This is a genomic window from Tumebacillus lacus (assembly GCF_026410385.1).
GTDB classification, from domain to species: domain Bacteria; phylum Bacillota; class Bacilli; order Tumebacillales; family Tumebacillaceae; genus Tumebacillus; species Tumebacillus lacus.
The window spans coordinates 1-230,686 of record NZ_JAPMLT010000005.1 but is presented as its reverse complement, the minus strand read 5'-3'; the positions used below and the strand labels follow the sequence as shown (position 1 = coordinate 230,686).

At 58.0% G+C, this 230,686-nt stretch carries 221 protein-coding genes, 1 pseudogene and 4 riboswitches (1 of these 226 cut by a window edge); of the genes and pseudogenes, 58 read left to right on the top strand and 164 right to left on the bottom strand.

What is annotated here, in order from left to right; genetic code table 11:
- Positions 1 to 714 carry the 3' portion of an alanyl-tRNA editing protein gene (locus OS242_RS12160; protein WP_267151967.1) on the top strand. Its footprint begins 489 nt before the window's first position, so the window shows 714 of its 1,203 coding nt (coding positions 490–1,203); its start codon lies off the left edge, out of view; it ends in the stop codon at positions 712 to 714.
- Positions 715 to 776: 62 nt separating this feature from the next.
- Here the strand turns inward: OS242_RS12160 and OS242_RS12155 are convergent, their stop codons facing one another.
- The 3 genes from OS242_RS12155 to OS242_RS12145 all read right to left on the bottom strand — a co-directional run bounded on the left by OS242_RS12155 (position 777) and on the right by OS242_RS12145 (position 3,046).
- The gene (locus OS242_RS12155; RefSeq protein WP_267151966.1) at positions 777 to 1,070 is read right to left on the bottom strand and encodes a DUF962 domain-containing protein; all 294 of its coding nucleotides are present in this window, start codon (positions 1,068 to 1,070) and stop codon (positions 777 to 779) included.
- A 113-nt stretch (positions 1,071 to 1,183) separates the two neighbouring features.
- Positions 1,184 to 2,380, bottom strand: a complete 1,197-nt coding sequence (locus OS242_RS12150) for an iron-containing alcohol dehydrogenase (protein ID WP_267151965.1) — start codon at positions 2,378 to 2,380, stop codon at positions 1,184 to 1,186.
- A 78-nt stretch (positions 2,381 to 2,458) separates the two neighbouring features.
- On the bottom strand, positions 2,459 to 3,046 hold the full coding sequence (locus OS242_RS12145; protein WP_267151964.1) for a histidine phosphatase family protein: 588 nt from the start codon (positions 3,044 to 3,046) through the stop codon (positions 2,459 to 2,461).
- Between the two features lie 116 nt (positions 3,047 to 3,162).
- On the opposite strand from OS242_RS12145, the gene OS242_RS12140 reads away from it, so the two are divergent.
- Positions 3,163 to 3,804, top strand: a complete 642-nt coding sequence (locus OS242_RS12140) for a hypothetical protein (protein WP_267151963.1) — start codon at positions 3,163 to 3,165, stop codon at positions 3,802 to 3,804.
- Positions 3,805 to 3,874: 70 nt separating this feature from the next.
- Here OS242_RS12140 and OS242_RS12135 read toward each other — a convergent pair whose 3' ends face one another.
- The 5 genes from OS242_RS12135 to OS242_RS12115 form a co-directional block, all read right to left on the bottom strand.
- Positions 3,875 to 4,141: a DUF2621 family protein gene (locus OS242_RS12135; protein ID WP_267151962.1), complete on the bottom strand. Its 267-nt coding sequence runs from the start codon at positions 4,139 to 4,141 to the stop codon at positions 3,875 to 3,877.
- A gap of 50 nt (positions 4,142 to 4,191) precedes the next feature.
- On the bottom strand, positions 4,192 to 4,491 hold the full coding sequence (locus tag OS242_RS12130; protein WP_267151961.1) for a hypothetical protein: 300 nt from the start codon (positions 4,489 to 4,491) through the stop codon (positions 4,192 to 4,194).
- 153 nt (positions 4,492 to 4,644) lie between these two features.
- Complete coding sequence (locus tag OS242_RS12125; protein WP_267151960.1) at positions 4,645 to 5,691, bottom strand: hypothetical protein; 1,047 nt, start codon at positions 5,689 to 5,691, stop codon at positions 4,645 to 4,647.
- Between the two features lie 152 nt (positions 5,692 to 5,843).
- Entirely contained in the window at positions 5,844 to 6,848 is a 1,005-nt protein-coding gene (locus tag OS242_RS12120; RefSeq protein WP_267151959.1) for an inorganic phosphate transporter, read from the bottom strand.
- Positions 6,841 to 7,464, bottom strand: coding sequence for a DUF47 domain-containing protein (locus OS242_RS12115; protein ID WP_267151958.1), 624 nt, complete (start codon positions 7,462 to 7,464; stop codon positions 6,841 to 6,843). Before OS242_RS12115 ends, OS242_RS12120 begins: the two co-directional genes overlap by 8 nt.
- A 254-nt stretch (positions 7,465 to 7,718) precedes the next feature.
- On the opposite strand from OS242_RS12115, the gene OS242_RS12110 reads away from it, so the two are divergent.
- Positions 7,719 to 7,880: a hypothetical protein gene (locus OS242_RS12110; protein ID WP_267151957.1), complete on the top strand. Its 162-nt coding sequence runs from the start codon at positions 7,719 to 7,721 to the stop codon at positions 7,878 to 7,880.
- Between the two features lie 12 nt (positions 7,881 to 7,892).
- On the top strand, positions 7,893 to 8,945 hold the full coding sequence (locus tag OS242_RS12105) for a M23 family metallopeptidase (RefSeq protein WP_267151956.1): 1,053 nt from the start codon (positions 7,893 to 7,895) through the stop codon (positions 8,943 to 8,945).
- A 56-nt stretch (positions 8,946 to 9,001) separates the two neighbouring features.
- Here OS242_RS12105 and OS242_RS12100 read toward each other — a convergent pair whose 3' ends face one another.
- Positions 9,002 to 9,277 (bottom strand): DUF3905 domain-containing protein, encoded by a 276-nt coding sequence (locus OS242_RS12100; RefSeq protein WP_267151955.1) that lies wholly within the window; start codon positions 9,275 to 9,277, stop codon positions 9,002 to 9,004.
- A 127-nt stretch (positions 9,278 to 9,404) separates the two neighbouring features.
- On the opposite strand from OS242_RS12100, the gene OS242_RS12095 reads away from it, so the two are divergent.
- From OS242_RS12095 to OS242_RS12085, 3 genes are all read left to right on the top strand, one after another.
- Complete coding sequence (locus OS242_RS12095; RefSeq protein ID WP_267151954.1) at positions 9,405 to 10,760, top strand: PIG-L deacetylase family protein; 1,356 nt, start codon at positions 9,405 to 9,407, stop codon at positions 10,758 to 10,760.
- 209 nt (positions 10,761 to 10,969) lie between these two features.
- Positions 10,970 to 12,256, top strand: a complete 1,287-nt coding sequence (locus tag OS242_RS12090; protein WP_267151953.1) for a tetratricopeptide repeat protein — start codon at positions 10,970 to 10,972, stop codon at positions 12,254 to 12,256.
- A 131-nt stretch (positions 12,257 to 12,387) separates the two neighbouring features.
- On the top strand, positions 12,388 to 14,589 hold the full coding sequence (locus OS242_RS12085; protein ID WP_267151952.1) for a YcdB/YcdC domain-containing protein: 2,202 nt from the start codon (positions 12,388 to 12,390) through the stop codon (positions 14,587 to 14,589).
- A 52-nt stretch (positions 14,590 to 14,641) separates the two neighbouring features.
- Here OS242_RS12085 and OS242_RS12080 read toward each other — a convergent pair whose 3' ends face one another.
- From OS242_RS12080 to OS242_RS12065, 4 genes are read right to left on the bottom strand one after another with little or no spacing between them, the layout of a single operon-like run.
- Positions 14,642 to 16,636, bottom strand: a complete 1,995-nt coding sequence (locus tag OS242_RS12080; protein WP_267151951.1) for a glycoside hydrolase family 15 protein — start codon at positions 16,634 to 16,636, stop codon at positions 14,642 to 14,644.
- Position 16,637: 1 nt separating this feature from the next.
- A complete protein-coding gene (locus tag OS242_RS12075; protein ID WP_267151950.1) occupies positions 16,638 to 19,067 on the bottom strand; it encodes a sugar phosphate nucleotidyltransferase in 2,430 nt (809 codons plus the stop codon).
- A 20-nt stretch (positions 19,068 to 19,087) separates the two neighbouring features.
- The gene (locus tag OS242_RS12070) at positions 19,088 to 21,910 is read right to left on the bottom strand and encodes a 1,4-alpha-glucan branching protein domain-containing protein (RefSeq protein ID WP_267152009.1); all 2,823 of its coding nucleotides are present in this window, start codon (positions 21,908 to 21,910) and stop codon (positions 19,088 to 19,090) included.
- 21 nt (positions 21,911 to 21,931) lie between these two features.
- Positions 21,932 to 22,345: a hypothetical protein gene (locus OS242_RS12065; RefSeq protein WP_267151949.1), complete on the bottom strand. Its 414-nt coding sequence runs from the start codon at positions 22,343 to 22,345 to the stop codon at positions 21,932 to 21,934.
- 195 nt (positions 22,346 to 22,540) lie between these two features.
- On the opposite strand from OS242_RS12065, the gene OS242_RS12060 reads away from it, so the two are divergent.
- From OS242_RS12060 to OS242_RS12045, 4 genes are all read left to right on the top strand, one after another.
- The gene (locus tag OS242_RS12060) at positions 22,541 to 22,882 is read left to right on the top strand and encodes a DUF4383 domain-containing protein (RefSeq protein WP_267151948.1); all 342 of its coding nucleotides are present in this window, start codon (positions 22,541 to 22,543) and stop codon (positions 22,880 to 22,882) included.
- A 92-nt stretch (positions 22,883 to 22,974) separates the two neighbouring features.
- A complete protein-coding gene (locus OS242_RS12055; RefSeq protein WP_267151947.1) occupies positions 22,975 to 23,424 on the top strand; it encodes a CBS domain-containing protein in 450 nt (149 codons plus the stop codon).
- A gap of 80 nt (positions 23,425 to 23,504) precedes the next feature.
- Entirely contained in the window at positions 23,505 to 23,945 is a 441-nt protein-coding gene (locus OS242_RS12050; protein ID WP_267151946.1) for a CBS domain-containing protein, read from the top strand.
- 118 nt (positions 23,946 to 24,063) lie between these two features.
- Positions 24,064 to 24,543 carry a VanZ family protein gene (locus OS242_RS12045; protein WP_323372942.1) on the top strand — a complete coding sequence of 160 codons (480 nt, stop codon included), beginning with the start codon at positions 24,064 to 24,066 and terminating at the stop codon, positions 24,541 to 24,543.
- Positions 24,544 to 24,562: 19 nt separating this feature from the next.
- On the opposite strand, the gene OS242_RS12040 is transcribed toward OS242_RS12045, so the two are convergent.
- The 4 genes from OS242_RS12040 to OS242_RS12025 all read right to left on the bottom strand — a co-directional run bounded on the left by OS242_RS12040 (position 24,563) and on the right by OS242_RS12025 (position 27,804).
- Positions 24,563 to 24,952, bottom strand: coding sequence for a phage holin, LLH family (locus tag OS242_RS12040; protein WP_267151944.1), 390 nt, complete (start codon positions 24,950 to 24,952; stop codon positions 24,563 to 24,565).
- A gap of 6 nt (positions 24,953 to 24,958) precedes the next feature.
- Positions 24,959 to 25,783: an N-acetylmuramoyl-L-alanine amidase gene (locus OS242_RS12035; RefSeq protein ID WP_267151943.1), complete on the bottom strand. Its 825-nt coding sequence runs from the start codon at positions 25,781 to 25,783 to the stop codon at positions 24,959 to 24,961.
- Positions 25,784 to 25,903: 120 nt separating this feature from the next.
- Complete coding sequence (locus OS242_RS12030) at positions 25,904 to 26,533, bottom strand: CBS domain-containing protein (protein WP_267151942.1); 630 nt, start codon at positions 26,531 to 26,533, stop codon at positions 25,904 to 25,906.
- Between the two features lie 116 nt (positions 26,534 to 26,649).
- Entirely contained in the window at positions 26,650 to 27,804 is a 1,155-nt protein-coding gene (locus OS242_RS12025) for a citrate/2-methylcitrate synthase (protein WP_267151941.1), read from the bottom strand.
- Positions 27,805 to 28,126: 322 nt separating this feature from the next.
- Between OS242_RS12025 and sda the strand changes: the two genes are divergently transcribed.
- From sda to hpt, 3 genes are all read left to right on the top strand, one after another.
- Positions 28,127 to 28,267, top strand: coding sequence for a sporulation histidine kinase inhibitor Sda (sda, locus tag OS242_RS12020; RefSeq protein ID WP_267151940.1), 141 nt, complete (start codon positions 28,127 to 28,129; stop codon positions 28,265 to 28,267).
- Between the two features lie 151 nt (positions 28,268 to 28,418).
- Entirely contained in the window at positions 28,419 to 29,144 is a 726-nt protein-coding gene (locus OS242_RS12015) for an ADP-heptose synthase (RefSeq protein ID WP_323372941.1), read from the top strand.
- Between the two features lie 178 nt (positions 29,145 to 29,322).
- The gene (gene hpt / locus OS242_RS12010) at positions 29,323 to 29,856 is read left to right on the top strand and encodes a hypoxanthine phosphoribosyltransferase (RefSeq protein ID WP_267151939.1); all 534 of its coding nucleotides are present in this window, start codon (positions 29,323 to 29,325) and stop codon (positions 29,854 to 29,856) included.
- A gap of 109 nt (positions 29,857 to 29,965) precedes the next feature.
- On the opposite strand, the gene OS242_RS12005 is transcribed toward hpt, so the two are convergent.
- The 25 genes from OS242_RS12005 to OS242_RS11885 form a co-directional block, all read right to left on the bottom strand.
- Positions 29,966 to 30,172, bottom strand: a complete 207-nt coding sequence (locus OS242_RS12005; protein WP_267151938.1) for a hypothetical protein — start codon at positions 30,170 to 30,172, stop codon at positions 29,966 to 29,968.
- Between the two features lie 58 nt (positions 30,173 to 30,230).
- Positions 30,231 to 30,821 (bottom strand): lytic transglycosylase domain-containing protein, encoded by a 591-nt coding sequence (locus OS242_RS12000; RefSeq protein ID WP_267151937.1) that lies wholly within the window; start codon positions 30,819 to 30,821, stop codon positions 30,231 to 30,233.
- Entirely contained in the window at positions 30,818 to 31,435 is a 618-nt protein-coding gene (coaE, locus tag OS242_RS11995) for a dephospho-CoA kinase (protein ID WP_267151936.1), read from the bottom strand. Before coaE ends, OS242_RS12000 begins: the two co-directional genes overlap by 4 nt.
- 12 nt (positions 31,436 to 31,447) lie before the next feature.
- On the bottom strand, positions 31,448 to 32,119 hold the full coding sequence (gene ytaF / locus OS242_RS11990; protein WP_267151935.1) for a sporulation membrane protein YtaF: 672 nt from the start codon (positions 32,117 to 32,119) through the stop codon (positions 31,448 to 31,450).
- 87 nt (positions 32,120 to 32,206) lie between these two features.
- Positions 32,207 to 33,046 carry a DNA-formamidopyrimidine glycosylase gene (gene mutM, locus OS242_RS11985; protein WP_267151934.1) on the bottom strand — a complete coding sequence of 280 codons (840 nt, stop codon included), beginning with the start codon at positions 33,044 to 33,046 and terminating at the stop codon, positions 32,207 to 32,209.
- A 30-nt stretch (positions 33,047 to 33,076) separates the two neighbouring features.
- Positions 33,077 to 35,761, bottom strand: a complete 2,685-nt coding sequence (polA, locus tag OS242_RS11980) for a DNA polymerase I (protein ID WP_267151933.1) — start codon at positions 35,759 to 35,761, stop codon at positions 33,077 to 33,079.
- A 115-nt stretch (positions 35,762 to 35,876) separates the two neighbouring features.
- Positions 35,877 to 36,839 carry an ABC transporter ATP-binding protein gene (locus OS242_RS11975; protein ID WP_267151932.1) on the bottom strand — a complete coding sequence of 321 codons (963 nt, stop codon included), beginning with the start codon at positions 36,837 to 36,839 and terminating at the stop codon, positions 35,877 to 35,879.
- Complete coding sequence (locus OS242_RS11970) at positions 36,832 to 37,860, bottom strand: ABC transporter ATP-binding protein (protein ID WP_267151931.1); 1,029 nt, start codon at positions 37,858 to 37,860, stop codon at positions 36,832 to 36,834. The genes OS242_RS11975 and OS242_RS11970 overlap by 8 nt, the downstream gene beginning before the upstream one ends.
- 12 nt (positions 37,861 to 37,872) lie before the next feature.
- A complete protein-coding gene (locus tag OS242_RS11965) occupies positions 37,873 to 38,787 on the bottom strand; it encodes an ABC transporter permease (RefSeq protein WP_267151930.1) in 915 nt (304 codons plus the stop codon).
- 2 nt (positions 38,788 to 38,789) lie between these two features.
- On the bottom strand, positions 38,790 to 39,719 hold the full coding sequence (locus tag OS242_RS11960) for an ABC transporter permease (protein ID WP_267151929.1): 930 nt from the start codon (positions 39,717 to 39,719) through the stop codon (positions 38,790 to 38,792).
- Positions 39,720 to 40,388: 669 nt separating this feature from the next.
- Positions 40,389 to 41,327 (bottom strand): malate dehydrogenase, encoded by a 939-nt coding sequence (gene mdh, locus OS242_RS11955; RefSeq protein ID WP_267151928.1) that lies wholly within the window; start codon positions 41,325 to 41,327, stop codon positions 40,389 to 40,391.
- Positions 41,328 to 41,367: 40 nt separating this feature from the next.
- Entirely contained in the window at positions 41,368 to 42,660 is a 1,293-nt protein-coding gene (gene icd, locus OS242_RS11950) for an NADP-dependent isocitrate dehydrogenase (protein WP_267151927.1), read from the bottom strand.
- A 222-nt stretch (positions 42,661 to 42,882) separates the two neighbouring features.
- On the bottom strand, positions 42,883 to 43,791 hold the full coding sequence (locus OS242_RS11945; protein ID WP_267151926.1) for a DMT family transporter: 909 nt from the start codon (positions 43,789 to 43,791) through the stop codon (positions 42,883 to 42,885).
- Positions 43,792 to 43,812: 21 nt separating this feature from the next.
- Positions 43,813 to 44,205, bottom strand: a complete 393-nt coding sequence (locus OS242_RS11940) for an FxsA family protein (protein WP_267151925.1) — start codon at positions 44,203 to 44,205, stop codon at positions 43,813 to 43,815.
- Positions 44,202 to 44,627 carry an acyl-CoA thioesterase gene (locus tag OS242_RS11935; protein ID WP_267151924.1) on the bottom strand — a complete coding sequence of 142 codons (426 nt, stop codon included), beginning with the start codon at positions 44,625 to 44,627 and terminating at the stop codon, positions 44,202 to 44,204. The genes OS242_RS11940 and OS242_RS11935 overlap by 4 nt, the downstream gene beginning before the upstream one ends.
- A gap of 110 nt (positions 44,628 to 44,737) precedes the next feature.
- The gene (gene pyk / locus OS242_RS11930) at positions 44,738 to 46,492 is read right to left on the bottom strand and encodes a pyruvate kinase (protein WP_267151923.1); all 1,755 of its coding nucleotides are present in this window, start codon (positions 46,490 to 46,492) and stop codon (positions 44,738 to 44,740) included.
- Between the two features lie 41 nt (positions 46,493 to 46,533).
- Complete coding sequence (gene pfkA / locus OS242_RS11925) at positions 46,534 to 47,493, bottom strand: 6-phosphofructokinase (protein ID WP_267151922.1); 960 nt, start codon at positions 47,491 to 47,493, stop codon at positions 46,534 to 46,536.
- A 191-nt stretch (positions 47,494 to 47,684) separates the two neighbouring features.
- The gene (locus OS242_RS11920) at positions 47,685 to 48,641 is read right to left on the bottom strand and encodes an acetyl-CoA carboxylase carboxyltransferase subunit alpha (RefSeq protein WP_267151921.1); all 957 of its coding nucleotides are present in this window, start codon (positions 48,639 to 48,641) and stop codon (positions 47,685 to 47,687) included.
- Entirely contained in the window at positions 48,631 to 49,542 is a 912-nt protein-coding gene (accD, locus tag OS242_RS11915) for an acetyl-CoA carboxylase, carboxyltransferase subunit beta (RefSeq protein ID WP_267151920.1), read from the bottom strand. The genes OS242_RS11920 and accD overlap by 11 nt, the downstream gene beginning before the upstream one ends.
- Positions 49,543 to 49,555: 13 nt before the next feature.
- Positions 49,556 to 49,759, bottom strand: a complete 204-nt coding sequence (locus tag OS242_RS11910) for a glutamate decarboxylase (protein ID WP_267151919.1) — start codon at positions 49,757 to 49,759, stop codon at positions 49,556 to 49,558.
- Between the two features lie 103 nt (positions 49,760 to 49,862).
- Positions 49,863 to 51,089: an NAD(P)-dependent malic enzyme gene (locus OS242_RS11905; protein ID WP_267151918.1), complete on the bottom strand. Its 1,227-nt coding sequence runs from the start codon at positions 51,087 to 51,089 to the stop codon at positions 49,863 to 49,865.
- Positions 51,090 to 51,234: 145 nt separating this feature from the next.
- Complete coding sequence (locus OS242_RS11900; protein ID WP_267151917.1) at positions 51,235 to 51,696, bottom strand: phosphatidylglycerophosphatase A family protein; 462 nt, start codon at positions 51,694 to 51,696, stop codon at positions 51,235 to 51,237.
- Positions 51,697 to 51,781: 85 nt separating this feature from the next.
- Entirely contained in the window at positions 51,782 to 55,225 is a 3,444-nt protein-coding gene (locus OS242_RS11895; protein ID WP_267151916.1) for a DNA polymerase III subunit alpha, read from the bottom strand.
- 96 nt (positions 55,226 to 55,321) lie between these two features.
- Entirely contained in the window at positions 55,322 to 56,635 is a 1,314-nt protein-coding gene (locus OS242_RS11890) for a DRTGG domain-containing protein (protein WP_267151915.1), read from the bottom strand.
- Positions 56,636 to 56,727: 92 nt separating this feature from the next.
- Positions 56,728 to 57,036, bottom strand: a complete 309-nt coding sequence (locus OS242_RS11885; protein WP_267151914.1) for a hypothetical protein — start codon at positions 57,034 to 57,036, stop codon at positions 56,728 to 56,730.
- Between the two features lie 285 nt (positions 57,037 to 57,321).
- Between OS242_RS11885 and OS242_RS11880 the strand changes: the two genes are divergently transcribed.
- On the top strand, positions 57,322 to 57,579 hold the full coding sequence (locus OS242_RS11880; protein ID WP_267151913.1) for a DUF3243 domain-containing protein: 258 nt from the start codon (positions 57,322 to 57,324) through the stop codon (positions 57,577 to 57,579).
- Positions 57,580 to 57,628: 49 nt separating this feature from the next.
- Here the strand turns inward: OS242_RS11880 and OS242_RS11875 are convergent, their stop codons facing one another.
- From OS242_RS11875 to OS242_RS11865, 3 genes are all read right to left on the bottom strand, one after another.
- On the bottom strand, positions 57,629 to 58,318 hold the full coding sequence (locus OS242_RS11875; protein ID WP_267151912.1) for a metal-dependent hydrolase: 690 nt from the start codon (positions 58,316 to 58,318) through the stop codon (positions 57,629 to 57,631).
- 36 nt (positions 58,319 to 58,354) lie between these two features.
- A complete protein-coding gene (locus OS242_RS11870; RefSeq protein ID WP_267151911.1) occupies positions 58,355 to 58,705 on the bottom strand; it encodes a YlbF family regulator in 351 nt (116 codons plus the stop codon).
- A gap of 120 nt (positions 58,706 to 58,825) precedes the next feature.
- Positions 58,826 to 60,169 carry a DUF445 family protein gene (locus OS242_RS11865; RefSeq protein WP_267151910.1) on the bottom strand — a complete coding sequence of 448 codons (1,344 nt, stop codon included), beginning with the start codon at positions 60,167 to 60,169 and terminating at the stop codon, positions 58,826 to 58,828.
- 174 nt (positions 60,170 to 60,343) lie between these two features.
- Between OS242_RS11865 and OS242_RS11860 the strand changes: the two genes are divergently transcribed.
- On the top strand, positions 60,344 to 60,742 hold the full coding sequence (locus OS242_RS11860; protein WP_267151909.1) for an MFS transporter: 399 nt from the start codon (positions 60,344 to 60,346) through the stop codon (positions 60,740 to 60,742).
- A gap of 47 nt (positions 60,743 to 60,789) precedes the next feature.
- Here the strand turns inward: OS242_RS11860 and OS242_RS11855 are convergent, their stop codons facing one another.
- The 14 genes from OS242_RS11855 to OS242_RS11790 form a co-directional block, all read right to left on the bottom strand.
- Complete coding sequence (locus OS242_RS11855) at positions 60,790 to 61,923, bottom strand: YheC/YheD family endospore coat-associated protein (protein WP_267151908.1); 1,134 nt, start codon at positions 61,921 to 61,923, stop codon at positions 60,790 to 60,792.
- 102 nt (positions 61,924 to 62,025) lie between these two features.
- On the bottom strand, positions 62,026 to 64,413 hold the full coding sequence (locus OS242_RS11850) for a M4 family metallopeptidase (protein WP_267151907.1): 2,388 nt from the start codon (positions 64,411 to 64,413) through the stop codon (positions 62,026 to 62,028).
- A 135-nt stretch (positions 64,414 to 64,548) separates the two neighbouring features.
- Entirely contained in the window at positions 64,549 to 66,909 is a 2,361-nt protein-coding gene (locus tag OS242_RS11845) for a M4 family metallopeptidase (protein WP_267151906.1), read from the bottom strand.
- Between the two features lie 132 nt (positions 66,910 to 67,041).
- A complete protein-coding gene (gene fadH, locus OS242_RS11840; protein ID WP_267151905.1) occupies positions 67,042 to 67,809 on the bottom strand; it encodes a 2,4-dienoyl-CoA reductase in 768 nt (255 codons plus the stop codon).
- Between the two features lie 140 nt (positions 67,810 to 67,949).
- Positions 67,950 to 68,702, bottom strand: a complete 753-nt coding sequence (locus tag OS242_RS11835) for an amino acid ABC transporter ATP-binding protein (protein ID WP_267151904.1) — start codon at positions 68,700 to 68,702, stop codon at positions 67,950 to 67,952.
- Between the two features lie 15 nt (positions 68,703 to 68,717).
- Positions 68,718 to 69,398 carry an amino acid ABC transporter permease gene (locus OS242_RS11830; RefSeq protein ID WP_267151903.1) on the bottom strand — a complete coding sequence of 227 codons (681 nt, stop codon included), beginning with the start codon at positions 69,396 to 69,398 and terminating at the stop codon, positions 68,718 to 68,720.
- Between the two features lie 12 nt (positions 69,399 to 69,410).
- Positions 69,411 to 70,235 carry an amino acid ABC transporter substrate-binding protein gene (locus OS242_RS11825; RefSeq protein WP_267151902.1) on the bottom strand — a complete coding sequence of 275 codons (825 nt, stop codon included), beginning with the start codon at positions 70,233 to 70,235 and terminating at the stop codon, positions 69,411 to 69,413.
- Positions 70,236 to 70,446: 211 nt separating this feature from the next.
- On the bottom strand, positions 70,447 to 71,598 hold the full coding sequence (locus tag OS242_RS11820; protein WP_267151901.1) for a hypothetical protein: 1,152 nt from the start codon (positions 71,596 to 71,598) through the stop codon (positions 70,447 to 70,449).
- Between the two features lie 103 nt (positions 71,599 to 71,701).
- Positions 71,702 to 73,420 (bottom strand): glycoside hydrolase family 13 protein, encoded by a 1,719-nt coding sequence (locus tag OS242_RS11815; protein ID WP_267151900.1) that lies wholly within the window; start codon positions 73,418 to 73,420, stop codon positions 71,702 to 71,704.
- A 56-nt stretch (positions 73,421 to 73,476) separates the two neighbouring features.
- The gene (locus OS242_RS11810; RefSeq protein WP_267151899.1) at positions 73,477 to 74,517 is read right to left on the bottom strand and encodes a LacI family DNA-binding transcriptional regulator; all 1,041 of its coding nucleotides are present in this window, start codon (positions 74,515 to 74,517) and stop codon (positions 73,477 to 73,479) included.
- A 39-nt stretch (positions 74,518 to 74,556) separates the two neighbouring features.
- On the bottom strand, positions 74,557 to 75,384 hold the full coding sequence (locus tag OS242_RS11805; RefSeq protein ID WP_267151898.1) for a sugar ABC transporter permease: 828 nt from the start codon (positions 75,382 to 75,384) through the stop codon (positions 74,557 to 74,559).
- A gap of 1 nt (position 75,385) precedes the next feature.
- Positions 75,386 to 76,315: a carbohydrate ABC transporter permease gene (locus OS242_RS11800; RefSeq protein ID WP_267151897.1), complete on the bottom strand. Its 930-nt coding sequence runs from the start codon at positions 76,313 to 76,315 to the stop codon at positions 75,386 to 75,388.
- Positions 76,316 to 76,405: 90 nt separating this feature from the next.
- Entirely contained in the window at positions 76,406 to 77,635 is a 1,230-nt protein-coding gene (locus OS242_RS11795; protein ID WP_267151896.1) for a sugar ABC transporter substrate-binding protein, read from the bottom strand.
- A gap of 154 nt (positions 77,636 to 77,789) precedes the next feature.
- The gene (locus OS242_RS11790; RefSeq protein ID WP_267151895.1) at positions 77,790 to 79,475 is read right to left on the bottom strand and encodes a glycoside hydrolase family 13 protein; all 1,686 of its coding nucleotides are present in this window, start codon (positions 79,473 to 79,475) and stop codon (positions 77,790 to 77,792) included.
- Positions 79,476 to 79,577: 102 nt separating this feature from the next.
- Between OS242_RS11790 and OS242_RS11785 the strand changes: the two genes are divergently transcribed.
- The 4 genes from OS242_RS11785 to OS242_RS11770 are packed head-to-tail and all read left to right on the top strand — an operon-like array spanning position 79,578 to position 84,630.
- Complete coding sequence (locus tag OS242_RS11785; RefSeq protein WP_267151894.1) at positions 79,578 to 80,582, top strand: ABC transporter ATP-binding protein; 1,005 nt, start codon at positions 79,578 to 79,580, stop codon at positions 80,580 to 80,582.
- 2 nt (positions 80,583 to 80,584) lie between these two features.
- Positions 80,585 to 81,376 (top strand): ABC transporter permease, encoded by a 792-nt coding sequence (locus OS242_RS11780; protein WP_267151893.1) that lies wholly within the window; start codon positions 80,585 to 80,587, stop codon positions 81,374 to 81,376.
- Positions 81,377 to 81,394: 18 nt separating this feature from the next.
- The gene (locus tag OS242_RS11775; RefSeq protein ID WP_267151892.1) at positions 81,395 to 82,186 is read left to right on the top strand and encodes an ABC transporter permease; all 792 of its coding nucleotides are present in this window, start codon (positions 81,395 to 81,397) and stop codon (positions 82,184 to 82,186) included.
- 59 nt (positions 82,187 to 82,245) lie between these two features.
- On the top strand, positions 82,246 to 84,630 hold the full coding sequence (locus OS242_RS11770) for a glycoside hydrolase family 31 protein (protein WP_267151891.1): 2,385 nt from the start codon (positions 82,246 to 82,248) through the stop codon (positions 84,628 to 84,630).
- A 60-nt stretch (positions 84,631 to 84,690) separates the two neighbouring features.
- Here the strand turns inward: OS242_RS11770 and OS242_RS11765 are convergent, their stop codons facing one another.
- The gene (locus OS242_RS11765; protein ID WP_267151890.1) at positions 84,691 to 88,500 is read right to left on the bottom strand and encodes a 5'-nucleotidase C-terminal domain-containing protein; all 3,810 of its coding nucleotides are present in this window, start codon (positions 88,498 to 88,500) and stop codon (positions 84,691 to 84,693) included.
- A 182-nt stretch (positions 88,501 to 88,682) separates the two neighbouring features.
- On the opposite strand from OS242_RS11765, the gene OS242_RS11760 reads away from it, so the two are divergent.
- The 6 genes from OS242_RS11760 (at position 88,683) to OS242_RS11735 (ending at position 95,730) form a co-directional block, all read left to right on the top strand.
- Positions 88,683 to 89,000, top strand: a complete 318-nt coding sequence (locus OS242_RS11760; RefSeq protein WP_267151889.1) for a hypothetical protein — start codon at positions 88,683 to 88,685, stop codon at positions 88,998 to 89,000.
- A 106-nt stretch (positions 89,001 to 89,106) separates the two neighbouring features.
- Positions 89,107 to 91,545, top strand: coding sequence for an EAL domain-containing protein (locus OS242_RS11755; protein WP_267151888.1), 2,439 nt, complete (start codon positions 89,107 to 89,109; stop codon positions 91,543 to 91,545).
- A 104-nt stretch (positions 91,546 to 91,649) separates the two neighbouring features.
- The gene (locus OS242_RS11750; protein ID WP_267151887.1) at positions 91,650 to 92,789 is read left to right on the top strand and encodes a GerAB/ArcD/ProY family transporter; all 1,140 of its coding nucleotides are present in this window, start codon (positions 91,650 to 91,652) and stop codon (positions 92,787 to 92,789) included.
- Complete coding sequence (locus tag OS242_RS11745; protein ID WP_267151886.1) at positions 92,755 to 94,308, top strand: spore germination protein; 1,554 nt, start codon at positions 92,755 to 92,757, stop codon at positions 94,306 to 94,308. Before OS242_RS11750 ends, OS242_RS11745 begins: the two co-directional genes overlap by 35 nt.
- Positions 94,305 to 95,489 carry a Ger(x)C family spore germination protein gene (locus OS242_RS11740; protein ID WP_267151885.1) on the top strand — a complete coding sequence of 395 codons (1,185 nt, stop codon included), beginning with the start codon at positions 94,305 to 94,307 and terminating at the stop codon, positions 95,487 to 95,489. Before OS242_RS11745 ends, OS242_RS11740 begins: the two co-directional genes overlap by 4 nt.
- A gap of 25 nt (positions 95,490 to 95,514) precedes the next feature.
- Positions 95,515 to 95,730 carry a hypothetical protein gene (locus OS242_RS11735; protein ID WP_267151884.1) on the top strand — a complete coding sequence of 72 codons (216 nt, stop codon included), beginning with the start codon at positions 95,515 to 95,517 and terminating at the stop codon, positions 95,728 to 95,730.
- A 95-nt stretch (positions 95,731 to 95,825) separates the two neighbouring features.
- Here the strand turns inward: OS242_RS11735 and OS242_RS11730 are convergent, their stop codons facing one another.
- The 3 genes from OS242_RS11730 to OS242_RS11720 all read right to left on the bottom strand — a co-directional run bounded on the left by OS242_RS11730 (position 95,826) and on the right by OS242_RS11720 (position 100,349).
- Entirely contained in the window at positions 95,826 to 97,178 is a 1,353-nt protein-coding gene (locus OS242_RS11730) for a SpoVR family protein (RefSeq protein WP_267151883.1), read from the bottom strand.
- Positions 97,179 to 97,191: 13 nt separating this feature from the next.
- On the bottom strand, positions 97,192 to 98,361 hold the full coding sequence (gene yhbH / locus OS242_RS11725) for a sporulation protein YhbH (RefSeq protein ID WP_267151882.1): 1,170 nt from the start codon (positions 98,359 to 98,361) through the stop codon (positions 97,192 to 97,194).
- An 89-nt stretch (positions 98,362 to 98,450) separates the two neighbouring features.
- A complete protein-coding gene (locus tag OS242_RS11720) occupies positions 98,451 to 100,349 on the bottom strand; it encodes a PrkA family serine protein kinase (protein WP_267151881.1) in 1,899 nt (632 codons plus the stop codon).
- 325 nt (positions 100,350 to 100,674) lie between these two features.
- Between OS242_RS11720 and OS242_RS11715 the strand changes: the two genes are divergently transcribed.
- Entirely contained in the window at positions 100,675 to 101,247 is a 573-nt protein-coding gene (locus OS242_RS11715; protein WP_267151880.1) for a TetR/AcrR family transcriptional regulator, read from the top strand.
- A gap of 39 nt (positions 101,248 to 101,286) precedes the next feature.
- Here OS242_RS11715 and OS242_RS11710 read toward each other — a convergent pair whose 3' ends face one another.
- Together OS242_RS11710 and OS242_RS11705 are read right to left on the bottom strand one after the other, a co-directional pair.
- A complete protein-coding gene (locus OS242_RS11710; RefSeq protein WP_267151879.1) occupies positions 101,287 to 103,431 on the bottom strand; it encodes a YhgE/Pip domain-containing protein in 2,145 nt (714 codons plus the stop codon).
- A complete protein-coding gene (locus OS242_RS11705) occupies positions 103,428 to 104,051 on the bottom strand; it encodes an ATP-binding cassette domain-containing protein (protein ID WP_267151878.1) in 624 nt (207 codons plus the stop codon). The genes OS242_RS11710 and OS242_RS11705 overlap by 4 nt, the downstream gene beginning before the upstream one ends.
- Positions 104,052 to 104,334: 283 nt before the next feature.
- Between OS242_RS11705 and OS242_RS11700 the strand changes: the two genes are divergently transcribed.
- On the top strand, positions 104,335 to 106,386 hold the full coding sequence (locus OS242_RS11700; RefSeq protein ID WP_267151877.1) for a YhgE/Pip domain-containing protein: 2,052 nt from the start codon (positions 104,335 to 104,337) through the stop codon (positions 106,384 to 106,386).
- Positions 106,387 to 106,501: 115 nt separating this feature from the next.
- Here the strand turns inward: OS242_RS11700 and OS242_RS11695 are convergent, their stop codons facing one another.
- The 5 genes from OS242_RS11695 to OS242_RS11675 form a co-directional block, all read right to left on the bottom strand.
- Positions 106,502 to 107,794: a tetratricopeptide repeat protein gene (locus OS242_RS11695; protein ID WP_267151876.1), complete on the bottom strand. Its 1,293-nt coding sequence runs from the start codon at positions 107,792 to 107,794 to the stop codon at positions 106,502 to 106,504.
- Between the two features lie 242 nt (positions 107,795 to 108,036).
- Positions 108,037 to 108,780, bottom strand: a complete 744-nt coding sequence (locus tag OS242_RS11690) for an HAD family hydrolase (RefSeq protein WP_267151875.1) — start codon at positions 108,778 to 108,780, stop codon at positions 108,037 to 108,039.
- 27 nt (positions 108,781 to 108,807) lie between these two features.
- Complete coding sequence (gene trmL, locus OS242_RS11685) at positions 108,808 to 109,266, bottom strand: tRNA (uridine(34)/cytosine(34)/5-carboxymethylaminomethyluridine(34)-2'-O)-methyltransferase TrmL (protein ID WP_267151874.1); 459 nt, start codon at positions 109,264 to 109,266, stop codon at positions 108,808 to 108,810.
- A gap of 114 nt (positions 109,267 to 109,380) precedes the next feature.
- Positions 109,381 to 110,205 carry an HD-GYP domain-containing protein gene (locus OS242_RS11680; protein WP_267151873.1) on the bottom strand — a complete coding sequence of 275 codons (825 nt, stop codon included), beginning with the start codon at positions 110,203 to 110,205 and terminating at the stop codon, positions 109,381 to 109,383.
- A gap of 99 nt (positions 110,206 to 110,304) precedes the next feature.
- Positions 110,305 to 111,267 carry an amidase domain-containing protein gene (locus tag OS242_RS11675; protein WP_267151872.1) on the bottom strand — a complete coding sequence of 321 codons (963 nt, stop codon included), beginning with the start codon at positions 111,265 to 111,267 and terminating at the stop codon, positions 110,305 to 110,307.
- Between the two features lie 151 nt (positions 111,268 to 111,418).
- Between OS242_RS11675 and OS242_RS11670 the strand changes: the two genes are divergently transcribed.
- Both OS242_RS11670 and OS242_RS11665 read left to right on the top strand, forming a co-directional pair.
- Positions 111,419 to 112,174 carry an IclR family transcriptional regulator gene (locus OS242_RS11670; RefSeq protein WP_267151871.1) on the top strand — a complete coding sequence of 252 codons (756 nt, stop codon included), beginning with the start codon at positions 111,419 to 111,421 and terminating at the stop codon, positions 112,172 to 112,174.
- Positions 112,175 to 112,314: 140 nt separating this feature from the next.
- Positions 112,315 to 113,391: an isocitrate/isopropylmalate family dehydrogenase gene (locus OS242_RS11665; protein ID WP_267151870.1), complete on the top strand. Its 1,077-nt coding sequence runs from the start codon at positions 112,315 to 112,317 to the stop codon at positions 113,389 to 113,391.
- A 52-nt stretch (positions 113,392 to 113,443) separates the two neighbouring features.
- On the opposite strand, the gene OS242_RS11660 is transcribed toward OS242_RS11665, so the two are convergent.
- The 6 genes from OS242_RS11660 to OS242_RS11635 all read right to left on the bottom strand — a co-directional run bounded on the left by OS242_RS11660 (position 113,444) and on the right by OS242_RS11635 (position 119,514).
- Complete coding sequence (locus OS242_RS11660) at positions 113,444 to 113,965, bottom strand: hypothetical protein (protein WP_267151869.1); 522 nt, start codon at positions 113,963 to 113,965, stop codon at positions 113,444 to 113,446.
- Between the two features lie 24 nt (positions 113,966 to 113,989).
- Complete coding sequence (locus OS242_RS11655; RefSeq protein ID WP_267151868.1) at positions 113,990 to 114,979, bottom strand: hypothetical protein; 990 nt, start codon at positions 114,977 to 114,979, stop codon at positions 113,990 to 113,992.
- Between the two features lie 495 nt (positions 114,980 to 115,474).
- Positions 115,475 to 116,104 (bottom strand): hypothetical protein, encoded by a 630-nt coding sequence (locus OS242_RS11650; RefSeq protein WP_267151867.1) that lies wholly within the window; start codon positions 116,102 to 116,104, stop codon positions 115,475 to 115,477.
- Positions 116,101 to 116,961, bottom strand: coding sequence for an ABC transporter ATP-binding protein (locus OS242_RS11645; RefSeq protein WP_267151866.1), 861 nt, complete (start codon positions 116,959 to 116,961; stop codon positions 116,101 to 116,103). The genes OS242_RS11650 and OS242_RS11645 overlap by 4 nt, the downstream gene beginning before the upstream one ends.
- 17 nt (positions 116,962 to 116,978) lie before the next feature.
- A complete protein-coding gene (locus tag OS242_RS11640) occupies positions 116,979 to 119,036 on the bottom strand; it encodes an ABC transporter permease (protein ID WP_267151865.1) in 2,058 nt (685 codons plus the stop codon).
- 115 nt (positions 119,037 to 119,151) lie between these two features.
- Positions 119,152 to 119,514, bottom strand: coding sequence for a hypothetical protein (locus OS242_RS11635; RefSeq protein ID WP_267151864.1), 363 nt, complete (start codon positions 119,512 to 119,514; stop codon positions 119,152 to 119,154).
- A 255-nt stretch (positions 119,515 to 119,769) separates the two neighbouring features.
- Between OS242_RS11635 and OS242_RS11630 the strand changes: the two genes are divergently transcribed.
- Together OS242_RS11630 and OS242_RS11625 are read left to right on the top strand one after the other, a co-directional pair.
- A complete protein-coding gene (locus OS242_RS11630) occupies positions 119,770 to 120,636 on the top strand; it encodes a helix-turn-helix transcriptional regulator (protein WP_267151863.1) in 867 nt (288 codons plus the stop codon).
- Positions 120,637 to 120,717: 81 nt separating this feature from the next.
- Entirely contained in the window at positions 120,718 to 122,124 is a 1,407-nt protein-coding gene (locus OS242_RS11625) for a CotS family spore coat protein (protein WP_267151862.1), read from the top strand.
- Between the two features lie 14 nt (positions 122,125 to 122,138).
- Here OS242_RS11625 and OS242_RS11620 read toward each other — a convergent pair whose 3' ends face one another.
- Genes OS242_RS11620 through OS242_RS11600 form a run of 5 tightly spaced genes read right to left on the bottom strand, consistent with a single transcriptional unit; the run spans position 122,139 to position 125,967 of the window.
- Positions 122,139 to 122,594, bottom strand: coding sequence for a DUF523 domain-containing protein (locus OS242_RS11620; protein ID WP_267151861.1), 456 nt, complete (start codon positions 122,592 to 122,594; stop codon positions 122,139 to 122,141).
- The gene (gene queG / locus OS242_RS11615) at positions 122,591 to 123,733 is read right to left on the bottom strand and encodes a tRNA epoxyqueuosine(34) reductase QueG (RefSeq protein WP_267151860.1); all 1,143 of its coding nucleotides are present in this window, start codon (positions 123,731 to 123,733) and stop codon (positions 122,591 to 122,593) included. Before queG ends, OS242_RS11620 begins: the two co-directional genes overlap by 4 nt.
- A gap of 17 nt (positions 123,734 to 123,750) precedes the next feature.
- The gene (gene rnhA, locus OS242_RS11610; protein ID WP_267151859.1) at positions 123,751 to 124,185 is read right to left on the bottom strand and encodes a ribonuclease HI; all 435 of its coding nucleotides are present in this window, start codon (positions 124,183 to 124,185) and stop codon (positions 123,751 to 123,753) included.
- Between the two features lie 55 nt (positions 124,186 to 124,240).
- On the bottom strand, positions 124,241 to 125,074 hold the full coding sequence (locus OS242_RS11605) for an ABC transporter permease subunit (protein ID WP_267151858.1): 834 nt from the start codon (positions 125,072 to 125,074) through the stop codon (positions 124,241 to 124,243).
- Positions 125,071 to 125,967: an ABC transporter ATP-binding protein gene (locus OS242_RS11600; protein ID WP_267151857.1), complete on the bottom strand. Its 897-nt coding sequence runs from the start codon at positions 125,965 to 125,967 to the stop codon at positions 125,071 to 125,073. The genes OS242_RS11605 and OS242_RS11600 overlap by 4 nt, the downstream gene beginning before the upstream one ends.
- A gap of 141 nt (positions 125,968 to 126,108) precedes the next feature.
- Here OS242_RS11600 and OS242_RS11595 point away from each other — a divergent pair, with 141 nt between their 5' ends.
- Both OS242_RS11595 and OS242_RS11590 read left to right on the top strand, forming a co-directional pair.
- Positions 126,109 to 127,320, top strand: coding sequence for an aminotransferase class I/II-fold pyridoxal phosphate-dependent enzyme (locus OS242_RS11595; protein WP_267151856.1), 1,212 nt, complete (start codon positions 126,109 to 126,111; stop codon positions 127,318 to 127,320).
- 48 nt (positions 127,321 to 127,368) lie between these two features.
- Positions 127,369 to 128,034, top strand: coding sequence for a hypothetical protein (locus OS242_RS11590; protein WP_267151855.1), 666 nt, complete (start codon positions 127,369 to 127,371; stop codon positions 128,032 to 128,034).
- A 73-nt stretch (positions 128,035 to 128,107) separates the two neighbouring features.
- Here OS242_RS11590 and OS242_RS11585 read toward each other — a convergent pair whose 3' ends face one another.
- From OS242_RS11585 to OS242_RS11565, 5 genes are all read right to left on the bottom strand, one after another.
- On the bottom strand, positions 128,108 to 128,470 hold the full coding sequence (locus OS242_RS11585; RefSeq protein WP_267151854.1) for a phage holin, LLH family: 363 nt from the start codon (positions 128,468 to 128,470) through the stop codon (positions 128,108 to 128,110).
- The gene (locus OS242_RS11580; protein WP_267151853.1) at positions 128,463 to 129,107 is read right to left on the bottom strand and encodes an N-acetylmuramoyl-L-alanine amidase family protein; all 645 of its coding nucleotides are present in this window, start codon (positions 129,105 to 129,107) and stop codon (positions 128,463 to 128,465) included. The genes OS242_RS11585 and OS242_RS11580 overlap by 8 nt, the downstream gene beginning before the upstream one ends.
- 63 nt (positions 129,108 to 129,170) lie before the next feature.
- Positions 129,171 to 129,779 (bottom strand): N-acetylmuramoyl-L-alanine amidase family protein, encoded by a 609-nt coding sequence (locus OS242_RS11575; RefSeq protein WP_267151852.1) that lies wholly within the window; start codon positions 129,777 to 129,779, stop codon positions 129,171 to 129,173.
- Between the two features lie 149 nt (positions 129,780 to 129,928).
- Entirely contained in the window at positions 129,929 to 130,138 is a 210-nt protein-coding gene (locus OS242_RS11570; RefSeq protein WP_267151851.1) for a hypothetical protein, read from the bottom strand.
- 69 nt (positions 130,139 to 130,207) lie between these two features.
- The gene (locus OS242_RS11565) at positions 130,208 to 130,762 is read right to left on the bottom strand and encodes a DUF2140 family protein (protein ID WP_267151850.1); all 555 of its coding nucleotides are present in this window, start codon (positions 130,760 to 130,762) and stop codon (positions 130,208 to 130,210) included.
- A gap of 141 nt (positions 130,763 to 130,903) precedes the next feature.
- On the opposite strand from OS242_RS11565, the gene OS242_RS11560 reads away from it, so the two are divergent.
- Positions 130,904 to 131,227 carry a DUF2614 family zinc ribbon-containing protein gene (locus OS242_RS11560; protein WP_267151849.1) on the top strand — a complete coding sequence of 108 codons (324 nt, stop codon included), beginning with the start codon at positions 130,904 to 130,906 and terminating at the stop codon, positions 131,225 to 131,227.
- A gap of 35 nt (positions 131,228 to 131,262) precedes the next feature.
- On the opposite strand, the gene nth is transcribed toward OS242_RS11560, so the two are convergent.
- Together nth and OS242_RS11550 are read right to left on the bottom strand one after the other, a co-directional pair.
- Positions 131,263 to 131,955, bottom strand: a complete 693-nt coding sequence (gene nth, locus OS242_RS11555; protein ID WP_267152008.1) for an endonuclease III — start codon at positions 131,953 to 131,955, stop codon at positions 131,263 to 131,265.
- 45 nt (positions 131,956 to 132,000) lie between these two features.
- A complete protein-coding gene (locus OS242_RS11550; protein WP_267151848.1) occupies positions 132,001 to 133,464 on the bottom strand; it encodes a bifunctional metallophosphatase/5'-nucleotidase in 1,464 nt (487 codons plus the stop codon).
- Positions 133,465 to 133,615: 151 nt separating this feature from the next.
- On the opposite strand from OS242_RS11550, the gene OS242_RS11545 reads away from it, so the two are divergent.
- Entirely contained in the window at positions 133,616 to 134,470 is an 855-nt protein-coding gene (locus OS242_RS11545; RefSeq protein WP_267151847.1) for a cupin domain-containing protein, read from the top strand.
- A 103-nt stretch (positions 134,471 to 134,573) separates the two neighbouring features.
- On the opposite strand, the gene OS242_RS11540 is transcribed toward OS242_RS11545, so the two are convergent.
- The 5 genes from OS242_RS11540 to OS242_RS11520 form a co-directional block, all read right to left on the bottom strand.
- On the bottom strand, positions 134,574 to 134,810 hold the full coding sequence (locus OS242_RS11540; RefSeq protein ID WP_267151846.1) for a hypothetical protein: 237 nt from the start codon (positions 134,808 to 134,810) through the stop codon (positions 134,574 to 134,576).
- 13 nt (positions 134,811 to 134,823) lie between these two features.
- A complete protein-coding gene (locus OS242_RS11535; protein ID WP_267151845.1) occupies positions 134,824 to 135,918 on the bottom strand; it encodes a tetratricopeptide repeat protein in 1,095 nt (364 codons plus the stop codon).
- Positions 135,919 to 136,182: 264 nt separating this feature from the next.
- The gene (locus OS242_RS11530) at positions 136,183 to 136,818 is read right to left on the bottom strand and encodes a YktB family protein (protein WP_267151844.1); all 636 of its coding nucleotides are present in this window, start codon (positions 136,816 to 136,818) and stop codon (positions 136,183 to 136,185) included.
- Positions 136,819 to 136,852: 34 nt separating this feature from the next.
- Entirely contained in the window at positions 136,853 to 137,806 is a 954-nt protein-coding gene (locus OS242_RS11525) for a D-2-hydroxyacid dehydrogenase (RefSeq protein WP_267151843.1), read from the bottom strand.
- 112 nt (positions 137,807 to 137,918) lie between these two features.
- Positions 137,919 to 138,605 carry a C40 family peptidase gene (locus tag OS242_RS11520; protein WP_267152007.1) on the bottom strand — a complete coding sequence of 229 codons (687 nt, stop codon included), beginning with the start codon at positions 138,603 to 138,605 and terminating at the stop codon, positions 137,919 to 137,921.
- 15 nt (positions 138,606 to 138,620) lie between these two features.
- A riboswitch (cyclic di-AMP (ydaO/yuaA leader) is annotated at positions 138,621 to 138,755 on the bottom strand.
- 110 nt (positions 138,756 to 138,865) lie between these two features.
- On the opposite strand from OS242_RS11520, the gene OS242_RS11515 reads away from it, so the two are divergent.
- Positions 138,866 to 139,762, top strand: a complete 897-nt coding sequence (locus OS242_RS11515; RefSeq protein WP_267151842.1) for a complex I NDUFA9 subunit family protein — start codon at positions 138,866 to 138,868, stop codon at positions 139,760 to 139,762.
- Entirely contained in the window at positions 139,759 to 140,181 is a 423-nt protein-coding gene (locus OS242_RS11510; protein WP_267151841.1) for a barstar family protein, read from the top strand. Before OS242_RS11515 ends, OS242_RS11510 begins: the two co-directional genes overlap by 4 nt.
- A gap of 183 nt (positions 140,182 to 140,364) precedes the next feature.
- Here the strand turns inward: OS242_RS11510 and OS242_RS11505 are convergent, their stop codons facing one another.
- Positions 140,365 to 140,910: a mismatch-specific DNA-glycosylase gene (locus tag OS242_RS11505; protein ID WP_407702114.1), complete on the bottom strand. Its 546-nt coding sequence runs from the start codon at positions 140,908 to 140,910 to the stop codon at positions 140,365 to 140,367.
- A gap of 41 nt (positions 140,911 to 140,951) precedes the next feature.
- Between OS242_RS11505 and OS242_RS11500 the strand changes: the two genes are divergently transcribed.
- Entirely contained in the window at positions 140,952 to 141,284 is a 333-nt protein-coding gene (locus OS242_RS11500) for a cupin domain-containing protein (RefSeq protein WP_267151839.1), read from the top strand.
- 69 nt (positions 141,285 to 141,353) lie between these two features.
- Here OS242_RS11500 and OS242_RS11495 read toward each other — a convergent pair whose 3' ends face one another.
- The 7 genes from OS242_RS11495 to OS242_RS11465 all read right to left on the bottom strand — a co-directional run bounded on the left by OS242_RS11495 (position 141,354) and on the right by OS242_RS11465 (position 147,617).
- Entirely contained in the window at positions 141,354 to 141,713 is a 360-nt protein-coding gene (locus OS242_RS11495; protein WP_267151838.1) for a response regulator, read from the bottom strand.
- A 123-nt stretch (positions 141,714 to 141,836) separates the two neighbouring features.
- On the bottom strand, positions 141,837 to 142,832 hold the full coding sequence (gene bioB, locus OS242_RS11490) for a biotin synthase BioB (protein ID WP_267151837.1): 996 nt from the start codon (positions 142,830 to 142,832) through the stop codon (positions 141,837 to 141,839).
- Between the two features lie 36 nt (positions 142,833 to 142,868).
- Positions 142,869 to 143,570, bottom strand: coding sequence for a dethiobiotin synthase (gene bioD, locus OS242_RS11485; protein WP_267151836.1), 702 nt, complete (start codon positions 143,568 to 143,570; stop codon positions 142,869 to 142,871).
- Positions 143,570 to 144,727 (bottom strand): 8-amino-7-oxononanoate synthase, encoded by a 1,158-nt coding sequence (gene bioF / locus OS242_RS11480; RefSeq protein WP_267151835.1) that lies wholly within the window; start codon positions 144,725 to 144,727, stop codon positions 143,570 to 143,572. Before bioF ends, bioD begins: the two co-directional genes overlap by 1 nt.
- Positions 144,717 to 146,111: an adenosylmethionine--8-amino-7-oxononanoate transaminase gene (gene bioA, locus OS242_RS11475; protein WP_267151834.1), complete on the bottom strand. Its 1,395-nt coding sequence runs from the start codon at positions 146,109 to 146,111 to the stop codon at positions 144,717 to 144,719. Before bioA ends, bioF begins: the two co-directional genes overlap by 11 nt.
- Positions 146,108 to 146,926 carry a 6-carboxyhexanoate--CoA ligase gene (locus tag OS242_RS11470; RefSeq protein WP_267151833.1) on the bottom strand — a complete coding sequence of 273 codons (819 nt, stop codon included), beginning with the start codon at positions 146,924 to 146,926 and terminating at the stop codon, positions 146,108 to 146,110. The genes bioA and OS242_RS11470 overlap by 4 nt, the downstream gene beginning before the upstream one ends.
- Before the next feature lie 160 nt (positions 146,927 to 147,086).
- Positions 147,087 to 147,617 (bottom strand): MgtC/SapB family protein, encoded by a 531-nt coding sequence (locus tag OS242_RS11465; protein ID WP_267151832.1) that lies wholly within the window; start codon positions 147,615 to 147,617, stop codon positions 147,087 to 147,089.
- Positions 147,618 to 147,753: 136 nt separating this feature from the next.
- Here OS242_RS11465 and OS242_RS11460 point away from each other — a divergent pair, with 136 nt between their 5' ends.
- The gene (locus OS242_RS11460; RefSeq protein WP_267151831.1) at positions 147,754 to 147,894 is read left to right on the top strand and encodes a YvrJ family protein; all 141 of its coding nucleotides are present in this window, start codon (positions 147,754 to 147,756) and stop codon (positions 147,892 to 147,894) included.
- Positions 147,895 to 148,105: 211 nt separating this feature from the next.
- Here OS242_RS11460 and OS242_RS11455 read toward each other — a convergent pair whose 3' ends face one another.
- The 4 genes from OS242_RS11455 to OS242_RS11440 all read right to left on the bottom strand — a co-directional run bounded on the left by OS242_RS11455 (position 148,106) and on the right by OS242_RS11440 (position 150,602).
- Entirely contained in the window at positions 148,106 to 148,354 is a 249-nt protein-coding gene (locus tag OS242_RS11455) for a helix-turn-helix domain-containing protein (RefSeq protein ID WP_267151830.1), read from the bottom strand.
- On the bottom strand, positions 148,354 to 148,956 hold the full coding sequence (locus OS242_RS11450; protein WP_267151829.1) for a sigma-70 family RNA polymerase sigma factor: 603 nt from the start codon (positions 148,954 to 148,956) through the stop codon (positions 148,354 to 148,356). Before OS242_RS11450 ends, OS242_RS11455 begins: the two co-directional genes overlap by 1 nt.
- Before the next feature lie 253 nt (positions 148,957 to 149,209).
- Entirely contained in the window at positions 149,210 to 149,677 is a 468-nt protein-coding gene (locus OS242_RS11445) for a ferritin-like domain-containing protein (RefSeq protein ID WP_267151828.1), read from the bottom strand.
- Between the two features lie 109 nt (positions 149,678 to 149,786).
- Entirely contained in the window at positions 149,787 to 150,602 is an 816-nt protein-coding gene (locus OS242_RS11440) for a Cof-type HAD-IIB family hydrolase (protein WP_267151827.1), read from the bottom strand.
- 224 nt (positions 150,603 to 150,826) lie between these two features.
- On the opposite strand from OS242_RS11440, the gene OS242_RS11435 reads away from it, so the two are divergent.
- Complete coding sequence (locus tag OS242_RS11435) at positions 150,827 to 151,441, top strand: RsfA family transcriptional regulator (RefSeq protein ID WP_267151826.1); 615 nt, start codon at positions 150,827 to 150,829, stop codon at positions 151,439 to 151,441.
- Between the two features lie 108 nt (positions 151,442 to 151,549).
- Here the strand turns inward: OS242_RS11435 and OS242_RS11430 are convergent, their stop codons facing one another.
- The 10 genes from OS242_RS11430 to OS242_RS11385 form a co-directional block, all read right to left on the bottom strand.
- The gene (locus OS242_RS11430) at positions 151,550 to 153,073 is read right to left on the bottom strand and encodes an S-layer homology domain-containing protein (RefSeq protein ID WP_267151825.1); all 1,524 of its coding nucleotides are present in this window, start codon (positions 153,071 to 153,073) and stop codon (positions 151,550 to 151,552) included.
- A complete protein-coding gene (locus OS242_RS11425; RefSeq protein ID WP_267151824.1) occupies positions 153,060 to 153,779 on the bottom strand; it encodes an ECF transporter S component in 720 nt (239 codons plus the stop codon). The genes OS242_RS11430 and OS242_RS11425 overlap by 14 nt, the downstream gene beginning before the upstream one ends.
- Complete coding sequence (locus tag OS242_RS11420) at positions 153,776 to 155,512, bottom strand: ABC transporter ATP-binding protein (RefSeq protein WP_267151823.1); 1,737 nt, start codon at positions 155,510 to 155,512, stop codon at positions 153,776 to 153,778. The genes OS242_RS11425 and OS242_RS11420 overlap by 4 nt, the downstream gene beginning before the upstream one ends.
- Positions 155,513 to 156,415 (bottom strand): energy-coupling factor transporter transmembrane component T, encoded by a 903-nt coding sequence (locus tag OS242_RS11415; protein WP_267151822.1) that lies wholly within the window; start codon positions 156,413 to 156,415, stop codon positions 155,513 to 155,515. It lies immediately after the preceding gene.
- A gap of 174 nt (positions 156,416 to 156,589) precedes the next feature.
- Positions 156,590 to 157,864: a DUF4430 domain-containing protein gene (locus tag OS242_RS11410; RefSeq protein ID WP_267151821.1), complete on the bottom strand. Its 1,275-nt coding sequence runs from the start codon at positions 157,862 to 157,864 to the stop codon at positions 156,590 to 156,592.
- A 78-nt stretch (positions 157,865 to 157,942) separates the two neighbouring features.
- Positions 157,943 to 159,259 carry an S-layer homology domain-containing protein gene (locus OS242_RS11405; RefSeq protein ID WP_267151820.1) on the bottom strand — a complete coding sequence of 439 codons (1,317 nt, stop codon included), beginning with the start codon at positions 159,257 to 159,259 and terminating at the stop codon, positions 157,943 to 157,945.
- Positions 159,260 to 159,406: 147 nt separating this feature from the next.
- Positions 159,407 to 159,595, bottom strand: a riboswitch (cobalamin riboswitch).
- Between the two features lie 88 nt (positions 159,596 to 159,683).
- The gene (locus OS242_RS11400; protein ID WP_267151819.1) at positions 159,684 to 160,052 is read right to left on the bottom strand and encodes a hypothetical protein; all 369 of its coding nucleotides are present in this window, start codon (positions 160,050 to 160,052) and stop codon (positions 159,684 to 159,686) included.
- Between the two features lie 66 nt (positions 160,053 to 160,118).
- Positions 160,119 to 160,868: an enoyl-[acyl-carrier-protein] reductase FabL gene (fabL, locus tag OS242_RS11395; RefSeq protein ID WP_267152006.1), complete on the bottom strand. Its 750-nt coding sequence runs from the start codon at positions 160,866 to 160,868 to the stop codon at positions 160,119 to 160,121.
- Between the two features lie 171 nt (positions 160,869 to 161,039).
- Positions 161,040 to 161,543 (bottom strand): hypothetical protein, encoded by a 504-nt coding sequence (locus OS242_RS11390; RefSeq protein ID WP_267151818.1) that lies wholly within the window; start codon positions 161,541 to 161,543, stop codon positions 161,040 to 161,042.
- Between the two features lie 54 nt (positions 161,544 to 161,597).
- A complete protein-coding gene (locus tag OS242_RS11385) occupies positions 161,598 to 162,113 on the bottom strand; it encodes a DUF402 domain-containing protein (RefSeq protein ID WP_267151817.1) in 516 nt (171 codons plus the stop codon).
- A 117-nt stretch (positions 162,114 to 162,230) separates the two neighbouring features.
- Between OS242_RS11385 and OS242_RS11380 the strand changes: the two genes are divergently transcribed.
- Positions 162,231 to 163,049, top strand: coding sequence for a metallophosphoesterase (locus tag OS242_RS11380; protein ID WP_267151816.1), 819 nt, complete (start codon positions 162,231 to 162,233; stop codon positions 163,047 to 163,049).
- 37 nt (positions 163,050 to 163,086) lie between these two features.
- On the opposite strand, the gene OS242_RS11375 is transcribed toward OS242_RS11380, so the two are convergent.
- From OS242_RS11375 to OS242_RS11355, 5 genes are all read right to left on the bottom strand, one after another.
- The gene (locus tag OS242_RS11375; protein WP_267151815.1) at positions 163,087 to 164,526 is read right to left on the bottom strand and encodes an NAD-dependent succinate-semialdehyde dehydrogenase; all 1,440 of its coding nucleotides are present in this window, start codon (positions 164,524 to 164,526) and stop codon (positions 163,087 to 163,089) included.
- Positions 164,527 to 164,552: 26 nt separating this feature from the next.
- Positions 164,553 to 164,984, bottom strand: a complete 432-nt coding sequence (locus OS242_RS11370) for a hypothetical protein (protein ID WP_267151814.1) — start codon at positions 164,982 to 164,984, stop codon at positions 164,553 to 164,555.
- Between the two features lie 62 nt (positions 164,985 to 165,046).
- Entirely contained in the window at positions 165,047 to 165,793 is a 747-nt protein-coding gene (locus OS242_RS11365) for a YidC/Oxa1 family membrane protein insertase (RefSeq protein ID WP_267151813.1), read from the bottom strand.
- A 36-nt stretch (positions 165,794 to 165,829) separates the two neighbouring features.
- A complete protein-coding gene (locus OS242_RS11360; protein ID WP_267151812.1) occupies positions 165,830 to 166,420 on the bottom strand; it encodes a DUF4247 domain-containing protein in 591 nt (196 codons plus the stop codon).
- Positions 166,421 to 166,444: 24 nt separating this feature from the next.
- Entirely contained in the window at positions 166,445 to 166,969 is a 525-nt protein-coding gene (locus OS242_RS11355) for a DUF4178 domain-containing protein (protein ID WP_267151811.1), read from the bottom strand.
- 243 nt (positions 166,970 to 167,212) lie between these two features.
- Here OS242_RS11355 and fabI point away from each other — a divergent pair, with 243 nt between their 5' ends.
- Positions 167,213 to 167,983, top strand: coding sequence for an enoyl-ACP reductase FabI (gene fabI / locus OS242_RS11350; RefSeq protein ID WP_267151810.1), 771 nt, complete (start codon positions 167,213 to 167,215; stop codon positions 167,981 to 167,983).
- 42 nt (positions 167,984 to 168,025) lie between these two features.
- Here the strand turns inward: fabI and OS242_RS11345 are convergent.
- Positions 168,026 to 168,205, bottom strand: a pseudogene (locus tag OS242_RS11345) (iron-sulfur cluster biosynthesis family protein); the annotation flags it as partial.
- Positions 168,206 to 168,405: 200 nt separating this feature from the next.
- On the opposite strand from OS242_RS11345, the gene OS242_RS11340 reads away from it, so the two are divergent.
- Complete coding sequence (locus OS242_RS11340; RefSeq protein WP_267151809.1) at positions 168,406 to 168,630, top strand: hypothetical protein; 225 nt, start codon at positions 168,406 to 168,408, stop codon at positions 168,628 to 168,630.
- Between the two features lie 68 nt (positions 168,631 to 168,698).
- Here the strand turns inward: OS242_RS11340 and OS242_RS11335 are convergent, their stop codons facing one another.
- From OS242_RS11335 to OS242_RS11325, 3 genes are all read right to left on the bottom strand, one after another.
- Entirely contained in the window at positions 168,699 to 169,928 is a 1,230-nt protein-coding gene (locus OS242_RS11335; RefSeq protein WP_267151808.1) for an MFS transporter, read from the bottom strand.
- A 142-nt stretch (positions 169,929 to 170,070) separates the two neighbouring features.
- Positions 170,071 to 170,502: a MarR family winged helix-turn-helix transcriptional regulator gene (locus OS242_RS11330; RefSeq protein WP_267151807.1), complete on the bottom strand. Its 432-nt coding sequence runs from the start codon at positions 170,500 to 170,502 to the stop codon at positions 170,071 to 170,073.
- A gap of 101 nt (positions 170,503 to 170,603) precedes the next feature.
- Positions 170,604 to 170,837, bottom strand: a complete 234-nt coding sequence (locus OS242_RS11325) for a hypothetical protein (protein WP_267151806.1) — start codon at positions 170,835 to 170,837, stop codon at positions 170,604 to 170,606.
- A 120-nt stretch (positions 170,838 to 170,957) separates the two neighbouring features.
- Here OS242_RS11325 and OS242_RS11320 point away from each other — a divergent pair, with 120 nt between their 5' ends.
- Positions 170,958 to 171,983: a glycosyltransferase gene (locus tag OS242_RS11320; protein ID WP_267151805.1), complete on the top strand. Its 1,026-nt coding sequence runs from the start codon at positions 170,958 to 170,960 to the stop codon at positions 171,981 to 171,983.
- A 42-nt stretch (positions 171,984 to 172,025) separates the two neighbouring features.
- Here the strand turns inward: OS242_RS11320 and OS242_RS11315 are convergent, their stop codons facing one another.
- The 3 genes from OS242_RS11315 to OS242_RS11305 form a co-directional block, all read right to left on the bottom strand.
- Entirely contained in the window at positions 172,026 to 173,849 is a 1,824-nt protein-coding gene (locus OS242_RS11315; RefSeq protein WP_267151804.1) for an APC family permease, read from the bottom strand.
- 92 nt (positions 173,850 to 173,941) lie between these two features.
- A riboswitch (cyclic di-AMP (ydaO/yuaA leader) is annotated at positions 173,942 to 174,094 on the bottom strand.
- Between the two features lie 204 nt (positions 174,095 to 174,298).
- Positions 174,299 to 175,747, bottom strand: coding sequence for a polysaccharide biosynthesis tyrosine autokinase (locus OS242_RS11310; protein ID WP_267151803.1), 1,449 nt, complete (start codon positions 175,745 to 175,747; stop codon positions 174,299 to 174,301).
- Between the two features lie 44 nt (positions 175,748 to 175,791).
- Positions 175,792 to 176,760 (bottom strand): hypothetical protein, encoded by a 969-nt coding sequence (locus tag OS242_RS11305; RefSeq protein ID WP_267151802.1) that lies wholly within the window; start codon positions 176,758 to 176,760, stop codon positions 175,792 to 175,794.
- A 195-nt stretch (positions 176,761 to 176,955) separates the two neighbouring features.
- A riboswitch (cyclic di-GMP riboswitch) is annotated at positions 176,956 to 177,041 on the top strand.
- A 13-nt stretch (positions 177,042 to 177,054) separates the two neighbouring features.
- Between OS242_RS11305 and OS242_RS11300 the strand changes: the two genes are divergently transcribed.
- The gene (locus OS242_RS11300) at positions 177,055 to 177,282 is read left to right on the top strand and encodes a hypothetical protein (protein ID WP_267151801.1); all 228 of its coding nucleotides are present in this window, start codon (positions 177,055 to 177,057) and stop codon (positions 177,280 to 177,282) included.
- A gap of 153 nt (positions 177,283 to 177,435) precedes the next feature.
- Here OS242_RS11300 and OS242_RS11295 read toward each other — a convergent pair whose 3' ends face one another.
- Positions 177,436 to 178,320 carry a YitT family protein gene (locus OS242_RS11295; protein WP_267151800.1) on the bottom strand — a complete coding sequence of 295 codons (885 nt, stop codon included), beginning with the start codon at positions 178,318 to 178,320 and terminating at the stop codon, positions 177,436 to 177,438.
- 58 nt (positions 178,321 to 178,378) lie between these two features.
- Complete coding sequence (locus OS242_RS11290; RefSeq protein ID WP_267151799.1) at positions 178,379 to 179,080, bottom strand: FadR/GntR family transcriptional regulator; 702 nt, start codon at positions 179,078 to 179,080, stop codon at positions 178,379 to 178,381.
- Between the two features lie 191 nt (positions 179,081 to 179,271).
- On the opposite strand from OS242_RS11290, the gene OS242_RS11285 reads away from it, so the two are divergent.
- Entirely contained in the window at positions 179,272 to 181,242 is a 1,971-nt protein-coding gene (locus OS242_RS11285) for a sensor domain-containing protein (RefSeq protein ID WP_267151798.1), read from the top strand.
- A 9-nt stretch (positions 181,243 to 181,251) separates the two neighbouring features.
- On the opposite strand, the gene OS242_RS11280 is transcribed toward OS242_RS11285, so the two are convergent.
- The 6 genes from OS242_RS11280 to OS242_RS11255 all read right to left on the bottom strand — a co-directional run bounded on the left by OS242_RS11280 (position 181,252) and on the right by OS242_RS11255 (position 185,132).
- Positions 181,252 to 181,896, bottom strand: a complete 645-nt coding sequence (locus OS242_RS11280) for an SGNH/GDSL hydrolase family protein (RefSeq protein ID WP_267151797.1) — start codon at positions 181,894 to 181,896, stop codon at positions 181,252 to 181,254.
- A gap of 168 nt (positions 181,897 to 182,064) precedes the next feature.
- Positions 182,065 to 183,171, bottom strand: a complete 1,107-nt coding sequence (locus OS242_RS11275) for a serine hydrolase domain-containing protein (protein ID WP_267151796.1) — start codon at positions 183,169 to 183,171, stop codon at positions 182,065 to 182,067.
- A gap of 99 nt (positions 183,172 to 183,270) precedes the next feature.
- Positions 183,271 to 183,921 (bottom strand): Bax inhibitor-1/YccA family protein, encoded by a 651-nt coding sequence (locus OS242_RS11270; RefSeq protein WP_267151795.1) that lies wholly within the window; start codon positions 183,919 to 183,921, stop codon positions 183,271 to 183,273.
- A 121-nt stretch (positions 183,922 to 184,042) separates the two neighbouring features.
- Positions 184,043 to 184,441: a hypothetical protein gene (locus OS242_RS11265; RefSeq protein ID WP_267151794.1), complete on the bottom strand. Its 399-nt coding sequence runs from the start codon at positions 184,439 to 184,441 to the stop codon at positions 184,043 to 184,045.
- 43 nt (positions 184,442 to 184,484) lie between these two features.
- Positions 184,485 to 184,667, bottom strand: a complete 183-nt coding sequence (locus OS242_RS11260; protein WP_267151793.1) for a hypothetical protein — start codon at positions 184,665 to 184,667, stop codon at positions 184,485 to 184,487.
- A gap of 153 nt (positions 184,668 to 184,820) precedes the next feature.
- Positions 184,821 to 185,132 (bottom strand): MFS transporter, encoded by a 312-nt coding sequence (locus tag OS242_RS11255; protein WP_267151792.1) that lies wholly within the window; start codon positions 185,130 to 185,132, stop codon positions 184,821 to 184,823.
- Positions 185,133 to 185,255: 123 nt separating this feature from the next.
- On the opposite strand from OS242_RS11255, the gene OS242_RS11250 reads away from it, so the two are divergent.
- Complete coding sequence (locus tag OS242_RS11250; RefSeq protein ID WP_267151791.1) at positions 185,256 to 185,675, top strand: hypothetical protein; 420 nt, start codon at positions 185,256 to 185,258, stop codon at positions 185,673 to 185,675.
- 121 nt (positions 185,676 to 185,796) lie between these two features.
- Positions 185,797 to 187,305 (top strand): tRNA-guanine transglycosylase DpdA, encoded by a 1,509-nt coding sequence (dpdA, locus tag OS242_RS11245; protein WP_267151790.1) that lies wholly within the window; start codon positions 185,797 to 185,799, stop codon positions 187,303 to 187,305.
- Between the two features lie 52 nt (positions 187,306 to 187,357).
- Here dpdA and OS242_RS11240 read toward each other — a convergent pair whose 3' ends face one another.
- The 3 genes from OS242_RS11240 to OS242_RS11230 all read right to left on the bottom strand — a co-directional run bounded on the left by OS242_RS11240 (position 187,358) and on the right by OS242_RS11230 (position 190,137).
- A complete protein-coding gene (locus OS242_RS11240) occupies positions 187,358 to 188,647 on the bottom strand; it encodes a tetratricopeptide repeat protein (RefSeq protein ID WP_267151789.1) in 1,290 nt (429 codons plus the stop codon).
- Positions 188,648 to 188,818: 171 nt separating this feature from the next.
- The gene (locus OS242_RS11235) at positions 188,819 to 188,953 is read right to left on the bottom strand and encodes a hypothetical protein (protein ID WP_267151788.1); all 135 of its coding nucleotides are present in this window, start codon (positions 188,951 to 188,953) and stop codon (positions 188,819 to 188,821) included.
- Complete coding sequence (locus OS242_RS11230) at positions 188,953 to 190,137, bottom strand: helix-turn-helix domain-containing protein (RefSeq protein ID WP_267151787.1); 1,185 nt, start codon at positions 190,135 to 190,137, stop codon at positions 188,953 to 188,955. Before OS242_RS11230 ends, OS242_RS11235 begins: the two co-directional genes overlap by 1 nt.
- A 572-nt stretch (positions 190,138 to 190,709) precedes the next feature.
- Here OS242_RS11230 and OS242_RS11225 point away from each other — a divergent pair.
- The 3 genes from OS242_RS11225 to OS242_RS11215 are packed head-to-tail and all read left to right on the top strand — an operon-like array spanning position 190,710 to position 192,941.
- Entirely contained in the window at positions 190,710 to 191,135 is a 426-nt protein-coding gene (locus OS242_RS11225) for a hypothetical protein (protein ID WP_267151786.1), read from the top strand.
- 22 nt (positions 191,136 to 191,157) lie between these two features.
- Positions 191,158 to 192,483 (top strand): HNH/ENDO VII family nuclease, encoded by a 1,326-nt coding sequence (locus OS242_RS11220; protein WP_267151785.1) that lies wholly within the window; start codon positions 191,158 to 191,160, stop codon positions 192,481 to 192,483.
- Positions 192,480 to 192,941, top strand: a complete 462-nt coding sequence (locus tag OS242_RS11215; RefSeq protein ID WP_267151784.1) for an SMI1/KNR4 family protein — start codon at positions 192,480 to 192,482, stop codon at positions 192,939 to 192,941. Before OS242_RS11220 ends, OS242_RS11215 begins: the two co-directional genes overlap by 4 nt.
- Before the next feature lie 151 nt (positions 192,942 to 193,092).
- On the opposite strand, the gene mutY is transcribed toward OS242_RS11215, so the two are convergent.
- From mutY to OS242_RS11200, 3 genes are all read right to left on the bottom strand, one after another.
- Positions 193,093 to 194,172: an A/G-specific adenine glycosylase gene (mutY, locus tag OS242_RS11210; RefSeq protein WP_267151783.1), complete on the bottom strand. Its 1,080-nt coding sequence runs from the start codon at positions 194,170 to 194,172 to the stop codon at positions 193,093 to 193,095.
- 103 nt (positions 194,173 to 194,275) lie between these two features.
- Positions 194,276 to 194,881, bottom strand: a complete 606-nt coding sequence (locus OS242_RS11205) for an HD-GYP domain-containing protein (protein ID WP_267151782.1) — start codon at positions 194,879 to 194,881, stop codon at positions 194,276 to 194,278.
- 161 nt (positions 194,882 to 195,042) lie between these two features.
- Positions 195,043 to 196,161: an aminopeptidase gene (locus tag OS242_RS11200; RefSeq protein ID WP_267151781.1), complete on the bottom strand. Its 1,119-nt coding sequence runs from the start codon at positions 196,159 to 196,161 to the stop codon at positions 195,043 to 195,045.
- Between the two features lie 100 nt (positions 196,162 to 196,261).
- Here OS242_RS11200 and OS242_RS11195 point away from each other — a divergent pair, with 100 nt between their 5' ends.
- On the top strand, positions 196,262 to 196,702 hold the full coding sequence (locus OS242_RS11195) for a peroxiredoxin family protein (RefSeq protein ID WP_267151780.1): 441 nt from the start codon (positions 196,262 to 196,264) through the stop codon (positions 196,700 to 196,702).
- Positions 196,703 to 196,778: 76 nt separating this feature from the next.
- On the opposite strand, the gene OS242_RS11190 is transcribed toward OS242_RS11195, so the two are convergent.
- Positions 196,779 to 197,180 (bottom strand): MarR family winged helix-turn-helix transcriptional regulator, encoded by a 402-nt coding sequence (locus OS242_RS11190; RefSeq protein ID WP_267151779.1) that lies wholly within the window; start codon positions 197,178 to 197,180, stop codon positions 196,779 to 196,781.
- A gap of 177 nt (positions 197,181 to 197,357) precedes the next feature.
- On the opposite strand from OS242_RS11190, the gene OS242_RS11185 reads away from it, so the two are divergent.
- A complete protein-coding gene (locus OS242_RS11185) occupies positions 197,358 to 197,549 on the top strand; it encodes a hypothetical protein (RefSeq protein WP_267151778.1) in 192 nt (63 codons plus the stop codon).
- A gap of 94 nt (positions 197,550 to 197,643) precedes the next feature.
- On the opposite strand, the gene OS242_RS11180 is transcribed toward OS242_RS11185, so the two are convergent.
- The 12 genes from OS242_RS11180 to OS242_RS11125 all read right to left on the bottom strand — a co-directional run bounded on the left by OS242_RS11180 (position 197,644) and on the right by OS242_RS11125 (position 205,420).
- Positions 197,644 to 198,933, bottom strand: a complete 1,290-nt coding sequence (locus OS242_RS11180) for a DUF4097 family beta strand repeat-containing protein (RefSeq protein WP_267151777.1) — start codon at positions 198,931 to 198,933, stop codon at positions 197,644 to 197,646.
- Complete coding sequence (locus OS242_RS11175) at positions 198,926 to 199,708, bottom strand: FYVE zinc finger domain-containing protein (protein WP_267151776.1); 783 nt, start codon at positions 199,706 to 199,708, stop codon at positions 198,926 to 198,928. The genes OS242_RS11180 and OS242_RS11175 overlap by 8 nt, the downstream gene beginning before the upstream one ends.
- Positions 199,709 to 199,720: 12 nt before the next feature.
- Entirely contained in the window at positions 199,721 to 200,239 is a 519-nt protein-coding gene (locus OS242_RS11170; RefSeq protein ID WP_267151775.1) for an anti-sigma factor family protein, read from the bottom strand.
- The gene (locus OS242_RS11165) at positions 200,178 to 200,807 is read right to left on the bottom strand and encodes an RNA polymerase sigma factor (protein ID WP_267151774.1); all 630 of its coding nucleotides are present in this window, start codon (positions 200,805 to 200,807) and stop codon (positions 200,178 to 200,180) included. The genes OS242_RS11170 and OS242_RS11165 overlap by 62 nt, the downstream gene beginning before the upstream one ends.
- A 76-nt stretch (positions 200,808 to 200,883) precedes the next feature.
- Complete coding sequence (locus OS242_RS11160; protein WP_267151773.1) at positions 200,884 to 201,135, bottom strand: DUF4190 domain-containing protein; 252 nt, start codon at positions 201,133 to 201,135, stop codon at positions 200,884 to 200,886.
- 183 nt (positions 201,136 to 201,318) lie between these two features.
- Positions 201,319 to 201,924 (bottom strand): 30S ribosomal protein S4, encoded by a 606-nt coding sequence (rpsD, locus tag OS242_RS11155; protein ID WP_267151772.1) that lies wholly within the window; start codon positions 201,922 to 201,924, stop codon positions 201,319 to 201,321.
- 8 nt (positions 201,925 to 201,932) lie between these two features.
- Complete coding sequence (locus OS242_RS11150; protein ID WP_267151771.1) at positions 201,933 to 202,349, bottom strand: hypothetical protein; 417 nt, start codon at positions 202,347 to 202,349, stop codon at positions 201,933 to 201,935.
- Positions 202,350 to 202,484: 135 nt separating this feature from the next.
- Positions 202,485 to 203,084, bottom strand: coding sequence for a beta-class carbonic anhydrase (locus OS242_RS11145; protein WP_267151770.1), 600 nt, complete (start codon positions 203,082 to 203,084; stop codon positions 202,485 to 202,487).
- Between the two features lie 18 nt (positions 203,085 to 203,102).
- Positions 203,103 to 203,588, bottom strand: a complete 486-nt coding sequence (locus tag OS242_RS11140) for a dUTP diphosphatase (protein WP_267151769.1) — start codon at positions 203,586 to 203,588, stop codon at positions 203,103 to 203,105.
- A 211-nt stretch (positions 203,589 to 203,799) separates the two neighbouring features.
- Positions 203,800 to 203,934 (bottom strand): hypothetical protein, encoded by a 135-nt coding sequence (locus OS242_RS11135; protein ID WP_267151768.1) that lies wholly within the window; start codon positions 203,932 to 203,934, stop codon positions 203,800 to 203,802.
- 152 nt (positions 203,935 to 204,086) lie between these two features.
- On the bottom strand, positions 204,087 to 204,557 hold the full coding sequence (locus OS242_RS11130) for a PaaI family thioesterase (RefSeq protein WP_267151767.1): 471 nt from the start codon (positions 204,555 to 204,557) through the stop codon (positions 204,087 to 204,089).
- 95 nt (positions 204,558 to 204,652) lie between these two features.
- A complete protein-coding gene (locus OS242_RS11125; protein WP_267151766.1) occupies positions 204,653 to 205,420 on the bottom strand; it encodes a MerR family transcriptional regulator in 768 nt (255 codons plus the stop codon).
- Between the two features lie 151 nt (positions 205,421 to 205,571).
- On the opposite strand from OS242_RS11125, the gene OS242_RS11120 reads away from it, so the two are divergent.
- A complete protein-coding gene (locus OS242_RS11120; protein ID WP_267151765.1) occupies positions 205,572 to 205,988 on the top strand; it encodes a ferritin-like domain-containing protein in 417 nt (138 codons plus the stop codon).
- A 146-nt stretch (positions 205,989 to 206,134) separates the two neighbouring features.
- Here the strand turns inward: OS242_RS11120 and OS242_RS11115 are convergent, their stop codons facing one another.
- Positions 206,135 to 207,049 carry a metallophosphoesterase family protein gene (locus tag OS242_RS11115; RefSeq protein WP_267151764.1) on the bottom strand — a complete coding sequence of 305 codons (915 nt, stop codon included), beginning with the start codon at positions 207,047 to 207,049 and terminating at the stop codon, positions 206,135 to 206,137.
- Between the two features lie 74 nt (positions 207,050 to 207,123).
- Complete coding sequence (locus tag OS242_RS11110) at positions 207,124 to 207,324, bottom strand: hypothetical protein (protein WP_267151763.1); 201 nt, start codon at positions 207,322 to 207,324, stop codon at positions 207,124 to 207,126.
- A 141-nt stretch (positions 207,325 to 207,465) separates the two neighbouring features.
- Between OS242_RS11110 and OS242_RS11105 the strand changes: the two genes are divergently transcribed.
- Positions 207,466 to 208,608, top strand: a complete 1,143-nt coding sequence (locus OS242_RS11105) for a threonine synthase (RefSeq protein ID WP_267151762.1) — start codon at positions 207,466 to 207,468, stop codon at positions 208,606 to 208,608.
- A gap of 80 nt (positions 208,609 to 208,688) precedes the next feature.
- Here the strand turns inward: OS242_RS11105 and OS242_RS11100 are convergent, their stop codons facing one another.
- Positions 208,689 to 208,889, bottom strand: coding sequence for a tautomerase family protein (locus OS242_RS11100; RefSeq protein WP_267151761.1), 201 nt, complete (start codon positions 208,887 to 208,889; stop codon positions 208,689 to 208,691).
- 199 nt (positions 208,890 to 209,088) lie between these two features.
- On the opposite strand from OS242_RS11100, the gene OS242_RS11095 reads away from it, so the two are divergent.
- Complete coding sequence (locus OS242_RS11095) at positions 209,089 to 209,841, top strand: alpha/beta fold hydrolase (RefSeq protein WP_267152004.1); 753 nt, start codon at positions 209,089 to 209,091, stop codon at positions 209,839 to 209,841.
- Between the two features lie 61 nt (positions 209,842 to 209,902).
- Here OS242_RS11095 and OS242_RS11090 read toward each other — a convergent pair whose 3' ends face one another.
- From OS242_RS11090 to rnhC, 3 genes are read right to left on the bottom strand one after another with little or no spacing between them, the layout of a single operon-like run.
- Positions 209,903 to 210,433 carry a ribonuclease HIII gene (locus OS242_RS11090; protein ID WP_267151760.1) on the bottom strand — a complete coding sequence of 177 codons (531 nt, stop codon included), beginning with the start codon at positions 210,431 to 210,433 and terminating at the stop codon, positions 209,903 to 209,905.
- 28 nt (positions 210,434 to 210,461) lie between these two features.
- Positions 210,462 to 211,316: a leucine-rich repeat domain-containing protein gene (locus OS242_RS11085; protein ID WP_267151759.1), complete on the bottom strand. Its 855-nt coding sequence runs from the start codon at positions 211,314 to 211,316 to the stop codon at positions 210,462 to 210,464.
- 16 nt (positions 211,317 to 211,332) lie between these two features.
- Complete coding sequence (rnhC, locus tag OS242_RS11080; RefSeq protein WP_267151758.1) at positions 211,333 to 212,307, bottom strand: ribonuclease HIII; 975 nt, start codon at positions 212,305 to 212,307, stop codon at positions 211,333 to 211,335.
- Between the two features lie 103 nt (positions 212,308 to 212,410).
- Between rnhC and OS242_RS11075 the strand changes: the two genes are divergently transcribed.
- Positions 212,411 to 212,836 carry a hypothetical protein gene (locus tag OS242_RS11075; RefSeq protein ID WP_267151757.1) on the top strand — a complete coding sequence of 142 codons (426 nt, stop codon included), beginning with the start codon at positions 212,411 to 212,413 and terminating at the stop codon, positions 212,834 to 212,836.
- A gap of 92 nt (positions 212,837 to 212,928) precedes the next feature.
- Here OS242_RS11075 and OS242_RS11070 read toward each other — a convergent pair whose 3' ends face one another.
- The 4 genes from OS242_RS11070 to OS242_RS11055 form a co-directional block, all read right to left on the bottom strand.
- Positions 212,929 to 214,194, bottom strand: a complete 1,266-nt coding sequence (locus tag OS242_RS11070) for an MFS transporter (protein WP_267151756.1) — start codon at positions 214,192 to 214,194, stop codon at positions 212,929 to 212,931.
- Positions 214,195 to 214,227: 33 nt separating this feature from the next.
- On the bottom strand, positions 214,228 to 216,648 hold the full coding sequence (locus tag OS242_RS11065) for a penicillin acylase family protein (protein ID WP_267151755.1): 2,421 nt from the start codon (positions 216,646 to 216,648) through the stop codon (positions 214,228 to 214,230).
- 27 nt (positions 216,649 to 216,675) lie between these two features.
- Entirely contained in the window at positions 216,676 to 218,997 is a 2,322-nt protein-coding gene (locus OS242_RS11060; protein WP_267151754.1) for a M28 family peptidase, read from the bottom strand.
- A gap of 100 nt (positions 218,998 to 219,097) precedes the next feature.
- Positions 219,098 to 230,686 (bottom strand): non-ribosomal peptide synthetase (locus tag OS242_RS11055; protein ID WP_267151753.1); only part of this gene is annotated, 11,589 nt, incomplete at its 5' end.

The window sequence follows — 230,686 nt, the reverse complement described above, 5'->3', positions numbered from 1 at the left end:
AAGGAAGAACTGGCCCGGATGCCGCTTCGAAAACCGCCGTCCGTGACGGAAAACATCCGCATCGTGACGGTGGACGGGTTTGACTACAGCCCGTGCGGCGGCACGCACCCGGCACGAACGGGCGAGATCGGCATGATCAAGATCTTGGGCTGGGAGAAATACAAAGGCAATGTGCGCGTCGAGTTTGTCTGCGGCTGGCGGACGTGGCAGGCGATGACCGACAAACAGATCGTGCTGCGCCAACTCTCCCGCCATCTGACCGCAGGCGAAGCGGAGCTGCCGGACGGCGTGGCTCGCCTGCTGAAAGAGCGCAAAGAGCTGGAAAAAGCGCTGGCCGAAGCCAACGCCAAACTGCTGGAGGCGGAAGCGGACACGCTGTACGCCGCCGCCCGCGACCAGAACGGCGTCCTCCTCGTCGCCAAGGCGTTCGAAGGCCGCTCGATGCAGGAGTTGCAACGCCTCGGCCAACGCATCGCCTCGCTCGACCCGCAGGCGGTGGCGTTGCTGGTGACCGGCGGCGAGAAGACGCAGCTCGTCTTTGCCCGCGGCGGCGAGGTCATGGTACCGATGAACGAACTGCTGAAAGAGACCCTGCTCCTCATCGACGGCAAAGGCGGCGGCAACCCGTCCCTCGCCCAAGGCGGCGGGTCGGCCGGGAAGAGTGCGCCGGACGTATTGGCGCATGCGGAGCGGTTGTTGGCCGCTCGTCTGTAGGCAAAAAGAAAAGACTCGATGGTCGCTGTGCTGTGACCGTCGAGTCTCTTTTTTTTGCTTTCTTATTTCAACGGCTTGCCCGTCGCTGCACCCCAGATCCGTTTGAGTATCCACAACGGTCCTACTAACAGAAAAATCGGATTTTTCAAGAAAGACGGCGGGTTGCCTTCGAAGTAATGGCCGACGAATTGAAAGATCCAGCCGACGACAAACAGCACGAGCGCCCATTGCCAGCTCCAAAAGACGAGCGGCAGCGAGACGACGATCATCGGGATGCCGATCGCGTGTGTCAGTTTGTTGACGGGGTGCTGGTGGTCGCGCTTGTAGGTCTCCATGAAGGACAGGCGTTTTTCCATGCGACACTCCCCCTTTATGCTCTTTTCTTTATCATACGCGCGAGTGGTTGGCGGATGCAAGAAAAAACCACTCGACCATATGGTCGAGTGGTGAATGACAGTAAGAACCTGCCTTAGAAGCTGTCTTCGTAGATCGCGAGTACTTCCTTATCGTTGAGTTGGCGGGTGGCATGGATAAAGCCAGCGCCGCGTCCGCCGACGCGCACCGCTTCCGCCGCCATTTCAGCGAGGGAATCGCGGGAGATTCCGAGATCGCTGAGCTTAACGTGAACGTTCATCGACTGGAACCAGTTGACGACAGCAGCGATGGTTTGCTCGGCTGCTGCGCGGTCATCCGCTTCCTGGATGCCGAACACGTTGCGGCCAAGGCGTGCCAAACGGTGCGGACGGTCTGCCGCCACCCGCTCGAAATACGCCGGGGTCAGAACGGCGAGGCCGCGGCCGTGCGAGATGTCATAAAACGCCGACAGCGTGTGCTCCATCGCGTGCACCGGGAACGCGCCGCCGCGACCTGCGTTCGGGAGACCGATCAACGCCAGCGTCGACGCCCACATCAACGCGGCGCGCGCTTCGTAGTTTTGCGGCTCTTTGACGGCAATCGGGCCGTTTTCCACAGCGGCGCGGATCAGCCCTTCGGTGATGTGGTCTTGAACGCGTGCATCCTCTTCGCCGGTCAGATACGCTTCGTAGAGATGCGTAAACATGTCGACCGCGCCGTCCGCCGTGTACTCCGGCGAGACGGTGTAGGTCAATTCCGGGTCGATGATCGCGATGCGCGGGAAGAGAGCCGGGCCGCTCATGCCGCCTTTTTCTTTGGTCTCCTCGTGCGTGAGGACACTGCCGCTGTTCGCCTCCGAACCGGTGGCGGCCAGCGTCGGGATCGTCAGGATCGGCAGGGCTTCCTGCACGGGCAGCAGGTCTTGCCATTTGCCCGTCTTGTTGCCGCCGATATACCAGTGGCTCGGGTGGCCGGACATCGCGACGGCGGCGATCGCCTTCGCCGCGTCCATCGGCGACCCGCCGCCCAAACCGATGATCAGACCGACGTTCTCCTCGCGGGCGATGCGGCCGCCCTCGTCGACCGTATGCGTGCGCGGGTTCGGCTCGATCCGGTCATAGACGACCACCTCGACGCCTGCTCCTTCCAGCGACTTGACCACGCGGTCGAGCACGCCCGTTTTCTTCGTTGCGGTGCGTCCGGTGACGATCATCGCTTTCCCTGCGATCTTCGCCGCCTCTGCCCCCGCCTTTTCCACTTCGCCGCGCCCGAACACGATGCGCGTCGGCATATGTAATGAGAAATCCAACATGTGGGTGTATCCCCCTTTCCTTACTAATGTAAAGTATAGCGAAAGGGCACGGGGAAAACAAACGTTCCAAACGGTCGTTCAGTCCAGATGAGCGGTGCTGTTGGTGAAGGAGATCTTTCTCCCGATGTCGTTGTATTCCAGCAGGTGGATGCCTGTGTCGTCTGTGTGAAAATAAAGATTGTGGATCACCGGCAGTTGCAGGAACGTCTCGATCAGACGCGAGATCGTGCCGCCGTGCGCGACGATGGCGATGCGTTTGTACGGGCGGCTGTGCTCGCGGATGTAGGAAAAGACTTGTTCGGCGCGTCCTCGAAACTCGATCCAGCTCTCGCCGGTGGTGCCCACTTTTTCGTGGTGCAACAGTTCCCACGGCATCGGCCCTTCGGTGATCGGCCGCCCGGCCTGCTCACCGTTGTCCATCTCCCGCAGTTCCGGCAGGTACTCAATCGGACAGCCGACCGTACGCTGCAACACGGAGGCAGTTTCACTCGCACGTTGGAGCGTGCTGGCCCAGATCATCTCCGGCGGGAACTCGTTCGCTACCCGCTGCGCCATCTTGTGCACTTGTTCGATGCCAAGTTCCGTCAATGGAAAATCAGCCCGCCCTTCGTGTACATCGAGCAAGTCGGCTTCCGACTGCCCATGACGAATCAACAAGATCTGCATGTGATTTACCTCCTAAAATTTAGAATAGTCTTCCATTATAGCAGGAGACTGAAAGATTGTGGAGAGGGCACACTACACACAACTTACTCCAAGTTCCGGAAGGAGGCTGTTTACATATGTGGTTGGTGAATCGTGGTGTGGCCGGTTTTACGGCAGTGGCGTTGATGAGTGCGGTGGTGGTGAGCGGGTGTACGCAGGCAGATGGGACCCCGGTGCCGGATCGTGCGCAGGTGCAAGAGATCGGCGGTCCTTCGGTGACGGGCACGTTGCCGTTGCGTCCGGGGGATATGCGGGCGTTTGAGGAGGAGTTGTTCCGGGCGATGCCGGTGGCGGCGCAGGCGCGCAGCGAGTTCCGGGTGCTGCAAACGCAGGATGTCGCAGGCGGGACGTATGTGCTGTATGCGGTGCCAAACAATGACGGACTCGCCTTCGCCGGACGCCGTGCCGACGGCTCGGTCACGGTGCATCACGCGCGCTGGCCGATGGCAGTGACCGACCCGGCGCAAGACCTCGTGGTCGTGCGGGCGATCCCGCCGAACAATGAGATCAACCCCGGCTACGGCGTGCTGGCCGGGCGGGTGTACAATCCGTTTATCGAGCACATCGAGGTCAACTACCGCGACGGACGCAAAGACCGGCTGGACGTGTCGCACAACCGCGGGTTTATCTTTGTCCGCAAAGCGTTCGATCCCCGCTTTGTGCAAGTGCGGGCGTACGGGACAAACGGCAATCCGTATTGGAACATCGACACCCGGTGAGGCTGAATACAAAAAAGAGCACGCTCCCTGTCATCGGGAAGCGTGCTCTTTTTCTTGCTTTCTGGCCTCATTACGCCAACAGGTCTTGGTACTTGGAAATATCGAAGCCCTTGCCAGTGAGGACCGATTTGATCTTTTCCTTGTCGGTGTCTTTTTTCGTGCCGGCGATGATGTAACCGCGCACCACGTCGTCTTCGTCAACCGTTGCATGGCCGGCTGCTTCTGCTTGAGCAAAGATTTCTTTTTCGATCGCTTTTTTCGCCATCGGACGGGCAAAGAACGGGATCGGGCTCAACAGGTCGTCGAGCAGGGATTTCGCGCTGTCATTGTAAGTCAAAGAAGATTCCTCCTACTGCATAGCAAGTATCTTCTCTAGTGTACCACAACTTACCGTTTCCAATCCTGCACGATCAAATGAAAGGTGCCGCCGCGACGCATTTTTCCGGAACGGGTGACCGTTTGGCGCTCCTCCACCGTCCCGGCGACGGTGATCGTGTCGCCTACTGCGAGTTCCGGCAGATGACCGCCGAAGTTGAGATACAGCTCCGCTGCCTCCTGTTCGCCGACGAGGACGGCACTCTCCGGCGCAAATCGGGCGAGGAAGATCTCGTCCGCCTCCTCGATGCTCTGGTAGGATGTCGGCGCGGTGAGCAGCGTGCCTTTGATTTGTACCAGCGTTTCGTTCATGGTACTACCTCCCCCTCTTCTGTCTTTCAGTCCGTGATTCGTTATTCAAACTATTCGTGACAGGCAGAGGGTTTTCCTGTTTTCCAGATGTTACAAAAAAGAGTCGGCTTCCCCGCGAGAGGTGACCGACTCTTCTTCTTTCAAATAAAAGGCTTAGAACTGACGGCCGACCATTTGGTTCAGGACCGATTGGTTTACATGGTCATACTGGTTTTGGCCGGTGTACATCGACGCCGGGTAAGAGCTCGGACCCTCGGAGTCAAAACGGTTGGTGAATTGGTCCGCGTTCATGACGGCACGGAATGCGCCTTGATTGCCCATCATGCCCATCTGGGAGCCCATGTTGCCGCCCATCATCGAGCTGCCCATCATCGAGCCGCCGCCAAAGCCTGCGCGCATGACGTTCGCTTCTTCTCCGTTGATGGTGCGTTGATGAATTTGCCCCAGAGCCGGATTGTCCAGTTGGGACTGGCCTTGGAAGAGGGACGCTTGATGAATGCGGTCGAGCTGTTGTTGCGGGATCGTCGATTGGGTGAACGGTTGACCGCCCATCATCATGCCGCCTTGGTTGAACGCTTGGTTGTAGCCTTGGTTTTGTTGCAGGCCGCCGCCGTTCGGGAGCGATTGATTTTGGAAGCCTTGGTTGAAGCCGCCACCGAAGGATTGTTGCCCGTATTGGTTGATTTGCGGTTGCGCCATCATGCCGTTTTGCATCGACGCTTCATGGATGCGTTGTACTTGCGGCGAAGAATACGAGCTCTCTTGACCGCCAAACAGCGAGTTTTGATGGATGCGTTGCAGTTGCGCGCTGTTTTGCAAGCTTTGGTTTTGGAAATTTTGCGGGAAGGTGTTGAAGCCTTGGTTTTGTTGCAGACCGCCGCCATTGGGCAGGTTCTGGTTCTGGAAGCCTTGGTTAAACGACTGGTTTTGGAAGCCTTGGTTAAAACCGCCGTTTTGTGCGAATTGCGGTTGCGCCATCATGCCGTTTTGCATCGTGGCTTGATGGATGCGTTGCACCTGCGGGTTGCCGCTCATTTGGGATTCTTGCCCGCCAAACAGGGAGTTTTGATGGATCCGTTGCAGTTGACCTTGATTCGTGAAGCCTTGGTTAAAGGAGTTGAACCCTTGTCCTTGTTGTTGACCGCCAGCATTTGGCAGGCCGCCCATCATCATCATGTTGGTGCCAAACTGTTGATTCATCTGTTGTTTCCCTCCATCGCGAACGAAAGTATGTAGGTGTTTTGCTCCCTCGCTTTTCAGTGTGTCTCCAACTCGAAGCACCTATTCACAAGCGGAAATAAAAAAACACCTCCGCCCGAATTTGCGAGCGAAGGTGATCCTGAGATACGTATTTAGATGAACAACAGATCGAGCAGCCAGTAGATCAACGCAGCCAGCACCGCCGTGATCGGCAAGGTGATGATCCAAGTCGTGACGATCTTGCCCGCCACGTCCCATTTGACTTTGTTGAAGCCTTTGGCCGCACCGACACCCATGATCGCCGACGAAATGACGTGCGTCGTGGAGACCGGCAGATGCAACAGCGTCGCGGTCAGGATGACAGACGCCGAGGTCAAGTCGGCAGCAAAGCCGTTGACCGGCTTGATCTTGATGATGCCGGTGCCGACCGTTTTGATGATCCGCCAGCCGCCGGACGCGGTGCCCGCCGCCATCGCGGCAGCCGCAGCCAGCTTGACCCAGAGCGGGATGTCATCGGTGGTTTGGAAACCGCCGGCGATCAGCGCAAAGGTGATGACGCCCATCGCTTTTTGCGCGTCGTTGGTGCCGTGCATGAACGCTTGGAACGCAGCGGTGAGCACTTGGAACCCCCGGAAAGTGCGCGTCATCTTGCCGGGGTTGGCGTTTCGGAAGATCCAATATAACAGCAACATCACCACAAAACCGACGACCAGTGCGATGATCGGCGAGAAGAGGAGCGCCTTGAGGATCGAGACAAAGCCGCCGGAGTTGATCGCGGAAAATCCGGCAGCCGCGATGACAGCCCCGGTCAGCGAGCCGATCAACGCGTGGGACGAGGAAGACGGAATCCCATAGTACCACGTGATCAGGTTCCAGATGATCGCAGCGAGCATCGCCGCCGCGACGATCCACAGACCGTTGCTCAGCTTGAACGGGTCGGCGATGCCTTTGCCGATCGTCTTGGCCACGCCTGTGAAGGTGAGCGCGCCCAACAGGTTCATGGAAGCGGCGAGGATGATCGCCGCTCTCGGGCTCAACGCCTTGGTCGAGATCGAGGTGGCGATCGCGTTCGCCGTGTCGTGGAAGCCGTTGATGAAGTCAAACGCCAGCGCCAAGATGACGACGAGGATGATCAGAGACAGGCCCGCATCAAGCATTTTTCAGGACGACCCCTTCCACCAGGTTGGACACGTCTTCGCAGAAGTCGACGCCGTCCTCCAACTTCTCGTAGATCTCTTTCCACTTGATGACGTAGATCGGGTTGGCGTTTTCGTCGTTGAGCAGTTTCGCCACGGCGCGACGATAGATCTGGTCGGACTCCGACTCCCATTTCTTGACGTTTTTGACGAGGCCCGGGATCTTGTCGTATTTCAGTTCGCGCAGCAGGTGTACCAGTTTGACCAGTTCTGCGGTCGCGCCTTCCATGGCGCGGGACAGCGCGATGATCTCCGGGGTCGGAGCGCCGATGCGATAGAGCACGCAACGGTCGGCGACGCCGGTGATGATGTCGAGCACTTCGTCCATCGTGAACGCCATCGCAGCGATGTCTTCACGCTCGATCGGGGTTACGAAGGAAGAATTGAGTTTCTCCATCACTTGGCGGGTGATCGCGTCCCCTTTATGTTCCACGTCTTGAATTTGATCGAACTTCGCCTGCACATCCGTGTAGTTCTCCATCAGGTCCACCAACAGCTTGGCTCCGCGATGTACGTTGTTGACTTCCTGTTCCAGCAGGTCAAAGAATGCGTCGTTTTTCGGTCCCAGTCGCAACATGACAGGTTGTCCTCCCTATGACAGTTCGATTTCAAGTCCATTTTTGCTAAGAATATGTATCGGCTTGGTATAAATCCTTTATCAATTTATCCTTTCCCATCGACGCTGACAATACCCGTTCGACAAAAAGAGACATGTTTTACACAATCTTAACATTTGTCCCCTGTTCCGCCTTGTATCCCCCATCATTTCCCTCTCAAACGAAGGTGCAGAGCGGGTACACTAGATCAAGATCAATCGAGGGGTGAGACGCGATGGCAAACAAGCAAACACGGAAAACGGTTCCTCAGAAACAAGGAGATAAATTTTTCTACTTCAACGTCGCCGATGAAAGCCACGCAAAACTGTTGGAGAAAGAGCGCAAGATCGATGCGATGCAAGTGCTGGGTGAAGAATTGAAGATCGACGAATATTGAGGTGATCATGCGATGAAGACACGCAAGACAGCCTGGATGTTGCCGTTGATGCTCACGCTCACTCTCTGGCCGCTGCCGTCGTTTGCGGCCGCGACCGATACAACGGTCGCTGCCAAGGCGGCAAACCCGGAGTCGCTCGACTTGGTCTCCGCCGAAGTCGCTCAGCAAGAGATGCCGGTGCTGCAACAGGTCGAACGCAAGACGCGGGTCCCTTGGTACTATCTCGCGGCGGTCAATCAGTATGAGATGGGCATCCACTGGCGCAGGAAAAAGGAAGAGCGCAACACGTCGCCGATCCAAGTCCAGATCCCGGCGGAGAAATGGAGCGGCGCGACCAATCCGACGGCTGAGGATATCAATCCGATGACGATCCAGATCTTCGGCGGCATCGGCCTCGATGGCAACAACGACAAAAAAGCGGATCGCACCGACCCGGTGGACGCGATGTACACGATGGCCAAACTGCTCGCGAAGGAAGGCACGAATGAGCAAGCGATCCGGGTCTCCCTGTGGGAGTATTACCGCGACGGGCTGGTCGTCGACCGCATCACCGGATTTGCTCAGATCTTTAAAGAAGCGGGCACGACCGACGTGCGCGGCCACTCGTTCCCGATCCCGCTGCGCTACAATTATTCCTATCGCTCGACGTGGGGCGATCCGCGCGGTTGGGGCGGACGCCGTGTCCACGAAGGGTGCGACATCTTTGCCGGCAGCGGCACGCCGGTGGTGTCGACGTCGTACGGCGTCGTCGAGGTGATCGGCTGGAACAAATACGGCGGCTGGCGGATCGGCATCCGCGATCTCAACAACGTCTATCACTATTACGCGCATCTGCGCGGCTTTGAAAAAGGGCTGAAACACGGCTCGCTGGTCAAGCCGGGTCAACTGATCGGCTCGGTCGGCTCCAGCGGCTACGGCAAACCGGGCACGTCCGGCAAGTTTGCGCCGCATCTGCATTACGGGATGTATCGCGAGTCGGGGACGCGCGAATGGGCGTTTGATCCGACGCCGCACCTGCGCAAATGGGAGCGGGAGACGAAAAAAGCAAAAAAGAAGAAGAAATAGCGAAAACAGCCACCCGCTGCAGGTGGCTGTTTTCGTTGTGCGGCAGGGAGCCGATGTCACTTGTCCCCATTTCGCATCGACACATCGTGCGTGGGGTGCATGAACGGAGCCATGACCGGATTGCGCTGACCGTTCAGCAGTTCGATGTTCTCCCGCCGCGTCGTGCCGAGGTCGTGGTCGTTGTCCACGTATTTGTCCCCGGACATGATAAACGGATCGGTGTCTTTGCTCCAGTTGTCGAGCGGCGTGTTGCGCCACGGAGCATTCAACTCATCGTTGTTCACATTCCGTTCGCGAAGTTTCGCGCGTTCGCCCGTTTTGCGTGTTGTCATCTGGCTCACCTCCATTCTTCAGTGTACCCTCGCAGAAAGTCCTCTACTCTGAATAAGGTCAGGGGGTGTTTCGGCACAATGTACCCAAAGACTCTATGCCATTCTCGGGGAAAGGAGAGGTCGACCCATGTGGTTTCGCCGCTTGCTGCTCTCCGCCCTCATCGGCTCACTGCTGCTCGCCTGGCAGCCGGGCCTGGCCAAGGCCGCCGCTTTCACTCCCGGCCCCCGCACGCGCTTGCTGGTGATCGTGCCGCATCCGGACGACGAATCGCTGGCCGGCACCGGCTTGATCGAACGCACGCTGCACGCAGGCGGACAGGTGCGGCTCGTCGTGATGACGAACGGCGACGGGTTTCGCACCGCCGCCAAACGGGCGTTTGGCATCGCGTCTCCCACGTCGGACGACATGTACCGGCTCGGGCTGCTCCGTCAGCGGGAGGAGCTGGCAGCCGCCAAAAAGATCGGCCTGACGGAGCGGGACATTTTGTTTCTCGGCTATCCGGACGCAGGACTTCACCAGTTGTGGGACACGCACTGGGACACAACACGTCCGTATCGCGGGATCAACGGCCATCAACAGGTGCCGTACCGGCTGGCTTACCGTCGCGGTGCGCCGTACTGCGGCCAGTCGGTGTCATTCGACCTGACGCGGGTGATCGGCGAGTTTCGGCCGACCGACGTCCTCTATCCCGATCCGCACGATGTGCACCGCGATCACTGGTCGACGTCCGCCTTCACTCAGTACGCACTGGCCAAAACCAAGAGTGCTCCCCGCGAACTCACGTATCTGGTGCATTATCCGGACTATCCCAGCCCTCGTACCTATCACCCGGTCAAGTCGCTCGCCCCGCCGGCGCGGCTGGCTCACATCGACGGCGTGCGCTGGAACAAACAGCCGCTGACCGCTTTGGAGCAGTCGCAAAAGCATACCTCGATTCTCACCCACCGCTCGCAGGTGCGGGTGATGCGCGATCTGTTGACCTCCTTTGTCCGCACCAACGAACTGACCGCCGCCTACTCCTTGCCGCAAGTCGCCCCACTGCAAGGCCGCGGCACACAGGTCTTTTTGCAAAGATCGCCCCTGCCTCACATGATCGTCTGCGACCCGGCACACGATCAGACGGCGGCGCAATCGTCAAACGCCGATCTGCAAAAGATCGGCGCGGCCCGCGATGCCGACCGGCTCTGGCTGTGCTTGGAGTTTGGCGGCAGCGTCCGGCTCGGCTACGACTACGCGCTGCATCTGCGGTTGCCGGACAGCACACGCTCCCGGCTCGATCTCTACGTCGAGAGCGGCCGCATCCGGACGATGCTCCCCCTCCTCCAAGGGGAACAGCCCGACCTGCAATGCTTTGGCAACCGGCTGCTCCTGTCCATCCCCCGCTCGGCTCTGTCAGACGCACAGACGGTCTTGCTCTCTGCGGAAGTGCGCGCACACGGCCTCCTCGCTGACAAAACACCTTGGCGACGCGTCCGCTTGTAAACGATGTGGAACAGCCCGGCGATGTCGTCGGGCTGCTTTTACATAAATATCCATTTGTAGATAAACCTTAGAACTATTACTTATTTGCTTTCCGTTATCACTTAAGTTATAAAAAAAGTTCATATAAACTTTATTTTGCTCTTTATTCGCTATACCTAAAGTAGTAAAATGGAGCCTATACGCATCACATACGTGGAGGTTTTGAGAGTATGTCGTTGGGACAGAAAATTCGGGAACTCCGGGTCGCAAAAGGTCTCACCCAAAGCGATCTTGGCAACGGTCTCGTCACGCCGAGCATGATTTCCCAAATTGAATCGGATAAAGCAAACCCCTCTTACAAAGTCCTCGAAGCAATCGCGGAGAAACTGGAGACCCCGCTCGAACATTTTTTATCAGACGTGCAGACCCAATTGGAACAGACCAGCGCGCATAAAGTTGCCAAAGCGCTGCTCGCCTCCAACAATTTTGAACGGGCGGCCACTCTGCTGGAGTCCTTATTGGAAAAGCCCGCCCCCAATCTCAATCAGATCGACGTCAATTTTGATCTGGGCGATTGCTATCTGGCCATGAAGCGGTATGACGATGCGATCTTGCTGTTTGACCGGGTGATCGAACTGGGCATCACCAAAGGCATCCCGACCGCGTCCTTGCAGGGCCTGCTGAAACTGGGACTGATCGCAAAAGAGCGTCGCAAATACCATATGGCGATCTTTCACTGGCGCAAAGCGTATGAGCAGTTTGACCAACTCTCCCAGCCGGAGCCGTTCCTGCAGTCGCAGATCCTCACGCACCTCGGGGAGGTCCACAACCAGCTCGGCGAATTTGAAGAAGCGCTGGAGTACTTTGGGATGGCGTACCAGTTCCTGTCGTCGTCCAGCCATTTTGAACAGATCGGCTTCACTTATATCGGCCTTGGGCTGAGCTATAAGAAAATGCGCGAATATGAAAAAGCGACCGAGTATTCCCAATATGCGATCGCGATCTTTGAATCGTTGAAAAACATCAAGCTCTCCATCGATGTGAAGAAAAACTACGGCCTGCTCAAAGGCGAAGAAGGCCAAGTCACCGAGGCGATGCGCATCTTCCGCCAATGTCTGGACGAATACAACCGCCACGGCTACACGAACGAAGGAGCGGCGGTGCGCGCCGAGATCGCCCGCATGCACCTGCGGGCAGGCGAATATCTCGACGGCAAAAACGAGTGCACCCTCGCCCTGCGCGACCTGCCGCAGCGCGCCAAGGAAGCAGCGCCGGTGCTGCGCACGCTCGGCCTGATCGAGGACAAACTCGGCGACACCGACGCCGCTGTGAAAGCGTTGGAAGGCTCGACGCAGATCTATCGCGCCTATGATCAGTTGGCCGAACTGGCGGAAACGTGGTCGATGCTCGGTGATCTCTATCAAAAACGCGGCGAGTATTCGCGGGCGAACGAATGCCTTCAATATATGAAGCAATGCCTGACCGACAACTTGAAAATGCGCGGGATTATTTTATAATCCTGTATGAAAAAGACAGCGTGCTGACCGACTTCCTGGGACAGCGCGCTGTCTTTTTATGGTATACTCTGATAGACAATATTTTCTAAAATATAGTTCTTTTCCCAAAGATGAGAGGAGTTATTTGTCACATGCAAAAACGCAACGGGTCTTTTCTGCCCTTGTTGGTCGCCGCCGGCCTTTTTCTGAGCGGCGTCACCGTCTTCCCCGTCGCTCCTGCTCTGGCGGCAGAAATGAACACGAGCGCGGTCCAACTGTCGAGAGATGCGGCCGTCGCGAAGGCGCGCGACATGTTTGCGCTGGCGGAGTCGGACTGGTCGGTTCGCTCCGTCGCCCTGTACCAGAAGGGGGCAGGCGAATGGCAGAAAGAAGCGACCGTTCCCAGTTGGTCGATGTGGTTTGAAAGCACGAAGGGCTCCGGCACTCTGCTGGCCACTCTCGATGCAAATACAGGCCAACTGCTCGCCATGACCCGCCCGTCCACCGCCGAGGCGAAAGAGTTTACCCTCGACCAACAGTTCGAGAACGGCGAGGCATTTTTGAAACGATATGCGCCGCAAGTTCTCCCCGAACTGGCTCGCAACGCCTCGACCGGTTGGCAAACACCGACCGGTACTATGCGGTTAAACTGGGATCGGAAGACACGGGACGGCGCGTATGTGATCAACGACCGCATCTGGATGGAAGTGTCTCCCGGCGGCGAAGTCACGCAGTTTCACCTGAACTGGACCGACGTCGAACTGCCGGAGGTCGAGTCGAAGCTCACTGTGGAGCAAGTCAAGGACCTGTTTGCCAAGACGCTGGAGATGCAACTCCGCTATGAGCGGCGGTACGACTCCCAAGGCAAATCGGAATATACGGTAGTCTACAAGCCTTTGTACCGCTCGACTTCCGGGAACCCGACAGGCTATGCCGAACACGAATACCTGCCCTTGTTTGACGCACGCAGCGGGGAATACCTGGACCTGCAAGGTCGACCGGTCGCCGAACCAAACCTGACCCGGACGCCACCCTTTCAACCGAACGGCCCGGTCGCGCCCCGTGAGCGAGCCACGGCGCTGACCGAGCAAGAAGTGTTCGACCTCGTTGAAAAAAACGGGTTGATCCGGGAAGGGTATATCCCGCATTCCACGCAGTACACAGAAAAAGACGGCCATAAAATCTGGCAGTTGCGGTACCTTCACCACCAGTCGAACAATCTGGACGATGACATTTCTCTTTCGGTCGATGCGAGCACAGGCGAACTGGCCCACCTGTATGACTTTGGTGATCCGCCCGTGAACGGTCTGCCTGCGATGTCCGATGCCGATGTGAAAGCAAAGGCGGTGGAACTCGTCACCGGTCTGTTCCCGAACCGTCTGGGCCTGCTGGGCCTGACCGACGGTCCGCTGGAGTTCGAAAACGGCAACGAGCAACGAGTCGTCCGATTCCCCCAACTTCACAACGGTTTGGCGACAGACGGCGGAGTCCAGCTGTACTTTGACGCGGCCGGCCAGTTGCTGCGCGTGCAAACCGACTTCCTGAACGGAGAGGAACTGACCGCGTATCCGTCCGCTCAAGGCGTGATCACGCCGGAACGCGCCGAGTCGATTCTGCTCGATCAGATCCCGCTTCGTCTGTCATGGCTGATCGTCCACAAGGACAGCGGCGAAACGGAGACCGTGCCGGTCTATGCGCCGAAACGGGCGAGCTATCTGGACTTTGTGCTCAACGCGCATACGGGCAAACCGTTCCTCGAAAACGAAAGAGAAGCGTCGAAACCGAAACCGTCGATGCCGACCGACATCGTCGGTCACTGGGCGGAGGAGGTGCTCACCCGCTATGCGAAACTGGGCCACTTGAACGTGTCGGCAGAAGGCAAAGCGCATCCGGATCAAGCGATCTCCCGCGCCGAACTGATCCGCCTTGCGGTGGACCGCACCGTCGCGTACGTTCCAAATGAAAAAACGGAACCGACCTTCCCGGATATCTCGCAGGACCATCCGCAGTTTGTTCAGATCGAGGAGGCGTACCGCAAAGGCTGGATCCGCAAAAGCGACGCGTTCCGCCCGACCGACGCGATCTCCCGCGAAGAGGCGGCGACGATCTTTGCCCGCATGGCCGGGTACAAACGCCTGTCGCAGGACCACTCGATCTTCAAACTGCCCTATGCGGACAGCCAAGAGATCTCCGAATGGGCGCAAGGCTCTGTCGCCATCGGCTACTCCTTTGGCGTGATGCGCGGTGCGAACAACCAGTTTCGCCCGAAAGCGAACATCACCCTCGCCGAAGTGGTGACGATCCTCGAACGCATCCCCGGCATGGATGACAACATCGGCATCTACCCGTGGTAAAAACAAAAGCGTGCTTCCGACAGCGGAGGCACGCTTTTTTGCACGGGCAGAGCTATTCGGTTTCTTTCCCCGCAAACATCGATTTGTTCGCCAACTCCCGGTACCGCCGCCCGTAGCGCAGCACTTCCTGCACCAGCGTCGCGTGTGACCACGTCAGCGGCGCGACGGAGAGCGGAGTCCCTTTGTACGGATGCAGTTGCTCCGGGAGCAAGCCGCTCTCCAAGCGATGGCGGAGCACCCATTCAAAGATCTCCTTGGCGACTGCGAGGTCTTCCAGCGTTTCGGCCGCCTCGATCCGCCAGGCTGCTTCCCACAGCGTGCAGATAATCCACGGATTGCCCGGCACGCTCTCGATGTCGCCCGATTTGCGGAAATAGCCGTCGTCGGTGTAACGAGCCACGCCGCCCACGTCGGTGCGCACGCGAAGGCCCTCCCAGACCCGCTCCATCGTCGCTTGCAGGCGGGGATCGTCCGGCGAGAGGATGTCAAAGTGGAACAACCCGTAGAGGCTGGACTCCAGCGTTTTGTCTTTTTTGATCTCGCCGCCCGCACCCAACTCCACACCGCGCAGGAACCGGCCCAACACCGGGTCGTAGAGATGGCGGTCGAGGCCTTCCAGCAGCCGCTCAGCCGCGCTCTGCATCCGCTGCGCCCGCTCGACATCGCCAAAGACCTGAGCAAAATTGCGCGCGGCCCGCACGCCGGCGATCACGGTGGAGACGGTGAAAGTAAAGATGCCGCGCCGCTCCTCCCAGAGATCGTAGCTTTCGATGGGAAGGTTCAACTGCGGGTAGACGTATTCGATGAGGAAGTCACCCGCCGGAGCGATCAGCGTCGGGTACAGCGACTCGGCCAGTTCGACATCGCCGTATTTTTGATAATGCTCCCACAGCGCCCAGAGCACCAGCCCCGTCTCATCCTCTTGGATCGGCAGTTGCGGCTCGCCGTCCTTGAGATACGGGTGCCAACTGGAGCCGACCGAACCGTCCGGGTTATATTTGTGCAACAAAAATCCGCCCGCCGTCAGCGCGTCCTCGCAAAACCTGAAAAACCGATTGGCGATCCGTTCAAAGCCGGCTTGGCTCATCGCGTGCGCGATCAACGCGCCGTCTCGTGGCCACATGTACGAGTAGTGGTCGCGGTTGTATTGCAAAATGTCGGTGTCGTTGGCGGCGATGATCGCGCCGTTTGCGTCCGACAGCGTCTGCACGGTCATCAAGGACAGTTTATACAGTTCGATGATCGGTTCCGGCAGATCGCCAAACTCCGCATGCGACTGGCGCAACCACTCCCGCCAATACGCGTCGATCTCATGGAACAACCGCTCCGGCGTCCGCTGCAACACCCACGCGTTGCTCTCCTTCACCTCGGGGAAGGTGCGGCCGACGGAGATCCAATAGTACATCGTCTCCTCGCCGTCTCCCGGCACGTGCAGTTTAAACGACACGGTGCTGTCGACCGACCCTTGCGCGATCGGATTGCCCGACAGCTCGCCGTCCTCCGCGTCTTTCCACGTGCCCTGCAGCGAGTGGAATCGCTTGATGCCGGTCGTGTACTGGAACAGGCCGCCCAGATGCGTGTAGCCGTTGGCGAGCAGATAGCGACTGCGCTTGTAGTGGTAGACGGCGTTGAGCACCGGGTCGTAACAGGCGGTGTCGCCGATCTCCGTCTCGTCGATGCAAAAGTCGTGCGTGAAGAAAATACGGATCTCGCGCACATGCGGTTGCTCGTTGACGACCCGGATTTTTTTCACATACACGTGTTCCCGGAAATGAACGGCGTCCTCCATGTGGAGCGTCACGCCCATCTCCGCGTGGCGAGCGCAGACATCGGTGATCAGCGTGCCGGGCCGGTACCGGGAGCGGATCTCCCAGCCTGATTCGTCGCACCATGAAAAATGACCGTCGACGTAGACGCCGATGGAGTTGCGATTGCCGCCGATGTGGTTGAGCTGACCTACGTACGGGTAATAGAGGTCGCGCATGTTCGTCGCTCCGTCAAAGCCGATGAACATGTGACCGTTGCCGATGACCAGCGTTCGTGGCACCCTATCCACGTCCTTTCGCATGTTCTGATTGGTAGACGCGGATCTTTTCCGCAAAACTGCCGGCCAACTCTTCCGCCTCTTGCTTGGTCGCTCCCTGCGCGAACACCTGGAACAGCGGCTCATCCGAGTCGGGCAAGATCAGCGTCCAGCCGCTCTCGGTGAACACTTTGATCCCGTCGAGCAGTTCGACCGTCTCGCCTTTCGTCTCCTCGATCAACAGGCGCATCACGCGGCCCTTTTCCTCCCACGGACAATGCACATCCCGGCGCAAGATGTGGAAATGCGGGATATCGCCGAGGAGCGACGACAGCGTCCGTCTTCCTTTGGCCAGCGAGCCGAGCACCTTGACCCAGGTGAACAGCCCGTCGTGGAGCATCGGGAACGCCTCGCTTTGCATCGGCTCCATCAAAGAGCGCGGGTTGGCTTTGGTGCGCACCACCTCGCCGGCAAACTGTGTGGCCAGCAGTTCCAGCACCGTCGGAGCGGTCACCGGCACGGCAAACCGTTTGCCGCCGGTCGTCAGGTGGACGAGCATCTGCAACGCCAGCAACAGGTCGCCTTCCACGATCTGTCCCTGCTCGGTGACCAAGGCGATCTTTTCACCGTTTTCATCGATCCGCACCCCGAGGTGGCAAGCCCCGCCTGCGACCGTCGCTTGCAACTCTCCGTGCGCCGCCTCCTCTGCCGGGATGTGCACCGCCTTGATGCCGAGCGCCTCGCACAGCGGCGCGACCACGGCGGCGAGCTGCCCGCCTTCGATCTGCAAGGCGATCCGGAACCGTTCGCGCTTGATCTCATCGGCATCCACTTGGCGAAGCAGGTCGGCGATGTACGTCTCGGTCAACTGCGGGCTGAACTCTTGTCGGCCGATCTGCGTCCGGTGCGCCCGACGGAAATCTTCCTGCCAATATGCGTTTTCAATCTTGCGCTCCAGCCCTTTGTCGATATTCAACCCGGCGCTGTCGACAAATTCGATCAAGAGGCGGTCATCGCCGGTCGCCCCAAAGCGGCGGACGTGCACCCCGCCCTGCGCTTCCAGCAAGCGAACGGCGTGGCGCAACATCGGCGTCGTGCCAAGTCCCGCGTCCTGCGAATGCACGCCCGCCGAGTGCAGTCCCGCTGCAAACGCCCGCTTGATCAGCGTGGAAAACGGGTCGTCGTCGCAGGAGATCACCACCCGCGCCCCGTACGGCAGCGTCGCGCCGTAGGCCGCCGCCAGCCGCCCGGCAAAGTCCGGGGTGAGGTCGACGTTGCAGATGCCCTGCACGCCTTGCAGCCCGAACAGATGCTTCTCCAGTTTCTCGCCCCAGATCAGCGACGTGTGGGCGATCGTTCCTTCCTGCAGGCGTTTGGCCGGCCACAGCTTCACCTGCGGCTTGACGACCGACTTGGCACCCAACGTGCAGGCGTCGCCGATCACCGCTCCTTCAAACGCCGCCGCATGCCCTTCCAGCGTCCCGTTGCCGCACAACGTCGCCCCGCGCAGTTCCACGCCTTCACCGATGTAGTTGCCGTTCCAGACGACGGTGCGCTTGAGCGACGCGCCCGCTTTGATCAGATTGCCTTCACCGATCACCGTATACGGTCCCACCGTCACGCCCGGCTCGATCACCGTGTCGCGCCCGATGAAGCACGGCCCGGCCAGATCCACGCCGTCGCCGATCTCCACGCCTTGCCCGACGAAGATCCGCGGCGCGACGCGGGTGCCGCGAATGCCGACCTGCACCTTGCCGTCGAGCATGTCAAATTGGGTCTGGCGATACTGCGCCAGATTGCCGATGTCCGACCAGTAGCCGTCGGCGATATGCCCGTGCAGCGGGTAGCCGTTCGCCATCAGGAAGGGGAACAGGTCTTTGCTGAAATCAAACTCTTGGTCGCGGGGGATGAAATCGAGGACTTCTTTTTCAAAGAGATAGATGCCGGTGTTCACCGTGTCGGAAAAGACCTCGCCCCACGACGGCTTCTCCAAAAAGCGCACGATCCGCCCGTCCGCCTCGGTGATCGCCACGCCAAACTCCAGCGGCGTTTCCACGCGGGTGAGCACAATGGTGGCGAGCCCGCCTTTCTCCTGATGGCTGCGCAGCGCGTCGAGCAGATGGAAGTCGGTCAGCGCGTCGCCGGAGATGACGAGAAACGTCTCGTCAAGAAACTCATGCGCGTTTTTCACCGATCCGGCCGTGCCCAGCGGCGCATGCTCTTCAAAATAATGCATCTTCACGCCAAACTCCGACCCGTCGCCAAAATAGCCCCGGATCGCGTCCGGCATGTATTGCAGCGTGACGGCGATCTCCGTGATCCCCGTCCGCCGCAGCAGGTCAATCGTGTATTCCATGCAGGGAATACCCAGCAGCGGCACCATCGGCTTCGGTTTGTTGCAGGTCAGCGGACGCAGACGGCTCCCTTTCCCACCGGCGAGAATGACAGCTTTCATGTTCGAGTTCCCCCGTCTCCCTATAAAGTGACCGGTTTTTCTTCTCTCTCTGCGACCTCCGGACGGCCGTTTTGGTGCTCTGTGATCACATCTTCATACACTTGCAACGTCCCGCGCGCAATCGATCCCCAGCCGTATCGGGTGATCGTCTTTTCCCGCCCCCGTGCCGCCGCCTCCCGCGCCAGCTCCGGGTCACTGAGGATCTTCAACAGCGTCGACGCCAATTGTGCACTGTCGCCCGGCTCGACCAGCCACCCGTCGACTTCGTGCTCGACGATCTCGGCAAGTCCGCCCGTTTGCGACACCACCGTCGGCGTGCCGATCCCCATCGCCTCCAGCGCCACGATGCCAAACGGCTCATACAAACTGGGAAAGACGGCCGCGTCCGCCTGCTCGATCAGCTGATTGCGCCGCTCGTCGTCGACAAAGCCGAGAAAGTGCACCGCGTGCCCGATGCCAAGCTCTGCCGCCTGCCGTTGCAACGCCTCCAGCATCGGGCCTTTGCCTGCGATCTGAAACACCGTGTCCGGGAACACGCGCAACACAGCCGGAGCGCTGTCCAGCAACACTTGCACGCCTTTTTCCCGCACGAGCCGCCCCACATAAAAGACGGTCGCACCGGCGTCCTTCCCGCGCCTTTGCCTTGGCAGACCCAGCGCTTGTTGTGTGCCCCTCGTCACTTCCGCCAGATCGACGCCGTTTGGTAACACGCGCAATTTTCCCGGCGGCACCTGGTAGATAAACCGCATCTCCGCCCGCATATATTCCGAACACACGATCACCTCGCGAGACCGATGCGCCAACTCTTGCTCGATCCCTGCGATCTTGCGCTGCAGGTCGTTGTGCAGTCCGTGATGGCGGCCGTACTCCGTGGCATGTATCGTCGACACCAGCGGACAGCCGGACATCTCGGAGAGCATCAGCGCACTGTCGACCACCAGCCAGTCGTGCGCATGGATCACGTCAAACGGGCCGTATGCGCTCAGGACCCGGTTGGCCATCGCTGCCAATCGGATGTTCAGCAACGTCGCCCATAAGGCAAAATCGCCTCCGTCTTCATAGACAGGCGCAGTCACCCGATGCACGCACACGCCTTCGACGACCTCGCGCTCCAACGTCTCGTCCCCGTGGCAGGTGACCACGTGGACCTCCGCCCCTTCCTGCGCCAACGCCCGCGACAGATCGTAGACCGCACGTGCCAACCCGCCCACCGTGCGCGGCGGAAACTCCCACGCCAACATCAACACCCGGCGGCGAGCGGTGTTCTCCGCATCCCATCCGTCCAAAAACACATCGAGATTCAAATCCGGGAAGATCGGTGAGGCCGCTTCCAACGCACGCAGGACCGCCTCATCGATGGAGCCCGTTTCAATCGCCTCGGCGAGCAAAGCGGCCTGATGCAGATGCTCCTCAGTTCGCCGCACCGCGTACTCCACCGTCGTGCCCATCGTCATGATGAACGCCCAGTCGCTCGACTCGGCCAGCAGCACCTCCCGCGCCATCTGTCTCAACGCCTGCGCGGTCAGATCATCCATGCCGTCCCGCTGCTTGCGACGCACAAGGTCGATCAACCGCTCTTCGATCCGGTGCAAATGCGGATAGATCCAGTCGTTGGCCGGATTAACCCACACCTCCGCGTAGCCCCCCCGTCCCCACGACGTCATCGACATCTCGGCCGACTTCGCTTCCGGGTACAGATCGAGATAGCGGCCGGGTGTGGTCATCTCCACCCCGGCTGCAGCCGACTGGAGCGCGACTTGTTCCAGCCATTGCGGGCCTTCAAACCACCAATGACCGAACAATTCAGCATCGTACGGCGCCACGATCAGCGGCGGCTGACCATTATTTCCTAGGAAATGAGTGATTTCGTCAAGCTTTTGTCTGCGGGATGCGACAAAGTGCGCGGCGTGTTCCTGACATCTTTGCTCCGCGATTTCAGGTCGGTACAGCTCTTTCTGGTCGCCCGATCCGGTGATGCGGTGGTATTTGATGCCCGTGTTCACGCGAATCCCGTCCGGATGCACAAAATCTTTCACCGTTTCAAAGTCCAGATCAAAACCGATGTCCCGATAATACTCCCGGTAGTCCGGGTCGCCCGGATAGCCCACAAAGGAACTCCACACCTGCCTCGCCGCCTCCGGGTCGCGAGCCAGCGCGTACACCTGCGACGACCCCACTCGGAGCGGTGCGTAGACGGTGCTGTCGGCCACAGAGTCAAACGCATGCGAATCGACGAGGAAATACTGCAACCCCTGCTCCTCCAACACGCTCTCGATGCCCGGCACATAGCCGCATTCGGCCAGCCAGATCCCGCGCGGAGTCCGACCTGTCAATCGACGGTGCGTCTCCACCGCTACACGAATCTGCGCCTGCTGCGAGTTTCGATTGCCGAGAGCCGGCAAAAATCCGTGCGTCGCCGCGCAAGTCAAGATCTCCAAATGACCCCGGTCGGCCAACCCGACCAGTTGCGGCACGATGTTCCGTCCATACCGTTCAAATCGGTCCAGCAGCTCCACATAGCGGGCATAATACATCCGCGCCAGCCGCTGCACCTTGGGTTCGTGCACCGTCCGCACCAACTCGCGCCGTGCCAGCTCCACCGTCTTTTTCAGATGGCGGACGTAGCGGGCCGACATCTCGCTGTCGCACAGCAGCGTCAACAGCGTCGGCGACACCGTCAAGGCGAACGCAAACGGTGTCCCCTTGCGCTCCAAACGCTCCCAGATCGCCAACAAGGGCAGATACGTCTCCGAATACGCTTCAAACAACCATCGCTCTTCCAACGCCTGCCTGCTCTCCTCATGGCGCACATAAGGGAGATGGGCATGCAAAACCATCGCCATATACTTCACAGCCCCGCCTCCTTACGCCTGGGTATAGATCGTGTACGCGCTAAAGCTCGTCGCGGGTTCCCGTCGCAGTCGTGCTTCGCCCCCCTGTCCGCCCGGCAACTTGACGTCCCGCTCAAACAAAGGGAGAAAGCCGCCGGGCGCTCCGATCCCGTACTCCACCCGGCAACGGTCGCCCGCCGCGTCTGATTCCACATAGATCGAACCCGCACCTCCGGCGACCGACCACATCCTCGCCTCCCCGTCTGTCCCGCTCACACGGACATAGCGTGGCAGGCTCTCCCAGCCTTCTTGCAATCCCCTGCTCGCGATCCGCTGCACGGCCGTCCCTTCGTCCCAATACACCCACAGGCGGTTCGGGTCGAGAGCAACCGCATGCAGCCGGTCATCGCGATACCGTGCGAACCTTCTGTACCGATCTTGCACCAACTGGCTTTCACTCCTTTTTTGTACGCCCCAGTCGGACGACCATATCTCCCTGTTGGTTTATGAGTCGATTGTGAAAAACAGAACCTGAGTCCGCGGCTCGCTTCCTTTGTCATAATCGTTCGAACCTGCCCATATACCGTTCATGAGCGGGGTCAATCGCCCCGCATCTCATTCATCATTAGGAGGGAATACGGTATGACGAAGGTATTTGCTCGGACTGCAGGTTGGCTGGCGTTGCTCCTCGGTGTGCTCGGCTTCTTCGTTACGGACCTCCTCGGACTGATCCATTTTGATACCACCCACAATGTCGTCCACCTCGTGCTCGGGTTCCTCGGTCTCGCCGCTGCGCGCAACGAGGCGTGGGCCAAGCTGTACGCGCAGATCCTCGGCGCGGTCTATCTGTTGCTCGGCATCGTCGGCTTCTTCCTGCCGGAGCTGGTCGGCATCCATCTGGAAGTGGTCGAAAATCTGGTGCACATCCTGCTTGGCGCATGGGGTCTGTATGCCGCGTTCGGCGAGAAAGAAAAGGCAGCATAACACCCTTTGCCGCACCGCATACTACAAGCTGACGGGGACGCTCCCGCCAGCTTTTTTTCTGTCTTCATAAAAAGGTGAAGGAGGGCGAGACCGTGAAAAAATCAATTCGTGAACTGATGACCCGAGATGTCGTCACGCTCAAACCTGAGCACACGATTCAGGATGCAGCCAAGCTGATGCTCGACCTGAACGTGGGCGTCATCCCGGTCTGCGTACAGAACAACCATCTGCAAGGCATGATCACCGACCGCGACATCGTCGTGCGCGCTGTCTCCAAAGGCATGAACGGACAGACCAAAATCGGCGACTGCATGTCGGGCAAAGTCGTGACCATCGAGGAGCGCTCCAACTCGGAGGAAGCGTTGCAACTGATGGCCGAGCACCAGATCCGCCGCTTGCCGGTGGTCGACGACCAGAACCGCATGGTCGGGATCGTCTCGATCGGCGACCTCGCGGAAGAAGGCCCGCTCGAAGACGAAGCAGGCGTTGCTTTGCATGAGATCTCGTACCCGGCGCGCCCGCTCGGCGAAGCGCAGGTCTAATTTTTACCTTCATACGGCCCGTACCGTTGCGGCATACTAGCAGACGAACGGATATCCAACTCTGTTGAGGAGGCGATTCGATGAAAATCCGTGACCTGATGACCCCCGATGTGGAAAGCTGCACCACCAACGACACCCTGCAACAAGCTGCGCAAATCATGGAGGAGCTCGATGTCGGGATCGTGCCGATCGTATCGAACGACGGCTCGCAGCGCCTCGAAGGCGTCATGACCGACCGCGACATCGTCATCCGTGCCGTCGCCAAAGGCATGGACGTCAACTCCACCAAAGTCAGTGAGTGCTACACGGACCAAGTCGTGTCTGTCACTCCGGACACCGATGCGCACGAAGCGTCCAAGCTGATGGCGACTCACCAAGTCCGCCGTCTGCCGGTCGTCCAAGACGGCCGCTTGGTCGGCATCTGCGCCATCGGCGACTTGGCGGTGGAAGGCATCCATGAGGATGAAGCCGGATACGCCCTCTCGGAGATCTCCGAACCGGATCGCGCGGACCTGCACTAATCGGCCGCGACAGCCAAAAAGGACAAGATCTGCACTTGCAGGTCTTGTCCTTTTCTGTAATCATGTAAAGCATCTGACAGATTCCTAGATTGCAAGGAGGAGGTGTCGCGGCTTGATCGTGCGTCGCCGCCGTTTCACCCTGTTTCTGATCCTGACACTGCTGTGGATGGCCTTGATCTTTTGGAAATCGGGCGAACCGTATCAGCAGCAAGACTTGAAGCCGTGGCTGCACACGCTCGTCTCCGAGCAGACGTTGGCCCGCTTGATCCCACCCGTCGAGTTCACGTACGACGGCGGACTGGTCTCGTACCGCAACCCGTTCCACTTTGTCGAATTCTTCATTCGCAAAGGCGGCCATGTCACCGAGTTCTTCATCCTCGCCGCGTTGATGTGGGGGATGTGGACGGCCACTGCGTTGCGTCGTCCGACCGTATGGGGGATCACCTTCGTCCTCTCCGTGCTCTATGCGGCGTCCGACGAGTGGCACCAGACGTTTGTGCCTCACCGCACCGGACACAGCATCGATGTGTGGGTCGATGCGTGCGGCGTGTTGCTGGCTCTGCTGATCGTCCCGTACATAAAAAAACTCTCTCGATAGCCGAGAGAGTTTTTTTGCGTCACCGCTGTTCGGCTCTGTAGGTCGACACCGTCGCCACCCCGAGTCCCGCTTTGCGGCGGTCGTCGAGCCACGCGCCCTCGATCACGGCGCGCATCTCCTTCATCGGGACTTCGCCAAGCCCGCAGTCTTCACAGCGGTCGATCATATAGCGAACCGCCTCGTTCAATTTGGCCGGCCCGTCACCGCCGCGGTACACCGTCTCCGCATAGGCAAACGCTTCCTTGCCCAGTTGGGCCAGCAGTTGACGCTTCTGCGCGTTCGTTCGGGAATCAAAAAACCCTTCGACGTTCCCGCGCAATTTGCGTAAAAAGAAGAGACCGGCGAGGATGGCGATTTCCAACACGATGCCTAGACCCTGATCCAAGTACGCCATCACTTGTTCTGTCATCGCCCGTTAGACACCTCCGTTTCCACCACGGATGAAGTTGTAAAAGCGGGTCAACGCCACGGCCAGCTCCGCGCGCGTCACGTTCTGATCCGGCCGCCAGGAACCATCCGGATAGCCGGTCATCACGCCCCATTCGATCATGCTGCGTATCGCATCTTCTGCCCAGTCGGGCCACTCTTCCGGCCGATTCTGCGCGGGCGGCTGCTCCGTCGCAGGCGGCGGTGTGGTCGGGCGCGGCGTCGGGTCGGGTCGCACCGGGGCGACATACGGCAGATCGAACAAGTCGCAGATCGCCCGAGCCGCTCCTTCCGCCTGAGCCCGCTGAAACTCCGTGTTGGCGAGGTTGTTCGCCTCTTGCGCGTTGGTGATAAACCCGGCCTCCACCAGCACCGCGTCCATCTCCGTCTCGCGCAACACTTGGAAGTCTCCGAGGTACACGCCTCGGTTGCGCTGCCCCGTATTGGCTGCGATCCCGTCGGAGATCCGCTGCGCCCAAGTCTCCGTCCGCGTGCCTCGCGTCGCCGGATAGATCCAGACGGCGACGCCGCTTACGGTCGCGTTTGCTGCCGAATCGATGTGCCAGGACACAAAGAGGTCCGCGTTGTTTCGATTGGCGAGATCGGCGCGGTACGCCAGATCTTGACCGATCGTCCCGCTTGGCAAAGGCAGCGTGTCTGTCTCTCTCGTCATGAGCACGTTCACCCCGCAACGTCGCAACGCATCGCGCAACATTATCGCTGTGCTCAAGACCAGCGTCTTCTCCTGATACCCGTTTCCGCTCGTTCCCGGGTCTCTTCCCCCATGCCCCGGATCAATGACGACCAATGGCACTGCCTCTCACTCCTTTCTGCTCCTAGTCGCTGTCATGATATGTGCCCAGCGGCCGGATGGTGAAAAAAAGCGCCCACATCAAAGATCAGATGTGAGCGCTTCTCGCTGTCAGGTATGTGATTACTTGGCGACGTCGAACACGCGGACGCCGATGTGTTTGAGATCTTCTGTCAGTGCGTCGATGTTGGTGTCAGGCGACACTTTGAACGTGACGCGACGGTAGCCAAACGAGGTGTTGTCGTCGAGGACGAGCAGGCCGAAGATGTTGCTGTGGTCTTTGACGACCATGGCGAACTTCTCCAGATAGCCTTGCATCTCCGGCATCGACACCGTCAAACGAACGCCCGGTTTGTGCATGCCAAGACCGTCGCGGATCATCTCCGTCAACGCGCTTTTTGTCACGATCCCGTTGAAACGGTTGCTCTCGTCGAGCACCGCGAGGAACGGCACGCGGTCGATCCCTTTCAGGATGTCTTCGATATGGCCTTCTTCATGGATAGTCGCGCCGCGGTTGACCGCGATGCTCTCCGCCGTGGTTTCCGCCAGAAATTTCTCTCTGTCTGTCTGGCTTTCGAAAAATGCTTTGTGAACATCTGCGTAACCGACCATGCCGTAGAAGATCCCGTCGCTGACGACCGGGATGTGCTGGAACCCGGAACGATCCAGCGTCTCGAGCAGCGATTTCAAGTTCGCAGACGGCTCTATCGTGATCACTTTATGCACTTCCAATTTTAACTGTTGTACGATCACTATCGACAACCCCCTTACTATTTCCGCTTCTTCTATCTATTCGGCAATCCCTCAGACATTCCCTTTCTGGAAAGAAAAAAAGCGGGCCTCTCAAAAAGAGAGACCCGCTTGGACGTTTATCGCTCGTTGATCGGCTGGAACGCCTGATCGACCGGGCCGACATAGTCAGCGACCGGACGGATGATGCGGTTGTTGGCATACTGCTCCAGGATGTGCGCCGTCCAGCCGGAGACGCGGGACATCACGAACAGCGGGGTAAACAGCTCGACCGGGATGTTCATCGCGTTGTAGAGGGAGCCGGAGTAGAGGTCGACGTTGTACTTGAGATCTTTTCCTTTTTTCGCAAAGTGCTCCAGCACGACTGCTTCCGCGATCTCGGTCATCTCGTACCACTTGGTCACGCCGACTTTTGCGGTCAGTTCCTTCGCATATCGCTTGAGCACAAGGCCGCGCGGGTCGTAGGAACGGTAGACGCGGTGGCCGAAGCCCGGCACCTTGACGCCGTTGTTCAGCCGATCCCGCAGCAGATCGGCGGTGGTCGCGATGTCATCGATCTCCATCAGCATGCGGAGCACGTCTTCGTTGGCGCCGCCGTGCAGCGGGCCTTTCAGCGCGCCGATCGCCGAGGTGACGCCGGAGTAAACGTCAGACAGCGTACCGACGGTGCAACGCGCGGTGAACGTCGAAGCGTTAAACTCATGGTCCGCGTGGAGAATCAACGCCACGTCGAACGCTTCAACCGACAGAGCGTCCGCTTCCTCGCCGTGCAGCATATAAAGGAAGTTTGCCGCGTGACCGAGGTCATGTCGCGGCGCGACGTATGCTTTGCCTTGGGTGAAGCGCCCGATGGCAGCGGTGACAGAAGTCAGAAGTGCGACCAATTTCGCCGATTGTCGGAGATGGTTTTCGCGGGTCATCGACTTGTCCGCGTCGAGAGCGCCCACATAGGAAGTGACGGTGCGCAGGATCTCCATGCCGGTCGGTGCCGACTTGGACTCGCAAAGCGCTTTCACGAGCGTGAGGACGTCGGCCGGGATCTCGCGGTTTGCTTTCAGTTCGCGGTCCAGCGCGTCGAGTTCCGGCTGGGTCGGCAACTTGCCGTGCCACAGCAAATAAACGACTTCTTCATAAGAAGCTTTTCCTACAAGATCGTTAATATCGTACCCTTGATAGACGAGGCGGCCGAGCTTGCCGTCTACCAAGCAGATGTTGGATTCGCCTGCTACTACGTCTTGCAGACCTGCATTGGTTTTTGCTTTCGTGTCTGACATGTTGAAGCACCTCCTAGATTCATTCTAATTATACCTAAATTGGGCGGGTCGGTCGAATTTCTTGTCGAAAAAATTTTTTTCTTCTGGCATGCAGTCGAATTCTGGAAACTGTGGATAAGTTTGTCCCCATTGTTCCATGCGATCTTTACTGGAAATATACGCCTTTTCCACAATGCATCCACAACCTTTCCACAGTCTGTGCACAGGGTACTGTGGATAACCGGAACGCTTGTTCGGTTCTGTTTTCCATGATATAGTCATACCAACACCAACTCGCGCGCGGGATTTGGTAGAGTACGAGACTGACTGTGGGGTGAATCGGATGCACTTACTCACTGACGATTTTCTGCTCGAAGCCTATCGCAATGCAGTACGGCAGAAGTTAGACACGCAGTTCATCGAACTTCTGTTTCTTGAGATCCATTCACGAGGTCTTGCAGTCCCTGTCACGATCGCATCGTAACCTACCGTCCCAACAGCATATGGACTGCCAGAAGTGCGAAAAGGACCTGTTCAACCGGAGGACAGGTCCTTTTCATTTTTTACTTTTCATGTAAAAAATGTTGCATCTGACGGCTTCCTCCGATATGCTTTTTTCGAAGGAGTGGAGCGAAATGCAACGTTTTGTGCTTGAACCTGTGCTTTTTGCGATTTTCGGCGAACTCTTATATCCGACGGAGCCGGTCGAATACTATGTGCCACATTCGACAATCTTAGAACTGTATGATTTGCGGGACAGCGAGCAGATCGTCACCGACCCTTCTCAAAACGAACACGTGCGGCAGAGCTTGGAAGCTGTGATCTCCTTCTTTGAGCAACCGTTCGTCAAGAAGAAGATCGAACGGTCGCTTCGGGTGCCTTGGCAAAAGAGCTCCCCGATCCTTTTTTCCGATCGCGTGACGTTCACGGTGGTCTATGCGCTCGACAACGCCGAATACGGCGAATCGTTCGACCCGGTGGAGACGGAGTTGATCCTCACCGCCAAGCAATTGAACGCGCCCCTGATCACCGATCAGCTTGAATTTCAACAGCGCATCATTCAGCACCGCATCCCGGTGACGGTGGTCGATGTGGCCGATTTCGGCTTTCTCGTCGACGAACCCGAGGCCATGGGTGAAGAGTATGAAGACGAGGACCTGCTCCCCTCCAGCGAGCCGCTGGCGGCCTATGAGGCGCAGGAAGGAGCGGGCAGTGCCCCTGTGCTGACCCTCGCCGAAGCGAGCGGCACACAGGCTGCACAGCGGCCGGACAGAGCGACCGCAGGCAACCCGATGTTGCCGTGGATCTTCGGCGCTTTTGCGGTGATGCTCGTCGCTTCGCTGTGGGTGGTGTTGTTTTGACCGAAGAGAGACCTTTGCGGCATGTGTCGGCCGGCAAAGGTCTTTTTGGTGTAGAGAAATTGTTTTCGTCACATACTGGAGGTAGCTTGCTTGGATTTGACAGGTACGTTACAATACAGACATTCTTTTTACATACCAACGATTCTTAGAAACAGTCGGAGATGGGAGGAAGATCAGAATGACAAAAACTCGTGACCGCATCCTCTTCAGCCGCGAACAGATCCAAGCGCGGGTCGCAGAGCTCGGCAAACAGATCACCGAAGAATACGCAGGCAAGGAGATCGTCGTGGTCTCGCTGCTTCGCGGCTCTTTTGTCTTTGCAGCCGATCTGGTGCGCGAGATCGACTTGCAGGTAAACGTGGACTTCATGACCACGTCGAGCTATGGGCACGGCGAGGAATCGGCCGGACGCGTGGAGATCGTCCACGATATTCGCACCGAGATCGAAGGCAAGGACGTGCTGGTCGTCGATGACATCCTCGACACCGGGATCACGATGCGCGGGGTGCTCGACCACTTGCAGCAGAAACGTCCGGCGTCGCTCAAGACCTGCACGTTCCTCGACAAACCGTCGCGCCGTCAAGTCGACGTGCCGCTCGACTACACCGGCATCACGATCGAAGACCTGTTCGTCGCCGGTTATGGCTTGAACCTCGGCGACTATGCCCGCAACCTGCCGTACATCTTCGTCCGCGAAACGGTCGAAGAGTAGGCGAGGCGAGCCGGCAAAGCCCTCGCGATGCCGCGAGGGCTTTTTTTTGCGTGCCCCTTGTCATCGGCAAAAAGACCCCCGCCTTGGACAGCGGAGGTCTTTTTGTGGGTTATTCTTGGATCTTGTGCTTGCCGGTCGGCAGGTCGACCAGGGAGTCCTTGAGACCGCCGGAGTCGCCCGGTATGCGGTCGATCTCGTAGTCCTCTTGATCGCCGCGGGTGGTGACGTTGATCTCGTCTCCGGACAGCATATGGTTTTTCATGTCGTTGTGGGTCAAGGGATTGAGATTGTCGTCCCGCTTGTTGTTCCTGCTCATCGCCATCCCCTCCTTTACGGCGTAGTGTCCGCCCGGCAGAGGGGTGCTATGTATCCGATCAATAGTCGGGATAAATATCCTTGTACTTCTCGTAGTTGTAGAACACGCGCTGCACATAATGGCGCGTCTCCCCCACCGGGATGCGGTCGGCCGTCGCAAACTGCCCGTCCCATTTGCCATCGCGAATCCAGCCCTTCACCCGCCCCGGCCCGGCATTGTAGGCGGCGATCACAGCCGTCTCATTGCCGTCAAACTGCTGGTAGAGGTTGGCCAGATACCACGCCCCGAGCCGGATGTTCGTCTCCGGCACGGCCAGCTCTTGCACGCCGCCGTACGGCAGCCCGCTCTGCTGCCCGACCCATTCGGCCGTATCGGGCATCAACTGCATCAGGCCCACCGCTCCGACACGCGACACATTTTCCGCCTGAAATTTGCTCTCGACGCGGATCAGCGCTGCGATCAACAGCGGATCAAGCCCGTTGACCGTCGCCGCCTCGCGGATCAACGCTTCGTGATGAATCGGGTACAACAGCCGCCAAAACCAATTCGAACTCACCATGACGACGACGATCAGCAGGAGGCTGAGCAGAAAGCCGATCTTGCGCTTGGCCTGCGGAGTCAGCGCCCACGAAATGCGCGGCCAGATCACTCGGTCCGCTCCTGCGCCGCGAGTTCCCGCAACTGCTCGTACACCCGGCGCACCTGCTCCGCCGTCTCCTCCAGCGTGCCTCGGTTGTCGATCAGATAATCGGCATATGCCTTTTTCTCCTCAATCGGCATCTGGGCATCGATTCGTGCCTTGGCTTGCTCCTCCGAAAGCTCGTCCCGCGAAAGAAGACGCGACAGTTGCGTCTCCTGATCCACGTAGACGACCACCACACGGTCGACGTCCTTGTAGATCCCCGTTTCGATCAAAAGCGGGATGTCCCAGATGATGATCGCCTGGCTGTCGCGCTCCCGTGCCTGTGCCGTCTCCCGGTCGCGTTCTTCGCGGACGATGGGATGCACGATCTCATTCAGGCGCTGTCTGTTCGTGCTGTCTTGGAACACGAGATCGCCGAGCTTTGCCCGGTCGAGCGTGCCGTCTTCCTGCAACACGCCCTCTCCGAAGTGCTCGACGATGCCGCGCCAAGCCGGCTGGCCCGGCTCTTGCACGCGGCGAACGATCTTGTCGGCGTCGATAATCACCGCGCCGTGCTCGGCCAGCATCTTCGAGACTGTACTCTTCCCTGTTGCGATCGAACCGGTCAGCCCTACGATCATATCGTTCCTCCTCTAGAAAAATTTGCTGATCCCGATCAGGACCAACATCATCCCCGGCAGAAACGCCAATTTGCGAAACAGTTTCAAGTCCGCATACCGCGTTCCGACGCGCATTCCCGTATAGATAAACAACAGATTCATCAGCGCAATCGTCAAGGCCGTCTGAATGGAGTGAAATCCGACCAGCGACGCCCCGATCCCTGCGCCAAAACCGTCCATCGAAAGAGCAAATCCCAGCAGGATCGCCTCTTTTGACGAGATGTCGCCGGAGCGGTCGACGTCAGCAGAGGATGGCGTCTTTAATATCTGGATCACAAGACCGATCTTTTTCAACTCCAGATGCAACACGGTCTGCTCCGCATAGATGTCTGTGCCCGTGCCGGATGCAGCCTGTTCTTCGACCGGCTCTTTTTCTTTTTGCGTCACCACGTTGTAGATGGCAAAACTGCCCACCCCGATCAGGATGACAGCTCCGACGTCCTTGGCGAGCTGCGTCGACACGTAGCCGGACAGCAACATCCCGAGCTGCATCGCCAGCAGGATCGTCAAGGCCGAACAAAACGTCACGACGAGCAACGACCACCACGGAAAGCGGATCTTGCGCAGGCCGTACGTCAGCCCGACTCCGAAGCCGTCCAGCGAGACGGCAAATGCCAGCACGAAGAGAGACATGTAGTGTAACACGCTGTCTCCTCCTTCCCTGCAATCTGCCTACACGATATGCGCTGGGCAGGGAAAGAGTGTTTTCCAGACGATGAGTCAGGACTTCGGTCAGGCTTTTGGCTCCGGTTGGCAGACCGGACAGAAATGCGTCCCGCGACCGGCGACGCGCGTTTTGACGATCTCGACGCCGCATTGCGGACAGGGCGTGCGCTCCATGCCGTAGACGCGCAGTTGATGCTGCATGCCGCCCTCTTGGCCGTAGCCGTTGACGTACGACTTGATCGACGAGCCGCCCAGTTCCACCGAACGGCGCAGCACATCGACGATAGCCGCGTGCATGCGAGTCACTTGCTCGTCCGAGAGTTGCGGCGCTGCTGTCTCCGGGTGGACGCCCGATTGAAACAGCACCTCATCCACATAAATATTGCCAAGCCCCGCGACAAATGTCTGATCGAGGAGCAAAACTTTCATTTTGCCGCTCCGCCGTTTGCGCACCTGCCCGGCGAACACCTCGGAAGTGAACGACTCGTCGAGCGGCTCCGGCCCGAGCGACTGAAGACCCGGCAACGAGGAAAAGTCACCCCGCGGCACCAAGTCCATCGTCCCGAATTGACGCACGTCCTTGTAGCGCAGTTCGGTGCCGTCGGTGAAATGAAAGATCACGTGCGTGTGCTTCTCCACCGGGTCCTCCGCCCGATACAGCCCGTAGCGCCCTTCCATGCGCAGGTGCGAGACCAGCGTGTAGGGGCCGACGCCCAGCAACAGGTATTTCCCTCTGCGGCTGACTTCGTCGAGGATCAGCCCTTCGAGCATCAGCTTAAACTGTTCGACATCATCGGGCGTGCGGATGATCCGGCCGAGCGTGACGGTCACGCGGGAGATCGTCTTGCCGATCACCAGCGCGGCCAGCCCTCGTCGAACCGTTTCAACCTCCGGCAATTCCGGCATCAAGGGGTCATCCTCTCTGTCTGTTGTTCGTTATTTTGCTTCGTACCACGTATCGCCGACGTTGATGTCCGCCTTGAGCGGCACGCTGAGCACGACGACGCTCTCCATCTCACGGCGCACCAGTTCTTGCAGTCGCTCGATCTCATCGGGCGGGCACTCAAAGATCAGTTCGTCATGCACTTGCAGCAGCATCCGGGCACGCAGGTTTTCTCGGCTCAACGCCGCTGCGACGTTGACCATCGCCTTTTTGATGATATCGGCAGCCGTCCCTTGGATCGGCGTGTTCATCGCGGTGCGTTCCGCAAAGGAGCGGATGTTGAAATTGGACGCTTTGATGTCCGGCAGATAGCGACGGCGGCCCAGCAACGTCGTGACAAACTCATCGCGACGCGCCTGTTCGACGATTTCCTTCATCCAGTTCTGGACGCCGGAAAATTTGGCGAAATAATTCTCGATAAACTCGGCCGCCTGTTTGCGCGGAATGTTCAAGTTTTGCGACAGACCAAAGTCGCTGATGCCGTACACGATGCCAAAGTTGACCGCTTTGGCCGCACGGCGCATGTTGGAGTCGACCGCATCCGGCTCGACTTCAAAGACGTCGGCTGCCGTGCGAGTGTGGATGTCCATGTCGTTGACAAACGCGTCGATCATATTTTCATCCGCCGAGATGTGCGCCAAAATGCGCAACTCGATCTGCGAGTAGTCGGCGGCGAGGATCTTCCATTGCGGATCGGTCGGCACGAAGACGTGGCGCAATCGGCGGCCTTCCTCCGTGCGGATCGGGATGTTTTGCAGGTTCGGCTCGGTGCTGGACAGGCGTCCGGTCGCAGTCAGCGCTTGGTTAAACTGCGTGTGGACGCGGTAGCCGCCCTGCTCATACTCGCGGGCTGCGTGCAGCAGACCTTCGACATAGGTCGAGAGCAATTTGCCGAGGTGGCGGTAGTCGAGGATCTTCTGCACGACCGGCGCGTGCGGCGCCAGTTTCTCCAACACGTCGGCCGCCGTCGAGTATCCGGTCTTGGTCTTCTTCGAAGCCGGAAGACCGAGTTTTTCAAACAGCACCTCGCCGAGCTGTTTCGGTGAGTTCAAGTTGAACTCAAGCCCTGCCAGCTCGTAGATCTCCTTTTGCAGGTCGTCGATACGCAGGCGCAGGTCAGCGCCAATGCCGCGCAACTCCTCGGTGTCGATGCGCACGCCTGCGACCTCCATGTCGGCCAGTACGAAGGAGAGCGGCAGTTCAAGGTCTTGGTAGAGCGGCAGGAGATCCTGAGCGTCCAGCGCCCCCGCCAGCATCGCCTGCATCCGCGCGTTGGCCGCCGCGATGGACCCGGCATGGCGGGCGCGCTCCTCTGCGGAGATCTCGACCGCCTTTTTCGCCGTGCCTTTTGGCAGCGGCTGGACCGTCCAACCGACGTGGCGTTTGATCACATCGTAGAGATCCGGCGCGCCGTCAGACGGATTGAGCAGATAGGAGCCGAGCAGCGTGCAGAAGCAGTGATGGTCGATGGCGACCAACTGGCTTTGCAGCGCGACGTCTGCCGCTTTGACATCGTAAAACACTTTCAGGCGCTCTTTGTCTTGGAACAGGCCGACCAGTTCGTTCGGCAACACCGGGCGTTCGCCTTCCGCTGCGGCGAGCGGCAGATACCACGCCTGCTCCGGGGTCGCCCATGCGATGCCGACCAGATGCCCGACCTGGTAGTTGCCTTCGAGATCGAGCCAAAAGCCGACCGTCTCCGGGAGCTGTGTCATCACATCATTCAGATCATCGACCGACACGACGACCGTTTCCACGAGCGGAACCGCTTCCACAGCAGGCTCGTCCTCCGCTGCGTTTTCGCCGCCTGCTGGCAGTCGATCCATCAGCGATTTGAACTCCAACGCCTTAAAGACTTCGCGCACTTTGCCCGCATCATAGCCGTCGAACGCAAACGCGTTGAAATCGACATCTTCCAGCGGCACTTCGCGCAGGATCGTGGCCAATTCTTTGGACAGCCGAGCGGAGTCCGCATGTTCCCGCAATTTTTCTTGCAGTTTCTTGCCCGGTGCTTCATCGGCGTGCGCCAATACTTCTTCGACGCTCGGATACTGAGCGAGCAGTTTTAACGCCGTCTTTTCGCCGACGCCCGGGATGCCGGGGATGTTGTCGGATGTATCGCCCATCAGACCTTTCAGGTCGATGATCTGAAGCGGTGTCAGGCCGTAGCGCTCCTTGACCTGCTCGATGTCATACTTCTCCGTCTCACTGATCCCTTTGCGAGTCAGCATCGTCGTCACGCGGTCCGAGACGAGTTGGAGCAAGTCCTTGTCGCCGGTGACGACCAGCGACTCGTAGCCCGCTTCCTCCGCCTGCTTGGTCAGCGTGCCGATGATGTCGTCCGCCTCATACCCCTCTTTTTCAATGTAAGGAATGCCAAACGCATCGAGGATCTCGCGCACGATGGGAAACTGTTCGCGCAGTTCGCCCGGCGTCTTCTCCCGCGTCCCTTTGTATTCGGCATATTTGTCATGCCGGAAGTTCGCCTTGCCTTTGTCAAAGGCGACCATCAGGTGCGTCGGCGACTCGTCCTGCAACAGACGCAACAGCATCGTCGTAAAGCCAAACGCAGCGTTCGTATACTGCCCTTTGCTGTTCGACAGCGGCGGCAGTGCAAAAAAGGCCCGGTATGTAATGGAGTTCCCGTCGATGAGAACCAGTTTCTTTTGTTCGCTCAATCTATCCACCTCTTAGGGGTTTGTCCTGCGTTCAATTGTACTGCTGCGTTCTATTGTAGCATAGAAAAAGTGCCACCCGAAAGGTTTCGGATGGCACTTGTCATTTGAAACGGTATTAGGAGTAAAGCAGGCAAGCCACGTGATGGTTCGGCTCGACTTCTTTGAGCTCCGGTACGATCTGCGCGCATTCCGGCATTGCCTTCGGGCAACGGGTGCGGAAACGGCAACCGGATGGCGGGTTGATCGGGGACGGAACGTCGCCTTCGAGGATGATGCGCTCGCGGGTGCGTTCGATCTCCGGGTCCGGGATCGGGATCGCCGAGAGCAGCGCTTGGGTATACGGATGCAACGGCTTGCGATACAGTTCGTTGCCTTCTGCCACCTCAACCAGCGAGCCCAGGTACATGACGCCGATGCGGTCGGAGATGTGCTTGACCATCGCCAAGTCATGGGCGATGAACAGGTAGGTCAGGCCGCGCTCTTCTTGCAGTTCCTTCATCAGGTTGACGACCTGCGCTTGGATCGATACGTCCAGTGCGGAGATCGGTTCGTCCGCGATGATGAACTCCGGCTCGATAGCCAGAGCGCGCGCGATGCCGATACGCTGACGCTGACCGCCCGAGAATTCGTGCGGGAAGCGGGAAGCGTGCTCGGAGTTCAGACCGACAGTTTCCAGCAAGGAGTAGATGCGCTCTTGGCGTTGACGGCCTGCCATCAGCTTGTGGATGTCGATGCCTTCGCCGATGATGTCGCCGACGGTCATACGCGGGTTGAGCGATGCGTACGGGTCTTGGAAGATCATCTGCATTTTACGGTTGAACGAACGCAGGTCGCGGCCGCCCATTTTGTGGACGTCTTGACCGTTGAACAGGACTTGACCTTCGGTCGCGCCGTAGAGACGGATGATCGTACGACCGGTGGTGGACTTGCCGCAACCGGACTCGCCGACCAGACCGAACGTTTCGCCGCGCTTGATCGAGAAGGAGACGTTGTCGACTGCCTTCAGAACACTGCCACGGCCCATATCGAAGTATTTCTTGAGGTTTTTGACCTCGAGAATGTTATCGGTGTTAGCCATTGTGATGCCCCCCCACTTCTACTGGACGTTCAACTTTCGGAGCGTTCGGGTGGAGAAGCCAGCAAGCAGCGCTGTGACCTGCGGAGACGTTCTCGATTTCCGGATCGGATTCGAGGCAGATCTCCATCGCGTACGGGCAGCGAGCAGCGAACGCGCAGCCCTTCGGCGGTGCAAACAGATCCGGCGGGGTACCTTCGATCGGAACCAGCGGCTCTTTCTCGTCGTTGTCGAGACGCGGAACAGAGCGCAGCAGACCCCAGGTATACGGATGTTGCGGATTGTAGAAAATATCATCAACAGAACCTTGTTCGACGACTTTGCCTGCATACATAACGACAACGCGCTGTGCGATGTCGGCTACGACGCCGAGGTCATGGGTGATGATGATGATGGAAGCGCCGGTCTTCTCTTGCAGATCGCGCATCAGGTCGATGATCTGAGCTTGGATCGTCACGTCGAGAGCGGTGGTCGGCTCATCGGCGATGAGAAGTTTCGGGTTGCACGCCAGCGCGATGGCGATCATGACGCGTTGACGCATACCGCCGGAGAATTGGTGCGGATATTGGTCGATGCGTGCTTCCGGGTTCGGCATGCCGACCAGACGAAGCATTTCGATCGCGCGTTCACGCGCAGCTTGCTTGGACAGACCTTGGTGCTTGATCAGACCTTCGGTGATCTGCGCGCCGACCTTCATGGTCGGGTTGAGCGAGGTCATCGGGTCTTGGAAGATCATGCCCATCTCGGAACCGCGAACGGATTCCATTTCTTTATCGGTCAGTTTTACGATGTCGGTTTTACCGTCGAAGAGGATCGAGGAACCCGATTTGATCTCACCCGGCGGGGTTGCGATCAAACGCATGATCGCTTGAGAAGTTACGGATTTGCCGCAACCGGATTCACCAACGATCGCCAGCGCTTCACCTTTTTTCAGGTTGAAGGTAACGCCGCGCACCGCTTGAATTTCACCAGCGTAGGTGTGGAACGACACTTTTAGGTCTTTTACTTCGAGAATGTTGTTCATGGCGATACCTCCTTATTTACGAAGTCGCGGGTCGAGCGCGTCGCGCAGGCCGTCGCCAAGCAAGTTGAAGGACAGCATGATCAGCGAGAAGACCATCGACGGGAAGATCAGGCGCCACGGGAAGTTGCGCATGGAGCCGACGCCGTCGTTGAGCAAGGAACCGAGCGACGCGAGCGGAACCTTGATGCCAAGACCGATGAAGGACAGGAAGGCCTCGGCGAAGATAGCACCCGGAACGGTGAACGTCGCGTTGACGATGATGACGCCCAGTGCGTTCGGGATCAGGTGGCGCAGGATGATGCGCGCCGGGGATGCACCGAGGGTGCGGGCTGCCAGAACGTACTCTTGTTCTTTCAGCGAGAGGATCTGACCGCGAACCAGTCGCGCCATGCCCACCCAGCCTGTTGTTGCCAGTGCCAAGATAATCGTGAAGACGCCCGGTCCTATGACCATGATCAACAGAATGATCAAAATCAGGTACGGAATGCCGTAGATAATCTCAATGAAGCGTTGCATGATGTCATCGACGCGGCCGCCGAAGTAAGCGGAGATCCCGCCGTACAGAACCCCGATGGTAAAGTCGAGGACGGCTGCCGTGATCCCGATGAACAGGGAGATACGAGTCCCCCACCAGATGCGGACCCATTGGTCACGACCGAAGTCGTCGGTGCCGAACCAGTGTTGTGCGTTCGGAGCTTGGTTACGCGCAACAAGATCTTGCTCTTGATACGAATATGGTTGAACGAACGGACCGATGATCGCCAGAATCGTCAGAACGACGAGAACGATCAAACCGACCATTGCGAGTTTGTTCTTTTTCAGGCGGCGCCAAGCGTCTGCCCAATAGCTCATCGATGGGCGAACGACGCGTTCTGCGTTTTGATCTTTGGAGATCGGTTTGAACTTTTCTTGTGCTACAGTTTGCATCGTTACTTCCCACCTTTCGACAGACGGATGCGCGGGTCAACGATCCCGTACAGGATGTCCGTGATGATGATCGCCAGGATCAGAAGCGCCGAGTAGAAGATCGTCAGACCCATGATCATCGTGTAGTCGTTGGTCGAGATGGACTGGACAAAGTGTTTGCCCATGCCCGGAACTGCGAAGATCTGCTCGACGACGAGAGTACCGGTGATGATGTTGACGGTCAGCGGGCCAAGGATCGTGATGATCGGCATGATCGCGTTACGGATCGTATGTTTGAAGACGATCGTAATCTGGGACAGACCTTTGGATTTTGCAGTCTTGATGTAGTCCTGGTTGATGACGTCCAGCATGGACGTACGCATCATACGAGCCATGGTAGCCAGCGTCGTGAACGACAGGGTGATGGTCGGCAGTACCCAGTACTCCGGACCTTTCCACAGTGCCGGCGGCAGGATGCCGAGCTTAACACCTACATAGTAGGACAGCAGCGGACCGATAACGAAGGCCGGCACCGAGACACCGACAATCGCTGTGAACATTGCGAAGTAGTCCCACGATTTGTTGTGGTTCAACGCAGCGATGATACCGAGAGTGAGACCGACGATTACAGCAATCGTAATCGCAAACAGACCGAGTTGTGCAGAAGTCGGGAACGTGCCCGCGATGATCTCGTTAACCGATCTTGTCGGATAGTAGAACGAAACCCCAAGGTCCAGAGAGAAGACCTTCTTGACATATGCACCGTACTGGATCCAGATCGGCTGGTCCAGACCGTAAGTTTTCATCAGGATTGCGCGAGCTTCCGGCGTCAATTTTTCCGAGTTGGCAAACGGATCGCCCGGAAGGTTATGCATCAAGATGAAGGTCAGCGAGACGATGACCCAGAGGGTGATCAGTCCATAAGCGAAACGACGGAGGATAAAACGAAGCACAACCACACCTCCCAAAAGAGTAGTTTTTGTTTTTTACGAGTGATTGAAGATACAGCCATTAGTCTACTTTTTTTTCTCTGCTTTCGCCAGTGATTTTTAATGGGAATCGACTGCGGTGCCCACCACTGCAAGCGTCCCTGTTCTGCCACCGGCCCTCTGAAATCCATGCCCTTTTTGTTCCCTTGCGAAAATGATGGAAGCGGTTTCGTACAACGCTTCTGCATTTCCTTCGCCCCCGCAGCCCCCCTCATCATGGAGTAGTCACCTGAAGATGTTAAAAGTAGTTGTATGGTAAGGCTCCAGCCTAATACCCGAGATAAAATTACTGACTATTCACGAAAATTATAGTCCACGACGGGACACTCGTCCACAGATAAATTACGGTGAGAAACGAGCGAATATGCCCCTCTATTTCCACGGAATAGTCACAATACAAGCAGCCACAAGAAATACAATAACACAAACGTGTAGGTCTTGCGAGTAATTTATGACTATATTCGTCACAATACTAGAATATTTCCAGACTCAAACGACATCATTCTACAGTATTCTACACGATTTCGAAGTTTTTAGTCGAATTGTAACCCCCACAAAATCGGTCGTTTCATGTCATTAGACACAAAGAGACCCCGGACGTTACACTCCGGGGTCTCTTTTTTGAAAATTCGATTAGGAAACGACTGCAATCACGTTGCGAACCGATTCGGCAGACTTGTCGAGAGCTGCTTTCTCTTCTGCGGTGAGTTCCAGTTCGAATACTTTTTCGATGCCGTTCTTGCCCAGAAGGGTCGGAACGCCCATGAACAGGTCGTTGTAGCCATACTCTCCCTCGAGGAGTGCAATCGACGGGAGGATGCGCTTCTTATCCTTGAGAATCGCTTCGGTCATCTGCACCAGCGACGCAGCAGGTGCGTAGTACGCCGAGCCGTTGCCGAGCAGTTGAACGATCTCGCCGCCGCCTACGCGGGCACGTTGAACGATCTCAGCCAGGCGCTCTGCCGGGATGAGTTTCTCCAACGGGATACCGCCCGCATAGGAATAGCGAACGAGCGGAACCATGTCGTCGCCGTGGCCGCCCAGCACGAAGCCCTGGATATCCTCCACAGAGACGCCCAGTTCCATTGCGATGAAGGAACGGAAGCGAGCGGTGTCGAGCACGCCTGATTGACCGATCACACGGTTGCGCGGGAAGCCAGACGCTTTGTACGCGACGTAGGTCATCGCATCGACCGGGTTGGACAGGATGATCAGGATCGTGTTCGGGGAGTATTTGACGATCTGTTCTGTGACAGATTTGACGATACCCGCGTTGGTGTTGACAAGGTCGTCGCGGCTCATGCCCGGTTTGCGGGCGATGCCGGCCGTGATGATGACGATGTCGGAGTCGGCAGTGTCCTCATAGTTTGCGGTACCGATGATGTTCGCGTCCACGCCGAGAACCGGGGTTGCTTCGAACATGTCGAGCGCTTTGCCCTTGGTCGGGTTCTCCAATTGCGGGATGTCGAGCAGGACGATGTCGCCCAGCTCTTTTTGAGCGAGGAACAGAGCAGTGGTCGCGCCTGTGAAACCAGCACCTACAACGGTGATTTTGTTTCGCTTCAAGGTCATGGCGTTCTCCTCCAATTCGCTGATTCGTGATCTGTCAGACTTACAGGTTCTTGATCAGAGCGTCTGCAAATACGGACGTTTTCACTTCGTTTGCGCCTTCCATCATGCGTGCGAAGTCATAGGTGACCGTCTTTTGGTCGATGGTCTTTTCCAGAGACTTGACGATGGAGTCAGCCGCTTCTTGCCAGCCCAGGAATTCGAGCATCATGACAGCCGACAGGATGACCGAGCCCGGGTTGACTTTGTCGAGACCCGCGTACTTCGGAGCGGTGCCGTGCGTTGCTTCGAAGACCGCGTGACCGGTCACGTAGTTGATGTTTGCGCCCGGCGCAATGCCGATGCCGCCGACTTGTGCAGCCAGTGCGTCGGAGATATAGTCGCCGTTCAGGTTGAGGGTCGCGATGACGTCGTACTCAGCCGGACGGGTGAGGATCTGTTGCAGGAATGCGTCGGCGATGACGTCTTTGACGATCAGCTTGCCCGCTGCTTCCGCGGAGGATTGAGCTTTGTTCGCCGCGTCAGTGCCTTCTGCGTCTTTGATGCGGTCATATTGTGCCCAAGTGAACACTTTATCACCATATTCACGCTCGGCCAATTCATAACCCCAAGTTTTGAAGGCGCCTTCGGTGAACTTCATGATGTTGCCTTTGTGCACCAAGGTGAGCGACTTGCGGTTTTGTTTGATCGCGTATTCGATCGCGGAGCGAACGAGACGCTCGGTGCCTTCTTTGGAGACCGGCTTGATGCCGATGCCGGAGGTTTCCGGGAAGCGGATCTTTTTCGCGCCCAGCTCTTCACGCAGGAAGGAGATCAGCTTTTTCACTTCGTCGGTGCCTTCTGCGTACTCGATGCCCGCATAGATGTCTTCCGAGTTTTCGCGGAAGATGACCATGTCGACCAGCTCCGGGTGTTTGACCGGGGACGGAACGCCGTTGAAGTAGCGCACCGGGCGCACGCATGCGAACAGGTCGAGCTCTTGACGCAGGGCAACGTTCAGGGAACGGATGCCGCCGCCGACCGGAGTGGTCAGCGGGCCTTTGATGCCGACGAGATACTCGCGGAATGCGGTCAAGGTGTCAGCCGGGAGCCATTCGCCCGTCTGGTTAAACGCCTTTTCGCCTGCCAGCACTTCGAACCATTCGATTTTCTTCTCGCCGTTGTAAGCTTTCTCAACAGCTGCGTCGATGACGCGAACGGATGCGTTCCAGATGTCCGGACCGATGCCGTCACCTTCGATGAACGGAATGATCGGGTTGTTCGGGACGTTCAGTTGGCTGTTTTCACCGATGGTGATCTTTTCACCGGCGGTAGGTGCAGTGTACTTCTCAAACATGAATCATGACCTCCTCTGTGTATGTACAGATATATGAGTGGGTAAGGTGACCAAGAATGGTCTCCTTACCCGCTTTTCACTGATTCGATGGTAGAAGAAAACGCTTACCTTGACGCATTCCCCGCTACTTCATACGTCTTGTAAAAGTGCCAGATCTTGCATAAAGCATACCATAGGTTTGAGGGGGTCAACAAGGGATTTTTCATATCCCGAACCGTTGTTTCACGCTGTGAAACCCTCTGACGCTTTTTGCGGTTTGGAAGCGGTCATGAACAGCCAGATGCCGCTCATGATGATCGCGCCGCCGACCCACTGCGAAGAGGTGACCGCTTCGCCGAGCAAAAGCCACGCGAGGACCGTGGCTCCAATCGGCTCGCCGAGGATCGCCATTGAGATGGTGGCGGCGTTCATGTATTTGAGCAGCCAGTTGAACAGCGTGTGCCCAAACACGGTGGGAATGACGGCCAGCAGGATGAACAACATCCACTCCCGTCCCGGATAGCCCGCCAACGAATAGCCTTCCCAAATGCAATAGAAAAACATCACGACAATGGCAAATACATACACGAGCAACGAATAGACCATCGACGAGACAGCGTTGCGCAGATGTTGGCCGATCACGAGGTAGCACGAGACGACCAGCGTGCCGAGCAGAGACAGAAAATCGCCCCACAGCGCCGCCCCGCTGATCCGAAAGTCACCCCACCCGATGAAAAACGACCCGAGAATCGCGATGCCCGCCCCCGACACCGCCCGCCAGCCGGTACGCTCTTTCAGTGCGAAATAGGCGATGACCATGACAAAGATCGGCTGCAGGGTGATCAGGATCGTCGAAGAGGCGACCGTTGTGTATTTCAACGAGCCGATCCAGAAGATAAAGTGAAACGCTAAAAACGCCCCGGACAGGGCGATCAGCACCCATGTGCGGACGTTAAAGCTGCGCATCTCCCGCCGGGAGGATGCGGTGAACAGAACAGGCCCGAGCAGAGCGAGCGTAAACACGAGCCGATACAGCCCGAGGATCGCCGCCGGTGCGTCTGACCATTTGATCAGGATCGCCGAGAAGGAGACGGCGAGCACGCCGATCAGCAGAAAAACAAACGGCGGGACGGGCAATGAATTCTGGCGCATGACAAAGCCATCTCCTTTTTCCTAACGGCGGTAGTAGAGGAAGCGGCCGTTTTGCATCTGCTTCATCAACCAGACTTTCAAGATCGCTTTCACAGGGGTTCGCACAAAAGGCAAGAGCAAGACGAAGCCCGCCATGTCGGTGAGAAACCCCGGCGTCAGCAGGAGCGTGCCGCCCACGAGGATGCAAGCCCCGTCGAGCAGCGACTCGCCGGGGATCATCCCGGAGGCGAGCTCATGCCGCACCTGAGCCAGCGTGCGCATGCCCTGCTGTTTCACCAGGTAGGCACCGAGGAAACTGATGCCGACGATCAGGAAGAAGGTCGGCCAGCCGCCGATCACTTGTCCGACCTGGATCAGCGTGAACACTTCCAGCGCCGGAATGACGATGAAAAGGATCAGCAGGATCCTCTTCATGCCCGATCCCTCGCCTTCGAGGCGATCTCTTCATACAGCTCCGGATGCGTTTTGTGCAAGCGCACCACATGCCCGCTTTCATTGAGAAAAACGTGCTCGGTAAATCCGGTGACGAGCAACGTCCCGTCCTCCCGACGGACTTCGTAGCCAAAGCGCATCCTGACTCTGTTGTAGGATTCAATCCAGGTGGTCACGCGGATCAGGTCGTCATAGTGTGCCGATTGGTGATACTTGCAACCCACTTCGGTGACCGGCATGATCAGCCCTTCCCCTTCGAGCGCCCGATAGGTGTAGCCGGACTCCCGCAGCCACTCGGTGCGGCCGACTTCAAACCAGGCCAGATAGTTGGCGTGGTAGACGATGCCCATCTGATCGGTCTCCGAATAACGAACGCGAATGTCTGTTGTATAGGTGTCAGTCACAGGCAGATTCCTCCTCTATACCGCTTTCTCATGTATTATAACAGACCCGTATCAAAAAACCCTCCCGTCTGTTGCGCCGGGAGGGTCTTGTTTGTGCAGAATGTCAAACACTACAGCACGTGTGCGACGCCCTCGTACACCAGGCCGCCGCGCGGGTCGACGGTGACAGTCATACCCGTTTTGAGCGTTTCGGTCGCCCGTTCGGCACCGACGATCACCGGGATGCCAAGGTGCAGCCCGACGACTGCCGCGTGAGACGTGAGACCGCCCTCGACGGTGATCACCGCCGCCGCCTTTTCCATCGCCGGGACGCAGTCCGCTTCGGTGGAGTGGGTGACGAGGATGTCCCCTTCTTCGATCTTGAGCAGATCGTCCGTTTTGTTGGAGGAGAGGACGCGGCCGGATACGGCGCGGTGTCCGATGCCTTGACCGCGCACAAGGATCTCCCCGATGGTGTGCACCTTGATCAGGTTGGTGGTGCCCGGGATGCCGACCGGCACGCCGGCGGTGATCACGAGCAAGTCCCCGTGCGTGACGATGCCGGACGAGAGTGCCCCTTCCACGGAGACGGCGAGCACTTCGTCTGTCGATTTCGCCTTGTTCACGATGACCGGGTAAACGCCGAACGAGAGCTTGAGACGGCGTGCCACATCGGCGCGATGCGTGACGGCGACAATCGGCGCGGTCGGGCGATGCTTGGACACCATGCGGGCGGTGTGGCCGCTCGACGTGGCGGTGACGATGGCGTTTGCCTCCAGTTCGTTGGCGACCGTGGCAACCGCTTGCGACATCGCGTCGGTGACGGTGCGCTCATTGTCGCCGGCCGCATGTCTTGACGGGACGAGATTGCCGAAGATCGCCTCTTCTGCGCGGGTGGCGATGCTCGCCATCGTGGCGACCGCCTCTGCCGGGTATTTGCCCGCTGCCGTCTCGCCGGAGAGCATGATCGCATCGGTGCCGTCAAAGATCGCGTTGGCGACGTCAGACGCCTCAGCGCGGGTCGGGCGAGGGTTGCGCTCCATCGAGTCAAGCATCTGGGTAGCGGTGATCACCGGCTTGCCGAGGCGGTTCGCCTTGGAGATCAACATCTTTTGTGCCAACGGTACTTCTTCGGTCGGGATCTCGACGCCGAGATCGCCGCGAGCCACCATCAGGCCGTCGGTGACTTCGAGGATCTCGTCGATCATGTCGAGGCCCTCTTGCGTCTCGATCTTGGAGATGATGTCGAGATCTGCGTGTTCCTCTTCCAAAATGCGACGCACATCCAGCACGTCAGACGCTTTGCGGACGAAGGAAGCAGCGATGATGTCCACCCCTTGCCGGACGCCAAAGCGGATGTCGGCGATGTCTTTTTCGGTGACGCTCTCGATGCGCAGGCGGACGCCGGGCGCGTTGATGCCCTTGCGGTTTTTCAGCGTGCCGCCGTTCGTGACGCGGCAGTGGATGTCCGGTCCTTCGACCTTCTCCACGACCAGCCCGATCAGGCCGTCATCGATGCGCAGGATCGAGCCGGCGCTGACGTCTTCCGGCAGCCCTTCGTAAGAGATCGAGATGCGGTGCTCGTCACCCAGTTCCACCGGCGAGGTGGTCAGGATGATCGGAGCGTTGTTTTCCAATTCGACCGCGCCGTCGCGCACCATGCCCGTGCGGATCTTCGGTCCTTTGATATCGAGCATGATCGCAACATCCTTGCCGACTTCTTTGGCCGCTTGACGGATGTTTGTGATGCGTTGCTCGTGTTCTTCATATGTACCGTGCGAGAAGTTGAGGCGTGCCACATCGAGTCCGTTTTGAATCAACGTTTTCAACATGTCGACCGATTCGCTGGCCGGCCCGATCGTACAGACGATCTTTGTTCTGCGCATGCGTGTACCCCCCTTGGATCTGTTCGCTTGTCTATTTGTTATTAAATGGAAAGTACGCCTGCAAGGTTGTAGAGCGACATGTCCGGCTTGCGCGGTGTCGCCAGCGCTTGCGTGATATCGGTGGCGACGATCTGGTTGCCTTGGATGCCGATCATCTTCGCACACTCGCCTTTGATCAGCAGTTCGACGGCATGCGAGCCCATCCGGCTGGCCAAGGTGCGGTCAAACGCAGTCGGCGATCCGCCGCGCTGGATGTGCCCGAGCACCGTGACACGAGTTTCTTTTCCAGTCAGTTCGCGAATCACTTCGCTGATCGCAAACGCTTTTCCTGCCCCTTCGGCGACAAGAATGATCGAATGTTTCTTGCCGCGGTTCGCTCCGCGCTCCAGTTTCTCCACGATTTCTTTAATGTCATACTTGCACTCCGGGATCAAAACCGACTCCGCACCGCCCGCCACACCGGCCCACAGGGCGATGTCGCCGGCGTCGCGCCCCATCACTTCCACGACGTACGTCCGTTCATGCGAGGTGGCCGTGTCGCGGATCTTGTCAATCGCCTCGATGACCGTGTTGACCGCCGTGTCGAAGCCGATCGTATAGTCCGTGCATGCGATGTCGTTGTCGATCGTCCCTGGGATGCCGATCGCGTTGATCCCTCGGTCGCACAGGACCTTAGCCCCGCGAAATGAGCCGTCGCCGCCGATGACGACGATGCCGTCGATGCCGTGTTCTTGGATCACTTCCAAGGCCCGATCCTGACCTGCCGGCGTCCGAAACTCCTCACTTCTGGCGGTGAACAACATCGTGCCGCCTCGATGGATGATATCCGCCACCGAGCCGAGTTCCATCGGCATGATGTCCCCTTGAATCAAGCCCGAATACCCGCGGCGAATCCCCACGACTTCCAATCCGTGATAGATCGCGCTCCGTACGACCGCGCGAATGGCTGCGTTCATGCCCGGCGCATCTCCGCCGCTGGTCAACACCCCGATTTTTTTCATCCTTCTCCACTCCTTCTGACTGTCATGACACAATTCGTCCCCTAGGGACAAATTTTGTCCCGCAACCATGTAAAAGGAGGTGCTCATTCACTTGGGAACGAGCACACCCCTACGTCTCATCAGGTGAACACCGTCCCGGATCTCTCAGTGTCAGTGTTCGCCCGTGTATGGTTCGCTATGCATCCTGCGCCTTAGAGCTCCGCGTAGTGACCCATTTGCTTATACTTGTTGTACCGTTGCTCAACGAGCAAGTCGGACGGGATCTCGATCAGTTCGCGCAGTGCGGCCACGATCGTCTCTTTGACCGCTGCGATGGTCTCAGCCGTGTCTTTGTGTGCGCCGCCTTGCGGTTCCGGGATCACGCCGTCAACCACGCCGAAGCTGTGGATGTGACCGGCGGTGATCTTCATCGTCTCCGCTGCTCGCTGCCCAAGCGATGAGTCCTTCCAGAGCAGCGCAGCTGCGCCCTCCGGTGAGATAACGCCGTAGATCGAGTTCTCCAGCATGTAGACGCGGTCGCCGACACCGAGAGCCAGCGCGCCGCCGGAGCCGCCTTCGCCGGTCACCACGCAGATGATCGGCGTGCGCAGACCTGCCATCTCGATCAAGTTGCGGGCGATTGCCTCACCGATGCCGCGCTCCTCAGACGCGATGCCCGGGTAGGCGCCCGGCGTGTCGATGAAGCAGATCACCGGCCGCTTGAACTTTTCAGCCTGTTTCATCAGACGCAACGCCTTGCGGTAGCCCTCCGGCTGCGGCATGCCGAAGCGGCGGGCGATGTTTTCTTTGGTGTCGTGCCCTTTTTGGTGGCCGATCACCGTCACCGGAATCCCGTCGATCTTGCCGATGCCGCCGACGATGGCGAGGTCGTCACCAAAGTTGCGGTCGCCGTGCAGCTCGACGAAGTGGGTGCAGATACCTGCGATATAGTCGAGAGTGGTCGGACGCTCGCTGTGACGAGCCAACTGCGTGCGCTGCCACGGGGTGAGATCCTCGTAGATGTTGCTCGCGAGCAGTTCCGCCTTCTTCTCCAGTTTGTCGATCTCTTCGCTGAAATCAAGACCGCTCTGCTGCGAGAACGTGCGCAGTTCCTGGATCTTCTTTTGCAGCTCCAGCAGCGGTTTTTCAAACATCAATTCATTCGCCACCGACGCCACCTCCATGCAGTTCCAAGAGATTTGCCAAGGTATCTTTCATTTCCTTGCGGTGCACGATCAGGTCGAGCATGCCGTTTTTCAGCAGGAATTCGGCCGTTTGGAAGTCGTCCGGGAGCTTTTGGCGGATCGTCTGTTCGATGATCCGGCGTCCGGCAAAGCCGATCAGCGCGCCCGGCTCGGCGATGTTAATGTCACCGAGCATCGCAAACGATGCGGTGACACCGCCGGTGGTCGGGTAGGTGTTGACCGCGATGTACAGGCCGCCCGCTTCGGAGAACTTGGACAAGGCCGCGCTGGTTTTGGCCATCTGCATAAGCGAGAAGATCCCTTCTTGCATCCGAGCACCGCCAGAGGCGGTGAACAGCACGAACGGATATTTTTTCGCCATCGCGTGTTCGATGGCGCGAGTGATCTTCTCACCGACGACAGAGCCCATCGAGCCCATGAAATAGGAAGAGTCCATCACGCCGAGCACGACCGGATAACCGCCGATCGTTCCTTCGCCGGTCAGAACGGCTTCTTGCAGGCCGGATTTCTTCTGTTCGCGGTCGATCTTGGACGTATAGTCGGGAAACCCAAGCGGGTCGACAGTGGTCATGCCCGCGTCATATTCGAAGAAAAGTCCTTCATCAAGCGTCAGCGCGATGCGTTCAGCTGCGGTAATGGGATAATGATAGCTGCACTTCGGACAGATCTTGGAGTTTTTCTCCAATTCTTTGGTGAATGTGCTTTCCCCGCACCCTTTGCACTTCGTCATCAGCCCTTCAGGGACTTGGACTGCTTTTTCGGTTGTGATCATCTCTTGTTTCGGGCGACGTCCCAGACGCTCCGCCACGTCCTTTGAAGTCAGTTCAGCATAACGCTTCTTTTTATGGAAGATGTCCTTTAGCACGCTTTCACCTCATTTATGGATAGCGGTGCGACGAGTGGAGGATTTCTTTCAACACTTCCTGCACCTCGTCCAGTTCGGTCTCCGGAACCAGAATCTCGTATTGCTGTTTGGCGATGTTGGTCTGTCGGACTTTCACGAAGAACCCCTCGCCGGCCAGCCTGTCCTCGATGCGTTCAGCCGTCTTCGCGTTGGGGGCTATGTAGATCACGGTCCACATAACAAGAGAACTCCCTTCCCTCAGTAAACGTGCCTAATTTTGGATGGACTCATCATATCACACGTCAGAGGGGAGCCGCAAGAAAGTCGCCTTTACGTGCACGTTACGAACGCGTCATGGAAATCGTCTTTTCTTTGACCTCGACAGGCTCCACGCTCAGCCGGGCCACGCCGGTCGCCATCGCGCTTCTGGCGACGGCCGCCGCCACGTTGGGCGCGACGCGCGGGTCGAAGGGGCTCGGGATCACATAGTCTGCCGAGAGCTCGTCCGGCGCGATCAACTCTGCGATCGCATGCGCCGCGGCGATCTTCATCTCTTCGTTGATCGTGGTCGCCCGCGTGTCCAGCGCCCCCCGGAAGATGCCCGGGAAGGCCAGCACATTGTTGACCTGATTGGGAAAATCGGAGCGTCCGGTGCCGACGACCTTCGCTCCGGCCCGCATCGCCTCTTCCGGCAGAATCTCCGGGTCGGGATTGGCCATCGCAAAGATGATCGGGTCGCGGTTCATCGAGCGCACCATCTCCGGCGTCACCGCGCCGCCGACTGAGACGCCGATAAACACGTCAGCACCTGCCATCACCTCTGCGAGCGAGCCTTGCAGCCGCTCGTGGTTGGTGTTCTTCGCGATCATGTCCTTGACCGGGTTCATTCCGTCGACGCGACCTTCATAGATCGCCCCTTTGGTATCGCACATCACGACGTGCTTGACGCCCATCGAGAGCAACAGCTTGATGATCGCGATGCCGGCCGCCCCCGCCCCGTTGGCGACGACGCGGATGTCCTGCATCCGCTTGTCGGTCACCTTCAGGGCGTTGATGAGACCTGCCAGTGTCACGATGGCCGTGCCGTGCTGATCGTCATGAAACACCGGGATATCCAATTCGTTTTTCAAACGCTCCTCGATGGTGAAGCAGGCCGGAGCGGCGATGTCCTCCAAGTTGATGCCGCCAAACGTCGGCTCGAGCAGCTTCACTGTGCGGATGATCTCCTCCGGGTCGGTCGTGTCCAGACACACCGGAACGGCATCGACGCCCGCGAATGCTTTGAACAGCACCGCTTTCCCCTCCATGACAGGGAGAGCTGCGTGCGGTCCGATGTTGCCAAGGCCCAGCACCGCTGTGCCGTCGCTGACCACCGCTACCAGATTTCCTTTTGCCGTGTATTCATACACCCGTTCCTGCTGGCGGTGAATCTCTTTGCAAGGTTCTGCCACGCCCGGGCTGTACGCCAAGCTCAGGTCACGCGAGTTCGTCACAGGAACTTTTGAGACGACTTCGAGCTTTCCCTGATGCTTGCGATGCAAGTCTAGTGCTTCTTCTCGCAACGACACAGATACCACTCCTTCACCTCTTCACAACGTCTGCTGGTTCGATTCCTTACAAATGTAAAAATTCTCTCGCGCGGATTCAGTTTATCATATCACGAAGGCGGACACCTTTACCAGATGACAGAGATTTAAATTTCAAAAAACGTACTTATCCGTTATTGTGCGCGATGCGGGCAGATGCGGCGGCCGCCACACCGGCGATCAGATCATCAAGAAAGACGTGGACGCCGTTGCGCTTGTCGTTGAGCTTGGCGATGATCCCGATCTTTTCTTTGTCGAGATAGCCGAACGAGGTCAGCCCGATGGAGCCGTAGACGTTGGTGATCGAGAGTGCGAGGATCTCGTCGACGCCGTAGAGCGGCTCGTCGCATTCGAGGATCGCCTGCAACGGCTGCGGCAATAGCTTTTGCTCCGCCAGTTGATCGAGCGCGATCCCGGTGTACAGCGCGTACTGCACCTCGCGTTTGGCGAGAACGCGCTCGACGCTGACGACGCACGGTTCGCGGTCGAGGCCGGGGTGGTAGGGCTTTTGCAAGGTATAGACAATGTCGACGATGTCTTCCACCGTGACGCCGCGGCTTTCAAGCAACTTGATGATGTCAGTGGACATGGACGTTTGCCCCCTTGGCAGAGAAGATACTACCACTCTATTCGGAGGGGCACAGTCGAATGACAGGACATCTTGTTTAAAAACTTTACCGTTGCTTGACCACAGCGGCGCCGCTGCCGAGAATCGCCTCGACCGCCCGCACAAACTCCGGCGTCATCGCGACCGAGTAGCGTTCGGAGAGAGCCCGTGCCTGACGTGTCGCCGTATAAAAGAGATGGACGGCAAGCGGGCCTCGATGCTGCCCGAGCACCTGTTGCAGATCGGTCAATCTCGCCTCGTCCTCCGGCCGCACGCGCAGGTAGACGACCCCTGTCGAGAGGCCGGACGGCTGCACAGCCTGCGCGTCCCCTTCACCCGGCGCGTCCGGCTCCAGCCGTTTCAGCCGGTCGGCGATCAGTTTGATCTCGTCGTCCTTGTGCTGCAGACGGCCGCGGATCGCCAGCACCGCTTCGTCTGTGACGATGTCCTGCGCCCGCTTCAGCACTTCGGGAAAGATCACCACTTCCGCCGCTCCGGTCATGTCCTCCAGCGTGAGGAACGCCATCGCCGCACCCTTTTTGGTGTGGATGCGCTTGAGCCCTGCCACCCGGCCGCAGACCGTGACCTGCGCGCCGTCCGGCGTCTCCGGCAGTTCGGCCATCCGCTTGTCGGCGAGTTGAGCCATCTGTTGACGGTAGGGTTTGAGCGGCGAACCGCTGACATAGAGGCCGAGCAGTTCCTTTTCCATCTCCAGCCGCTCCCGCTCCGGGTAGTCGGACGCTGTCGGCAGCCGAAACTCCGCCGGCTGTGACGGTTGACGCTCCTCCATCAGCCCGAACAGCGAGATCTGCGAGTCGTCCTGCTCCTTCTGCCGCAGCCGCCCCCGCTCGGATGTCTCTTCCAGCGCGAGCAGCATGGCGCGGCGGTTTGCGTGCATGCCGTCGAACGCTCCGGCCCGGATCAGCGACTCAATCGCCTTTTTGTTGCAGGCGCGGGCGTCGACCCGCTCGCAAAAATCGCAGAGATCCTGGAACGGTCCTTTTTTCCGCGCTTCCATCAGCGCCTGGATCGCCGCCAGCCCGACGTTTTTGATCGCCAGAAGGCCAAAGCGGATCGAGCCCGCCTCCACCGTGAACCGGTACGAACTGCGGTTCACATCCGGCGGCATCAGCGCGATCCCCATCCGGCGGCAGTCGTCCGCATACTGCGCGACCTTGCCGTGCGACATCAGCACCGACGTGAGCAGGGCGGCCATGTAGGCGGCGGGATGATTGGCTTTCAGATAGGCGGTGCGGTAGGCGAGCACCGCATAGGCGGCCGCATGCGCCCGGTTAAACCCGTAGTCGGCAAAGCGCACGATCAGATCGTACACTTCATGCGACAGGTGCTCTTCGTAGCCTTTTCGCAGACAGCCCTCGACGAAGATACTGCGCTGCTCGTCCAGCACGTCGCGCTTTTTCTTGCCGACGGCGCGGCGCAGCAGGTCGGACTGTCCCAGTGAAAATCCGGCCATCGTCGAAGCGATCTGCATGATCTGCTCCTGATAGACGATGACGCCGTACGTATCCTCCAAGATCGGGCGCAGATCCTCGTGCGGATAGCGCACCGGGATCTCGCCGTGCTTGGCCTTGATAAAGGTCGGGATGTTTTCCATCGGTCCCGGACGGTACAGCGAGATCACGGCGATGATGTCTTCAAAGCCGGTCGGACGCAGCTCTTGCAGCACCCGCTTGACCCCGCCGGACTCCAACTGAAAGCAGCCGTCCGTATCGCCTCGGGACAGCAGGTCGTACGTGCGCGGGTCGTCCATCTCCATCCGGTGAAAATCGACCTCGCGCCCTTCTGTCCGTCTGACCGTCTCAATCGTCCGGTCGATCAAACTCAAAAAGCGCAATCCTAAAAAGTCCATTTTGAGCAGTCCGACGTCTTCCAGTTCGCCCATCGCGTACTGAGTGACGACGCCTTGCTCCGCCCCTCGTTGCAAGGGCACGTATTCGGTCAGCGGCTCTTTGGAGATCACCACGCCCGCCGCGTGCAGCGACGTATGGCGGGGCAACCCTTCCACGCGCCTCGCCATGTCGACGAGGCGGCGCACGTCCGCATCCTGTTCATAGAGCGCCTTGAGATCCGCCTCGATCTCCATCGCTTTGTCGATTGTGATCCCGAGTGCGCCCGGGATCAGCTTGGCCGTGCGGTCGATGACCGGTGCGGGCAGGCCGAGCGCCCGTCCCACGTCACGGATCGCCGCTCTTGCCGCCATCGTCCCGAACGTGACGATCTGGGCGACGCGGTCGGCGCCGTATTTGCGCGAGACATACTCGATCACCTCGCCGCGCCGTTCGTATTCAAAGTCGATGTCGATATCCGGCCAGGAGATGCGCTCCGGATTTAGAAAGCGTTGGAACAGCAGGTGATAGCGGATCGGATCGACGTCTGTGATCCGCAACACATAGGCAACGAGACTTCCGGCCGCCGAACCCCGGCCGGGCCCTGTGGAGATGCCGTGCTCATGAGCGAAACGCATAAAGTCCCACACGATGAGAAAGTAGCCGGCAAACCCCATCTTCGAGATCACGTCCAGTTCGTAACGCAATCTCTCCCGCACCTCCGGGCCGATCTCGCCGTAGCGCGCCTGCGCTCCTTGCTCGCACAGATGAGCCAGATAGGCCTCCTCCGTGAAGCCCTGCGGCAGGTCGAAAGCGGGGAGGTGGGTTTCGTTGAGGTTTAATTGTACATCACAGCGTTCTCCCACTTTGATCGCGTTGGTCAAAGCATCGGGCAGATGGGAAAACAAAGCCTCCATCTCCCCGCCCGGCTTGAGCCAATACTCGCCGCTTGGCAGTCGCATCCGGTCTTGCTCCGCCAGCGTGCGGCCCTGCCCGATGCAGGTCAACACGTCCTGAACGGGCGCGTCCGCCGCGTGCAGATAATGGACATCATTGGTCGCCACCAGCGGCAGTTGCAGACGGCGCGAGAGATTGACGACCTGCTGCATCACCTGCTTTTCTTCCATCACGCCGTGGTCTTGCACTTCCAGATAATACCCGTCCCAGCCGAAAATCGACCCGTACTCCGTCGCCGCCCGCTCCGCTCCGGCCGGATCGCCTTGCAGCAGTTTGCGCCCGACCTCGCCGTCAAGTCCGCCGGACAGCGCGATCAATCCTTCCCGATACCGGCGCAGCGAGTGTTTGTCGGTGCAGGGCTTGTCGGCGCGACTTTCCAACTGCGCCTCCGAGACGATCTTTAACAGATTGCGGTAGCCGGTCACATTTTCTGCCAACAGCACAAGATGATACGGCTCCTCGCGGCGAGCCGGCCGGTCGCGCAGATTTTGCTCAGCCACATAGACCTCGCAGCCGAGGATCGGCTTAATCCCGGCCGCCTTTGCTTTCTTATAAAACTCAATCGCCCCGTACATCGCGGCGTGATCGGTCATCGCCACAGCCTTCATCCGAAGCCGCTTCGCCTCCTCGATCAACTCATCGATCCGGCAAAGCCCGTCGAGCAGGCTGTACTCTGTATGCACATGCAGGTGGACGAAATCGCTCATCGTCCGACCTCCTTTCAAATAGCGAACAAACATTCTGTTCTTATTGTATACAATTCCCGTTCAAACGCAAAGACCCCCGGCTCCGGGGGTCTTTTGCTACCGCTCCAACACCTGCGCCGTAAACAGCGCTTTGCCCATCAGGTCTCCTTGCGAATAGATCTCGACATCGACCTTGCCAAATTTCCGTCCGGCATCGATGACGGTGGCCTTCACGGAGACTTGGCTGTCGATCTGGATCGGCTTCAGGAAATAGACGGTGACGTTTTCCACGACCATGTCGGTGTATTTCAAGCGACGCAGGGCGAGGGCGCTGACTTCGTTGATCAGGGTCATCAGGACGCCAGGGCTCATCATGCCCAGTTGGTTGGTCATCTGGGGGGTGACGGTGCCTTTGAGCCAGACCCCTTTGTCTTCTTGAGCATCCTGTTCAGCGAACTGGCTTAAGATGATGTCTTGGATCGTCTGACCGAGCTGCGGTTGGTTTTGATTGTATTGCAAGGCGCGAATCACGTCTTGCCGCGAGATGACGCCGACCAACTTTTTGTGGTCGACGACCGGCAGCAGTTCGAATCCCTCCCAGACCATCATGTGCGCCGCCGACGCGACCGAGGTGCGGGTGGAGACGGTGACCGGGTTTTTGGTCATCACGCGCTCGATCAGCTGATCGGCCTCGTGAGCGGCGGTGTCTTTGGAGGTCACGATGCCGATCACTTTGCCGCTCGGGTCGATGACCGGGAATCGGGTGTGACCGGTCGCTTCGACGAGGCGATACCAGTCGCTGAGTTGATCTCCGGCGTGCAGGACGACCGGCTGTTCCGTCACCGACAGAATGTCCTCGACGAGCAGGATCTCCTTTTTGATCAATCGGTCGTAGATCGCCCGGTTGATCAGCGTGGCGATGGTAAACGTGTCGTACGCCGACGAGATCAAAGGCAGCTCCAGGCGGTCTGCCAGTTCCTTCACGTCGTCGGTCGTGTCAAATCCGCCGGTGATCAGCACAGCCGCGCCGTGTTCGAGCGATATTTTATGTATCTGTTCGCGGTTGCCGACGATCAGGAGCGAGTCTTTGTCCACGTAGCGCATCATCGCGTCGACCTTCATCGCGCCGATGACAAATTTGCTCAACGTCTTGTGCAGGCCGGATCTTCCGCCGAGCACCGTGCCTTCGACGATGTTGACCACTTCGGCAAAGGTGAGCCGTTCGATGTTTTTCTTTTGCTTTTTCTCGATCCGGACTGTGCCGACCCGCTCGATGGTCGAGACGAGGCCGCGCAGTTCCGCCTCTTTGATGGCGCGGTAGGCGGTGCCTTCGCTGACGTCCATCGCTTTGGCGATCTGGCGGACCGATATTTTGCTGCCGATCTCAAGTTCCTCGATGTGTTGCAGGATCTGTTCGTGTTTGGTCGTCATCTCAAGGAACCTCCGTCCGTCTGGTCTGACTCTTTGCCTTTATTATATAACAGACTCCGCAAAAAAACGAAACACCACCAAAATTGGTGGTGTCAGTTCATATAGCGACGGCGGTTTGCCTGAGTCGAGCCTGTTTTCGCTTGCTGTCCGCGACCGTTCCACTGGCGCATCCGACTGCGCAGCCAAGCGGTGCGTTCCCGGCTGGCCCGCTGCTCCCGGTCGACGCCGATCAAGTAGTACAGGTTGGCACTGATCATCAGCAAGGCAAAGGCCAGCCAACTGACCGTAAAGGCTCCTGCCAGCGACATCGTGACGTCGGGCATGTTCGGCAGGGCATAGAACATCATCGCCAAACCGATGGTCAAGTAGACAAAAGAGCGCAGAGTCTGTTTACGCTTCAAGGTGATCCCCCTTCTCGAACGTGCTGTCTTGTACACCATATGCGTACAAGCAACCCGGTATGTCCGAGAAAAAGGCAAAAAAAAGGTGACCGTCTGTCAGGTCACTGAAAAGGGGGTTTGTCGATGTAAAATCATCATACTCGAACTTCATTACAAGTTTATTACAATAACTTTACGACTTGATGATAAATCGGAAACCGACCGTTTCTTGCATAGCAGGCGGCGCTCTGTGGCAAAGTAATGACGGAACCACCACCATCTACATTTTCGTGAGGAGGGGTACTCATGTCCGTACTGAGCAACTTTGATCAATGGAAAGAGTTCCTCGGCGAACGCGTCGAACAAGCTGTGGAAACGGGGATGTCCAACGAAAAGATCTCCAGCGTCGCGTATCGCGTCGGCGAATACCTGGCTGAAAAGGTAGACCCGAAAAACGAGCAAGAGCGTCTGTTGCAACAAATGTGGAACGTGGCAAGCGACGAAGACAAGCACGCGATGGCTCGCGTGATGGTCAACCTGGTCGCACACCCGGACAACCACTAAACAGGAAAAAAGGGCTTCTCCTGCGGGAGAGCCCTTTTTTCTATATCTCCTAGACCTCGGCCGATTGACCCGGCTCCAGCGCTTGCCCTTTGAGGCCGTACTCGCTGAGCGACTGGGCCCATCCCGGCCCGTCTTGCTCGATCAGGCCGAACGTGTCGTAGTGAATCGGCACGGTGACGCCCGCCTTGATCCACGACGCGGCAAGCCGCGCATCCTCCGGCCCCATCGTAAAGTTGTCGCCGATCGGCAGCATCGCGATGTCGATCTTGTTGAGCTCACCGATCCATTTCATATCGCCGAACAGCCCGGTGTCGCCGGCGTGATACAGCGTTTTGCCTTCCATCGTCAGCAGGATGCCGGACGGCATGCCGCCGGAGATAAACTGGCCTTCGCCAACTTGGATGCCCGAGCCGTGGAACGCCTGCGTCAGTTTGACGCGACCAAACTCGAAGGTGTGCGCGCCGCCGATGTGCATCGGATGGACGTTTGCCCCTTTGGAAGCGAGATACATCGCGACTTCAAACGGAGCGACGATCACGCAGCCCTCGTTGTTTTGCGCGATCTCCACCGCGTCGCCGATATGGTCGCCGTGACCGTGCGTGATCAGGACGGCGTCGACTTTGACGTCTTCCGGCTTCTGGGCCGCTTTCGGATTGCCGTTCAAGAACGGGTCGATGATGACGCGCTTGCCGCCCGCTTCGACGAGCGCGCAAGAATGACCGAGATACGTGACTTTCATGTCCAATTCCTCCTGTGTCCCATGCTTCCTCCGCGATCAGACGCCCTCCGGCTGCCCGACCACTTCTTTGACCGCATCCCCTAAGATCTTATGAATATCCGAATAGACGACACCAAAGCGGTATTCCGCCTCCAAATATTCCCGAGCGAGCGTGTTCGTCGTGATCACATCTTGCAGGCGTTTGACCTGCTCGACATCACCCTCTGTGATCTGCTCGCCCATGATCCGGCGAGTCTCCAACTCCCATTGACTGTGCCGGAAATCATCCAACATCTTCTTTGCAGCCGGGTCAGCATCCACGCGGCGCTTCCGCTCGGCGAGCGCCTGAAACTCCTGACTCTCGCGCAGAGCGCGTGCCAACTCGTGCGCCTTGTCATACGGGTTCATCAAAACACGTTCCCTCCTGCCAGAAAATAGGGTTCCTGCTTATCGTAACAAAGATTTGAAACATCAATCAATATATGCGGTGTAAATTGTTTCTACAACATTCGACGACTGCTGTGTTCTTTACAACAGGATCAACGCTTGGATGAGGCCGATCACCGCGCCGAGCAACCCGCCGAGCAGCGTGATCATCCGCAGCTCTTGGTTGACGACGGAGCGAATCAATTTTTCCAAGGTCGCAATCGGATACGAAGCGACCTGTTCGCGGACGACAGCCCGCAGGTGCAGCGCATCGAGCACATCCGGCAGCGCGTCGATCAAGTGGCCGCGCAGCCACCGCCAGATCCGGGTGATCAGGCGGTCGACGTCGTCGGTGCGGGAGATGTACAGATCCCGCAGGTTCCACGCCTCCAGCGCCTCGACCAAACGCCCGGCGAGGTCGCCGAGTGTCGTCTCGCTCGCCCCCGCTTGCAACGAGCGCACGATCAGATCGCGGAACATCTGGCGGGACGCCGTCCCTTCGGCAAAGGCGCGGTCGAACATCGCCCGCAGCGTTTTGTCGAGCAGATCGGTCAGGTCCTGCTCCGACAGTCGCCCGACGATGCGGCCGACCGGTCGCTCCCAAAATCCGCGCAAGAACTCCGCCGCTTTGCCCTCGATCAGATCGCGGGTGGTGCGGCTTTCGATCACGCTTTGCAGGCGCGGCACGATGTCGTCCTGCACCCGGTCCAGGGTGAGGAATCCTTTGGCCATCGGACCGATCAGCGGGATGTTTTCGACTTTTTCCTGAAGCATCCGCGAGATCGCCGCCACCACATCCGGCTCGGTCAGCCAGCGGGATGCCCCTTCAAGCAGCGGATCGATCTGTTGCATCAGCCGCTCCTCGATCAAGGAGCGCGCCCCTTCCGGCAGTGCGTCCTTCCAGATCAGCGTGCTATTGGCGAGATTTTGATGCAACGGCGCGGCAAAGGCGCGGGCCAGTTCCCGCCGCACATGCTCTTCCCGAAGCGAGCCGCGCAGGTGGTCGAACAGCGAGTCTGCGATCCGGGTCAACTGCCGCTCCGCCTCGTCGGAGCGCAGGTAGTCCATCGTGCGGTGCACGACAAACGACTGTGCCTTGTCCATCGCCGCCTCTCCGAACAGCCGTGCGACGAGCAGACCGAGCGTCGGTGCGGCGTTCAGCGTCTCGCCGATGGAGCGCACAGCAGCCCGCTTCACCGCATATTCCAACTCCGGCCGCGAGATCGAGCGGGCCATGCCCTCCGGAGTCAGTAACTCTTCATCGACGATCTGCCCGAGCTTGTCCGCCAGATCGTTCTGACGGCGCGGAATCAGACCCGGCGTCAGCGGCAGACGCATGCCGAACAGACGTTTTTCCTGCCAAGGCCGGAACAGCATGATGATCGCCAGCCAGTTTGTAAACAGCCCGATCACAGCCCCGACCACGATCGGCAACACAATCTTCATGTATGAGTACTCCCCTTCCAACAAAAAGAGCCGACAGCAAAGTGGCCGACCCAATTTTTCCTATGGATAGTATACCCATTTTTGACGAGAAAGTAAGGAGGCAAACGCAAGATGCGCCCGCTCCATATGGTAAAATAGTTGACGATCATTCCACCATAAAAGGGAGTTACCCCCATGCTGTCGTTGAAAGCGCTGAAGACATATAACTATTTCTATTTCTCTCTGCTCTCGCTCTTTATCTCGTTTCTGCCCGTCTATTTGTCCGCGCGCGGGATCTCCGCCCAGGAGATCGGCGGCATCATGTCGCTCGGGGCGTTGATCGGCATCGTCTCCCAGCCGTTCTGGGCGTATCAAAGCGACAAGCACCGCACGGTGAAAAAACTGCTGTTGCTCACGCTCGGGCTGTCTGTCGGGATCGGCACGGCGATGTTTGCGGTGCATGGGGCGACTGTGCTGTTTGTGCTGGTTTCGTTGATGTATTTTTTCTATCTTCCTTCCGATCCGCTGAAGGAGAGCTTCAATTTCCGGCTCTCTGAAAGAATAGGCGTCTCGTTCGGCTCGGTGCGCATGTAAGGCGGGATGGCTGTCCTGTCGTTTGCCGGCTACCTGTTTGCGGCCGTCTACCGCAATTCGATCAGATAGGAAGCAAACTCGGCATTGAGCCGCTGACAGACCTCTTTTTGTTCGTCGTTGAGGATGTTGCGGCCAGGGCGCGAGTTGACGTCGAGCAGCCACAGATCGCCTTTGAGGTCGATGCCGATGTCAAGGCCCAGCGAGGCGAGCGTCGGTGCTTTTTTGGCATAGGCAGCCGCAATCGCTTCGGAGAGGGAGATCACGTGTTGCCTGGCGGGCAGTTCGACCTCCTGCCGCTTTGCCTCCCGCTCCAACCACTCCCAGTCGCGGGTCGCACCGCCTGCATGGTAGTTGCTGACGATGGAGTCGGGCTGTCCTTGCTTGACGATCAAGGCGACGGTCACCCAGTCGCCGTTTTTGTCGCGCTGCAGGTGGGTGCGCAGGTCGATCTTGCTCCCGTCGACGTGGAGCAGATCGCAGCCCTGTTGCAGGATAAACGTATGGCGGACCCGTTCGCGTCGCAGAAAGCGCAACAGTTCGGCGCGGGAGCACGTGCGATCGAGCGGCTTTTTGGAGCGCCCGTACTTGGCGGCGCGCACGCGGTACCCGGTGCCGCTCCGGGTCAGTTCGAGGATGCCGCTGCCGGCGCTGCCGTACACCGGCTTGAGATAGACGGACGGATAGCGGGTCAAACAGTCCAACGCCTGAGCCCCTTCCGTAAACGCCACCGTGTCCGGATGATAACGCCACAGGCGCGGGTGGCGACGCAGCCAGTCGGCCAACTCCGTCTTGGAGCCGAGTGTGGGGTTGAACAGCGGAATGCCCCGCTTGACGCAGTGGCGGCGCAGGGTCAGTACATCCTGACGGCGGGCGAGGTGGACGAACACGTTGTCAAAGACGACATCGGGCAGCCGATGGTAGCGGCGGCGCCAGATCTCCTCGCCGTCCTCCCCCCGCTCGCAGACCCAGCCGTGGACCCGCTCGCGGGCAAAGTCCGCATCGTCCGGGTGAAAGAAGATCGTCTGCAGCCCCAATTCGTGCGCCCGCTGCTCCAGTGTCAACCAGATCGGCTTCGGCCGATAGTCGCCGGTCGCAGCCGCCGCATCACGGCGAGAGGCGACCGAGGTGGTGACGACACCGAACAACGGTCGTTTCGGTGCCTGCCAAGATTCGGTGTCCATTCGGTTCGTCTCCTTTCCGCACAAGGGTGTTTGTACTGTAAGATATGAAAAAACCCCTCTTTCGGTCTCGCCGAATCGAGGGGTTTTCTGTCGAACGGAAGATTATTTGCCGATGATCGGCATTTCGAACGACGTGTTCGCGCCTTCGACCGTTGCGGACGGCACGAAGTAGCCGACTTGGTCGATGGTGTAGCCGAACGCTGTAACCGAGTAATCGGTCACGAGGTTCGAAGTGATGGTGTCGCCGTCAACGATTGCCCAGAACGCAGCTTGCGTGCCGGAGTATTTGTTGATGACGTTGCCTGCTTTGTCCTTGATCGACACGAAATCGTAGCCGGACTCGGTTTCAAAGCGGGAGAAGTGAACCGCCACTTTGGTCGCGCCTGCTTTGGTGTAGGTGTGCGCCGTGCCGTTGTTGTAGTTGTTGGTGTACGGGTGCGGGGTGTCGAACGCCTTCGCTTCGTAAACCCACGTGCCGGTCGCAGCAGCCGGATAGGTTGCTTTCATGGCGTACGCGGTCGAGGAGGAAGCGCCGTTGTAACCGATGACTTTCACGTAGAACGTGCCGGCAGCCGATGCGGTGTACGAGATCGACTCCGCCGAGGTGCCGCCGTTCCAGGAGCGCGCCAGTTGGGTGCCGTTTGCATCGTACAGGTAGAGATCATAGTCAGCCGGCAGCGAGGTCAGGGACAGCGAGATCGCGCCCGATGCGCCGGTGGTAAATTTGAAGAAGTCGTTGTCGCTCGACGTGTTGATCGTGCCGTTGTAAGTGGTACCGGACGTGATCGGACCGTAAGCGGACGCTTGCGTGTCGTTCGGCTCGTATGCATCGCCAGGAGTCGGGGCGCCGCCAACGCCGACGTTGTTCCATGCGTTGGTGACAGCCGTCACTTCCGCAGAGCCTGCGCCGAACAGGTCGGTCGCCGATTGGATCGTCGCGTTTTTCGCATCGATGAATTGCGAGTTGGCAGTCAGGTACTGGGCCAGCGCGCGGTACCAGACTTTGCCTGCGTTGTCACGGGTGATACCCGGAGTGGTGACAAAATTGTAGAACGCTTTGTTCGGGATGCCGGAGTTGGTGTGCACGCCGCCGTTGTCAGACGAGGTGTTCACGTATTGGTCCATGTGGCCCGGATCTCCGTACGCCGGCGGGTTGGACATCGAGCGCAACGCGTCGCCCGGCGTGCCCGGCGTGTAGACGTCTTCGCCGACCAGCCAGTTGTTGTCCGCTTTGTTCTCGATCAGGTTGCCGAACACGTCCGACCAGGACTCGTTCAGCGCGCCGGATTGGTAGGAGTAGACGAGGTCTGCCGTACGCTCGGTCACCGCGTGGGCGATCTCGTGGCCGACGACATCCAAGGAGCCGGAGAAGGCGATGAAGGTCGAACCGTCGCCGTCGCCATAGACCATCTGCGTGCCGTTCCAGAACGCGTTGTTGTAGTTGGAGGAGTAGTGGACGGTCGCCTTGATCGAAGCGCCCGCGCCGTCAAACGAGTTGCGGCCGTGCTTGTTGTAGAAGTAGTCATACACCATGCCGGAGTAGACGTGCGCGTCAACGGCAGCCGGATCGTTCCAGTTGTTGTCGGCGTCGGTCAGCAGCGTGCCCGGCAGCGAGGTGCCGTTGTTCGCACTGTAGGTGATGACTTTGCCGCCGGTTGCGTTCATCGGCTTGCTCACGTCTTGCAGATAGTAGCCGCCCGAGTAGGAGTCGGTGTTGATCGACTTGGTGTCGCCGAGGACACCTTTGCCGGAGCCGACAGCTGCTGCGTGCTCCATCTTATTCAGCGTGTCGACGATCTCACCGGTACGAGCATCGACGAACACGTCTTTGTAGACCGGCTCGACGGAAGCCAGCGTCGAGAGGGTGACGACGTAGGTCAGCGCGTAGTCGCCAGCGGTCGGGTAGATCGCCAGAGACGCTTTTTGGATATCAAATTGCTCGACACCTTGCAGGCCGAGCGATGCTTTCGCCGCTTCGACCGCTTCGGTGCCGGTCAGTTTTGCTTTCGTGTTGATGCCTTTGACTTTCACTTCCGGGTCGTAGTAGCCGTTGATCGACGAGACGTTTTGCGCTTTGTCGGTGTGCAGGATCAGTTGGTTGCCAAAGACCGGCACGCCTTTATAGGTTTGTTGGAATTTATACATGGAGGTGCCGAGATCATCAGTCGACTGAACGGTCAGAGACAGTTCATCCGTTGCGCTGCCAAGGTCAAACAGGTCTTTGGTCTCGGTCAGTACAGCGACTGCGTCGTTTGCGCTCTTGACTTTTTTGTTCGAAAGCTTGCCGGCGACGAAGTTCGGAACGCCTTTTTTCTCGTTCCAGGTCACTTTCGCATCGCTGGAGAGCTTGGACAGGACAGCCCCTTGTTTCTCTTTTTTGTCGATGGCTTTGTCTTTGCCGGATGCTCCGAGCGGAGCGGCCGACGAGCTCATCGATGCCAGCGTGAACACCATCGTGGTCACGACAGCCATTGCGGTCCACTTTTTCATTGTGTTGCCTCCCTTTTTTAGAATTTACTGAAAAATTAATCTACACTTCCCATCATACACATAATTCTTACGTATGTAAATGACCCCTTCATAAAAAAATACCCCTTTTTCAAGGGGTATTTTTTATACATCGAATTACTTGCCGTCAACCGCAGACGGGGTGAAATACCCGACTTGGTCGATGGTATAGCCATATGCGGTCACCGAGGAGTCGGTGGTCAGGTTGGTCGTGATCGTGTCGCCGTCCACAATGGCCCAGAACGCTGCTTGCGTGCCGGTGTATTGGGAGATCACGTTGCCTGCTTTGTCTTTGATCTTGACATAGTCGTAGCCGGACTCGGTCTCAAGGCGCGAGAAGTGAACTGCGACTTTGGTTGCGCCTGCTTTGGTGTAGGTGTGCAGGTTGCTGTTGAAGTTGTTCGCGTACGGATGAGCGGTGTCGTACGCTTGGGTCAGATAGGTCCACGATCCGCCGGTGGTAGCGCCCGGGTAGGTCGCTTTCAGTGCGTATGCGGTCGAGGAGTTGGCACCGCTGTAGCCGATGACTTTCACGTAGTAGGTGCCTGCAGCCGATGCGCTGTAGGAAATCGACTCGGCCGTGGTGCTGCCGTTTTCGGATTTCGCGACTTGCGTGCCGGAACCGTTGTACAGGTACAGGTCGTAGTCTTTCGGCAGGTTGGTCAGGCTCAGTGCGATCGTGCCCGACGCGCCGGTGGTGAATTTGAACCAGTCGTTGTCGGTCGAGGTGCCGATCGTGCCGTTGTAGATCGTGCCGGACGTGATCGGGCCGTACGCTGCCGATTGGGTGTCGTTCGGCTCGTATTCGTCGCCCGGTGCCGGGGTCGACGTGCCGCCGACGCCGACGTTGGTCCATGCGTTGGTGACAGCGGTCACTTCTGCGGAGCCAGCGCCGAACAGGTCGGTCGCCGATTGGATCGTCGCGTTGCGCGCGTCGATGAACTGCGAGTTGGTGGTCAGGTACTGGGTCAGCGCGCGGTACCAGACTTTGCCTGCGTTGTCACGGGTGATGCCCGGAGTGGTAACGAAGTTGTAGAACGCTTTGTTCGGGATACCGGAGTTGGTGTGCACGCCGCCGTTGTCAGACGAGGTGTTCACGTATTGATCCATGTGGCCCGGATCGCCCATCGCCGGCGGGTTGGACATCGAGCGCAGCGCGTCGCCGGAGGTGCCCGGCGTGTAGATGTCTTCGCCGACCAGCCAGGTGTTGTCCGATTTGTTCTCGATCAGGTTGCCGAATACGTCCGACCAGGACTCATTCAGCGCGCCGGATTGGTAGGAGTACACCAGATCTGCCGTGCGCTCGGTCACCGCGTGGGTGATCTCGTGGCCGACGACATCCAAGGAGCCGGAGAGTGCGACGAAGGTCGAGCCGTCGCCGTCGCCGTAAACCATTTGCGTGCCGTTCCAGAACGCGTTGTTGTAGTTGGAGGAGTAGTGGACGGTCGCTTTGATCGAAGCGCCTGCACCGTCAAACGAGTTGCGGCCGTGCTTGGACAGGTAGTAGTCATAGACAGCGCCGGAGTAAGCGTGCGCGTCGATCGCAGCCGGATCGTTCCAGTTGTTGTCGGTGTCAGACAGCAGGGTGCCCGGCAGCGTCGTGCCGTTTTTCGCGGTGTAGGTGATGATCTTGCCGCCGGTCGCGTTCATTTGCTTGGTTACGTCTTGCAGGTAGAAGCCGCCGGTGTAGGAGTCGGTGTTGACCGACTTGGTGTCGCCGAGGACGCCTTTGCCGGTGCCGACTGCTGCTGCATGCTCCATTTTGTTCAGGGTGTCGACGATCTCGCCGGTGCGAGCATTGACGAACACGTCTTTGTAAACCGGCTCATCGGCCGCCAGCGTGGAGAGCGTGACCACGTAGGTCAGCGCGTAGTCGCCAGCCGTCGGGTAGATGACCAGAGATGCCTTTTGGATATCAAATTGCTCGACGCCTTGCAGGCCGAGTGCCGCTTTCGCCGCATCAACCGCTTCGGTGCCGGTCAGTTTTGCTTTCGTGTTGATGCCTTTGACTTTCACTTCCGGATCGTAGTAGCCGTTGACCGAGGAGACGATCTGATCTTTGTCAGCGTGGAGGATGATTTGGTTGCCAAAGACCGGCACGCCTTTGTAGGTCTGTTGGAACTTGTACATCGAGGTGCCGAGGTCGTCGGTCGATTGAACGGTCAGGCTCAGCTCGTCCGTTACGACGTTCATGTCAAACAGGTCTTTGTTCTCGGTCAGTACTGCGACTGCGTCGTTTGCGCTCTTGACTTTTTTGTTCGAGAGCTTGCCGGTCACAAAGTTCGGAACGCCTTTTTTCTCGTTCCAGGTCACTTTGTCCTTACCTTTCGAGTCGTTGGTGATCTTGGTGAGAACTGCCGATTGCTTGACTTTCTTGTCGATTGCCTTGTCTTTCCCAACCGGTGCTGCCGTCGTGTTGAGAGATGCCAGCGTGAACACCATCGTGGTCACGACAGCCATTGCCGTCAACTTCTTCATTTGGTTTAACCTCCCATTTTCTGTATAATTATTCAGACAAATCAATGTCTGGATACATCATACCCGAAAGTTATTTTTGTGTAAATAGTTTTTCTTATAAGAAAATCCCCCTGAAAATCAGGGGGATAACTATTAAAACGGCATACGATTCAGCCATTGACCTCCATCCATCGTGATGCAATCGCCGTTGATATAGGCGGCTTGCGGCGAAAGCAGGAAGTAGGCGAGGCCTGCGATTTCATCCGGGGTTCCGAAGCGTTTAAACGGGATCGAGTTGATCGTCGCTTTGTAGGCGTATTCACTTTGAATCAATTTTTCTGCACCGCCGGTGTTTTCGATCGGTCCCGGTGCGATGGCGTTGACGCGCACGCCGTATTTGGTCCCCCACTCGATAGCCAGAGAGCGCGTCATCGAGAGAACGCCCGCTTTGGCAGCCGCCGAATGCACGACGCCGTGCCCGGAAGTCCACGCATAGGTGGCGACGATGTTCAGGATGTTGCCGCCTTTTTTGCCGTCGGCGATCCAGTCTTTCATCACCGCTTGCGAGCAATAGAACGTGCCGTTGAGTACGATGTTGATTACCGAGTTCCAGCCGTTGAGCGACAGGTCTTCGGCCGCGACGAGGAAGTTGCCGGCCGCGTTGTTGACGAGGTGGTCGATGCGACCAAATTTGGCTTTGGTCTCGTCCACCATCCGCTGCACGTGCTCCGGCTCGCGGACGTCCATCTGGACGATGTGCACTTGACCTGCAAACGTTTCGATCTCCGCTTTTGCCGCTTCCAGACGCTCCAAGTTGCGCCCGGTGATTGTGACGTACATGCCTTCTTGCGCAAATTTTTGCGCCATCGCTTTGCCCATGCCTGCGCTGCCGCCGGTGACGATTGCCACTTGATCTTTCATGGATGTTCTCCTCCTTCAATCTCGTACAGAATCGTATCGTTCAGATCCCTCTCCCTACCAAATGTTCGGCAGGTTGAGAAAATGTCCTCTTTTTTTAGACTGATCAGTTCGAAAACGCACAAAAAAAAGAAGATCCGCTGTCAGACGGATCTTCCTCCCAATCGGTTGAGAAACTGGCGGGTGCGTTCTTGCTGCGGACGTTCGAACAGATCGCCGGGCGGGCCTTGCTCGACGATCACGCCTTGGTCGATAAAGACGACCCGGTCGGCCGCATCGCGTGCAAACGCCATCTCGTGGGTGACGACGACCATCGTCATCCCGTCGTCGGCCAGTTCCTTCATGACTTTCAGCACCTCTCCGACCAGTTCCGGGTCGAGCGCCGAGGTCGGCTCATCAAAGAGCAACACCTTCGGGTCCATCGCCATGGCGCGGGCGATGCCGACGCGCTGTTGCTGGCCGCCGGAGAGCTGGTGCGGGTACATATCGGCGCGTTCGCGCAGGCCGACTTTGTCCAGCAGTTTCAACGCTTTGTCCTGCGCGGCGTCTTTGGAACGCTTTTGCACGGTGATCTGCCCTTCCATGACGTTTTGCAAGGCGGTCATGTGCGGGAAGAGGTTGTAGCTTTGAAAGACCATGCCGGTCTGTTGGCGCAGCGCGATCACGTCGGTTTGCCGGAGTTTTTGGCCGGATCGGAAATCAAGGCGATGTCCGGCCAGTTCCAGTGTCCCTTCCGAGGGGACTTCCAGCAGGTTCAGACAGCGCAACAGCGTGGTCTTGCCGGAGCCGGACGGGCCGATGATGACCGTCGTGGTGCCCTCTTCGACAGACAGGTCGATGCCGCGCAGGACGTGCAGGTCGTGAAACCGCTTGTGCAAGTTGTGAAGTTGGATCATGTGTAAGTCCTCCGTTTACGCGACATAGCGGTCCAGCCGTCGCTCGATCCGTCCTTGGAAATAGGACAGCACCGTCGAGAAGAACAGGTAGAGCACGGCGGCTTCGATATAGAGCACCAGCGGCTCGTAGGTGGTCGCCGTCCACTGCTGGGCGACGCGGAACATCTCGGTGACGGTAATCGTCGCGGCGAGCGACGTGTCTTTGACCAGCGAGATGAACGAGTTGGACAACGGCGGGATCGAGACGCGGGTCGCCTGCGGGATGATGACGCGGCGCAGGGCTTGGCGATAGGTCATGCCAATCGAGTAGGCCGCCTCCCATTGTCCCTTGGGCGTGGACTGGATCGCCGCTCGGATGATCTCCGAGTTGTATGCGCCGACCGACAGAGTAAAACCGATCACCGCGGCCGGGAACGGGTCGATGGTGACACCGATGCTCGGCAGCCCGTAGAAGATGATGAACAATTGCACGAGCAGCGGGGTGCCGCGGATGATCCAGACATAAAATCCAGCGATCCAGTTCAGCGGTTTGATGCTGGAGAGACGGGCGAGCGCGGTCAGCATGGCGAGCACGAGACCGAGCGCAAAGGAGATCAGCGTCAAGGGGATCGTCGTTTCGATCCCCTCTTTTAACAGCGGCCAAAAGGCGTTGGACATGATCTCGAGGATGCGTTGGGAGCGTTCGTCGGTGAACATGGAGGCTCCTCCTTATTTGGAGACGTCAGCGCCGAACCATTTTTCCGAGATCTTCAGGTAGGAACCGTCCGCCTTCATATCGGCCAGCGCTTTGTTGACGGCGTCGACCAGTTCTTTGTTGCCTTTGCGGAACATGATGCCGTTGGGAGCTGCTTGGTCGTGCTCTGCGACGACTTTGATCGGTGCGTCCGGCTTTTGCTTCTTCAGGTCAAGGTAGGAGAGGCCGTCGTTGACGGTGGCGTCGACGCGCTTGGAAGCGAGCAGGTCAATCGCTTGGTTGAAGCCTTCGGTGCCGACGATCTCCGCGCCGTTGCTCTTGGCGATGTCGGTCAGGTTGGAGGTGAGGGACTGAGCCGATTTTTTGCCTTTGAGGTCAGCGAAGGACTTGATGTCGGCGTTGTCCTTGTGGGTGATCAGGACCGCTTTGGAGACGATGTAGGAGTCGGAGAAATCGTATTTTTCCTGACGGTCCGGGCGGATGCCGACTTCGTTGACGATCATGTCAAAGCGTTTGGAGTCGAGGCCTGCGAACATGCCGTCCCATTGGGTTTCGATAAATTCCGGGGTGACGCCGAGGCGTTTGGAGACTTCTTCGGCGATCTCGACGTCAAAGCCGGTCAGTTTGCCGGATGCATCGTGGAAGGTGAACGGTGCGTAGGTGCCTTCGGTGCCGATTTTGATCTTGCCGTCTTTTTTGATCTGTTCATAGAGATTCGCCGGCGCTGCGCCTTGGGTGCCTTCGCCGTTTTTGGAGCTGTCGGTGCCGCATGCGGAGACAGCGAGCGAAAGAACGAGCGGGATGGCGAGGAGCGAGGTTAATTTTTTGAAGGTTTTCATGGTTCTTTTTCACCTAGTTTTCGTATTGGATTTTAGAGCTATGTAAAATGTACGGGAAGCGGTGGCGATTGTCAATACATCGCAGTAATATCACTTATCATTTCAATTGCAAGCTGTAACATTCCTTCTTTTGATTTAGATAGTTTTCCTATCATTATGGATACGACGTAAAAAACGGCAGTGCGAGCTGCCGTTTTTTTGTGCAGGGAGATTATCGTTTCAAGCGCGGGTGTAACCGCAAGGCCAACCGCCGCAACCGCTGTGACTCGCCCTCCACAGTTTCCGTGTCAGGAGCAGCTGTCGCTGCGGGTGTTTCATCGTCTTCGTCATCTGCCGCGCTGACTACGTTGCTTTCATCATCATCATCATCATCATCATCATCATCATCATCATCATCATCATCATCATCTTCATCATCATCATCGTCATCGTCATCGTCATCGTCATCGTCATCGTCATCGTCATCGTCTTCATCGTCTTCATCGTCTTCATCGTCTTCATCGTCTTCATCGTCTTCATCGTCTTCATCGTCTTCATCGTCTTCATCGTCTTCATCGTCTTCATCGTCTTCATCGTCTTCGTCGTCTTCGTCGTCTTCGTCGTCTTCGTCGTCTTCGTCGTCTTCGTCGTCTTCGTCGTCTTCGTCGTCTTCGTCGTCTTCGTCGTCTTCGTCGTCTTCGTCGTCTTCGTCGTCTTCGTCGTCTTCATCTGCCGCGTTTGCTACATTGCTTTCTTCGTCATCGTCATCGTCATCGTCATCGTCATCGTCATCGTCATCGTCATCGTCATCGTCATCGTCTTCATCTGCCGCGTTTGCTACATTGCTTGCTTCGTCATCGTCATCGTCATCATCATCGTCATCGTCATCATCATCTTCTTCGTCGTCATCGTCTTCGTCTGCCGCACTTGCTACATTGCTTGCTTCGTCATCATCATCTTCTTCGTCGTCATCGTCTTCTTCGTCGTCATCGTCTTCTTCGTCGTCATCGTCTTCGTCTGCCGCGCTTGCTACATTGCTATCTTCGTCATCATCATCTTCTTCGTCATCATCATCTTCTTCGTCGTCATCGTCTTCGTCTGCCGCGCTTGCTACATTGCTATCTTCTTCGTCTTCTTCGTCTTCTTCGTCTTCTTCGTCTTCTTCGTCTTCTTCGTCTTCTTCGTCTTCTTCGTCTTCTTCGTCTTCTTCGTCTTCTTCGTCTTCTTCGTCTTCTTCGTCTTCTTCGCCTTCGCTTACTACTTCATCTTGCTCCTCATCATCATCGTCGTCATCGTCTTCTTGTGCTTCGGTGAGTTCCATGTCTTCGGTTTCTTGTCCCTCCTCTTCTTGAGAGCCCAGAATCTCTTGGTTTTCGTCTGCCATTTGTCAATCCATCTCCTTTTTTGGTGCCGCATGTACTGTATCGTATGAAAGAAAAAAGCACACGGACAGCTGAAAAACGCCGCCATGTGCCTGTTTTGCTTTCCTATTTATATTTGAGAAGCACAGCCCCGAACGGCTCCACTTCAAGCACTCCGTCGTACCGCGCGCCGCTCAGCAGATCCACTCCGCCGGACACGCCGTCCGGCCAGCTGACCGACTGCGCGAACCGGCTGCGATTGAGCACCACCAACACGCCTTCCTCGTCCGTCTCCCTGACAAATCCGTACACGTTCGCAAGCGCATCGACGATCACCGACCGGAACGAACCAACCCGCAACGCCCGATGCTCCTTGCGAATCGAGATCATCCGACGGAACCACTGATACAACTCGCGGTTCTGCTCCTGCTCGTCCCAGATCATGCAACGCCGGCAGTCCGGATCGGTCAATCCTACCATGCCTACCTCCGTGCCGTAGTAGATCTCCGGAATCCCCATGTAACTCATCTGGAACGTCACCGCCAACCGCAGCAACTCCTCCCGCTCGCCGCAGGTCGTCAGGAACCGCTCCGTGTCATGGCTGTCCAGCAGGTTGAACATCGCCTTCGTCGCCTGCTCCTTGTACATCATCCGCACCCGGGTCAACCGCTGGTCGAACCCCTCCACGTCGATGTCCCCCTTGGCAAAAAAATCGATGCACGCATCTCGGAACAGGTAGTTCATCACCGAATCCCACTGATCGCCGTTCAACCACTCCGTGGACGCATGCCACGCTTCACCGACGATCAACGCCTCCGGGTTGGCTGCGCGCACCACGCTGCGGAACTCGCGCCAGAACGCATGATCCACCTCGTCTGCCACGTCGAGCCGCCAGCCGTCAATGCCGATGTCCTTCACCCAGTACTCCGCCACGCGCAACAGATACTCGCGTACGGCCGGATGCTCGGTCCGAAACTTCGGCATCGACGCCACGCCGGTCGCAAACGTCTCATAGTTGATCGCTTGCGTGTCCACCGGAAAGCTCTTGATATGGAACCAATCCGCATACTCCGATTCCTGCCCCCTCGCCAGCACATCCTGAAACGGCGGGAACAGCATCCCGCAGTGGTTGAACACCGCGTCCAGCATCACACGCATGCCCCGCTTGTGCGCCTCGTCGACCAACTCTTTCATCGTCTCCAGATCACCAAACTGCGGGTCGATGGCCAAGTAGTCGATCGTGTCGTACTTGTGCGTCGACGGCGAGAAAAACACCGGCGTCAAATAGAGGAGGTTGACCCCGAGATCGGACAGATACGGCAACTTCTCGATGATTCCGGCCAGATCACCGCCAAAGAACGTGCTCGGCGTCGGTGTCCCGCCCCACGGCAGCACGCCGTCCGGGTCGTTGTCTTTGTTGCCGTTGCGGAAGCGGTCGGGGAAGATCTGATAGACGACCGCACCCTCCACCCAGTCCGGCACCGTGAACAGATCGGCCAGATTGAGATACGGGAGATGAAACCAACCCGCCCGCTCACCGACCGTCGCAAATCCACCCTCGGCATACCAAAGGCGGTTCACCCCGTCGTCGAGCAAAAAGCGATAGCGGACCCGCTTCGTCTCCGACTCCACAGTCCCCTGCCAATAATCGAACATCTCATCCGAACCGGCCAGCGTCAACTGCAGCGTCCCGTGCGAACCCGGTGCGTCAAATCGGTCCTCATGCAGCATCGAGACCGCCTTCAGATCGCCTTTTTTCGACCGCAGCGTGATCTTGGCCCGATTCGAGCCGATCGCATACCCGTACGCTCCCAGCGGCTGATGATAGATCGCCTCTTGGAACATCTCCCTCACTCCTTGCCTGTCTAAATGGAACACACAAAAAGAGGGCGGTAAACCGGCTACAGCCCGTATCCGCCCTGGCGATTGTTGCCGCCGCATGAATGCCGCACGACCAGTTCGGTCGGCACGGTCACAGACTTGCCCGTTACTTCAGGGTCACGCACTTGCTCGATCAGCAGTTGTGCCGCTGCTGTGCCGAGTTCGAAGATGCGCACATCCACAGAGGTCAGCGACGGATTTGACATCTCCGTCAGCCGCACGTTGTTAAATCCGACCACCGCCACATCCTCAGGAATCCGATAGCCCAGTTCCCCCGCCGCACGCATCGCGCCAAACGCCAACAAGTCGTCCGACGCGACGACAGCCGTCGGCCGGTCCGGCAAAGCCAAGAGCCGCATCATGCCCATAAAACCGCCTTGCTCCATAAACGTGGACGCAAACATCAGCCGCCGATCGGCAGGGATCCCCGCCTCATCCAGCGCTTGGTGATAGCCTTGCAGACGATCCCTCGTTACCAGCAGCGACTCGTCCGCACCGAGATAACCGATACGCTGATGACCGAGGTCGATCAGATGACGAGTCGCTTGGTAAGCGGCGGCCACGTTGTCGTTGTTCACCCAACAGATCGGCGTATCGTCCTGCGGACGGCCGACCAGCGTAGCCGGAAACGGGTTTTCTTTTAAGACTTGCATCAGCGGGTCTTGCATGCGCGATGAGAGCAGCAACACACCGTCCACGCGCTTGCCGTGAATCATCCGGGTCAGCGTTCGGACGTCTTCTTTGCCGGTATCGGAGGTCGAGAGCAGCAGGTCATAGCCCTCCCGCTTGGCGACCTCGGAGATCCCGCGCAAAAGTTCGGGGAAAAAGGGGTTCATGAAAAATTCCTCAGTGGTGCTGGGAATCAGAATCCCGATCGCCTCCGCGCTCTTTTTGGCAAGCGAACGGGCCAGCATGTTGGGGTGGTATCCCAGTTCCTCCATCGCCTGACGCACCTCGCGTTTGGTCTTCTCCGAGATGCGCGGATGGTTCGAGATCACTCGTGAGACTGTGGAAGGGGAAACCCCGGCTCGCAAAGCAACATCTTTTATGGTAGCTGTCACGAGACTCAAGCCTCCTTCCAATCCTGTTTGAGTCAAATTTTATCCTTTGACGGAACCGGATACAAGACCCGAAGCGATCCATTTTTGCAACAGAGTGAAAACAACAACCACAGGAACGGACGCCACGACGGCCGCCGCTGCGAACAGCGTCCAGTTGGCTGCGAATTTATTTTTAATAAATTGCTGCAAACCGACTGCCAGCGTGAGGTTTTCCGGCGACTTGATCAGTGCGCTCGAGAGCGCGTACTCGGAAAACACGCCGATGAAAGAAAACAAGAACACGACCGCCAGCATCGGCAAGGACAAGGGCATGATCACGCGCCAGAAGATCTGCCATGTGTTCGCCCCGTCGACGCGCGCTGCTTCATCCAGTTCCTTCGGCAGCGAGTCAAAGTAGCCTTTCATCAGCCAGATGTTGAAAGCGTTGCCCCCTGCCAGCACCAGCACGAGCACCCACAAGTTGTCCATGCCGCCCAATTTTGCCAGCATGGCAAAAATGGCAGAGATCGCCATGAAATTCGGGAACATCTGGAGGATCAAAAGGGCCATCAAGCCGTATTTGCGTCCGAAAAAGCGCAGTCGGGAAAATCCGTACGCCGCCAAAGCGGTGGTCAGCGTCTGCAGCGTGGCGACGGAAAACGCCAGCAACAGCGAGTTCTTCAGCCAGGTCGGGAACTTGGTCTCGGTGAACAGTTCCGCGTAGTTTGCCAATGTGAACGACGTCGGCAGCAGCGACTCGGAAAAGAACGCTTCCCCCTCGGAGACCGAAGCGACGACGACAAAGTACAGAGGCAACATCGAGAGAAAAATCGCGAACCAGATGATCGCGCGGGAGACCCAGAGATTGATGCGGTCATAAGACTTCATCTTATTCATCCTCCTCGAATGCGCGAGTTGCTTTCATGTTGATGAAACTGAGGATGCCGACGATCAAGAAGATGATCAGCGACAGAGCGGACGCCAACTCGTAGCGGTTGAACTGCATCGTCATTTTATACGCTGCGGTGACGAGGATGTCGGTGTGACCGGCAAACTGCGTGTCGGTGCGCGGCGGACCGCCGAACGTGATCAGATAGGCGGCCGCGAAGTTGTTGAAGTTGAACGCGAACGACGAGATCAGGAGCGGCAGAGTCGAAGCCATCAGACCGGGGAAAGTGACGGAGCGGAACTTTTGCCAACGGGAAGCGCCGTCGATGTCGGCCGCTTCGTAGAGGTCTTTCGGGATCGCCTGCAAGGCACCCAGGCACACGTTCATCATGAACGGGTAGCCGAGCCAGATCGTGGTGACGACCATTGAGACTTTGGCCCACAACGGATCGGACAGCCACGGGATGTCGCCGATGCCGACCGAGTTGAGGAACGAGTTGACCTGACCATACGATTCGTTATAGAGACCGGACCACGCGAGGATCGCAATCGCCGCCGGCAGCGCCCACGGAATGACGAGGATCGCCCGGTAGACGTTGGTCTCTTTCATATTCGAGTTGTTGAGCAGGATCGCCAGGAACAGGCCTGCCAGGTAACAAAGACCCGTGACGATGGTGGCAAAGGCGAAGGTCCAAATGAAGACCGGCCAGAACACGTCAAAGAAAGGACCGGAGATGATGTCGACGTAGTTTTTGAACCCGACGAACTGGAACGTTTCGAAGTGGTTCAAGTTGAAGTTGGTGAAGGACAGATAAATGGTGTAGACGACAGGCAACAGACTGAACAGCGCGATGGTGATCAGTGCCGGTGACAGGTAGCCGTACGCAAGCAGTGAGTTGCGTTTTTGTTTGATGCGAACCGATTTCGCCATGAGTTTCACTCCCCTCGCCTGAAATAAGGAAGGAGGCATCGACTCAACGCGATGCCCCGCCCTTTGATCATGAGGTTTTATTGGTTCCGATTACTGCTGGGTTGCAATGCCTTGCTTGACTTGCTCGGTGACGTCCTTCGCCACTTGCTCGGCAGTCGCTTTGCCGGAGGTGAGCAGGGTCAGGTTGTTTTTCTCCGGTTCCCAGACGGTTTGGATCGCCGGGATGTTCGGCATCGGCTCGCCGGAAGCAGCAACCGCTGCGATGGCGGAGACGTTTTTGTTGTCTTTTACTTTCGGGTCAGCCAACGCGGACTTCAGAACCGGGATGCGCGCCGACAGGTCGGCAAACTTGACGGAACCTTTTTCGGAGATGTACTTCAGCAGGTCCCAAGATTGCTTTTTGTTGTTCGACTTGGAGGAGACGAACGCGGTTTGCAGACCGACGAACGGCTTCGGTTGGCCGCCGCCTTCGACTGCCGGGAATGCCATGATGCCAAACGGCACTTTCGCTTCGTTCATCGCCGGGATGTCCCACGGGCCGGACAGGTAGAACGCGGTCTCTTTGTTGGTGAACTTCGCTTTTGCGATGTCGCCGTTTGCGTCAGCCGGCATGAACTTGTGCTTGTTGACGAAGTCGGAGATCAGTTGGTAGCCCTTGGTCGCGCCTTCGTTGCCAAGGCCGATGTCCTTGGTGTCGTAGGTGCCGCCGTTGTTTTTGAAGACATAGCCGCCGTATGCGGACAGGAAGCCGTAGTTGAAGTAGAAGTTGTTCACGTCGTACATGAAGCCGCCTTCGGAAGCAGCTTTGATGAAGTCTGCCCACGTGGTCGGCGGGGTCTTCACTTTTTCGGTGTTGTAGAAGAGCACGGAAGATTCCATCGAAACCGGGAAAGCGACCTTCTTGCCTTCGACGGTGACAGCCGGGAATGCCAGCGCTTCGTAGTCCGCTTCCTTCACGAGGTCAGCCGGCATTTCGTCGAGCAGGCCGGCGGTGGTGAAGGTGCCGAGGTTGTCGTGCGGGGTGCCGAACATGATGTCCGGGCCTTCGCCGGAACGGGCAGCCGTCGCATATTGTTGGAACTCGGACTCGTCGATTTTCAGTTCGACTTCGTTGCCGGTTTCTTTCGCCCATGCTTCCGCGACTTCTTTCAGCGCGTCAAACTCTTTTTCTTTCCAATGGGACCAGACGACTACTTTCGCCTTGCCCTCGGTTTGTTCCGTTTCCTTTTTCTCTTCGCCGCTGGATGCGCAACCTGCCAGTGCGGTTGCCAGCATGGCGGATGTGGCCAGCACGGCCGTTGCTTTCTTCCAATTGTTCATGACAAGATCCCCCTCTACTGTCAAATCCGAGTCCTACTGCATCAACTAGAATGCCTCTTGCAACCGTTTTCAATCCCGTCACAAGTATATGCATCATTGAGCAAGCGTTTGCACGGAGTTTCTAAATTCAGTATAGATTTGCAATCTAAGCTTGTCAACAAAAGAACCGATAGACGAGCGCCTCGTACGGACGCAGTTCCAAGCCTTGCCAATCGCGCTCTGCTGCCTCGTAATTGCCGATCAAAAGCTCCTTCTCCCCGTCCGTGAGATCGCCCGGCAGTTCACAGCGAACCGACTCAGCCGTGAAATTGAGCAGCACGAGCAACCGCTGTCCTTCCAACTCGCGCACGTATGCATAGATCTGCTCGCTGTCAGCCAGCAACAAGGTGTAGTCACCGTAGACGAGGATCGGGTGCTCCTTGCGCAGTTCGATCAATCGCTTGTAGTAGTGGAACACCGAGTTCGGGTCGGCCAGTGCCGCTTTGGCATGGATCTCCGTATAGTTCGGATTGACCGCAAGCCACGGCGTGCCGGTGGTAAATCCCGCATGGCTGCTGTCATCCCATTGCATCGGCGTGCGGGCGTTGTCGCGGCCTTTGATGTGGATGGCGCGCATCACCTGCTCGGGATCGGCCCCGCCTTCGATCACCTCGGTGCGGTACATATTCAGCGTCTCGATGTCGCGATAGTCGTCGATGGAGGCAAATTGCACATTGGTCATCCCAAGCTCTTCGCCTTGATAGATGTAGGGCGTGCCTTGCATCGTGTGCAGCAGCGTCGCCAGCATCTTCGCCGACTCGACGCGGTACGTGCCGTCGTCGCCAAATCGCGAGACCATGCGCGGCTGGTCGTGGTTGTTCAGGTACAGCGAGTTCCAGCCGCGGCCGTTGAGCCCGGTCTGCCATTTGCTCATCAGCCCTTTGAAATCGGTCAGGGTGAAGGGCTGGATGTCCCATTTGCCGCGCGGGCCGGAGTCGATGTCCATGTGTTCAAACTGAAACACCATGTTCACTTCGCCCCGGTCCTCGCCTGTATACAGCGCCGCTTCATCCGCATCGACGCCCGGCATCTCGCCGACCGTCATGATGTCGTATTTGGACAGCACGCGCTCGTGCATCTCGTGCAGAAACTCGTGGATGCGCGGTCCGTTCATGAAGTATCGGTGCCCGCCTTGGTACGGTCGGTCCGGATGCACGATCTCGGCGTCCGGCAGATTCGGCACTTTGGAGATGAAGTTGATCACGTCCATCCGGAACCCGTCGATGCCTTTGTCCAGCCACCACGTCATCATTTTGTAGATTTCGTCGCGCAGCTTTTCGTTCTCCCAGTTGAGGTCGGGCTGCTTTTTCGAGAACAGGTGCAGGAAATACTCCCCCGTCGTCTCGTCGTACTCCCACGCCGAACCGCTGAAGCAAGACTCCCAGTTGTTCGGCTCGCAGCCGTCTTTGCCCTCGCGCCAGATGTAGTAGTCGCGGTACGGGTTGTCCTTCGATTTGCGAGACTCGACGAACCAGGCGTGCTCGTCCGAGGTGTGGTTGACGACGAGGTCCATGATCAGCTTGATCCCGCGCTCGTGCAGACCTGCGAGCATCTCTTCCCAGTCGGCCATCGTGCCGAACTCGTCCATGATGTTTTGATAGTCGGAGATGTCGTAACCGTTGTCATCGTTTGGAGATCGGTAGACCGGGGAGAGCCAGATCACGCTCACACCGAGTTCCTTTAAATAGTCGAGCTTGGAGATGATCCCGCGCAAGTCCCCGATCCCGTCCCCGTTTGCGTCCATGAAACTGCGCGGGTAGATCTGATAGACCACCGCTTCTTTCCACCAATGTCTTTCCATACCCATCCTCCTCATGATACGCTTGTCCAAACGCTTGCACAGTTCCTATCTTTCCTATCGTACTCGAAATCCAGCAACGCGACCAGTGAAGGAGGAAGCTCATTGATCGAAGTATCCGGTCTGACCAAAGAATACAAAATCGCCCTCCGCAAACCGGGGCTCACCGGCGCGATCCAAGCGTTGTTCAAACGCGAACACCAGATCAAACAGGCGGTGCAGGACGTGTCGTTCTCGATCCGCAAAGGAGAGATGGTCGGCTACCTCGGCGCAAACGGCGCAGGCAAATCGACGACGATCAAGATGCTGTCCGGCATCCTGACTCCCACGTCAGGCAAAGTCGAGGTCAACGGCATCGTCCCGTATCAAAACCGTGAACAAAATGCGAAAGGGATCGGCGCGGTGTTCGGCCAGCGGACGCAGTTGTTCTGGGACATCCCCGTCCGCGAATCGTACGACCTGCTCCGCCACATCTACGAAGTGCCGGAAGACGACTACCGGGAGTCGCTGGCCCTCTTCACCGAGGTACTCGATCTCGGCCCCCTGCTTTCCATCCCGGTGCGCCAACTGTCACTTGGGCAAAAGATGCGCTGCGAACTGGCCGCCGCGTTTTTGCACCGTCCGGCTGTCGTCTACCTCGATGAGCCGACCATCGGCCTCGACGTGGCGGTTAAGCAGAAGATCCGCACGTTTATCAAAGAGATGAACAAGCGGGAGGAGACGACGGTGATCCTCACCACCCACGACATGGGCGACATCGAAGAACTGTGTAAACGGATCATCATCATCGACGAAGGCAAAGTGCTCTATGACGGCGATCTCCAGCAGATCAAAGAGCGTTTCGGCCAGAAACGGGTGGTGCATTTTGAGTTGGAAAACAAAGCGGGATTTGCCGTCCCCGCAAGTCTTCGCGACCGGGTGGAGATCGTCCCGAAAGCGGACGGCGAAGCGGAAGCGAGCAACACCGTTTCACTCTCCTTCTCCTCCCGCGACCTCTCCGCCGCCGACGTGATCCAAGCGGTGCTGAGCGTTCATTCGGTGCGCGACTTGACGATCGCCGATCCGAAAATCGAAACGATCGTCAAGGAAATCTACGAGCGCGGGGTGTAGCGATGCGAAAATACTACGAGATGATGAAGTCGCAGATGAAGATCGAGACCGCCTATGTCGCCTGGTTTTGGGCGGGCACGTTCGCGACGGTCGTCAAGATCCTGATCTTGTATTATTTCTGGACGGCCGTCTATGAAAATCGCTCCTCCATCGCCGAGATGCCCTTGGAAACGATGCTGACCTACGCGGTGATCGCCGCCCTGCTTGGCAATTTCCACTTCGCGGGGCCCGGCAACCAGCTCGCCGAGCAGATTCAAAGCGGCGGCGTGGCGGTGGAACTGCTGCGGCCGTATGATCTGATCAACCGGCTGGTCTGGCAGAGCTGGGGCGGATTTGGCATGAGCCTCGTGCGCGACATGCTGCCGATGCTGGCGGTCGGCTGGATCTTTCTTGGCATTCAGTTTCCCGCGACAGGTACGGGAGCCGTCCTCTTTATCCTCTCCACGTTGATCGGATTGTTTCTCGCGATGTACATCGATCTCATTCTCGGCGTTTTGGCGTTTTGGACGGTGAATATCTTTGGCCTGCGCACGCTGAAAAATGCGATCCTGCTGTTTTTCACCGGCTCGATGGTGCCGGTGACGATGTTCCCCGGCTGGTTGCAGACGCTCTCGCAGTACATGCCGTTTCAGTCGATCGTCTACGTGCCGGTCTCGATCTACACCGGTACGCTCGCAGGTCTCGATGCCCTCTCTGCGATGCTGGTGCAGATCCTCTGGCTCGCGTTGATGTGGGCGGTCGTGCGGGTGATCTGGTCGCTGGCGGTGCGAAAAGTGACCGTCTTTGGCGGCTAGAGAAAGGAGGACGGGCTCATGATCCGCTACAGTCAGCTGTACTGGCAGTTTTTTAAGAAGCACTTGAAAGTGATGATGGAATACCGGCTGGACTTTTTCATCGGCGTGATGTCTGTCGTGCTGATCCAGTTCACGTCGATCTTCTTTGTCAAAGTGGTGTTTGACCAGATCGAGGACCTGAACGGCTGGGGCTTTTACGAAGTGCTGTTCATCTACGGAGTGGCGACGATGGGGCGGTCGATCCACCACATCTTTTTTGACAATCTGTGGACCATCGGCTGGCAGTACATCCGGCCGGGCAACTTTGACCGGCTGTTGATCCGGCCGATCAATCCGCTGTTTCACCTGATCGCCGACCGCGTGCAACAGGACGGATTTGGCCAGTTGGTGATCGGCGGTCTCTTGATGGCGGCGGCGATGCCGCACCTTGGCGTGGAATGGGGTCCGGTCAACCTGTTGATCCTGCTGGTGCTGATCGTGTCCAGCGGCGCGATCTTTGTGGCGGTCAACCTGTTTTTTGCGACGCTGTCGTTTTGGATCGTCGATTCGTTGCCGATCACGTTCGCCGCGTTCAATCTCAGCGATTTTGCCCGCTACCCGCTGAACATCTACCACAAGGGCATCCGCTGGTTGCTGACGTGGCTGATCCCGTATGGATTTACCGCGTTTTACCCAGCCGCTGCTTTTATCGAGCATTCCGGCTATCGGGAGCTCGGGATGATCACGCCGCTGATCGCCGTGATCTCCTGCTGGCTGGCCTACCGCTTTTGGAAAGTCGGCCTGCGCGCCTTCAACTCGACCGGCTCGTAAACGGGCATACTGAAGACGGACAATCTACCTGACGACACAACCTCAAGGAGGGTCTACATATGCAAGGCAGTGAAGCGATCAAACCGGAAAATTACGAGGTCAAAGACGGTGTCACCTATTTCTCAGTCGGCGAAGTGCTCGGATTGGACAAGTCGGGCAACGCCTTTGAATTGCTGTGCGAAAACGCGGTGGTCGGCTTGCAGTTTCTCACCGACAAGCTGTTCCGGGTCAAGCTGTCCCGTCAGGCCAAAGCACAGATGACATTTGGCCCGATGATCGAGACGCACGCGACAGTTGCGAAAGTGGACGTGCTGGCGGAGGAAAGCGCCGAATCGTACCATTTCGAGACGGCCGAACTCGTGGTGGAAGTGCAAAAGCAACCGTACCGACTGTCCGTGTACGACAAGCAAGGCACCCTGATCTCGGCTGACACCCTGCGCGGCATGGGCTGGACCGACAAAAACGGGACGTTCTGCAGCAAGGACGCGGCAGGCGAAGACTTTTACGGATTTGGCGAGAAGACCGGCGATCTGAACAAAAAAGGCTCGGTGCAGTCGATGTGGAACACCGACGTATACGCGCCGCACAACCCGGAGATCAACGAGTTGTACGAGTCGATCCCGTTCTTCCACGCGAAAAAGCCGGACGGCACCGTATACGGCTTTTTCCTCGACAATCCGGGCAAGACCCGGTTTGATCTGCAGGCGAAAGACTCGTTCCGATTGGCCACGGAGACGGGCGATCTCGACTACTATTTCTTCTACGGTCCGACGTTGAAAGACCTTGTCGCGCAGTACACCTACCTGACCGGCCGGATGCCGCTGCCGCCGAAGTGGGCGCTCGGCTATCACCAGTCGCGCTACTCCTACGAGACGGAGGGCGAGGTGCGGGAGTTGGCAAACAATTTCCGGAACATGCAGATCCCCTGCGACGTGATCTATCTGGACATCCACTACATGGATGAGTATCGCGTGTTCACATGGCATCCGACGCGGTTTCCGCAGCCGAAGCATCTGCTGGAGGATCTGCGCGATGACGGGTTCCGCGTGGTGCCGATTGTCGATCCGGGCGTGAAAAAAGACCCGAAGTATCCGATCTACCAGCAGGGTCTCGCCTTTGATCATTTCTGCAAATACATCGAGGGCGACCTCTATATCGGCAAAGTCTGGCCGGGTGAGTCCGCTCTCCCCGACTTCACCGACGGCCGCACCCGCCAATGGTGGGGCGAGAAGCACGTGGGACTCGTCGAAGCGGGCATCGAGGGCATTTGGAACGACATGAACGAGCCGGCGATCTTTAACGAGACCAAAACGATGGACGTCAACGTCATGCACCGCAACGACGGCGATCCCAAAACGCACGGCGAACTGCACAACCTGTACGGGCTGTACATGAGCATGGCGACCTATGAAGGAATGAAAGAGCAAATGGGCGGCAAGCGCCCGTTCGTCTTGACCCGCGCCGGATACGCCGGGATTCAAAAATATGCGGCGGTGTGGACGGGCGACAACCGTTCATTCTGGGAGCATCTGGAGATGTCGCTGCCGATGATCCTCAACATGGGTCTGTCCGGGATTCCGTTCGCCGGGGCGGATGTCGGCGGATTTGCGTTTGACACGAACGCGGAATTGCTCACCCGCTGGACGCAGGTCGGAGCGTTCCTCCCCTATTTCCGCAACCACTCGGCGATCGGCTTTGTGCGTCAGGAGCCGTGGAGCTTTGGCGAGCCGTATGGGCGCATCATCAAGCGGTACATCGAGATGCGCTATGAGTTCCTGCCGCACCTCTACACGCTATTCCATGAGGCGTCGACGACCGGGTTGCCGGTGGTCAGACCGCTGGTGCTGGAGTATCCGCTGGACAGCAACGTGCGCAATCTCAGCGATCAGTTCCTGTTTGGCTCGAACATCCTCGTCGCGCCGATCCTGCGCCCGGATCAGACGATGCGCGCCGTGTATCTGCCGGAGGGCACGTGGATCGATTTCCACACCGGCGAGTCGCACGAGGGCGGCCGTCACGTGCTGGCCGAAGCGCAGTTGGAGCGGATGCCGCTGTATGTGAAGGCGGGAACGGTGTATGCGGGCGGCAACGTGATTCAGCATACGGGTGAAAAGCAGGAGATCACGTATCACCTGTACAAAGGCAACGGATCGTATGTGCATTATGATGACAACGGCGAGACGTTCGACTATCAGCAGGGACAATTCAATCTGCTCTCGATCTCGCAGCGGGTCGACGGGGAGAAACTGTACATCCACTGGGATCTGGAACATCAAGGCTTCGAGTCGGGAGCGAGCGGGCAGCCGATTCGGATGCAGGTTCATTTCGTGGAGGAACCAAAGCGCGTGGAAGGCGACGGCGTCGTGTCGACGTATGATCGTGAGACGCGCACGCTCTCGCTGTCGGTGGGGCGGAATGTACACGATGTAGTCGTCGAGTTTTAAAAAAAGAAAAGGCATCCTGTCTGCGCATGACGCGCGGACAGGATGCCTTTTTGTTTCGGATTACTTTTTCTTAAATTCGGCTTGGTGACGGATGATGTCATCGGCCGTGCGAGGCTTGATGACAAATGCGCCGTTCACCTGCGTTGCGATCCCTCGCAGGTCGATCATCTGACCGTTCTGGAAGGAGAAGGTGTTGAACAGGAGACCCGAGCGCGGGTCCACTTTGACCACCGCACTGGCACCGTCCTTCGTCACGGTAAACTCAAACGCGCCGAAGTCGTTGGTGGTGCGCAGGTCGGAGATGCGGACGTTTTTCAGCAGCACGAGTTCACCCAAGGTGGAGGTGCCGAGCAGTGCCGGAGACTCCAGCTTTTGAGCCGCCGCAGCGCCGGTGCCGATCTTCACGACCGGAGCGGTCGCGATCAGGCGGAACTCGCCGTCGCGAGCGGCGGTGAGACCGGTCACTTGCACGTTGGAGCCGACGACAGCCTGCGTGCCTTCTTGGTACACAAACGCGCCGCCCGTCTCATCTTGCAGATAGAAGCCGGACGCGCCCCACGCGCTTTGGAACACAGCGGTGACGGTGCCGGTCAAGGTCGCCTGCTGACCTGTCGCTGCTTCACGCGCTGCTGTGACCGTGACAGGACCGAGGTCGGTCACAGTCGCATCCGCTTGACGGATGCGGCCGGATGCTTCGTACGCGAACGCTTGGCCGTGCGCTTTCACGTACTCGACGAGACCTTCGAGATCTTCCGCGCCGGTCACCGGGTTTTCACCCAGTTGGCCAATCGGTGCGTATTTTCTTGAAGTCGAGGTCGCCATGAAGTTGTTGACCGCGATGGAATACGTTTTGGTCTCGTCGATCTGTTCGCCGTTTGGCAGGTACATGTCTTTGACTTTGGCGGTCGCCAGGTCGTACGTGTACGAGAAGCCGCCGACGCTGTAGTCAGGGCCGTACTGGGTGGACAGTTGCGCGTTGAGGATCGTGCGCAACTCGGCTCCGGTCACGTCCAGTTTCATCAGGACGTTGTTGAACGGCAAGATGTTGAACAGCTCTTGCCAGGTGATCGGGCCGGCATTCAGATGGTCGCGGATGCCGCCGCCGTTCATCAGGCCAAAGTCTGCTCCCATCGCATACGCCATCGAGTCGGCGATCAGGTTGCCGAGCGCGTTGTCGCCCATCGGGCCTTTCACGCCGTAGCCGCCGGTCAGGTCGTACTGAGTGTAGCCGACGACTTGGTTCAGAATCGGCGCGATCGCTTCGCTGTAATGGGTCAGGATCGCAGCGACCGGTGCGTCTGCGGTGACGTTTTGCGTGTTGTAGACGATCTCTGCCGACTTTTTGACGATGTCGTGGGACACCGGATCGATTTCAAGGTCAAGGTCGACAAACGCTTTGCCGTACTCATACGCTTGGACGATCAGTTTGTTGTCGACGATGCCGTTGACCACTTTGTGGTTGTGCGCGGCGAAGATCACGTCGACCTCATCGTCGATTTTGTTGGCGAGGTCGGCGGACGGGCCCGTGACGACGCCTTTGCTGTCTTGCTGTGCGTCCATGTGCGCGAGGACGGCGATCGCCTGCACGCCTTGCGCCTTCAGATCCGCGACCGCTTGGTTGACCGCAGCCGCTTCGTCGGTGAACGCGATGTCTTGGATGCCGGACGGCATGACCATGCCAGCAGCCGAACGGGTGACGACGCCGACAAAGCCGATCTTTTGACCGCCGACTTCGAGCACTTGGTACGGCGGGAGCACCGTCTCGCCGTTCGCTTTCCAGACCATGTTGGCTGCGACCAGCGGGAAGTTCATGCCGTCGTAGCCGACGGTGCCTTTCGGATGGTCGCCGCCGGCGATCAGGCGCTGCATCTCGGCGACGCCCTCATCCAGCTCATGGTTGCCGACGGTGCCGATGTCAAAGCCGATCGATTCGAGGATCTCGACGGTCGGCTCGTCTTGGAACAGAGCGGAGACGGGCGAGGAACCGCCGACCGCGTCGCCTGCGTGGACGATCAGAGTGTTGTCTTGGTTCTGGCTCTCGCGGGCGCGCAGATGCGACGCGAGGTATTCCATGCGGCCGATGTTTTCTTTCACGCCGTCCGCGTTGGTGTCTTCGGAGTACGTCTGGTCGATCTTGCCGTGCAGGTCGTTGATCGAGAGGATCTGGACTTTGACCGGCGGCAGTTCGCCTTCGCCCGGCAGATAGGTGAAACCGGCCGCCTTGGCGTCCGCCTCCGTCCAGAAGAACACGCGGTCCTCGACCGGGATCTCCTTGTAACGGGCCGGCGAGACGTATTGTTTGGTAGAGAAGTTGCCCGCGTACTTGGACGGTTGTTCGCCGCGCATCGCGGTGCGGAACTCGTACGGCAGTTCGGCCAGCGGATCGGCCGGATTCCAGATGCCGCGCTGCGCTTGGATCGCTTCTTGCGCAGCTTGGCTGTACGCTTCAAAATGCTCAAAGTTCGGATAGATGAAATACGGAACGGCCATCCCGAGACGGACCATCTCGCGGTTGATGTCCAGATCGCCCTTGTGCACGTGAGCGAGCAGACGCCCGTAGCCGTCAAACGGCGCCTCCGCCGGTTCGATCTCAACCGGCGTGCCGACCGGAAGCAGCTCTTTGAGCATCTGCTTGGCCGCTTCGCCGTGCGCCCCTTGCGAGTGACCTTCAAAGTTGGTCTCCGGCGTGTCGATGGACAGCATACGCACCGAAGCGGCACCGAGGACTTTCGGGTTCAATTTGACCGTGTCGCCGTCGACCGTCGAGGCGATGGCGGTCGCATAGCGGTCTTCCGGCTTCGGAGCGCCCGGCTGTTCCACAGACGCCACGATGTCGGCCGCCTTGCGCGGCATGAACTGGTAGTCGGTGTCATACTGGGACACGATGCCGGTGATGTCGTACCAGGTCTTCGGCTTCAGCGCAGGCAACGCGTTGGTGCTCGCCATCACGCGCAACAGCGTGGTGTTAAACTCGTTGTCGTACAGCGTGATGTTGTAGCCGCCGCCGAGCAGCGTCGCGTCCACCCCGTCCACGAAGGCGTGGACGCGGACCAGTTGCCCTTCCAGCGACTCAGCGGTCGCCGCCGCACTCAGGTCGGCCAGCGTGACCTCTTTGGCTGCCGGCACCGCTTCACCTGACGCGAGCACGACGACGTCGGTCGCCGCCGCCGGCTCGATCTCGGTGAGTCCCTTGTACGAGAGGATCGAGCCGGTGACACGGATCTTGTCGCCTTCTTTCAGATCCGGATAGCCGGATGCCGATCCTTTGTACAGGTTGATGCCGCCCGTCCCGTCTTGCAGATAGGTGGACAGCTTGTATCCGCCCAGTGCCGAGTTGTCGGCGGTGACGATGCCTTCGACGATCACCGTCTGCCCGGCTTTGCCGCGTGCGTCCGCAATCGACATCAGCGTCGGTTCAGCCGGCGGCGTGGTGCCGTCGCTGACGATCTCATAGGCGGTCGGAGATTTCAAACCGGTGACATTAAAATAAGTTTCCAAATTACCGGTGATTCTGACTTTTTTCCCGATAAGCCCTGCGTTCGTCTTGAGGTTTAACGCCGTGCGGATCGCGCCGCTCGGCAGTTGCACCGGCAAGATCTTGGTCTTGTCCCGCTCCGTCGCGAGATCCGCGAGGGCGATATTGGTGTCGGTCGGAAAAGGACCTTCAAACGTGTAGTTCGGCCCCACAGCCGTCGTGGCCACGATGTAGCCTTCCACCGTCGCCTGCCCCGTGCTTGCGATCGCTTGCGCAACGGTATGCGTCGCCGTCATCGCGTAAACGAGCGGCGTACCGTAGCTCACAAAGCTCGCAAACACCAGCGAGAACGCGAGCAGAAGACTGACCATCTTGCGTGTCAGACGTTCTCCCATTTTTCTGACTCCCCATTTCCCTGAATAAATGTAAAACTAACAGTCCCAACAATCAGAATACAAGACAAAACGTAAAAAGGCATCTGTTTTTGTTGAGTTAAGCAAAATTCAGTAAAGTGGAGGTATTTCCCTTTTCCAAGTGGCCTTTCGTCCTGTATGATGGGAGTATAGGAGGGGAGCAAATGGCCACCGATGTATTGAAATATGTATTGGAAGCAAAAGAAGAATTTGACCGCACCCTGCTGTGCAAACATACCTCGTTCGACGATCTCTATCCGTTCATGCTGGAAGATCAGACATTCTTTTGGTATAAGCGTCACGCGATGTGGTCCAGCCTGCAAACGGCTGTGAAAATCGCCGACGGACTCGGGCAGAATTGGCAAGAGGCCTTTGCCGAACGACAAGTGCGGATGATTCAAGGCAGAATATTGGACAAAAAAGTTCTCGACGAATGGCTCGGTCAAGAAGCCGCTGCCGAAGAAAACGAGACGGTGGAATAACACATCAAAGAGCTGTCGACACCACGGAGAGATGGTGTTGACAGCTTTTTCGACAAGAACTGATACAAGAGGGCAGATTTCCGTGCAGGGAGTGGGGGTTTCCAAAATGGGTGTGCTGTCCGGCTATTACCACCCGGCTCTGGTGGTGATGTCGGTGCTCGTGGCGATCATCGCCTCGTTCACCGCGCTTCATCTCACCAGACGAGTCAACGCGTCACGAGGGTTGGCGCGCAAAATATGGTTGTTCTGCGGAGCGGCTTCGATGGGGCTTGGCATCTGGTCGATGCACTTCGTCGCCATGCTGGCTTTGCAATTGCCGATCCCGGTGCGCTACAACCCGGTGACCGTGTTCGTTTCGGTGATGCCGGCTGTCATCGCGGCTTGGATCGCCTTTTTCCTCGTCAGCCGTCCGTACGTTACCGCCAGACATCTCGTGTGCGGCTCGCTGGCGATGGGGACCGGGATCGTCTCGATGCACTACAGCGGAATGGCCTCCATGCAGATGCAGGCACACATCAGCTATGACCCGCTACAGTTCGGCTTCTCGGTGATCATCGCAGTCGTCGCCTCGTTTGTGGCGATGTGCCTGATGTTTTCGTTTCGGCAAGAGCCGACCGGTTGGCGCTATTACGTGCGCAAGGTCATCGCTTCGACGGTGATGGGTTCCGCCATCGCCGGCATGCACTATATCGGCATGAAATCGGCATCGTTTCACCATCAGGCCGATGCGCCGCTGATCGACGGCATGGTGCTGAGCAGCGACCGGCTCGCCTACCTGATCGCCATCGCGACGCTGCTCACACTCGCGCTGGTGATGGTCGGCGCGTTGATCGACCGGCGGCTCACCGATCAGTCGACGCAGCTCGCCTTCAGCGAGTTGCGCTACCGCTCCTTGTTCGAGCACAATCCGGAGGCGGTGATCACGCTTGATCTCGAAGGGCGTTTTACCGAAGCCAACCCGGCGGCCGAGACAATGCTGGGCCATCGGGTGGAAGACCTGCGCGACATGCGCGTGCTCCCGTTTTTGGAACGTGAAGGCATCGAGACGGCGAGGCAACTGTACGAGCAGGTCATGAACGGACAAGCCGCGCACTTTGAGCTGCAACTGCGTTCGGCGAACGACCGCCTGCTCGACGTGAGCGCGACCGGCGTGCCGATGTACGTGGATGATGTGATCACCGGCCTGTACGTGATCGCGCAGGATATCACCGAGCGCAAGCGAACCGAAGCTGCGATCAACCACATGGCCTATCACGACGATCTGTCCGGCCTGCCCAACCGCCGCCTGTTCGTGGCTCGTCTGGCCGAGCAGATCGAGGCGGCGAGCAAAACGGAGGGCCAGTTGGCGATCCTCTATCTCGATGTCGACCGCTTCAAAACGTACAACGACTCGCTGGGCCATCCGTTCGGCGATGACCTGTTGCAAGAGGTGGCGGCGAGGCTCACCCGTTGTGCGGCAGCCGAGATGACCGTCGCGCGACTTGGCGGTGATGAGTTCACCTTGCTCCTGCCGCAGGTCGACGGCCCGGAAGCACCGATGCGTCTGGCCGAGCGAGTCTGCGCATCCGTCTCGGAGCCGCTGTTGATCCAAGGCTATGAAGTGCAGGTCTCCGCATCGGTCGGGATCGCCTTGTATCCGCAGGACGGCAGCGACGTGCTCACGTTGATGCGCAACGCCGACACCGCGATGTACCGGGCCAAGTCCCGCGGCAACACCTGGCAGTTTTACGATGCGGCGACGATGGACTCCAAGCCCTACGAGCGGATGATGCTGGAGACGGAACTGCGCAAAGCGCTGGAGCGCAGTGAATTCCTCGTCTACTACCAACCGCAGCTCAACGCCCGCACCGGGCAGATCGAAGGCGTGGAAGCGCTCGTGCGCTGGATGCACCCGGAGCGCGGGCTGGTCTCGCCGTTCCATTTCATCCCGCTGGCCGAGGAGACCGGACTGATCGAGCCGCTCGGCGACTGGGTGTTGCGCACCGCCTGCCAACAGATGCGCCAATGGCAAGTGGCCGGCCTCCCGGTGGAACGGGTCGCCGTCAACCTCTCGTTGCGCCAATTCCAGCACCAAGACCTCGTCGCGTCGGTCACCCGCGCGCTGGCCGAGGCGGAGCTCGCCCCGTCGGCGCTGGAGCTCGAGATCACGGAGAGCATGACGATGGACGTCCGCTACACCAAGCAGGTGCTCGGCGAACTGAAGGCGCTGGGTGTCCAGATCGGCATCGACGACTTTGGCACCGGCTATTCCTCGCTCTCCTATCTCAAGAGCTTCCCGATTGACCGATTGAAAATCGACCAGTCCTTCGTGCGCGATATCCTCTGCGACGAAAACGACGCGGCCATCGTCTCGACGATCATCTCGATGGCCCACCATTTAAAATTGAAAGTGATCGCCGAAGGGGTGGAGACGGCCGAGCATCTGCAGGTGCTCACCGAACAAGGTTGCGACGAAGCGCAAGGCTACCTGTTCTCGCCTCCCGTTCCCGCGGCCGAACTGGAAGTCATGCTGCGCACACAGCAGACCGCCATTCAATCGATCTAAAAAAGAGCCGATCCCCCGCCGGGATCGGCTCTTTCCTGTTTTTCTCATATTTTACAGCCGAAAGGGGAGAATACGTGCAAAGCTGACACCTCGGAGGAATCGCGATGGAAAAAGTGCGGATCTCGCTGACGCAGGCTCAAATGCTGATCATCACCAGCATCACCGCCAGCGGACATTTACTGTTCATCCCGGCGATCTTGAACCACACCGGGCGCGACAGTTGGTTGTGCCTGCTGCTCGTCGTCCCGCCGGCCTTGTTGATCGCGTACACCGTCTCGTCACTGGCGCGCATGTATCCGGGTCAGACCGTTATCGAGTACCTGCCGCTCATCGTCGGGAAGTTGCCCGGCAAGCTGTTCGCCGTCCTGTTTCTCTTTTATTTCTTTCATCATGCCTTGCTGTCTGTGCGGGGCTTCGGCGAGTTTTTCACCATCGCCATCACGCCGGACACTCCGATCCTCGTCTATTTTGCGGCGATCTTGTCATTGGCCGTGTATGCGGTGCGAAACAATCTGGAAGTGCTGGCCCGCACCAATCAATTGTTCTTGCCGATCATGATCCTCGTCGGCCTCTCAGCGTCGATCCTCACTCACAAAGACAAAGACTTTCACAATTTCCAGCCGATCCTCGAATTTGGATTCGAGCCGGTTCTCCAAGGCACGTTGACGCTGGCCGGGCTGTACGGCAGTTTTTTATTGATGTCGATGGTCTTTCCTTATGTCAGCCGCGATGCCAAGTCTTTTAAAAAGAGTTCGTTGATCACCATGATCATCCTGATCGTGATGTTTGCAGGTCCGTTGACCGGACCGGTCGCCGTCTACGGACCGGAGCGGTCGATCGGGATCTCCTTCCCGACCTTCCAGCTCTTGCGCGACATCCGCGTCGGTGAGTTGCAACGGCTGGACGTGCTCGGCATCCTGCTCTGGTCGCTCGGCTCGTTTGGCAAGATCTCGCTCTATCTCTATTCGATCTCGCTGGGACTCTCGCAACTGTTTGGGCTGAAAGATTATCGCAGCCTCGTGATCCCGGTCGCTGCGTTGATCGCGATCAACTCTTTGATGATCTCGGAAAATTTTCTGGAGATCTACCGATTTTTGCGTGATACCTATCCGTACTACTCGAACTTCATGGGCTTGTTGTTGCCCTTGGTGGTGTTGCTGATCGCGAAATGGCGCGAACGATCCAAACGCAAGGACGGGGGGGACGGCGATGTACAAGAAACTGCGCAAACACAAACGGGTTGAGCACCGCGAGCGGCAGTCGGAGAAAGAGTCGCCCCCCCAAGACGCGACCGATTCGGCAGACGCGACTGCGCTCCTCCCCGATCTGCAGGAGAACATCAAACAGTTCTCCGAACGGTTCGGCGAAAAATCAGATCTGGTCGTCCGCCGGATGAACACGGGCGACGACCGGCGCGCCGTCGTCCTCTATCTGGAATGCCTGACCGACGAGACGCTGATCAACGACTTTGTGATTCAGCCGTTGCAAAAGCAGTTCGAGCACTGGTCGGTGGAACGTCATGACCTGCCGCCGATCCGCGAGATCCACCTCTCCACCAACCAACTGAACGTCGTCAAAAGTTTCGAAGAATGCAACGAACATCTGATCAAAGGCGACTGCCTCGTGCTGTTCGCAGACAGCCGGGAAGCGCTCGCCGCCTCGACGCCCGGCGGTGAACGCCGCGCTGTGGCGGAAGCGACCAACGAACTGGTGGTGCGCGGGCCGCGCGAGGCGTTCAACGAAGTGCTTCAGACCAATCTCGGCCTGATCCGCCGACGTGTGCGCACACCCAATCTGCAGGTGGAAAAGATCATGATCGGCAATCTGTCCCGCACTCCGGCCGCGATCCTCTACATCCACAACCTGGCCGGTGACAAATTGGTCAATGAGGTCAAATCTCGGCTTGCCAAGATCGAGATCGACGGGGTGCTCGATTCGCAATACCTCGAAGAGATGATCGAGGATCGAAACGGCTACACCCCGTTCCCGACGATCTTCAACACCGAGCGGCCCGACCGCATCTCCGCCGGTCTCCTCGAAGGCCGGGTGGCGATCCTCGTCGAGGGCACGCCGGTGGGTCTGCTCGTGCCGGCGACACTGCCCATGTTTCTCTACGCCAACGAGGACTACTACCAGCGCTACGACATCGCGACGTTTTTGCGGTTGCTGCGCACCGGCACCTTTTTCTTGTCGATTCTGTTGCCCGGCTTTTACATCGCCGTGCTGTCCTATCATCAAGAGATGATCCCCACTCCGCTGTTGATCGCCTTTACCGGCCAACGCGAAGGCGTTCCGTTTGACATCGCCGTCGAAGTCGCCTTTATGGAGATGACGTTTGAGATCCTGCGCGAGGCGGGGATTCGACTGCCCAAAACGATCGGCACTGCCGTCTCCATCGTCGGCGGTCTCGTGCTCGGTCAAGCGGCGGTGGAGGCGGGCTTTGTCGCATCCGGCACGGTCATTGCCGTCTCCGCCACCGCCATCGCTTCCTTTTGCACACCCGCCTATGAAATGGCGATCGCCGCCCGCCTCTTGCGATTTTTGATCATCTCGCTCTGTGCGGTGCTGGGCGCGTTCGGATTTTTCTTTGGCATCATCTTGGTGGTCGCCCATCTGAACACGCTCCGCTCCTTCGGCGAAAACTACCTCTCCCCCATCGTGCCGTTTAAGCGCAGCGGCTGGCGGGACCTGTTGGTGCGCGTCTCCTGGCGACGTTTGCGCGGTCATGCCGAGGAAAACATCCAGCCGGGTGAGAACGCATGACGCTCTCACTTGTGCGCCGCGCGTTGCTGACAGCCGCCCTCCTCGTGCCGCTGTTGCTCAGCGGCTGCTGGGACAAAGATGAACTGAACGAACTGGCGGTCGTCATCGGCGTCGGCCTCGATAAAAAAAGCGATCATAACTACGAAGTCACCGCCCAAGTGATCAAGCCCTCCCCCGGCGGCCAAGGCGGCGGCGGGCAGGGCGGCGGCGCGGAAGTGCCGACGTGGAGCCTCTCTGCAAACGGCAAGACGGTGATGGACGCCATCCATCAGTTGAACAAGATCTCGCCCCGCCAGATGTACTGGTCCCATCTGCAGCTGATCATCTTCGGCGAAGACCTCGCCAAAGAAGGCATCGCCCCGGTGATCAACTGGTTTGAACGCGACCGACGCAGCCGCTCCGGTACATACACGGTCGTCACGCACGGCACAGCGGAAGATCTGCTCAACCAAAAGATCGAACTGGGCAAAGTCCCGGCCAAAGCGATGGCCGATCTGCTCGAAACGTCGGACGATCGGCAGCTGTCCGCCCGCAAGACTTCGTTGCGCGATCTGTTGGCGAGGCTGTCCACACCCGGCATCGACGTGTCGATGGATGTGATCGACCCCCGCAAGATTCGAGGGCAGGTCGAAACCTACGAACTGACCGGTACCGCGTTTTTTAAAAGTGACCGGTTGCAAGGCTATCTGACCGGGCAGGAAGCCACCGCTGTCGAATTTATCGAAGGCAAAATCAACGAAGGCGTGCTCCTCGTACCCTGCCCGAATCAACCGGATGAATGGGTGACGTTTCAGATCACACAGATTCGTTCCCGACTGACGGTCGATGCGGCAGACGGCAAGGTCAAACCGAAAGCCGACCTGCAATTGGAGGGCAACTTTGGCGACCAGACCTGCGCCGCCGACCTGCAGGACCCGAAAGATCGGATGCGATTGCAGGAAGATATCGAAAAAGCGGTGATCAAATCGATCCAGACCGCCTACAAACAGACGGCGGAACTGGAGTCCGATCTGTTTGGCATCGGACGCGAACTGCGTCGTCGCCACCCGAAAGTCTGGCAGCAAAAGAACGCCCAGGGCTGGAACAAGCAACTCTCCGAGATCCCCCTCGACCTCAGCGTCAAGGTGGAGATCCGCCGTCCGGGGCTGATCTTCCAGCCGACCCCGACGAAAATCAAATGACCGCTGCCGGGAAGGAGGATTCCTGATGATGATCATCGCCGCTCCGCTGCTGATCTTTTCCGTCCTCGCTTGGATCGATCTCCCGCCGCTTTTTCAACAGCGCAAGGAGCGCGCCCGGGAGTTTTGGCTGACAGTGTCCCTGCTCGGCATCGGGCTGCTCCTGAGCGAACTGTATGTCTTGCGGTTCAATCTCTGGAGCATCAACCGTATGATCACAGAGATCGTCAACACGTTGCGTTAACCTCTCCAAAGAATCATCCCATCAAAAAAATCGCCCGCTTCCCCGGCCATCCATCGGCAGAAGCGGGCGATTTTTGATATTTGCAGGCCCATCCCTTACACAAACCGGCGGTGATTCTTCTTCCCATCATGCGTGAACACGACCGGCCGCCCGTCGAGCATCGTCTCCAGATGCACCGTCCGTCCCCACAGCGCGTGAACGTGGGGCAGCGTCTTTTCGAGATATTTCACATCTAACTCGACGCCTTCGTAGCTGTGTTTGAGATACAGCTCACCGTTTTTCAGATAGTCGCCGTCCTGTACGACGATCACCGGGAATCCGCCGTTGACCCGGGCGGTGCAGAGCTGGTCGCGCACCTTCTCCCAGTCCTTCTCGACCACTTTCCACTCATTGCCGACCTTTTGGTAGAGATAGAGATCCATCTCGTCGCACAGTTCCTTCGTCAGGTAGTTGCGCAGGAACGACATGTCGGAGTCAAACTCGCGGATCTCCCACATCCGCTCGCGACCCCACCGCTTCTCGATGTCCTCCCACATCTTGAGGCCGACGTGATATGGGTTGAGCGACGTGCGCGACGGCGCGATGACCCCGGCATGCAGGCGGGCAAACTCAATCGTCTCCGCCTCCGTCAGATCCATCTCGCGCAGAATGCGCAGATGCCAGTACGAAGCCCAGCCTTCGTTCATGATCTTCGTCTCGATCTGCGGCCAGAAATACAGCATCTCCTCGCGCATCACCGACAGCACATCGCGTTGCCAATCCTCCATCCCTTTGGCATGCTCCATGATAAATAAGAGCAGGTCCTTCTCCGGCTGAGCCGGGAACCGGACCGGAGTTGGGACTTCCTCCGCTTTTTTCTCGCCGATCGCCCAGATGTCTTCGTACGGATCGGCCGGCTTCTTCACCGGGATGATGTCGGCCGGTTTTTGCAGACGCTGCGTCCGCCCGATCAGGCTCGGGTCGATGTGCTCCTGCACGGCCAACACCGAGTCGATGAACGTCTCCACCGCCTCTTTGCCGTGCTCCATCTCATACTCCCGGAACCGGTCGGCCGACGCGGCCATCGACTCGACCATATAGCGCGACGTCCCGGCAAATTTGGCGTTGTGCTTGAAGAAATCGCAATGCCCGAGCACGTGCGCCACGATCAGCTTGTTTTGGATCAAGGAGTTGCCGTCGAGCAAAAACGCGTAGCAGGGATCGGAGTTGATCACCAGCTCGTAGATCTTCGACAGGCCAAAATCGTACTGCATCTTCATCTTGTGAAACGTCTTCCCGAACGACCAGTGGCTGAACCGGGTCGGCATCCCGTACGCCCCGAATGTGTAGATGATGTCGGCCGGGCAAACCTCATAGCGCATCTCATAAAAATCCAGCCCCATGCCGCGGGCGATGTCGGTGATCTCCTCAATCGACCGCTCCAACTGGCGCATCTCTTCCCTTTTCACAAGCGTCTCCCCCCTACGAAGCCCGGATCGCTTCGCCAGACGTAAAGAACGTGCACAGCGCCTTGTAGACTTCGCTCTTCTCTTTGATCAGCACGTTTTTGAACTTCGGGTCTTGGATGTTTTTGAAGGCGTTCATCAAGGAACTCGACCGGTTGTACTGATTCACCTCGCCGTACCCGAAGATGTTCGAAACCTCCATGATCTGCCGGATCAGTTTCACGCACTTCTCATTGTCAGACGAGAGATTGTCACCGTCGGAGAAATGGAACGGGTAGATGTTGTATTTGTCGGGCGAATACTTCTGCTCGATCAAGTTCCAGGTCAACTGATACGCGCTGGAGCAGATCGTGCCGCCGCTCTCCCCTTTGGTGAAAAACTCGTGCTCCGTCACCACTTTCGCCTCCGTGTGATGGGCGATGTACTGGATGTCGACATTTTCATAGCGGGTGCGCAGGAAGCGCGTCATCCAGAAAAAAAACGAGCGGGCGATGTATTTTTCAAACTGCCCCATCGAGCCGGAGGTGTCCATCATCGCCAGCACCACCGCTTGGCTGTGCGGCTTTTCGATCTCCTCCCACGTCTTGTAGCGCAGATCGTCCGGGATGATCTGATATTTGTTTTCGCGGCCGGCCAGCGCATTGCGCTTGATCGCTTCGATCAACGTCCGCTTTTTGTCGATGTTGCCTTGCAGACCTTTTTTGCGGACATCGGTGAAGCGGATGTCGGTCGTTTTGATATCATCCAGCGTTTTGCGCTGCAGGTTTGGCAGTTCGAGATCCTTGAACAGCATGTCTTGGATCTCCTCCAGCGACACTTCCGCCTCGTAGTAATCCACACCGGGCGCTTCGCCCGCGCCCTCGCCCTTGCCAGGTCCCGCCTGCTGTTGCTTGCCTTGCGGGTCGCGGCCGAGCACATCGCCGACGGACGAATCGCCGTCGCCTTGTCCGCCGTGCTGCCCTTTGTTGAAATTGTAGCGGAAACGAAACTCATCCAGCGAGCGGATCGGCACTTTCACGATCTGCCGGCCGTCGTGCATGACGATGCTCTCTTCGGTGACGAGGTCGGCGAGATTCTTCTTGATCGCATCGCGGACCTTCTCTTGATGACGCTGCTGGTCCTGATGCCCCTTGCGGTGCAAGGACCAATCCTCTTGAGAGAGGATAAAAGACGGACGATGAACCATCCGCGCCGCCTCCTTTTGGTTTTTTGAAGTTCTTTTGATAAAAGGGGACAGGCTGTCGGTCCCTGTCCCCTGCAGTGCGTGCTGTCAAATTAGCGGTTGAGCAGAGAGCCGGTGTAGCGCAGCAGTTCGTTTGCGCAGACCGGGCAGTAGTCGTGGTCCTCGATCAGCCGCTCGGTGACTTCGTTGATCTTCTTGAGCGTCAGCGCGTCCGGCGTTTTCGAGGACGTGGTGATCTTGACGACGTCCTTCAGATCGGAGAACAGCTTGCGTTCGATCGCCTCGCGCAGACGTTCGTGCGAGTTGTATTCGAATTTCTTGCCCCGGCGCGCGTAGGTCGAGATACGGATCAAGATCTCCTCGCGGAACGCCTTCTTGGCATTTTCCGAGATGCCGATCTGCTCCTCGATGGAGCGCATCAGCTTTTCATCCGGATCGACCTCTTCGCCGGTGATCGGGTCTTTCATTTTTTTCCACGAGCAGTACGACTCCACGTTGTCGAGATAGTTCTCGAGCAGCGTCTTCGCCGACTCCTCGTAGGAGTACACGAACGCCTTTTGCACTTCCTTTTTCGCCGACTCGTCGTACTCTTTGCGAGCGATGGCGATGAAGTTCATCAGACGCTCCTTGTCTTCCTTCGTGATCGACGCATGCTGGTCGAGCCCTTCCTTGATCGCCCGCAGCACATCGAGCGCGTTGATGCAGTTCGTGTCGCGCCGGATCAAGGCCGACGAGATGCGGTTGATGATATAGCGCGGGTCGATCCCGCCCATCCCCTCATCATGCGCCTCGTTGCGCAGTTCCTGAATGTCCTTTTCTTTGTAGCCCTCGACCGCGTCGCCGTCGTAGAGCTTGAGCTTTTTGAGCAGATCCATCCCCTGCTTCTTCGACTCCTTGAGCCGGGTGAGGATCGAGAAGATCGCCGCCGTCTTCATCGCATGCGGCGCCACATGCACGTGGCGCATATCCGACTGCTTGATCAACTTGTCGTAGATCCGCACCTCGTCGGTCACCCGCAGATTGTACGGGATCGGCATCACGATCATCCGGGATTGGAGCGCTTCGTTCTTCTTGTTGGCAATGAACGTTTTGTACTCCGTCTCGTTGGTGTGCGCGACGATCATTTCATCCGCTGAGATCAGCGCAAAACGTCCCGCCTTGAAATTGCCCTCCTGCGTCAGGGACAGCAGGTGCCAGAGAAATTTCTCGTCGCACTTGAGCATCTCCTGGAACTCCATCAGGCCGCGGTTGGCCTTGTTGAGTTCGCCGTCGAAGCGGTAGGCGCGCGGGTCGGACTCGGAGCCGTACTCGGCGATCGTCGAGAAGTCGATCGAGCCGGTCAGATCGGCGATGTCCTGCGATTTCGGGTCGGACGGGGAGAAGGTGCCGATGCCGACGCGTTCGTCCTCGGAGAGGACGATCCGCTCGACTTCCATCTCCTCGATACGGCCGCCGTACTCAGTCGACAAGCGCAGGCGGCAGTGCGGGCAGAGGTTGCCTTCGATGATCACGCCAAACTCCTGTTCAAACTCCGGCCGCAGTTCACTCGGGATCAGGTGCAGCGGTTCTTCGTGCATCGGGCAGCCCTTGATGGCGTACAGAGCGCCCTCGTCGGTGCGCGAGTAGCTCTCAAGTCCCTTCTTCAGCATCGTCACCAGCGTCGACTTCCCGCCGGAGACCGGCCCCATCAGGAGCAGGATGCGTTTGCGGACGTCCAGCCGACGCGCGGCCGAGTGGAAGTATTCTTCGACCAACCGCTCAATCGAGCCCTCGAGACCAAAGATCTCGTTCTCGAAAAACTTGTAGTGTTTACGGCCGTCTTCATCTGTCGAGATGCCGGCCGCCGCGATCATATTGTAGACGCGGGCGTGAGCGGACTGGGCTACTTTCGGATTCTTGCGAACGATGTCCAAGTAGTCAAGGAAGGTGCCTTCCCACCGGAGTTTCTCCTCTTGAGCCCGGTAGGCGGTCAAACGATTCAGCAGATCCATGAAGTCATCATCCCCCTTAGAAATCGGGCCCGTGCCCATGCCATCCGCCGGGAACCTGATGTTGATGGTGTTCTCTCATCCTATTCCTTAAAATGCTTGCCCTATGACAGGGGTGTTCCTGATTTCTGAATATTAAGATTAATTACAGCGGACTGTGTATTGCGTACTCCATAAATATGCAAGGCCTACCCCGCTGTTGCGTGATGGAGCGAAACATTCACAACTTCAGACACAGCATGGGCGGTGCCCTAAAATTGAAAGTGTTTTCAGAGTGTGCTATCATGAGTCTGTATTAGTACTTCCTTCTAAAGAATGGGTGATGTTCTTGCGCAAGAGCAAAACGAGCCTGATCTTCCAGGCTGCCATCGATATTTTCTCGGAAAAAGGCTTCGACAAAGCGACGATGGACGATATCGCGGCGCGCGCGAACGTCGCGAAAGGCACGATCTATTACCATTTCAAGAGCAAGGAAGAACTGTTCCTCTTCCTCGTCGAAGAGGGCATCGAACTGCTGCGCGAAGGGGTCGAGTCCAAACTCCTCCCGGAGATGCCGCCGCGTGAAAAATTGGAACTGATCGTCCGCGAGCAGATCCATTTCTTTGGACAGTACCGTGACTTCTGCGTCATCCTCCTGCGTGAATCCTGGGGCGGTGAAGACCGTCAGCGCGAGTTCCGCAAGATGATCCGCTCTTACATGCTCTTGATCGAAGAAGTGATCAAGGAAGGCATGGACACTGGCGTCTTCCAACGCGTCAACGCCGAATACGCCGCTGCCGGCATCTTCGGCATGATCTCCATCGCCGCGCTCCACATCCTGCTCGGCCATGCGCCGTACGATGAGGAAGTCTTGTTCACCGACATGAAACGCATGGCATTCACAGGTCTTTTGACCGAATAAAAAAGTCTCCGCTCATCGGCGGAGACTTTTTTTGTGCCGTTATCCGGCCAGTTCGTCCTTGGCATGCAGATCTTTCACCCGCAACGTGCGGCGGGTGGTGAGGACGTGCAGGGCGAGGATCGTGACGAGCACGCCGGCGAGGACGGTGATGTCCCGCCAGACGGCCAGTTGGTCGCCGGTGGCGATGATCGAGCGCAGTCCTTCGACCGCGTAGCTCATCGGCACGAACGGAGAGAGCCATTGGAACAATCCCGGCACCAGTTCAATTGGGAACGTGCCCGCGCTGGAGGTCAACTGCAAGATCAACAGCACGATGGCGATAAACCGTCCTGCCCCTGAGCCAAATCGGGCGATAAGCAGACCGATGATCGCGATAGCCGTCAGCGAGAACAAGATGTTGAACAGGTAAAACTCCGGCAGGTGCAACACCTGCAGCCCCAGCACATGCACCAGCACAGACGACGAGATCACCGCTTGGCAGACCCCGATGATGCCGAGCGTGAAAAATTTCCCGAGCACATACGACGTCGTGGAGACCGGCGCGAGGACCCAGCGGTACTCGCGCATCGAGAGGATGAAGTAGAGGATCATCGCCCCTACCCACAAAGACAGCGGGATAAAGTAGGAGGCAAACCCCATGCCGTACGTCCCGACCGGATGAGCCGCCACTTCCTCGACGCGCACCGGGTCGGCCATGATCTGCGCTTTCTCCTCCGAGTTGCCGACGACCGCTTCTCCAGTCGCTTTGGTCAGCTCGTCTGCCAGCTCGCGGTTGCCGTCGGCCACCTTCCGGGAGCCGTCGAGCAACTCCGGCGTGCCGTTTGCGAGGTCGCGATTGCCTTTCGACAGGCTCCGGCTGCCGTCTGCGAGACTTTGGCTCCCTGTGGCGAGCTCCCCCGCTCCGGCGGTCAATTGAGCCCCGCCAGCGCTCAGGTCGGTCAGCCCTTTTTGCAGCCGGTCCGCTCCGCTCGCCAGCGATTGCGAGCCGGTGGCGAGTTGACGCGCTCCGGCGATCATCTGATCCTGACCGCCCGCGATCCGGCTCAATGCAGCGGTCGCCTGCGTCAGCCCTTCCTTGCTCTGGCCGACCTGTCCAGCCGTCTGACCGATTGCGCCGCTGACACCGCCGATCTTTTGCAGCGCCCCTTGAAACAGCGGGTCCCTCCCCGCGTCCGGATACTTCTGCCCGATCACGCCGAGCATCGCCAGCGCGGACATCTGCGCCGGGTCTTGCGTCTGCGGCGGTGACCCGGCCGTGCCGAGCGTGCCTTGCATCTGCGCAAGACCCGCCTTCAGGTTGTCGGTGTTTGCCGCCGAAGCCTGCAGCCCGTCGCGCACCTGCTTCACACCGGCCGTCGATTCCTGCAGCGAGGCGGCCAGCTTTTCATTGCCCGAGGCGATGCCTGCCGCTCCCGACTGCAACTGGTCGGCACCCGTCTTTGCCGTGCCGAGTCCTTCGTTGATCCGGCCAAGACCGGAAGCCAACTCCGCGCTGCCGGTCGCCACCTTTTGCGAAGCGTCCGCGATCCGGCCGCTCCCGTCGGCGAGCTTTTGAGCCGCGTCGTTCACATCGCGCACACCGTCCGCCACTATCTTCGAGCCGTCGGCCAGATCATTTGCCCCGTCGGCCGCTTTCGAGATGCCTTCTCCCGCGTCGCCGATCACGGCAAAGATGCCTTTGAAATACTCCTCGCTGAACGTATTCCCGAGTTCCTCCCGCACAGAGGTCGCCAGCCGCTGCGAGATCGTCGACGCGATGTAGTTTTTGCCTTCATTCAACGTAAACGTCAGCTGCGACCGCCGCGGATGCTCGCCTTCCACCGAGATCACATCCTCGGAAAACGTCGCAGGGATCGTGACGATCAGATAATAGCGATTGTCCTCCAGCCCTTCCCTCGCCTCTTGCTCCGAGATCGGCAGCCAGAGAAAATCGCCTTTTGCCAGCAACTCCTCGACAAACTCCTTCCCGTACGCGACCGCGTTGCCGTCTTTCACCGCGCCTTTGTCTTGGTTGACGATGGCGACCGGAAACTCATTCATCTGTGCATACGGGTCCCAAAACGCGTACAGGTACAGCCCGCTGTACAGCAGCGGGATCAACATCCCGACGATCAACGCCGCCCGTCCGATCCGCGAGCGGAGCAGACGGAGAAACTCGGTGCGGATGATCCACCACACATTCATGCGCTCCGCACCTCCCCACCGGGCAGTTCGATCACCGTGGCGCAGCGATCGGCGACCTGCGCCAGCACCGTCGTCATCAGCACCGTATGTCCGTCCCGCGTCAACCGCAGCAGATCCCCGTGCGCGACCTCCCACTCCTCATTGGTCAGCCCGCGCTCCGGCTCGTCGATCAAGATCAGATCGGGTCGATGCACCAACGCCGTCGCAAGCCCCGTGCGAAACTGCTCCAGATGAGCGAGATCCTTGACCCGATACGACCGCACGTCATGCAGATCATACTGCGCGATCAACTCCGCCACCCGCGCTTTCGGCTGACGCACCTTGTGCAGGCGCGCTTGAAATAAAATCGTCTCCTGCACCGACAACGTGTCAAACAGCGGCGTCAGATCGTGGATCGGTCCGAGCCCCGCCCGGCGGCGATCCGGACGTTTGCCGTCGATGAGCACCCGGCCCGCCGTCGGCGCGAGATGCCCGGACGCGAGCAACAGAATGCTCGATTTGCCCGTTCGCGACGGTCCGTAGACCGCGTTCAAACCGCCGCTCAGCGTGAAGTTCAGCCCTTGATACAAGATCTTGCGCCCGTCCCGCAGTTCGACGTCAGAAAATACCACGTCCGTCACAGTTTCCCTCCTTCTCCTTTAAAACTGACTGAACAGTATAATATGTATCTCTCTATTTTACCTTGACTCGGAACTGACTGTCAGCACCACATTTTTTCTAAGTTCCCCAAAAATCCTGCTAAAAAATAAGCCCACGTGAAATTCGACGATTGCAAGCGTTACACGCATCTCTTCTCCTTATTTCCTCGCAAACGAATCTTTTTGTCACCCGGACAAATTTGTACTGACCAGTCAGTTTAAACTATGATCAATAGCATCAGACAGAGAAAGCGAAGTGATCCCGATGAACGGATGGAAACTGGCCCGGTTGGAATGGGCCCGCTTGCTGAGCAATCGCAAGCTGATCATCTCCGTCGTGGCGGTCCTGCTCGTCCCGCTGTTGTACAGCTACCTGTACCTGTGGGCGTTCTGGGACCCGTATGAACGGCTCGATCAACTGCCGGTCGCCTTTGTCAACCAAGACGCAGGCACCGTCACAGACGGCAAGTCGGTCAACCTCGGCGAGGAGCTGGCCGATAAGCTGAAAGAAGACCCGGAGCTCGCCTTTCATTTCACCGACGAGTCGGAAGCGCTCGCCGGTATGGAAGACGGCCGCTACTACATGATGATTCAGATCCCGACCGATTTTTCCAAACAGGCGGCCAGCGTCTCCGACGCGTCGCCCGCCCGGTCGAAGATCCTCTACGTTCCGAACGAGAGCCTCAACATGCTCTCCGCGCAGATCGGCGAGCGGGCGATGGAGACGCTGCGCAATGAACTGCAGCGCAAAATGACCGAAACGTACGCCGACACTCTCTTTGAAAAAATCGCCGAAACAGGCAACGGACTCGGGGAAGCGGCTGACGGTGCCTCCCAACTGAAAGACGGCCTCGTCACCGCAGAAGATGGCGCGGCTCAGTTGCAATCCGGCACCGCCGACCTATCCAGCGGTGCGGTCAAGCTCTCCGACGGCGCCGCTCAATTGAAAACCGGCACCGGGCAACTGGTCTCCGGGCTGCAACAATCCCGATCCGGCTCCGAGCAACTGCATGCCGGACTCACCACGCTGCAGGAAAAAGGCAACCTCCTGCAAAACTCCACTGCGCAGCTCTCCGGCGGTATCCAAAAGGCCAGCGGCGCCGTCGCCTCGCTCGCGCCCAAACTGAGCGAGACAGGCGCGGGCCTGCATCAGGTCACCGGCCTCTCCTCCGCTGCAGCCGCTACTTGGCAAGCCCTGCTGGAGAAAAATCCGGAGCTGCTCGGGCAGCCGGAAGCAAAAGCGCTGGCTCAGCAACTCGGCGCGGTCAACGCATCGCTCCCGAAACTGGACGGCGCGGTCACCACCCTCTCCGGTCACCTGAACACCCTGAACGGCTCGATGGGCCAACTGGCAGCAGGCAGCGGCAAGCTGAGCGAAGGCGTAACGGCCTACGTCGGCGGCGTGTCCCAATCGCAAGCGGGAGCCGCAAAACTTGCGACCGCACAAGGCCAGCTGCTCGACGGAGCCGCGCGCATCGATGCAGGTGCGACCGCTGTGCACAACGGTCTGAACACGCTGGTCGGCGGCACGACCCGACTGGCCGACGGCACCGCCAAACTCTCGGACGGCGTCGTCAAACTGCGGGACGGCTCGCAAGAACTGGCGCAAAAGCTCGGCGACGGCGCAGAGGAAGTTCAGGCCAACCTCGTCGCCACCGATGCCAAAGCGGACATGATCGCCGATCCGGTCGATCTGGAGACGTCGAAACTGCACCCGGTGCCCAACTACGGCACAGGCTTCTCCCCGTACTTCATCTCGCTGGCGTTGTTCGTGGGCGCGCTGCTCCTGTTCATCATCCTCGATGTGCATCAGGTGGCCGCCTTGCCAAAGCGCGGCACCGCGTGGCTGTTCGGGAAATTCTCGCTGTACGGCCTGTTCGGGATCTTGCAGGCGCTCGTCGTGGCATTCTCCTTGCAGGTCGGTCTCGGCCTGACGGTGGAAAATGTCCCCGGCTTCTACCTGATGTGCATCCTGACGTCGCTGACGTTCGTCGCGCTGATCCAAGGCCTGATCTCCTTGCTCGGCGAACCGGGCCGCTTCCTGGCGATCGTCATCCTGATGCTGCAACTCACCTCCAGCGCTGGCACCTTCCCGCTGGAACTGAGCCCGACGTTCTTCCAAGTGCTCAATCCGTACCTGCCGATGACCTACACCGTAGCCGGACTGAAAGCGGTGATCTCAAACGGCGATGCCGCTCTGATCACGACCAATGTCTCCTGGCTGCTCCTATTCCTGATCGGCACGCTGGCTGTGACCTCGCTGTTCACCTGGCGTCGCCATCCGGGCACTCAGGCAGAGGCCGCCGTGACGGCATAATCCAAAACAAAACGTTCACACGCAAAGGACCCCCGCATCTCATCGATTCGGGGGTTTTCCTTATGCGCAAAAAGACCCCCGACGTCTCGGAGGTCTTTTTCTCTGTCGCTTCCCTTTACAGCACGATGCCGCGCTCTTTCAGGTTGCTCTCCATCGCACGCTTCATCTGCTCCAGCGAGTGAATCGCCTTTTGCAGGTCGCCTTGATCCTTGTATATGTCGCCGAGCAGCGAGTACGACTTGGCGATCTCGCGGGGCAGGTCGGCGATCTCGAACGTTTTCACCGACTGCTCCATAAAGTGGATCGCCGCCGCAAAGTCGCCTTGCTCCTTGCGGATCATCGAGTAGGTACGCAGGACATAGCCGCGCTCCAGATCCTCTTCCTTGAGCAGTTTGAGCGCCTCTTCGCAGTGATGCGCCGCGTCGTCGTACGATTTGTTCGCGAGGTGGATGCGCGCCATCTCGCCGTGCGTATGCGCCATCTTCTCCGCGTAGCCGTACTCTTGGTACTCGGTGAGGCACTCGGCCAGCGTGGTCAGCGCATCTTTCAACTCGCCGCTCTCGCCTTTGACGATGCCGTAGTTTTCTTTCACTTCAATCGACAGTTTGATGTTCTTCAAACCGCGATACAGCGAGATCGCATGCTGCGAATATTCGCTCGCCCGGTCAAACTCGCCCATCTCCTTATAGGTCTGGCCGAGATGGCGGTACAGGTCGGCAATCTTCTTGAAGTTCGCCGTGCCTTCCAGGTGCTTGTGCGCCTTCTCGTAGCTTTGCAGCGCGTCTTTTTGCTCGCCGAGGTAGGAGTATACCTGACCGATCATGCGCAGGATCTCCGCCGCAAGGAACGGATCGCGCTTGTCGAGCTTCTCCAGCAGGTCGAGCGCTTTTTGCCAATGGTAGATCGCGAGCGGGTAGTTGTGACGGCGCTCTTCGGCGATGCCGAGGTTTTTCAGCGCGAGGATCTGCATGTAGAGGTCTTTGCGAGTGGCAGCAGAGGACAAGACTTTATCAAAACCGTCCATCGCCTCATCCAGTCGGCCCAGTTCCAACTGGCAGACGGCGAGGTCATACTGAATCTCCGCCGAATGCAACTGCGGAATCGAGTCTTCCATCAGGTCTTGCAAGATCGGGATGGCGTCCGTATACTCCTCCGCCTCCATCATCGCCCTCGCCACCTTATACGTGGCGATCTGCTCGATTTGCATCTGCATATCGGTCAGGAAATATTCAATCGGAGTCTCCAGCTTTTCAGCGATCGCCTGCAGCAGTTTGTGCGACGGGTTTGCCTTGTCCGCTTCGATCTGGGAAATCATGCTCGGGGTGACCATCCCGGCCCCGAGATCACTTTGTGTCAGCCCTTTTTGAATCCGAAGTTCTTTTATCTTTTGTCCAAGTGTCGCTGGCATGTAAATCTCTCCTCTCGCAATCAGAGTTTGCGGTGGTTTCTTTGTCTCAAAACGAGTGTTGTTGTCGATGTCTGCGGATTTATGCCCTCTTTACCCGAACATTATTAACTGAGTTAATTCATTCTATACCTGAATATCCATTAATAGACCAGAAAATTCGTCGCGGGTGCAGATTGGCATTCATTAACAGTTAAGAGAAGAGAAAAGACTGTGCGCATTTTGGCACAGTCCGGTCCGGTCTGTCACGATCGCAATGCGGGCAGTTCTTCACGGATATAGCGCAGCAAGTCTTGCAACGTGCCTTGATGATCGAACGGCAGCTGCTCCTTGCCGGAAGTCTCCGCTTTTTCTTGAATCGCACAATCGGTAACCCAATACGTTTCCATCCCTATTTTACCAGCAATGAGATCCTCAAACGCATCATTACCGATCATTAAACATGATTCGGGCGTCACGCCGATTTTCTGTACGATCTCCAGATAATAATTTGGATTTGGCTTGCAGAAGTGGCTGTTTTCATACGTCGTCACCAGTTCGAACGGCAGACCGTCCACGCCGGCCCAACGCATCCGGTGCTCGGTGGCCGGGCGGGGAAACAGCGGGTTGGTCGCCAAAACGACGCGGTAGCCTTTGTCGACAGCCGCCTGCACGATCTCGCGGGCCAGCGGTGTCGGCTCGGAGAGGTGAGACAGCTCGCCAAACTCACCGGCGTAAAACTGCTCCACCAGCGGGAAAAAGTCTTCTTCGCGGGCGTTGACCGCTTCGAGGAAATGCTTTTTGAACACCGCCTCGTTGGTCAGCGACGGGTCGTCATTTTTGACCATCGCCTCCGTCGAACGCCACAGTTGGGCGATGAACGGCTCCGGGGCCATCAAGTGCGCGACGTGCGGGATCAGCTTTTTAAAATAACCTTTTGTGAAGGTGTCATTATCCATCGGCAGCAGCGTGCCGTCGAGGTCAAACAGCAAAGTCGTAACGGTACTCACTTGCGTTCAACTCCTCTTTTCTTTTGCTTATGTAAGGCCGGGGAAACCTTGTTGGCGCAGTGCTTCGAACACGACGATGGCGACCGCATTGGACAGGTTGAGCGAGCGGGCATCCGGCAAGATCGGGATGCGGATCGCCGTGTCCAGATTGGCGTCGATCAGCTCATCCGGCAAGCCCCGCGTCTCTTTGCCAAACACGAAAAAATCGTTCGGCCCGTACTCAAACTCCGTGTACGACTTTTCCGCCTTGGTCGTGGCATAGAAAAATCGTCCCTCCGGATACTTCGCCTGCAGGTCCGCAAAACTGTCGTGATAGTGCAGGTCGAGCAGATGCCAATAATCAAGCCCGGCTCGCTTCAGCTGTTTGTCATCCACTGAAAATCCGAGCGGGCGTACCAGATGCAACGTAATGCCTGTGCAAGAGCAAGTCCGTGAAACGTTGCCTGTGTTTGCCGGGATCTCTGGTTCGACGAGTACGATGTGCATATCAGGACTCCTCCTCATACGGCTCTTTGAACACACTCTAAGATAATAGCATACAAAAAGGGAACGCCCACCGCAAGGGTAAGGCGTCCCTTTATGAATCAACTTGTGAACATTTTAAGAGATATGCTTAAATTTCTGCAACTGCAGAGCTTCATAGTCTAATATCTTCGCTTCTTCCTGCACCCGTTCGAGATCGCTTTCCGGTATCTGTAAAAACACCTCGACGCATTTCGGGCAAAACTGCGTCCCTTTGTATTTCTCGATCTCTTCTCGGGCAAACGAGATCGGTCTCGCCGCCCGATACGGCCGATCGGACGTGATCGCGTCGAACGTGTCGGCGATCGCAAAGATGCGGGCCAAGAGCGGGATCTCTTCGCCGCGATATTCATTCGGATAACCTCGTCCGTCCCATCGCTCATGATGCGAGAGCACCACATCCCCGCCTTCTTGCAGGAACGAGATGTCTTTGACCATCAGCCAGCCCATGTGGGCGTGCTCCTTCATGATCACCCACTCTTCATCGGTCAGCGGGCCCGGCTTTTTCAAAATCGAGTCCGGCACGGCGATCTTGCCGATGTCGTGCAGCAGCGCACCCCATTCCAACTGCTGCAACAAACGTTTGTTCAGCCCCATCCGTCGTCCCATCAACAGCGAGTACTGCACCACGCGCTTGCAATGTCCGTTCGTTTCGTCGTCCTTGGCGGCGACTGCGTTTGCCAGCGCATTGAGCGAGCCGGAATACGAGCGAAACATCCGACGTCTGCTGTCGACCGCCGCATGCAACGCCAGCCCGAACGCCGCGCCGATCACCCCGTGCGCAATCGGTGCCAGCACAGGCCCCGGATAGAGAACCGTCCCTTTCAATGCGACCGTCAGTGCGCCAAGTCCCGTCCCCGCGAGGAATCCGGCGACCCCATACCACCCTCGTGATCTCCTCACATCTATTCGCCCCCCCACGATTTCTGCCTGTAGACTTAACCGTTAAATTTCGCAGAGGAGCCACCGGATTCCTTCTTTTTTATAAGAAAATTACGAAACTTAGAAGGTGTCCGGGAGTTGGAAGAACAGATACTGCGTGCGCGGCGTAAACGCGTAGGAGTCGCGATAATCCCAATAGCGGCGATGGCTGGCAATCGTGTGCGCGTTGACCAGCGGGCGGCCGTAGTAGTCAAAATCGACGACCACCGTGTTGTGCTGCCAGCGATTGTCGCCGTCCCAGTCGTAGCAGATGATATCCCCCACCTTCAGCTGGCGCGGGTCGCTCACCTGCACCGCTTTCAAGTCCCGCGGCAAGGCGAGGGCCAGCGAGTGCGCCACCGTCCACGAGTAGCTCCAGTTGTGGGTTTGGCCCTGCCAGCGGTACCACCAGCCGGACGACCGGCTTTGCGAGCCGATCATCGGCAGACCGCCTGCGTGGAGCACCTGCGAGATGTAGTTGGTGCAGTCGTTGCCCTCCATCTTTTTATATTGCGGGTTGTATCCGTTCCACCACAGCTCCGCGTACTTGAAGGCGCGCACCCGGTCATAGCGACCGCGAAACTCGCGGGCGTCCGGCTCTGCCCCGCTCTCCGGCACCGCCACCTCCTCCTGCCGTTGCAAAGCCGGGGCGGCCGTCTCGCGGTTGACGAGATCCTCGACGATCCGCCATTTGCCGCCGAACGGGATCAACGTCAGACGATGCAGCGTTTGCCGGGATTCGTGATCAAGCTCGCCTCCTTGTTCATAATAAAAGCGTACCGTCTCCAGCGCGTCGATCACCGCCCGCTCCCGAACTGCATCCCACTCGGCCGACAGGATGCGCACGTGCGTCTTCGCTTTGCAAAATTTGGCTTGGCGATGCGGCAGCGCACGGCGCAGAGATCGCACCTCTTGATAGGAAGCACAGTCGGCCGGCGTGCCCGCCAGATAAGCGAGCAGCACATCGTCGGCGTCGGTCAGCCAAGCGTGGTTTTTCTCCTTAAAAAAATGCTGAACGGTCTTCAGCCACTCAGACTGGTTCACGGGGAGGGTCCCTCCTTTGATGGGCAAATGCGCGCCCGCGTTCTCCTCCCTACCCTATGCCTTACCCCCTTTTACCTTTCCGACACCCGTGGTATACTATATAATGAAACGTGGTTTCACCTAATGAAACCCATCGAAGGGGTGGTTGACAATGGCCGGTGAACAAGAAAAAGGCACAGTGCGCGCCGTGGAACGCGCGTTGGACATCCTGCTCTGCTTTGCGGGAAGTGAAACGGAACTGGGACTGTCCGATATCGCCAAGCGCATCGGCTTGCACAAGAGCACCGTTCATCGCCTGCTTGCCTCCCTCGAAAGCAAAGGGTTCATCAGGCGTCACCCGCAGACGGAAAAATACCGCCTCGGCTGGAGTGTGCTGGAACTTGTGTCGAACGTCTACCAGTCGGATGACCTCTCCTCCATCGTCTCGCCGGAGATGACCCGGCTGCGCGACCTGTTGGGGGAGACGATCTCTTTGTACGTCCTCTCCGGTATCGAGCGCATCCGCATCCAAGCGATCGAAAGCAAGCAGCCGGTCCGCCGCGTCGCCAACGTCGGTCGACGGTTGCCGCTGTATGTGGGAGCGTCCGGCAAAGTTCTGCTCGCCTACTCCTCCGAGGAGCTGCTCGAAGAATTGATGACCGATTCCTCTTGGCCGCCGGAGTTGAGCCGCGATGAGTTCCGCCACGCGCTGCAGCAAGTGCGCGAGTCGGGCTACGCGGTCTCCATCGAAGAGCGCGAACCTGGCGCAGCTGCCGTCGCCGCCCCGATCCGGGGACGCAACGGCGAGGCCGTCGCCGCCCTCTCGATCTCCGGCCCGGTCGACCGCTTCACACCGGAAGCGGTCGAGCGATTCGCCCAGGAAGTGCGCAAATCCGCCGAGATGCTGACCAAGATGCTGTCTCACTAATCTGTGCAAAGTTAGGGCACAGTAGAGAGAAGAAGCGCTATCTGGCTCGGTTACATAGCCGTTCTCGCACCGCAGGCGACCTGTACCCCGCACCTGAGACTCCACACAACTGCACTTATTTTTTCGAAGAGGTGACCATCATGGAAAAGAAAACGATCGTCGTCATGGAAGGCGACCAAACCGGACAAGAACTGCTGGAAGAAGGCCTGCGCGTACTCGACCCGGCCCTGACCGGCGTCAACGTAGAATTCCTGCGCTTCGACCTGTCGCTGGAAAACCGCCGCGCGACCAAAAACGAAGTCGTACATGAAGCGGCTGCAGCAATGGTCGAGCATGGCTTCGGCTACAAAGCGGCGACCATCACGCCGGAAGTAAAAGGCGACGTCGGCTCTCCGAACGCGATTCTGCGCAAAGGCATCGACGGCACGGTCATCGTCCGCACCGGCCGCCGCATCCCGGGCATCACGCCGGTCGCAGGCGTATACGCTCCGATCTGCGTCGTCCGCATGGCGGTTGACGATGCTTACGGCGCGAAAGAATGGCGCGAAGGCGAAGGCACCGACGAGATCGCGTACCGCACCGAAAAGATCTCCCGCAAAGTCTGCCGCGGCGTGGCCGACTACGCGTTCCAACAGGCGCGCAAAATGAATGCGAAAGTGTTCGGCGGCCCGAAGTTCACCGTCTCCCCGGTGTATGAAGGCATGCTGAAAGAAGAGATGGACCTCGCAGCGAAAAACTACGCGGACGTGAAATACGACCCGCAGTTGATCGACGCGACCTACGCGCTGCTCCTGAACACCACCGGTGAGCCGCTGGTCATCCCGGCACTGAACCGCGACGGTGACTGCCTGTCCGACCTCGTCCTGCAAATGTACGGCTCCATCGCAGGTTCCGAGTCCCTGCTGCTGGCGTTTGACGAGAACGAAAACGTCAAGACCGTCATGGCGGAAGCACCGCACGGCACCGCACCGGGTCTGTTCGGCAAAAACGTCGCGAACCCGATGGCGATGATCCTGGCTGCTGCGTCGATGCTGACCTTCTTCAACGACAAGCAAGCAGACCTCGCATCCCGCGCGATCTACGAATCCACCCTCGAAGCGATCGTCGAAGGCGTCCGCACCGCCGACCTCGGCGGCTCCGCTTCCACCACCGACTTCACCGACGAAGTCATCCGCCGCATCAAAACCAAACTCGAAGTTTGGAAAGCGCTGGCGTAATTGAGCTTAAGAAATAGAAACGCCCGGCTCCTATATAGAAGCTGGGCGTTTTTTACATTTCTGTCTCCGTAGCAAGTCCAAAAGATTGAATCACTGCTACAATCTTTTCAATCAATTGCTCGGCGATCTCATCCGATGAATAACCGATTTCAATCGACTCTCCGTCATTATACGGAGCGATTGTAAACAGGCAATTACTCGTATAACTTTCAATCGTCACAGGATCCGTGCAACAGAAGATCTTTAAGATTCCATCATAACTCCAGACACTGGAAAAAAGATCATCAAACAGTTCTTCCGAGTACGGGTATGTGATAGTAAGTACCCCGTTTTCTAATAGATGAGAAGCCCCCGGATAAGACGCATATGCATGTGCCTCCCTTTCATCATTGATACGATAGAAAGTTTTTTTGCCTTTCTGCAACCGGTTCAACAATTCCATCAACAGATTATCCCATATTCGGCGATTGTTAAAGTATTTTAAAAGCATCGGCAAAGAGACTTCCAGCATGCGTTTTTCTCTGTTATTCCGAATCATTACTTTACGTATTTCCTGCAAAGACTCTCTGTTCAAAACGGATCACCTGCTCTGCTCTGCCTATTTTAATAACCTACTGAGTCCAACAGCACCTGCAACTCCGCCAACTATCCCGCCTACAAACCCACCTACCGCTGTGCCTGGTCCCGGGAACACCGCAGTCCCTACGGAACCTCCCGCCCAAGCGCCAACCTCCGCTCCGGCATAAGCACCTGCCCAACCAGCGGCGGCGGCTGTTGTTGCCTTAACAGTTTGAGTGCCTACTTTTCCTCCGTCAGCCTCGAAACCATTATAGATATTCGCGGCATCCATCACAATCCCGACACTGCCAAGCACTTTACCTCCAGTAGAAATACCGTTTGCAATTTGACTTGCATTTTTCGCAGCGTTATATGTGTTCTCAGAGATGGGTTTATGATCGAAGTCACTGACCAGCCGATTGCCTGGGTGCAGATTAGTATTTGCATTGAAGTGATAATAATCTGCCCCCTTATGAGGGGAATCTACCCGGAATGCCCAATCCCCTTTCGGTGCCCCCGTGACCTTATCTTTTCGTCCAGCAAGGTCATCCCTGATTTCTAATACAGATGCCCCGCGTTGCTGAGTAATAAAACTGTAACCCGTATGTTGCAAGGGGCTTTGGGTAGCAGTCGGGATCAATCCTTTTATTGCATCAGAATATGTCGATTTGCTTTGTTGCACGATCTTTCTCGCTTCATCAAGTGTGACGTCCGCTCCAATCGAAGCCCCCCTCCATCTGAGATCATCAGCCATTTTTGCTGCAGCATCCCGTCTCGCAGTGTCCCCATTTTTCACTGCATCCGCATAGACCTCTTTCATTGCAACCACTGCTTCGTTGAGCGCTTGCTTGTCCTGCTTATTAAATGCCTTGCTGACAGCCTCATTGTCTTTAAGCTGATCATACTTCCCGGTGACAGCCGCTTTGTATGGGTCACGGTCCGATATCACCTGTGTTGTGTTGCCGCTTTTATAAGTGATCTGCCCCGTTGATTTGTTGCCTGAAACTTCAGGTGTACTGTTCTGATTCACATATCGAACTTCCGAGTCGGGCATGTTCGAGATTCGCGGTGGATTTACTGGAGGCTTGTAAGAAGGCGAGTACCCATCCGTAACTTCGTGAGCATAAACCTTTCCCTTGTCTGGTGCCATATACTGACCCTTGTGTAATGATGTAGTCGCCGAAGAGGTAGCGGCTGCGATCCTTGCCTTCTCGCTAATCGTAAGGATCACGACCGCTGACGTTTTTGCGGCTGAAACAGACGTGGGAGTTGGGGTTGTCTTTTGGGTAGATTTCGTGATCGCAGTATTTGCCGAACTAGCACTGTTTGACGACTTGCTGGATGAATGACCGATGTTCGTTACAATTCCTTTGTCGGCTGAAATTCTTGGCATACTCCTCAAATCAAACACGATGATCCCCCTTTAGGATAATTTTGTTATAGGTGGAATTAATCGTCATTTTACTACTCCTTCGATAATCTTGTCAATAAATTTGAAAACCTGAGCCAAGGCTCAGGTTTTTTGTTAATGATACGCCCCACTCTTTTGAAAACTCCACTGCCCCATCCCCCAAAGCACAGTGCCCATAACGAGCGTCGGGAGCGAGTGTTGCAGGACGAGATCGAGCGGCAACAGCTCTTGGTTAAACAGGTACACGTTCAACAACGGGATCAACTTCCCGCCCGTCAAGATCTGCATCCCCGCGTAGCAGAACGCGACGCTGAGCGACCAGCCGGTGCGACGGAGGAGGGTCATCGCGAAAAAGCCGAGACCCGCGTAGAAATAGCATTCTGCGAGCAGTTGCACAAACAGCGACAGCGAAAAGTCGATCACACCGACGACCCACGCCGTCAGCATCGCATAGCCGAGGAAAAAGACGGCCGCCCGTGCGATGCCGAGGGAGAACCGCGACACCGGGTAGGAGAAAATCGTCTCCCCGCCCGGCTCTTCCAGCACGTCTTGGAAGAGAAAGATGCTCCACCATGCTGCAAACAGCGGCCAGATGAACTCCAACGCCGGGATCAACTGCCTCAGCGAGCCCCTCATCAGCGGCTCGAACAGCGTCATCACGACGGCGACGATCAGCGGAACATAGGCGGCGGTACCCATGACGCGCCAGTCGAAGCGCAGATCAAACCGCATCGCCGTTCTCATGACGCATCCCGCCTCATCGCGTACAGATAGCCGTCCTCCAGCGTCGGAGCCGCGCAGACCGCTCCCGGCGGCGGCGTGTCGGCGAGGATGCGCAGGCGGTAGCGGTCGCCGAGGCGATGGGAGGCGATCACGTCGTACGCCTCCGCGACTTCATAGAAGTCCTGCTGCGGCACGGTCAGCACCCATACTTTGCCCGTCGCCAATCCGCCGAGACGGTCGATGCTCCCCTGTTCCACCAGCCGCCCTTTGTGGAGGATCGCGGCCCGGTCGCAAGTCGCTTCGATGTCCTCGACGATATGGGTGGAGATCAGCACGATCTTGTCCCGTCCGAGGGAGCGCAGGAGACGGCGAAACCGAATGCGCTCCTCCGGGTCAAGCCCCGCTGTCGGTTCGTCGACGACGACGAGCCGCGGATCGCCGAGCAGCGCTTGGGCGATGCCGACGCGGCGCACCATGCCGCCGGAGAGCTGCCCCATTTTTTTCTTGCGGTGCTCCGTCAGGTTGACCTGTTCGAGGATCGTCTCGATCTCCCGTCTGCGGTCACCCACCCCTTTGAGCACGGCGACGTGATCCAGCACCTCCTCGACGCGGATGTGTTTGTACAGGGCAAATTTTTGCGGGAGATATCCTGTGATCCGCCGCACATCGTCGGCCTGCTTCCAACTGACCGACCCGAGGCGAATCTCACCTTCCGTCGCCGGGAGCAGCGTGGTCAGGACGCGCATCAACGTCGTCTTTCCCGCACCGTTTGGGCCGAGCAGCCCGTACATGCCAGGTGTGATCTCCAGCGAGACATCGTTCAGCGCGGTGTGTTTGTCGTATTTTTTAACCAGTCGGTCGATGATCAGGTTGTCCATCGGTAAGCATCCCCCTCCTATTTTTTCTCCAGCAGACCGAGCATGCGCGGCCAGTCCACCGGCGTGCCGCCGTTCATCTCCGCCAGCCAGGCGCGGAAAAAGGCTTGCATCTCCGCTCGGTCGTGCATGTGTTGATCGAGATAGCTGATCAATTTCCGCGTATTTTCTGAGCCTTCTTTGTTTTTCACCCGCAGATCGTCTTCTGCTACAATCTTGAGGGGCGGTCTGTCGTTCGCCCGATACCACCCGTTCCTCGTCCCGTACCCATACAGATACGCCCGTTGAAACAGCATCCGCATCTCGCCGCTCTGCGCCAGATACTCGGGCGTGCGCACCGCTTCGTTCAGAGCGGACGAAGCGATCAGATACCGGTCGGCAAACAGCCCCCCGTGGTTGAACATCTGCGTCACGCTGACGATGCTGTGATCCCCGAGGTGCCACTCCAGATCCGGGTCGGACACCGTCTCGCGGGGCACAGAGAGAAAGAACACCTGCGACGCCGCCTCCCGTTCAGGCAGGCCGAGGTCCCGTTCGATCTCACTCCGATATGCCGCTTGGTCCCGCAAAAAGCCGGGCACCTGCGCGGCCCCCCGATAAAACGAATCGGGCAGCACCACCCGCGTCCCGCCGACCATCCGCTCCGTCAGCGGCCCGGCCGTCACCGTCAACCCGTTCGGAGCCTTGCCGCTCCCGGTGAGGTTGGTATACATCGGCTGTGGCCCGTCATAGCGCAACGAGTAGGAGACCTCCCGCTCCGGAGCCTGCCCGTACAGCTCGTCTGGCCCGTTACGAATCAGATCCGCTCCCCGAAGCGTCATCGCCTGTCGCGACCCTTCCTGCGGATACCACGGAAAATACGCCGGGAGGAGCACCGCCTGCTCGTTGGCAAAAAACGCCGGAGACGAGATCCCCGCATACGACACTCGCACGTTCTGCACCTGCCCCTCCGCCACCGTCTCTGCAAACGTCACCCGCACCTGATCCTCCCGCTGCTCAAACGCGGCCGCCTTCCCTTGCACCTTCACGTCCCGCACCCGCAACTGATGATAGAGCGTAAACACGATCTCGCGCACCGCACGCTCCGGCACCACTTCCATCGTCACATCGGCCTGCAACAGCCGATGTGTCCGCAGATCGATGTCATACGCCGTGATCCGGTACGAGTCGTCCGCCGCAAACGCCGGCTGCCCGTGATCCCGGTAGTACAGCCAGTCGTTTCGTTGCACCGAATCCGCTTCATATCTCGTGTTCACCACCTGCGACTCCTGGTTGTACAGCACGAGCAACGGAATGGCCAGCACCAGCGGCACGAGCAGCACCGCGCCCCGTCGCTTCAAGGCGAGCAGCAGCAGGCACACCGCAACCAGCAACCACACCCCTTTTTGCACCCAGCGGCGGATCTCCATCGGCAGCCCGTACACCGGATCATACGGCGCGTTCGGATCGGTCTGCCCGAGGTTGAGCCACGCGAGCGGCGCGGTGAGATCGACGGCAAACGTCACCATCGCCTGTTCCATCAGCGACAGATTGAACGGCCCGATCAGCACCCAGATCGCGGCGAAGAGCAGATACACCAGCCGCGACTTGACCCAGATCCCGACGGCCATCCCGATCAGCCCCGCGATCACAAACGGCACCGCCCAGTACAACAGCAGATACGCTGTCGCTCGCCCGTAAAACACGCCCGGCACCTCCCGCCAAGCAAACAATGCAAACACCGCCCACAGCGACAGCGCGAGAAAAGCTGCCACCATCGTCAGCAGAGCAAGCACTTTCCCGCCCGCCTTGCTGCTCGGTCCCGCAGGCAGGACGCCAAACACTTCCTCCGCCGCATCGGCCTGCTCCCGCCGGATCAACGCGAGACCTGCCACCAGTGAGACGAAGATCCCGCCTGCGACGATAAAGGCGGTCGCGTGCAACGCGAGGCCCGGATCGTCTGTCCCCATCCGGCTGAAAAACTGAATTCCGACCATCGCCAGCCCGAGAGCGAGCATGATCCATGTCCACCTGCTGCGCGTGATGAGCCGTAATTCAATCTTCCATGAACTGATCCATGAACGGGTCCCTTTTCCCATGATGCGTCCCTCCTTTGAAGTGAGAAAGAGAGAAGCCCCCTTGCCCACTCCTCTCTTTCCGTTCGTTTCTTCTGCCCTCTATTTCAAAGCACTCGTGTCTGTCACGAATTACGCATTAATAGACGGAATACCCGCTGCCGTTGCATCCGGTCGCATACGCACCGTCCGGATCGAGGTGGTGATAGAAGTTTCCTGCCGCCACCGAGTTGGAGAACGACTGGGTCGCACCAGGGCTCAACGCGACGCCGCCGACGCGGGTGTCCGGGCCGGTGATGCTCTGGTACAGTTCGCTCCAGAGCACGTTGGTCGAGGAGGCGTTGTTGGTGCCTTGCGACTGGATCGTGCCATAGTCGGCCGAGATGATGTTGCCGTCTACACCGGACGAGGTGGAGCTGATCGACACAGACGAGGTCACCGCATAGGCCGAGCCACCCATCATCATTGCAGCTGCCAGTCCAGAAATCAGGATCTTCTTCATCTTTCATCTCTCCTTTTTGAGGTCTATTGGCGGAGGCCCACAGGTCTTCCGTAACAGACGCGCCGTTTCTGTCCGTGTCCTTCGAACCCTGCCTCCTGACTCATTTATACTGTAATAATTCATAACAAACAAAGACTATTAGCACTTATGACAGTTCATTGTGTCCTGATAGAATCTCACTACTAGGGGGATTCATCGGGGTTCTCAGCAAAAGTGAGCGACACTAACATTTCGATTGAATGGAGGCCTGATTCTATGCTTGGGGAAAAGATTCGCACGCTCAGATTGCAAAAAAATATGTCACAGGATGCTGCCAGCAGCGGCATCTGCTCCCGCAGCATGCTCAGTCATATCGAGACAGGACGCACGCTTCCATCCCTTGATCTGCTAAAAAAGCTCTGTGCTCGCCTCGGCGTGACGCTGCGCGACATCCACGACAGCCCGGCCGCCCGAGACGACACCTCCACCCAACTCGACCATCTGCACGAACTGCTCGCCTACAAAGACTACGAAGCGCTGATCCGCCAGAGCAAGGAGATCCTCCGCCGCAAACAGATCCAATCGGAGCCGCTTGCGCATCTCGACTGTCTGCGCCTGCTCGGACTCGGCCTGTACCACCAAAAGCGCTGTCACGAGGCGCGCGAACAGTTTGCCGCCGCCGCCCGCATCGCCGAGCAGTCCTGCCTGATCCCGCAGCGCATCTCCGCCTTGACCCACCTCGGAAGCGTTCATGCCGAACTGGGAGACCCTCACCTCGCGCTCGACTGCCTGCAGCAGGCTGAAGAGCTGACCCTGATCTTCCCTCCCGATCCGCGCATTCATATCCACCTGCTCTCCCGCCTCTCCCACCAGCACCTCGCGCTCGGCTCCCTCCACCGTGCGATCCAATATACCCGGCAAGCGATGTTTCTCGGTGAAAAAACGGGCATCTACGAATGCGGCGGCCATCTGCTGACCACGCTCGGCCAGATCAAATCCCGGCAAAAAAAATGGCAGGCTGCCATCGCCTGCTTTGAACGCGCTTTAAAATTTTTCGAGTTTCTCGACGATCCGGACGGCATCGCCGCTTCCCGCCTCCATCTCGCCGCCGCCCGCGACGCACTCAGCGTTCGGGCTGCCTGATTTCCCCTCGATAACGCGCACCCTTCCCTCCCGTTTCATATGCTGGCAGAAAGGACAGCCAAGAAACGGAGGTGACCCTTTATGGCTGACAACAAAGGCGGCAACAACAAGCCAAAAGTCGGCGGGTTTATGAATGAACTGTGGAAAGAGCTGACGAAACCGCCGCGCTGGGCCCATGTGCAAAAGCCCGGCAGCGGCAATGAAAAGAAGGAGGACGGAAAAAAGGAGGAGGCTGACGCTTCGAAAAAGCCGAGGAAGCGTCAGCCTCCCTCCTGGTGGTCCTGGTCCCAGTCGGACGGCGTGCCCCGGCGCAAACACCGCCAGCGGCGCCCGTCCCGACCGGACGCACATCGTGCCACCGGTTCGCGAGCCCGCACAAAAGCGGCCGGCTCCCGCAAGCCGACCCGCAAAAGCAGCCCCGTCCCGATCTCCAAAAGCCGGGGCGATGTCGGCAGCAAAGCCCCGGAGGCGCTGTCGCAGATCCACTCGCAGATTCGCCGTCACGGTTTTGCCCCGAACGTGCTCAAACAGTACGGCTTGACCGCGACCAAGGTCGAACCGTTCGGCCCGGTGTTGCGCTTGCGGACCAATCAAGGCCTGATCGCCTTGAAAAAAACCCACCTTTCCCCCAAACAAATTCAGTTCCTGAACGGTGCCTTTCACCATCTGGAAGGCAATCAGTTCACCAAATTCGCCCCTTTCCTGCAGACGGCTGACGGCCAGCCGTACGGCATGGTCGGCGGCGAGACCTATTATGCCACCCGTTGGTTGCGCGGACAGGAGGTTGATTTTCGCTCCTTTCCGCAGTTGGCGATGGCCTCGCGCACGTTGGCGGAGTTTCACGAAGCGTCGCGGGGGTATGCGCCCAGCCAGCGTCCGCCCGCGATCTTTGACATGGTCGACCGCTTTGCCGACCGCCGGGAAGAGCTGATCGAGTGGAAGCAGCGGGCCAAACAAAAAAGACGCCCGGACGGCGTCGATGAGTTCTTTTTGCAACATGTCGATCTGTATCTGGGTCAGTGTGACCGCGCCCTTGCGATGCTGAGAAGACCGGAGATCCGCGCTCAACTGCTGTTTGAAGAGGAGGACCCCTGCCTCTGTCACCTCGACCTGACGCCGTACAACATGGTGTTCACGCACAATCGGCAGGTCGCGCTGATCGATCTCGACTTTTGCACCTATGGTCCGCGCACGCTCGACCTCGCGCATCTGATGCGTCGCGCCCTGCAGCGGCAGGAATGGAACGAGGACGTGGCGTGGCATTGCCTCGTCAACTACAACGCGCTGCGGATGCTGAACCGGGCGGAGTATCGGATCGTGCTCGGGCTGTTGACCTTTCCGCATCGCTTCTGGCGGATCGCCTATGAACACTACGACATCGGGCATGATCCGCATCACCTCGGCTATTTCCAACTCTGTGAGGCGGAAGAGGCGAAACGGCAAGCGTTTTTGGCGCGATTTGCCCGTCAGATCGACCGGATGGGCTAATACCCCGGTGACGATTACGCGTCGCCGGGGTATGTTTCTTCCGAGTAGACCTCGATCCCGTGCCGCTTCAGCAAAGCGGCGGTCACGCCGTTGCCGGGTCTCTTGCCGCCGGAAAACGAGCCGTCGTAGATCAGCGACGAGCCGCAGGACGGGCTGCGCTCTTTGAGCACGGCCACTTTCGCTCCGGCGAGCTGCGCCAGACGGAGCGCTTCCTGTGCGCCTTTGATAAAGGAGTCGGTGACATCGACGCCCCCGTCGGTGACCACCTTGGCGCGGCCGTCCAGCACGTCTTCCCCGGTGCCGCCGACGATCTGGGCCGGCGGGCGCGGGGTGGACAGGCCGCCGAGTTGCTCCGGGCAGACAAAGACCGCCTCGCCGCGCTCGACCATCCGAGTAAATCGGTCCACCGCTTTGGCATTGCCGTCATAGCGGCAGTGGCATCCGATCAGGCATGCGCTGATGACTTTCATTGAGCAAACATCTCCTTCGATACGGCCCAGGCCATCTCTGCTTTTGCTTCCGGGTCTTGCTCTTTTTTATGCGCTTGTGCGACCGCATCGCGGGTCGCATCTGCGTCGATCTTGCGCAACGCCCACGCGGTCGTCCCGCGAATATCCGCTCGGTCGTCCTGCAACAGCTCCAACAGGCGCGGCACCGCCCGCTGCTCCTTCATGTTGCCCAGCGCGATCACCGCGTTGCGCTGCATGACACGCACGCCTCGCCATGCGGCTGCCGAAGCGCCGTATTCCTTGCGAAACTGGCGGTTGGAGAGATCGAGCAGTTTGAGCAGATCGGGAAACGCATACTCCGGCTCCGGGTCAAACTCCACCGTCGTGCCAAACGCCGCCTCGCGGTTTTTCGGGCAGGCCACCTGACAGGTGTCACAGCCCCACAGTCGCCGTCCCAGTTTGGCCCGGTACTCGACCGGGATCATGCCTTTCATCTGTGTGATATACGACAGACACTTCGACGAATCGGTCTGAAACGGATGGACCAGCGCCTTGGTCGGACAGGCTTTCATGCACAGATCCGGACAGTCGGCGCACTGCGGCGGCGGCGCCGGTTCGTTCGGCTCGATGGCGACGTCGGTGACGAGTTGCCCCAAAAACACCCATGACCCGTGCTTTTCGGTGATCACCGAGCAGTTCTTGCCGATCCAGCCGATCCCCGCCCGCTGTGCCACCGCGCGGTCGACGAGCGGACCTGTGTCAACCGAGTTGTGCACCTCAATCGGCCGTCCGACCTCCTGTTCCAACCGGCGGGCCAACTCCTCCAATTTGGCTTTTAGCACAAGGTGATAGTCCATCCCCCACGCATACACCGACATCTGCCCGCGCAGTCCCTCCGGCTTTTTCTGCCCGACGTGCTTTTCCGTGCGGTAGGCGATGGCGATCGCGATAATCGACTGCGCGGCCGGAAACCAGGTGCGCGGATCGATCCGCTCCTCGATCACATCATGTTCAAAGCCGGACGCATGCCCCATCTCGTGATACATCTGCAAATGCTCGGCCGTCTCGGCAAACGGCTCGGCCGTCGTCACGCCGATGCCGTCGATGCCGAGTTCCTCGCCGATTCGCTGAATCGTCTCGTTGTCGATCTCGTAGCGCATCCGTTGTCACGTCCTGTCTATTTCGATGGCACGGCGGCGCGGGCGAGTTCGTCACATCGCTCGTTCCATTTTACGCCGGCATGCCCTTTGACTTTCACCCATTCGATCTTGTGCATCCGGTACATCTCGATCAGCGGCTCCCAGAGATCGCGGTTGGCCACCGGTTCTTTTTTGGAATTCACCCAGCCGTTCTTCTCCCAGGACACATACCAGCGCGATTTGAAGCAGTTGATCAGATAGGCGCTGTCGCTGTGCAGTTTGACCTTGCACGGCTTTTTGAGCAGCTTGAGCGCCTCGACCGCCGCCTGCAACTCCATCCGCTGGTTGGTGGTCTGACTGTCGCCGCCGGAGATCTCCTTGAGATGCTCGCCGTACATCAGCACAGCCCCCCACCCGCCGCGTCCGGGGTTGCCCGAGCACGCTCCATCGGTGTAGATGATCACTTCTTGCATCGTTTGAAAACCTCTCTCCTCATGATGTGCTGGATATAAGGTTCTCTGTCGGAGGCTAATGCACCTGCCGCTCAAACAAAAGCTCGCGGTCGTTCAGCTTGGCGATGCGCGGCAACACCACAGCGCACACCGCATACAGCACCGCCCCGATGACTCCCATCAACAGCGGCGTCAAAAACAAGAGCCCCGTCCCTTGACCGACCACCAGCGCCACCACCGGCAGTACGATCACCCCGGCGAGTTGCTGCGCTTCTTGGAAACCTTTCACTCGAGCCGAGATCAGCACCGAGATCAAGATCGTGCACAGCGAGATCGCCGGCACCACCCACAGGATCAGCACGACCCAGTTCCAGTTCGGGAAGATCAGACCGCCAAACAAGCTATAGGTCAATGCATCGACGATCACCCCATAGATCAAAAAGGTCGCCAGTGTCAACGCCAACGCCGGAAGCAACGCCGCCAACACTTTGGCCACAAACAATTCCTTCACCGTCACCGGAGCGAACAGCAGGCTTTCCAGCGTCCGCCGCTCTTTTTCCCCGACAAAGGAGTTCGCCGCCACCAGCGAGCACACCATCACCGGGATCAGCAAGAAAATCGGCGCCAGCGTGTAGTTGGTCAGCAGATAGATCAGCTTGTGATTGGTTGTCGGCAGCGTGTCAAATTTGTCTTGCAACGCGCCGCTCGGCAGTTGATTGACCACGTTCAGAAATGTCTCGATCCCTTTGACGGAGCTCAGATCGGAGCTTTTCAGCGCAATCAGCAACGCCGTCGGCAGGACCACGCCGAGCATCAACGGCAGAATGATCATCGGCAGCCAGATCTGGAGATTGGATGTGATCATCTTCATGTCCTTTTGGGCGATCGCCCAGATGACGCTTCTCTTCATTGGTGTTCCCTCCTGACCTGAAAATACAGCGTCTCCAGATCGCGATTGACGATCTCCGCCGTGTACACGCTCGCCTCCTGCAGGATCTGACGCAACAGCCCCGGGATCACGTCCTTCGACGGCAGAGCAAACTCCACCGCCTGCTCCTGCCGCACCGCTTCATAGCCTGCATACTGCCCGCCCGCGACGATCAGGTCGGTCTCCACGCGCAACGTCACCGTGCGCAGATACTTCGCCTCGATCTCTGCCAGCGTGCCGTCCTCGATCACCCGGCCGCCGTCCAAAAAGACATAGCGGGTGCAGACCTCCTCGATCTGATGCAGCACATGCGAGCACAGCAAGATCGTCGTGCCAAACTCCCGGTTGAGCTCTTTCAGATAGCCCATGACTTCGCGGATGCCGTCCGGGTCCAGCCCGTTGGTCGGCTCGTCGAGAAACAGCAGTTTCGGCTCGTGCAGCAACGCCTTGGCCAGCCCCAGCCGCTTTTTCATGCCCGTGCTGAACTGCCCGACCGCCTTGTCGCGATGAGCTTGCAGATCAAATTGCCGGAGCAGATCGTGGATGCGACTGTCCGCCCGTTTCACCCCGTACAGCTTGGCAAAAAAGCGCAGGTTCTCCACCGCGCTCATCTCGTGATACAGCCCGGCTCCCTCCGTCAAGATCCCGCTCATCGCCCGCACCGGATCGCCTTCGGTCACCGGGTCGAGCCCGCCGACGCGGATCGTGCCCGCATCCGGCCGGATCACGCCGTTGAGCAGCCGGACGGTCGTCGTCTTGCCCGCCCCGTTCGGTCCGAGCAGCCCGACGATCTCGCCTTCCTTGACCCCAAAACTCATATCGCTCAGGATCGTCCGACCCTGAAAACTCTTTTGCACACCCTCTGCCACGATCATCCCGGTCTCATCTCCCCGCTCATTTCGTTATTTAGAAAATCATCTAACTGTCTAATCAAAAATAACACGATCTGCCATTCTTTTCAAGGGCCGGTTTCGGAAATACTACTCCTGATACTGCGGAAGGAGCGTGACCCCACGATGTTGAAAGCGGAAAAATTGGCCGGACAGCCTCCCTACATATTTGCTCAACTCGATGAGCGCGTGTATCAATTGCGCGAACAGGGCATCACCGACATCATCGATTTCGGCAAAGCGGACCCGGACCACGCCACGCCTGAACCGATCGTCAAACGGTTGCAAGAGACGGCGGCCGATCCGGAAAATCACCACTACCCGGCATTCAAAGGGTCGCTCTATTTTCGCGAGCACGTCGCGAAATATTACAAAGAGCGCTTTGGCGTCGACGTCGACCCGGAGACGGAGATCATCACCTTGCTCGGCTCCAAGGAAGGGCTGTTCCACATCTCCCTGGCCTATCTGCGCCCAGGCGACATCGGCCTGATCCCCGACCCGTCCTTCCCGGCTTACAATGACGGCGTGTTTTTCGCCGGTGCGGAAGTGCTGCGGATGCCGCTGACCCGGGCAAACCACTTTCTGCCCGATCTCGACTCCTTGGACGACGAGACGCGCCGTCGGGCCAAACTGCTCTTTCTCAACTACCCGAACAACCCGACCGGCGTGACGGCACCGCCCGAGTATATGGAAAAGGCCATCCGGTTCTGCAAGGAGCACGAGGTCTTGCTCTGCTATGACCACGCCTACGCCGAGACTTATTTTGACAACAACAAGCCCCGCTCGCTGCTGGAATACGAGGGCGGCAAAGACGTCGGCGTCGAATTCATGACTTTCTCCAAAACGTTCAACATGGCTGGTTGGCGGCTCGGAGCTGCGGTCGGCAACGCGGACGTGATCCATTCGCTGCTGGTCGTGCAAAGCCATATCAACTCCGGCGTGTTTGCCCCGATCCAGTTCGCCGGGGTGACCGCGCTCGAAGAGGTGGCCAAGAGCGGTTTTCTCGAAGAGTCTCGCGCCGAGTATCAACGCCGCCGTGACTACGCGATCTCCCGGTTTGAAACGATTGGCTGGGACGTGCGCAAACCGGATGCCACCGTCTACCTGTGGGTGCCGGTGCCGAAGGGAATGACCTCGCTGGAGTTTACAAACTACCTGCTCGATGAGTATCGCGTCGTCGTCGCCCCCGGCACCGCCTTTGGTACGACGGGAGAAGGCTATGTCCGCATCTCGCTGACGACCGACTATGAAAATGTGAAAAAAGGCATCGACCGCATCTGCGAGGCGATCTCCAAAAAACTACCGCTCATAAAGGAACCCGCTCCTGCCGCACACTAAACCCAAGTCGCGAACTCTACCCGCACCCGAAGCAGAGGAGGGAATCCTATGTTGAATCGGCTGAAACTGTCCTCTTCCCTGCTCGTCACTGCCCTGCTGGCGGCCAGTTTCGCAGGCTGCACCCCGCAAGCGCAACAACAAGGGCAGAACGGCGGCAATCTGAAGGGGCCGCACATCACGCACGAAGACATGACCAGCATGCCCAATCGGCAAAGCCAAGGCATCGCCGTGCGCAACGATTTGGCGACGGCTGTGAACAAAATGGACGGCTTCCGCAACGCGACGGTGCTGATGTACAACGGCAACGCCTATGTCGGATTTACCCGCATCGGTCCGGAGAAAGCCAACGGGCCGGATGCAGCCATCCAGTCGGGTGATACGTGGAACGACATGCCGTACGGCACCCAGTCCGAGCCCAAGTCGGCGACGGGCATGACCGTGCAGGAACTGGCAAAAGAAGGCTTGCCGGACGCGGCCGTGCAAGACGGTCCGTACTCCACGACCATCGGCAACCTCTCCGCCGAAGACAAGCAAAAAGTCGCCGACATCGTCCGCAAAGGCGTGCCTGGCGTAAAAAACGTCTATGTCACCGGCAAGATCGAACAGGTGCAGGAACTCAGCGGCTATCGGGCGTACATCGCCCGCGGCGGCGACATGCGTCCGCACATGAACCGCTTCCTGACCTTCATCTCCCGCGAAGTCAGCAAGCAGTAGCAGTCCACACAGCAGGAACACAAAAAAGGACAGGTCTCCTGCCGCGATCCCGGCAGAGCCTGTCCTTTTTTGGCTATGAAGGTTTGACCGTTTGCATCGGTTGCTGCCGTTCCAGCCACGCCCGTTCAATCGATGCGCGGATCTCGCTGTTCGTCAGCTCGACCCCCAGTTCTTCCGCACGGTCGCGCACATAGCGGCTGGCTTGATAGCGTTTGGCCTCGCTCTCGTGACCGCCGTACGCCCGCTCGGCAAAATGGTACGCCTCTTCGCCGACCAGCCGCAGCCACTCGCGCTGTTTGAGCGTCGCCCGTGCGTCATAATAGGCGGTCGCGTTGCGGCGGACCCCGCGCAACGCGATCACGCCCCACAACAGCACGCCTTCCAACACGACCAGCAACAGATCCTGCAAGGAAACTCCCGTCACCGCCTCAAGCATGCCGGCTCACCTCCGCAATCTCCGCACCTTGGAACAGCACAGCCATCGGTTCCACGCCGTCGTGTACCGCATACGCAACGCCGACGATCTGACAGATCGCCATCGCCGCTCCCTCCGCCTGCCGACGCAAAAACGCTTCGCTGACCAGTTGCCCCTCTTCTTGAGGCGAGGTGATAAATCCGCCCTCGATCAGCAGTGCATCCATCATCGTCTCCCGCAAAACTTGGAAATCGCCGAGGTAGACGCCGCGATTTTTCTGCCCGGTGTTCGCCGCGATCTTATAGGCGAGCAGATCGGCTTTGTAATAGGCCGACTGCCCCCGCTGCGACGGATGAATCCACACCGAGACGCCGTGCACGTTCGGGTCGTGGCTGGCATCATAGTGCCACGACACGTACAGATCCGCCCTTTCCGCGTTGGCGAGCATCGCCCGCGCTTTTAAATCCACATGTTCCGCGACGCCAGGCACGCACTCGCGATCCGCCTCCCGCGTCATCAGCACCGTGACGCCTGACTGTTGCAGCAGATCGCGCAGGATCAAACAGGCCTGTAAATTGACCGCTTTCTCGGTCAGCACGTTCCCTCGCGCCCCTGGGTCACGACCCCCGTGACCGGGGTCCAATACGATAATCGGCATCTCAACATCTCCTCCTCGTCTCTCTCTATGCAACCAACGTCCCCGTTCCGGGACATGGATCTTTTATTGAGCCGCGCGTTGCAGCCGCTCCTGCTCATGCAGCATCTCCAAGATGCCAAACGCTGCCCCGCGGGCCTGCGCATGCAAGAACACGTCTTTCTGGCACAGTTTGCGCTCCGTCTCGTTGGAGAGAAACGCGCCTTTGATCTTGACCGCCGGCGCATCGACCAGCGACAGCACGTCGTCCGGCTCCTGGAACACGCCGAGCATCACCTGCCCGCTCATGCCGGCCAGCCGTTCACCGACCCGTTCGAAGCGGATCAGTTTGGTCACTTGTTCGCTGATGCCCCGGACGCCTTTCACCTCGCGGAACGAGTCGTGCAACCACAGCGAAACGCCGCGCACTTTGTCATCGTCCAGCATGTCGCACGCCCACGAGACGAACAGGTCGGCCCCGCGTCCGTTCGCCAGCGCCGCCCGCGACATCGATTCGACCTCGTAGTCGCCGTCACGAGTGAGCATCACGTCGACACCCACGTCACCAAGGCGCTGTTTGATCTCCTGACAGACGATCAGGTTGACCTCTTTCTCCAGCAAGCCGTCGGCCGTGCGCAAGCCGCTGTCCATACCGCCATGTCGCGGGTCCAGCACTACAAGTCTCTTCTTTTTCATATGTTCAGTCACGCTCCTCTGATAGTCAGCACATGTAGGGAAAAGTACAAACAAGCACAACAAAAAGACGCCATGGAGCGCCGCGTATGCTCTGCTGCGGTACACTCGATGACGTCCTCCGGGTCTCGGTCGGACCATGTAATTGGGTTTTATTTGTTGCGGTAGTAGGTCGTCGCCTCGGTCATCACCGAGATGATCTGACCTTGGTGCGTTTTGATCACGCGGGTGTCGAAGTCGCCGAGCTTGATCTCGTCCAAAATTCTGCCGCGGTCCACGAGGATCAGCTTCGGCCCGTCGTCCACCCGCACCAACTGTTGCACCGTGGTGTTGATCGGGGAATGGGTACTGTTTGTTTTCATTTAGACGATCCCTCACATAAGGTATCCTTTACATCTATAGAATAGCACATATGTTCGCATTTTTCAAGCCTATTTCATGAGGTCGATTTCCAGTTGAATGCGCTCCTCTGCCCAGTCGATCTTTTTGATCTGATAGCGGAAGTCCTGGCTCGTCTGTTCGGAAAACTTCAGATCGAGCGTGTATTGTTCGGACAGCACATGCACCCACGGCGGCCACGGCATGCCTTCCAGCACGGCGAACAGCGTCTTGAGCGGCAGCGAGAAATGGCCCATCTCCACATCCTGCGCGACGAGGCGCAGATCGCCGTTCGGCTGGATCTCCGGCTTCATCCAGATGGCCAGATTGGCTGCCCGGCCAAAGAAATACAAGGACGCGTCGGCGCGCAGCATCTGCTTTTCCAGCGCGAACGTGGCTTTTTGCACGGGAGTTTCCTTTTTCGTCAATTGCATCGCCACATAGCGGTTGATCGCGTCGAGCGACACGCTCGCTTCCACCGGCACTGACTCGGCGCTTGCTGGCGGCGTCACCGGCACGCGCGGGGCGGGGTTGGTCAGCGACACCCACGCGCCCCAGAGGGCGAGCAGCGCGATGAGGACCAGCAGGGCCAAGGCCAGGAAAGCCACACGCCAGCGGTCGCTGAAAACGGACTTTGTCGATTGAGAACGTGCGATCGGAAACGCCTCCTTTTCCAGATTGCTCTTTGGAGTCAAATCGGGTAGCATGGACAGTGAAAGTCTATTATGTATAGCAAAGAGGGATTGCCTGTGAAACTGAACCGGATGCGCAACCTCGCGCTGGGTCTGATCTTCGGCGCGTTCTTACTGATGTACTTCGGCGTGTTCATCGACTGGTTGCTGCCGATCACGCTCGTGATCGGGACGATCATGATCCTCGTCTCCGTCTTCATCTACCTGCGCGTGGGCGCGATGTCGATGAAGATCCCGACGCTCGAATGTCCGCACTGCCATAAATACACCAAGGTCCTCGGCGTCGAGGACGGCTGCATGCACTGCCGCGGTCCGATCCGCGTGGAGCTCGACGAGGAAGGCGAACTGTACGCCGTCGCCGGCACTGCTCCGCAAAAATAAGCCCTGACTCTATGGATATGAGAAAAAGACCTCGTCTAGTCGACGTTGGTCTTTTTTCTTGTGGACGCCTGTACAGTTTTCCGCGCGGCTTTGCTTGCCGCCTTGAAGTGACGGCAGTGCGGGTTGAGCGTGCAGACCTCGCACTTCGGCTTGCGCGCGTCGCAGACGCGGCGTCCGTGCCAGATCAGCCAGTGATGGGCGTCCGTCCACTTGCTTTTCGGGATGCGCTTGCACAGTTGGCGTTCGATCTCCACCGGATCGTCCGACAATGCCAGCCCGATCCGGTTTGATACGCGATGCACATGCGTATCCACCGCCATCGCCGGCACGCCGAACGCGTTCGAGAGCACGACGTTCGCCGTCTTGCGTCCCACGCCCGGCAATTCAACCAACCGCTCCATCGAGGCGGGCACCTCGCCGCCGTACTGATCGAGCAGGATCTGACAGGTGGCGAGGATGTTTTTCGCCTTGTTTTTATAGAGGCCGATCTCCTTGATCTCCTGCTCCATCTGCTCTTGGGTGAGCAAAGCCATCGCCTCGGCTGTCGGATAGCGCCGGAACAACCCCTCCGTCACCTCGTTGACCTTTTTGTCGGTCGCCTGCGCGGAGAGGATCGTCGCGATCAACAGTTGAAACGGCGTCTGGAAATTCAGCTCGCAGTGCGCGTCCGGATACAGTTCATACAGCGCGTCGAGTATCTTCGTCGTCGGAACGCGGGGCAGAGCCACCGCTTCCTTGGTACGTGTCGTGGTGCGTTTTTTCTCTGTCATGCCTTACAGTTCCTCCTGCTCCTCTTGATCAGTATGCGGCTCGAAACCGGCAAACATCCAACGGGGCGACTCGATGTCCGCTTCCCCCGTCTGTGCCAACACCTCGCCGAGCAACTGGCGCACGAACGGAAGTTGGAACCGCACGCTGCGCCCCTCTTTAAACTCCGCATAGACCGGCGAGAAATACAGATAGTCGATGCCCGCCACCTCATACACCCGCTCCGGGTCGATCGCTTTCCCGTCATGCCTTGCGTCGATCACCGTGCGGCCGTCCGTCTGCCGCGTCACGTTCACCGTCAGGCCGGACACCTGCAGCCCGCCGACCCGATAGCCGCGAAATCCGTAGCCTTTGCCCACCTGCTCCGCGTAGGCCGGGTCGAGCGACTTCTCCAGCAAAGAGAGCACCTGACCTCCGGTCAGTTCCACGACGCAGGTGATCGACGGCCCTGGGAAGCAGGTCAGCAGATCGGCGCGCGTCACCGGCCCTTCGATCAATCCGTGGTTGAACACCCCGCCGTTGATCATCGCGATCTGCGCCCCGGTGCGCGCCCGCATCCCGTCGACAACCAGATGGGCGAGCGGCGAATCGCCGGAGAGACGGTGCAGCAGCGGCTGATCCAACTGTGCGACCACCTCGGTCATCCGCATCGCCGCATGCTCCTGCCAATGAGCGAGCAGGTCGGCCAAGTCCTGATCCGGCACCAGCGACCGGTCGCGCGGCACCGCACCGCCTGTGACAGCCGCGATGCGGCGTGCCGCATCATCCCATTCCAGCGTCAAGTGCCCAAGGTGCGACCCGTGCGACCCTGCCTGCGCGATCCACGTACGGCCGATCTGCTCCGGCTGTTCCAGCACGTTGTGCGTATGCCCGCCGAGGATCAGGTCGATGCCCTCGATCTCCTCGGCGATCTGCCGGTCGCTGCCAAGGCCCAGATGGGAGAGCAGCACGACCAGATCCACCCCTTGCTCGCGGATCTCCGGCAAAAGCCGGGCAAACGTGTCGCGAGGATGTTCGGCCCATACACCGAACATTTTGTAAAAATCAAAAAAAGGCACCGTGAGCCCGATCACCGCCACGCGCAGCCCGCTCCGTTCAAGGATCACATACGGCTCAAAACATCCGAACGGCTCCCGCGACTCATCATCGAACAGATTGGCGACGAGCAGCGGCGTGTTCGACTCGTTGACCAAGTCGGCCCAACTGTCCTTGGGCAGCGTCAATCCTTCATTGTTGCCGAACGTCCACGCGTCATACCCGACTTGAGCCAGCAACGCGGCGTTGGTGCGGCCAAACGTGCCCTCCGTCTCCATCCGCTTGCGGTCGGCGTTGTCACCGATGTCAAAGGAGAACACCACATCGCCGTCAGCCGTTGCCTGTTCCCGGCGGCGGCGCAGTTGGGTCGCGACCTGCAGATACTCTTCAAAATGGCTATGTACATCGTTCGTATGGAAAAAGTGGACTCTCATCCATCCCACTCCCGTTTCTGTCCTTCATTTTTTTCATTCTAACATACCTGATTGTTCCCCGCACACGCATGGAAATGAATCCGCTGGCAAAACTGTTATCATTGTGAAGCGCAATATAGATTAGGCATAAAGGGTTAGGAGGTTCACGGCCATGCCGTTCGTCGTCAATTTCGTTCTGTCATGGACTGCCTTTTTCCTGTTTGCGGATAAACGGCGATGGCGGGAGTTTTATCCGTCCGTCGCCTTGGCAATGATCATGAGTCTGGCTTCCGATTCGCTCGTCACTCAGTTACCGCTCTGGTCCTATCACGATCACCAAAATTGGCTCAGCCCGCTCTGGATGGGTCTGCTCGATGACTTCGGCATCTACCCCGTCGTCACCTATCTGTTTCTTCAATACTACCCCAAGAACCGACCGATCTCCCGCCAATTGCTCTACTTCACCGTTTGGACGACCGGAGTGATCCTGATCGAATTTCTTTACCTCACCCAAGGCTGGATGGTCCATCGATACTTCTGGAGCCTCCCCATGTCCTACTTCGCTGACTGGACGATCTTCTTCCTGTTGCTGCGCTTGCATCTGCGCTACCATCGCCCTCCGCTCTCCTTGTCTGAAACCCAACCGCTTGCCACGCAAAAACTGTCACCCCGCTATGAGGAGTATATGCGCAAGTGGGGGGTCGATCTGCAGGTGATTTACAAAAAAGACAAGACCGAGATCTTTCTTGTCTCCATGAAGCCGGGCGGCTACATTCCGCAGCATTTTCACAGTGCCGCCGAACATTTTTTCTTGCTCAACGGGAGTATGGAACTCCATATCGGCAGCGAGAGTCAGATCGTAGATTCTTGGGAGTTGGTGCACCTCTCGGAGAACATCGTCCACGGTTGTCGCAATCTCACGCAAGAAACCATTCTCGTGATCTCCGTCTTTGAAGAAGCCAGCGTCTTTGAAAAATTGTCTACCGTTTTTGACCAGCACGTTCTCGCCGAACCGCTTCCTCTCTAATTCCATCCGAACAAAGCGAAAAACAGAAGGACGCGTTTCCCCCCTTCTGTTTTTTAGACTCCATTTTTCTCAATTGCGAACATTCTGAATATATGCGAGAGGCTTACCCCCACGGATCGACCGGATCGGTCGCCATCGGTACCACTACCCCCTGTTGCGTATCGTCAGTACTTCCGTCCTCTGTTGCGATCACGACCTCTTCTGTGGGTGCGAGCGGGTCGATGGGATCATGCGCGCCGATCCACGTGCCTTGTGCCGGCACTCCCGGCGCGCTGTAGGTGATCAAAGAAGCAACGAGCAAGCCTGCAACCGTAAACCCGATCCAAATGTTGCGTCTCATTGGAATTCCTCCCTCAACTGAGTATTTGGACTGCGTTTTTGCTGTATTGCATTGCCAGTTCTTCGTAGCCGATCTTGCTGTAGTCTTGGGCGATCTTTTGCAACAGTTGACCGATCTGGTCCTGCGCCGTCACGCTCTCCACCAGATACATCGCCCGCGCGGCGCAGACTTCCAACTCGGAGAAGCGCCCAAGCGCGAACAGGATGTTCGACCAGCTCTTCAAGCACAGGATCTCCTGATCGTACAGCCGATGCTCATGACACAGCGCGATGGCCTGCGTGGCATAGCGCTGTGCACCGTACCAATCGTTTTGCGTGCAGACGTACTCGGTGAGCGAGAGCAAGGTGTTCACCTGCCCGACATGGTCGTCGGTGCGCTTTTTCATCTCCAGCGACATGCGCCAGGCTGCGATCGCCTCTTCCATGCGGCCGGTGTCACGCATCAGCTCCGCGTAGTTATGCCAGCAACGGGCGAGGTGAAAATAGTCTTTAAACTTCTCCAGTCCCTCCCGCGCCTGCAACAACGTGTCAAACGCATCCTCGTAACGTTGCAGTTTGTACTGATAGGTCCCGACCATCAACAACAGAATCGACACGCGCTTCTGGTCGTCAAATCTTCGAAACGCCGTCAACGCCCGTTCCGTGTACATCAGCGCCTCGTCCCAGCTTTCCAGTCGATCAAGGAGGGATCCCATGTTCTGCCAGACCACCGGCAGTTCGGTCAGATCGGACGAGCCGGCTTGTTGCAAGAGTTCTTCCGCTTCTTTGAGGAAGCGCAACGCCTCATGGTTCAGACCAAGCTTGATGCACATTCGCCCTTTGGCGCGGATCGAACGGGTCTGCTCCTCCCGGGAGATCTTCGACGGGTCGAGATCGGCGATCCATTGGTACCAGGACAGCGCGAGCCAATATTGACGCAGGTCTTCCAGTACTTGACCGATGCGAAAAGCAAGTTCCACGTGCGAGTGCTGACGGACGATCCCTTCCCAGGCGGCGAGTCGATCACCGATGCTCTGCAACGCTTTGCGGCTGTCCCGCTGCGCCAACTGCTCCAACTGATCCAGTTGATAGCGAATCTGCGCGGCAACTTCGCAAACGATCGGTTCCATCCAGCACTCACTCCTTTCTCCGTGGCCATTTCTCATCGGGTATCTTGGTATCATGATAATCCTTCGCATTCGGCAATTCAATAGATTCGTGCTAACTGTGTGCAATGTGACTAAACTTCCTACCGTTCTATTTAATTCGACAAATCTATCAATCTCGCTGTCGACTGCCTCTCGACAGAAAAGGACGCCCCTTGACCGTTTCGACACGGGGGCGTCCTTTACCTAATTCAACGACTGCATGTTTTTTTCCTTCCAAAAAAACGGTTATTCTTCCACCGAGAATGCCATTTTATACAGAGGTGCGAGCGTTTCAAACGTACGCTTCGCCTTTGCTGCAAATTGATCGGGCGTCATCGCGACCGCTTCGTCGCGAGGCACGATGATGCCGATCATCACCTCGCCGTTTTTCTGATGGGCGAGGCGGTGGGCGATGCGTTGAAACTCCTCATCGGTCATCTCGGACGTGCGGTAGCCTTTGGGATTCATGTGATCGGGATACCACATGTAGTCGTCCGGCACCGTGGCGCGGATCTCATCGAGATGCTTCACCATCTGCTCGGCAAAGACGCCTTTCATCGGCGACTCATAGATGATGCCGAACTGCACGAACGCATGCGTGCCCCACGCGCCGATCTGAAAATGCGGGTACATCTTGTAGCCGCGCTTGTTCTTGCTCCACGCCACCCACGAGTCGTGCGGCGGGTTGGTTTTGCGGCGGGCATGTTTGGCGACGTGCGCAAACATCTCTTCGCCGGCGATCTCGGCCAGCACCGGGGCGAAGTCCTCGCCGAGCTGCGTCAGTTTGACGCGCGTATGGGCGATCAACGCCGCCATGCGCTCCTCCAGTCCTTCCACGGCAAATACGTCAAAATCCTCATTTGTCCAACCTGTAAAGTTCATCTCCACACTCCTGCTGTCTCTTGATCTGTCGCGTCTAATAGCCTTTGACCGGATCGATCTTGTTTTGCAGATCGCCCTCGCCTGCGCGTGTCACCCGCAAATTGTGGCGGAAGATCGCCAGCGCCCGCTCCATATAGTGCGGGGAGCGGGAGGACAGGTGCGGGGTCAGCACCACGTTGTCCATCCCCCAGAACGGATGGTCTTTTTGCAGCGGCTCCTGCTCAAACACATCGAGTCCCGCGCCGCGGATCTTGCCCGTCTGCAGAGCGTCGAGCAGCGCTGCTTCCTCGACAACGCGGCCGCGCGAGATGTTGATCAGCACGGCGGTCGATTTCATCAGCCCGATCTCCCGCTCGTCGATCAGCCGGTCGGTGTCCGGGGTCAGCGGCACGATCACGACCGCGAAATCGCTCCGTTGCAAGACCTCGTCCATCCCGTCGCGGCCAAACATCTCGTCAAACCCTTCCTGCTCGCGGGCGGTCGTGGCGACACCGAGCGTCTTCATGCCAAACGCCTGCGCCCGCTTGGCGATCTCCGTGCCGATCGCACCGGCGCCGATCACGCCGAGCGTCTGCCCGTGCAGCTCATCGATGCGGATCGTGCGGTCCCAGTTTCTGTCGAGTTGGTTGCGGTACAGTTCGGCAAAGCGGCGGGAAAACATCAAGATCATGCCGAGCGTATACTCCGCCATCGGGATGATGTGAATGCCGCGCGCGTTCGTCACGAGGATGTCGCGGGCGGCGATCTCCGGGAACGGCATCAACTCAAGGCCCGCCGAGATCACATGAATCCATTTTAACTGCGTGCAGACCCCGATGTGCTCAGGGGTCAGATCTTCACCGTATGTAATCAGAATCTCTGCCGACGGGAGCATGTCCTGTGCGTCGCCGATGCTCGGGAACACATGAATGTCCAGATCCGGCGCGATCTCGCGGATCTTGGCCAGGTGCTTGTCGCTGACCGGGCAGGTGGTGACCAACGTCTTCATGAGCGGCTCGACTCCTTTTTTTCTTCTATTATAACCGATGCGGAGAATGGGAAAAGGGCATGGCTCACACAATGAAGTGGAGACATGCCTTGTGATTGATTGGCCGCACCGGTTAACGCAGGCTGCGGGCGCCGACGTAGCGGGGACCCCAGTAGGGGTTGCTCATCGACTCGATCTTCACGCCTTTGGAAGACGTCGCGGAGATAAACTCGTTGTTGCCAAGGAAGATCCCGGCGTGGGAAGCACCCGGCGCGTACGTCGAGAAGAACACGAGGTCGCCAGGGAGCGGGTTTGAAACCGCTTGGCCGACGGTGTACATCTGCGCCGCCGTGCGCGGCAGACCGATGTTGTGCTGATTCATCACATACCCGAGAAACCCGGAGCAGTCAAAGCCGCTCGGCGTTGTCCCTCCCCAACGATAGGGGACGCCGATGTACTGCTTGGCCGTGGCGATAATGCCTTGTTCCGGGTAGGACGGAGCCAGCGCGGCGAGCTTTTGCGCGGCTTCTGCTGCAATCAGCGGACCGGTGGTCAGTCCGACCTTGCCGTTCTCAGCCAGACCGTGCGACCGTTGAAACGCCTTGACTGCCGCTTCCGTGACGGTGCCGTAGTAGCCGGTGTTGGTCTGGTAGGTGAAATAGCCCAGCACCCGCAGATCTTGTTGCAACGCGGAGACTTGTCCGCTCTTCGATCCTGTGCCGAGGATCGGATCGCCGTACGAGACGGCTGCCTGTGCGTCATGACCCATGCTGATCGCGGTGATTGCGACGGCTGCGGTCACAAACGCCGTTTGTACCATGCGTTTCACTGCAGCAAATCCTCCCTGAAGCCTCCGAGGTTAGTTGACGGGTTCGGGTTGAGAGTCCCCTTCCGCACAGTGGCGGTTCACCCCATAAATACTGTGGTCCCCCGTACTGACACCTTTCGTCAGATTCGGCTGATTTTTCGATTTGCTTGCAGTCTATCATGTCGTAAATCATCGAATCAATGTGAATTGATACCATGGGAAATTTTAATTACTTCCCGGTACAATACGGGTATCTGGAGGTGAACGTTCGTATGAAAATCTTACTGACCGGCGCGACAGGATTTGTCGGGCACGGCATCCTCGAAAGACTGCTGGAGGCGGGACATGAGGTGAGATGTCTCTTGCGTAAAAATTCCGCGCTCCCGGAGAAATGGATGGCGACCGGGCGCGTCGAACTGGCCCACGGCGACATCCTCGACACCGCGACTCTGCCGAAAGCGATGGCCGGCACCGACGCCGTGATCCACCTCGTCGGCATCATCCGGGAACATCGGGGCAAAGGCGTGACTTTTGAGCGGGTGCATGTGCAAGGCACGAAAAACATGGTCAACGTCGCCAAGTCGGTCGGAGTGCCGCGCTTTGTGCATATGAGCGCGCTGGGAGCGAGGCCGGATGCAGTCTCGATGTACCACAAAACCAAATGGGAAGCGGAGGAGTACGTACGAAACAGCGGCCTGAACTGGACCGTATTTCGCCCCTCCGTCATTTTCGGGCCCGGAGACGAGTTCGTGAACATGCTCGCCGACGTCCTGCGCAAAACGCCCGTCTTCCCGATCTTCGGCAGCGGCCGCTACTCCCTGCAACCGGTGGCGCGGGAGAACGTCGCCGCCGGTTTTGTCAAAGCGCTGGAGCTCCCCGAGACCATCGGCCGTGCATATGAAGTCGGCGGCCCCGAGCCGATCCCCTACCGCCAAATGCTCCAACGCATCGCCCGCGCGATTGGGAAGAAAGGCGTGGTGACGGTGCCAGTTCCAGTGTTTTTGGTGAAGCCAGTGGTGAAGATGATGGAGGGATTCCCGTTCTTCCCACTGACCACCGCCCAACTCACCATGCTACTGGAAGGCAACACCTGCGACCCGCTGCCGTATTCGCTGGCTTTTGATGTGGCGTTGCAACCATTTGATGAAGGGATTCGGGATTATTTATGAACAACTTGATTCGAAATCTCTCTCAAGAACAACGACCAGATATCCTGCGTTACCTGGCCGAGAACGATTTCCACGTCTACGAACTAGATGGTGAAAACATTATTGATCGAAACACCTTCAGGGATTCGATCAATAAGAACCTGCCACAAGATCCACCCTTGAATCGTGAAGGCTATTTGAGTTTGGATGCCTTCATCGATTCAATCAGTGTCGGACTTGCGTTTACTGAGGACTATGATGACAAATACCCTGACCGTCAGGCGATTATATGGAATCATGCTGACAGGATGGCAAGCCATTCACCCATTGATTATCATAAAATCATGACCTGCTTCCAAGATATCATCGATAGTGTCAGCACGACGCAATATGGGTTTCCTAAGCCAATCAAGCTGCTCATCTTCCTGCTTGAGACTTGAACTATACAAAAAGGAAAGCTCCTCACTCAGCGAGCTTTCCTTTTTTCGTTGGAGACCTACGTGCCAACCGATTTTGTTGAGCTTTCAAGACCCGCTGGACTTCAAGTTCCGTATGCTCTCTTTTCAGATCATCCAAAATCCTTTGGGCCATTTCTCCTTTTGCCACATACTCATAGTTCGGCCTCATCCAGAGCACTCTCCATTTCCATCAACTACGCTCATCAACCCCCGATAAATCCTCGCGATCTCCTCATACGGGATCGTCACCAAGCCACTCGAAGACGGTGCGACAAAGTCGATCACGCCCTCGACGGTCGGCTCCGGTTGCACACCCCACCCGATTTTCTTGCGACCCGAATATTGCTCGTACACGCCCTTGCCGACGAAGCACGCCACCCTCGGGCGGTAGCGGCGCAGTTTCTCTGCCAGCAACAGCCGCCCTTCTGCATACTCCTCTTTCGTGATCTCATCTGCGCGTCGGGTCGGGCGTGCGACGATGTTGGTGAAGCCGTAGCCGATGCGGATCAGGTCGCGATCCTCCGTCGGGGACACGAGGCGGTCGGTGAGCCCGGCGTCACGGAGGAGTTTCCAGAATCGGTTGCCGGGACCTGCGTAGTTGTGCCCCACCTCGCCGGAGCGAAGGGATGGATTGTAGCCGATAAAGAGGATCTTCAGCCCTTCGGAAATGCTGTCCGGTATCATGACATGCTCCTCCCTCTGTTGACACATACTAGTCCCATGATACTGATTTGAAAGGGGCACACGCAACCATGAACCGCGCGGAAACTGTATTCAACAACCCGTCCTACGGCGACAACGGCGTCGGCAAAGTCAACAACTTCACCGGAGCCGACCTCACCACCAACACCTACTATTGCAAAACCGGCCAAACGATCGACGCGACCTCGGCCGCCATCGGCGACCACGTCTACATCGTCCACCAAGGCGAAGGCCAATGCATCCTCAACAACGGCAGCGAAGAAGCGATCAACGTCGCGCCCGGCTCCATCGTCTACATCCCGTCGGGCGTCGACTTCCGCATGACCAACACCGGCATGGAAGACATGGTCTGCACCGAAGTCTACCACCCGAGCCAGTACTGACAGCACGGGTATACACGCAAAAACAGCACCCGACATGATCGGGTGCTGTTTTCCATTTCATCTCTATGTTCAGTTCCCCAAATACTTCCCCAACAGATTCGGCAGGTCGATGTTCAGCTTGGAGTTGGCGACGACATCGTCGCAACCGGCTGCCCGGGCTGCTTCGTGGAGATCAACCTCGACGTGAGGACCGTAGGCGAGAACAGGGACACCTGCTTCCTTCGCTTTGGCGACGACGTTCTGCCAGCCGTCCTCGACGGCGGTCAGATCGAGGATGAGCAAGGACGGATGAATGTCCAGCTTCTCCAGGATTTCCTCGTTGTTTGACACAAGGGTGAGATGCCCGCCCATCGTGGCGGCCACTTCGCGGATCTTAACGGAAAACATCAGGTTGGTCACCAACGCCAATACCGATTTCACAGCTTCCATGTGCTCGCTCCCTTCTCTCACTCGTGGTTGAATACTCCGACTCGCCACTACTCTATCCAGAATAGGGCAAAGGGATCAGACTGGCAAGTGAGGCGATCCGTCATTTTTACCTGTAATTCGCACTTACAGAGCGCACTCTTCGATTTCAAAGCCGAGATCTTCAATCATGCCCCAATCGGAGGTCGGCTCTTGCCCTTGCGTCGTCAGGTAGTCGCCGACGAAGATCGAGTTGGCCGCATACAGCCCCATCGCTTGCAGGGAGCGCAGGTTGATCTCGCGGCCGCCGGAGAGACGGATCTCCTTGGTCGGGTTGACAAAGCGGAACATCGCCACGCCCTTCAGGCACTTGCGCGGGTTGAGGTGGTCATATCCTTCCAGTTTGGTGCCGTCGATGGCGTTCAGGAAGTTGACCGGGATCGAATCCGCATCGAGCGCATGCAGCGCAAACGCGATGTCGACCAGCTCTTCGTCCGTCTCCCCCATGCCCATGATCGCGCCCGAGCAAGGCGACATGCCGGATTCTTTCACTTTCTCCACCGTGTCCACGCGGTCGTCGTAGTTGTGGGTGGTGGTGATGTTGTCGTAGTTTTCTTTGGAGGTGTTCAGGTTGTGGTTGTAGCGGTGCACGCCTGCTCCCGCCAGTTTGGCTGCGCTGTCTTCGTTGAGGAAGCCCAGGCAGCAGCAGATCTTCAGATCGGTGGTCTCGCGGATCTCTTGGACCGCTTCGACGACCGCATCCACTTCGCGCGGCGACGGCTGGCGGCCGGACGCGACGATGCAGTAGGTGCCCGCTTTGCGTTTGATCGCTTCCTGCGCGCCTGCGAGGATCGAGTCTTTGTTCAGCAGCGCGTATTTTTCAACCGGGGTGTCGGCCGCGATCGACTGGGAGCAGTAGCCGCAGTCTTCCGGGCAGAGACCGGATTTCGCATTGATGATCATGTTCAGCTTGACCTTGTTGCCGTAGTATTTCTTGCGGATCTGGTAGGCGGCGTTCATCAGGTCGAGCAGGTCTTCGTCAGGCGCTTGCACGAGCGCGAGCGCTTCTTCTTTGGTGACGACATAGCCGTCGAGGACTTTTTCCGCCAGCTCGCGGTAGTTGACTTTCGTTTGGATGGACATTGATATACCTCCCAAGGATGATCTATATGTGGAAATTTAGAAATTCATACAAGAATCGACACGATCCAGGTCGACATGCGCCCGGACGCTGTCCCGAACCGTCTGAACGGACGGCAGATCCCCGAGCCACGGCACGTGCCCAAGAACGGGCACGTTCGCATACTCTTCGATGTAAGCGGCGTTATAGGCCTCCGAAAGGTCGTGCGCGGCTCCCTTGCCGCCGGACAGGATCACGCCGGCCACCCGCAGACCGAGCGACTCCGCATAGCGGACGGTCAGCACGGTGTGGTTGACGGTGCCAAGGTGAGCGCGAGCGACGATGAGCAACGGATACCCGAGCTGCGCGGCCAGATCGGCGACGGTCGCGTCTGTTGTCAGCGGCACGGCGAGGCCGCCCGCCCCTTCGACCAGCCAGCGGGCGTGATCCCCGCGCACCTCGTCAAAGGCGGCCAGCAGATCGGCGAGCAACAGCGGCGACCCGGCCCGCTCCGCCGCCAGCCGCGGGGCGAGCGGCTCGGCGAACGCATAGCGGCCGATCCGCTCCACCGGGTCCGGCAGACCGCTCAACGCTTTCAGGCGGCAGACGTCGCCGGTCTCGTCGTGCAGCAGGTCGCCCGACTGCACCGGCTTGTAGCAGCCGACGTCCTCGCCCCGCTCCCGCAGACACCACGCCAGCGCCCCGGTGACGAGCGTTTTGCCGACGCCTGTGTCGGTGGCGGTGATAAACGCGGACCTCATCACACCGCCCCCCTCGCCACGGCAAACGCCTCCCGGATCGCGTCCACGTCGCTGTTGGTGTGCGTCGCCGTCAGCGTCAGGCGGATGCGCGACGTGCCCGCCGGCACGGTCGGCGGACGGATCGCCGGCGCGTACACCCCGGCCTCCTCCAACCGTCTGGCAAAGGCGACCGCCTCCTCCGCCTCGCCGATCAACACGCCGATGATCGGCGTCTCGCTGGGAAACACAGTAAACCCTTCCCCGCGCAACATCGACCGCAGCCACTCCGCCTGCGCCAACACCTGCTCGCGGCGGTGCGGCTCTTCGCGGACGATCTGCAACGCAGCCCGCGCCGCGCCGATCACCGCCGGACTCAGCGCCGTCGAGAAAATAAACGGTCGTGCCCGGTTGACCAGATAGTCGATCATGTCGCGGCTGCCCGCGATGTAGCCGCCCTCGGCTGCGAACGCCTTGGACAACGTGCCCATCTGCACCGCCACCCGGCCGTACAGCCCGAAGTGATCGACCGTCCCGGCCCCGTTCGGCCCGAGCACACCGGTGCTGTGCGCGTCATCGACCATCACATCGGCGCCGTATTGCTCCGCCAGGTCGCAGATCGCCGGCAGCGGCGCGATGTCGCCGTCCATGCTGAACACGCCGTCGGTGACGATCAGGATGCGCCGATACCGCCCCTGCGCCCCCCGCAGCAGCGCGTCCAGCTCTGTCAGATCGGCGTGTCCGTAGACCTGCCGCTGCGCTTTCGACAGCCGTGCCCCGTCGATCAGCGAGGCATGGTTGAGCGCGTCGCTCAGGATCAGGTCTCCCTCGCCGACCAGCGCGGTCAGAGCCGCCACATTGGCCGCATAGCCGGAGTTGAACAGCAACGCCGCCTCCGTCCGTTTGAAAATGGCGAGCTCCTCTTCCAACTTTTCATGCAGATCCGTATTGCCCGTCGTCAGCCGGGAACCGCCGCTCCCCGTGCCGTACTCGCGGATCGCCCGGATCGACGCTTCCTGCACGCGCGGATCGTTGGCCAGACCCAGGTAGTTGTTCGACGCACACATCAGCAGCGTCCGTCCCTCCACGGTGACCGCCCGTTGCGTCGCGCTCTCCATCCGCCGCAAACTGCGATAGAGGCCGGCCTCGCGAATCTCGTCGAGCTCGCTCTTAAAGTCCATGCGGCAGTCCCTCCCCGCGCGTCTTCACGCCTTTTTCGGTGATGTCCTCAATCGCTTTGTAGAGGATGTCGATCATCTCATCTAGCTCCGCCACCGTCGACCCGAGCGGCGGCATGAACACGACCACATTGCCCAGCGGGCGCAGGATCATGCCCAGTTCGCAGGCCCGGCGGGAGACGAGCAAACCGATTTTTTCCTGCCAGTCGTACTCTTCCTTCGTCGCTTTGTCCTTGACCAGTTCGATCCCGATCATAAACCCGCGCTGTCGGATGTCACCGACAGATTTCAAAGAAGAAAACGCCTCCAAACGCTCCGCCACATGACCCGACTTGTCTGCCACATCCGCGACCAGGCCGCGGTCATGGAACAACTTCAGATTGGCCAACGCCACCGCGCAGCCGAGCTGATTGCCCGTATAGGAGTGGCCGTGGAAAAACGTCTTTTTCTCCTCGTAGCTTCCGAGAAACGCGTTGTACACCTCATCGGTCGCAAGCGTCGCCGCCACCGGCAGATAGCCGCCGGTCAGCCCTTTGGCGACGCACATCAGATCGGGCGTCACCCCGTCGTGGTCGCAGGCGAACATCGCCCCCGTGCGGCCAAAGCCGGTCGCCACCTCGTCGCAGATCATCAGCACGTCATGCTCGGTGCACAACTTCCGCAGCTCCTTGAGGAATCCGGACGGCATCGTGATGATCCCGCTCGCCCCTTGGACGACAGGCTCGATGATAAACGCCGCGATCTCCCCGGCTTTTTCGGTCAGCAGCGACTCCACCTGTTCGAGACAAGCAAATCCGCACGACGAAGGCTCTTGGCTGACCGGACAGCGGTAGCAGTACGGATAATCCACCCGGTACGAGCGGAACAGCAGTTTCGAATACGCTTTGTGATAGATGTCGATCGCCCCGACGCTCACCGCGCCGATTGTGTCGCCGTGATAGGCGTTGTTCATCGTGACAAACGACTGCTTTTCCGGCTTGCCTTTGTGTTGCCAATATTGGAACGCCATCTTGATCGCGATCTCGACCGACGTCGCGCCCGAGTCGGAGTAAAAGACTTTCTGGAGCCCCTGCGGCGCCACCCGGATGATCTGCTCCGCCAACTCAATCGCCGGCACGTTCGCCATCCCGAGCAGCGTGGAGTGGGCGATCTTGCCCAGTTGCTCCTTGATCGCTTCGTCGAGCTCCGGCACGCGATGACCGTGCACGTTCAGCCACACGGACGACACGCCGTCGTAGTACTCCCGGCCGGTGACATCGCGCAATTTGACGCCTTCCGCCGATTCGATGATCAGCGGCTGGTCTTCGTGGTAGCCTTTCATCTGCGTAAACGGATTCCAGAGGTACTGTTTACTCTTCTCACTGAGCGTCTGGTAGTCGGTCGTCATCTTTTGGACAGCTCTCCTTCTTCATTGAGATACGGTTGCGGCGGAATGGCCTGCACCAGCGCCGGCACTTGCAACTCGCGCTCGTACGCCGCCGCATCCCTCACACCGCGCACAAGATACACCCGGCCGCCCAACGGACTGCCGAGGGGTTTTAAATAGGGAATACGCACATACCCGAGCCGCTGTGACGCGACATAGCCCGCCACATAGCCGGGATCATCCGACCAGCACAGTTCGGCGACCGTGCCCGGCGTCGAAGTCACCTTGGTCGCCAGCGCCACCGCTTCGGCGATCCGCTCATTGGCAAGGCCGTTTGCCGCCACCTGTTCCCGCCAAGCTGCAAGCGCGTCCGGGGCCCAGTCGATCTTGGAGATCCGCACGCCGCGCGCGGGGTCTGTTTCCAGCCGCTCGCCCGTGTCGGCATCCAGCACGATCGCCCCCCGCATCGCGCCGCCGTCCGGTGCCGGACCGCCGGCGATCAGGTCGACCGCGTACTGTGCGATCCGGCTGTCGATGCCGCACGCTTCGAGCAGTTCGACAGCGACGGCCCGCCCCTCCGTCAGATCGGCGACCGGACGGGTGCGGATCGGCAGTGCAGTCAAGCTCCCGATCCCCTCATCCGGCACCCGTTCCACCGTCAGATTAATAAAATCCGGCCGCCCCTTCTCATGCGTCATCGCCCGCCGCAGCAAGCGTTGCACCATGACTTCGATCTCCTCCTCGCCGACGATGCGCTCGCCGCCGGAGATGTGCGCGCCGCCCTGCTCATGCGGACCGCCTTCCGCCGCCCGCATCCGCACGCTGTACCAAGTCATGCGCAACTCCTCCTCACGTCCCTTTGTCAACTTGTCCAAACATCTGAGTTAACAATATCTAAAACACAGTGTACCACCCTCCCCAAATCATGGCAATCGTCTGATCGGTCTAAAAACGCGCACAAAAAAACGGAACGAGGTGCTCTCGTTCCGTAGTCTGTCACTCATGGTGATCGTCATCGTCGTCATCATCAGCGCCCTGTCTGACCCGTTCCTTTTTCACAAACAGGCGCGGGAACAGATGGTGCGCGTCGAGAATCACAAACGCCAGCAACGCCGACAGCATGCCGGTGATATACATACCCGCACCGATCATCAGCCCAATGGCTGCTGCGACCCAGAGACCGGCCGCCGTAGTCAAGCCGCGGACAAAGCCGCGCCCGTCCTTGATGATCGTCCCCGCACCGAGAAAGCCGACGCCCGCCACGACCTGCGCCGCGATACGGCCGGGGTCATTGTTGGCACCGGTGGTGGGAAATCCGTACATCGAAGCGAGCGAGAACATGCAAGATCCGAGGCAAACCAAAGAATAAGTGCGAAATCCGGCCCCGGTGGCCTGTCGTCCCATCTTCAAATTGCGTTCCCGTTCCAGCCCCATGATGGCACCTGCAACAAAGGCGATCAACAAGCGAACGGCGATCACGTCGATCATATCTAACTCTCTCAGGATGTCATCCCAAATGCCACCCACCTGTCAATCCCCCGTTCCAAAAAAAGTTGACACTTCGGTTGTACAATTCGTCTGAAATATCCATCTATTATAATAAGAAACACAATCAAAAAGCAACACGGTAAGACAAATCCAACAATATCAAGGGGGTCTTTACATGGATTGGGCACAATTGGTCAGCAACTACGGGTTTCCCATTGTCGTCAGCCTCTACCTCCTCGTCAAACAGCAACAAAAGTTGGAAGAAGTCTCGACGTTGCTCGCCCGCATCTCGGAGGCCCTGAAGATCAGCGAATGACAAATCCGCACATCCGTCTCCCACGTCCAGATACACACTGAAGGTCGCCGTTTTCGCCAAAAGAGCGGAAGCGAGCGGCCTTTTTTTGGCATGTCAAACTACTTTATGCGTGGAAAGCTTGTCCCATACAGCTCCGCCCCTCACAAAAAATCGGCATACTCCCCACCCTGAGTATGCCGACCTTTTCCCTATATATTTTTGTCTTGGCAGATTAGCGGGTCGTCCGCTCCCTCTCCACCAACTCCATAAAACCATACGGCAGCTCCTCTCGGTACGAACGAATCAGCAAGAGCAAACGCAGGACCAGCTCCTGTTCGACGTCATAGGCGTCTTCGATCGCCGCTTGTCTTGCATATTTTTTGATCAGCGGGCGAAACCGCTCGATGATCTCACTTTGGGCGGCCGCATCCCCCGATTTGGCGCGCAAGAGCAGCGTACGGAGCGACTCGATGTGTTTCATCACGACATCGTCCCTTCCACCTGCATCGTGCCGTTGCTCAAACGACGGCGGATGCGGCTCAGGCTGTGTTTCTTCAGTTTGTTGACCGACTGCTGCGACACCCCGAGTACCGTCGCCGCCTCCTGTTCGGTCATCTGTTGCACATACAACAGGTCGAGCACCAGCTGCTGCCGCTCGGTCAACTCATGCAACGCTTCATGCAACGCCGGGTCGGCAGCCAGGTCGTCCAAATCGAGCGTCCGGCCGACCACCTCGTTCTCCACCGAGACGTACGGGTCGCGGATCGTCTCGATCCGCTCAATCCCGCCCCCCTCCTCCCCGCCAATCGGCGAGTTGAGAGCCAGCGTTTCAAAGGACTGACGATGACGGGCTTTGCGCAATACATGCAACGCTTCATAATGAATGTGCTTGCGAACAAATCCGAGAAACCGCATCTCGTAGTAAAACTCCGCAAAGCGGCGTTCCAGCTCCAAGCGATCTGCTTCCTCCTGACGCAGCAAGACGTTGCAAAACAACTCGTGATTTTCCGGGACCTGCATGAAGCGCTGGAGAAGCGGATTGCTGAAAAAAGGCACGACGGGCGACGACTTCGTTTGCGACATGGTGTGAGTCCCTCCCTTTTTTCACTGGAAAATCAGATTACTTGTAGATGTCCTTTTTTTTCCTTTCCTACAACTTTGTCCCCCCTTCTCGTAAAAAAATATTTGTAAGAACGACTCTAACTTTATCGGAAATAATATACGCTGCTATTTTATTAACAAATATATTCGATTGTTGAGGAAACTTTCCTGCTGTCAAGATCTTTTTTTCTAAAAATTTAAAAAACACCGTGCCAATTCGCAGCACGGTGTTTGTTCAAGGCATCGCAGCCCGGATGTACGTAAACCGGGTAGCATGCTCCATCTCATCGAGCGTCAGTTCCAGCAACAGGTCGCGCACTTCGCGGAACGTCGTCATTTTATACATCTCCCGGTAGTGCTCCGCCGCTGCCAGTTCGTCTTCGAGTGCCTGCTCGACCGACCGTTCAAAATCGGCGATCTCCGGCGGTCCGGGAATCGGCACTTGCGCTTCGCTGCCGGTCAGCGACCGATAGAGATGCGTCAACATCCGCTCATGTTTGATCTCATCGTTCCATGCGTGCTGGATCGAACGCTTTTGAAACATCGTCATCGCCCGGTCGTACATCACCCGGTAAAACTGTTGCGCGGCACGTTCGTCGTAGATCGCTTTGAGCAGCTTTTGCAAAAACCGGGTGCGGTCGGTAAATCCCTCCGTGTGCGGGTTGCGCACGCCCGCGGCCGGTGTCCAGTATCCATCGTACATGCGATGTGCCACCTCCTCTGGTCATTGCAGGATATTCGCCCGCCCGCCAGAGGGACACCCATCGACAAGAAAATAGGCTCCCGACCAGCGGGAGCCTGTTTTCCATCTCTTACAAGACCATTCGTTCCAGCACCATCGCGATGCCGTCGTTGTCATTTGTATCGGTGATATGATCCGCAATCGACTTGAGCATCGGATTGGCATTGCCCATCGCGACGCCAAGCCCTGCGTAGCGGATCATCTCCGTGTCATTGTCTTCGTCGCCAAACGCGATCACATCCTCACGGGCCACACCGAGACTCTCCGCCACCAACGCCAGCGACGAGCCTTTGTTCACCCCGGCGCGCACGACCTCGATCACATGATAAGGCACGCCCCACAGGCGATGATCGATCACGTCGGCGTGATGCTCGTGCAGATAGGCGCGCAGGTCGTTCATGCGGTGCTTGCCGGGGGAGATCAGCACGTTGGTCGGATGCTCGGTGACCAGTTCGCGCAGGTTGCCGATCCCGGACGGCGGGCGGCCGTCGTGCGCGGCGAACTTGATCAAGCCATCATCATGGCTGCCGAGGTAGTAGTTGTCTTTGACTTCCACCATGATCGACGAGATGTCGAGCCGCTCACACGCGTCGAGCACAGCAAACGCCGTCTCGCGCTCCATCGGGAAGTGGTGGTGCCCCCACGTCTCATCGTGGTGGTGATGCACAAACGCGCCGTTGAAGTTGATCATCGGCGAACGCAGGCTGAGCTCCTGGTAATACGCGAGGCTCGCCCGCGGCGGCCGTCCGGTGGCGATGACCACGTGATGTCCTTGTTGCATCGCCGCTTGCAAGGCGCGCTTGGTCCGCTTGGAGATGGTCTTCTCACGGGTCAATGTCGTGCCGTCCAAATCGATGGCGATCAGTTTCTTAGCTGCTTGATTCATGGTCAGTCCCCCTCCCGGTGAAAGTTTTAAGAATCTTACCTGAGTCTCAGACACCTGTCAAGAAAAAAATTTCAAACTTTTTCTCTATTTTTCAGCTGGAAAAGTGACAGAATGGGCGGACTCTCTCATATGAATGTTACAGACATCTAAATTTCGTGGATGAAAGTGTATCAATCTCCCAACTAGGGGACATAAAGGTAATATACGATTTTGGAGGCGATATGATGGAAACTGTTGAACGTTGGACCACCCGCTCCGACGCGTGGACCGCGGATGATGACCAAAAGCTGGCGGAGATCGTCCTGCGTCATATACGAGAAGGCAGCACGCAACTGAACGCGTTCGTCGAATCGGCCAACCTGCTCGGCCGCACCCCGGCCGCGTGCGGCTATCGCTGGAACGGCGTCGTGCGCAAACACTACGAAGACCATATCAAAGATGCCAAGCTCGCGAAAAAAGAGCGGCTCTCCATGCGTCAACAGGCCAAGCAACGTCGCGCCTACGGACCGGACCTCGAAGACCCGTCGATCGACGGCATCATCCGTGCACTGAAAAATCACGAGCGCGAATACTACAACCTGCAAGAAAAATCCCGCCAGCTCGAAGAGCGCATCGCAGAGCTGGAGACGCAGCTCTCCTCCGTGCTGCATGAAAACTCCCGCCTTCGCCATCAGGTCGGCGACGACAAAGCGCCTGATCTGCTCGGCGGCGAAGACTCGAAAGCGCTGCTGGAGATCATGGACCGCGCCCGCAAACTGCTGGAGATGGAGCAGCAAGGCGTGAAAGCGCCCCGCTTTAAAATGGACGATCACGGCAACCTGGAGCGTGTGAGCGAATAGCGTTCGCCGCCCCATCCACGAAAAGAAAACAGAGAGTGTCCGCTGCATCCCAGGATGTCATACGGACACTCTCTTTTTTCGTTGCATCGACAGCCCTCGCTGTCTAGTCTAGTTCGCCACTTGTTTCATCGCCGCTTCATAGTAGCGGACAAATGCGTAGCCCACTTCGGCACGGGTGGCCGGTTGGTGTGCGGCGAGGTTCGGATAGTAGAGACCTTGCGCCTTGGCGACGTGCATGTGCCCCGCCGGCCAGCCTTGACCGCTCTGCGTCTCATACGCCTTGGCAGCCGATTCGAGACCGAGCATGCGCACGAGCACGGTCATGATCTGAGCGCCGGTCAACTGCCCGGTCGGAGCGAACGTATCGGCCGAGGTGCCGACGATCCATTTTTGGTCGAAGGCGAGCTTGACGTACGGATTGGCCCAACCGTTGTAGTCGAGGTCGCGAAACTGCGAGGTGCGCGGTCCGACTGCGTCGCCCTGCCCCGCGCCCAGCACGAGGATCTTGGCAAACTGCTCGCGGGTGACGCGGTCCTCCGGCGAGAAGGTGCCGTCGGTGCGCCCGTTAAGCACGCCGAGGTTGACCAGTTTGGTCACCTCCGCATAGTACGGGTGCGAGTACGGGAGATCCGGGAAGGCGGAGCTCCACGATTTACCATCGTTTTGCTCGTGCAGGCGCTGGTAGACCGATTTGCCTGTCAGCAGGCCGGACAGTGCCGTCGCCGCGTTTTGCGTCGCCATCAGGTTGGATGCCGTCTGTCCGCGCACGTGTGAGAAGGAGCCGCCCGCCGTCTGATAGGTGAGCAGGTTGTCGACCGGGTCGCCGCCGCTCTTGTCCCAGCTTGCCGGGTCGATGCTGTGCATCAGCAGCGCTTCGATGATGATCGAAGACGTGTCGCTGTTTTCCACCCCGAGCGCGACAAATCCGCCGTTGTCCTTTTGGATGTTTTTCAAATAGTTCTGTGCTTTTTGCACGTTCGGATGGGACGCGTCAAGGTCCAACGCCTTCATCGCGATCAACGCCATCGCCGTGATATCCGGGTCGGACATTGCATCCGACGACCAGTTAAATCCGCCGTCCGCATGCTGTTTGCCGAGCAGATAGGAGGCCGCCAGCTCTTGTTTGGGAATCGGCTGCCCCGCTGCGTACAGCGCGATGATGCCGTAGACATGCGCGTTGAGCAGGTCCTCGCCCCAGCCGTAGATCGTGTCGGCAAATTTGCCGTTTTCCTGCTGGGAGGAAAGAATCGCTTGGATGAGATCCTTTTTCCCGAAGGCACGCGGGTTTTGATGTGCAGCCAACGCGCCGAGCAGCGTGCTTTCAAAATCGGTGGTGGCATCGCCGATGTTCACCTGTTTGAGCAGATCGGACTCGCGCCATTTGACGCCGTTTTTGCCGTCGAGGGTGCTCCACTTGGGCCCGGTCACATCCTCCCCCGCCGCATAGATCGCCAGAGCGGGCCAGTCGAGCACGTAGCGGAACTGGTTTTTGCTCAGCTCTTGGTGCATGTAGTTCATCGCGTTGTCGCGGCTTTGTTGCAGGGTCGCGTTGTCTGCTGCGTGCGCGATGCCGCCAATCGGCAGGAGCGCAGCCGTCAGGGCGAGCGCCGTCCATCTCTTAACGCTTTTCATCTGTCAGCACCTCCAAGGTGGTCGTCGTCAATTTGCGCCGGAACCGTAGCAGGATCGGCAGAAACGTTTTCGTGAGCAACAGGGCAAACAACACATTGGCCGCCGCATGCGCGATGTCAAACGGCAAAGAGCGCACGTTGGTGAGCCACCACGTCGTGAAGTTCAGCGGGTACATCGTTGAGAGCCACGTCCAAAGGTTCATGATCCAGCCGAACAAAAAACCCCAGATCAAGCCAAATCCGGCCAGTTCCCACGCCGTCACGCGCTCTCCGCGCACGCGTCCCAGCCAGCCGGCCGTCACGCCGACCAGACCCCACGCCAGCATCTGCCAAGGCGTCCACGGACCTTGCCCGAAAAATAAGTTGGACACGAGAGCCGCCGTCGCCCCGACCATAAACCCGGCACGCGGGCCAAACACATACCCGGCCAGCAGGACGATGTAGGTCGTCGGTTTGAAGTTTGGAAACGGCGCAAACAGGATGCGCCCGACGATGGCCACCGCTGCCAGCGAGGCGATCACCGCCGTCTCTTTCGACGTGACAGCAGCCCGCTCGTAGCGCAGATAAAACAGGCCGAGGCCGAGCAGGAGCAGAAACAGCGAGGTCAACGCCCAGTTCAGATCCCCGTCCGGCCAGTACGTGTAGGCGAGGAACGCCAGCGCGACGGTCAGCAAGATCAGCAAGGCGGAGTAGAGACGACGCTTCATCGGGACTCCTCCTCACCCGCGAGGTTGCGCAGGGCGGCCACCCCGTCGGCGAGGCGGACGATGCGGTCGTCCACGCCGCGAAACACGCGTCCGGTCTGCGGGGCAAAGAACAGGCCCCGGGCCAGCATCTCCTGCGGTGCACCGTGAGCGACCGCTTCCCCGTCATCCAGCAGGACGACCTCCTGCGCGTATTCGGCGGCAAACTCCACATCGTGCGTGATCAGGATCACCGTGCCGCCGTCCTCGACGAAACGGCTGAGCCATGCGCCGAGCCGATCCTTTTGTCCGCTGTCCAGCCCGCGTGTCGGCTCATCGAGCAGCAAGGCATCCGGCCGCTGCACGAGCACGGTGGCCAGCGCGGCCCGTTGCCGTTCGCCGCCGCTCAGATCGCGCGGGTTGCGGTCGCGGGCGGCGAGCAAGCCCAGTCCGTCGAGCACCGCGTCGATCTCCCGCTCCGCCTCTTCCGTCCCGACAGGCAGTCCGATCAGGCGGCGCGAAAACTCACACTCCGCCCGCAACGTCTCGTGGAACAGATAGTCGGCCGGGTATTGCGAGAGATACCCCACCTTTCCGGCGAGGTCGGCCGGGTCGAGACAGCTCGTCTCTTGCCCGTCGATCCGGACGCGCCCCTCCTGCGGTTTGAGCAACGCGATCAGGTGGCGAAGCATCGTGCTCTTGCCCGCCCCGTTCGGCCCGAGGATCGCGGTGAGGCGGCCGGGGAGAATGTCCAGATCCAGTCCCTTCAGCACTTCCTCCCCATCCGGGTAGGCGTATCGCACATCGCGGGCTTCGAACATCGCACCTTCAGACTCACCGCCGCGAAACATGCGCCGCACGTTTCGGAAAAATCGGGACAGGCTCCGCTTGTCAGACTCACCGCCATTCGGGTCGGCAGCCGGACGAACGCCAGCGAGCGACGCGACCGTTTGCCGGGCGGCTTTCACCGTCAGCGGGCGTTCCGGGCGACCCGCATCGGCGAACAGTTTCGTCACCGGCGGCAGCAATTCCGGGCGTTGCTCCGAGGCGTAGCGGGCAAATCCTTGCGGTTCGCCGTCATAGTCGATGCGCCCTTCGTGCATGGCGACGATCCGGTCGGCGAGATGCAGGACGCGGTCGAGCCGCTGTTCGACGAGCACGACGGTCAGGCCGAGCTCCTCGTTCATCCGCTTGATCAGGTCGAGGATCTCCTGAGCCGCGCCCGGATCGAGCTGCGACGTCGGTTCGTCGAGCAGCAGAACGTCCGGTTGCAACGCCATGACGGCGGCGATGGCGACCTTTTGCTTTTCCCCGCCGGACAGGTCGGCGGTGGCGCGGTGACGGAGTGCGGTGAGGTCAAAGAACGACATCACCTCCGCCACCCGGCGGCGCATCTCGCTCTCCGGCACGAGCAGATTTTCCAAACCGAACGCGATCTCGCGCTCGACCTCCGACATCACCAGTTGTTTCTCGGGATCTTGGAAGACCATCCCGACATGGCGTGCGATCGAGCGGTTGGGAAATTCCGCTAGAGGTCGCCCGCGAAACAGCGCACGTCCGCCGATCTCGCCGCCGTAAAACTCCGGCACCAGTCCGTTCAGGGCGCGCAGCAGCGTCGATTTGCCGCAGCCGGAGGGACCGGCGAGCAACACAAATTCCCCTCGCTCCACCTGCCAGTCGATTCGGTCGAGGGTGAGGCGCGGGGCATCCGGATAGCGATAGGTGAATTGTTCCAGTTGCAGATCATAGCGGGTCATCTATCTTCGACTCCTTTTCGCAAACAACGGCGGCACGAGCAACAGCGTGCCCAGCACCAGCGCGGCGATCCACGCCCCGCCCGCAAACGGCCAACCGATCAAACGCGGGTAAAATACAAACTCGCTCCAGCCGGACCATGCACTTTGCACCGTCAGCCACACGGCGGCCGTCATCGCCGCCCATGCCAGCCCGTCGCGGCGGGACCACCGCTCCCGGGTGTACGAGGTGCGGCGACCCATGCCGTAGCCGCGAGCTTCCATCGCTTCGGCGACCTGCCACGAGCCTTCCAGCGCGGAGATCAACAGCACGGACACCATCGGCTTGCGGGCGGCGATGCGCTGCACCGGTCCGCCCTGATCGAGCCGCACCCCGCGCGTGCGCAGCACGTCGCCAATCTGCTCCGACTGCTCGGCGAGATAGGGTGCGAGGCGCGTCGTCATCATCGCCGTGACAGCGGAGCGGCGGGCGATCCGGCCCAGCAGACCGAGCGACCTGTCCGGAGACAGCCACGCCACAAACAGTGCACCGGCTGCCAGCACGATCAACATCCGCACCACCATCACGCCGCTAAACAGCAACGCCTCCATCGTCAGACGGATCTTGCCGAGCAGAAACAGGTTCGGCCCGATCCACAGCACCGTCGCGCCGTCCTTCGACACCAGCACATTCAGCACCACGATCAACAGCAACAACGGCCACGCATACCGCAAGATCGTCCCGAAAGCAGACAGCCCCCCGCCTCGCCACACGGCCAAAACGGAAACGGCCAGCAGCATCAACAGAAAGATCGGATGCTGCAACGCCACCGCCAGAAACAGCAACAACATCGGATACACCGTCAACGTCGCTGCATGATAACGGAAAAACGGACCAGAACCAAACGAAAACAGCTTGCGGTTCATAAGAACACCTCTATCGAAATTCACAGCCATCAGACATCGAATCGCTTACGATGTCGCAACGATCATCCTTCACACTGCCATCAAACTTAGAGCCGCTTACGATGCCGAAACGATCACCCTTCATACAGCCATCAGCCGCATACGACGTCGCAACGATCATCCTCCCTGCAGCCCTTACTCCACCGGTACGCCGGTCACCGTGCCGCCTTCGATCAGAGCGCCCAGTTTGCCGCGCAGGGCGCCGGGGTTGTTGACCAGCGTGTGCACCGCGCTGTCAAGCCCCGCCTCAGTCGCGCCGATGACGAGCCATGTCGGGGTCGTGTCGCCGCTGCCGGTCGCGGTGGCGAGGATCGCTCCTGCGCCCGACGCGTCGGTGCCTTTGCCTTTGTAGGTCAGCCCGGTCATCCGGTCCCCGTTCACCGCCGCATACAGACCCGACCGCTGCGGCGAAGCAAACAGATCGGCGATGTTCGACTGCCCGCTCAGTTCCGACCACGTACCGACGAGGACCGTGTTCGTCCCCGCCGCCATCAGATCCTGATTGCCGTACGCGGCAGTGCTCACATTCCCGGCACCTGCCGCCTTCAACGCGCTCGCCACCCGGCTTGCTTCCTCCGCGTGACCGGCACCGAAGTAGACTACCGTGCCCGGCGTCGCTCCGTTGTACCCGACCGTGAACGGACGGGGATACGACCCGATCACCGCAGACAGGGTGCTGCCGCTCCCCGACCAGTCATGATAATCCCACCAGACCTCGTCGCCGCTCTTCGCCGCATACGTGTCCGATCCCACCGCCGAGATGCTGCCGTTGACGTAGTAGAACCAATCCCGCTGTTTCCGGGTAAAGATCGATCTGTCCGTATAGCCCGACTTGGTCCCGTTGATCGAGTTGACAAATCCGCCGCCGTACTCCGTCTCGATCTCCAAATGTTCGCGCATCACATCGAGGACCATCTGATCCTTCGTATAGCCGACCGACTGCGAAAACACCCCGTGCTTGCCAAAATTCTCCGTCACCGTCAGCTGATACTTCCCGGCGATCTGCTTCTCCGGCTGCGCAGAACCGCCGTTGCCGGAAGTCGCTCCCCCGCCGTTCGCAGCCGAACCGCCGCCATTCGCAGCCGAACCGCCTCCCTGACCGGAAGTCGCTGACCCGCCACCGACCGACGAAGCGTTTTTCTTTCCGCCCGGCTGGTTCGACACCGGCGTATTCGGATCGGTCGCCCCAGCTTTCTCCTGCGCGGCCTGCTTCGCCTTTTCCTCCTCCGTCAGCTCTTGGTTTTTTTGTTCCGCTTCCTTCTGCTCCGCTTCTTGCTCCGGCAGTTCGACGACCTGCTCCGGCAGTTGTTCCGAGCGTTGCGTATCCGCGTTTTTCTCCGTCCCGCATCCGGTCGCCGCCGTCACCAAGGCAAGCGCAACGAAAAATCCAAGCCCTTTTGCCAATTTCATCGCCAGTTCCTCCTTTGCCCGCTTTGGAAAAAGAGCGAGGCTCACTCACGCGAGGAGCCCCGTCTTCCATCCCTTATCTTACTTCACGTCGTACTTGCTGAGAACGTTGACCAACGCTTTTGCCGCTTCGGCGCGTTTGACCGTCGCTTGCGGACGGAACGTGCCTTCCGCGTCGCCCTTCATCAGACCGTTTTGATACGCGGTCAGCAGATACGGAACCGCGTACTCCTTCACGCTCTCCCGGTCGGAGTACGGCAGCAGCATTTTGGTGTTCGACGGTTGCAGACCTGCTGCACGCACCAGCACGACGGCCAGTTCTTCGCGGGTCAGTCCTTGCTCCGGCTTGAACAGGTAATCGGGAGCTTGCAGATCGCCTGCCGCATAGCCGTTCATGTAGCCTTTGTACGCCACGTTTTGCACATAGTCTTTGAAGAGATGCGTCGAGCCGACATCCATAAATCCGCCCTTCACACCAAAGTTCAGATCACCGCTCAGCGACAGGATCTTCGCCAGCTCGCCTCGGCTCACCGAACGACCCGGAGCAAAATGGCCTGCGCCGTCACCGATGACGATGCCTTTGTCGGCCAGTTGCTGAATCGATGCGGTCGCCCATTCATACCCTGCGAGATCGGTAAAGGTGTTGGTTTGCCACGCAGCCAGCACCTGCACGTCGCCGGAGCGCAGCAGGAGCGGCGTGCCGTCGGTGTTAAACTTCTCGACGGTCAGTTGTGCGAGACCCGCATGTGCCAAGGTGATCTGCGCCACGCCGTTGGCATCGGTGACAAACGCAGCTTCGGTGTTTTTCAGTTTCACCGTCGCGCCTTCGACGTTGACCGTGGTCACCGTCGGGTTGAACTCTGCATCATACGTGGTCTGCTCCGCCGTCACTTTCACTTCGAACGGAACGCCCGCCTTGACGTATTTGGGCATCTCCACCTGCGGGTAGAGCGTCTTTTCCCAATCGTAGAAGCCCCAGACGATCTCATCGCCCGATTTGATTTCCGCCGATTCCGCGCCGACGCCCGGCGCTTTGCCGTTGACCCAGACGCCCCAGCCCATGTTGGCGGTCGGCTTTTTCTCTTGATAGGTGCCGACTTGCTTGACATACACGCCGTACGCCGTGGTCTCGGCCTTGTAGTCGAGATGCTCCATGCGAGCGATCTGCACCAGCGCGCCCATCGCCGTCGGCTTGTCGAGCGCGACCGACTCGCCTGCCGTGTTAACGTACGAGCCCGCGCGCACCGGCAGCCAGGATTCTTTCACATCGTCGCCAAGACCGACGAGTCGGACTTTTACATACGCGGTGTCCTCGGCTGCCGACGCGCTCACAGCCGGGACCAGCAACGAGATGATCAGCATCATGCAGACCATCCAATTCATCCATTTCATCTTCATACCCGAGTTCGTTCTCCTCTCCATTTCGACGAAAACAAAAAAACTTCCAAACCAAAGGCGGTTGGAAGCGTTATTCTCCGGACACAGCAGACACCGGGCACAAAAAACCCGCGTCGCTCTACCCGAACTCTTCCCGCCGAAGGGTCCTTGGGTGCGGCATCCAAAACAGGTCTCCTGGCTCACGGCTCCAACCGGTCGTCCGCCCCTTCTCATGCCGCTGCGGGCACAATGGGTGAAAACGCGAACGCCGTAACCGTTTACAGTAGCGGGGGCTGCAGCGGATTTGCACCGCTTTCCCTCGTCATGGAGGCTACCACTATAAAAGTAAATTCCTCAATCAGTGTATCAAACCCCTGCCGTTTCCACAATTGGTTGACAGAAAAAAACCGCCTGTTTGAAAAAACAGGCGGTGAAGGGTCCGATCTTATTGCTCCTCGTAGCGCTCGAAGCGCAGGTGCGGCACAGCACCGAGCGGCAGAAAGGCCGAGCGGCCGTTGATCAAGGAGTGGTCGATCAGCGAGTTGTAGCTATGTACGAGATCGAGCACCTTTTTGAAGTCTTCGTCGGAGTTGAAGTTGCCCTCCATCTGCACTTCAAACAGGCTCATGGCAAATTTGCGGTCGGCTTTGGCTTTGTTCAGCGCGTTGTTGAGCTTTTCGACCATCTCGGTGTTGCCAAGCGCTTCCATGCCTTTCAGTTCGACCGTAAACGCGCCGATTGCAAAGTTCGTAGCGGCGATGGCCGCTTGGATGACCATGTATTCCTGGCTGCGAAAAATTTGTTCCGTCAACATAGGTGGCACCTCTTCCCTATCCAATGAATTACCTTCATCTTACAAGACGCGGGAGAGGAGGTCAAACTACATGGTCAGCGAGTAGCCGCCGTCGACGAGCAGCGTCTGCCCGCAGATCATCCGCGCTTGGTCGGTGCAGAGGAAGAGCACCGAGTTTGCGAGGTCGTCCGGCGTGATCATCCGGCCCGCCGGGGTGCGGTCGATGGCATCTCGGATCATCTCGTCGCGGTTCGGGAAGTGCTTGAGCGCGTCGGTGTCGACCGCAGCACCGGAGACGGCGTTGACGACGATGTTCTTCGGAGCGAGCTCGACGGCGAGGTAACGGGTCAGCGACTCCAGCGCGGCTTTGGAGACGCCGACACAGGTGTAGTTTTTCAGCACGTAGCGCGAGCCGAGCGAGGACAGCGACACGATGGCACCGCCGCCGCGGGCTTCCATCAGCGGAGCCGCCTTTTGTGCGAGGAAGAGCAGAGCTTTGGCGTTGATGTCGAGCGTCCAGTCCCAGTGCTTCTCCTCGACTTCCATCGCCGGGATCTGCACGCCGGATGCGGCGTTGGAGATCAGGATGTCGAGGCCGCCCATCACCTCTTGGATCTCGTCAAAGAGCAGGCCGATCTTGTCCAAGTCACCGACGTTCGCCTTGATGATGTGGCATTTGCGGCCGAGCGCTTCGATCTCCGCTTTGGTCTCTTCAGCCGGTTTGCGGTTGCGGAAAAAGTTGATCACCACGTCCGCGCCTTCCGATGCCAAACGCAGCGCAATCGCCTTGCCGATCCCGCGCGACCCGCCGGTGACGAGCGCGATTTTGCCTTCCAATTGACCCATATGTAAATTCCTCCTGTCAGTCCATGATTGTCCACTACGATTCTACCACATCTAAAAATGTGTTGTTGGCACAACGAGTACAACAAAAAACAAGAGACCCACTCCACCCACCAGCACGAAAAAACGGCCCTGCTTTCCAGGCCGTTTCTTTCCGTATCGATGCTACTTCTTCACTTTCGCCAGTTCGGCATCGAGCGCTTTGTTTGCTTGCTCGATCAGGGCCAGCTCTTGCTTTTGATTCTCCAGCATCTTCTCATACGCTTCCTTGATCTTCGCGCTGTCTTTCGCTTCGACGGCCGCTTTCAGTTCGTGGCGGAGGTCTTTGTTGGCTTTGTGCAGGGCGTGGACTTTGTCGAGGCCGGCGTGGATGTCGTAGATGTCCGCTTTCAGTTGCTTTTTCAGCTCTTCGTCGGTCGTGTTCTGCACCGCCTGTTTCAGAGCCTCGCCTTTTTCATGCAACGCCTTGAACGACTGGCGGATCTGCTGATGCCCGTCTTTCAACACCTTCAGGTCGACGCCTGCGTCTTTGATCGCCTGCTTTTGCTCGTCGGTCAGTTGGTGATGACCCTTGTGCACCGGCTCTGTCACCGCTGCATAGGCAAATCCTGTGCCGCTTAGCATCAGACCTGCGATCATCGCGCCCGCGATCCATTTCATCCTCGTCATCTGCATTCACCTCTTGATTGATGTCAAGAAAAGTATTTCCTGCCTCTTCCAATCTTATGAGGCATACTCCTCCCACACCTTCAACCAACGGCTCACCAGATCGGGGTCAAACGGCCCTTCCTGCGCCTCCTGCATCGCGACCAGCTCCGCCGTCGCCTCGGCGATCTTATTCAGCACGTCGGGCGGGTACTGCATCGCATGCGCATGCTCCGTCAACTCTTCCTCATCGACGATCTCGCCGACCCCGTCCTCGCTGACGATCAGATCGACGTCATAGTCGATAAACGTATAGAGCGACTCTCCCTCCTCATACCGGATCGGCGACGCGACGTTGCAATAGTAAGCCGTGCCCGTCTCCCGGCACAGCACCGCCACGTTGTACCACTTTTCCGGATGCACCCAGTAGATCACCGGAAACGGACTCGACCACGACTTGCCGTCGCTCTCCACCACCGGCGTGTCCGGGTCGATCACCAGCACCCCGCGCTCACCCGGCAATTCATACAATTTCACCCAGCGGCGGTGCTCCCGTCCGTCGTGTTTGTAGCTTTGCATCTTCACTTCTCTCATCGGCGACCCTCCCGTGCCAAGATTTGAGGGGTAGCATTCTCGGAGTATCCCTGCTAGACTCATATCTTGTTGACATAAGATCGTAAAAAACAAAAAAAGAAAAGAAGGTGATTCTCGATGTTTTGGACTCTGATGATCGTTGTTGTCCTCGTCGCTGCTCTTCTTGGCTACAGCTACTCCAACACGTTCCGCCCGGTCATCCGTGAAGTCGAGATGACCCTGCCGCAGGGTGGCGGACACGGGGACCTGCGCATCGTGCAGCTCTCCGACCTGCATATGGAACGTCTGTCGATCAAACCGTGCCGTCTGGCCGGCCTGATCCAAGATGCGTCTCCGGACCTGATCGTCATGACCGGTGACTACCTTGACAAATACGAAAACATGGATAAATTCATGAAATATCTCGATGAAATCCTCGCAGTCGGCGCCAAACACGGCGTCTGGATGGTCTGGGGCAACCACGACCACTACCTCGGCGACCGCATCGAAGAGCTGGAAGAAAAGATCCGCGCCAAAGGCGTCAACGTGCTCGTCAACGAAGCAGGTTCGATCCTGCACGGCGACCAGCGTCTGAACATCATCGGCATCGATGATTTCTGCCTTGGCAAATCGGACATTCACCGCTCCTTCCGCGGCGTGGAGGAAGGCATGTTTAACCTCGTGCTCTCCCACGACCCGAACATCGCGCTGCACTTCGAAGAACATCACAAAGTCGATCTGCTGTTGTCCGGCCACCTGCACGGCGGCCAATTCAAGATCCCGGGCGCGTTCAAGCTCTTCCCGATGGGCGAGCTGCCGAAAGCAAACGTGATCTCCGGCCTGCACACCGTCAACGGCAAATCGGTCTATATCTCCGACGGGCTGGGCCAAGCCGGACTCAACGTCCGACTCGGCACCCGACCGGAACTTACCATTCACACTCTGCGCACAGCGTAGGGTGTGTTTTGCATGTCGCCTCTGCCTCTAAAAGATCTTAGAAAGCGGTCGACACATACTTGTACTCGAGGAAGCCTTCGAGGCCGTACTTGCCGCCTTCGCGACCGACGCCCGATTGCTTCATGCCGCCAAACGGCGTTTGCACGGAGATCGACGGCACCGGATCGTTCACGCCGACCATGCCGTACTCGAGGCCCTCTTGCATGCGGATCGCACGGCCGAGGTCACGGGTGTAGACGTATGCCTGCAGACCGTAGTCGGAGTTGTTCGCACGCTCCAGCACTTCTTCTTCCGTCTCGAAGGTCATGATCGGAGCGACCGGACCAAACGTCTCTTCGTTGGTGATCAGCATGTCTTCGGTGCAGCCGCCGAGCAGGGTCGGCTCGTAGAAGTGACCCACTTCGCCCCAACGCTTGCCGCCTGCGAGCAGCTTCGCGCCTTTTTCCAGCGCGTCCGCCACGTGACGCTCGACTTTTGCCAGTGCTTCCGGCTCGATCACCGGACCGACTTCATTGCCTTTCTCATGGCCCGGGCCGACTTTCAGCGCCGCAACCGCTTTCGCCGCTTCCTCTGCGAACGCTTCTGCGATGGAGGAGTGAACATACACGCGGTTGGTGCAGATGCAGGTTTGGCCTGCGTTGCGGTACTTGGAGTTGATCAGGCCCATGACAGCAGCCGGGATGTCCGCGTCTTCGAACACGATGAACGGCGCATGGCCGCCCAGTTCGAAGGAGATGCGCTTGATCGTGTCAGCTGCGTTGCGGTACAGGATCTTGCCGACTTCGGTGGAGCCGGTGAAGGTCACTTTTGCCACGCGCTTGTCGGTGGTGATCATCGTGCCGACCGCGACCGGGTCTTTGGTGGTCAGGACGTTGATGACGCCGGCCGGGATGCCCGCTTCATGCGCCAGTTCCACGAGGCGCAGCGAGGTCAGCGGCGTCTGTTCCGCCGGCTTCAGGACCACGGTGCAGCCTGCTGCGATCGCCGGAGCGATCTTGCGGGTGACCATGTCGGCCGGGAAGTTCCACGGGGTGATCGCAGCGACCACGCCGACCGGTTGGCGCAGCACGGTGATGCGCTTGTTCGCTTCCATCGAGGAGACGGTGTCACCGTAGACGCGCTTCGCTTCTTCTGCGTACCATTGCACGAAGGTCGCGGAGTGAACCACTTCGCCGCGCGCTTCCGGGAACGGCTTGCCGTTCTCCGCGGTGATCAGGTGCGCCAGTTCGTCGCGGTTTTTCATGATCAGTTCGTACCATTTGTACAGGGCCATCGCGCGTTTGTGTGCTTGCGTTTTCGACCAGGTCTTGAACGCGTTGCTCGCAGCGGCAAGCGCTTGTTCCGCATGCTCAAACGTCGCGTCCGCCACGTGGCCGATCACTTCCCCGCTCGCCGGGTTGATGACTTCAAACGTGGATTCGGTTTCGATCCATTCCCCGTTTATGTAGAGTTTGCCGGTAGTCGTTGCAGTCGTCATGTACAACATCCTCCCTTTCATATCGCTTACGCATGTTGGAGCAGCAGCACGCGGCAGCCCTGTTCCCACCAAGAAGTGAGCACAGCCAACCGACCGGTCGCTTTTTCTCCCTCTAATAGGTTCGCATAAGACCCCCGCGAATCCTCCAGGATCTGCAAACATTCTTGCGGAGTCAGCAAAAAATCAAAAAAGTTCTCCGCACAATGCGACAACCGATAGTCTGCCCCGTCAAAGACCAATTCCTGCCCCCGCTGATAATCAAAGATCCCGCCTGCCACGCAAAATGCGCTGTCTTCCTCCGACAGCAACGCGCTTTCCTTCAATTGCGGCAACAGACGCGGATGCAGGCTTTGCATCGCTTTTTTAAAAGCTTCCCCTTCCGCTCCGTCCAGCGCGAGGTGCTCGCTGCCAAACGTCAGCGGCTCATCGCGAATGATCGGCACCGCCGTATAAGACATGCCCGTCCCCTCCCCTCTGTTGACAGCTCCATCACACCATAAAACAAGCGCAGCCCCGTCGGCTACGCTTGTTTCCTTTCCCCGTCCGCTCCGCTCTCTCCTGCTGCTGCAGGCGAGACGACCGCCGGTTGCATCGCCGGGTCCAGCCGGAGCGCGCGCACCGCGAACCGGCTGCGCAGGAAGAGGCGCTCGGCCATCCCCCACACCGACGAGGCGCCCATATAGAGCGCGATCGCCACCGGCGCTTTCCACAGGAAGAACAGCATCACCGGGAACATGATCAGGATCGGCATCATCTTGCCCGCCTGCTGCACCCCTTCGGCGCCTTCCGGGGAGATCATCGGCACCAGCACCCCCGCTGCGCTGAGACCGGCCACCAACAACGGCAGCACATGCGACGGGTCCATCATCCCGAGCGACGACACCCACGGGATCAGCGACGTGGTGATATCGGTGCCAAAGTGGTAGAACACCGCATACACGGCCGCAAAGATCGGCATCTGCAAGATCATCGTGCCCATCATCGAGAACGGGTTAAATTTATGCTCCAGAGTCAGCTTGGCCGCTTCCTCTTTCAGTTTCTCCGGTTTGTCCTTGAACTTCGCCTGCACCTCTTTGTATGCTTTCATAAAAATGCGGTTCTTGTAAGCAAATCTCGCTTGCTTCACCGTGAACGGGAACAACGCGAGACGCACCAGCACGGTCAGCAAGACCACCGCCAGACCGTAGTCATGCACAAACGACTCGATCCCTTCGAGGACCGGCCGCAACAGATTGGCCAAAAACAGTATCGGAGCCCAATTGCTCATGTTTCATCCTGCTTTCTGTGAGTGGGTGATGTTCCCTTATCGTCTGCGAATCACGCGGCCCGTGCCCCGACGGGATGCAGGCGGCGTATAGCTCGGCGACCGGGTCGGCGCAGTCGGCGTGCGATAGGTCGGCGACGTGCGCGGATCCCGGTAGCGGCGGTAGTCGCCGTATCCGGTATAGCTGCCGTGCGGATAGGCGCGCCAGTTGCTGCCAAACATCGTCGAGAGAAACGTGGCCGCGATAAACCCTTGCAAAAAGCTCGGGTCATAGTGCTGACGGACAAACTCCTTCGTGTTGACCTCGACGAGCGCGTCCGTTTTTTTCTCCGGGTCTTGCTGCACATGGATCATCTGGTTCGGGTAGACGAGGAACATCCGCTCCTCGCTGGATTTCGAGATCTCGTCAGGCCGGTCGTTCGCCGCGATCTCCTGCGCCACGTCGGGCACCGTGCGGTTTTCCGCTCGATACACCTTTTGCTGCGTGTCACCGGCTCCCTGCACATCTTCGAGCACATAACGCTCGCGGACCGCCTGCTCCGCCGCATTTTGCGCGCCGCAACCGGCCAGCAGGACGGAGACTGTCAGCACGGCCGCGAGCCCCTGCACACGCTGGACCTTCCCTGTCATGTCGCAAGTACCCCCTTGCTGCCTTTACTCGCTGCCGGCCAGCACGTTCACCTCGTACGGTTTGATCGCCTGTCCGACGCGGATGATGATCTCGCCTTGTTGCCATTCGAACAGCATGAGCCCGCCGCCTTGCGCTTGATGCAGCCACCAGTACACCGGGTCATACTGGGAAAATGCGCTTTTGCCTTGCACCGCCACCGTCGATTCACCGCGCGCGATCTCGTAATAGGCGACGTTTTCAAACACCATCTCGTGGTTGATTTCGTCGGGCTTCTCCAGTCTCGCCTCCAGCGTTTCGAACACCTGCACGCGCGTCGTCTCGCGGTCGTCGACCAGCATATAGCGCGTGTGCAGCCCGTCAAAGAGGACGTAGCCGATCTTGCGCTGCCCGCCGTTGCGGTAGGTGGTGACCCCTTCAACCGTGTAGTCGTTGAGATCATAGCTGACGATATCGCCGACGCGCAGGCTGGTCAGCGTACGCTTTGGCACCGACGTGCCGTCGCCTTGATTGGCTCGCCAGATCCCTTTGATCCGCTCAAAAATGCCCATGAGTGAGTTCCTCCTGCCCTCGAAGTTTCTGTATCAAGGTATACGTCGCTCTGGGCGTTGCGTTTCACTCTTTTTATAGCCTGCACCATCACTCTGTCGGCATTCATCGAACTTTGCCGGGAAAAGCCGGAAAAAATGGACTTGCTCTCAAGGACGAAATACGCCAAGATAGAAGAGAAGATAGGACTAGGTACTAAGACTGTGTGATAATACAACTCAACCGTACAAAAAGGAGTTTTGGACATGAACCAATTGTTAGCCGGTAAAAAGTTCCTGATCATGGGCGTTGCCAACGACCGTTCGATCGCGTGGGCGATCGCCAAGGCACTGCACGGCGCAGGAGCGACGCTGGCCTTCAGCTACCAGGGCGAACGTCTCGAATCTCGTGTTCAAAAGCTCGTCGAATCGACCATGCCGGGCTCGACGATGATCTCCGTCGACGTGACCCGCGATGAAGAGCTGGACTCGGCATTTGCCGTTTTGAAAGAGCAATGGGGCACGATGGACGGCGTCGTCCACTCGCTGGCGTTTGCCAAATCGGAAGAGCTGGAAGGTCATTTCTCCGACACGTCCCGCGACGGCTTCCTGCTGGCACACGACATCTCCGCCTACTCGCTGGTCGCTGTTGCAAAACGCGCAAAAGACCTGATGACCGAAGGCGGCTCGATCATCACGATGACCTACATCGGCGGTGAGAAAGTCATCGGCAACTACAACGTCATGGGCGTCGCCAAAGCGGCTCTCGACCACAGCGTCCGCTACTTGGCAGCCGACCTCGGCCCGTCCGGCATCCGCGTCAACGCGATCTCCGCTGGCCCGATCAACACCTTGGCTGCACGCGGCGTGCGCAACTTCACCTCGATCCTCTCCACCGTCGCGGAGAAAGCTCCGCTGCGCCGCAACGTCACGCAGGACGACGTGGCCAACACCGCGCTGTTCCTCGCGTCGCACATGTCCGGCGGCATCACCGGCGAGACGATCCACGTCGACGCCGGCTACAGCATCATGGGCTAAATCAAAAAGAGAGACGGGCATCTGCCCCTCTCTCTTTTCTTTTTACAATCGAAACCGATCCGGTATCACGTGCGTCGGCACGCGGAGCCGGTACGCACCCTCCCCCGGCTCGTAGTCGATCGTAATCGGATCATCCACATACAGCAGGCTCGCCCGATCCACCACCACCTGCACGCGGTCAAATGTGAACACTTCATCATCGGCCCTCGGTTCATCCAGAACGAGGTTGTAGTCGAAGGTGGCGCTTCAACCGCCTTCCATCTCGATATAAAAGCGCACCGTCACTGTCTCCCCCTCGGGGAGAGCTGTCGTCAACTCCGCCTGCGCACTGTCGCTCAGTTTGATCATCGTCTCACCTCCCTCCTCTTTTCGGATAGTGTGCATCAGCCCGGCACACCCTAACAGGAGGGAGGTGCTGACTGATGTACGTCGGACGGACCATCGACAACCTGCGCGACATTCCGTATGAAAAATGGACCATCGAAGAACTCGCCTACCACCAAGACACCATGAAACGATTGTCCCGCTATCTCAACGATTCCGGTCGTCAGATCTACGACGCCGTCCTAAAAGAGATCGAGTCCCGAGGCGGCTTGCCGGTCTACGGCGGCGACTATGACCACCCCTACTCCGTGACCTATGATTGAATCAAAAAAGGAGCCTGGCGTCAAGCGATGCCAGGCTCCTTTCCGTTATGCAGTTCTTTTGTAAGTATTTACTTCGCAGCCGCCACCGGTTGCTGCGCTTGCTCCGGCTCTGCGACCTTGATCTTGAACAGGGCCAGCGGCATGACCGCCAGCGAGCAGAGGGCGCACATGATGCCGATCGCGAGGAAGCTCATCGAGTTATTGAGCATCGCCGCCGACACAGCGGTCGCCGTCATCAGACCGATATACAGCGCCGACGAGTTGAGCGCCAACACGGTGCCGCGTACTTGCGGCGACAGTTCGGACGACAGAGCGGTGAGCGTCGCCTGCCCGACACCGACAAAGGCAGCCCAGACGATCTGCGCCACAAACGCGCCCCAGAAATTGCCCGTCATCAGTGCAAACGTCAGAACGCCGACCGCGCTCAGCACCGCTGCAAAGCCGATGACCCGCTTTTTGCCAAACTTGTCGGACATGCGTCCGCCAATCGTCGAACCGAGCATCGATGCGGCAGCCGCACACATCGCCACCAGACCGATCTTTTCAATCGCGAGGTTAAAGTTGACCGTGTAGAAAACGCCGACGTATGCAAACATCCCTTGCAGACCGGCCGTCCACAGGAACGTGCCGAGCAGCGCGTAAAACACCGACGGTGTCGAGAAGGCCGTCTTGAACTGCAACTGATACGCCTTCACCGGACCGACCGGGATCGCCCGCGTCGGCGGTGCTTTCGGAATGCCGGCCAGGATGACCAGCATCGCCAGGAAGCCAAGGCCTGCGATCAGCAGGAATGACAGCCGCCACGAACCCAGCCCCGCCAAGAACGTGCCCGCCGGCACGCCAACGATCTGCGACCCGATCATCGCACCCATGACTAAACCCATCGCTTTGCCGCGCTTTTCAAAAGAGAAAGTATCCCCGATCAGTGCAAATACGCTCGGCATCAGCATCGCACCGCCAAGACCCGAGATGCCGCGGTAGATCAGCGACGTGGTCAGGTCGGTCGCCGCAGCGGTCAACGCCGTGCCGACAGCAAAGACGAACATCCCGAGCAGCATCATGTTTTTGCGGCCCCATCGGTCCGAGACCGGGCCAAACAGCGGAGCGGACAGACCGTAGAGCAGGCCGTACGCCGTCACCAGCAGACCGCCCAGTTCCAGCTCCATTCCGAGGTCCACGGCGATGGCCGGGACCAGCGGACCCACCACCAGCGCGTCGAGCCCGACGAGAAACGCGCACAGCGCGAAGATCATCAGCAGTCTCGACTCCGGGGCAGCAGCAGTTCCTTGAGTAGACATGTTCTTGTTGCCTCCTTCAAAAAGTCTCTATCTCATTGAATGAGTAAACAGGCAGACATCAAAGCCGCCTGTGAACCACCTTTGCCGGACATTCATTTCATATATGAAGTTTCGTATATGAAATATCGTCCAAAAAAATTTTTCAGTCCCGCGTGAGATGTTTTTCCAATTTTTCTAAGATCACCTGCAACGACTCCTGCTCCTCGCGCTCCAACGTGCCGAAGCACTCCGCCAGATAGGACGCGTACATCGGTTCGAGATGTTCGCGCTTTTCCCGGCCGAGATCGGTTAAGGAGACCAGCGTCTCACGATGGTCCTCCGGATTTTTCATCGTCTTGACCATCTCGTCTCGCTCCAGGCGCTGGATCATCGTCGTCATGTTGCTCGGCGCACATCCGACCTTGCGAATCAGATCGGACATCGTGGTCACCCCTTGCACCGGGATCCACCGCAACATGCCAAACTGCGTCGGCGTCACACCATGCTCCGCTGTCTTTTTGCTGAAGTTTTTCAGCGAGAGATCATGAACATTGCGCAAAGTGTTATAGATCGATCTCAGCAACTCGAATTCCATAGCGGTTCCCCCCAGAACACGTGCCTGATTCCATTTTAAGGATGGACCTTCCATCCGTCAAGTTTAAAAAGTAAAAGGACCTTTTTAGAAAAAAGGTCCTCTTATGCTTTCGGTTTTTGCTCGATCCAACCCAAGCTGCGCATGACGCGCTTGCGGATCATAAATCCAATGCCGGTCAACAGAATGGCTGCGAGAAACAAGATCAAAGCCAGTCCATGCTCCATATACGAGAACGCGATCCCGACAGAGGCAAACGACCCCATCACGATCAGCACCCACAGGAAGAAGAAAATTTGATATTTTTTCGGCATCGGCGATTGAAACCAGAGAGACATAGTCCTCACCTCCCCTGTATCATACCATCTCATCGGGAAAAAATGTAGCATCCCTGACAGTACTGTGCCACAGGAAAGGGTAAAGTAGAAAGAACAGGTCACAGAAAGGATCGATACCTCATGAAGATACTGATCGTCCTCCCGCCCAACCAACCTTCCGGCGGCAATTGGACGTATAGCGGACGGCTGCAGCGCGGCCTTGCGCCGTACGGCATCCAGATCACCCGCAAAGCATTCGAATCTGTCAGCGAGGCTGACTACGCAGCAGCCGATCTCATACACTCTTACAACGCCTACGCCACCGGCCGCCACATCGCGCCGATTGCCAAACGCCTTGGCAAGCCGTTCGTCGTCACGATGACCGGCACCGATGTCAACGAACACCTGACCAACCCGGACACCCGCCCGAGCATGGTCGAGGCGGTCGAATACGCCTCGCGGATCGTCTTCCTCACCGAAGATGCCCGCCAGCGTCTCGCGGCCGCCTATCCCGGTTCCGAGTCCAAATCGCTGGTCGTCAATCTCGGCATCGACCTGCCGCCACGCAAAGGCAAGACGCGGGCCGACTTCGGATTTGGCGAGGAGGAGTTTATCTTCCTGCTTGTCGCCGGCATCCGCCCGGTCAAGCGGCCGCTCGATGCGCTGGAGCCGCTCGCCCGCGTGCACGAACTGCATCCGAACGTACGCTTTGTCGTCGCCGGGCAGAATCTCGATGAAAAGACCTACGCGGAGGTGCAGGAGGCGTTTGCGCGCTATTCCGGATTTGCCCGCTATATCGGCGCGGTCGACTACAGCGAGATCCCTGACCTCTACCAAGCGGTCGACGTGGCGATGAACACCTCCTCTTCGGAAGGCCTCTCCCACGCCCTGCTCGAAGCGATGTCGCTCGGCAAACCGGTGCTCGCCTCTCACGTGCCGGGCAACCGAGACCTGATCGACGACGGCGTCAACGGTTACCTCTACCGCGACGGAAGCGAGCTGACCGAAAAAGCGCTGCTGCTCGTCAAAGACGCCGACTCCCGCGAACGAGTCGCCGCCGGCGGCCTCGCGACGATCCGCGAGCATTTCTCCTTGGCGCGCGAGTTGCAGACGTTCAAAGAGATGTACGAATCGGTGATGGCTCCCACGGTCTGTACGCAGCACTAAAACAAAAACCGCCTGCCCTCTTCGGAGGACGGCGGTTTTTCTTTATTTGTTCAAATGATACGGCACCGTCGTGATCGTCACATCTTTGCGCGCGATCAGATAGGCCCGGATCAACAGCGACGTCTGGTTGTGCAACACATAGTGCCACCAGCGCTTCGTGACAAACTGCGGGATCAGGATCGTCACATGATCGGTCGCCGACGTCTTCCATTCGATCGTGTCGATGAATTTGATCAGCGGCCTCATGATGCTCCGATAACGGGAACGCAGGCAGATCAACCGCACGCCCGGGTTCCACTCGGCCCATTTCTGCTCCATTTTGGCGATCTCTTCTTCATCAAACCCGATGTACACCGCGACGACGTTGTCGGTCAGCGACGTGGCGTAGGAGATCGAGTTGCGCACCACACGGGTGATGCCGGCCACCGGGATGACCACTGTGCTGCCTTTTTTACAAGGCTTGTCGGTGTGAATGTCGATCCGCAGTTCCTCGGCGATGGCGGTGTAGTGTTGGTTGATCTTGCGAAACACATAGATCACCGCCGGGAGGAACAAAAACACCATCCACACTTGCGCGAATTTGGTGAAGAGGAAGATCAGCGTGATGCAGAGCGTCGTCAGCATCCCGACCGTGTTGATCGCAAACGGCAGGGTCCACCCTTTCGGCTTCTCGCGCAGCCATTTGCGCATCATCCCGGCCTGCGACAGCGTGAACGGAATGAAGACACCGATCGCATACAGCGGGATCAGATTTTCCGTGTGGCCGTTGAACAGCACGATCAGCAGCGCGGAGAAGAACCCGAGGATGATGATCCCGTTGGAAAAGCCCAGCCGGTCGCCGCGCACTTTGAACATGCGGGGCATAAATTTGTCTTTTGCCAGCATGAACGCCAGCAGCGGGAACGCGGAGAACGCCGTGTTTGCCGCAAGGAACAGGATCAGCGCCGTCACCGCCTGGATGAAATAGTACATCGCGCCGCGGCCGAAGATCGCATTGGCCAACTGCGAGATGACCGTCTCGGTGCGGTTCGGCACGATGCCGTAGAGATAGGCCAGCACGCTGATGCCGATAAACATCGTGCCGAGGATCACACCCATCATCATCAGCGTGGCAGCCGCGTTGCGCGGGGCGGGCGCTTTAAAATTCGGAATGGCGTTGGAGACCGCCTCCACGCCGGTCAACGCCGAACAGCCCGACGAGAACGCCTTGAGCAACAGGAACAAGGTGATCCCCGGCACGGCCGCCCCGTAGGCGGGCGGAGCGGTGACCGGCTCGATCTGCCCGGTCAGCGCCTGCACCGCGCCGCTGACCATCATCAGCATGATCGCGCCGATAAACAGATAGACCGGGTAGGCGAGTATCGACGCCGACTCGGTGATCCCGCGCAGGTTGAGCAAAGTCAGCGCGCTGATCATCACCAGCGCGATCAATACCCGGTGCTCATGCAAAGCCGGAAACGCGGACGTGATCGCGTCCGTGCCGGCCGATGCGCTGACCGCGACGGTGAGGATGTAGTCGACGAGCAGCGACCCGCCTGCGACCAGCCCGAAAGACAGGCCGAGATTTTCCTTGGCGACCATATAGGCACCACCGCCGGACGGGTAGTTATGAATGATTTGCCGATACGACAAGATGAGAATCAACAACAGGGCAAGTACAGCGACCGAGATCGGGATCGAGTACCAGAGCGCAGCCGCGCCCATGATGATCAACACCATCAGGATCTGCTCTGTGCCGTATGCGACCGAGGACAGCGCATCAGACGAGAGGACAGCCAAGGCTTTGAACTTCGTCAGTTTCTCATCTGCCAACTCAGTAGATTTCATCGGAGGGCCGATCAGAATACGTTTCATTTTCGAAACCATAGCGGCTTCCTTCTTTCGATTCGAGAGTTAAAAGCTAAAAATTTCCAATGAACACAACAAAAAAAGACCGTTCCGAAAACGAAGGTCTTTTCAACCCCCTTTGCTTGAGCCGACGAAGTTAGCTGACGGGTAGGATGGCAAAGGAGAACATTGTCCCTCATCCCTCCCGCGCAAACGCGCGGGATTAACCCCAAATACGTGGGTCCTCCGCTCCCGGCTGTGCCGGAATTTGGCCGTGTATGCTGTTGATTGCCTCATGATACTCCCATTTTCGAAAACGCGCACCAGCCTTTTTTGACCGGATTTCGCTCGCCGCGACCAGTAGATCGCCCTCTCGCGCAATTAGTTCGCCCGCTCATAGCCGCGCATGCGTTTTTGCGGCCGCAGCCGCATATGAAAAAGACCGCCTGAGCGCCCAGGCGGTCTTTTTTATTTCCGATCTAGCGGCACTAAACTTGCGCGTTAAACTGGTAGTCGATGCGATCCAGATAATAATTCGAATGCACCGAACGGCCCTCAAGCGAGTTGAGCACCGCGCCGAACAGATGCGCACCGGAGCTGCGCAGCGAGTCGACAGCCAGCGTCGCGTGCTCACGGCGGGCTTTGGAGTGACCGACGATAAACAGCACGCCGTCTGCCAGCGGAGCCACCGCCTGCGGAACGGGCGATTCGGCGACGGCCGGGCCGTCGATCAGCACGATGTCATACAGCTCCCGTGCCTCTTGGAGCAGGTCGGCAAACGCGGGACCGCTGCTCAGCGCCCGCGCACCGGCGGAGGTGACCACACCGGTCGGCAGCACGTCGAGGTTTGGGATCATCGTGCCCTGAGCCGCGTCAGACAGCGCAGCCTGTTCGGTCAGCACGTCGCTGATCCCGGTATGATTGGGCAATTGAAACACCGTGTGCAGCACCGGCGCGTCGAGCTCGCTGTCGATCAGCAGGACGCGATGTCCGCTCTGTGCGAGCAAAATGCCAAAATGAGTGAGCACCGACGATTTGCCTTCCTTGCGCATCGTCGAGGTGACATAGATCGTCCGCAGCCCTTTGTGCAGATGCAGGGGCAACAGGTTTTTATACAGCGCCTCATAGCATGCCAGCACGCGGCGGTTGCGTTTGGACGGCACCATGTTCAGCGGTGTCGGTTCCAAAGCAGCCGCAGCTTGACGCCGGAACAGGTTCAGGAGCAGCGAGCGTTTGCGCACCTTCGCCGTGCGCCGTCCGCTGCCTGCCACCGTCTCCCAACGGCCGATCTCACCGATCAACGGAACACCGAGGATCTCCTGCACCTCGATCTTGGTCTTGAGCGTCGGGTCAAAGTACTCCAGCAGCACGGTCAGCCCGATGCCGACCGTCAGCGAGAGCAGAAACGCCACCGCCATGTTGACCTGCGGCTTGGCCGCGATGGTGACCGGCGGTTTTTCCGTGGCCCGTTCGAGGAAGATCACGTTGTCGACCTGCATGATCTGCGCCACCTTGTTAATAAACGCGTTCGACACTTCCTCCGCGAGCGCCACGACCCGTTTTTCGTCGGTGTCGGTGACGGTGATCGAGATGACCTGCGAGTCGGTGTTGGTGGTGACGGCTGTCATCGCATTGATCTGATCGGGCGTCAGTTTGACCCCGGTGCGCGCCACCACATCCCGTCCGACCGCAAAGCTCTTGATGATCTCCGTGTAGGACTTAAGGATCTTTTGATCGGCGAGCTGCTCGTTGATCACGATGTCCGGCTTGAGCGTCGGTTTGATGTTGACGAACAGTTTGGTCGACGCTTTATATTGCGGCGCGACTTTGTTGTACGTCATATACCCGCTGGTGGAAACGGCCAGCAAGATGATCAGTCCGATCAGAGGCGCGCGCTTTTTCAACGCGTTCCAGTATCGCAACCATAAGAGTTTCATCGTCGTTTCATCCTTCTCTATTGGTTGGCATGATGTGCATGCTGTTATTGCGGGAGTTTGGGCGCGAGGGCCACTTGCGGTGTGAGGATCATCCACACTTCCTCGACGAGATCTTTCGTGATGACGTTGTCGTACGAGATCCGCACGTCAAAGCGCATTTTGGCGAGTTCGCCTTGGGCGAGGGCCAGTTTGTCCACCGTGTCCGGGTCGCGGATGTCGTCCGGCTTGAACAGCAGGTCGACCAGATAGATCTCGCCGGCCATCAGTTGCGGGATCTTTTTCTCAAACGTACCGCTGACCATCAGCCTGTTTTGGTAGTAGATCGAGACGGTGGCCGCTTTGGGCGTGAAGTTTTTCAAATACCCGTTGTGCAGGAACACGCTCACCCCGAGCGATCCGTCATGATGGACGACAAAGCTGTTCAGCCCCGAGACGTACAGCATGTTGAGGTTGCCTTTTGCAAAGCGCTGGTTGTTGTAGAGCAGCGTAAACGTTTCCTCCATCGTCGTGCGGCGGTCTTTGGAGATGCCGCTGAGCTGCTGCGGCGTCCAATGGATCGGCTGCACGATCCGAACCACGTCGGGCACCGGCTTTGGCGTGGTCACCGGCGTCGGCTGCGGCGTGGCAAACGTGTTGTCTTTCTCGATGCCCTTCTGGATCAGCTTGTAGACCAAAATGCCTTGACCGAGATTGATCAACAAGGAGCAGGCCAGCAGCCCGACGATCAACCGGCGAGAGAATCGGCCGCGGCGTTCCCGGCGATCTTCTTCAGGCAGAGGCTCGACCAGCGTTTCAGCCAGCGCGGTGCCGGCCGCCTGTTCGCGGTAGGTCTGCAACGCCTCGTAAAAAGCAGTCTCCCGCTCTTCCTCTTTGTGTGGTGGTTTGGCTTTCGCTTTATCCCCTATACGCTTGACCCGCTCCAGCACGTTCCCCCCGCGCTTTTTGTGCTTGGCCGAACGGCTGGGCAGCTCCGTGTCGGAGGAGTTGCCGACCTCGTACTCTTCATCCTTCACGTAACTCGTCCCCCCTGTCCGTAAATCCTCATGTCCTTAAAGTTATCGCAACATTCTTGAAAAAGCACTTTAGGTAGATAGTCCTAGTTTACCCATTGACTTCGTCCTGTCGAATACCCTATTATAGAGACATAATCCACATTTTAGTTGTTAGAGAAACTTCTTTTAACCTGACCAAGCAGTCCATAATACCCAAACGACAAACGGCAAACCGCATCGAAAGGGCGGGACGCAAAGCCACGGGCCTACGCGAAACGAACGCTGGCAGCCGGGTTACCGAAAGGGGAAAACAACTTGAAAAAATCGCTTCCTGTCGCCCTGATGCTCGTGATGGGAGTCGCCATCGGCGTGCTCTCCTCGTTCGTATCGTCTCACTCGCCGTCTACCGAAGCCGAATCGCAAGACTCGACGAACAAGATGTCCGAGGCCGCTGCGATCTGGTTCCTGATTGAAAACAAAAATCAAATCATGGAACTGATCCGCGATCAGCAACAGCTGCAAGACCTGCAACTTCCGTATTAAATCCGGGCGGTAAACAGCTCTACTAGTTTGCTTTCTATTCTATTATATTTTACGGTCGTTGTCGATTGCTATCGAAGAACCGTCACACGTTAAAAGCCCTCTTCACCGTTTGGTGAAAAGGGCTTTTTTTATTGTTTGGAAATGATCCGGGAATCAGTGAATCGCCTTTTTCCGGAATCGTCCGCCCATCACATCGGCGACTGGCTCGATGGCGATAAACGCGCCGGGATCATACTCCATGACGATGTTTTTCAATTTAGCGACCTCCAGCCTTGTGACGATGACGTACAGCAGCTCTTTGTCCTCGCCTGTGTAGCCGCCTTTGCCGTAAATGTGCGTGACCCCGCGACCCAGACGCTGCTGGAGCGCATCGGAGATCTCGGCCGGACTTTCGGAGATGATCGTCACCGATTTGGACTCGTCGAGCCCTTCGATGGTGATGTCGATCATTTTAAAGGCGATGAAATAGGCGATCAGCGAGTACATCGCGCTCTCCCAGCCAAACACAAACCCGGCGCTGCCGAGGATGAACAGATTGAAAAACATCACGATCTCGCCGACCGAAAAGGCGGAGTTTCGGGTCAGCAAGATCGCGATGATTTCCGTGCCGTCCAGCGAACCGCCGTATCGGATGATCGTGCCCACGCCAAGGCCCAGCAGGACGCCGCCGAACACCGTCGCCAGCAGGTTGTCGTTCGTGAACGGCTCCATCCCGTGCAACATCGTCACAAACGCCGACATCGAGCTGACCGCAAACAGCGTCGTCACAGCGAACGTGCGGCCGATCTGCTTGTACCCGACGAGCAGAAACGGCAGATTGAGCAAAAACGTATACAAGCCGATGGGAAATCCGGTCAGGTGTCCGGCGAGGATCGACAGGCCGATGATGCCGCCGTCGATGATCATGTTCGGCACCAAAAACAGTTCCAGCCCCACCCCGACCAGCAAAGAGCCGAGCAGGATCGCCAACGCTCGCTTGATCTGCCCGGACAGCGGCTCCTTGCGATGCACGCGAGCCGGTTGTGCGCTTGTCGTCATGAGATCTCCTCCTCCTGTTGCGTCCGCTTAGTGTGGCACAAAAGGATGGAAATCATTTTCAGGAGGGAAGATCGGCGTCCCCCTGCCGGTACCGCGTGGCAAACCGCCGCTCCGTTCGCGCCAGGTGCTCCGAAAGCAGCCGCTGCGCCTCGACGCTGTCCCTCGCCCGAATCGCCTGCAAGATCGCGCGATGCTCCCGGTCCAACTCGTCCGGGTCGTCCAGCTCTGCGTGGATCTCGCGCAACAGGCTGCGGATCGGCTCGGCCAGCGTGTTGACCAGATTGAGCATCACGTTGTTGCCCGCGCATCCGGCCAGCAGCAGGTGAAATTGCAAATCGCGGTCGGCCGGGTCGCCCGACTCGACCAGCGCCGCCTCCGCAGCCGCCAACGCCTCCTCGCCCGCCCGCTCGCAGGCGTATCGTACCGCGCCTGTCTCCAGCAAGCGCCGGATCTCCAGCAGTTCGCGCAGTTCGCCCATGCCGAGCAGCAACGCCGCGTTCATCGGCTCGGTGACCATCGTCTGCACGTCAAAACGGCGGACAAACGTGCCTTCTCCGTGGCGCAGATCGATCAGTCCCATGCCGACGAGCGACGAAAACGCCTCGCGCACCGTCGCGCGCGACACGCCAAAACGCACCGCCAGTTCACTCATCGGCGGCAGTTTCTGCCCCGGGAGCAGCGCCCCCTGCTCGATCAAGCGTTTGAAATGGTCCGCCACTTGCTCGTATGTCTTTTTCAGTCTGTTTCGCTTCTGTTCCACGGCGCTCACCAACGTCTGTATATTTTCCAAAGCATGGATGCCATTTTTTCTATTATACACAGCTAAACCCTGTTTACAGCAGGAATTTCTCTAACGTCCTAGCCGAAGTAGGTAACAATACGGTAAAGTAGGGGTAACGGAGTCGACAATCTCCCGGAAAGGACAGTATCTGAATGGAGCCTACACTATCTTTGATCCGGCATCTGCAGATTCGCGATGCTGTGCTGACAATTGATACATCCGGCGTGATCCGCTCGTTCCCCGAGTCGGGCACCCTCTTATTTGGTTATGAACAACACGAAGCGGTCGGACAGCCGATCACCCGGTTCTTGCCCGGTTGGACAGGCCCGGAGACAGACCTGACCGCGCCGCTGCAGGCTGTGCGGCGCGACGGTTCCGCCTTTGACGCGGAAGTCGAGCACAGCCTTGTCTCGGCCGGGGACGAGCAGCTGTGGGTCCTGTGCGTACGCGACCTCGTCATGCGCCGCCATGCGGGTGTCGCTGCGCTCTCCGCCGTCTCCGTGCTCGAACACACCTTGCAAGGGATCATGATCACCTCCCCGGACGGCACGATCCAGTATGTAAACAGGGCGTTCGTACATTCGACCGGCTACACCGCGTCGGAGGCGGTCGGTCAAAACCCGCGCTTTTTGCAGTCGGGCTGGCACAACTGCGACTTTTACTCGTCGATGTGGAACGAGATCCAAGCAACCGGCTCCTGGGCGGGCGAGATCTGGAACCGCCGCAAAAACGGCGAGATCTTCCCGGAGTGGCTGAACATCGTCGCCGTTCATGACGAAAACGGCGAGATCATCCGCTTTGCGGCGCTGTTCAGCGACATGTCCAAGCTCAAGCAGGACGAAGCCCGCATGCACCACCAGACCTACCACGACACGCTGACCGGCCTGCCCAACCGCATCCTGTTCATGGATCGCCTCGCTCTGGCCGTCGCCGATGCGGAGCGGCTCGATCTGAAGGCGGCGGTGATGTTCCTCGACATCGACCGCTTCAAGCTGATCAACGACACGCTCGGCCATGACGTCGGCGACCGCCTGCTGCAGGAGATCGCCCAACGCCTGACCGACACGGTGCGCGACCGCGACACCGTCTGCCGCCTCGGCGGCGATGAATTTACCGTGATCATGGAGAACATCGCCGACACCGAGGAGGCGATCCTGATGGCGCAGCGCATCCTCGATACGTTCATGGTGCCGTTTTGCATCGCCGATCACGAATTTTTCGTCACGCCGTCCATCGGCGTCGCGCTCTACCCGGACGACGGCATCGTGATCGACACGTTGGCGAAAAACGCCGACACCGCGATGTACCGCGCCAAAGAACACGGCAACAACTACCAGCTCTACTCCCCGGCGATGAACTCGCAGGCTCTGGAGCGGCTCAACTTGGAAAACGACCTGCGACGCGCCCTCGACCGTGGTGAATTTGTCGTGCACTACCAGCCGCAGTTGCACATCTCCACCGGCCAGATCATCGGCATGGAGGCGCTCGTGCGCTGGAATCACCACCGGCGGGGACTGATCTCGCCGGCCGAGTTCATCCCGCTCGCCGAAGAGACCGGCCTGATCGTGCAGATCGGCGAATGGGTGCTGCGCACCGCCTGCCTGCAGTGCAAAAAATGGCTCGACAGCGGCTACCCGGGCCTGCGCGTTGCCGTCAACCTGTCCGCCCGCCAGTTCCAGCAGAAAAACATCGTCGAGATGGTCGAGCGCATCTTGCAAGAGACCGGTCTGCCAGGACAGATGCTGGAGCTTGAGATCACGGAGAGCGTGGCGATGCGCCATGTCGAGCACGCCATCTCGATCCTCGAACAGCTCAAGCAACTCGGCGTGCAGATCTCCATCGACGACTTCGGCACCGGCTATTCGTCGCTGTCCTATCTGAAAAAATTCCCGATCCAGACGCTGAAAATCGACAAGTCGTTCGTTCATGACATCTCCGATTCCCAGGACGACGGCGCAATCGCCGCCTCGGTCATCGTCATGGCGCACTCCTTAAAACTCAACGTCATCGCCGAAGGCGTCGAGACGGAAGAGCAGCTCGATTTCCTGCGCGAGCGCGACTGCGACGAGTTCCAAGGCTATCTGTTCTCGGGGCCGCTGACCGCTGAAAAGTTTGAAGAGATGCTGAAAATGCGCAAATAGACTCTCCGGTCAGCCGAGCAACGGCGTCAACTGCCGGGCGATCACCGCATGCCCGCGGTCGTTCGGGTGGATCGGCAGAACGGGGGAGGTCCGCACGTCTTCGAGATGCCCGGTGCGGTAGCCGTAGATCAACTCCGCCTCTCTGCCGGCAAACCACGCGTCGGTCGGCGCATAACGAGCACCGAAACGCTTGGCTGCCGCAGCCGTGATGCTGTTTAACGAGCGGATGCCCTGCACGGCCAGCGGGCTGTGCGGGAACGGATTGTACTGCCCGCAGAGCACCAGCCGAGCTCTGGAGACCGCCCGGATCGACTGAACGAGCGTGTGCAGATGCTGCCCGTACGCCGCCAGCGTCGTCTCCAGCACCTGCCGCGACCCGCCCCTCGCCAGCGACAGTCCGGCCTGCGCCACATCGTTGCCGCCGACCCAGACAGAGATCGCATCTGCGCGGCGCAACGGCTCGCTGGACAGGGAAAACCTCGCCGCCGTCAGCGTCGCACTCGTCCAGCCAGGTCGAGCCAGCACAAACGGCACGACGCGGGTCTGGAGCCGTTCTTCCAGATGACAGGCAGTCAACGCCGGATACGCGAGTCGGCGCGAACGAGCCGACTGCCCGGCCGTCACCGAATCGCCCAGTGCTGTGTAGGTAAACATATCCGATTTCACCTCCGTCCGCCAAAGACCTGCTGTATCCTATGCCAGTCCCGAGTCAATCCGCGACGAAAAAAAAGAACCTGCCAAAGGCATACCGCCCCCGCAGGTTCTTTTGCTTTTCCTCCGCCCGGTTCCGGTGCCAAAAGAAAAAAAGGATGCATCCGCATCCTAGAAGATCCGCTTATGCAACACCTTCAACCATTCCTGCAGCCCGTCGCGGCCGCGCGGATGCCAGCCGTTGGTCAGCGTCACCGCCGTCATCTTGCTGACCGGGTCGCACCAGATCGCCACCGAATGGCCCTTGCCGACCATGCCGAACGACATCGCCGGCGTCGCCTCGCCGAGCGTCCCGCCCGGATGGGCCGTCTCCCAGCCAAAGCCGCGCTGCATGCCGCCTTCGCCCGCCAGATCTTTCGTGTGCGTCTGCGTCGCCAGCGTGACCAGCGTCGCATCCAAGAAACGCTCGCGGCGAAACACCCCTTTGCGCACCCACACCTCGGCATATCGGTTGAGATCGGCAGCCGTCGAAAACAGCCCCGCATGCCCGGCCACCCCGTCGAGTCCGTAAAACGCATTGCCGTCCTGCGCCTCGCCGCAGATCACATCCTCGCGCCACGGAAAATGATTGATCCCGTACGGTGCGCACAGCCGCCGCTCGCACTCGTTGCCCACCTCCGACGCCGCACACAGCTCCGTCGGCAGCGGTTCCCCCGTGGCAAACGACGTCTGGTTGAGATCGAGCGGGCGAAACACCAGCCGCTCGCAGACGTCCTGCAACGGCCTGTCCCAGATGCGCTCCAAAGCAAAGCCGAGCAGCAGATACCCGAGGTCGCTCTGAATCGCCTTTTCGCCGGGAGCTGCCTCCAGCGGCGTGTCGGCCAACGCACGCAGGTACGCTTTGACCCCGCGTGCGGTCAGGAAAAACGGCTTCCATGCCGGAAGTCCGGATGTATGAGAAAGCAGTTGGAACACGCTGATCTGCCCTTTCGCATGACGATCCACCCCTGTGGCAAACTCGGGCAGATAGCGCGCGATCGGATCGATCAGCGACAGTTTCCCCATCTGCACCGTGCGCAACACCGCAGGCAGAGTCGCCACCACTTGTGTCAGCGAGGACAGATCAAATCGCGTGTCGAGCGTCATCGTCCGCTCGGCCGGAGTCGCCTCCGCCTTTCCGTGCGCTTCATAATACAGCGGGTCCCCGTTGCGCGACACGCAGACCACCGCGCCAGGGAACAGCCCTTCTTCGATGCCTTTTTGAACCAATCTCCGCATAAGTGATCACCCCCGTACACTCTACTTATGAGGGGACAAGCAAAAAAAGACCCTTGCCCATCGGGGGACAAGAGCCTTTTGAGCCGATCCGGTCGATACTTAGTCGTCGCTGCCGAGGTTGATCCCGAACAGGCGCAGGACGAACAGGAGCAGGTTGATAAAGTTCAGGTACAGACCGAGCACAGCCATCGGCACGAGCTCTTCCGGCACGCCGTTGCGGGCGATGTTCGAGATGTCATACAGCGTGAAGCCGATGAAGATGAAGATCCCAAGCATCGTGAACAACATGTACATCGTCGAGCCCAGCGGCAGGAACAGATTCCACAGCATCATGCCGAGCAGCGCGATGACGCCGACCATCAGGAAACCGCCGAGGAACGAGAAGTCCGCTTTCGATTTCCACGCATACAGCGCGGTCGCGCCGTACGCCAGCGTCGTGACGCCAAACGCAGCCATCACCATGTCGCCGCCGATCGAGCCGAGATAGTGAGAGAGCACCGGGTAGAACGTGATGCCGGAGATAAACGTGAACAGATACAGGAACGTATAGCCGACGCGGCGCTTGCGCAGGAACATCGCAGCGACCAGCATGCCGATCTCGATGATCACCAGCGGCAGGAACAGAGCCGGCGGCACCTGCGTGCCGACAATCGTCCCGATCACCGCGAACAGCAGGCTCAGGAAGAACATCGGCAGGACACGGTTGATCCCGACGATACGGCTGCCTTGATAAGACGGATTCGGATACATGTGCAGAGACACATCCTTTCGAAGATACCTGTTTACTATTATACAAGATAACCCTAAAAAAGTGGATCAAAACAACAAAAGACCTCTCTTCCCATAGAGAGGTCTATGCACGTCCCGGTGATTATTGAACCGACTCGCCCTCATATTTGGAGGCGATCTTGGTCATCAGCTTGCCGATGTCGCTGTCGGACAGCGCACGGCCTTCGCGTTGCAGTTTCTCGCCGATGCGCTCCAACTCGCCGTGGATGTAGCGCAAGATCTCGTACTTGTCGCTGCCTTGCTTGATCGGCAGCGAGTTGGTCTTGAGCTGGTCGAGGAACGGAGTCGGCTCGCCTTCTTTCAACTCCGTGCCCGGTACCGGGGTGGACTTGTCATACACCGCGATGATGCCTGCGTTGTTGACGACAAAGTAGACGGTGAAGTACGGGTTGTTGACCGAAGTCTGGCCGTATGCAAACGTAGCGGAGACGCAGCGCTCCATCGATTTGATTTCAAAATTGACTTGTACCGGTGTGGTCATGAGAGTCAAGCTCCTTTTGTGTTGTGATAGCTGGACGTGATGATTAGCAGGACGAATCCGGGCCGGTCAGATTGAGCACGACGAACTGGTCGTCATACTCATCATAATCCACCCCCACCTCTTCGATAAACGAAGCGGCAAACGGATCGACGACAAACGTCAGGCCGGACGCCTCGATCTTTTTGTCATATTCTTGTGGCTCATCCAGAGCCAAGCGAAACTTCATGCCGCCTCAGCCAGGCGACACATGCAGACGGATCACCGTCGACTCCGGCTCCTCTTTGAGGATGTCCCGGATCATGGTGAGCGCCGTTTCCGTTACTTTGATCACAGATCTGCACCCCTTTGAACGCTTTCCTTACAGTGTATCCCACTCGCTTCAAGAAAACTGAAGTTCCGAGAAAAACCACATTTTCTTCGCAGACATCCCGCCGACGATCACCTGTGCCAACTGTTCGCGCAATTGCGCCATCTCGGGATTCTTGGATAAATTCGCCTCGATCCCCCGATACTCCTCCATAGATTCGACAAGGAACGTCTCGACAAACAAATTTTCTTGCTCCACACTTTCACACACACTGTATGCCTCTAGCCCCGCCGCTTGAGACAGCTCGCGGATCGACGCGATGATGCGCGTATAGGCGGCCTTTTGCACCGGATCGACTTTGTATTCGAAGAAACCACGGATCATGGGTGAGAGCACCTTCTTTCTCTTGCGTTTACAATATTTTCAAACAGATAACAAGGAACCTCTAAAAAAACAGGCTATACTGAACCTACCAAACCTCGACGACCCCAAAGGAGTGTCCCCCCGATGGAAACCGGCCTTCTGCTGTTCGACCGTCAGTATGCCCCGTATGTAACCGGGTGCGTCCTGCCCTGCCCGGTGCTCAGCACCTCGCTGGAGGCGAAAGTCCTCCCGACCAAACAAGCGCTGGAGCTCCACATCATCTTGGAGAGCACCCACGGGCCATGCCAGATTACGCTCCTGTTTGCAGGAGAGGAAGACCGCGAGTTTTTGCGCGGCTTGCAAGAAGCAGCCGCCCTGTACCTCCTGACCGGCCCGGAGCACCCTCGCAAACATGGCGAGGATCAATCGGTGAAGAGCCTGTACCAACGCATGTACGAAGGCGGCACGGCTGTAGAGATTACGGAGCCGGTGCGCGAGTTGGTGGCGGTGTGGCTGTCAGCGGTGGTGGAGTTGGATGAAGTGCAATGCGGGTCTGTGAGTTAAATTAGTTACTGTGAAGACATGAGCGCCCCTATGAAGGGACGCTTTTTTTGTGCTATTCTATAAAAGTAGTATACCGATTGATTCATTACTTTTTACAGCCATTGAAAGTGAAGTGATCTGATTGCCCGATCTGAAATACTTCATCTCAGAAAATAATGACCGCGTAGATCCGGGATTTAACTTCCTGACCGACCAGACAACCCCCAAGCGTCGTCCGTTGCACCATGACAATTACGCCCATGAAATTTTCAATACTCCCACTTATGACGGACTCTTGATCTCAGCTTCGAGCTTAAAATCACCAAGCAAACAGAAACTCATTCGCCAATTCGGACTGCGTAACATGCTGCGCCTTCCCGACCATGTCCAGCTAATGGGTGATTGTGGAGCCTATAGAAACGCTGACCACAAAGCCTACACGCCAGACGAAGCAATAGAATTTTATCAGTCGCTTGAGTTCGATTACGGTCTTTCTGTAGAGATGTCAAACTATGAGCTCACATTGTCCCGCGCTCAAGAATTTATTCAGAAGCACAAACAAAACCATTGCACCTTCACCCCAGTTGGAGTCGCAGGCGGCGTTGAAATTGAATCATGCCGATACGAAGTAGCCGCCCTGATCCAGATGGGCTACAGGGCCGTTTCCCTAGGCGGATTGTCTCGAACACCTGATCAAAAATTAATTGAGATCTTGCAATCGATCACACCGCTGATCCCTGATACTGATTTCCAACTTCATCTGAGTGGCGTGTTGAGGGACGCTTCTTTTATGAAGCATCTACATACACTCGGAGTTACTTCCTTTGATTCTGCCTCCCCTCTGCGGCGTGCCTTTATGGACAAGCGCAAAAATTACTTTATGGATAATGGAAACACATATACGGCCATTCGTATACCGGAAGCACAAGAAAATAAAGGCCGTATCAAACAAGCACTCGCCGAGAATGGTGGTTCTTTGGACACCTACAAACAGCTTGAAACCGAGGCTCTTACTGCCATCCGCGCATTCGATGCCGGTGAAAAAGACATCGACTCCACCCTTGACGCGATCCTCGCATACGACCAACACCTCGGTGAAGAGCGTAACCAAAACCGAAATGCGTACCGTCGAACCTTGGAAGACAGACCGTGGAAAGACTGCAAGTGCAACATCTGCACTGAAATCGGTATCGACGTCATCATCTTCCGTGGAAATAATCGAAACAGAAGGCGCGGGTTTCATAACACCTATATTTACTACCAACAGTTACATGAAGAATCAAACCCAACCACCGAGCCACCATTCGATGAAGATGAACAGTACTTCCCGGAAGGCCGCGCTCAATACAAAATACATCGCTCCTACGAGCGAAGCCAATCCCTAATTAAAAAAGCGAAACAGATCGCGAAGCAACAAGACCCTCTCCTGCGTTGCCAAGTTTGTCTTTTTTCCTTCTATGAAAGATACGGTGACATCGGCATCGACTACATCGAAGCACACCACATCAAACCTCTCTCCGAAATGCAAGGAGAGAAAGAATCAAAAGTAGAAGACTTAGCCCTCGTATGTTCAAACTGCCATCGCATGCTTCACCGAAAACGACCGTGGATCAAGGTCGAAACTTTGAAAGATATCCTCAAAAAAACTTGATGAAGAAAAGGAGAGACGTCCAAAATTGTTTCTCCTTTTCTTCAATCTCCCCTCACAACTCTATCCCTCTCCTCCCCAACGCCTCCTTCACCACATCCCGCATCTTCTCCAGCACCTCTGCCTGTCGCTCATACTCGCCTTGGCTGCGGTAGATCTGAGCCAGTCGATACATCGTCTCCTCGCACTCCCGCGCCGCATCCAATCGTCTATATCCATCCACGGCCATCTGCAACCGGCGGATCGCTTCCTCTGTCTGCCCTCGGCACAGCGCCACCTCGCCAAGAGTGCGATTGATCTTCGCCTGATCCAGATGCAGTTCAGGGAGGAGCATCCGCGCTTGCTGACAAGCCGCTTCTGCTTGATCCATATCCCCTTTGCACAAAAACACCTGCGCCAGTTCCGCATAGGCGATCCCTTCGATCTCCTTGTCCCCCATGCCGCTCAACTTATGGATCGCTCGCATCAGCATCTCCTCCGCTTCCACGACCCGACCCGTTTGCGCGTACAAGGAGGCGTTGTGAATCTCCGTTTTGATCGTCATCAACACATTCTCCAAGCCCTCAAAGATCGACGCAGCCCGCTCCGAGTACTCGGCCGCTTTCTCATGATCGTTCATCTGCTGATACGAGATGCCAAGCCCCAGATACACCTGCGCCATCTCGTGAAGGCTCTCCATACTCTCGTACATCCGAGCAGCGCGGTCATAGAGTTCCAGAGCTTCGACGGCCTGCCCCGTCTGGTTGTACGTCTGCCCCATGCGATACAAAAGTTCCGCTTTCAAATACACGTCCTGCTCGTCCATCTGTTCCGCATTCGCCAGAGCCTTCTGCCAGTGATGGACCGCGAGTTGGTACCGCCTGTGTCGAAACTCGATCTCGCCGAGTTCCTTCCAGACAGCGGCGAGCAACTGATGATCCTGCCGCATGATCGCCAATTCCTGCACCTGAGTCAGCGTCTGTTCCGCCTCTGCCAGTTCGTTCGTTTGAACCAAACACACACCCAGTTCAAAGAGAATGTCCATCGTCGAGATCTGCGCACGCGGCGTCTCCAGCAGGTCGCGCAGCAACGGGATCGCGGAAGCAAACCGTTTAGACCTCACCATCGCCCGCGCCATTTTGTAGGTCGACACGTATTCCATGTTCAGATCCACATCCACCAGCAACTTTTCCAGCGGCACATCCAGCCGTTCCGCGATGGCAAACAGCATCTTGTAAGAAGGTCTCGCTTTGTCCGACTCGATCTGCGAGATCATGCTGGGCGTGCACAGCTCTTTTGCCAAGTCGATCTGAGTCAGCCCCTGTTTGAGGCGAAGTTCACGTATGCGTTGTCCGAGTGAAAACATCTTTTACAATCACCATCCCAAAATAAATGACTCCGTGTAAAAAGAATAAACCGACTCCACGATATTGAGTCGGCAATAGCAAGTATAAAATGGTCATTTATTTGTTGTGGCAATTGTCATAACGGACTGGTGTACAAAAAAGCCCCTCGTTTTTATACGAGGGGGAACAAGTTATTTCTTATCAGCGATGATCGGGTTCGGCGGAATCGTTTCAGCATTCGTTTGAACGATGGCGGTCGTTGTGAACTGCATGATCGCAATCGCCACCACTGCAAAAAGCATCACTTGCCCAAAGCGGTTTTTCATCAAATTTCCTCCTCGTCGAAGAACTCACTTTTGTTTGAAATCATTCTTCCTTTCTTATAGTAAAACATTACGGAGCTCGCGTCATCTTTTAAACTGAAGAACTGCATAAGATTTTTGCAAGCTAATGAACGTACACCAGCACTGATTGAAGGGTCTTCACTTATCCTTGCAGCATATTGGGGGTCATTTTTTGCATGCGTGTACATGATTTGAATCTTCCCCCGCAAATCAGGGTAGTCGTTCGCAAGATACGAGTACTCCTCGATGAACTTGATCGCTGCAACAGAATCACCAAGTCTAAGTAACGTCTTTGTGTACTCCTTGACGGCGAACAGAAGTGAAAAATCGAAAGGCTCCAGGATTTTTATCGCCGAGTTAAGAACACGTGCCGACTCCTCGTAATTTTTTGTGCAGTATTCAAAATGGGCGACGTTGATCATCGCCTTGCCGATCTGCTCCATGTCGCAAGTTTGTTTGAACCAATCTAATGCTGTATATGCGTTTTCTTTTGCGAGTCGGATATTCCCTTTATGCTCATTCCATTTCATCCGTGTGTAATATACGTAGCCCATTTTTTCAGGATTCAGGTGGAAAACAGTTTCCATCAACTGAATCATATGCTCCACATTCGAATACTCCTTGCGGATTGTATGGGTCAGCATCAAGAGTCCCGTAGAGCGATGAAGTAGGTACGTTTCGCCAAATTGCTCATTTACGATTTCGGCATATTTTAATGCGCTTTGAAAGGAATGATGGGCCTCATCGTATTGCTGCAAAAAGTACTGGATTCTGCCCAACCTAAGCAAATTACTGCCACGTTCAGTTCCTCCTCTGGACACCGCGACCAGCTCTTTAGCAAAATCAAGAGCACGCATCAACATGACTTTCGTTCTTTTCGTAGCGTGCAAGACGAGGTCTACTTCCTGCTCCTTGTAGAGAGTGTCCATTTTCTTCAGCCGTTCGACGGACAGACCCAAACCAGTAGCGATCCGTTCCAATTCAAGTTGAGTTACGGGACGCTCACCTGCCACGATCAGCCGCAATGTTTCACGACTCATTCCTAAACGAGATGAAAAAGCCCGGATCGAAAAGGAGTCTCCCTTTTCTTGCATGATCTCTGCGATTCTTCTATGCAGAGTCATTTTGACTTCATTTGCAACCGATGTATTTTCAACAGTAGACACCGACGCGATCCCCCTCATCAGCAAAACAGAGATAAAAGTAAATAGACCATAAACATTATCACCAGCCAATTATAAAGGATATCTTGTTCATTGCATAGGTCATCCAGTGAATAATCTGTACGAATTTCTAATTATATTGAAAAGATTAATGACAATCTGCACATGCTTCAAACAGAGTCTATTTTGGTACGCAACTACTTCAAAATTGTTCATCCGATATGAAAACCCCTTGCCATCTACGAAGGCAAGGGGTTTAAAGAATTACGAATAACGAGTTATCGATGGGTCTGGTGGAGAAAACTGCGCGTGTTGACGGAGTACTGATGGCTCGGACGTTGACTTTTGAGCCATTTCGTTTTTAGTCGATACAAATCCTGACACAGTCGCGACTGTCACCACCGCTACTGCCAACCCAATCATAAAGCGGTTTTTCATTAGACTTCCTCCTCATCGTCCAAATTGCGATTTTCACGAAAGCACATTGACTCACAATCGAATACTGATATTATAACATTATCATTACCATTTAAAACCAAAAAATGCTAGACATACAACAAGGAGTGAACCAAGACATGACACGTACATCCAAATTCCTTACCGCTGCACTCGTTGCAGGCGCACTGATCGCCGGCGGTGTTTTCGTCAATTCAACGACAGCCTCGCAAGATGATGAGCAACTGGCAGCCAGATCTGTTCAGGAGTACCTGAACGGCTACGAAAACGATGACATTGACACGATGTTAAAGTACGTGATCGATACTCGTGTAACGAACAAAGCCCAACTCAGAGAGGAGTATGAACAGCGAATCAAGCAAGAAGACCGCGAAAAAGTAAAGTTCATCTCGATAAAGAAAGGCGACGGCAACCAGTACGTGGCAACATTGGAACTCTCCTCGAAAGACTTCAAACCAACGCCCATCCAAATCCCGGTCGTCAAAGACATGGGTCGGTGGAAATTATACGTGGACGGCTCCGTAGTTATCAACACCAAGCACTAAGGAATAAAAGGAGACACAACCTTTGATTACAGCCGACCCAAATACGTTGCGTTACGGAGCCCACCGATTTGCGGCGGCCGCGCAGGAGTTGCAACGGCAGTCGCTCCAACTGGAACAAACGGCCACCAGCGTCCGACAAGGATCGGACGGATGGTCGGGAGAAGGATCGCAGTCTTTCCTTTTGCGTGGCGAGCGATTGGCAGCCTATGTGAAGAAAGCAAGCAGTGCCTTTGAGAGCGTCGCCCATACATTAAGCCGGTTCGCGATACGAATGGAGCAGGTGCTGGAACTTCGCCGCCATGCCGACCGGCTCGACCAGCAGGCATTCGAGTATGGGGATGACTCCCTCGACAGTATCCACACCCGTCAGCACCTCCGTCACCAAGCGGCTCAGTTGCGACATCAAGCCGATGCCGAAGCGAGCAACGCCGACTCACAGGCATCGACTGAGTTTCAGATGATCGCCAAGATGATCCCGCCGAATTTAGTACCCGGTGCGGATGCCGTTTCTCCCCTTCTCGAAGGTCTTCCGAAGCACTGGCAGGAGTATTACAGTCGACACCCCGATCTGCTCGAAGAAGAAACAGGCGCACCCACGCTGACAGCCGATCAAATCGAAGCCAACCGCCGATCCGACGCCATGACCATCCTGATCGAGTACCACAAACAATCTCAATCCCTCTGGCTCTCTGATGAAGACCGTACAGAGGCTGCCCGCGTCTTCTGTGAGCAATCCTATTCCAAACTGACAGCCGATGACCTAGAAAACGAAATCAGCAGGATCTCGGCCGAGGAGGAACGAAACAAGCACTGGCAAGACCAGATCCAAAACGGTGCCCACGGAAAAGAGCTGATCCAGCAAGAAGGATACACCGAGTATGCGATGAAACAGTACTACCAAGACGGCGCCGTCCTCGGCATGGCCGCCGCAATCACAGCTGTCGGCGGGAGTTTCAAGCGATCTCAAAGTAGTCAGGGTTATATTCCTGAGAATATGTATTGGAATCGAGTAACCGAGTTTAAGGAAGTGAAAGTCTACCAAAGAAATGATATTATTGACCCTAATAAGACTGATGCTATGGGGCGGACAAACATCCAGAGAATGCAACAGGGTTTGGCACCGATTGGTCCGGATGGGAAATCTGTCAATCTACATCACATGACACAAAGAAATGAAAGTTCCATCGCTGAAGTTACACAAACTTTCCATCAAGAAAACACCAAAGTACTTCATATTAACCCTCATACAGTTCCGTCCGGTATAAACAGAACTGAATTTAATAAATGGAAATCAGAGTACTGGAAAAACAGGGCTGCGACTTTAAGTGACGGGGAGGATCATCCATGAGTTTGGACACCTATCTAGAAGCAAAAGCCAAGATCCTGACAAACAAGGAAAAAGGCTTTTTCATTGGACCACGTTCCGATGAACTTATCGCCTTCGCGCAAGAAGCGACCGGACTGAAATTTTCAGGTACATACTTGGATTTTCTCAAGTCCTTTGGGGCGGGCAATTTTGGCGCACAAGAGATTTATGGGATTATTGGTGACGATTTTGAGAATTCCTCAGTTCCGGATGCCATCTGGTATACGCTAACGGAAAGGCGAGAGATCAAACTGCCGAATCATTTGCTTGTGATCTATGACTCTGGCAACGGGGAACTCCTCTGTCTCGATTTTAATCATCCCCATGAACCAACTGTCGTGCAATTTTTCCCTGGGATTGATGTAGACCAACAAACGTTTGCAGTGGTTGCATCTGATTTCGGTGATTTTCTATTGGATCTGGTAAACCAAGAACTCTAACACCCCTGACCTTGATCGGCTCCCCCGCCGTTCAAGGTTTTTCTCTTGTGGGTAAAGATAGCAAAAACACCCCCGCCCAAGGTTTATCCCCAAGGCGCGGGTGAATTGTCCACAATATTCACAATAGTTACCCACATGACTGTGGATACACTCACAGTAATCCACCGAGTTGCTTCACGATCTTCCCGTGTGCCACTGGAAACGCGTAGTCCTCCAGTTTATCCACAGGGACCCATCTCACATCTTCACTCACGCGCACCGTGCCCTCCACGATGGCGCAGTCATACACGCGCATCGTCCAATGCAGGTGGCTAAACGTATGCTCAACCGTCGCGAACAGGCTCTCCGGCTGCACCGTGATCCCGTGCGCTTCTTGCAGATGGCGCACCAGCGCTTGCTCCAGCGTCTCGCCTTCTGCCCGCTCACCGCCTGGGAACTCCCAAAGGCCGGCCAAAAGTCCGGTGTCCGGTCGTCGGCGGATCAACAGTTGATCCCCGTCTCGCAGGAGGGCGGCCGTCATATCCACAGGTCTCGGCGGCTTTTTCTTTTCTTTCACGGGGAACTCTTCCTGCACGCCCTCGGCAAATGCCATGCATGTCTCTTGTACCGGGCAGTTGTGGCAGCGGGGGTTTTTCGGGATGCAGACGGTCGCCCCCAGTTCCATCAGCCCTTGGTTGAACGAGGCGGCTCGTCCTTCCGGGATCATGTAGGCGGCGATGCTCTCAAACGTCTTTCTCGACTTGGGCTTCATGATGTCTTCCTCGATCAAGAACAGACGCGACAGCACCCGAAATACGTTCCCGTCCACAGCCGGCACGTCGCGGTCATACGCGATCGACAGCACCGCCCCCGCCGTGTACGGCCCCACGCCGGGCAGGGCGCGCATCTCGTCGAGCGTGTCGGGCACGACGCCGGCGTGACGTTCGCAGACCGCCTGTGCCGCCTTTTGCAAATTGCGAGCACGGGAATAGTACCCAAGCCCCTCCCACGCCTTGAGCACGTCGCTCTCGAGCGCCTGTGCAAGCGCCTCCACCGTCGGGAAGAGGGTCAGCCAGCGCTCCCAGTACGGGATCACCGTCTCGACGCGGGTCTGCTGGAGCATCGTCTCCGAGACCCAGATCGCATAAGGATCGCGCAGCCTGCGCCAGGGCAGGTCGCGTTTGTTGGCTTCATACCAAGCGAGCAGGCCGAGCCCGGCCGTGCGCGCCGCTTTTCTGTCAAACTCGATCATAGGTCATGTCTCTCCTCTTTTGACTTCCCCTCTATTCTATCAAATGCGCAGTTGAAAAAAAGAAAAAAGCACAGGTTCCCCAACCTGTGCTTTTTTCCATTTGTCAAACCGACTGTCGCTCGATGACTTGGCAGAAACGCTCCGCCAACTCCGGATCGAACTGGACACCCGCACAGCGGCGGATCTCCGCCAGCGATTCGGCGACCGACTTTCTCCGCTGATACGCCCGGTCGAGCGTCATCGCGGAGTACGCGTCGGCGATTGCCAGGATTCTGCCTGGGAGCGGGATGTCCGTACCCTTGAGTCCGAACGGGTAACCCCGTCCGTCGTACCGCTCATGGTGGCAGATCACCGCCTGACGCATCGTATCGCCTGTAAAATGCGAAGCGAGGATCTCGCCTGAATACACGACGTGCCGTTTCATCAGTTCGTACTCCGTGTCGGTCAACCGTCCCGGCTTTTTCAAGACCAGGTCCGGGATCAGGAGTTTGCCGATGTCATGAAACATCCCGGCGGCGCACAATTCCTTGCGCACCTCCACAGACAGCTCCAACTCCATCGCCAGCAGTTCCGCACAGCGGGCGACATCCTTGGAATGCAACATGGTCGGGACGTCCTTGTCTTGCAACGAGCGAAAATACGCGTTCAGATCTTCCCCAAGATCCTGCAGGCACATGCTCTTCCCCTTGTGTGAATCCCCACTCTGCATGAGGTCCCAAACCTCCGCTTGTGATGATGTGATGCAAAAATAACAAGTGGGTATATTCTCCCTCCGGAGAGAAATTCCTGCAAAGGCGTGTAAAATTGTTGAAATTCATCGAAATCCTTCAATACAAAGCCGCCCGTCAGCGAGACCGGGCGGCACAAGGGTTATTTTTTCAGTTGGTCCGGGTTGAGACCTGCCAGTTCCGGGATCACGAACAGGCCGTCTTTGCGGATCAAACGATCGTCGAACCAGATCTCGCCGCCGCCGTACTCCGGGCGTTGGATGCAGACGAGGTCCCAATGGATCGCCGATTGGTTGCCGTTGTACGCGTTTTTGTACGCGTTGCCCGGCGTGAAGTGGAACGAGCCGGAGATCTTCTCGTCGAACAGGATGTCTTTCATCGGTTCGAGGATGTACGGGTTGAACGCGATGGAGAACTCGCCGATGTAGCGCGCCCCTTCATCGGTGTCAAAGATCTCGTTGATCTTTTCCGTGTCGTTGGCGGTCGCTTCGACGATCTGACCGTCCTTGAAGACGAGGCGGATGTTGTCAAAGGTGATGCCGTTGTACACAGACGGCACGTTGTATTGCAGGGTGCCGTTGATCGAGTCGCGGACCGGCGCGGTGTAGACTTCGCCGTCCGGGATGTTCAGGTCGCCGTCGCACTTGACCGCCGGGATGCCTTTGATCGAGAAGGTGAGATCGGTGCCCGGGCCGGTGATGCGGACTTTGTCCGTTTTCTCCATCAGCTCTTTGAGCGGGTCCATCTCCTTGGACATCGCCGCATAGTCCAGCGTGCAGACGTCGAAGTAGAAATCGGTAAACTCGTCGATCGACAGACCGGACGCCTGTGCCATGCCCTGCGTCGGATAACGCAGCACCGTCCATTTGGTGCCCGGCACGCGGGTGTTGCGGTGTACTTCGGTAAAGTAGGTCTCGTTGTACAGTTTCATCTGCTCGGCCGGCACGCCGTGCATTTCGTTGGAGTTGGCGTAGGAGCGGATGCCGATGTACGCGTCCATCTCCGCCATAAAGTCGCGGTCCGCCTTTGTCCAGAAGTCCATCTGTTCCTTGGTCGCGCCCACATACAGTTCGCGCAGCAAGGTCTGCTGACGGACCCACAGGTACGGCTGCGCACCCGCTTTGTAGGCGGCCTTGATCAGCTCTTTGGTCAGATGGGTCTCGCCGTCGAACGACTCGATCAGCACTTTTTCACCCGGCTTCAGATCGGTGGAGTAGGTGGTGAGGATCTCGGCCAATTTGGTAAATCGCGGGTCTCTCATGTTGCTTCCTCCCTGGGTATCAAAGATAGGCGTTGCTTGACTATGTAAGATGGGATTGAGACAATGTAGCCACACTACTTCGGCTAGGAGGTCTCAATGCATGTTGGAGATTGGCGATAAAGCTCCTGATTTTGAAGCAGAGAGCACAGAGGGCCCCGTACGACTCTATACATACAAGGGCAAGAAAAACGTCATCCTGATCTTTTACCCGTTAAACAACACATCCGGCTGCCGCAAGCAACTCTGCGCCGCGCGCGATGCTCTCGATGAGTATGCGGAGTTGGACACGGCTGTTTTTGGCATCAATCCAGGCAAGTTTGCCGGTCACCAAAAGTTTGCCCAAAAACATCGGTTTGGCTTCCCGCTCATCTATGATGAGATGTGGAAGATCGCCTATGCATACCGCATACTCACGCTCGGCGGCTTGATGCAAGCCCGCACCGTCTATGTGCTCGATAAAGAGATGATCGTGCGCCACGTCGAACGGGGCACTCCGACCACAGCCAGACTGAAAGAGATCCTGAATGAATGCAACGGCTAATCAGGTAGGCTAGTTGTCTAGACCAATCTGCCCCAGAAAAAAGCGGAGTCTGCGGACACCGCTTTTTTCTGTTGTCTTAGCCATCCAGACGCTTGAAAAAGCGTTCCAGATAATCGACGAACTGGCTGAACTCTTCATTCGAGAAATCGGACAGCATGTCGGAAAGAAACTGATCGCGCGGCGTCTCGATGTCCTTCATGAACTGGGTGCCTTTTTCGGTCAGCGCAACGTTGGTCACACGGCGGTCATACTGATCCGGGTGGCGCGAGACAAACCCGTCGCGCTCCAGACGATCGATCATGCCCGTCATGTTTGCTTTGGTCACGAGCAGATTTTTACCGAGTTCGGTCATCGTCATGCTCTGCCCGTTGCGGAACAGGACAGCCAGCAGCAGCCACTGTTGCAAAGATAATCCGTGAGCACCTGCCAATCGCGGGCTGTTGCCGTGTTTAATCAACAGGTTGTTAATGCGAATCACCAGATGGATAACTCCGGTTCTTTGCTCAGCATCATTATTCAGAATCTTCATCTCATCTCTACTCTCCAAACTGGATTAGTTTATACGGGTAACATTATAATACCACATTCCTGCCCAGACGAACATCCGCATGTTCTGCGGCAAATTGCGAAAAATAGTCCTAGGGGAGGTGGTAAGATGATGTGGGATATGATCACGGACATGATGCCCCGCAAAAAGCGCGGCATGAACACGGTGACAGCAATGGTGGTTGGAGCATCGGTTGGGATCGCCGCCTGGGAGATGATGCGCCGCAACAACGTCGCTGGTGAATCGACCGATCAGATGGCACAGATCGCCGACCAAATGATGGATGCGATCAATGACTAGCTTCCGCCTCCAGTAAGGACAAAGCCCCTGCTCACAAGGAGTCAGGGGCTTTGTTCTATGTTTCCCACGATGGTTGCCGGACCGTTTTCAAGAATTATTTTAACTCGACAAAAATACTGCCGTTGTAGCTTCTCGCCGTCACCGGCCAGGTGCCCTCACCGACCGTCTCGGTCAGATGAGCACCCGGTTTGGTCGATGTGTTTTGGCTCTGTTTGGTGGGGCCTTTTATCACTCCGACGTTGGTCTCCCCCAAAAATTTGATGTCGCTGTCTTTTGGCATCATCAGTCGAGCTTTGCCATTTGTCGTTGTAAGTGTCCACTGTGCACGGACACTCCCGTCGACGGTCACATCGCCGTTGGTGACCCCGGCTGTCAGCGCCTGCTGCGGATTGATCACCGTCACCACCCCCGTCATCGAGGTGGCTTCGATATCTCCGTGCACGGTGTCGATCTCGACCTTGCCATAGTTGGCCTGCAGGTGGAGCCCGCCTGAGACCTCGTGGATCCGGACATCTCCCGCTTCCGAGAAGATCCGCGCCTCTCCGTCGATCTCCTCCGCAACGACCCCGCCTTGGCCGCTGCGTACCTCGACGCTGCCTTTGACCCCCTGCACGGTGACCGCTCCCTTGCCCGTTTCGATCCGAAGGCTACCCGTGTGATCCGAGGCGGTGATCAATCCCGTTTTGGCTTTGATCACCGTGTCGCCCCTGTAGCCGGTCAGTTGGAGATTGCCGTGCTCGCCGTTCATGGTGAGCAGCAGGTCTTGCGGCACCTCGATCCGCAGGTCGACCGTGCCCGGCATCTCGCCCTCACCCCGCACCTCCAGCGTCGCCTGCTCGCCCTCCACAGTGACAAACGGGGAGAGCTTCACCGCCGCAGCGGTCGCCGTCATCTTTTCCGGAGCGGCGGTGATGTGCGCCACCGCCTCGATGCGTAGCTCGCGGGTGAGGCTGTCGCTGCCGACCACTTTCATCTGACCGTGCGGATTTTTCAACACGAGGCGCTTGACCTCCGCCGGCACGCCGGCGATCTGCTCGGGCAGTACGACGTCTTTTTTGGTGACGTTGAACAGCGCGGTCTCCTTGGGCGGCGGCTCGATGTTTTGCGCGGTCTGGTGCGCCTCCTGATAGAAATAGACGGAGAACACCCCGACCAAGAACAGGAGAGCCAGGGAACGCCCGTCCAAGCGCAGCCGCTCCGGCAGACCTTTGCGGCGAATCGTCAGCCAGGCGACCAACAGCTCCAAGCCGATCCCGATTACGATCAACGGCCAAAAGCGCAATCCCCCCGCAAACCACGTCGTGTTCATCACAACATCGAAGAACAACAAAAGACCAAGTGCGAGCATGGTGCACGCACTGGTCAAAGTTCCCACTCTACGCATGTTTGTGGTCGTCGTTGTCGCGTTTCGTACCGGTCAAGAACGAAAACGACTTGCCTTTCAAGATCATGTAGCCGAACACCAGCAGGACCCCGGCTGCGACCATCTCCTTGATCGCGTTTTGGAAGCGGTAGTCGATGCCGAGCAAGTTCAACACGTTGTAGAACAGGGCGAAGATCCCGATGATCGCCAGTCCCCAGCCAAACCACGAAGCGGTCGTGATGTGTTTCAACTGCGGGAAGATCGGCTCGTCGATGTAGGGCTCGCCGTTGTTGATCAGCGTGCGGTACTTCAACGCGTCAAACTGGGAGTAGAACCAGAGGATCGGAATCCCGAGCGACAACGGGAAGTTCAGCGAGTTCGGCACGACGCTGTTCAGGAAGATGATGCCAAAGAAGAGGATCATCAAGTTCAGGCCGCGCTTTTGCAGGCCGAGGTAGTAGTGACCGAGCCCTGGCAGGCAGGAGAACAGCACCGTCAGAAAACCGCTTTTGATCGGCTGTCCAAACGCGTTGTGACGCTGCTTGACGGTGTCGACCGCCTTGTCGTGACGGGCGGCCGCCTTTTCTTTTGGCGTCGAGGCGGCGGGGCGAACCGTCTCGCGCTGGATGCTCGGGTCGAGCTTGATCCCGCCCTCGTCGAGGATCAGCGAGTCGGCCAAGCACGATTTGCAGACCGCGTGCTCGCCGACTGCGACGACGCATTCGGTGCAGATCAGGTGGTGGCACATCCGGCATTCGCGTGCCACCGGCAGATCCGGGTGGTTGTGACAATTCATCGTGGGTACCTCCTATTGAAAGATTTCCGAGTTCACACGAGCCATGAAGCCGTGAATCTCCGTGTAGACACGGTACGTGCCGTCTGTGACGACGTCTCCGGTGCGCAGGGCAGTCTGGACGACGCCAAACGTCGGCAGGCCCTGCACTTGATAGGAGCCGAGGACCATAAATCCGGTGACGACAGCCGCCGTGACAAAGTGGGTAAACGATTCGAAACGGTGCTGACGGCGCGGGCGGAGCGGGACGACGTTGGCGTGCGTCTGTTCGATCTCAGCAGCGACGGCGTTTTCGGCGCGAGATTCTGCATCTTCGTGCAGCACGGCACTCATCACGCGGTCGGAAAATCCGTCCGACGGCATCTCCAACAGCGACGGCAGACCGTCCGCCTCGTCCCCGGATTCGATCAGGGACAGAAACTGTTCGTGACATCTGTCGCACGCCTCCAGATGAGCTTCAAACGAGACCGTCTCAGCCGCGCCGAGTTCGTCCGCCAGATACTTCAAGATCGTGCGGCGTTCCAGATGTTCCATCGTCCGCTCCTCCTCCTTCCATGGCAGTTCTTAACATTTGTTTTGCCCGATAGAGTCTCGTCTCAACCGTTCGCGACGAGATCCCTTCCGACTCTGCGATGTCCTTGTAGGTCATGCCTTGGAAGTGATACATCAGCAGAATGGCGCGGTACTTCTCCGGCATTCCGTCGATCACATCGCGCACCTCGCTCTGACGTTCGCGGCGCAGGATCGTCTGCTCCGGCGTTTCCGCCTCGTCAGGCAGCGCATCCGCCTCTTCAACCCCGGCTGTCAGTTGGTTTCTGGACGCGTGCTTGCGCTTCCAGTCGATGCAGCGGTTGGTGGCGATGCGGCAGATCCACGTTTTGAAACTCGCCTCTTCGCGGAACGTATCGAGCGTTCGAAACGCTTTGAGAAAGACTTCTTGCGCCATGTCTTCCGCTTCTGCGCGGTCGTGTATCATGCGACAGGCGATCGAGTAGACGAGAGATTGGTAGCGTTCGACGAGCAGTCGGCAGCACATCGCGTCTCCGTTGCGTATGCGTTCTATCAATTCGAGATCGCTGGCCTCCTGCACCGTTCCCCACATCCCTTCTCCTCAGCGCCTTCATTCCTACAGACGCGAGCCCGCAAACAAACCCTTCACTTCCCCGGAAAAAACTTTTTTATTGTCCGGCAGCCGCCCACAGCAGCAACAAAATCAGCAGAGCCAGCGCCGTGCCGGCCACAGAGAGCAACAGGCCGGTCAAGGCGACGCCGCTGCCTTTGAGCGGCTTTTTCGATTGTTTGATCCGGCGGATCGCCAGAAAGCCGAGCACGATGCCAAACGGCCCCATCACCAGCGACAGGAAATTCAAAAACGGTACGAACGACGTCAACAAAGTAATCACGCCCATCGACAGCGAAGCCATGGCCATGGGATGTCTCGGTACAGGGGTTTGCTTGATTTCACTCAACTCGTAACAACTCCAATTTGATCAATGATAGTTCATTATACCGCATGTCTTCCCTCTATCGCAGGACCAATCCTGCGCAAAAACGCCGTGTGTTCCCAATAATGGGCACACACGGCGTTTTGTGTCATGCATATGAGCAATCGATTAACGGGAGTAGAACTCGACGATCATCGATTCTTGTACGGTTTGCGGCATTTCGTCGCGCTCCGGGTAACGGGTGTAGGTTGCGGATTGAGCCGCATCGTTCCACTCGAGGTAGTTCGGACGGAAGGAGATGCCTTCCAGCGCGTCTTTGACAGCTGCTACGCCTTGGGACTTTTCACGCAGGGAGATCACGTTGCCCGGGCGAACTTGGAACGACGCGATGTCGACCTTGTTGCCGTTGACGAGCACGTGGCCGTGGGTGACCAGCTGACGAGCGCCTGCCAGGGTGCGAGCGAAGCCCGCTTGGTAGACGAGGTAGTCGAGACGGGAGTTCAGCAGACGGAGCAGGGTTTCGCCGGTCTTGCCCTTTTGGCGAGCTGCTTCTTCGTAGTAGGAACGGAATTGCTTTTCCAGTACGCCGTAGATGAACTTCAGCTTTTGCTTTTCTTGCAGCTGCATGCCGTACTCAGATACTTTCTTGCGCTTGGTCGGGCCGTGCTGACCCGGCGGGTACGGGCGCTTGTGGGACGGGCATTTCGGCGAGCCGCAGATCGCTTGTCCAACTGCGCGGCAGAGTTTGTGTTTCGGTCCGGTGTTACGTGCCATGTAAGAATCTACTCCCTTGTATCATGATAATTATCGTTCATCTGCTCCATCTCTTGGAGCATTGCAGCAAGCGGGTCAGTGACTTCCACACCTGCCGACTTCAAATTCGACAACTCTTCTTCCGTCTCTTCAATCACAGCCGCCAAGAGATGGGTGATGTCATTTTGTGTCATATTGAGCAGGTTTCGCTCAAAAGTCTCTGACAAAATTAAAGGATACACCGCTGTCCCTATTTTAGCAAGTACCTTTGTATGTAAATGACAGCCGTCAGCCGCCCAAGGGGTCACTACTACTTGCACATCCTCTGTATACGGCCAGTTTGTCAACACATCGTCGAGACACTTGCGAATCGGCTCTGCATCGCGGTAGTATCCCAAGCCCCAACAGCCTTGAGACACCAGATGCTTGATCCGGGAAGTAATCATTTTGCACCACCCGCCAGTAATTGAAAACCATTCTCAATAACTTGAGATCAGCATAACGCATGGGATTCGGTTTGTAAACCGCACCCTTCGTCATTTTTTCCAAAACGGCGGCAAAGAAACCCGCGCCCGCCAAATTTAGTTGGCGTCCGGCTCCTCTTGCGGCGGCATGTTGTCGTAGCCGTTGACGATCAGGTCCAGACGGCCGTCGACCGGGTCGAAGATCAGACCGTGCACCGGCACATCTTTCGGGATGAACGGGTTTTCGCGGATCTGCTTGACGACGTCGGCGACGTTTTCGATCGGATGATGGAACGTGTCCACCCAGTTGACGATCGACTGTTCGACGACTTTGATCGCATCCGGCGAGACACCGCGCGCGATCATCTTTTCTTTGAGCCCGTCGGCGGTGGCATGTGCCATGCCGCAGTCGCGGTGGCCGACGACCATCACCTCTTTGACGCCGAGCTCATAGATCGCCATCACCAGCGAACGGATGATCACGCCAAACGGCGAGGCCAGCGTGGCACCGGCGTTTTTCAGCACTTTCGCATCGCCGCGGGCGATGCCGAGCGCGCCTTCCAGAAAATCGACGAGACGGGTGTCCATGCAGGTGAAGATCGCCAATTCTTTCGCCGGGATCTTCGAGACGGGCTTGTTGTTTGTTTGCTCTTGCAGGTTTGCCCATTCTTTTACGAACTCTTTGTTGGTCGCCAAAACTTGGTCGAGAATTCTCATGTTCTCACCTCATCATGTTCAGTAGCCTTGTTCCTGCCTGCGGTGGTTGACCTCGTTTTTCGCGAGATACGCCGCTTCGATCTCCGCTGCCGTAAAGCCCAGCCCGCTCCCTAAGCCCCAGATCGCGTCAAACAGCTCCCGGTAGACATCTGCCTCCCGACGCTGTCCAAAAACGGCTGTGAGAGCCAGCAGGGCGGTGAAACGCTCGGTCAGAGACCCGAAGCCCGCCTGCAGATCGGTCGGCTCATAGTCGTATCCGAGCTCGATCCCGAGCGAGATCACAAAATGCAGCCCGTCCACGTACTCTTCCAAGATCACATCGCGGTCTGCGGGCGGCTTTTTGCTCCAGTATTTGAAGCAGCGCGTCTCGTTTGCCAGTTCGGCCAGTTCCACTTGCAGGGCCAATACCTTGTCCGCGATCAGGTCGCGGCCGATCAAACCGTGCTCCTGACGTATGCGGTCGTCCAGCCCCTTCTGGATGAGAAACAATCGGTGGAAGTTCATGGGGCGTCGTTCCTCTCTGCACTGTCTGCCCTATATTGTAACACAGAAAAAAGAGAGGTTCCCCTCTCTTACGCTTTGGTGGATATTTTTGTTCCCCATTGAAAGACGAACCACAGTAATCCGACAAAAACGAACAGTCCGATGGCAAACCAGAGCGCCGGCATCCCGCGACCTCCCGCGTGGCAAGGTCCTGACCGGCGGCGTGCCTTTTTTAGGCGGCCGGTGCGTTCAAAGATTTCGCTTCTTCATGAATGTGCACGGGCGGCACATGTTTGCTCCACCATGCGCACAGCCAGACACACAGGCCGACACTGACCAAAAAGAGCAACGACGCGATCATTCCCATCCCAAATTCCCTCCGTGTAGATCAAGATTGTGACACTATCGTAACAAAAAGTTCAAACTTCTGCAACAATAGTGTAAGTTCACCCTCTTGAAAAAACGGCCGGGTTGGTAGAAGATACGCGGTTTGATGCGGGAATAGACGTATTTTGTCGCTTATGCCGGAATCTTGAAGAACGTGCCGGTCGCGCTGCCGACGATGTCGCCTTTTGCGTCATAGACGTGCGATTCCAGCACGGCGATCGTGCGGCCGTTTTTTTGGAAGCGGGTCTTGCAGGTCAGCGTCCCCTGCTTGGCCTCTTTCAAAAATCGAACCTGCAGATCGAGCGTCACCGTCTTGGTCTCCTGCCCGTTTTTGACAAAGCAGGTCGCCCCCATCGCCGTGTCGATAAACGTGGAGAGAATGCCGCCGTGAAGCATCCCGTAGCGGTTGGAGATCTCCGGTCGCACCTCCATCGTGTGGACAAACGTGTCGCCGTCCTGGCCTTTGAATTGGTAGGACATCATCTCTTCGATATAGACGAGCGGGCTCTGGTTGGTGCGGATCTTGGCTTCGAGCAAGCGCAGCATAAACGCTTGGTCATCGGCGGAGAGCGTGTCAAACAAGGCGAGCATTTGGTCGCGCATGATCAATGATTCAACTCCAGTCTCTGGTGCACAGAGCATTTTATGTCTGGGAGTATACACCATTTTGACACATCAGGGAACGGTCACGCCGTTGCCTATGACTTTTTTACACCCGTGTAGATGTGGATCGCGTCGCGGAGAAACGCGGCCGTACCCGGTTGCTCCTTGTCATAGTACGCCGTGAACCGCTCGTCGTCGACGTACATCTGCGCGAGTCCCGCGTGCGCTTCCTTGCTGTATTGCGGCCAATAGAAGGTCAGCCATCGCTTGTGCAGGTCGGCCGCTTTCTGCGCGAGTTCGCTGGCCGGGTCGCCCGTTTTGAACGCTTCGGCCAGCGTGACGTTCACTTTTTCTGCGAGGCGGGTCACTTCATCATGCTGTTCTTGCGTCATGTTTTTCAGCTTTTCATTGGACTGGTTGACCGTGTCGTCGCCGTATTTTTCACGAATTTCTTTGCCGTACTTTTTCTCGTTCTCGTCGATCATGTTTTGCTTGAAGCCTTCAAATTTTTCTTTGTCGGTCATGGTGATTCTCCCTTCGGATAATGCAATTGTTTTTTCCACGTTCGCGATCAGCAGATCGAGTTGCTTTCGTTTGTCGAGCAGTTGTTGCCGGTGATCTTTCAAAGCGGCTGCTCCGTCAAAGGACGGGTCGTTCACGATCTCTTTGATCTGCTCAAGGCCTACCCCGAGCTCCCGGTAAAACAAGATCTGTTGCAGACGATCCACTTCCGCTTCGCCGTAGATGCGGTACCCTGACGAGTTGATCCGCGCCGGCTTCAAGATGCCGATCTCATCGTAATACCGCAGCGTGCGGGTGCTGACTCCCGCCAACTGCCCCAACTTTTGCACCGTGTATTCCATGCGTTCACCTCCTGACAAGATTCACTGTACAGGTTGACGCAACGTCAAAGTCAAACCCATTATTTCATCCATTTGTTGTGTGTCACTCTCCGCATGCGCCCTGAATATGTTGGATCTTGTCAGAGACGTTACCCAGCGAGGGAGGATCACGATGTACAGAACAAATGGCTCACAACAATTGCTCGACCGTCTGGCCACCGCCATCGACGCGGAATACCATGCCATCCGCACCTATGAAAAACTGGCCCAACTGACCACCGATATGGACTTCCGAACGATCATTCTCAACATCCGAAATGATGAAGTGGCCCATTTCCGCAACTTCTCGCACATTTACTCCGATCTGACAGACGGGCGTCAAGCACCGCTGACAGCTGCTACCGTGCCGACCGACTTCCGGGAAGGGATCGAAGAGGCGATCCGGGATGAACTGGAGGATTCGAAGTTTTATCAAGACACGGCCGCGTTTACCTCCGACCCGCGGATCGCCATGATCCTGCGCGACGCATCCGCAGACGAGGCGCGTCACGCCACTTGGTTTTCGTACATCTGGAATAAGACCAAGTAGAGCAAAAAAGCCACTTGCAAGCAAGTGGCTTTTTGGTGTGTCTGCTTGATCCCGACACGGCAATTGTCTCTCCAAAAGGTAACTCTGCATGTTTCGCGCTACTTTCCTCTTCAGCCTCCTGAATCACGATGTCCGTATGGATTCGATTACGGATTCGGGAGCGTCGAGCCATTCACGAATACTTTGTTCGGAGTCTGGTTGCTTCTTTTGACAGGGATGCGTTTTGGCGAGGAGATGGTGCCGTTGTTGACTTCAAACAGCACGATGCTGTTGTTGCCGATCACCGCACCGCCTTGTCCCTCAAGAACGTACGGGATGCCTTGGATCGTGCTCGTCGCGTACGTATGAACATGCCCGACCATGACTTTTTGGATTTTGTTTCGATTCTGACGCAACGTGTTGAGGAAATCACGGTTTGCCGGGGTGGTGATCGGGAATCCGTCGTCGTCGCGCAGCGTAAAGGTGGAGCCGTTCGCACGCCGCCACGTGCCTGTGCGTGGCGGCACATGCATGACGACGGCCACTTTCGTATTGGCGGGCGTGCTGTTCAAATTGCTCTTGAGCGTCGACAGGGCCGCACCCGACCGATCAAATCCGTAATACTCCGAGTAACTCTCCGAAACCGCTGTACCCGGACCGATGTTATTCAGCATGATGATCCGCAGTCGAGGTGCGTCCACACGATAGTTCAGTCTCGCGGAGATGTACTTTCGATACAGGTCCAACGATCCTCGGGGACCTGTCCGCTCGTGGTTACCCGGGGCTATGAACACGGGGATTTTGTACTTTGTCATAAATTGATTCAGTTTCTGAGAGACATATCGATAATGCGACTCCAGACCGGTAAACACGAGATCCCCGCCGATGAGGATAAACAGCGGCTTCGGTTTTTGTCTTGCAGCCGTCTCCAACGCCCCGAGGAAAATCTGATACCGTGTAATCGCATCTGCTCTCGTATTGCCCCAGTTAAACCAACTGTCACCAAAGTAGACAAATCGGAACTTGTTCGATTTCGGCAACGACTTGAGCAGGCTCTGGGCTCTTTGTGTAAGGGTAGGCATAAACGCCTCATACTCCTTTCGTAGAAAAAAGCATCGAGGACAGCGACTGCCTTCGATGCTTTCGGTGCATTCGATTACAGCTTCGCGACTTTCATAATGTCGGTTCTGCGAATCGTGCGCCGTCTGACCTTTTGATTGCGTCCCATGTAGCGGATCGTGACCGAGTTGACATCTTCAGCGACGACACGCCCGTTGTAAACGGTAAACGAGCCCATCGTCTGACCTGCGACTGCGATCCCGTAGCAAGCGCCGATCGTAAAATTGTAGAATGGCATCAGACCTTGACCTCCTCTCATGTGTTCTCCCTTTAGTACATGCATGTCCAATGGGAGAGGGAACGGCAAAAGCCCTGCAGAACTTTCACTCTAGGATCAAACGATCAAGTCCGCGGCCAAAAAAGAAGCGAGGGATCCCACATGAAAAAGATCACGCCCGTCTATGCAGGTGAAAACAAGGGAAACGCGATGAAGTACATCTGCTCCCGATGCGGTCAACCGGAAGCCACGTCCACGCGCAAGGCGAACTGTGCGTGCGGAGGATTGTGGGACTTGGAGTACCAACCGCCCGCATTTGACTTGTCCCTCGTCGACCAAGACACGTGGAGCCTCTTTCGCTACCGGGCTTTTTTGCCTGTAGAAGGCGAGAGGTGGCGGGATCTTTCCTTGGGAGAGGGAATGACTCCTGTCGTGCCGTTTGACGAAGATGTCCTGCTGAAGATGGAGTACTGTATGCCCACGCTGTCGTTCAAAGACAGAGGGGCTGCGGTGCTGATCTCCCATTGCAAGAGCATCGGCATCGAGGCCGTTATCCAGGACAGCAGCGGCAACGCCGGCAACAGCATCGCCGCCTATAGCGGAAAGGCTGGCATCGACTGTGAGATCTTCGTGCCGGAGGGCACGTCTTCTAAGAAAATCGCCATGATCCAGTCCCACGGAGCGCTGGTCAGCGTGATACCGGGCAACCGAGATGCTTGTGCAGACGCGTGCCGAGAAGCAGTTGCGCAAACGGGCACGTACTACGCCAGCCATGTATACAACCCTTTTTTCTACGAAGGGACGAAAACCTACATCTACGAAGTCTATGAACAGTTGCGCCGGATGCCTCGACACATTTTCATCCCGCTTGGCAACGGCACCCTGTTCATCGGTGTGATCAAAGCGTTGGAGCACCTGCTCATAAGCGGTGTCATCTCCGAAATGCCCCGCATCGTGGCGGTGCAGAGTGAACACTGTGCCCCGCTTGCCAAAGCGGTGAGTCAACATCAGTCGCAGCCGGCTCGGATCGCACCGGCCCCCACGCTGGCGGAGGGCATCGCCATCGGCGAGCCGATGCGGGGGGAAGCGATCCTTCGCCTGATCTACAAGTACCAGATCGAAGTGATCACCGCCCCGGAAGAGCGCATCTTGCCAGCCCGGGCCGCACTGGCCGAGAAGGGCATCTACTGTGAACACACCACAGCCGCCACCTATGCAGCCTACCTCCTTTATTGCGAAAGGCACGGGAAGACCCCTGATAGTCTGCTTCCCATGTGCGGGGCGGGTTTGAAGTCGGATCAGTGAGAGAAAAAAGAAAAGGTCAGAAATCCGCGTGTGGATTCCTGACCTTTGTTTGGGTCGGCAGTCTATTTTATTAGATCTTCTTACTCTCCCCGACTGCGAAACTCGTCGGTCAAAATCCCGGCATACCCCCAATTTTCCTCTTCGATCTCTTGAATCACGATGTGCGTGTGCTCCGGCTTTTTGCCAAGCACGCGGCCCAGTGTATCTGTAAATTCATGGACGATCTGCTCTTTCTGTTCGCGAGTTGCCCCTTTAGTGATCTGCAAATTGATGACCGGCATTTGGATTCAACCCCTCTCACGGCTTCTGTTTTTTAAATTTCACTGCTATTATAGATCTGAAGTCCAAAATTTGTAAAGAGAGTTCACCCTCTCTTCTCCAAAGCTTGTGTTCCACTTCTGTTGGAACCAAATGCTCTTGCGAACGTAGCTACATGATAAGCGGGTCAAAACATTCTCAAAGGGGTGGATGGATGTGAAAATGATCCCTACCAAGAACAGCCGGACTGCCAACGGAACCATGGAATTTGCACAACTTGGCAATGGTGGACCCACCGTGCTTCTTATTAACGGAGGCAGCGGCCCCATAGATGGATGGTATAAAGTGATTCATGAAATCGCGAAGAAAACCACAGTTGTCGCATATAACCGATTTGGGGTAGGCAACAGCGACAAGCCATCCACTCCCCAACATGGGGATGCGATTGTGACCGCACTTCGGCAATTGCTCCAGGAAGAAAAGATCCAACCTCCCTTCCTGCTCGTCGGACACTCGCTAGGAGGCTTTTACTCCAATTTGTTTGCCCGTCAGTTCCCCACTGAAGTAGCGGGCGTTGTTCTCTTAGAATCGAGCCATCCTCTCGACATAAAGCTTAACGAAAATCAGAATGCCATCATTCGAAATGTGAATCGACTCCTTGCGATGTTCGACTCCTTCATTCCCCATCGAAAGTGGAGCGAAGTGAACTACGTGGAAGAGACCATCAAGCAAATCGAACAGGCCGGTGCGTTCCCCGATGTCCCTTTATTTGTGGTATCTGGAGGCAAAAAACCGCCGATGATGCCAGACCATGTATTCGATAAGCGGAGAAACAACCAGTTGGAGTTCTTGCAACTCAGCAAGCAAGGCAAGCACATCCTCGCTGCCAAAAGCGGTCACTTTCCGCAACTGTCAGAGCCGGAAGTAGTCATACAAGCGATTCACGATTGTATTCAACTAGCTTTGTGCGATTAATAAGAAAAGGTCAGAAATCCACTGCGGATTCCTGACCTTTGTATGGGTTGGCAGTCTCTCTTTATTGGAGGACATCTTCTGTTGTCTTGAAATGCAATTTCGCAACATGGCGAAGATGATTTCTGCCGTTGTTTTTGACAAATGTCCTGCCAGCTTGAATGACCTGTACAGACGCGCCTTTCGGGAGTGAGATCCCGTGTTGCGCTTTCGCTTCCGAGTGCCAGCGCAAGAGCGCGTCTCGGGCGAGGATCGAAGCCGCTGCGACTGCGAGATTCTGTTCCGCCTTCGGGACTTGGATGAGTTTGACTGTTCGTCCGAGTTTTTTAAGGCGGTTCTCGATGAGGCTCTCGTCGGCGAATTTGTCGGCGATGACGAGACCCACCGGTTGGGATTCGAGCAGATTTTCGATGACGGAGGCGTGCGCCCATGCGAGCAGGGAGTTCAGCTTTTTGCCTTGGCTGGTAAACTTTTCGTAGAGTTCGTTGTATTTCTCGGGCTTTAAGCTGAGCACTTTGTAGCGACCGTAGCAGATCTTGCGGATCTCGGCGGTCACCAGCGGCCCAAAGTAATCCCCCTTCCTCGATTCATACAAACAGCACCCCTTGCAGAAGAAATAAAAATTAGTAGTACACAATGCACCCCTTTAGTTTGAGAGTTTGTAGAATCGGCGTCTCTTTCAGGTTGCGATTCCAACGAAGGTCGAGCTTTTCTAGGTTCATCAAATTCATGAGTGAACTCGGAAGCGTCTGCAAATCATTTCCTCGCAAGTCAAGCTCGATGAGATTACGCATGTCACCGATCTCATCGGGCAGTTCGTTTATTTTGTTGTTTCTAAAGTTTAGGACCCTTAACTTTTTTAAATGACCAATAGACTTCGGTACCGTTTGTAACTCGTTGTTGCTCACGTCGAGTATACGAAGCTCGTTTAGCATTCCGATATTTTCTGGCAAGCGACGCAATCTATTCCCGTACACATGTATTTCTCGTAGGCCGGGTATGTTTGTGATTGATTCCGGGAGTTCTTCAAGAGAGTTGTTATACATTCGTAATTCGATTAGGCTCGCCATATTCCCTATGTTTTCGGGGAGACTCTTTAAGTTGTTATCCGTTGCATTCAAGTATTTTAGATACATAAGATCTGCAATTTGAATTGGGAGTTCTTCAAGTTGATTGTGACTCAGATAGAGAAAAGAGTCCAACCCTGATAACATACCGATTTCCGCAGGCAACTTTCTCAACTTGTTATGACCCAGGTCGAGCATCTTCAAATGGGTTAAGTTTTTGATTGACTCCGATATCTCTTCGATCTCGTTTCCCCCATAGTTGAGCACCTCCAGTTCTGGATGGCAGTAGACCTCTTCTGGAATCTCCTTGATTTTATTATCGTAAAGGCTCAATTCAATAATTGGAGTCTTTCCTGAAACAATCTCGTGTGGGGTCTGGGTAAGACCTGTACTATTGCAATTTATCCTCATCTCTCTCACTCCTAGGTTAGTCTGTACACAGTAGGACATCTTCTGTTGTCTTGAAATGCAATTTCGCAACATGGCGAAGATGATTTCTGCCGTTGTTTTTGATAAATGTCTTGCCAGCCTGAATGACCTGTACAGACGCGCCTTTCGGGAGTGAGATCCCGTGTTGCGCTTTCGCTTCCGAGTGCCAGCGCAGGAGCGCGTCTCTGGCAAGGATCGAAGCCGCTGCGACGGCGAGGTTCTGCTCCGCCTTCGGGACTTGGATGAGTTTCACGGTGCGGCCGAGTTTTTTGAGGCGGTTCTCGATGAGGGACTCGTCGGCGAATTTGTCGGCGATGACGAGGTTGACTGGTTGCGTTTCAAGCAGGTTTTCGATGACAGAAGCATGCGCCCATGCGAGCAGGGAGTTCAGCTTTTTGCCTTGGCTGGTAAACTTTTCGTAGAGTTCGTTGTATTTTTCGGGCTTTAAGCTGAGCACCTTGTATCGCCCATAGCAGATTTTGCGGATCTCGGCGGCCATGCCGGGGATCTTCGCGTCCGTGATCTTTTTACTGTCATCCACCCCGAGCGAGCGGAGCAACGGCACCGCATCCGGGTCGACAATCACCCCTGCCGTCACCAGCGGCCCGAAATAATCCCCCTTCCCGCTCTCGTCCGTGCCCATCCACGGCTCATCATAAGCGGCTTCGATCTCTTGCACCGGTCGGTCCGAAGTCTTTCGCGGCTTGACCTCCGCCTTGACCGGGGCACCTCCGCGCATGCGGGTGAAGAGCTCGCCTTCCACGATGCGCTTTGCTTCGTTGTCTGCGCCTTGGACGACGAGGTTGAGGCCTTTTTTGCCGTAGTAGACGTTGAAGATCGCTCCGGCCCCGCCGTGGCGGACTTTGAATTGTCTACCGTAGGGGATTTCTTTTTGCTCTAAGATCTCAAGCCCCAGATCGCGGCAGAGAGTTTCTGCGGCGGTGGCGGCGGAGTGTAAATCATGGATGTTCATGCGGGAACCCCCTGTTTCGTTATTCTCAAAAATCGAGTATGATAAGCGTGAGACAAAATCGCTTTCTACTAAAAAATTCACCATAGACGGGAGGAACCCGACCGTGACCTGGTTCTATATCATTTTAGGCTTTCACTTGCTGGCGGTAGTCGTCAAGCTCGGCGTTCTGTTCTACATTCCGGCACTCAAAGACGTGGAGCACGTCAAAGGCTTCCTCGGCACGTACAAAAAAATCGACCGCATCGCCAACTATACGCTGTGGGCGACCGGCTTTGGCATGGTGGCGGTGACGTCGATCCAGTTGCTGTTCCAACTGTGGCTGCTCGCTTCGATGCTGATCTACACGCTGATCTTCTACATCATCAAGCGCGTGATCATGGGCCGCATGCAAAAGATCGTCGAGTCGAACAAGGTGTTTGACCGCGAGGGCCTCAAGACTCTGCGCGTGGAAAACTACTGCGTGATCGTCGTCTCGGTCGGCCTGTTCCTCGCGATCGGCGGCCTGATGATGACAAAACCGATGTTCTAACTGTACACGAAAACAAGAGCTTCCGAAACCGGATCGACTGCGACCCGGTACGGAAGCTCTTGTTTTTTTGTGTTTCCTTTTTGAATGGAAAATCAGGCGACTTCGGCCTGCTTGCTGTCGTGCGTGGCGACGATGCGCGGCAGGAACAGCAGGACGAGCAGGGCCAAGGTGACCATCAACACGCCTGCGAGCAGGAAGACGCCGCCAAGTCCCATCAGGTTGGCGAGCAACGCCCCGGCTGCGGGTGCGCCCAACACGGCTCCGTTCTGGATCGAGCCGGAGACGGCGGAGACGCGGCCCATCAGGTGCTGCGGCGTCTCGGCTTGCAGGATGTAGCCGAAAGGAACGGTCGAGGCGGCCCCGACGATGCCAAAGACGAGGAAGACGCCGAGCCACACGGCTAGCGGCCAGTCAAAGTAGCCAAATCCGCTCATGCCGATCACGAGGTTGATGAGACCTGCCAGCACGGCCATCCCGGCCATCATTTGGAACGGGGTGTTGCGCCAGAAGGTCCACTGCCCGGCTGCCACGGCGCCGATCACGTTGCCAAGCCCCATAGCGGCGAGCAACAGGCCGTAAGACGCTTCGCCAAGCGCCATCTCTTTCGTCCAGACGGTCAACAGTCCGTCATAGAGAAAGACGATGAAGAATCCGACGGAGATCAGGGTGATCGCGACGCTCAGTTGGCGACGCGCTGCGATGTGCTGAAAGCCTTCGCGGAACTCCGCCCAAAAGTTGCGCTCTTTGGACGCCTCCGCCCCCTCGCCCGCCAGACGCGGCAGGCCGAGGAAGAACAGGCCGGCGAGCACGAGGACGAACACCTCGACGGCAAACACGGAGCGCGGCCCGGAGAGCGCGATGATGCCACCCCCGAGTGACGGGGCGACGATCTGCGTGACGCGAAACGAGATCTGGTTCAAGGCAACGGCCTGCGGGATCAACGGTTCTGGCACCAGTTCGCGGATCGCGCTCTGACGGGCCGGATAGTTGACCGCTCCGAGCACGCCTTTGAAGAAGACGAGCGGCAGCAAGACGTACAGGTTGGGCACGAAGATCATGCTGCCGACGACCGCCGCCCGCAACAGGGCGGATGCGATCATCATCGAACGGCGCGGCAGGCGGTCGACCCATACGCTGAGGAACGGTCCCAACAACACCCAGGAAATGCTCATGGTGAACATCAGGGACGCCACAGCCTCCACACCCAGTCCCCATGTATAGACGACGAGGACTGCGAGTGCGGTGAAATCAAGCCAGTTGCCAAAGTCGGACAGCACCTGTCCGATGAACAGCCGGCGGAATGCGAGCTCTTTGAGCGGGGTAAACAAGGTCTGTTTCGGCTTTGAGGCACTCTCCATATTGATCGTGTCTCCTTCCTTTCAAGATGCGGGTCAGCGCGGGGTGAGCGTCAGTACGTTTTCGCTGTTTGCTTCGATGTCTGCCCGCGTGTAGTGCATCTGTCTGTATTCCCCTTTGAGCCACAGGGGCGTCTGGTCTTTGTAATGCGGGCTCCCGATCTGTCCGGACGCGCCCATCTGGAGCACGTCACGCGCTTTGGCCGGTTCCGCCATGTCGATGAGGAAACGCCACGGAGCGCCGACGATCGCACGGTACGGGCTGCGTTTTTTCGAATAGGAGGCCGCGCCTACGGTGACGTGACTGCCGCCATACGCGTACGGTCCGTCGTTGAACAGCAGGTGCAACGGTTTGACCGAACCGAGCGGATGGGCGAAGGTGACGGTGTGCCAGTTGCCCCACTGCCACTTTTTCGGATCGTCGCCGAGATGTTTTTTCAGCAAGGCGTGCGCGTTGCGGAACCCTTCCATCAGCACTTTCTCTTTCGTATCCTCGGTGCCTTGGAACCACAGCGGATTTGGATCGGCGTACGTCGAGTCCATCGCATTGGTGACCAAGCCGGTGGAGATGAAGTCGAGATAGAGTTGTTCGCTGAGTTGACTGGAGAACAGACGCTCCATCGTCTGGTTGTAGACGGCGTGGTAGATCGACGGACCGACGAGGTCCGGCGAGTCGACCGGATCTTTCATCCACTCTTTGAGCTCATTCAGCATCTGACGCTCTACTTCGTTCCACGAGGTCTCGCGTTCGAGGATCGGCAACCAAATGTCGCGGAACTGGATGGCCTGAAGATTTTTCCAGTCGCTTTGCATCCGCCCCATGTCGTCCAGGGTGAGCTTGTCTTTCTCGGTGATCATCTCTTTGATCCGTTGTGCACGGTAAGGCACGTCATATTCGTAGGTGATGTGGTGGCGGTCATAGCCCGCGATGACCTTGTCGTTGGCCGTCGCGATATACCCTTCCGCCGGGTTCATGGTGAAAGGCAGTTCTTCCCACGGGATATAGGACTGCCATTCGTATTCGCTTGTCCAGCCCGGCACCGGCAAGAGACCGTGATGGCCCGGTTTGCGGACCGGGATATAGCCGTTGGCGCGGTAGGCGATGTTGCCTTCGACGTCTGCGTAGATGACGTTTTGCGCCGGGGCCATAAAGTGACGGAGCCCTTTTTCAAACTCGTCCCAGTTCTTCGCTTTGCCAAACATCAGCATGGCCGTGATCTCGTCGGTGAACTGATCGGCCGTCCACTTGAAGGCGAGCGGCTCGCTGACTTTGACGCTGGAGCCCATCCGCTCGACGACGTCGGAGATGATCGGGCCATGTCGGGTGATCACGGTTTCGGCGCGGAACGGTTCGTCCTGGCCTTTGACTTTGATCTCTTCTTCGATCACGCGTGCGTCTTCCCATTTGCCGTTGTATTCAAACTGATGCGGGTTGTCGGGGTTGCGGCGCATGATGTACAGATCCTGCACGTCGGAGCCAAGGTTGGTAAAGCCCCAGGAGATCCGGTCGTTGTGACCGACGATGATGCCCGGCGCGCCCGGGAAACTCACGCCGGTCACGTTGTATCCGTTCGGGATCTCCAGATGATTTTGGTAGAAATAAGACGGTGCTTGCAAGGTCAGGTGCATATCGTCGGCGAGCAGCGGTTTGCCGGACTGGCTGCGCGAACCGGATACCACCCAACTGTTGCTGCCCAGTCCCTCACCCGGGATGCCGTGTTTGCGCGATTCGTCCATCACAGCGAGCAAGCCGCTGCGCACGTCTTGGCTGACTTGAGCGGCAGGCACTTGCGCGGTGGACTGCTGTTTGCTGTCTTTTTCTTTTTGATAATCTTCGACGAGGGAGAGCGCCTTGTCCACGCCGACCTTTTGGGCGACGGCGTTTAAAAACAGTTCGGTCGTCACGTTGCCGCCGAGTACCCAAGCCATGTATTTGCTGATGCCCAGCGAGTCGGTGAGCGTCCACGGTTCGGCTTCGATGCGCAACACGCTGTATTCAACCGGCAGTTTGCCTTCCTTGAGATAGGCGTTGACACCGTCCGTGTACGCTTGCAGCGCCTCTTTGGTCGTGGCCGGGATTTTTTCCAACGCCGCTTCCGCATTGCGCTGGAAGCCGATCGTGCGGTGGAAGAGGTCTTGCTGAATAAAATCTTCACCGTACAGTTCGGCCAATCCTCCGCGCACGGTGCGACGGGCGAGTTCCATCTGCCACATCCGGTCTTGCGCCTGCGCGTAGCCTTGGGCGTAGAACAGGTCGTGCTCGTTTTCCGCCAAGATATGCGGGATGCCGCGGTCATCGCGATGCAAGGTGACCGGCTTTTGAACACCGGTGTCGATCTCGCCGCTGGTCACCGCCAGCGAGCGCTGCACCATCCAGTAGCTGCCCCCGCTGCCGACGAGCCCAAGGCCCACGAGGACGCTCACGGGAATGAGTACCCATTTTTTCCATTTCTTCAATTCTTTCTGCCTCCTCACGAGGATCCGTTAGTAGTGGTAGGTTTTCGCGACAAAGGAGAAGTCGCTGTAGTAGTTGGGCACCATGTCGGCCGGGCGCTTGATGTCCAGAGACGACGGGAAGCCGCTGCGGGTATCGACGAGACGCACGTCCAGCTTTTGTGTCGGCTGGAGCCCCACGGTCACGTCAAAGCCGTCGCCCGGAGCAAAGTAGTAGAACTCCCAGCGGTTTGGTACCGGATCTTCGTTTTGCATCGATTTGCCGTTTACTTCTGCTTTTGTCAACGGTTCGTTCGACTCCAGCGAGACGGCTGTGTACAGCGTGCGTTCCGGCGAGGTGATGCGCAGACGCAGCTTGCGTACGTCTCCTACCCGGCTGTCTGAGAGAACCTCCGCTTTGGCCGGTGCCAGTTGTGCGTTGGGAGCGGTGCTCTCCAAGAACGGCTTGGAGGTGATGCCCTTCGGGTAGAAGCGGTTGAAACCGCTCGGCTCGGGGTTTTTGATGTGCTCAGACAGGAACGGGTCGAGCGATTTGTTGATCGTCGCGTAATATCCCTGTCCTGCGTCGGCATCGTAGCCATACATCAGGCTGTTCCACTTCGGTTGTTCTGCGCTGTAGGCCGGTTGCAGGACCGCGATGACCAGTACGACCACGCCGGCCACAGCGCTTGTGATCGGCAAGATCCGGCGGCGCGGCAGACCCGGTTGCCACAGCGGCAGGAGCAGTCCGAGCAACAGGGCGGTCAGGATCGCAGGCGCTGCCGGATAGTCGTGACCCGCGAGGATGAACAGGAGATGGACGGCCTGCGTGATCAACAGCAGGGCCGGCAGCAGGGTCAAGGCGATGATCGCCAGTCTGGAGCCCGGCAGCGGGCGGTCTTGCTGTTTGATGACCAGCCAGAGTCCGGGCAATGCGATCAGCAGCGGCAAGGTGAACAGGTAGCTGCCGCCCGGCAACAGGATCGCAGACGCCATCATCGGCAGCAACCAGACGAGCACGGCGCCGAGGATGAGGTTGGGCAGGGTTCGTTTTTTGCCGAGACCTGCGTAGACGGCGGAGACGGTCGCCACCGTCAGCGCGGTGAAGGCGATCAGATAGAGTTCGTCGTGATTGGTCAGCGCATAGGAGTCGACGACAGCGGTCAGACCCATTTTCACAAGCATCGGGACCACTGCGGCGACCGCCAGTGACAGCAGGAAGATCAAACTGCCGCCGAGGACGCCTTTGACGGTGGCGCGCTGCTTGCGAACGGAGCTGACGAGCAAGGCTCCGCCGAGCAAGAGGGTGAGGACCGCCAGCGGCAATGCAAACGACTGCGGGTAGCGGATCAACACGTCGCCGAACAGATTGAAGTAGATGCTGTTGCCGGTGCTCTTCGCGGCAGACAGGTCGAGATTGCCGAAGTGCCGTGCCAGAGACAGGGCGTATTCACCCTGATGTTGCAGGGAGCGCTCGTCGACGTGTTCCACGCTGTCGATGGCGCTGTGGTAGTGCTGGAGTTCGTCGGCATAGGCAAAGTTCAGGCCGGGAACGTCGAGTTGTTGCTTCACCAGCGTCAGGTCGGAGTAGAAGCCGAACAGCGCATAAAGCGGCGTCAACAGCGAGTTGCCGAACGGATGCGGAGCCGCCTCGGCGAACTCGCGGACCAGCCAGCTGTTGTTGGCCGACGTTTCGAACAGGACGGCCGGACCGCCGGACCCTCTGGCGTCGAAGTTGAAAGCAACGCCGACCTCGCGTGCCCACGGGTGCTCGTCGGCAAACGCTTTGGCTCCGAGCATGTAGGCTTCTGTCGCATCGGTGAAGAGGAAGAGAATGTCTTGTTTCGGTGCAGGTCCTGCCTGCAGGGCGCGCATCGTCTCCAGCAGCGCGGCCACTCCGGTGCCGTCTCGATTGGCGCCGAAGGAGCTGATCGAGGAGTCGTAATGCGCGATCAGCAACACGGCTTGGCCGGTGGGATCACTCCCCGGGATGCGGGTTAGGATGTTTTGCACCGTGCCGGTGCGGTCGTATGTCACCTGCGGCATCTGATACACAGCGGTCGTCCGCTGGATTTCCGGTGTCAAGCCGAGTGCCGAGATCTGCTCGGTCAGGTAGTCACGCACTCGGTCATGACCCGGTGATCCGGTCGGATGCACCTCGCGGGCGATCGGCTCCAGATGGGCCATCGCGCGCGCAGACGAGAACTCGGTGTCCGGCGCGGTGACAGGCACGGCCGGCGGCGGGCTGGTGCGCCATACGGTGAGCGCCGTAAGGAGCAAAAAGACGCATAAGATCAGCAGGCTTGGCAGCACAAGGGAGCTGCGTCGTGCCGGTTGCGGCACGTTGTCAGTGGGTGTCGAAGGTGAAGTCACAGTCTGACACCTCCTCTTTTCGAAAGGATCTGTAGGTTAGGAAAAACAGGGTGTCCGATGCAAGTGCAGGACACCCTGGCAAGTTCATCTGTCGATCTGTTTATCGGGTAAAACTCGATACGCCCGTCTGTTTCACATAAGCGGCGAGTGTATCGGCAAGCGTGCCGACGTGAGGCGTTTGGAGCATCGAGGAGTGCCGTCCCGGCACTTCCCGGACTGTCAGATCGGCGGTGACCAGTGCGCTCCACCCGTTGGCCGCATCGTGGCGGTGATAAGGCGAGTCTTCATCCGCGGCACGGAACAGCACCGTGGGCTGTGCGAGCGGCTGTGCCTGATAGTGGTAGTCTGCGAGCAGGTTCCCTCTGTAGACCCGGTAGAGGCGCTCCAGATGAGTCGCGTCGATGCCCGGAGGCAGCGAACCGCTGGCTTTGGCCAGTGTGAGCAGGGCAGCCCAAACGTCGGCCCGATCCATCGTATCGAGGCGGGACGTCAAGTCTGAGGTGTCCAAAGCGAACTGACCGGCGATCTCGTCGACCAGCAGGGCGAGCACTTCCCTCTCTTCGGTCAGTGATTCGTCCTTGAAGTCAGCAATCGGGGCGCGGCTGTCCAAGAGAGCGAGCATCGCGACCTCTTGTCCTGCTTCGCGGAGTTGACGCGCCATCTCATAGGCGACGACGCCGCCGAGCGACCAGCCGCCGAGCAGGTAGGGACCCTCCGGCTGCACTTCGCGAATCTCCCGGAGATAGCTCGCCGCCATGTCGCTCATGTCGGCCAGCGGTTCGCTGTCGTCATTCAGCCCGTAGGCTTGCAGACCGTAGAACGGCTGCTCCTGTCCGAGGGCGCGGGCCAGTTCGGAGTAAGCGAGCACGTTGCCGCCGACCGGATGGACGAAGAATAGCGGGGTGCGGCCCGGCAGACCACGAGTGATCCGCACCAAGGAGGACGCGGAACCCGTCTGACTGTCTGCCTGTATCAATCTGGACAGTTCTTCGACCGTCCCGTGCTGGAACAGCGTGGCGAGCGGCAGGTCGCAGGCGTATCGCTCGCGCACCTTGGCGATCAACCGCACGGCGAGCAGCGAGTGACCGCCGATTGCAAAGAAGTTGTCGCGAATGCCGACCGGGCGCACGCGGAGGACTTCTTCCCAGATCTGCGTCAACTCGGACTCCAATTCGTCGCGGGGAGCCACATATTCGCCAGCACCCGCTTCGCGCAATTCAGCAGGCTCCGGCAGGGCGCCACGGTCGACCTTGCCGTTCGGTGTCAGCGGCAAGGCGTCGAGGGCGACAAATGCGGACGGGATCATGTAATCAGGCAGTTGTCCGCGCAGATGGGCTTGCAGGTCTGCCGCGTCCAAGACTTCGGTCAGCACTTCTTCCCGCGCGGTGATGTACGCGACGAGGCGCACATCTCCGGCCGCCGCTTCACGTGCGATCACGACCGATTCTTTGACCTGCGGATGTTGCAACAGGACATTTTCGATCTCGCCGAGTTCGATGCGGAAGCCGCGGATTTTGACTTGGTGGTCTGCGCGGCCGAGGTACTCAATCGCACCGTTCGGCAGGTAGCGGGCGACGTCGCCCGTCTTGTACAATCTCGCACCCGGCTCTTCGCTCAGCGGATGCGGGATAAATTTCTCTTCGGTCAAATCCGGGCGTTGCCAATACCCGCGTGCCAAGCCTCGACCGCCGATGTGCAACTCGCCCGGCACGCCGACCGGCACCGGCTGCAACGCTTCGTCGAGCAGGTAGATCTCCGTGTTGGCAATCGGGCGGCCGATCGGCACGCTGCGTTCGCCACGCCCCGGTTCGCAATCCCACACGGTCGCGTCGATGCACGCTTCGGTCGGCCCGTACAGGTTGTGCAGGCTCGCCTTTGGCAACGTCTCGAAGAATTGCTCCTTCACTTCGACGCTCAGCGCTTCCCCGCCGCAGTAGACGCGGCGCAGGGACGTGCAACCGGCGAAGGCCGGCTCTTCCAGCAGCATCTGCAACATCGTCGGCACCAGTTGGAGCACGGTGATGTTCGCTTTGCGGATCTTCGCTGCCAGATAGCCGCTGTCTTGGTGACCGCCCGGCTCGGCCATGACCAGTTGCGCGCCCGACAGGAGCGGTGCCCAGAATTCCCATACCGACGCGTCAAATCCGAACGGCGTTTTTTGCAACACGTTGTCCTCCGCCGTCAGCGGGTACGCCTCCAGCATCCAGAACATGTGGTTGCAGATCGCCCGGTGCGGGATCATGACCCCTTTCGGTTTGCCGGTGGAGCCGGAGGTGTAGATCAGGTAGGCCAGGTGTTCCGGCTCCGTTTGCAGACCGAGGTTGCTCGTCTCCGCTCCGGCGAACCGCTCCCATTCGCTGTCGAGACAGATCATTTCGGCGGTGTGGCCGGTGAGCAGTCCGCGCAGACGCTCTTGAGTGAGCAGCACCGGGAACGCGGTGTCTTCCGCCACGTAGGTCAGACGGTCGACCGGATAGGACGGGTCGAGCGGCACATAGGCCCCGCCCGCCTTCAAAATGCCGAGCAGCGAGACGACCATTTCGACAGATCGCTCCATCAGCACGCCGACCGCCACGTCAGCCCCGACGCCGCGTTCGCGAAGGACGCGGGCCAGTTGGTTGGAGCGGGCGTTGAGTTCGCGGAACGTGACGGATGCCCGGTCGTCTGAAACGGCGACCGCGTCCGGCGTGCGCGCTGCTTGCGCTTCGAACAGTTCGTGCAGCACCGCGTCCTGCGGGTAGTCGGCGCGGGTGTCGTTCCACGCGCTGAGCACTTCGCTGCGCTCCGACTCCGACCACATCGAAAGGGCGGCCAGCGGTTGAGCCGGGTCGGCGGCGATGCTTTCCAGCAGGTGATGGAAATGGCCGAGCATCCGCTCGATGGTCGTGCCGTCGAACAGGTCGGTGTTGTACTGCAAGGTGCCGATCCAGGCTCCGTCATGTTCGGCGAAGGTCATCGAGAGGTCGAACTTGGCCGTTTCCAGTTCGCTGGCCAGCGGCGTCAGGGTCAGCCCAGGCAAGGCGTCCGCCGGGATGTCGTCCGCCGCGTTTTGCAGTGCGAACATCACTTGGAAGATCGGGCTGTAACTCATGTCGCGGTCCGGTTGCAGGACCTCGACCAATTTTTCAAACGGCAGGTCTTGATGCGCATAGGCTTCAAGCGCCGTCTCGCGGGTCTGATGCAACAGGGAGTTGAACGGCAGATCGCCTGCCAGTTCACTGCGCATCACCAGCGTGTTGACGAAGTAGCCGATCAGGTTTTCCACCTGCTGGTTCGTCCGACCTGCCACCGGCGTGCCGACGAAGAGGTCGGGCTGCCCGGTGTGGCGGAAGAGCAACGTGTTGAATGCGGCGAGCAGCGTCATAAACATCGTGACGCCTTCGCGACGGCTCAACGCTTGCAAGGAGGCGGCCACTTCCGAAGTGAGCGTCAGGTTGCGGTTCGCTCCTCGGAACGTCTGCACCGCCGGACGCGGTCGGTCGGTCGGCAACTGCAAGACCGGGAACTGACGGCCCAATTTCCCTTTCCAATACACGAGTTGTGCGTCGAGAACATCTCCTGCCAGCCATTCGCGTTGCCATGCGGCGAAGTCCCCGTATTGGATGTCGAACTCCGGCAGCGAGGGCGGAACGCCGAGGGAATACGACTGGTAGAGCGATGTCAATTCGCGGAACAGGATGTTCATCGACCAGCCGTCGGTGATCAAGTGATGCATGGTCAGGATCATGATGTGTTCTTCCGCCGACTGTTTGATGAGGTACACACGCAGCAGCGGGGGCATCTCGATGTCGAACGGTCGATTTGTTTCTTCCACGATCCGTCGGTTCGTCTGCTCCTCCCGCTCTCCGGACGGGAGGGTGCTGAGGTCGACGGTGCGGAAGATCGGCTCCACATGAGGCAGCACCTCTTGGCTCGGTTGCCCGTCTGCCGTGACGAAGGCTGTCCGCAGGCTCTCATGACGGCGCACGATCTCGCGAACGCTTTGCTTCAACGCATCCTGATGCAGGACGCCTTCAAGGCGGAACGCCATCGAGATGTTGTAGGTGGCCGTACCCGGCTTGAACTGTTCAAAGAACCACAGGCGCTCTTGTGCAAAGGACAGCGGCAGGAACTGTTCGTGATCGGCCGGGCGGATCGGCGGCATGCTGACCGCCTGTTCGGAGCGTTTGAGCTCATCGAGGCGAGCGGCAAATGCGGGCAGTGCCGGCGCTTCAAAGAGCGTGCGCAGCGGTACCTCGACTCCCAGCGCCTCACGCAGGCGCGCCGCCGCTTGGGTGGCGAGCAGCGAATGACCGCCGAGATCGAAGAAGTTGTCATCTGCGCTCACCCGGTCCGCGTGCAGCAGATCGGCCCAGATGTTCGCAACCAACTCCTCGGTCTGGGTACGCGGTGCGAGATACGATTTGTCATCCTGCAAGGTGCGATCCGGTGCAGGCAGAGCGCGTCGGTCGATCTTGCCGTTTGGTGTGAGCGGCAGGCCATCGAGCAGCACGAAGTCGGCCGGAACCATGTAGTCGGGCAGTTCCGACTGAAGCTCGCTGCGCCAGGAGCGCACCGCTTGATCGGACGCAGCCTCTGCTTGCGCCACGACGTAGGCGACGAGTCGTTTCTGACCGGGCTCGTCCTCGCGGGCGAGCACGACCGTCTCGCGGATCTGCGGCAGACGGGCAAGGCGGGCTTCGATCTCACCGAGTTCAATGCGGAACCCGCGAATTTTGACTTGGTGGTCGAGTCGTTCGAGGTATTCGATCGAGCCGTCTTCCCGCCAGCGGGCCAGGTCGCCCGTTTTGTACAGTCGGGCACCCGGTTCGCCTCGGAACGGGTGCGGGATAAATGTCTCCGCCGTCAGTTCCGGACGGTTCAGATAGCCGTCGGCCAACCCGGCACCGCCGATGTGCAGTTCCCCCGGCACGCCGACGGGCACCGGTTGCAGCGACGCGTCCAACAGATAGACTTCGGTGTTGGTGATCGGTTTGCCGATGGAAGGCGCTGCCGGAGCATCGGTGACAGCAGGCACGAAGGCCGCTGTGGCGACGACGGAGCTCTCGGTCGGTCCGTAGTGATTCACCAGCGCGAACGGAAGGTCCGGGGCCGGATACACCCGCAATCGATCCCCACCTGTCAGCAGATAACGCAACGAGGCTGCAGACGGCCATGCCAAGGCCAGAACGCTTTCGGCGAGCGGCGTCGGGAGGAAGGAGACGGTGATGCGCTGCCCGATCAGCCAATCGCGCAGACGCTCCGGTATGAGACGCGTCTCCTCGTCCGGCACGTGCAGGGAAGCGCCTGCTGTCAAGGTCGGCCAGATCTCCCAGACCGACGCGTCAAATGCGGGACCAGCCAACAGCGTCGTCCGGTCAGCCGCAGTGAGACTGTAACTCGTGCGATGCCAATGCGCGAGATTGGTCAAGCCGCGATGCGGGACCAACACGCCCTTTGGCTTGCCGGTCGAGCCGGATGTGTAGATCACATACGCGAGATCTGCTTCGGTGACGTCGGCCACGTCGTTCTGGGGCTGGCCTGTCTGCTCGATATGTTCCCATTGGCTGTCAAGGCAGACGGTCGGCACATCAAACGCCGGCATCTCACTCCGGTGTCGCTCATCTGTCAACAAGACAGAAGCTCGGGAGTCTTCGATCATGAAGCGCAACCGGTCGGCCGGGTATTCCGGGTCGAGCGGCAGATAGGCGGCACCCGTTTTCAGTACGCCGAGCAATGCGACCGCTTGGAGCGGCGAACGTTCGAGGCAGACGGCGATCAGATTCCCTTTGCCGACTCCTTGCCCGTGCAGGTAAGCGGCGACCCGGTCTGCCCGGTCGTTCAGTTCGCGATAGGTCATAGACTCTGCGCCCGATTGAACCGCGAGCCCGTCCGGTGTTTGCATCGCGCGCGCTTCGACCATCCGGTGCACAGGCGGTTGCTCCACTTCCTCGGACGTTTGATTCCATTCGTTCAACTGCACACGCTCGTTTTCTGTCAGGAGTGTCAGTTTGGAAATCGGTTGCTCCGGTGCGGCGACGATGCCGTCGAGCAAGGTGTTCAGGTGGAGGAGCATCCGTTGGATCGTCGTCACATCGAACAGGTCCGCGTTGTACTGGATCGTCGCGATCAGGCGATCTGCCGTCTCGCGCATCGACAGCGTCAGATCAAATTTCGAAGTGCCGCTTTCCGTTTCAAGCGGTGCGAGCGTCAACCCGCCAAGAGACAGTTCCTCCGGCTCGTCCTGCTGAAGATCGAACATCACTTGGAACAACGGGCTGTGGCTCAAGTCGCGCCCGGTGTGCAGGTCGACCAATCTCTCGAACGGCACATCCTGATGGGCGTAGGCTCCCAGCGCCGTCTGCCGCACGTTGGCGAGCAACTCGCGGAAATTCTGGTCGCGGTCCACTGCCGTACGCATGACCAAGGTGTTGATAAAGAAGCCGATCAACCCCTCCAGTTCCTCGCGCGTGCGCCCGGCAATCGGCGTACCGACTGCGATGTCCTCCTGTCCTGTGTAACGGTGCAACAGCGTCTGGAAGGCGGCGAGCAACGTCATGAACAGCGTCGCGCCTTCCCGCTGGCTCAACTCTTGCAACTTTTGCAAAAGTTCCCCCGGCATCTCCAACGATGCGCGACCGCCGCGGAAAGTCTGCACGGCAGGCCGTTTCCGGTCGAGCGGCAACTGCAGGACGGCGAGTTCGCCGCTGAGCTGTTGACGCCAGTAGCCGAGTTGTGCCTCCAACGCATCGCCCTGCAGCCACGTGCGCTGCCAGGACGCGTAGTCTGCGTATTGGATCGGCAGGTCGGGCAGTGCCGTTTCCCGGCCTTGGTTGGCCGCTTCATAGTAGTGAGCCAGTTCGCGCACGAACACGCGAAGCGACCAGCCGTCGGCCGCGATATGATGCATCGTGACGAGCAGGATGTGCTCCTCTGGTGCCAGTCGCAGTACCCGTGCCCGCAACGGCAACTCCGTTGTGAGATCAAATGGTGCCTCGGCCTCTTCCCGCATCAAGCGCGCCACTTCCTCGGCCCGCACCTCGTCTTCGCACAGACTGAGGTCGATCTGCGGCATGTCGAAAGGAACGTCCGTCGCAATCACTTGCTCCGGCTGTCCATGCAAAGTCGTAAATGTCGTCCGCAACGGTTCGTGGCGTTCGATCAAGCGGGTAAAGCTTTGTTGCAGAGCGGCCAGGTCCAACCGGCCCTGCAGGCGAAACGCGCCCGGGATGTTGTAAGCGGCCGTGCCCGGTTGCAGTTGTTCAAAGAACCAAAGTCTCTCTTGGGCAAATGACAGCGGCAAGCGTTCTGTGCGCGGCACAGGGATGAGCGGTACGGCGGTCGCTTGCCCTTGCCCAGATTGGCCAAGGCGGGCTGCGAGATCCTCGACACGCGGAGCTTCGAACAGCCAGCGCAGCGGGATTTCGGTGTCAAATGCGGTACGCAGACGCGAAACTGCCTGCGTGGCGAGCAGCGAGTGTCCGCCCAGAGCGAAGAAGTGATCATGGACGCCGACCTGTTCCAGACGAAGCACTTCGGCAAACACGGCGGCAACGGTCGTTTCGATCTCATTGCGCGGTGCGACATGTTCGCGCTCCGCTTCGCTGAAGTGCGGTGCCGGCAACGCGCGGCGGTCGACTTTGCCGTTCGGTGTCAGCGGCAGGACGTCGAGCGCGACAAACGCGGACGGAATCATATAGTCCGGCAATTCGTTTTGCAGGTGGGTGCGCAGTTCAGCCGCATCCAGGTCCGCTTCGACAGCGGCGGTCAGATAGGCGACGAGGCGGATGTCTCCCGCCGCAACCTCGTGCGCTGTCACCACCGCTTCTTTGACTTGCGGATGGGAGAGCAAGACGTTTTCGATCTCGCCGAGCTCGATGCGGAAGCCGCGGATTTTGACTTGGTGGTCTGCGCGGCCGAGGTACTCAATCGCACCGTTCGGCAGGTAGCGGGCGACGTCGCCCGTCTTGTACAATCTCGCACCCGGCTCTTCGCTCAGCGGGTGCGGGATAAATTTCTCTTCGGTCAAATCCGGGCGTTGCCAATACCCGCGTGCCAAGCCTCGGCCGCCGATGTGCAACTCGCCCGGCACGCCGACCGGCACCGGCTGCAACGCTTCGTCGAGCAGGTAGATCTCCGTGTTGGCAATCGGACGACCGATCGGCACGCTGCGGCCGCTTCGGCCCGGTTCGCAATCCCACACGGTCGCGTCGATGCACGCTTCGGTCGGCCCGTACAGGTTGTGCAGGCTCGCCTTTGGCAACGTCTCGAAGAATTGCTCCTTCACTTCGACGCTCAGCGCTTCCCCGCCGCAGTAGACGCGGCGCAGGGACGTGCAACCGGCGAAGGTCGGCTCTTCGAGCAGCATCTGCAACATCGTCGGCACCAGTTGGAGCACGGTGATGTTCTCTTTGCGGATCTTCGCAGCCAGATAGCCGCTGTCTTGGTGACCGCCCGGCTCGGCCATGACCAGTTGCGCGCCCGACAGGAGCGGTGCCCAGAATTCCCACACCGACGCGTCAAATCCGAACGGCGTTTTTTGCAACACGTTGTCCTCCGCCGTCAGCGGGTACGCCTCCAGCATCCAGAACATGTGGTTGCAGATCGCCCGGTGCGGGATCATGACCCCTTTCGGTTTGCCGGTGGAGCCGGAGGTGTAGATCAGGTAGGCGAGGTGTTCCGGCTCCGTTTGGTGACCGAGGTTGCTCGTCTCCGCTCCGGCGATCCGCTCCCATTCGCTGTCGAGACAGATGAGTTCGGCGGTGTGGCCGGTGAGCAGTCCGCGCAGACGCTCTTGGGTGAGCAGCACCGGGAACGCGGTGTCTTCCGCCACGTAGGTCAGACGGTCGACCGGGTAGGACGGGTCCAGCGGCACATAGGCCCCGCCCGCCTTCAAAATGCCGAGCAGCGAGACGACCATTTCGACAGATCGCTCCATCAGCACGCCGACCGCCACGTCAGCCCCGACGCCGCGTTCGCGAAGGACGCGGGCCAGTTGGTTGGAGCGGGCGTTGAGTTCGCGGAACGTGACGGATGCCCGGTCGTCTGAAACGGCGACCGCGTCCGGCGTGCGCGCTGCTTGTGCTTCGAACAGTTCGTGCAGCACTGCGTCCTGCGGGTAGTCGGCGCGGGTGTCGTTCCACGCGCTGAGCACTTCGCTGCGCTCCGACTCCGACCACATCGAAAGGGCGGCCAGCGGTTGAGCCGGGTCGGCGGCGATGCTTTCCAGCAGGTGATGGAAATGGCCGAGCATCCGCTCGATGGTCGCGCCGTCGAACAGATCGGTGTTGTATTGGAAGGAAGCGGTCAGACCGGATTCCGACTCGATGATCGTCATGCTCAGGTCAAACTTTGCCGCTCCGATGTCCGCTTCGACCGGGGTCATCGTCAAGCCGGAGAGTTGCATGTCTTCCAACGCGCTCTCTTCGTAGGTGAAGAGCACTTGGAAGAGCGGACTGTAGCTCATATCGCGCTCCGGCTGCAGGACCTCGACCAATTTTTCAAACGGCAGGTCTTGGTGGGCATAGGCCTCCAGCGCCGTTTCGCGGATTTGTTGCAACAGGCTGTCAAACTGCAGATCGCCTGCCAATTCGCTTCGCATCACCAGCGTGTTGACGAAAAAGCCGATCAGGTTTTCCACCTGCTGGTTCGTTCGTCCCGCAATCGGCGTGCCGACAAGGAGATCGCTCTGTCCCGTGTATCGGTAGAGAAACGCCTTGAAGGCGGCCAATAACGTCATGTACATCGTGACCCCTTCGCGGCTGCTCACTCCCTGAAGGCTGTCGAGCAACTCTTTTGACCAATACGCCCAGCGCCGTTCGCCATGATACGTCTGCACAGCCGGTCGCGGCCGATCGGTCGGTACCTGCAACACAGGCAGTGACCCGCCGAGCTGTTGTTTCCAATACTCGATTTGTTCATCGAGCACAGCTCCTTGCAATCGTTCCCGCTGCCAGACGGCGAAGTCCGCATACTGAATGTCAAGCTCTGGAAGCGACGACGGCGATCCGGTGCGGAATGACTCGTAAAGCGTTCCCAACTCGCGAATGAAGACGCGCATCGACCAGCCGTCCGAGACGATATGGTGCATCGTCACGAGCAACAGATGTTCTTCTTCAGCCACTTGCAACAACACACCGCGAATCAGAGCGTCTGAGGCGAGATCGAACGGTCGTCTGGCTTCCGCTTCGACATAAGTACGCAGTTCCTTCTCGCGCTGATCGGGAGAGAGCGTGCGCAAGTCGACGCGCGTCAACCGGAGCCCATCCAGCGGCAACACTTGCTGACGCGGCTGCCCTGCCACCGTAACGAAAGCGGTGCGCAAAGCTTCATGGCGTCGGATCACTTCCTGATAACCGCGCTCCAGAGCTTCGCTGTCGAGCTCCCCGTGCAAACGGACCCCGGCGGGAAGATTGTAAGTGGAAGCACCCGGCATCAACTGCTCCAAGAACCAAAGCCGTTCCTGTGCAAATGACAGTACCAGCGGTTCCTCGCGACCGACAGCTCGGATCTGCATCATCTCGGAAGGCGCACTCGGTTCACGCAGGCTGCCGATCCGTTCTGCCAATGCGGCGACTGTCGGCGCTTCGAACAGCAGGCGCAGCGGGATGTCCGCGTGGAACGCTGCCCGGATACGGGTCATGATCTGCGTGGCGATCAACGAGTGACCGCCCAAATCGAAGAAATCATCGAGAACGCCGACCTGCTCGAGACGCATCACGTCCGCCCAGATCGCTGCGATTGTCCCTTCTTCAGGCGTGCGCGGCGCAATATATTCATGAGCCGTCTCACGCGAGAGGTCGGGAGCCGGAAGGGCGCGGCGGTCGACTTTGCCGTTCGGTGTCAGCGGCAGGACGTCGAGCGCGACAAACGCAGACGGAATCATATAGTCCGGCAATTCGTTTTGCAGGTGGGTGCGCAGTTCAGATGTATCCAGGTCCGCTTCGACAGCGGCGGTCAGATAGGCGACGAGGCGGATGTCGTTCGCCGCAACCTCGTGCGCTGTCACCACCGCTTCTTTGACTTGCGGATGGGAGAGCAAGACGTTTTCGATCTCGCCGAGCTCGATGCGGAAGCCGCGAAGTTTGACTTGGTGGTCTGCGCGGCCGAGGTACTCAATCGCACCGTTCGGCAGGTAGCGGGCGACGTCGCCCGTCTTGTACAATCTCGCACCCGGCTCTTCGCTCAGCGGATGCGGGATAAATTTCTCTTCGGTCAAATCCGGGCGTTGCCAATACCCGCGTGCCAAGCCTCGGCCGCCGATGTGCAACTCGCCCGGCACGCCGACCGGCACCGGTTGCAACGCTTCGTCGAGCAGGTAGATCTCCGTGTTGGCAATCGGACGACCGATCGGCACGCTGCGGCCGCTTCGGCCCGGTTCGCAATCCCACACGGTCGCGTCGATGCACGCTTCGGTCGGCCCGTACAGGTTGTGCAGGCTCGCCTTTGGCAACGTTTCGAAGAATTGTTCCTTCACTTCGACGCTGAGCGCTTCCCCGCCGCAGTAGACGCGGCGCAGGGACGTGCAACCGGCGAAGGTCGGCTCTTCCAGCAGCATCTGCAACATCGTCGGCACCAGTTGGAGCACGGTGATGTGCTCTTTGCGGATCTTTGCAGCCAGATAGCCGCTGTCTTGGTGACCGCCCGGCTCGGCCATGACCAGTTGCGCGCCCGACAGGAGCGGTGCCCAGAATTCCCATACCGACGCGTC

Coding starts and splice junctions, on each gene's coding strand:
- OS242_RS11505 (WP_407702114.1), bottom strand. CDS start 140,910: ATGTGTCAACAGAGGGAGGAGCATGTCATGATACCGGACAGCATTTCC.
- OS242_RS11585 (WP_267151854.1), bottom strand. CDS start 128,470: ATGCTTGAGGCGGTGACGGGAGTTTCCTTGCAGGATCTGTTGCTGGTC.
- hpt (WP_267151939.1), top strand. CDS start 29,323: ATGACAAAAACTCGTGACCGCATCCTCTTCAGCCGCGAACAGATCCAA.
- OS242_RS12145 (WP_267151964.1), bottom strand. CDS start 3,046: ATGCAGATCTTGTTGATTCGTCATGGGCAGTCGGAAGCCGACTTGCTC.
- OS242_RS11630 (WP_267151863.1), top strand. CDS start 119,770: ATGCTTGGGGAAAAGATTCGCACGCTCAGATTGCAAAAAAATATGTCA.
- OS242_RS11325 (WP_267151806.1), bottom strand. CDS start 170,837: ATGTCTCTCTGGTTTCAATCGCCGATGCCGAAAAAATATCAAATTTTC.
- yhbH (WP_267151882.1), bottom strand. CDS start 98,361: ATGGTTCATCGTCCGTCTTTTATCCTCTCTCAAGAGGATTGGTCCTTG.
- OS242_RS11710 (WP_267151879.1), bottom strand. CDS start 103,431: ATGAATGTGTGGTGGATCATCCGCACCGAGTTTCTCCGTCTGCTCCGC.
- OS242_RS12075 (WP_267151950.1), bottom strand. CDS start 19,067: ATGAAAGCTGTCATTCTCGCCGGTGGGAAAGGGAGCCGTCTGCGTCCG.
- OS242_RS12025 (WP_267151941.1), bottom strand. CDS start 27,804: ATGTCAGACACGAAAGCAAAAACCAATGCAGGTCTGCAAGACGTAGTA.
- OS242_RS11890 (WP_267151915.1), bottom strand. CDS start 56,635: ATGACGACCAAACACGAACAGATCCTGCAACACATCGAGGAACTTGAG.
- fabI (WP_267151810.1), top strand. CDS start 167,213: ATGAACCAATTGTTAGCCGGTAAAAAGTTCCTGATCATGGGCGTTGCC.
- OS242_RS11205 (WP_267151782.1), bottom strand. CDS start 194,881: ATGCAGAGTGGGGATTCACACAAGGGGAAGAGCATGTGCCTGCAGGAT.
- OS242_RS12140 (WP_267151963.1), top strand. CDS start 3,163: ATGTGGTTGGTGAATCGTGGTGTGGCCGGTTTTACGGCAGTGGCGTTG.
- OS242_RS11640 (WP_267151865.1), bottom strand. CDS start 119,036: ATGGGAAAAGGGACCCGTTCATGGATCAGTTCATGGAAGATTGAATTA.
- OS242_RS11170 (WP_267151775.1), bottom strand. CDS start 200,239: ATGGAACATCTGGAACGCCGCACGATCTTGAAGTATCTGGCGGACGAA.
- OS242_RS12015 (WP_323372941.1), top strand. CDS start 28,419: ATGCAACGTTTTGTGCTTGAACCTGTGCTTTTTGCGATTTTCGGCGAA.
- mutM (WP_267151934.1), bottom strand. CDS start 33,046: ATGCCGGAATTGCCGGAGGTTGAAACGGTTCGACGAGGGCTGGCCGCG.
- OS242_RS11775 (WP_267151892.1), top strand. CDS start 81,395: ATGATCCGCTACAGTCAGCTGTACTGGCAGTTTTTTAAGAAGCACTTG.
- OS242_RS11165 (WP_267151774.1), bottom strand. CDS start 200,807: ATGTGGGGAACGGTGCAGGAGGCCAGCGATCTCGAATTGATAGAACGC.
- OS242_RS11755 (WP_267151888.1), top strand. CDS start 89,107: ATGGGTGTGCTGTCCGGCTATTACCACCCGGCTCTGGTGGTGATGTCG.
- OS242_RS11965 (WP_267151930.1), bottom strand. CDS start 38,787: ATGCAAACTGTAGCACAAGAAAAGTTCAAACCGATCTCCAAAGATCAA.
- OS242_RS11860 (WP_267151909.1), top strand. CDS start 60,344: ATGCTGTCGTTGAAAGCGCTGAAGACATATAACTATTTCTATTTCTCT.
- OS242_RS11195 (WP_267151780.1), top strand. CDS start 196,262: ATGTTGGAGATTGGCGATAAAGCTCCTGATTTTGAAGCAGAGAGCACA.
- coaE (WP_267151936.1), bottom strand. CDS start 31,435: ATGATCGTAGGGCTGACCGGTTCGATCGCAACAGGGAAGAGTACAGTC.
- OS242_RS11575 (WP_267151852.1), bottom strand. CDS start 129,779: ATGAAAAAGAAGAGACTTGTAGTGCTGGACCCGCGACATGGCGGTATG.
- OS242_RS11175 (WP_267151776.1), bottom strand. CDS start 199,708: ATGAATTGTCACAACCACCCGGATCTGCCGGTGGCACGCGAATGCCGG.
- OS242_RS11240 (WP_267151789.1), bottom strand. CDS start 188,647: ATGTTTTCACTCGGACAACGCATACGTGAACTTCGCCTCAAACAGGGG.
- OS242_RS11145 (WP_267151770.1), bottom strand. CDS start 203,084: ATGAGAATTCTCGACCAAGTTTTGGCGACCAACAAAGAGTTCGTAAAA.
- OS242_RS11695 (WP_267151876.1), bottom strand. CDS start 107,794: ATGCCAGCGACACTTGGACAAAAGATAAAAGAACTTCGGATTCAAAAA.
- OS242_RS11295 (WP_267151800.1), bottom strand. CDS start 178,320: ATGACGACAAGCGCACAACCGGCTCGCGTGCATCGCAAGGAGCCGCTG.
- OS242_RS11825 (WP_267151902.1), bottom strand. CDS start 70,235: ATGAAAACCTTCAAAAAATTAACCTCGCTCCTCGCCATCCCGCTCGTT.
- OS242_RS11805 (WP_267151898.1), bottom strand. CDS start 75,384: ATGAAGTCTTATGACCGCATCAATCTCTGGGTCTCCCGCGCGATCATC.
- OS242_RS11540 (WP_267151846.1), bottom strand. CDS start 134,810: ATGAGACGCAACATTTGGATCGGGTTTACGGTTGCAGGCTTGCTCGTT.
- OS242_RS11870 (WP_267151911.1), bottom strand. CDS start 58,705: ATGAACCCGTATGACAAGGCGCACGAGTTGGCACGCGCTCTGCGCGAG.
- OS242_RS11315 (WP_267151804.1), bottom strand. CDS start 173,849: ATGGTTTCGAAAATGAAACGTATTCTGATCGGCCCTCCGATGAAATCT.
- OS242_RS12100 (WP_267151955.1), bottom strand. CDS start 9,277: ATGACAACACGCAAAACGGGCGAACGCGCGAAACTTCGCGAACGGAAT.
- rnhA (WP_267151859.1), bottom strand. CDS start 124,185: ATGCAAGAAGTGATCATCTACACCGATGGAGCGTGCTCGGGCAACCCC.
- trmL (WP_267151874.1), bottom strand. CDS start 109,266: ATGCACATCGTACTCGTCGAACCAGAGATCCCGGCAAACACAGGCAAC.
- OS242_RS11120 (WP_267151765.1), top strand. CDS start 205,572: ATGTACAGAACAAATGGCTCACAACAATTGCTCGACCGTCTGGCCACC.
- OS242_RS11600 (WP_267151857.1), bottom strand. CDS start 125,967: ATGATCGTGGCAGAGGGTGTGCAAAAGAGTTTTCAGGGTCGGACGATC.
- OS242_RS11215 (WP_267151784.1), top strand. CDS start 192,480: ATGAGTTTGGACACCTATCTAGAAGCAAAAGCCAAGATCCTGACAAAC.
- OS242_RS11875 (WP_267151912.1), bottom strand. CDS start 58,318: ATGAAAGTCACGTATCTCGGTCATTCTTGCGCGCTCGTCGAAGCGGGC.
- OS242_RS12115 (WP_267151958.1), bottom strand. CDS start 7,464: ATGTTGCGACTGGGACCGAAAAACGACGCATTCTTTGACCTGCTGGAA.
- OS242_RS11670 (WP_267151871.1), top strand. CDS start 111,419: ATGGCCGGTGAACAAGAAAAAGGCACAGTGCGCGCCGTGGAACGCGCG.
- OS242_RS11275 (WP_267151796.1), bottom strand. CDS start 183,171: ATGCGGAGATTGGTTCAAAAAGGCATCGAAGAAGGGCTGTTCCCTGGC.
- OS242_RS11770 (WP_267151891.1), top strand. CDS start 82,246: ATGCAAGGCAGTGAAGCGATCAAACCGGAAAATTACGAGGTCAAAGAC.
- OS242_RS12005 (WP_267151938.1), bottom strand. CDS start 30,172: ATGAGCAGGAACAACAAGCGGGACGACAATCTCAATCCCTTGACCCAC.
- OS242_RS12050 (WP_267151946.1), top strand. CDS start 23,505: ATGAAAATCCGTGACCTGATGACCCCCGATGTGGAAAGCTGCACCACC.
- OS242_RS11545 (WP_267151847.1), top strand. CDS start 133,616: ATGCCGTTCGTCGTCAATTTCGTTCTGTCATGGACTGCCTTTTTCCTG.
- OS242_RS11780 (WP_267151893.1), top strand. CDS start 80,585: ATGCGAAAATACTACGAGATGATGAAGTCGCAGATGAAGATCGAGACC.
- OS242_RS11845 (WP_267151906.1), bottom strand. CDS start 66,909: ATGAAGAAGTTGACGGCAATGGCTGTCGTGACCACGATGGTGTTCACG.
- mutY (WP_267151783.1), bottom strand. CDS start 194,172: ATGATCGAGTTTGACAGAAAAGCGGCGCGCACGGCCGGGCTCGGCCTG.
- OS242_RS11795 (WP_267151896.1), bottom strand. CDS start 77,635: ATGAACAATTGGAAGAAAGCAACGGCCGTGCTGGCCACATCCGCCATG.
- OS242_RS11940 (WP_267151925.1), bottom strand. CDS start 44,205: ATGAAGAGGATCCTGCTGATCCTTTTCATCGTCATTCCGGCGCTGGAA.
- OS242_RS11800 (WP_267151897.1), bottom strand. CDS start 76,315: ATGGCGAAATCGGTTCGCATCAAACAAAAACGCAACTCACTGCTTGCG.
- OS242_RS11460 (WP_267151831.1), top strand. CDS start 147,754: ATGGATTGGGCACAATTGGTCAGCAACTACGGGTTTCCCATTGTCGTC.
- OS242_RS11765 (WP_267151890.1), bottom strand. CDS start 88,500: ATGGGAGAACGTCTGACACGCAAGATGGTCAGTCTTCTGCTCGCGTTC.
- OS242_RS11380 (WP_267151816.1), top strand. CDS start 162,231: ATGTTTTGGACTCTGATGATCGTTGTTGTCCTCGTCGCTGCTCTTCTT.
- OS242_RS12060 (WP_267151948.1), top strand. CDS start 22,541: ATGACGAAGGTATTTGCTCGGACTGCAGGTTGGCTGGCGTTGCTCCTC.
- OS242_RS12095 (WP_267151954.1), top strand. CDS start 9,405: ATGTGGTTTCGCCGCTTGCTGCTCTCCGCCCTCATCGGCTCACTGCTG.
- OS242_RS11570 (WP_267151851.1), bottom strand. CDS start 130,138: ATGAAAACAAACAGTACCCATTCCCCGATCAACACCACGGTGCAACAG.
- OS242_RS11410 (WP_267151821.1), bottom strand. CDS start 157,864: ATGAAATTGGCAAAAGGGCTTGGATTTTTCGTTGCGCTTGCCTTGGTG.
- OS242_RS11385 (WP_267151817.1), bottom strand. CDS start 162,113: ATGAGAGAAGTGAAGATGCAAAGCTACAAACACGACGGACGGGAGCAC.
- OS242_RS11500 (WP_267151839.1), top strand. CDS start 140,952: ATGAACCGCGCGGAAACTGTATTCAACAACCCGTCCTACGGCGACAAC.
- rnhC (WP_267151758.1), bottom strand. CDS start 212,307: ATGAACATCCATGATTTACACTCCGCCGCCACCGCCGCAGAAACTCTC.
- OS242_RS11375 (WP_267151815.1), bottom strand. CDS start 164,526: ATGACGACTGCAACGACTACCGGCAAACTCTACATAAACGGGGAATGG.
- OS242_RS11880 (WP_267151913.1), top strand. CDS start 57,322: ATGTCCGTACTGAGCAACTTTGATCAATGGAAAGAGTTCCTCGGCGAA.
- OS242_RS11590 (WP_267151855.1), top strand. CDS start 127,369: ATGTTGAATCGGCTGAAACTGTCCTCTTCCCTGCTCGTCACTGCCCTG.
- OS242_RS11745 (WP_267151886.1), top strand. CDS start 92,755: ATGTACAAGAAACTGCGCAAACACAAACGGGTTGAGCACCGCGAGCGG.
- OS242_RS11510 (WP_267151841.1), top strand. CDS start 139,759: ATGAACAACTTGATTCGAAATCTCTCTCAAGAACAACGACCAGATATC.
- OS242_RS11425 (WP_267151824.1), bottom strand. CDS start 153,779: ATGAAGCGTCGTCTCTACTCCGCCTTGCTGATCTTGCTGACCGTCGCG.
- queG (WP_267151860.1), bottom strand. CDS start 123,733: ATGCGCTACGAGATCGACAACGAGACGATTCAGCGAATCGGCGAGGAA.
- OS242_RS12070 (WP_267152009.1), bottom strand. CDS start 21,910: ATGGCGATGGTTTTGCATGCCCATCTCCCTTATGTGCGCCATGAGGAG.
- OS242_RS11430 (WP_267151825.1), bottom strand. CDS start 153,073: ATGAAAAGCGTTAAGAGATGGACGGCGCTCGCCCTGACGGCTGCGCTC.
- OS242_RS11260 (WP_267151793.1), bottom strand. CDS start 184,667: ATGAAGTTTCGCTTGGCTCTGGATGAGCCACAAGAATATGACAAAAAG.
- OS242_RS11760 (WP_267151889.1), top strand. CDS start 88,683: ATGGCCACCGATGTATTGAAATATGTATTGGAAGCAAAAGAAGAATTT.
- OS242_RS11390 (WP_267151818.1), bottom strand. CDS start 161,543: ATGACGAGGATGAAATGGATCGCGGGCGCGATGATCGCAGGTCTGATG.
- OS242_RS11470 (WP_267151833.1), bottom strand. CDS start 146,926: ATGACTTGGTACAGCGTGCGGATGCGGGCGGCGGAAGGCGGTCCGCAT.
- OS242_RS11910 (WP_267151919.1), bottom strand. CDS start 49,759: ATGTGGACCGTGATCTACATAGCCCCCAACGCGAAGACGGCTGAACGC.
- fadH (WP_267151905.1), bottom strand. CDS start 67,809: ATGAAAGATCAAGTGGCAATCGTCACCGGCGGCAGCGCAGGCATGGGC.
- OS242_RS11355 (WP_267151811.1), bottom strand. CDS start 166,969: ATGGGCATTTTTGAGCGGATCAAAGGGATCTGGCGAGCCAATCAAGGC.
- OS242_RS11945 (WP_267151926.1), bottom strand. CDS start 43,791: ATGCGCCAGAATTCATTGCCCGTCCCGCCGTTTGTTTTTCTGCTGATC.
- OS242_RS11200 (WP_267151781.1), bottom strand. CDS start 196,161: ATGAGAGACCCGCGATTTACCAAATTGGCCGAGATCCTCACCACCTAC.
- OS242_RS11110 (WP_267151763.1), bottom strand. CDS start 207,324: ATGCCATTCTACAATTTTACGATCGGCGCTTGCTACGGGATCGCAGTC.
- OS242_RS11900 (WP_267151917.1), bottom strand. CDS start 51,696: ATGTCCACTGACATCATCAAGTTGCTTGAAAGCCGCGGCGTCACGGTG.
- OS242_RS11420 (WP_267151823.1), bottom strand. CDS start 155,512: ATGACCCGCTATGATCTGCAACTGGAACAATTCACCTATCGCTATCCG.
- OS242_RS11850 (WP_267151907.1), bottom strand. CDS start 64,413: ATGAAAAAGTGGACCGCAATGGCTGTCGTGACCACGATGGTGTTCACG.
- OS242_RS11070 (WP_267151756.1), bottom strand. CDS start 214,194: ATGGAGAGTGCCTCAAAGCCGAAACAGACCTTGTTTACCCCGCTCAAA.
- OS242_RS11185 (WP_267151778.1), top strand. CDS start 197,358: ATGATGTGGGATATGATCACGGACATGATGCCCCGCAAAAAGCGCGGC.
- OS242_RS11095 (WP_267152004.1), top strand. CDS start 209,089: ATGATCCCTACCAAGAACAGCCGGACTGCCAACGGAACCATGGAATTT.
- OS242_RS11720 (WP_267151881.1), bottom strand. CDS start 100,349: ATGGATCTGCTGAATCGTTTGACCGCCTACCGGGCTCAAGAGGAGAAA.
- OS242_RS11450 (WP_267151829.1), bottom strand. CDS start 148,956: ATGTCGCAAACGAAGTCGTCGCCCGTCGTGCCTTTTTTCAGCAATCCG.
- OS242_RS11415 (WP_267151822.1), bottom strand. CDS start 156,415: ATGAACCGCAAGCTGTTTTCGTTTGGTTCTGGTCCGTTTTTCCGTTAT.
- OS242_RS11160 (WP_267151773.1), bottom strand. CDS start 201,135: ATGGCCATGGCTTCGCTGTCGATGGGCGTGATTACTTTGTTGACGTCG.
- OS242_RS11735 (WP_267151884.1), top strand. CDS start 95,515: ATGATGATCATCGCCGCTCCGCTGCTGATCTTTTCCGTCCTCGCTTGG.
- icd (WP_267151927.1), bottom strand. CDS start 42,660: ATGTTTGAGAAGTACACTGCACCTACCGCCGGTGAAAAGATCACCATC.
- OS242_RS11835 (WP_267151904.1), bottom strand. CDS start 68,702: ATGATCCAACTTCACAACTTGCACAAGCGGTTTCACGACCTGCACGTC.
- OS242_RS11140 (WP_267151769.1), bottom strand. CDS start 203,588: ATGAACTTCCACCGATTGTTTCTCATCCAGAAGGGGCTGGACGACCGC.
- bioA (WP_267151834.1), bottom strand. CDS start 146,111: ATGACGACCGACTACCAGACGCTCAGTGAGAAGAGTAAACAGTACCTC.
- OS242_RS12040 (WP_267151944.1), bottom strand. CDS start 24,952: ATGACAGAACAAGTGATGGCGTACTTGGATCAGGGTCTAGGCATCGTG.
- OS242_RS11700 (WP_267151877.1), top strand. CDS start 104,335: ATGAACGGATGGAAACTGGCCCGGTTGGAATGGGCCCGCTTGCTGAGC.
- OS242_RS11975 (WP_267151932.1), bottom strand. CDS start 36,839: ATGGCTAACACCGATAACATTCTCGAGGTCAAAAACCTCAAGAAATAC.
- OS242_RS11280 (WP_267151797.1), bottom strand. CDS start 181,896: ATGTTTACCTACACAGCACTGGGCGATTCGGTGACGGCCGGGCAGTCG.
- OS242_RS11235 (WP_267151788.1), bottom strand. CDS start 188,953: ATGAAAAACCGCTTTGGGCAAGTGATGCTTTTTGCAGTGGTGGCGATT.
- OS242_RS11180 (WP_267151777.1), bottom strand. CDS start 198,933: ATGCGTAGAGTGGGAACTTTGACCAGTGCGTGCACCATGCTCGCACTT.
- OS242_RS11455 (WP_267151830.1), bottom strand. CDS start 148,354: ATGAAACACATCGAGTCGCTCCGTACGCTGCTCTTGCGCGCCAAATCG.
- OS242_RS11525 (WP_267151843.1), bottom strand. CDS start 137,806: ATGAAGACGTTGGTCACCACCTGCCCGGTCAGCGACAAGCACCTGGCC.
- OS242_RS11435 (WP_267151826.1), top strand. CDS start 150,827: ATGGAAACTGTTGAACGTTGGACCACCCGCTCCGACGCGTGGACCGCG.
- OS242_RS11365 (WP_267151813.1), bottom strand. CDS start 165,793: ATGAGCAATTGGGCTCCGATACTGTTTTTGGCCAATCTGTTGCGGCCG.
- OS242_RS11855 (WP_267151908.1), bottom strand. CDS start 61,923: ATGGACACCGAATCTTGGCAGGCACCGAAACGACCGTTGTTCGGTGTC.
- OS242_RS11310 (WP_267151803.1), bottom strand. CDS start 175,747: ATGAAACTCTTATGGTTGCGATACTGGAACGCGTTGAAAAAGCGCGCG.
- sda (WP_267151940.1), top strand. CDS start 28,127: ATGCACTTACTCACTGACGATTTTCTGCTCGAAGCCTATCGCAATGCA.
- OS242_RS11635 (WP_267151864.1), bottom strand. CDS start 119,514: ATGAAGAAGATCCTGATTTCTGGACTGGCAGCTGCAATGATGATGGGT.
- OS242_RS11400 (WP_267151819.1), bottom strand. CDS start 160,052: ATGTTGACGGAACAAATTTTTCGCAGCCAGGAATACATGGTCATCCAA.
- OS242_RS12120 (WP_267151959.1), bottom strand. CDS start 6,848: ATGCTTGATGCGGGCCTGTCTCTGATCATCCTCGTCGTCATCTTGGCG.
- OS242_RS12090 (WP_267151953.1), top strand. CDS start 10,970: ATGTCGTTGGGACAGAAAATTCGGGAACTCCGGGTCGCAAAAGGTCTC.
- OS242_RS11405 (WP_267151820.1), bottom strand. CDS start 159,259: ATGAAGATGAAATGGATGAATTGGATGGTCTGCATGATGCTGATCATC.
- OS242_RS11445 (WP_267151828.1), bottom strand. CDS start 149,677: ATGTACGATGGATACTGGACACCGGCCGCGGGCGTGCGCAACCCGCAC.
- OS242_RS11330 (WP_267151807.1), bottom strand. CDS start 170,502: ATGGAATTCGAGTTGCTGAGATCGATCTATAACACTTTGCGCAATGTT.
- OS242_RS11970 (WP_267151931.1), bottom strand. CDS start 37,860: ATGAACAACATTCTCGAAGTAAAAGACCTAAAAGTGTCGTTCCACACC.
- OS242_RS11495 (WP_267151838.1), bottom strand. CDS start 141,713: ATGGAAGCTGTGAAATCGGTATTGGCGTTGGTGACCAACCTGATGTTT.
- OS242_RS12110 (WP_267151957.1), top strand. CDS start 7,719: ATGGCAAACAAGCAAACACGGAAAACGGTTCCTCAGAAACAAGGAGAT.
- OS242_RS11520 (WP_267152007.1), bottom strand. CDS start 138,605: ATGGTACAAACGGCGTTTGTGACCGCAGCCGTCGCAATCACCGCGATC.
- OS242_RS11650 (WP_267151867.1), bottom strand. CDS start 116,104: ATGAGAACGGCGATGCGGTTTGATCTGCGCTTCGACTGGCGCGTCATG.
- OS242_RS11625 (WP_267151862.1), top strand. CDS start 120,718: ATGGCTGACAACAAAGGCGGCAACAACAAGCCAAAAGTCGGCGGGTTT.
- OS242_RS11515 (WP_267151842.1), top strand. CDS start 138,866: ATGAAAATCTTACTGACCGGCGCGACAGGATTTGTCGGGCACGGCATC.
- OS242_RS11360 (WP_267151812.1), bottom strand. CDS start 166,420: ATGACAGGGAAGGTCCAGCGTGTGCAGGGGCTCGCGGCCGTGCTGACA.
- OS242_RS12150 (WP_267151965.1), bottom strand. CDS start 2,380: ATGTTGGATTTCTCATTACATATGCCGACGCGCATCGTGTTCGGGCGC.
- OS242_RS11100 (WP_267151761.1), bottom strand. CDS start 208,889: ATGCCGGTCATCAATTTGCAGATCACTAAAGGGGCAACTCGCGAACAG.
- OS242_RS11550 (WP_267151848.1), bottom strand. CDS start 133,464: ATGAGAGTCCACTTTTTCCATACGAACGATGTACATAGCCATTTTGAA.
- OS242_RS11320 (WP_267151805.1), top strand. CDS start 170,958: ATGAAGATACTGATCGTCCTCCCGCCCAACCAACCTTCCGGCGGCAAT.
- OS242_RS11265 (WP_267151794.1), bottom strand. CDS start 184,441: ATGACCACACCGGTACAAGTCAATTTTGAAATCAAATCGATGGAGCGC.
- OS242_RS11335 (WP_267151808.1), bottom strand. CDS start 169,928: ATGTCTACTCAAGGAACTGCTGCTGCCCCGGAGTCGAGACTGCTGATG.
- OS242_RS11665 (WP_267151870.1), top strand. CDS start 112,315: ATGGAAAAGAAAACGATCGTCGTCATGGAAGGCGACCAAACCGGACAA.
- OS242_RS11535 (WP_267151845.1), bottom strand. CDS start 135,918: ATGGAACCGATCGTTTGCGAAGTTGCCGCGCAGATTCGCTATCAACTG.
- OS242_RS11830 (WP_267151903.1), bottom strand. CDS start 69,398: ATGTTCACCGACGAACGCTCCCAACGCATCCTCGAGATCATGTCCAAC.
- OS242_RS12085 (WP_267151952.1), top strand. CDS start 12,388: ATGCAAAAACGCAACGGGTCTTTTCTGCCCTTGTTGGTCGCCGCCGGC.
- mdh (WP_267151928.1), bottom strand. CDS start 41,327: ATGACCTTGAAGCGAAACAAAATCACCGTTGTAGGTGCTGGTTTCACA.
- OS242_RS12125 (WP_267151960.1), bottom strand. CDS start 5,691: ATGAATCAACAGTTTGGCACCAACATGATGATGATGGGCGGCCTGCCA.
- OS242_RS11815 (WP_267151900.1), bottom strand. CDS start 73,420: ATGTTCCAAGAGGCGATCTATCATCAGCCGCTGGGAGCGTACGGGTAT.
- OS242_RS11340 (WP_267151809.1), top strand. CDS start 168,406: ATGTACGTCGGACGGACCATCGACAACCTGCGCGACATTCCGTATGAA.
- OS242_RS11130 (WP_267151767.1), bottom strand. CDS start 204,557: ATGCGCGACCAAATGCTCGCCTTGTTTGACACGCTCTCCGCCGATGAC.
- OS242_RS11125 (WP_267151766.1), bottom strand. CDS start 205,420: ATGGAATACACGGTGCAAAAGTTGGGGCAGTTGGCGGGAGTCAGCACC.
- OS242_RS11105 (WP_267151762.1), top strand. CDS start 207,466: ATGAAAAAGATCACGCCCGTCTATGCAGGTGAAAACAAGGGAAACGCG.
- OS242_RS11605 (WP_267151858.1), bottom strand. CDS start 125,074: ATGAAGAGAAGCGTCATCTGGGCGATCGCCCAAAAGGACATGAAGATG.
- OS242_RS11865 (WP_267151910.1), bottom strand. CDS start 60,169: ATGAAGATTGTGTTGCCGATCGTGGTCGGGGCTGTGATCGGGCTGTTT.
- OS242_RS11135 (WP_267151768.1), bottom strand. CDS start 203,934: ATGGGAATGATCGCGTCGTTGCTCTTTTTGGTCAGTGTCGGCCTGTGT.
- OS242_RS11740 (WP_267151885.1), top strand. CDS start 94,305: ATGACGCTCTCACTTGTGCGCCGCGCGTTGCTGACAGCCGCCCTCCTC.
- OS242_RS11790 (WP_267151895.1), bottom strand. CDS start 79,475: ATGGAAAGACATTGGTGGAAAGAAGCGGTGGTCTATCAGATCTACCCG.
- OS242_RS11225 (WP_267151786.1), top strand. CDS start 190,710: ATGACACGTACATCCAAATTCCTTACCGCTGCACTCGTTGCAGGCGCA.
- bioB (WP_267151837.1), bottom strand. CDS start 142,832: ATGTCCATCCAAACGAAAGTCAACTACCGCGAGCTGGCGGAAAAAGTC.
- OS242_RS12105 (WP_267151956.1), top strand. CDS start 7,893: ATGAAGACACGCAAGACAGCCTGGATGTTGCCGTTGATGCTCACGCTC.
- OS242_RS11085 (WP_267151759.1), bottom strand. CDS start 211,316: ATGAGGATAAATTGCAATAGTACAGGTCTTACCCAGACCCCACACGAG.
- OS242_RS11645 (WP_267151866.1), bottom strand. CDS start 116,961: ATGGACAACCTGATCATCGACCGACTGGTTAAAAAATACGACAAACAC.
- OS242_RS11115 (WP_267151764.1), bottom strand. CDS start 207,049: ATGCCTACCCTTACACAAAGAGCCCAGAGCCTGCTCAAGTCGTTGCCG.
- OS242_RS11750 (WP_267151887.1), top strand. CDS start 91,650: ATGGAAAAAGTGCGGATCTCGCTGACGCAGGCTCAAATGCTGATCATC.
- pyk (WP_267151923.1), bottom strand. CDS start 46,492: ATGCGCAGAACAAAGATCGTCTGTACGATCGGGCCGGCCAGCGAATCG.
- OS242_RS11370 (WP_267151814.1), bottom strand. CDS start 164,984: ATGTCTTATACGGCGGTGCCGATCATTCGCGATGAGCCGCTGACGTTT.
- OS242_RS11440 (WP_267151827.1), bottom strand. CDS start 150,602: ATGAATCAAGCAGCTAAGAAACTGATCGCCATCGATTTGGACGGCACG.
- OS242_RS11150 (WP_267151771.1), bottom strand. CDS start 202,349: ATGATTACTTCCCGGATCAAGCATCTGGTGTCTCAAGGCTGTTGGGGC.
- OS242_RS11270 (WP_267151795.1), bottom strand. CDS start 183,921: ATGTATCCGAATCCGTCTTATCAAGGCAGCCGTATCGTCGGGATCAAC.
- OS242_RS12130 (WP_267151961.1), bottom strand. CDS start 4,491: ATGAACGAAACGCTGGTACAAATCAAAGGCACGCTGCTCACCGCGCCG.
- bioD (WP_267151836.1), bottom strand. CDS start 143,570: ATGAGGTCCGCGTTTATCACCGCCACCGACACAGGCGTCGGCAAAACG.
- OS242_RS11530 (WP_267151844.1), bottom strand. CDS start 136,818: ATGAACTTTACAGGTTGGACAAATGAGGATTTTGACGTATTTGCCGTG.
- OS242_RS11255 (WP_267151792.1), bottom strand. CDS start 185,132: ATGATCCGTGGTTTCTTCGAATACAAAGTCGATCCGGTGCAAAAGGCC.
- pfkA (WP_267151922.1), bottom strand. CDS start 47,493: ATGAAAAAAATCGGGGTGTTGACCAGCGGCGGAGATGCGCCGGGCATG.
- OS242_RS11595 (WP_267151856.1), top strand. CDS start 126,109: ATGTTGAAAGCGGAAAAATTGGCCGGACAGCCTCCCTACATATTTGCT.
- rpsD (WP_267151772.1), bottom strand. CDS start 201,924: ATGGCACGTAACACCGGACCGAAACACAAACTCTGCCGCGCAGTTGGA.
- OS242_RS11820 (WP_267151901.1), bottom strand. CDS start 71,598: ATGGCAGACGAAAACCAAGAGATTCTGGGCTCTCAAGAAGAGGAGGGA.
- OS242_RS11620 (WP_267151861.1), bottom strand. CDS start 122,594: ATGAAAGTCATCAGCGCATGCCTGATCGGATGCCACTGCCGCTATGAC.
- OS242_RS11250 (WP_267151791.1), top strand. CDS start 185,256: ATGGAAACCGGCCTTCTGCTGTTCGACCGTCAGTATGCCCCGTATGTA.
- OS242_RS12155 (WP_267151966.1), bottom strand. CDS start 1,070: ATGGAAAAACGCCTGTCCTTCATGGAGACCTACAAGCGCGACCACCAG.
- OS242_RS11895 (WP_267151916.1), bottom strand. CDS start 55,225: ATGAGCGATTTCGTCCACCTGCATGTGCATACAGAGTACAGCCTGCTC.
- bioF (WP_267151835.1), bottom strand. CDS start 144,727: ATGGACTTTAAGAGCGAGCTCGACGAGATTCGCGAGGCCGGCCTCTAT.
- OS242_RS11580 (WP_267151853.1), bottom strand. CDS start 129,107: ATGCCGATTATCGTATTGGACCCCGGTCACGGGGGTCGTGACCCAGGG.